We start from the raw sequence: 230686 nt of genomic DNA, 5'->3' as shown, positions 1-230686 counted from the left end.
GTATTCGCAGCCTGCCTGAAGGATACGCTGTGTAATCAAAATTACCCCGATCTGGCGGTGCGCTGGAAAAAATTATTGCATAAGCTGACACCTGAGCTTGCCAGCACACCAGTGAGTAAAATCAGTTACACCCATCCACGTTTGGGCAACCAGATTACGGCCCCGTTCACGCGCGAGGCCTTACTTGGTTTAGTTCATAAAACGCTGTATTCGGCCGCTAGTACTGCAGGCTTACCGTATGCGTTAACGCAGGCTGAGCTAGGCAATATAAATCCCCTGATTACGCTCAGCAATGCCTTTAATCTGGCCGGACCGGGTGGTATCGCCTATGGCATGCACTTCTCGGTATGGTGTGGCGAAGCCTATGCGCGTCCGCTGGCAGTGGCTGCCAAGGCTAGTGTCCCCGCCGACGATTTTGCGGTACTCAGTACCGGGATGTATGACAAAGTTTGTGAGAAGTGGCCGCGTGCCACTATTCCCGCCGAATTTTTCAGCGTGCCCACCAGTAAGTCACCGGTCTTGCTCCTCAGTGGCGGTATCGATCCGGTCACACCTAGCCGACATGGCGCGGCAGTCAGCACGGCCTTAGGTCCGCAAGCACGCCATCTGGCGGTTGAAAATGCCGGCCATGGTTTGCTGATGCATGGTTGCCTAAGAGACGTGGTGTACCGCTATCTGAACGCCAAAGACGACGCCGAGGCGGTCAAAGTCGACGCCAACTGCCTAAGGCAAATCCCAAGACCCTTGGCGTGGCAAGCACCGCTCACGACTAGCCCTGAGCCGAATAAAAGCGCTGCACAAAACAGCGCGCAGCCAGAAGTTAAGCCAGGAGTTAAGCCATGATAGTCGCCGAAAATTTGCATAAAGAATTTGTGAAAACGACTAAGGCCTACTACGGTCTTGGCAAGGCCAAACATGAGGTAGTTAAAGCGGTAGAGGGTATCCATTTTAGTGCTGGCGACGGTGCCATACTTGGTCTGCTCGGTGCCAATGGTGCCGGCAAGACTACCAGTTTGCGCATGGTGGCTTCTTTGCTGCAGCCCGATCAAGGGCGCATTAGTATTGATGGGGTAGAGGTGGTTGCCGGGCAGCATAGCACGCAGTCGCAGATGGGGGTGCTGTCGGATGCGCGCGGTTTGTATCCACGCTTGAGCGCGCGTGAAAACATCCATTACTACGGTGCTCTGCATGGCATGCAGCCCGCCTTGATACAGCAGCGCATTGAGCAGTTGGCAGAAAATTTGGAAATGAAGAGCCTGCTCGACAGACGTACCGAAGGCTTTAGCCAGGGCGAGCGCATGAAGGTGGCGCTGGCCCGAGCCCTGATACACGACCCGAAAAATATTATTCTCGATGAGCCTACCAATGGCCTCGATGTGGTCGCCACCCGTGGCCTGCGCGAATTTCTACGCTGGTTGTGTACCCCAGCTGGCGGCGGCAAATGCATCATTTTCTCTACCCATATCATGCAAGAGGTAGAGCGTCTGTGCGATGCGGTGGTGATTGTGGCGCGCGGCCAGACCGTCGCCAGCGGCACAGTGGACGAATTGATGCAACAAGCTGGTGAAACTGATTTCGAAGATGCCTTCGTCAAATTGGCCTTTCTCGATGCGCCTAAGGCTAACACTAACAGGACAGCAAGATGAACGCGATTATCACGATCTTCCGTAAAGAAATTACCGACGCTATGCGTGATAGGCGCACCTTGATGATGGTGTTGTTGAGCGCACTGGTGTTCGTGCCTCTATTACTAGTCATATTTTCTGAAATCATGTCGCAGATAGAGGCGCAGGAAGACAAGCGCACAGTGATGGCGCTTAACCTGAAACAGGCAGCGCGACTAGAAAACTACATCCTGAGGCAAGGCTATCAAATTGAAATTGCGCCTGCCGACTACGAAGAAAAATTGCGTAAAAAAGATCTTAGTCAGCCAGTCTTGCTGGTGTCTGAAAATTTTGATCAGGAGTTGGCGCAGGCGAAAAAAGTAAAACTAGAAATCGTCTACGACACCTCGAACAAGCAAGCCGAGTTTGCATTGCGCCCGCTCAAGCGCCTGCTGGACGGCTACACCCAAGAGAGCGCCATGCTCGGTCTCACCATGCGCGGCGTCTCTAGTGAAGTGTTTCAGTTGATCGAAGTCAAAGAAAAATATATAGGCCGTGCCGAAGAGCGACGCGTCACCGTCACCAGCATGCTGCCATTTGCGCTGATCATGGCGATCGTGGTGGGCGGCATGTTCTCCGCCATCGACACCACTGCTGGCGAGCGTGAGCGTGGCTCGCTAGAACCTTTGATGATGAACCCGGTGACCGGTTGGCAGCTCGCCCTAGGCAAGTGGGGCGCGGTGGCCAGTATCAGCATGCTGGTCGCCTTGCTGACTGTGCTCAGTTTTTTCCCCTCGCAGTGGCTGATACGCAATGATGCGCTAAAGGCGGAATTCCAATTCGGCCTCAGTGATGCGCTCGGTTTCTTGCTGATCTTGTTGCCGCTGGCGGCCAGCATTTCGGCACTGCAAGTGGCGCTCTCGCTCACTTGCAAGAGCTTCAAAGAAGCACAGGTGCGCAATCAAATCTTGAGCATGCTGATCTCAATGGCACCGATGATGCTGATGTTTAATACCGGCCGCGAACCGGCATGGTTTGTATGGGCACCGTCGATCGCGCAATCTTTGATGATGAACCATGTGCTCAAGGGCGAGCCGCTAGAAGTGAGCGCGGTCGCGATTGCTCTACTAGTGTGCACCAGCATATGCATCGCCAGCCTCAGTTTTGTCGCGCATAAAATGCGCAGGGTGGTGATGCTGTAAAACTTTGTAGGCCCGATTAGCGCAGCGTAATCGGGCACATGCCACGGCGCCGTAGTAACTGTTCAGCCTTCTACTAAAATTATTAAAAACAAAACGAAAACCTCTCAAAGGAGGCACAGAGACACAGAGAAAAACGGAGAACTGCCTTGCTTTCCTCTGTGAATCTCTGTGTCTCTGTGCCTCTGTGTTGAGTGGTTTTGACTTTCTTCATAGCGGGCTGAACAGTAACGCGCCGTATGCAATTTCAAATACCGGCACGCCAGCGCGCATATTCCATGCGCCTTTCCAGGCACACCGGCCTGTAGCCCGCATGGAATATGCGTGCTGGGCCATGCGGTTTTGAAATCCTCTGCAGCCCAATACGCTGACGGCAATTGCGCTTCCAGGCTAAGCATGCGACTCTGCGCCTGCTGTTGAAATCGGCCATGCCTTGCGCCCCTTGTTTTTTCAAGCGCAAGCTGCCACGCGTTTCATCTTTGCCTGGCGTGTTTCGGTCTAAGCATCGCGTGCTTGGTCGCTGCCCATTAGCGAGGCAGCTAGCGGCGCGCTAAACTGTGTCTGTCGTAGTGAGTGCAGACACTGGCCAATGAGGGTTTCTTTAGGAAAGATCAGAATATGAATATCGCCACATCATCCGCCTTAGTGCCAAGGCCGCCCAAATTCTATAGCTGGAGACGCTTGCAAGTTATTTTATTGTTTAGTCTGTTTCTCAGCATAATCATGAAATTTACCTGGCCGACCTGGTGGATCACCATCTGGGCCCGTTTGTTCTTGATCGGCTTCCTACAATTAACGGCCTTTGGGTTGTTGGAGCGCTGGCCGCGGCGCTTGCCACGTTGGGTGGCGCGCTGGGTGCTACAAGTTGCGGCGGTGGCGATTGTGGTGCCGTTCGCGGCGGCGCTGGCCTATTCCCTGACCACTCTAGGTGACCCTAGCCCCTGGTACCAAAGCAAGGAGAAATTAGCGGGATGCGGTTCTATGATCGGTGCCGGCCTCTTGTTTTCACCGTGGATCGCCATGTCGGCGCTGTATCGCCATATTAGTGGGCAAGCGCAAAGGCAGGCGCTGTCGTTTGAGCTGGAACGCAGCGAATTCGCCCGTGATGCCCTAGATTCGCGGCTGCGCTTATTGCAGGCACAAGTCGAACCGCATTTTCTGTTCAATACCCTAGCCAATGTGCGTGAGCTGGTCGATGCTGGATCTGCGCAAGCCTCACAAGTACTCAATAGCCTGATCGCCTACCTGCGCGCTGCCGTGCCTAGTCTGAACGATACTTCCAGCACACTAGGGCAAGAACTCGATTTGGTGCGCGCCTATCTCGAAATTATGCATATGCGTATGCCTGACCGATTACAATTTAAGATACAAGTTGAGGACGCGGCCTTGCGTATCAAGTGTCCGCCCATGACTTTGCTGACTCTGGTAGAAAACGCGGTGCGCCACGGTATCGACCCGAGCGAGGTGGGCGGGCAGATCGATGTGAGTGTGCGACTACAGCAGGGGCGCTGTCTGGCCTTGGTCAGCGATACCGGGGTCGGTCTGGGGCAAGACCATCAGGGCAAGCAGGCTAGCCAGGGGCTAGGCACCGGGCTGGCTAATCTGCGCGAGCGTCTACAATTGATATTTGCTGGCGATGCCCAGCTCAGCCTGACAGCACTCAGCCCGCATGGCTTTAGTGCCGAACTTAATTTCCCAGCTGAAGCTAGCTGACCAACCAGGAGCGCAGCATGACGACAGCCCGTCCCACCGCATTAATCGCCGACGACGAACCTTTATTGCGCAGCTCTTTGACGCGCATGCTGGCCGAAGCTTGGCCAGAATTAGAGATCGTGGCGCAGGCGCGCAATGGGCGCGAAGCGGTAGAGCAAACCCAAGCATTACAGCCTACCGTGTGTTTTCTCGATGTACATATGCCTGGGCTTTCAGGTGTGGAAGCTGCGCGGCAAATCGGTCGCGCCGCGCATGTGGTGTTCGTCACGGCCTATAGCGAATATGCGGTGGAGGCGTTTGCGCAAGGTGCACTTGATTACCTGGTGAAACCGGTAGATCCGGCGCGACTGGCCGACACCGTCGCACGGGTACGCGAACGGCTAGTCGCTGCGCAGCCAGCGCCGGACATCGATGTATTACTCGATAAACTAGAAGCGCGTTTGCAAAAGAAAGCCGCGCCGGAACCCTTGCGCTGGATTAAGGCCTTGGTCGGCCAGGCATTGCGCATGATACCGGTTGAAGAAATTGATTATTTGCGCTCGGATGAGAAGTACACGCTGATCGCCTGGCGTGGCGATGACGGCAAAGCGGCCGAGGCCTTGATACGCACTTCGCTCAAAGACTTGCTAGATCAACTGGATGGCGCCCACTTTATTCAAGTACATCGCTCGGTGGTTGTGAACATCAATATGGTCAGCCATGTTACGCGCGGCGAAAACGAGACCGCCACCATACACATGAAAGGGCGCAGCGAGAAACTACCGGTCAGCCGTAGTTATTTGCATCACTTCAAGCAGATGTAAATTTTATTCATTTCCTGGCGCAGCGTAAAAATAAAATCCGGCAACGGCGTGCTGCTAATGAATTATTTTGGACCGCAGCGTTCGCTTGCTGATCCCAAGGCGATTGTAAACGATGGGCTCGCCGCCTTACGTGCGATTGAATAATTAGGTCGAGTATTCATAGTTTGGGTACAGCGTATCATCACGTATTCAACTTCAAATTGAGGCAAGCCCACAGCGCATATTCCATGCGCCTTTCCAGCAACATAGGCCTGCAGCCCGCATGGAATATGCGTGGTGGCAGGGGGCCGTTAATTTTTTATGTGCTGCAGATGCTGATTGTGCAGGCACCAAGACCTAGGCCTTAGGCTCAGCTGCTGAGCCTGGCAGCGCACGATAGATCAGGCTAGGTTCATTGTCAGCGGCATCATTGAGCGTTGTGAACTGCACGAAGCCGGCGCGCTCTAAAGTGCGTCGGGACGCAAGATTGTCTTTGTGAACCAAACCCAAAACCTCGCTCGCTTTGAGTTCGGTGAAGGCGAGATCGAGTGCTGCTAGGGCGATTTGGCTGGCATAGCCCTTGCCCCACGCTGTTGGCGCAAGCCGGAAGTAGATGTTGAGCCCATCGAGATGACCGACTTTTTTGCGCATGATGCCTCCAAAGCCTATGACTTGTTCTGGCTGCTCGGCATCTGTTACCGTCCAATACCCAAAGCCATGTTGCTGCCAATGAGCACACCAGGTCTGCAGCAATTCAGTAGCCCGCAAAGGTGTGTACGGACCGGCTGGATTGAATTGGGTCGTTTTTGGGTCACAGTGAATCTTAAGGAAAGCCGTAAGATCAGACGGATATAACTGTCGTAGTGCGATGGAAAACATAAGAAAGCCTTGCGCCGCCTTAAGCTGCTTTTTATAGTTGTAAATCAGTCGGAATTTATTCGTTATTTAGCAAACAGTGTTTTCTGCGCTGCACCTCAATAGCCGCTGGCGTTTTGTATCGTACTAGATTCTAAATATCGACACTGTCATCACGCATATCCCATGCGCCTTTCCAAGCAAACAGGCCTGCAGCCCGCATGGGATATGTGCGCTGGCAGGGGATTTCATATGGCACTAAGAGCGGATGTCTATTGCGCCTGAGAAGAGCTAGGCGATATCGTCTGAGATCTGAAGATCTTGCGCAAACATGATCCTATGACCGTCTGGTGTCGTTAGCATGAATTCGCGCATTCCCCAAGGCTTGCTCTCAGGAGTTGCTAGGAGCTTTAAGCCGCGCGCTTGAAGCTCTCTGTGAAGTTCATCAATCTCTTGAACCTCGATGTAGGCGATGTATGAGTGATCATTGATCTCGCTCGCGGGAATAGCATCGGGACAGTGACCCAGCATTAATTTGACACCATCCCTAGACAAGAAGCACCAATCTTCTGATTCGAAGTCGATTGCGAAGTCCAGAATTTTAGAATAATAGCTGATCGAGTTAGGTAAGTTTTTTACTGCCAACACGCTGCGCACGCTGCTTAATTTTGACATGGGGGTTCCTTTTTAATTTGCCGTTCCGGCGGTTCGCTACCGATCAAGCTGTATATCCGCACGGCCCAACACTTCCAGATTGAATCCCTCGTTCTCTGTAGGTGCTTGAAAATAACTGCTAATCGTGTGAAACACTGCCTCTGTGTCAAAGGCAGCGCGCGCTGGTTGCTGTGCTCGCCTTTGTGCAATTTGACTTAAGCATTGGCTGTCGCTCAGGTCTAGGTAAATCAGTTTATGCGTTAGTGACTGCTCTGAAAATATTTCTCTAAACCAGGCTCTTTGCTTGACTGTATTCGCCGGGAAATCCATCACCACCGAGACCCCGGACTGCAGCAGAGTCTGTACATGTTTTTTTAAGAGCGGCTTGAGACGCAATGAGTAAGTCAGATAGTCGTCTATGCTCTTGATCTCTTCCGGATAAAGTGCTGCCAACCACGCATCTTCAGAGATCAGTATAGCCGCCATTTCATTGGCAATTTGCTGCGATTTTGTGGACTTTCCTGCCCCCATTTTTCCACAGAAAAAAACCAGCGTTCCCTTATTTGTCATCGGCTACACCTTACTTTGATTGCTCGAAAATTCTCATTTTTTAGCTTAAACGAGTGGGAAAAAAAAAGTCCAACTATTTCTATACTCTGGCCACGGTTTAAATCGCGAGCTTTGCATAGGGCGTATTGCACCAATAAGATTTCAAATATGCTAGCTGCCACAGCGCATATTCCATGCGCCTTTCCGAGCACATAGGCCTGCAGCCCGCATGGGATATGCGCGCTGGGGCAACGTGTCTGCGCTTGTAATGTAGCGTCAGTGAATGCCGCAGAATGCGCAGTACGCTCCCAAGCGGTGTAACGCGCCGCTTGTATCGCGCTGTATTGAATGTCATGAAATTTTCCCAAATACCAAATACCTAGGAAAATCGAAATCATTACACCGCCAATCACGACCATTTCCACCATCGCTTGCCCATGTTGTCGAGATCGATATTTCATCGTTGAGTTTTTCATTTTTTCATACTACTTAAACTCGAAAAATTTAGAATCAATTGCTTTTCCAAGTTTAAATACTTGCACATCAGTCACCCTCACGGAATCTACCTCAGGACCCATAACCGGAGGAAGGTGTATAAATAAATCAATAGGATGATCTGTTGCATAAAACAGGGAACTATCATTTGGACCATCATAAATACACGCCTCAAAGTCTTTCTGCACCATACTACTCACTGTGGAATCGAGACATCGCATTGATATTCCCGATTTAATTTTGCGCAGTGAAAATACTTCGATTGCAGCTTTTTTGAGCGCAGTAAAGTCATAATAGGGAACATCAGGTCCAAATTGTTTATGCTCTACGCCGTCAACTGCTAAGTTAATGGTTTGAGTTCTATTGCCCCTCACAATGGTAATATCTGTGAGTAATTTAAATTCTGAAGCGCATCTCTCTTCATACGAAGCAAGATCAAGGACATAGGTTTCCTTCTTTTGATAGAAATTCACACCATCGCTCATGTATGTTTGGCGCCCGTCAAAATAATCATTTGGCAGTGCAGGAAACGGCATCACCGGTAACGAGAAGGCCTTAGCACTTGCCGCGCAAACGTCGTATCCAGCCTTGGTAAATGCGAGAGAACGGTCCAGCGAAACCGCGCGAGTAACAGTGACTATTTCATAGCTCTTTTCCGACGGCATTGAAGATGCATCGGCACCATTCGATTTATTACCGGCAGCCATAGGGTTATCGCAAGCCGCAAGCAAGTTGATCGCTAGAAAGATCAAAATGGTACTCGAAGATTTTCTTGTTTTTACGTTTGTTTTCATCGTTTTTTATAGTAGAACCTGCCAACATTCCACATTGAACTATCAGTCAGCAATTCAATACCTTGATCGCTGCTGGCTTGCGCAAAATCAGGAACAACTTGCTGCATAGCATTCACCTCATGGAAGACGAAATATCGAGGGACGCTCATATCGACATCACTAAAAATATCTTACCATCAATTAAATTGTTTTTTTAATATTTACAAATACTTGCAGTTGTTACACAAGTTACAAAAGAAATAATTTTATTAATTTGCGCTAGTCTTTTTATTGGTAAAATTTCATGTTTCTCAGACAAGCCAACATTAACTATAAGCGCACAAACCAATGACCACTTTTCAGCAAAAAATCCACTATGTTCTTGCGAGCATCGGTCTTTGCATTACGGTAAATCTAACTTTCGCCGCCACTCCAGCAAAACCTGCCTCAGCACCAGCAGCATTTAATATCGAATCTGTGCCGATGAGCAGCATTGCACTGCCGCCCTTTCCCTATTTATCCTACCCTGCAGGTATGACAGAAGTGGATGACAAAACGCCGGCACTTTTTTCTAACCCGAACAGCACAGGCTATTCCTCTTCAGATGAGAAATTTGACCAAGCTTACGTAATCGCTGGCGCCAATCTAAGACAAGTGGAAGGACGCATTACCTTCCGTACCGTACTCAATGAAAAGGCTGGCCTATCGGCCCTTGGCCTTTTGCGCAACTACACGAAGGTGATTAAAGCGATGGGCGGCGTTAAGGTCAACACGATCTTGCCAACTGAAAAATGGCTGGAAGAAAAGAATTTAATAGATAACGAGAACACGTTAAAGCGAGCACATCTTCCTAGACGCGGGTGGGAAGAACATGATGTTTACTTGATACGCACTACGCAAGGCAATGTCTGGATCACGCTCTCACAAAACGGCGGGTTCACCGAGTTTCTAGTCATCAAAGAACAAGAGATGGAACAGACCGTCGCAATGCTCACGGCGGACAATATGGCCAATGCCTTGAAACAGGATGGGCATGTGCCTTTGTATTTGTCTTTCGATACTAATCGCGATGTCATCCGCCAAGAAAGTCTCGCCGCCGTAGATGAAATAGTTAAACTTTTGCGCGCACAACCTACGCTACGTTTGCAGATTGAAGGGCACACAGACAATATTGGAGACAAGAACCACAATCAAAATTTGTCGTTAGCGCGAGCACAGTCTGTGATGCGCGCTTTGACTGGCCAGAAAATAGACTCATCACGCCTGAGCGCGGTTGGCTTAGGCGCAAGCAAACCCATAAGTGACAATTCCTCTGAAGAAGGCCGCGCTAAAAACCGTCGCGTTGAATTGGTTAGGAGTTAGGCATAGATCGAGAATCCTTGGTTATCAGTGACAAGCAAATCCATCGCATTGGATAGGTTTGCTTATGTCGCTTCCGCAAGCAAACAGAATTTTTCCTCATGTAGTGAATATCTTTAAACTTGTGTTTTTGCTTTACTGTTCACCCCACTAGAAGCGGTGAGTAAGTAATATTTTCCGAATAAGATGCCGTCATTGACGTTTACAGGGATCAGATCGCTTGTCAACGTCGGCGGGTATCTGCAATTGGTTTCATTTTCCTTGACGCCCGCTGCTTAGACGGAAAACACGTCCAGCTTCAGCAATTCGCTAAAACATACGCTGGCCAACGGGAGTCAGCGTAATTTGAAATTTCAAATACCCCCTGCCACAGCGCATATTCCATGCGCCTTTCCAGCCACATAGGCCTGCAGCCCGCATGTAATATGCGCGCTGGGGCATGCCACTTTTCGGATTTGTGAAAGCCCAGCTTAGCTGCGTGGGGTTTTAGGTTGGGTCGACTACGCCGCGCGCTATCATGCGTAAGGCGGTCAGGCTGGGGACGAAGAAGTAATCGCCGCCGCGGGTCTCTACCAGACGTGGGATCTTGGAGAGAAAGTACGGAGCTTGATCGCCTTCCGGGTCTACCTGTAACACCGCCTTGCTGGGGAAACGCTCGTCAGCGCTGTGGTTGCCGAGTATCACGTCCTTGTCGTTGCCGGCCTTAAAGTCATTACCGTAATTCACCCATTGTTGCTGCACGAATTCAAACTGGCGAGCGATGTCGGCGTTGAGCATCATGATGATGATGCCGTGATTGCCGTCGTTGCGGCTGCGGTCTTTGGCCTCGCCATACGGCAGGCCGCGCCGTATGATGCGCCGTCGGTTGGCCAGCGCGCCGGGGGTATCGAAGGCACCGGTGTTGAGGCACATAGAGCCGGGCGTGGCGCCTTGCGTCATCTCTAGCGAGGCGCGCGGATTGATGCGGCGTATGTGGGCACTGAACGGGCATTTGGCACCGCTCATGTCGGCGTCGTAGGTGAAGTTGCTCAGTAGTGCGTCTTTTTCTGCATCATTGGCGATAGAAAAATCGGCGTCAAATTTAGCCTTGCTGGCAGCGTCTGGTGCGCGAGTAAGTGGCGCGCCATTGTCGCGCCAGCGGCCGACAAATTTAGCGGCTAATAGCTCTTTACCGCCCGGATATGTTTTTGCGTGCTCATCGAGATAGGCGTCGAAGCTGGCGACATTTTCGTGCAGCTTGCGGTACACCATATAGCTGCCGTTGCGCGCCAATAAAATCGGCTCCGGTGCGGGTGGATATTCTTTGGCTTCGTCGATGTGGCCGAGTAAAAACTCTCCGATGGCGAGCGGCTCCCAACTACCATCGGGCATTTGTTTGCCGCGCCCGTTTTTATTCATGGCGTCGCCTGGCATGCCGACAAATACCGGGTCACCGATGCCGTCGGTATAGCCGAAGTGTTCTTTGGAGGTGGGCTGGCCATTCTCCATGAGGACTTGAACATCCTGGTAGTCTAGCAGAGCGCCATCTTCGCCGACATGGCCGCCGAGTATCACGGCGGCATCGGAAAATTCTTTTACCAGAGCCGTGAGCCAGGCATAGCCTTGTTCCAGCAGAGTCTGGTTGCGGGCATTCAATGAGATAAAGATGTGTACGTCTTTTTCGCGTAGCTCGCGATTGCCTTGCCAGATCGGGTCCCAATGCTCGGGCGCGCTGGCACCGTCGTCGCCTAAGATATCTTTGCGCTGCTTCATGCCGGCCGCAAACTCAGGCGAGAAGCCGATCAGTGACGAGCGCGGCAGTTCCAGTTCCTTTAAACCCTGATAGCTAAACGCCACATTCACGGTCCAATCGGGTTGTTTGATTTGACCAGCGGCCTTACCCCATTCTACCGAGGTGGTAACGCGCCTGGTGATGGCGGCTAGCAGTTCGCGCGCCTGGCTGGCATGGCGTATATTTAGAAAAACATAGCGCGCCACCGGATAACCGAAACGGCCGTAGGCGCGTATCACATTGCCTTGAATATCGAGTAAGTCTAATTGGGCGTCCATCCGCATTGCCTCCTATTACAGTTTATATTGGCCAGCGCTCCAGCTCGGTGCGCTCAGATTTTTTGGCGCGACGCGTTGCATGAAGGCTTGTAATTTGATCTTTAAACTAGCTGCATCCAGACCCTGATTTTCAACCGCAAATTTGCTGAACTCTTGTTTCAGATACAGAGCTTTTAATTGCTCGTCTAATGAATCGTCATTCGATCCTACAAAAAATAGAGCCGGTGGCAGGCTGCAGCGTTTGATATAGGCGATAAATGTCTCTGCCGAATTGACGCCTTCAAACCCATAGCAATAGCCCCAGACCTCTTTGATGCGCGCGCTGATGTTGTTCCACATGGCGCGCAGATAGGGATCCGGATCGCCATCTGGCCCGCAATAAAAATTGCATGAAAACACCAGATAACGCGATTGCAGATGATCTTCATACGGCAAGGCAGAGCGGCGTATCGGGTCTGGTACCAGCGGCAAAAAATCGCTGATGGTATCGAGCGCGCCGCCGCCCGGCAGCGACTGGTTGACCACATCGTCGAGCACAAAATAACGGCACAAATAGGTGTTGGGTACCAGCGCCATCGGGCTATTGTCTTCATCGTTCCAGGCTTGTAGTCTATCCCTGACCAGATCGGCATAGGCGATTTGCTCAGGGGTGTAGGCATTTTTTATCGGCGATAAAACCGTCAAGGCATAGGCCTTGCCACTGACATTACTGGCCATGTGCTGCTCCTGATTGTGTCGTTGAATTACTCGCGGCGCTGTTGGGCAGCCCCAGTTCTTTCTGCGCATTTTTGCTGTGGCGGTTTTCACGTCTTTGCACCTGGGCTGCCGCCATACTCACGATAGGGGTAGGGTACATGTCGCCCAGATCATGCTGCAAGCCACGCAACAAGGCGCGGTAGCGCTGCATGAAGGCTTCGTCGCTGTTGTCGAGCGCATGCTCTTGAAACGCGATCAATGCTTGCTTGACTGCTTTGGCACTCTTGACGTCGTTAGAGGCTGCCAGCGGGTAGGCGTTGTAGTAATGGATGGTCTCTAACTGGTTGTAGCGTATGTAGCGATGGAAAGGCGTCAATGCCACCGATTTTGGGTAGCGTATATTCCATTTCCAAAACATATCAAGGCCGCCCGGAATCGAAAAAGTGAAGGAATCCACGTATTGATCCCAACTGCCATTGAAGTTACTAAAGAACAGCATGTAGGAATATTTTAAGTTTTCTTTAGGCTGCGCCGCATCCAGATGCGGGAACTGGTGCTTGCCTATGATGACCCAACGCGCGTAATGGATGATAGAGAGCGTGATCAAACCCTTGAGGGTAGACGGGGTTTTTAGCGCAAACCAGAAAATGAATTTATTTAGCCAGGTGGTGTAAGAACGTATCGGTGTGATCACGTTCATTGCATAGGCTTTGCCAGCAATATTCGACATAAATAATCCTTCTATTTTAGGACTTATGCAAAATTGTTCCAGCTAGGCGAGTACAACGACGCTGGGGCGGTTTTGCCTAAGGCCTATATTTATGAAACAAGAACGAGAGATTAGGAGCAAAAACATAAGACTCGATTTAGTGGTGAATTCACCAACAGAAGCATAGTGATCTGAGAATAATGTGTTGTCAATTTATTCTTTTGTATAGACTGGGGGATGATTTTTTTAACCCATGCCGCCAGCGCGCATATTCCATGCGGCATACAGCCGTGCATGCCCGCAAACCCGCATGGAATATGCGCCTGCAGGCATGCCGTAAAAAAAAGCCCGCCTCAATGTATGGGCGGGCGGTGGTGGGGCGGTGCTGGTGTATTGGTGAGGCGACTGGGACGCTGCTCTTGAAAGTCTAGTAAGCCAGTTGCATGCGCCAGTCTAAATTGCCAGGTTTTAGGGGTAAATGGACGCGAAATTGTTCGTACAAACCTAGGCTGCTGGTCCACACATACAGTCGGTCTTTATAGCTGCCGTCTGGCCATGCGCTCAGATAGTAATCGGCGGCTCTGGCCCAGCTCTTGAAAGCCACCAGATCGCCTTCTTTCAGACAGCCCTGAGGATTACTCACGTTAATCAAGCGCAATTCCGGATCGGCTTGCAGGCTGCCCGGGCTGCTGTAGTAAGAGTACTGATTCGCAGTGAGTGCGCCCGACCAGGTCAGGAAAGTGTTGGCCAGATCGGATCTTTCTATACGCAGATACTCGCCCGAGCGCAAACAGCCATTGTCGCGCATGGAGAAATTATTCGATAAATTGAAACGTGTGCGGGGCGCGCCGAACTGGGCGGCATCGGTCTTGAGCCAGCCTTGCGCGTCTGCCGCACTTTGCAACCAGCGGCCGTTACCGACATTTTGCAAGCCGACTTGGCGATAACTGCCGGCCTGATCGACATACGAGTGAGTCGGGGTGCTGGTATCGGCGCGGGCGAAAGCCTGCACCGGATAGTGATCGGAATAATCGGTGTAGGTATAGCTGCGTTTGCTGGTGGCATCTTGTACCTTCCATTGCGGTGAAGGCGGATCGATCGCCAGGTTATGCCATACCGTAGGCTGGCGGTGGCTGCGATCGATCAGAATGTAATCGAGATATTCTTGCGGGTCGCCAGTGCGTGCACCATAGCGTTCCAGCGCAACGCCGTTGCTGACCGTATCAAAGCTGTGCGGTACGCCGACATAGCGCGGCTCTTGCACATTCAGGGTGCTCAGCATGGCGCGGTACTCGGTGGTATTCCAGCGGTTGATGTTGAAGTCGCCTGTGATTACCACCATCTCGCTATTGGGTATGCCTTTGCGGTCTATCCAGCTGCGAATTTCTGCCAGTTGCGCCTGGCGTATCGCTGCATGGCCACCATTGCCGCTGCACCCCCAAGACGATTCCGATTGTAGGTGGGTGCTGATGACATGATAGAACTCGCCTTTGCGGTCTATCTTGGCATAGGCAAAACCCTTGAGTGAAGGAAAATCATCACCGCAACCGGCAGCATTGTAGAGATATTGAATTTTTTCCGCGATCGGCCATTTACTGACGATCGCTACGCCGCCGTCTTCGGGCACTGCGTCACGCCAAGTTCCCTCGGTCTTATCCCAGCCAGTTTTGGCGCGACCGATGACCGGGGTTTGATAGGGAAAACGGGACTTCATGCTGGCCAGTAATTCTAGCGAAGCGCGATTATCAAATAGTTCCTGGAATGCCACTACTTCTTGTTGCTCTAGCGAGGGTGCTTGCGCGATCAGTTGGGCGCGCTGCAGTTGGCCAAAATTAGGAAAGGCGCTCAAAGGCAGCAACATGGTATTCCAGCTGCTCAATTTCAGATCTTCCGGATAGGCGGCATAGGCCTGCGCCGCCGTCATCGCTAGTACGAGAGTACAAAGTATTTTTTTCATGGGTGAGTCCGGTGAACGCTAAGTGAAAAAGAGAAGTGTTTACCCGGCGCGCAGAAAATGTATCAGTATGAGCCGGTAAGGCTAAGGATTTTAATGTCAGAAAATGACCGCCTGGTTACATGGAATTGTTATCCCGAAAATGTCGTAAAAAAGGGGGCGCTAGCGCAGCGATGGCATGCGCGGTCTTGGGTAAAGTGCATACCATGCCATGCCATGCTGAATGGATAGACTACTGAGTTTATCGCGCTCAGTGATTGATTTTGCGATACAGCGTTTGACGGCTGATCCCAAGGCTGCGTGCCGCCTGACTGATATTGCCTCGGCTAGAATTTAAGGCTAGTTCGATCGCCTTGCGCGAAAGTTGCTCTAGATTTTGAGTGATAGGGAGCGTCGCGCCGGTCTGATTTATCGCCTGATTTATAGCCGTATTCACAGTAGCATTCATAGCGGGATTTACAGCAGGATTGATGGCCTGATTCGCTGCCGCGGACAGCATTAGATCCTCGACGATATCATCTGACAGGTGCGCCAGTTCGATACCGGTTTCATCTGGATTGAGCATCGCAATGGCAGTGCGTAAGACGCTGGAATATTGGCGTAGATTGCCCGGCCAAGGATGTGCAGCTAATTGCGCGAGCAGCCCTGGCTTCAGATGCAGTTCTTGCTGGGGACTGAGGCTACGCAAAATTTGCGTCGTCAAAGCCTGAAAATCGCTGCGCTCGCGCAAGGCCGGCAACTGCACGGTTAAGCCATTGATGCGGTAGTACAGATCGTAACGAAACTTGCCCTGTTCTGCCTGCTCGCGCAATTTGCAGTGGGTGGCGCAGATCAGCGCAAAATCTACTGCGACTGTTTTTCCGCCGCCCAAGGGCGTGACGCTGCGCTCTTGCAGCACGCGTAATAATCTGCTTTGCATGGGGAGCGGCATATCACCGATTTCATCGAGAAACAGCGTGCCACCGTTGGCTTCCCGCAAGCGGCCCAAACTGCCTTCGCGTCGCGCCCCGGTGAAGGCACCGGGCTGATAGCCAAATAATTCGGCCTCTATCAGATTTTCCGGAATCGCCGCGCAGTTAATCGCGACAAAAGGCCCGTTACAGCGCGGCCCGCTGTCATGCGCAGCCTTGGCAAAGAACTCTTTGCCGACGCCAGATTCGCCCTGAATAATCAAAGGTATCGGCTTATCCAGAATGCGGCGGGTTTTCTCGGCGGCACTGCGCCAACGCAGATCACCGCTATCGAGTAAAGACAAGGCGTCTTCAGCTGCATAAGGGGTAGCAACTGCCTCAGTTGATCTGCGTGAAACGGCTGGCAGTACGCTGTGATCCAGATGTACCTGCATGGCTAACCGGGTGCCGTCATGACTATGCACCGTAATTGTTTGCGGTGCGCGTGCGTTCTGCTGAGAAAGCAGATGTTCCAGGCGTACATTAAGCACGCTGGTAATTTGTACTGCGCCCAGGTCGTGTGCGCCAAGATGCAGCAAGCCCAGCGCGGCACGATTGGCACCGATTATCCAGCCGTCTTCCGAGAGCACCACGATCGCCTCGGCAATCGTGCCTATCCCCTCTGGATGTACGTGGAAATGCAGGCGAATCTGGCGCTTGCTGCCAGCCACGATCAGGCGGTTTTCTATCATGCGCACCGCCATGCTGACTAAATTTAAGGTATGCGGATGGCCGCTGTGTCTATCGCCGGAAATATCGAGTATTCCCATCAAACTACCATCGGCAGCCATGATAGGGGCGGCGGCGCAGGTGAGAAAGCCGTTATGTTCGAGAAAGTGTTCGGCGCCGTGAATCTCGACTTCACTGGTCTCCGCCAAGGCGGTGCCGATGGCATTGGTGCCACGATGATCCTCGTGCCAGGAAGCGCCGCTGGCTAAGGCAACACGCTCTGCCTTGTTTAAGAATCCTGCGTCACCCAGCGTATGCATGAGGGTGCCGCGATTGTCGGCAAGTACCACCACGCTTTGGCTATCGCGCACAGACTCAAACAGGTATTCCATTACTGGGCGCGAGTAAGACAAGAGTTCATGGTTGCGTTCCAGCACTTGGCGTAGTTCATCCCCACTGGCGTGCTCGGTTTGGCGCAAGCCGCCAACTGGCTGCAAACCTGCTGCCAGACTGCGCTGCCATGAACGCAGCAGGCGCTCGTTGATGATGCCGGAAGGGCAGTGGCCATACTCTTGCAAATGCAGTCGTGCCTGGCGCAGCGTCAGCGCAGGTAGTGGTGTAGGCATGTTGTCTCCGTTATGGATACTGAGAGCTTAGGCTCCCGAATTTTATTCAAATATAGTATAGGAAAACACCCGCCCCAACACGGCTTGCGTGACAGTATTGATCACCTCAACTGTTGCGTTTTGTGACAGTTGTGAATTTATGCAACGTCACATTTTTCTATATGGCAGGTGCTTGCAAGCGGTCTGAAAAATAAAATCTGAATGAAATCAAAGACTTTCAGCGAATTAATGTCTTGGCACGGAAATTGATAGTAGCTCTAGGCCACAAGGCAACATTTTTAGGACCTACGCAAAATCGCCCCAGTGTCGTTGTACTCGCCTTGCCGTACTAAAGTACTGTCTTCGGCGATACGCCTATCTGGAGCAATTTTGCGTAAGTCCTAATTCTAATAAAATTGACCTATTCAGGAGACACGATGATCTACGCAGCCCCAGGTACCGCCGGTGCCAAAATCACTTACAAAGCCCAGTATGACAACTTCATCGGTGGTCAATGGGTGGCCCCGGTCAAGGGCGATTACTTTAACGTCATCACCCCCATCAATGGCAAACCTTATACCAAAGTCGCCCGCTCCGGCGCCGAAGACATAGAGCTGGCGCTGGACGCCGCGCACGCCGCTGCCGACGCATGGGGTAAGACCAATGCCGCCGAGCGCGCCAACGTTTTGCTAAAAATTGCCGATAGAATTGAAGCCAACCTGGAATTGCTGGCCTATGCCGAAACCGTGGACAACGGCAAGGCTATCCGCGAAACGCTGAACGCCGACATCCCGCTGACTATCGATCATTTCCGTTACTTTGCCGGCTGTGTGCGTGCGCAGGAAGGTGGCTTGAGCGAGATCGATGAAACGACCGTGGCTTACCATATTCAGGAACCTCTGGGTGTCGTCGGCCAGATCATTCCTTGGAACTTTCCTATCTTAATGGCGGCCTGGAAACTGGCACCGGCGATCGGCGCTGGCAATTGCGTGGTACTAAAGCCGGCGGAATCTACGCCTATCAGTATCCTGATTCTGGCTGAACTGATCGCTGATCTGCTGCCACCCGGCGTGCTCAATATCGTCAATGGTTATGGCCGCGAAGCCGGCATGCCTTTGGCTACCAGCAAGCGCATCGCCAAGATCGCTTTTACCGGCTCCACCAGTACTGGCCGTGTGATTGCGCAGGCTGCAGCGAATAACCTGATTCCTGCCACGCTGGAGTTGGGTGGCAAGTCGCCTAACGTATTCTTTGCCGACATTATGGATAAGGACGATGCCTTCCTCGACAAAGCCATCGAAGGTATGGTTCTGTTCGCTTTTAACCAGGGCGAAGTCTGCACTTGTCCATCGCGGGCGCTGATTCAGGAATCCATCTACGACAAGTTCATGGAGCGTGTCTTGAAGCGTGTCGCCGACATCAAACACATGAACCCGCTGGACACCGACAGCATGATGGGCGCACAGGCCTCTAAAGAACAGCTGACCAAGATCCTGTCCTACCTGGATCTGGGCAAACAGGAAGGCGCTGAAGTCTTGATTGGCGGCGCGCAGGCACATCTGGGCGGCGATCTGGAAGGGGGCTACTATGTGCAGCCTACCCTGTTCAAGGGCCACAACAAGATGCGTATCTTCCAGGAAGAAATTTTTGGTCCGGTCTTGGCGGTCACTACCTTCAAGGATGAAGCCGAAGCGCTAGCGATTGCCAATGACACTTTATATGGTCTGGGTGCCGGTGTGTGGAGCCGCAATGGCAATGTGGCCTACCGCATGGGCCGCGCCATCAAGGCTGGCCGCGTCTGGACCAACTGCTATCACGCTTATCCGGCACATGCTGCGTTTGGCGGCTACAAGGAATCAGGCCTGGGTCGTGAAAATCACAAGATGATGCTCGATCACTACCAGCAAACCAAAAACCTGTTGGTTAGTTATAGCGAAAACAAACTGGGTTTCTTCTGATCGCTGAATCGGATTGCTGAGTTTTGACTTTTGAGTTTGTGGAATGGCTGGGCGTTGATGCACACTATTCGTATCTATTCAGCCTGCTACTAAAAGTATTAAAAAAGAACGAAAACCTCTCAAAGGAGACACGGAGACAAAGAGAAAAACGGAGAACTGCCTTGCTTTCCTCTGTGAATCTCTGTGTCTCTGTGCCTCTGTGTTGAGTGGTTTTGACTTTCTTCATAGTGAGCTGAACAGTAACCACCATTCCCTTTTTTTATCCGGAGAGAATATGCCAGAAAAAGTCATCGCCACAGCGGCAGCACTGGAACTGATAGAAGAATTAAAACGCGAACACGGCGCCATGATGTTTCATCAGTCCGGCGGCTGTTGCGACAATAGCGCCGCCAATTGCTATCTGCCTGGCGAGATCACGATAGGCGCGGGCGACGTGTATCTCGGAGAGATAGGTGGCTGTCCGTTCTATATCGGTAAATCGCAATATGAGTATTGGAAGCATACGCAACTGATCATCGATGTCGTGGAAGGGCATGGTGGTACCTTCTCTTTGGAAGGTGCGACCGGCAAGGCATTCCACACCCGATCACGGCTTTTTAGTGATGCAGAAATGGCAGAGATCATTGTTGACAACGATCGTTAAGGAAGAAAGCAAGACGGATGGAGTAGAGTCCAAATAGAAAAAGCCAGGTGTTTAGCCTGGCTTTTTTCATTGTGCAGCAAATATTGCTAGCGAATCATGAGAGCGCTTATTCTGCGCCTAACTCTTTCAAGAGCTGATTTGCCTTGTCTACATACTTCATTTCCCACAGCATGTAGCGCAGATCGACTGCGATCGTGCGGGTTTTGGTCTTATTGAAATCCCAGTCCGAGATGATGGAATCCAAAGTGCCGTCAAACGCCAAACCGATGAACTCGCCTTTGGCATTGAGCGCAGCGGAGCCAGAATTGCCGCCTGTGATATCTAAAGTTGCCAGGTAATTGACCGGTACTGTTTTTAGAATAGGATCGGCGTAGTTGCCGTAGTCTTTGGCCTTGATCGCAGCCAGTTGCGCTGTCGGGGCATTGAAATCACCGCTGCCGGTGGCTTTTGCAGTAATCCCTTTGAGCGTGGTGAAAGCGGTCCAGTTAGTGCCATCGGCACCGTGGTCACGACCGGCAACTTTGCCGAAAGTAACGCGCAAAGTGCTGTTGGCATCCGGATAAACTGCTAAACCTTTGCTGTTCATGAAGGCGATTTTTGCTTTCATGTAGTTGGCGTAGGCTTGCTGGATATGGCCATCGAGCTCTTCTTCTTCGGCTTCACGTTTTAAGCCGCCTTCATACATGGCGACCGCGGCTTTAATGAAGCTATCTTGGCTCGCTTCAAAATCGGCAGCAGATTTACCCATCCAGGCCGAGCGCGTCGCTTGCTCGCCCATCTGGCTGTTGGCATACAGCTTATCAAGCAGAGTTTTCAGATCTGCGGTCGACATACCATCTTGGATCCCAAGCGCGTTGTCAAAGTTGGCGTCACGACTTGCTTTAGGCTGCGCGGCATACTGGATCAGACTATGCCAGACCAAGGCCAGATCAACTTTGCTGTCGTAGCTGCGCTCAATCGCATCGATCCGGCCCTTGATACGTGGCAGATCGCGCGACTGATACCCAGTTTTGCGTTCGGCATCTGCTTTCTCAGTTTCTTTGGCGAGCCTATACAAATTGCGTGCCGTGCTAAGCATTGCTGGAGAAGATGAGGCCAGGAAGAAATCGCGTTTGTTCTGTGCATCACGTTGGGCGATCAATGCTTCTATCTGCGCGATATCGGCTGCATATTCCTTGCTGCGCGCTGGCGTGGCATTGACCCAGGTTTTCAGTTCAGCATGCTCTTTGGTCTTGCGTGCCAAAAAGTCGCTGTCAGCGTAGCTGTCTAACATACCCTGGCGGTTTTTATAGTAATTACTGATCCTGGCAACCCGGCTGGCGTATTTTAATTTGGTGTCAGGATTGTCTTGTGTTTCTTTGGCGATGATCGCCAAAGACTCACCGGATGCTTTGACGAAGGCCGGGTAGCTCCAGTCAAAGGTGTAGGCAACTTCGGATGGTAGCCGGTGACGGTTGGTGCGGCCAGGGTAGCCCAAGACCATGGCGAAATCGCCTTCCTTCAGGCCGTCTTTGGCCAGTTTGAGGAAATGCTTAGGCACGTAGGGGATATTGTCTTTGCTAAAGTCGGCGGACTTGCCGTCTTTGCTGACATAGGCGCGATAGAAGCCATAATCACCGGTGTGACGTGGCCACATCCAGTTATCCGTATCGCCGCCAAATTTACCTACGCCGGCGGCCGGTGCGTGTACCAGACGAACGTCGCGAATTTCTAGCTGTTTGATCAGGTAAAACTCCAGACCGCCGTAATACGAGGCGACATTACAACGGTGCCCTGCATCTTTTTCGCACTCGGCGACTAAGGCTTTTTCATTTTTTTCTATCGCGTCTATGCGTTTTTTACCGTTCAGTTTGGCGGTTTCGGCATTGATTACTAGCTTGCTGACATTGGTCACGTCTTTGGTGACGTAGATACGTGAACCTGGTGTTGCCGGTAATTCATCGCTCATTTGTCGCGCCAGAAAACCATTTGCCAACAGATCATTGGACGGTGTCGAATTGTGTGTCACGCTGTCGTAGACACAGTGATGATTGGTCGCGACCAGACCTTGCGGCGAAACGAAGGAGGCCGAGCAACCGCCCAGACTGACGATGGCACCCATAGGGAATTGTGTGAGCTGGGTCAAGCTGGCCGGATCCAGTTTCAGACCAGCGGCTTTGAGTTGTTTGGCTACTTGTGGTAGCTGCTGTGGCATCCACATGCCTTCGTCGGCATACGCGACGTTGCTCAGAACGGCCAGCGCAATCAGGGTTTTTTTCATCTTTGTCTAAGTATTTTAGTGTGGTTGAAAGTATCAAATAAGCGCAGGCTTGCCCTCAAACCTAAAGTTGAGAGAACGCTCAGCGCGGCCTTAATCAGGCACTTAGTCTGGCATTTCGCTTAAAAGTTCCCCAGGTGAACAATATATTTGGGTCTATTGTATTTGTGGAAATGTTGCCTTTTGACGTAAAAAGAGCATAGACTAGCTCCATACAATGCTAGGATGGCAAGCCAAATAAATAAAGCCGCGCAATCGAAGGGGATAAATTTATGTTGAGAGTTGCGACTTTTTCATTGATTGCACGCGCCTGTGTGCTGTTTGCGATGTGCTTGCTGTTAAACACTGCGAGCGCCGACGTGGCAGACGAGAAAAACGATTTGAGCAGAATCGATCAAATCCAAACCCTGTCGGACAGCAATAATGCAGAGGCACTCAAACAGTTACTGATCTTTAAAGAACATCTTTCCGCTGATGCGGCTTATACGGTACGCAGCGAGTTATTTAAGCTTTTGTTTAGCCTGCATTACGACGCTGGTGATAAAAAATCCGTCAAAAGCGGCGTCGACGAATTTTTAGAACTGGCCGAGTCGCAACACAATCAAGACGATATAGCGAATGCAAATATCTTTAAAAGTTTTGCATTGATGGATGAGGGCAAGCCGGAATTATCCCTGGTACAACTTAAACAAGTGCAGGCCTTGTACGGCGCTAGTCGCGATCCTGAGTTACAGATGCGTCTGCATCGTGCGTTTGCTTCTGCGTATCGCAACACAGCGCAATTTGAGTTGGCCCTTAGTCATAGTCTGGAGGCGCTGCGCTGGAGCGACCTTCAGCCTAGACGTAAAACGGAGGCGCGTTTGAACCGTCTCGATGCCTTGGCCTCACTGTATGTCAGCATGAAAGATCCGGTCAAGGCCATGGCAACCGTGCAAGAGGCCTTGGCACTTTCACCCCTGGCCAAGAAGCCCAAAACTTTTTCTTCTTTACTGATCACGCAAGGGGTTGCTTACACCTTAATGAAGAACAACGATGAGGCTTTGCTGGTCTATCAAAAAGCTCTGAAGTTTGGGATCGACGCTGGCATGCCGGCAACTGAAGCCAATGCGCTGGCAAATTTGGCCGATATTTATCTGATTAAGCAGGATTATAAAAATGCCGAGTTGTATGCGCGTCAGGCTCTGGATAAGTCGCTGGCGATAGCCGATCCGGCGAACGCTGCCATCGCCCAGGTCAACGTCGGTTTTGCTCTGGCCGGGCAAGGCAAGATCAAGCCAGGCGCTGAATATTTTAATGCAGGAATAAAGTATTTTGAAGACTCCGATTCCAAGGCGGATGTCGAGGCCGTACTCGGAGAATTGGCCACGATGTATGAAAACGCCGGCATGTATAAAGAGGCACTCGCTACCTTGCGACGCCAGCAAAAACTCAGCAATGAATTGTTTACTACGAATCGCTCGAAAGCGGTGGCCGGCATGCAAGAGCAGTTTAATGCGGAGCAAAGGCAAAAACAGATAGAGTTATTAGGCAAAGAAAATGCGCTTAAGGACGCTGATATTAAAAATCAGCATCTGCAACAAATAGTGACTATCTTGGGTGCGGTACTGACGGTGATGGTGGGGATTTTCGTGTTTCTGATGTATAGGCGCGTCAAAAAAGTCAATGAGCAACTACAGCAAGTGAATACCCAATTGGAGTTCCACGCGGTCAGAGATCAGCTTACTGGTTTGCATAACCGCCGCTCTTTTGTGGAATTGATGAAGTCGCGGGCCGCCTTAGGCAATGCTGAAAGGCGCGCAGAGAGTGTAGACAATCCAGATTGCCTGATCTTGCTCGATATCGATTTGTTTAAACATATCAATGACACTTGGGGCCATGCCGCTGGGGATAGCGTATTGACCGACATTGCAGCACGACTGAAAAAATCGGTGCGGGATAGCGACATGGTCTTGCGTTGGGGCGGCGAAGAATTTTTGATTTACTCGCCTAAATCGAATCCCGCCCAGATCACCAGACTAGTCGATAGAGTGTTACGCGCGATTGGTGATACTCCTGTTAAAGTCGGTGATTTACAGATACCGGTGACCGTGACTGCGGGTTTTATTTCTCTGCCTTTTTCTGGTGTTCCCGAAACTGCTTGCGACTGGGAAAAAACCTTGCAGATTGCCGACATGGCACTGTATCTGGGTAAGGCGCACGGTCGTAATCGTGCCTACGGTCTGGCACGTTTGCTGGTGCCGTATGAAGTGGCGATGCCGATTTTGGAGCGCGATTTATCGGCTGCAATTAGTGCCAAGATGGTCGATATGATAGAGGTGCTAGGCCCGGTTCAAGAGAAAGCAACGCATGCCTGAATCGAATCAAGCAGCGCGAACATAAACCAGAGCTAGAAAAATCAGTCGCCAAAAAAACTGAATACTCGTTATAATTCGTCCGCTTGTGATGTTGAAGCAGAAATAAAATTTAAGTAGTACCGAATACCACGCTAGGGGTCCTGACAGTTTTTCTGTCGGGTGAGAAATACCCTCGAACCTGATCTGGATAATGCCAGCGAAGGGAAGCAGCCGCTACCGGCGCAAACCACGTTTGCCGCCTTCAACGGCAACTCCTTTGCTGGCTCCATGCCACTAAGTTACACGCAAAGGAGCCAACCACCATGAATGCCAATCCGAAGTTTTTATCCGCCACGGCGACCGTCGATACGGCCGCTATTCAAGCTTTACCGAATTCAAAAAAAATCTACGTACAGGGCAGTCGCCCAGACATCCGCGTACCTATGCGTCAGATCACGCAAGCTGATACGCCGGCCATGTTTGGCTCTGAAAAAAATCCGCCGATTTACGTCTACGATACCTCGGGGCCCTACACTGATCCTGCTGCCACGATAGATATCCGTTCTGGCCTGGCATCGGTGCGTGGTGCCTGGATTGCCGAGCGCAATGACACTGAAGAATTGGCCGGGCCATCGTCGCAATACGGGATAGAACGTATGAATGATGCGGCGCTGGCGGAGTTGCGCTTTAACCTGACGCGTAAGCCGCGTCGTGCTTTGCCGGGTAAAAATGTCAGTCAGATGCATTACGCGCGGCAAGGCATCATCACACCGGAAATGGAATACATCGCGATCCGCGAGAATCTGCAGCGCAGCCAGTATCTGGCCGAGCTGAAAAGTTCGGGCCCTATGGGGATGCGTCTGGCTGAAGTAATGGGGCGTCAGCATCCGGGCCAGTCTTTTGGCGCGAGTATTCCTGCGGAGATTACTCCAGAATTCGTACGCAGCGAAGTCGCCCGCGGCCGCGCGATTATCCCCGCCAACATCAATCACCCTGAAGTCGAGCCTATGATCATAGGCCGCAATTTTCTGGTGAAGATCAACGCGAATATCGGCAACTCGGCCTTGACTTCATCGATCGGTGAAGAGGTCGAGAAAATGACTTGGGCGATACGCTGGGGCGGCGACAATGTCATGGATCTTTCGACCGGCAAACACATCCATGAAACCCGCGAATGGATCATCCGCAATTCTCCTGTACCTATAGGCACCGTGCCGATTTATCAGGCGCTGGAAAAGGTTAACGGTAAAGCCGAAGACCTGACTTGGGAAATTTTCCGCGATACCTTAATCGAACAAGCGGAGCAGGGCGTCGATTATTTCACGATACATGCAGGTGTCTTGCTGCGCTATGTGCCTATGACCGCCAAACGTCTGACTGGTATCGTCTCGCGCGGTGGTTCTATCATGGCGAAATGGTGTCTGGCGCATCATAAAGAGAGTTTTTTGTACGAGCATTTTGAAGATATTTGCCAAATCATGAAGGCTTACGATGTCTCGTTCTCGCTCGGCGATGGCTTGCGTCCCGGCTCGATTTACGACGCGAATGACGAAGCGCAGCTAGGTGAGTTAAAAACTCTGGGCGAGCTGACCCAGATCGCCTGGAAGCACGATGTACAGGTCATGATAGAGGGGCCAGGTCATGTCCCTATGCACCTGATCAAAGAAAATATGGATCTGCAACTGGAGCAATGTCACGAAGCGCCTTTCTATACTTTAGGACCTTTGACTACCGACATCGCGCCCGGCTACGATCACATCACCTCTGGGATAGGCGCGGCGCAAATAGGCTGGTATGGCACCGCGATGCTGTGCTACGTCACGCCGAAAGAACATCTGGGCTTGCCGAATAAGGCCGATGTTAAAGACGGCATCATTACTTACAAGATCGCCGCCCACGCGGCGGATCTGGCGAAGGGGCATCCGGGTGCGCAGATCCGTGACAATGCCTTGTCGAAAGCGCGTTTTGAATTCCGTTGGGACGATCAATTTAATATCGGTCTCGATCCGGATAAGGCGCGTGAATTCCATGATGAGACGTTGCCTAAGGATTCTTCTAAAGTGGCGCATTTTTGCTCCATGTGCGGCCCGCATTTTTGCTCTATGAAAATCACGCAAGAAGTGCGCGATTACGCTGCCAAGCAAGGCATTAGCGAGATCGCCGCCCTGAAAAAAGGGATGGAAGTGAAGTCTATAGAGTTCATTAAATCGGGCGCTGAAATTTACCAAAAACAGTGAGTTGAGAATGATTACTATCGTCTTGAATGGTGATGCTTATGAGTGCGCTAAGGAGCAAACTCTGGCGCAGTTAATTAGCGCTTTGCAGCTAGATGGGAAGGCGATCGCGGTGGCGGTAAATCGCCAGATCGTGGCTAGGCCCGAATGGCCGACCCGACTATTGCATGCGCAAGATAAGGTCGATGTAGTGCGCGCTATCGGCGGGGGCTAAGTTGAAAAAATAGTAACTATTCAGCCGTCTATGAAGAAAGTCAAAACCATTCAACACTGAGGCACAGAGACTCACAGAGGAAATTCAGGAAGTTCTCCGTTTTTTCTCTGTGTCTCTGTGCCTCCTTTGAGAGGTTTTCGTTTTGTTTTTAATGATTTCCGTAGCAGACTGAACTTTACAAAAAATGGAACTGTTCAGCCAGCGATTAACCCCCCCTCTCCCGCTGGCGGGAGAGGGCCGGGGTGAGGGTGATTGAGTAACGCTTGCTTTCAAATGGCTGATGCGTTTAGCGCTATGAAGTGTCAAACATTGTGCAAATTTGAACTACCCTCATCCCAACCCTTCTCCCGCGAGCGGGAGAAGGGCTTTGTATAACGGGCTGAACAGTAACCAAAAAATGGAAGAAATTGAAAAAATGATGCATACAGAAACAACTGAGTCCGGCCTCGTCATCGCCGGTAAATCCTATCGCTCACGGCTGCTGGTGGGCAGCGGTAAATATGCCGATCTGGAGCAGACCCGCCTGGCCACTGAAGCCAGTGGTGCGGAGATTATTACGGTAGCGATACGCAGAGTTAACATTGGCCAGGACGCGAATGCACCTAGTTTGCTGGACGCCGTGCCGCAAAGTAAATACACAATCTTGCCCAACACCGCTGGTTGCTATAACGCCGAAGATGCGATCTACACCTTGCAACTCGGGCGTGAATTATTGGGCGGCCAACAGCTGTGCAAACTGGAGGTGCTGGGCGATGAGAAAACCTTGTTCCCGAATATGCCGGAAACCCTGAAGGCCGCCAAAGTCCTGGTCAAGGATGGCTTTGAGGTGATGGTGTATTGCAGCGACGATCCTATTCAGGCGCGTATGTTGGAAGACCTAGGTTGTGTCGCCATCATGCCGCTGGCGTCCTTAATCGGTTCTGGTATGGGCATTTTGAATCCCTGGAACTTGTCGCTGATCATTGCGCAAGCCAAGGTGCCGGTGCTGGTCGATGCCGGTGTCGGCACTGCCTCGGATGCGGCGATCGCGATGGAGTTAGGTTGCGATGGTGTGCTGATGAACACGGCGATTGCCGGCGCACGTGAGCCTATCCGCATGGCGCGCGCCATGGGCCTGGCAGTGCAAGCCGGCCGGGAGGCGTATTTGGCTGGGCGCATACCGAAGAAGTTCGCCGCATCGCCTTCTTCGCCTATGGCCGGTCGGGTAGTCTAAATGAGTCAGCCGCTACGTCCCTGTGTACTGGTGTTTGCCGGCCACGACCCTAGTGGTGGTGCCGGGATCCAGGCTGATATAGAGTCGATCGCGGCGCAAGGGGCGCATGCCTTAACAGTCATCACGGCCTTGACGGTGCAAGACAACGACAGGGTGTATGCCGTGCATGCGGTGGCTACCCCTATTATCTTGCAACAGGCGCGCGCCTTGGTCGCCAAAATTCCAGTAGCAGCGATCAAGATTGGTATCGTCGCGCATGCTGAAAATGCTTTGGCGATTGCCGGATTTATTCAAGAGCTGCAGAGCATGCAGCCAGATCTGGCGGTAGTGCTCGATCCTGTGTTGGGCAGCGGGCGCGGTGATGCGCTGGCGCTGGATGATGCGGTGGCGGCGCTTCAGCCCTTGCTGAAAGTGGCGACCCTGATTACCCCGAATTTGCCCGAAGCCAGACGTTTGTGCCCGGATTTGCCCGAGGGCGCACAGCAAGCGCAGCATTTACTTCAACATCGTTGTCAGGACGTCTTGATCAAAGGCGGTCACGCGAGTGACGCCCAGGTGCGCAATAGCTGGTTTAGCCGACAAGGGCAATTAGATTGGCAATGGCCACGCTTGCCGGGCGAGTTTCATGGTAGTGGCTGCACCCTGGCGGCCTCTGTTGCAGCGCAGCTTGCAATGGGACGAAATATGCGAGATAGTTTGCAAATTGCACAAGATTTTACCCAGAGCAGCTTGCAGCAGGCGTTTGCCATCGCCGACGGACAATTGATACCGCAACGTCAGCGCAACTATCCTTTTGAATGAAAAGAAAAATATGCATGCTCTCGCAGGTCTCTACCTCGTGACCCCCAATTGGGACGACACTGATAAGCTCATCAAAGTTACAGAACAAGCGCTACTAGGCGGCGCTAGCCTGGTGCAATACCGGCATAAATTTGCCACGCCCGCTCTGCGTTTGCAGCAGGCGCGCCGTTTGTTGGAACTGTGCCGCAGCCACAATACGCCTTTGATCATCAACGATCATTGGGATCTGTGCATGGAATTAGGTGCCGATGGCATCCATGTGGGCGGCACCGATATGACCGTGGCCAAGGTTAGAGCCATCGTTGGTAAGGACAAAATAGTCGGTGCATCCTGTTATGGCGACCTGAGCCTGGTGCGCGCGGCACAGCGGGCCGGTGCCAGTTATATTGCCTTGGGTGGCTTCTATCCTTCTGCGGTAAAAGAGTATCCGGTGACCACGCCCTTGGATATGGTGGCGCGGGTGAGTACTGAAATTAGTCTGCCCAATGTAGTGATAGGCGGCATGACGATACAAAATGCCCAACCGCTGGTGGAACGCGGCGCCAATATGGTGGCCGCCATCAGCAGCATCTATCTGGCACCGTATCCACGCACCGCTGCAGAAAATTTCGTCCGCTTGTTTGCACCATCGTAAACGCTACTAGCTTGCGGTGTGCCGCTGATAATTAATATACTGGTAGTGGGTATATTTTATTCGCCCAATGAATACGTGGGCAAATGGCAGTATTTTCTTAAAAAATTAGGGAGTATATCTAAACATACTTTTCGATCAGGCTACAGCGCGGTCTATTTGCGGTCCGCGCCTTGCTGCTAAGTTCAGGGTTTTTCTGGCGACAGCGGCTAGCTCCCGTATAATCTAGGGATGCAAAATCTCCTTCATAACCTCAATCCCGAGCAGCTCGCTGCCGTCACCTTACCCGCCCAATCGGCACTGATTTTAGCTGGTGCTGGCTCGGGTAAAACCCGGGTACTCACCACCCGTATCGCCTGGTTGATACAAACTGGGCAAATGTCGCCGCAAGCGGTGTTGGCGGTAACGTTTACGAATAAATCGGCGAAAGAAATGCTGAGCCGCCTGTCGTCTATGCTGCCGATTAATACGCGCGGCTTGTGGATAGGGACGTTTCACGGTTTGTGTAACCGACTCTTGCGCGCCCATCATAAAGATGCGGGCTTGCCGCAAACCTTTCAGATACTCGACTCTTCGGATCAACTGTCCTTCATCAAGCGTTTGCTCAAAGCGAATAATGTCGATGATGAAAAATTCCCAGCGCGTAGCGTGATGTATTTCATCAATGGCGCCAAGGATAAAGGTCTGCGCGCTGCCGCGGTCGATGCTTACGATGACAACGATAGAAAAATGGTGGCGCTCTACGATTTGTATGATGCGCAATGTCAGCGTGAAGGCGTAGTCGATTTCGCCGAATTATTATTGCGTACCTACGAATTACTCAGCCGTAATCAGCCACTGCGTGAGCATTATCAGGCGCGCTTCAAGCATATTCTGGTCGATGAGTTCCAAGATACCAATGATTTGCAATACAAGTGGCTCAAACTAATGGCCGGTAATCAGGCTGCAGTGTTCGCGGTGGGCGACGATGATCAGAGTATTTACGCCTTCCGTGGTGCCAATGTCGGCAATATGTCAGCCTTCGAACGCGAGTTTCAAGTAAAAAATCTGATTAAGCTGGAACAAAACTACCGTTCCCATGGTCATATCCTAGATACTGCCAATGCCCTGATCGCCCACAATAGCAAGCGTCTGGGCAAAAATCTGCATACCGATGCCGGACATGGCGAGCCGGTACGCATCTCTGAATCGAGTAGCGATATTCAGGAAGCACAATGGATAGTCGAAGAAGCAAAAAACCTGATGCGCGAAGGCTCATCCGGTAGCGAGATCGCGATCCTGTACCGCTCAAACGCGCAATCACGGGTGCTGGAACATGCGCTATTTTCGGCCGGCTTGCCGTATCGCGTGTATGGCGGTCAACGCTATTTTGAACGCGCCGAAATCAAACATGCGATCGCGTACATGCAGCTGATGGACAATCCGCATAATGATTCGGCTTTTTTACGTGTGGTGAATTTTCCCACCCGCGGCATAGGCGCGCGTTCTTTAGAACAATTGCAGGATGCCGCCAAACAGTACGGGATTTCGCTGTATGCGGCGGTGCCGTATGTGCCGGGTAAGGCTGGCAATTCTCTAGGCGCTTTCGTCAAATTGATAGAGGGCGCACGCTTCGAGACGCAAAACCTACCCTTGCCAGAAATGGTGCAGGTGGTGTTGGATCTGAGCACTTTGCTGACCCATTATCAGACCGAAAAAGAAGGCGCCGACAGGATAGAAAATTTGGAACAATTGGTCAATGCCGCCACCGTGTTTGTCTCGGAAGAGGGCTTTGGGCAGAACGCGCCGGCCTTATCTGGACCAAGCTCACAGGCTGCCGGTTTATTGGCGCTACCGGGCGGCATCGAGATCATCGATGCCGATGCCGCCTTGCCTATGGTGATGTCGCCGCTCTCTGCCTTCTTGTCGCATGCCTCGCTTGAGGCTGGTGATAATCAGGCGCAGGCCGGGCAAGACGCTCTGCAATTGATGACGGTGCATGCCGCTAAAGGTCTGGAGTTTGATGCCGTCTTCATCACGGGATTGGAAGAAGGTTTGTTTCCGCATGAGAATAGCGCCAAGGAAGAATCTGGGGTGGAGGAAGAGCGCCGCCTGATGTATGTGGCGATTACCCGTGCTCGTAATCGTCTGTATATCAGTTTCTCGCAAACGCGCATGCTGCATGGTCAAATTCGTTACAACATGCGCTCGCGTTTCTTTGACGAGATGCCAGAAGAATCGCTGAAATGGCTGTCGCCAAAAGTGCAAGCCAACTGGTTCGGGAATAAAAAATCAGCATGGGATGAAGCGCCAGAGGCTGGCGTGAATGCGATCGCACAAGGATTTAGCAAGAACACCGGCAGTGGCTGGCGCATAGGTCAAGGCGTGTCACACGCCAAGTTTGGCGAAGGCGTGATCGTCAACATCGAAGGTAGCGGCAGCAATGCGCGCGCACATATTAATTTCGGCCAATTTGGTATGAAGTTACTCGATTTAAGCATCGCCAAATTGGACAAAATAGCGTCTTAATTATTGGCTCGCTGTCGCTGTATAACCCAGGATAACCCAGGAGAATTATGGATAGCAATCAATTAATCCAATACGTCGGCGCCGCGATTTTCGCGGTAGCAGTTTTGCATACCTTTAGCACCGCCAGATTTCAACATCTGGCGCATGTCAGTAAACGCCATTCTGGCTTTTGGCATTTGATGGGTGAGGTGGAAGTGGTGTTTGGCTTCTGGGCCTTTGTCTTGATTGCAGCCATGGCGCTGCTTGCGAATCAAACGGTGGCAATCAATTATCTGGAAGCGCAGAATTTTACTGAGCCGCTGTTTGTATTTGTAGTGCTGACGATCGCTGGCACACGACCCATCTTGATGTCGGTGCAGTGGCTGGTCGCGCGTATAAATATGTTCTTGCCGATCTCTGCAGCGATCGGTACCTATTTTCTATGTTTATCACTGGTACCTTTGCTAGGCTCGTTTATTACCGAGCCGGCCGCCATGACACTGGCGGCGTTGATGTTGCGTGACAGTTTTTATTCCAAGGGAATTTCTCAGCGCTTGAAATATGCGACCTTAGGTGTGTTGTTTGTGAATATCTCTATCGGTGGCGTATTGACTTCATTTGCCGCACCGCCGGTCTTGATGGTGGCCGAGAAGTGGGGCTGGAATATGCACTTCATGTCTAGCGTGTTTGGCTGGAAGGCTGCGATTGCCGTTGGCATCAATGCCCTGGCTGTGACTTTGCTGTTTCTAAAAGAGTTGAAGGTCATGCCTGTAGTTCCACCGCAGGAAGACAGAAAGATGCCGTTTGCGGTCACCCTGGTGCACTATTTGTTTTTGGCGGCGACCGTGGTATTTAATCATCACCCGGTGGTCTTCATGGGCTTGTTCTTGTTTTTTCTGGGCTTTACTGAGGCTTATAAACAATACCAAGATAGACTGATGTTGCGTGAGGGTTTGCTGGTCGCCTTTTTTCTGGCCGGTTTAGTGGTCTTAGGCGGTAAGCAGCAATGGTGGTTGCAACCCATCATCGCCGGTATGAATTCCACCTTGATGTTCTTTGGTGCCATGGGCTTGACGGCGGTGACTGACAATGCGGCGCTGACTTATCTGGGGTCTTTGGTCGATGGCATCTCAGATGCGGGTAAATACGCCTTGGTGGCAGGGGCAGTGAGTGGTGGCGGATTGACAGTGATCGCCAATGCCCCAAATCCGGCTGGATATTCTATTTTGAAAGAGTATTTTGATGAGCAGGCAATACGCCCCTTGGGCTTATTTGCCGCTGCGGCCTTACCTAGTGCGGTCGCTGCGGCCTGCTTCTTATTGCTTTAATATTGTTTTAAGCACGCTGCTTCGATCTTCAAAGCCGAGTCGCTGGCGTAATCGTTGGCGACTCGATAGTTTAACAAGGTCAAATATAGTAAGCCGTGCTGGTCATGACTTTTGCCATTGCTCGCATCGTTACTTTGACTGGTGTCGGTAAGTCGCTGGCACCCAGGGACTGTGCTGCAGCACCATGCGCGATCTCATCTATTCGCATTTGTTCGACGATGGCGCGTGATTTACTATCGTCCGCAGGCAATTTTTCCAGATGGCTGGCTAAATGCGCCGCCACTTGCTTTTCAGTTTCTACCACAAAGCCCAAACTGGCCGCATCGCCACAACGCGCCGCGACCGTTCCACACAGATAGGCACCGGCATACCAGAGTGGCGTGAGTAGGCTAGGGCGCGAATTGAGTTCGGCAATTCTTTGTGCCGACCACGCCAGATGATCCTCTTCTTCTATACCTGAATGCGTGAATTGCTGACTGATCGCCGTCGTATTGGTAAATTGCGCTTGCGCATCGTAGAGCGCCTGGGCGCAGATTTCGCCCACATGATTAACGCGCATCAGTCCGGCGCTAAGTCTTTTCTCTTGATCAGATAGCATACTTTCTTGCACCGCGAGTGCAGGGCTTGGGCGGCGCGCTGTGGCTTGGCCAGTAACAACGCGTAAGGCGCGGTCTACACCTAGTAGTAGGTGGTCAATATTAGAAAATAGCATAGTAAGAAGATGGTCTGAACAACTTGCTATTGTAAGCTGCTTAGCCTGAGTTTGCCACATTGCAGGACTCTTGCTTAAGGCATATCGTTTTTGATACGGAATCGATTTTGGATTAGTTTGAACGCAGTAATGTGGCTTTTGCGCGACATAAAATTTGTTTTAATACGGTCGTTCGCAAATTTTCTTTGCCCAAAAGTGTGAAATTTGTTTCAATGAGTCATCGCTTGTTAACCGATAAGGCTGATAAGTTTTGGCAAGAGTAGTGGACTAAATGATACGACCGAGCCGACTCATGAGCTCATGGTCAATTAATAGAATAATATCTTTGGAGACAGTGCAATGAAAAAAACGCTAATCGCTTTCGCAGTTCTGGGTGCCTTCGCCGCCAATGCTTCCGCTCAATCGAGTGTCACTATTTACGGCATTATCGATGCTGCTACAGTGTATACGACCAACCAATCTGCTAACGGCGGTTCTAAGATGTCTATGGAGTCAGGCCAGATGGCAGTTTCTCGCTGGGGTTTCAAGGGCACTGAGGATTTGGGTGGCGGTTTGAAAGCGAACTTCAACTTTGAAGGTACTTTGGTTAATGATACCGGCGCGGCTGGTGTTAGTTATGGTGGTGATGGCAAGATAGATCCTAAGACGGGTTTGTTCTCTGCAGTCGGTACGACACCAACTTTATTCGATCGCAATGCCACGGTAGGTCTGTCTGGTGATTTCGGTACAGTTAATTTTGGACGCCAGAATATGCTGGGTGTCGATTCACTGTCTCTCGCCGATCCTTTGAGCGCAGCACATGCCGCGAGTAATCCTAACGTTGTATATAGCGCCATGAACTCTGGCGCCTTGTTTGGTGGCTTTGGTGCCAATGGTGGCGGCACTGCTTTGCGTCAAAATAACTCTATCAAATACCTGACGCCTATGGTGTCCGGTTTTGGTGGCGCCGCGATGTACGCTTTTGGTGAGCAGGCGGGCAATACTTCCGCCAATACTTATGCCGGTTTGGCTGGATATTTCACTGACGGTTCTTCAGGTGTGGCGTTTGCATATGCAAAAATGAAAGATGCTACGGCTAACTCGACTTTGACTTTGCTGGGTGGCGGTGGAAAATTGAAACTCGATGCGGTCGCACTTAAACTGACTTACGTTGAAAACAAAGTGGATGGCGGCCTTTTAAATAATCGTAAAATTGCAGTTGTCGGTGCCGGCGTTGATTTTGCATTATCTCCAGTGACTACTTTGACTGCAGCTTATTACGACACTAAACTTTCTGGTTTAGGTAGCGGTAAAGCAGATCAGTACATCGCCATGGGTAAATATGCATTGAGCAAGCGTTCTACTATCTATGCTTCTTTTACTTATGTGAAGGCTGGTTCTGTGGCATTGGGCGACACTTTGATGTCAGGTGGTCTGATTCCTAATGGCGCGAATCAAGATAAAGCATATCGTACGGCGGTTGGCATTAACCATTCGTTCTAAATTTGTTTGAGCATTTATTGATGTTAAAAAAAACCACCGCAAGGTGGTTTTTTTTTGAGAAATCCTAGTAAATATCGAAAAATTACAGAAATAACATTAGATGCATCCTTCTAGCCTATGAACAAAGCCCCATCATAATTGTGGTGTCTTTTGCATCAATTGGTTGTGTTTTAGAGACAAAAGTAGAGTTTTAAGCATCAAAAAGTCGATTTCTCTTGGCGCTAGTGCCTGATTTTTGTTCAAATACCTTATCTTCTAATTAGCAGCTTTGTACTTTTTGAAGTATTAGTCTGCGTTACACATTTTTGAATTTGTCATATTTGTCATATTTGCCTTATGTAACGCTGTATAGACTTAACGTAGTTCATGTCAACATGAAAATCTTTGGAGAAATATCAATGAAAAAATCACTCATCGCTCTGGCAGTTTTGTCTGCAGTTGCAGGCGCGGCACAAGCTCAATCTTCAGTTACAGTCTACGGTTTGGTAGATATGGGTCTGCAACGCCAAGAAATTGGCGCAACTAAAGCACATGGCAATACTCCTGCAACTGCGTCCTCGACTACGACTGCCCTGGATAGTGGTAATCAATCCGGTTCACGTTTGGGTTTCAAAGGTAGTGAAGATCTGGGCGGCGGTTTGAAGGCAAATTTCAAATTGGAAATGGGTGTTTTTGCTGATACTGGCGCGTCTCAAGGCAATACTTTTGGTCGCCAAGCCTATGTTGGTTTGTCCGGTGATTTCGGTGCGGTGAACTTTGGTCGCCAATATACACCTATGTTTATCGCTGTTGATAGCTTTGATCCTTTTGGAACAGGCTTGACTAGCGGAGCAGCTGGCGAAAGTACTAGTAGTTTTGGTGCTGCCGCTTTCTTTGAACCAAATGTTGTAGGTCCACGTAAAAACAATAGCGTTACCTATTCAACTAATGATTTGGGTGGTTTTACGGCAAATCTGATGTACGGTCTGGGTGAAGAAAAAGCGGGCGACAATAAATCTTCTCGTTACATGAGTATGAGTGCTGCTTATACGGCTGGTCCATTGTTCGTAACTGGTGTGTATAGCGAATCAGAAAAAGGTACTAATGTTCCATACACGACAAAGACCTCATTGTTTGCCGCTACTTATGATTTCTCAGTAGTTAAATTGGCTGGTGCGTATTCATATTTGAAAAATGACGGCACTCCTTCTGATGCTTTGAAGCGCGATGTTTACTCTATCGGTGCTACCGTTCCTGTTAGCGCCGCCGGTAGTTTTATATTTAACTACATCACATCCAAGAACAAAAATCGTACTCTTTTAACTAATCCAAAGCCGGTTGGCCCAGCGCCACAAACATTGGCAGATGCTGACGCTAATCAAACAGCGATTGGTTACACGCACTCTTTGTCTAAGCGTACTAACGTCTATACTTCATTTTCTTACAATCGCAACAACACTGATGTGAGTATGGGTGACGCTGGTGGCAAAGCCAGACCAGATGGTGCGACTATCAAAATGTTCAACGTTGGTATCCGTCACATGTTCTAATTCTGGGCGGGCTTAGGCCTGCTTAGTGTTGAAATAAAAAAGCACCCTTAGGGTGCTTTTTTATTGGTCGGAGCTGTTTCAGATTGCCGCTAGGATTATCTGAGAATCTGATTAGTTCCTTTGGTTTTTCAGACGAAGGAAACTGAGATACCGGCTAGGTCTAGGCCGGAAAATGCGCTAGACCAGGTTTGCCCGGTTTGTACAGTAATGGGGGCGGTCCAACTGCCAGTGCTGATGATCTCGCCCGCTTGCAATGGGGGAAATTGGCTTTGTAGTTTGAGTTGTTGGTGAATATATCTAAGTGCATGCACAGGGCTGTCTAATACCTTGCTGCCATATCCCGCGGCGATTAGGCTGCCGTCGCAAGAGAGCGAGACACTGGCGTTTGCCAGTAATTGCCCCAACTGTGCGCGTGAGGCCAGGCTGAGTGGCTGGGCTGGTCCGATTAATAGCGTGCCATGCAGGCCTAGAGCGGCAATTGCATCAGCATCTGAAAAAGCCTCGTCCGGGTAAGGCGTGACCAGGATTTCTATCCCATGTGCCATCCACTCTATGCTGCTGACGAGTTGTTCCAGACTGGCCTCGGCGGCTGGTGTGGTGGCAAGCTTAAATATCACGACAGCGCTGATCTTGGGGCGCATCGCGCCCTCCAGACTTTGTAGGCAGACATTCGAGGGCAGGTGGCGAACTGTGGCATCAAACAGCGTAGTCCAGCTTAGCCTTGCTAGCGCGTCCTCGCCATGCGGGGTATTCCAGCTCACAGACAGACTACGTCCAATAGGGCGTTCGCCTAGGCCCTTGCGGATCTCGTCTATGTTTTTGGCAATCTCATAGGCCTGCTCTAGCTTGAGTTCCGTACGGCTGGAAACGGCAGGCAAAGTTTGCCCAGAGGCGCGTGCCTGAAGAATTTCAAGAGCGTAATCACGAGCATTCATGGGTTTGTGCAAACTTTTGCACTGTTGAGTGGGTAGACTAATTTTGATTCAGTCTAGCTAAATCTGCAAGTAAACCTTCAAGAGAGTCGGGCTAAGTGGAGGGGGTGACACTAGCTGCCGCCATGTTTCGTCAGAAACCGATCAAGCTGATTGGCGAAGGCTTGCCTATCCGCGTTGGAGAAGGCCGCTGGCCCGCCGGTCTCGACGCCGCCGCTGCGCAATTCTTCCATGAACTGACGCATGCTCAGGAACTCGCGAATATTCTCTGCGGTATAGAATGAGCCGCGCGGATTGAGTGCATAACCGCCCTTAGTTAAAACATCGGAGGCTAGCGGAATATCACCGGTAATCACCAGGTCACCGGCCTGCATCAGTCTGACGATTTCATTGTCGGCGACATCAAAACCAGCGGGCACTTGCAGCGCCTTAATCACGCGTGAAGGCGGGGTAGTCAGAAATTGATTGGCAACTAAGGTGGTGCTAATTTGCAGGCGTTCGGCAGCCTGAAACAAAATTTGTTTGATGACATTGGGGCAGGCATCGGCATCGACCCAGATTTGCATAGTAGACTTTCTGATCCGGCTTTAGGAATACTCCCCCTAAAATTATAAAGAAATAGCCATCTTGCGCATATGAATAGCTGGCTCTAAAAATATACTCAGGTGGAGTATATTAAGGTGGAGTAGATGTTAGTGAGATTGACTTACAAATCCAGCGTATTCCACAACTCACCATTCGGCCCGGTTCTGGGTGCCGTAATGCCGAAGTGGGCGTAGGCGCTAGGGGTGGCGATGCGACCGCGTGGTGTGCGTTGCAAATAGCCCTGTTGTATCAGATAGGGTTCCAGCACATCTTCTATGGTGTCGCGCTCTTCACCGATGGCGGCTGCCACATTATCTAAACCGACCGGGCCACCGCCAAATTTAAACAAGATCGCTTCCAGCAGTTTTCTATCCATCAGATCAAAACCTACCGCATCGACGTCCAGCATGATCAGGGCCGCATCGGCGGCCTCTTTGCTAATTTCGCCATTGCCCTTAACCTCGGCGTAATCGCGCACCCGGCGCAACAGGCGATTCGCGATACGCGGCGTGCCGCGCGCGCGTTTGGCGATTTCACGTGCGCCGTCCGGCTGTATCGGCACGCCTAGCAAGGCGGCTGAGCGCGTGACGATCTTGGTAAGCTCGTCCGCCGTATAAAACTCTAATCTGGCAACGATGCCAAAACGATCGCGCAAAGGATTGGTCAACATACCGGCGCGGGTGGTGGCCCCCACCAGTGTGAAGGGCTGCAGATCGAGTTTGACCGAGCGCGCTGCGGGACCTTCACCTATCATGATGTCGATCTGATAGTCTTCCAGCGCAGGATATAAAATCTCTTCGACTACCGGTGATAGCCTATGAATCTCATCGATGAACAAGACGTCATTCGCTTCCAGATTGGTCAGTAGCGCTGCCAGGTCGCCGGCGCGCTCTAGTACCGGCCCCGAGGTCTGGCGCAGATTAACACCCATTTCACGGGCGATGATGTGAGCCAGCGTGGTTTTACCCAAACCAGGCGGGCCGAACAATAAGGTGTGATCGAGTGCTTCGCTACGCTTCTTGGCGGCACTGATAAAAATCTCTAGCTGGCCACGAATTTTTTCCTGTCCTACGTATTCATCGAGCTGCTTAGGGCGCAAGGCGCGTTCTATCGCCTCTTCTTGCGGTGACGAGGGCGTGGCTGAAATGATACGGGTTTCGCTGACTGCGGAAGAAAAATTATCGGTTTGTATGCTCATGGCTATGGTTTACGCTTTAGACAGCGATTTAAGTGCCAGCTTGATGCCATCCGAGACGCCAGAACCAGCCGGCACCGACTTCATTGCCAGCAAGGCTTCTTTGTCGGAATAGCCGAGTGCCAGCAAGGCATTGAGGATATCCGAACTATGGTCGCCAGCGGCAATCGCTGCGCTAGCAGCACCCAGGTCTGCACCCAATTTACCTTTTAACTCGAGTAGCAAGCGCTCGGCCGTTTTTTTACCTATGCCTGGCACGCGGGTCAGGCGTCCGGCTTCCTGCAAGGTAATCGCTTGCGCCAGATCGGCCACCGACATGCCAGATAAAATCGCCAGCGCAGTACGCGAACCGACGCCGCTAATTTTGATTAACTGGCGAAAGGTGGCGCGCTCTTCTGAGCTGCCAAAACCAAACAAAACATGCGCGTCTTCGCGTATCGCCAGATGGGTGAGTAGTATGACTTTTTCACCTAATGCTGGCAGATTGTAAAACGTACTCATGGGGACATCGATTTCATAGCCCACGCCCTGGCAATCAACCAATAATTGCGGGGGATTTTTTTCAATGAGGATGCCTGCGATGCGACCTATCATGAGTCTGCTCTCATACTGTATGAATAAGCAGTGATAGTAACCGATTCTGACACGCTTGACGAGTAGTGCAGGCGCTCAGCGCTTGCATATTCTGCCGATAAGTCAGGCCGATAAGTAGGCTGAGAGGAGCACGCTAGGCTAACTTAGTGAAAACTGAGGTTCACATGCGATAATGCGCGCGGACAAACTCTCATTGCTTACCATTACTTGCATGCGTTTTACTACAGGATCGACCCCGGCTGTCACTAAGGATATTGCGAATAGGCGCCTGTTCATAGGCGTGTTGTTGTCGCTACTTTGTCATGCGCTGCTCTTGTCTTTGCAGTTTGGTATTCCAGGTTTAGGTTTGCCGGGACTGGCAACTCCCTGGAGCGAGCGCCGTCTAGACTTGCCGCCGCCAGATCTACCAATACAGCTGGCTTTGCCAGCGCCTCAGCCTGAGGAGGCGGTTGCCGCGGCGCCCCCCATATTGGCAGCGCCTAAACCTGAGCAAATTTCTGGAATGCAGTTGATGGCAATGCCGCTTCCTGTTGTGCCTGCCCCTGCGGTGAGCAAGGCTGTGCAAAAACCGAAAAAACAGAAAAAAAATAAGACGGTCGAGCAGATTAGTGCGCTGGCTTTACCTGTGCTGCCTTTACCTGTGCTGCCTACACCAGCGGCGGCGCGGGACGCGGTCGAGACCCCCGTGCGAGTTATCGCTCAAGATCAAAAAACTGAGGATAGTTTTGTCGTGCCGGCGGCTAGCCCAGAAGAGCCAGAACATAAAGCAAGTGACAGCAAGATCGCCAAACAAAAAGAAGAGGCGATCTTGGCACTGGTAGAAGAAAAAAATGCTGAATTAGAGGCGCAAGCAGCCCAGGCGCAACTGGCCGAATTAGCGCTCAACAGAGAAAAAGAAGCAAATCTAAAGCAAGCCTTGATCGACGCAGAAGCGCAAGCTCTGCGTGATGCACAGGCGCAGCAGTTGGCGCTGAAGAGCGCGCAATTAATGCAACAAAAAGCGCAACAAAAAGCAGAGCAAAAAGCCGAAGCCTTAAAGCAGCAGCAAGAGGCGGTAGTCGCGGAGCAGTCTTTGCAAAAGAAAAAAATAGCGAAAAAGCAGGAAGATGATGCGCGTCAATTGGCACAGGAAAATGCAGAAAAAGTCGCCCAGAAAAACGCTCAAAACGCCGCTGCACTCGCAGCTCAGAAACAGGAACAATTAATGCAGCGCAAACATCAGGAGGCGCAGGCAAAAGAGCATCAATTGACGCTCGATCTAGAAGCTAAAAAAGCTTTGGAAGAGCAATTAAAGCAGCAACAAATCCAGCAACAAATCCAGCAAGCACAATTGCGGCAGCAACAACAAGAATTGAAAACGCAAAAGCAGGCAGAACAAAAACTAGCAGAGCAAAAACTAGCAGAGCAAAAACTAGCAGAGCAAAAACTAGCAGAGCAAAAACTAGCAGAACAAAAACTAGCAGAGCAAAAACTAGCAGAACAAAAACTAGCAGAGCAAAAACTAGTTGAGCAAAGGGGGCGTGAGCGCGCACTCAATGATGCTGCAGTTGCCGCAGCGGGCAAGGCAGCAAGTCAAGCTAAGGCCAATGATGATGCATTCGGTGGACCAGGAAAGCTTGACGGTGTGGCGCGCGCTAAGGATATCTTTAGTAGTGAGCTGGCCAGTCGCGCCAGAGAGCAATTGCGCGGTATGGACGTATTGCGTGGTACGCCACCCGTGCCGCGCAGCCAGCAAGATGATCGGCGACGCAGCCTTTTTGGCAGTATAGAAAGAGAAATTCCCTTGCGCATGTACGTAGATGGATGGCGTCAAAAAGTCGAGCGCAATGGCAATTTAAACTATTCGCAAACTGCGAAAGATAAAGCCCGTGGCGACCCTGTGGTGGTGGTCGCGCTACGCAGCGATGGCAGCGTCGAGGATGTGACTATTATTCGCTCCAGTGGGCGGGCCGATTTAGATGAGGCGGTCAAACGTATCGTGCGGGTGAATGCTCCCTACGCAGCTTTCCCGCCGAATATTGCAGCGAAATACGATGTGATAGAAATCCGACGAATCTGGAATTTTGATGAAACTCTAAAAATTCTGGAAGAATTGCGTTAAATCTATGAGTTTGACTTCGCAACTACCGACTAGCCGCAGAGAAATTTGCACGCGCTGCCTGCGTCCAGTGAGTGCCTGTATCTGTCAGTGGATCACCGCGACGTCCTCTAAGGTTGAACTCATCATCTTGCAGCATCCGCTGGAGCAGCACCATGCCAAAGGCAGTGCGCGCCTACTGCATTTGAGTGTGGCAAATAGTCAGTTGCATATCGCTGAAAAATTTGAAACTGAATTTTTGCAAAGTATCTTATTTGCGACTGAGAAGACGACGCTGTTACTCTACCCTAAGCGCTCAGAAGGTCAGAGTGGTGTGGTCGAGTCGCCGCCCCTGGATCATCAATGTTTGGCGTTACCTGATCAATTGCGTTTGATAGTATTGGATGGAACCTGGCGTAAAAGCCGCAAAATGCTGTATCAAAACCCACTCTTGCAAAGCCTCGCTAGACTGGCCTTGAATGATATGCCGGATTCACAATATCGCATTCGTAAAGCACATAGACCTGATCAACTGTCCACTCTGGAGGCGACTTGCCAAGCCTTGATGCTGCTGGAAAATAACTCAGAAAAATACCAGCCGCTACTGGCTGCCTTTGATGGGTTTATCAGGCAGCAGCAGAGTCTGTATGTGATTCCAGGCTAGAATTTTTGAACAGTTGGCCTTGATTCTCTGAGATTTCACCGCGTCGTGCACAATGCTTTCCATCTTGTTTGCCACAATACATGGCGGCATCAGCACGCTTGAGTAGTTCAGGTGTTAGTTGACCATCGAATGGGGCAAGGGCGTAGCCGATGGTGAGACCGACTCTACAGGTTTGACTGGTTAAGATGAAAGCATAGTTAAACGCGCTAAGCAGTTTTTCGGCGAGATCTTGCGCTTCTTGCGGGCTATTTAAGTCTTTCGCCATGACCACGAATTCATCGCCGCCCAGGCGCGCAACGATATCGTTGGGCCTTAAGTTCGCCTGCAGCCGTCTAGCGACCGAGATCAGTAACTCATCACCGATGTCGTGTCCATATTGATCATTGACCAGCTTGAAACCGTCTAGATCGAGCATGTAGACGGCCACGATTTTTTCTGGGGCACTGAGCGCTAAGGCATTGGCAATGGCAGTATGAATTTCGCGCCGATTGGGTAGCCCGGTCAGCGGGTCACTATGCGCCAGGGAGTGGAGTTTGTCCCGTTCGCCAGCGGTGTGCAGCATTTCTGTGTGCATAGCCTTAGTACGTAAGCCCAGTACCTTCATAAAAATTAGCATATCAAACGTCGCACCGAACTGAAACGAGTGCATGGTCCAAAAGTTCGCAGGTAGACGTCCTTTGATCAGCTCTATCATGATCGCAGTCGCAATGAAATACGCGGTCCAGGCGAGTAAAAAGTAGATTCCGACTGGGTCACCACGACGGGCTCGGGCAAACGCACCGGGTGACCCCAGTATCGTGGGGAGTAGGCCAACGGTGCTTACCACCAAAGTGACCGTATGTATGTCTATCCAGTCTAAGCTAAAGCTAATAGCGACCAACGTACAGAAACCAGCGCCTAACTGCATCAAGCGTTCCAACCATTTGTTAAGGTCTGGTCCGGCCAATACTTGTTCTATAAATAAAAAGGTGCCGATGATCGCAATCAGTGCAGAGATGCCACCGAGATGAGTCTCTATCCAGATATTATCGGACCATAAATACTGCGCGCCTATGCCGAACTGCAGTAAGGAAAATAAGATGCTACCCGAGATTAAGATGGCATATTTGACGAACAAGTGTTCGCTCAGACTCACCCATTGTGCCAGGCTATACACCAGAAGGCAGAGCGCTAAACCGGTGAGCAAGCCTTGCAACATATGTTCATCGAGTGAGCGGGTATGAAACATAGACGGCTTGTTTAAGCTAATTGGCAAAATCATTGCGCCTGTGTTTTCTACGCGCAAATACAGATCATAATTACTACCCGGTTTTAGTCTTAAACCGAAAGCATGAGCACGTCCATCGATCGCTCTTTCGGCACGTGGTTGCAGATTACCTAGAGTCGTTTGCTGTATTAATTGCTCCTCACTGGTCACATATAAATCGATGCGATTGATGACCGGGTAATCAATGTCTAGCACCCACACGCCGTTACTGGCCGCCGTGACGGCCACTGGTATGTGTAACCAAACTGCATCTTTACGCATGCCTAGAGTCGCAAAGGCTTTTTGCGGCTGCTTGAAGTCATTTTTGGCCTGCATTACTTGGGCAATGCTGAGCTTTTTTTCTGGGTCGGATAATTCTGTGATGCTAGGCCAGGTCTGGATGAAGGTTTGCGTATCTCTTAATTCTATTACTGAGCCTGTGGCTGAGGCCGGCGTAGCAAATAGTAGGGACGTGACAAGTATCCAGATCAAGGCCAAGAGAGCCAAGATCCGGAGTCTTAAGTGGGAACCCGGTATGTTGAGTAAACGTGCTAAGGTCATTTTGAAATTAATCTGGCTAAGGTTGGTCTAATAACCAGTATTTTTTGCCGCAACTACCAGTATCACGGGCATTAAGTTTTTCTGTCAAGGCAGTTTTATAGATATCGAAATTGCCCGAGAAATGATGGGAAAATGAATTTTCTTTTTATTATTTTTTCGTGGTTTTTATGAAAATCCTAATCAGCCTGATTCCAACTTCTAGACGTGGTCATTTTTTTCTCCAAGGCGTTCATCCAAGGTGCTGACTTGTTGTCTGTGCTCCATGTGCCTATGGTTTGATTGACTTGATTCAGTAATTGTTCCGGCAATTTTAGTGGCCGAGTTTGATCGAGTAATATTTTGCTCATGAAATGATAGCCAAGTACGCGTGTAATCAAGCGAGAAATTGAGAACTCAGGCGAGAAGTATCTGACGAAAGTATCGATGCCTCGCACCAACAACATCAGAAGTATAAATAGCTTATGTGACAGCCATGATACACGCTGATTTACGCCTATTTTCTTGGCATTGCTGGTGCCGCACAGATAGCGCGTCATCAGAGCTGGAAATGCTTTAAATACGCGGAAAGGAATGACTTGCTCCATACTTTGCATTAAGGCTTGTCCTAGTCGCGGTCGGGGATCTGGGCTGATCTGCTCACTGCTCGGTAGTGCCTGCATTTGTTGAAACAGTACTTCTGCCTGCTGCATAGTATCGGCCATCAGTTCGCGTCGAATACCCAATATGTGGCCGACCACATTCCATAAATGTAGAAAAGCCAGTTCGTCTTCGCTTGCTAATCCCAGACCAAGTTTGCGCATGCTGCGTAAAAATACATAGCCGAAAGTCAGCAAGGTATAGGCCAGTTCGCTTTGGTTGCAAGGTAAACCAGCGCGCTCCAGATTCCAGCCGTGCGCAAATAGGGTATGGAACAAGTTAGCAGAATTGCTCAGTGGTAAAGGCTGAATATGTTGATTGAAGTGAGCCATTGCGTGCTCCGGGCTGCCACGCAAAATCAGGTTGCGTATCGTCGCGTGGATTAGTCTTACTTTTAGAATTTGAGCGACTCCGCTACCATCGGCCTGACATAAACCACCCTTCATCATTACAGGGAAGATCATCGCAGCGGTGGAGCGTATCCTGTGATCCGTATGCTGTTCCAATTGTCCGGCCGCGTGTAGCACTGCCGATAGATCTGGTATTACATAGCACTCTGGTAGGCTGGAGCAAAATAAGAGCGAGCAAGAGAGTGCACCGTATTCCATAAACAAGGTTTCGGCTCTTTCTATCTTGGCTGGCTCTGCCCAATCTGGCAGGGCTAGTCCCGCTTGCAAATAAGCCTGTAGATGCTGGTCGATCGCGGACTCAGGTCTAGCCTCGGTCTCCGGCCAGTTGGCGATGTCGGCATTGGTTTTCCAATCGTCAAACTGGCGATTGATGCTGGCGATGGTTTGCCATTGAACACTAAGTTCAAGCGGACTATACGATACATTTTCTGCCGCTTGTGGCCAGTCGCCAAGTAGGCTCTGTATAGTATTGTCGGCCAGTGGGTCAGCAAGTAAGCGTGCTTGTTTTAGCTGCTGATCGGAGAGTTGATATTGAAGGATTGCAGCTTTTTTCTTCCCTTGTTTTTTAAGCGAAGAATTCAACTTGAAAAGCGGGATGCTCAGCACCAAGGCAGCCGCTAGTAGCATCAGTAGAAAATGCTGACTATGCCAGGCGAAGGCTAACAGAGCGATAGTGCAAACGAAATAGCTTAACTTAGGGACTGCACTTATGAGAAATTTCATGCTTTACCTGTTGGGATGGTTTTTTTTAAGAGCTGGGCGAATAAAAATGCCAATACCGTATCTTATTTCATCAGCAAGTAAATAGGAAAGAAAAAGGCCCTGCAATTTTCATTGCAAGGCCTGGTTGAGGTGTAAATCTGAGACTAGATCAGGACATTAATAATCGCGTTACCGATTCCAACTAAGGCAGCACCAGAAATCAAACCTGCGCAGATCGGTTCGCAGCCCTCTACCCAGAAGTCATGGCCTGCACTGCCTTTTTCTGTGTTCTTTCTACCCATCCACCAAAACACCATCGCTCCTAACCACATCGCGAAGCATGCTTCTGGGGGTAAAACTACACCTAGACCTATCGATACTGCCGACAAGGGAAAGCGATTTTTTGTGACGATGCGCGCCACTTCGATGGCGGCAGCGCATACGGCAGCGACGATCATGGCGATCACCGCCGAAGTATGCAGACTACTGACGCCCTTGGCGATCAATTCAGCCACGCCTTTCCATTGCACAGCTGCAGGAAAGGCAAATTGCTCAGTCAGTATGGTGGCGGTAGAGCGCAGACCGTTGGCATCGGATGGTAGGAATAATAAGTAGTACAGCGGTATGCACGCAATAGTTCCCGCGATGATACCAATCACGTGGCCTATCGCTTGCTGACGTGGTTTGGCACCTAGCATATAGCCAGGCTTGATATCGGATAGTAGGCTAGACGCATTCATGGCGATTTCCGCCGTCATACCAGCCGGAATAATATTACTCGCCGGGTTGGTATGATCGACCGCACCGATAGAGAATTGGGTGATTTTTGCTAGCGCACCTTGTGGCACCCATGATGTTAGTGCCATGGCGTTGACTGCAATTACCGTCAGAACAAAAATCAAGGGTAGTGAGATGAAAGACAGTAGCCAGGGCACACCGAAAAATTCATGGGTGACGGTGGCACCGAGTACGCTGAAAATTGGCACGCCAACATACGATATCCAGAGGGGGACTTCGATATCGCGTAAGACATCGCTTCCAGCATCAGTTTTTACTTGTTTTTTTGTGAAAGATTTGAAGGCCGTAGTGAAAATTTCGGGTTTCGCCATTAAACCAACTAGCGCACCGACCACCATCATGGAGACCCCCCACCATAGCGACCACTGATTGACGATTTCTGAGCGCGACAAGGCGACCAATGTCCCGGCGGCGTTTACGCGTGGGGCGATATCGCCTTGACCTATCATGATAGGTGCCAAAATGACGAAGTTGATGAAAGCGCCTAGTAAGACGCTGGAAGCAACGCGTATGCCCATCAGGCCACCGACACCTAACATCGCGGCGTCTAGGGTCAGGCGCAGACCCAGTGTACGGAAATCGACACCGAGTATCTTTGGTATCCATAAATCGTATTTCACCGCCGCCATGTAGTAATAGGTATCTAAGCGTTCATGCAGGTTCCAGGCCTCAGTCATACCGGTCCATTTATCCATACGAAGAATTTTGAATTGGATCAATTTCATCCAACCATCGCTCACTATCATTTGATACAGACCGGTAAATACAGCGGTCATACCGAGCAGACGCGCCTTGTACATACCGCTGGCGGCATTGCCGGTATATAGGGCATCGAGTACCACACCAGCCGCACGCCCCTCAGGGAAGGGTAGTTGGTCTTCATTGATGAAGCGGCGCTTCATGGGGAAGGCGATCAGCACACCGAGGGTGGCCACTACCACCATCCAGATCAGCATCTGCCACCAGGGAATGATGACGCCAGTAACGATCATGTAGGCGGTCAGGCTGGAAATCATGGGCGAGACCATATAACCTGCTGCAGTGGCTATCGATTGTGAACAATTATTTTCTAAAATTGTGAAATCCGAAGCGATGCCAGCACTATGCATCATCTTAAACAAGGCAAACGCCAGAATAACTGAGGTCAGGTTGACGCCTATGCCTATTCCAGTTTTAGCGCCGACATATAGCGCAGTGGCTGCCAATATGCCACCCAGTAAAAAACCGGTCACTGCCGAGCGCAGCGTTAATTGCGCCATGCTGCCGCGATAGATATTGCTCAACCACCACTCGTCCTTTTGGGCGCGAGTCCAGTTACTGATTTGCTCGTCGCTAAGTTGTTGCAGCGCCATATTGTCCCCAGTATGTTTTTTGGAATAAATCTTAATTGTGCGAAGGGTCACTTCGGTGCGGCAGTATCAGAGGCATGGATGTTGCTGTCAAGATGCTAGATGAAAATCCAAATATTCCCGCATTTTTCTTGAGATTTGACTGATTTATAGTGGCAAATATGCGAATTGGCTTTTGAACTTAGTTGGGAAATAAAAACAACTAGGCAAGAAAAAAGCCCTGCAAATAATGCAGGGCTTTTCTTTAGAACTTTACCTCAAGGGTAATTACATCATGCCGCCCATACCACCCATGCCGCCCATACCACCCATGTCGCCACCGCCCATACCACCGGCAGCTTTGTCATCTGGCAATTCAGCAACCATCGCATCGGTAGTCAAGATCAGACCGGCAACAGATGCGGCATTTTGCAATGCTGAACGTGTTACTTTAGCTGGATCCAAAATACCCATTTCTATCATGTCACCATAAGTGTCATTGGCTGCATTGAAACCGTAGTTACCAGTGCCGTTGATGATGGCGTTAACCACGATACTTGGCTCGCCACCAGCATTTGCAACGATTTCGCGCAATGGTGCTTCGATTGCTTTCAATACCAGCTTGATACCGGCATCTTGATCAGCGTTGTCGCCTTTGATAGCGCCAGCTGCTTGACGTGCGCGCAACAGAGCAACACCACCGCCAGGTACTACGCCTTCTTCAACTGCTGCACGTGTTGCATGCAGAGCGTCTTCAACGCGCGCTTTTTTCTCTTTCATTTCAACTTCAGTCGCAGCACCAACCTTGATCACTGCAACACCGCCGGCCAACTTGGCTACGCGCTCTTGCAATTTTTCACGGTCGTAGTCAGAGCTTGCTTCTTCGATCTGAGCGCGGATTTGTTTAACGCGTGCTTCGATACCGATTGCTTGACCAGCGCCGTCGATGATGATTGTGTTTTCTTTACCGATTTCGATACGCTTAGCTTGGCCCAGATCGGTCAAAGTAACTTTTTCCAGTGACAGACCAACTTCTTCTGCAATCACTTGGCCACCAGTCAAGATAGCGATATCTTCCAACATCGCTTTACGACGATCGCCAAAACCTGGTGCTTTAACAGCAGCAGTTTTCAAGATGCCGCGGATGTTGTTGACAACCAGAGTTGCCAAGGCTTCGCCATCGACGTCTTCAGCGATGATCAGCAAAGGACGGCCAGCTTTAGCGACTTGTTCCAATACCGGGAGCAGGTCACGGATGTTGGAAACTTTTTTGTCGTACAGCAGAACAAACGGGTTATCCAGGATAACGGCTTGCTTTTCTGGGTTGTTGATGAAGTATGGTGACAGATAGCCACGGTCAAACTGCATACCTTCAACGATGTCGAGTTCATTGTCCAAAGACTTACCGTCTTCAACAGTGATCACGCCTTCTTTGCCGACTTTGTCCATCGCTTTAGCGATGATGTCACCGATGTTTGCGTCGGAGTTAGCAGAGATAGAACCAACTTGAGCGATCTCTTTGTTGGTTGTCGTTGGCTTAGCCAAAACTTTGATCTCAGCAACGATAGCGATAACCGCTTTGTCGATACCGCGTTTCAGGTCAGTTGGGTTAAAACCAGCTGCTACCAATTTGAAGCCTTCGCGAACGATAGCTTGTGCCAAAACTGTAGCGGTAGTCGTACCGTCACCAGCATTGTCAGAAGTGCGGGAAGCAACTTCTTTCACGAGCTGCGCGCCCATGTTTTCCAGTTTGTCTTTGAGTTCGATTTCTTTAGCGACTGAAACACCATCTTTAGTCACGGTAGGGGCGCCATATGAACGCTCCAGAACTACGTTACGGCCTTTAGGGCCCAGTGTTACTTTAACTGCGTTAGCCAGAATGTTAACGCCATTTACAATCTTAGCGCGTGCATCATCGCCGAAAATTACTTGCTTAGCTGCCATGTTGTTTCTCCGAATTCTTTAGATTGTGATCAATTATTTCTGAACGATAGCGAAAACATCTTCTTCGCGCATCACCAGAACTTCATTACCGTCAACTTTGACAGCTTGACCAGAATATTTACCGAACAAGACGCGATCACCGACTTTAACTTCCAATGGGCGTACTTTACCGTCTTCTAACATCTTGCCTTGACCAACTGCTAAAACTTCACCTTGATCTGGCTTTTCAGCTGCAGCGTCAGGCAATACGATACCGGATGCTGTCTTTGTTTCTTGATCCAGACGTTTAACGATGATGCGATCATACAGGGGACGAAGATTCATATTGACTCCTAATAAATTACGATAAGTAAAAATGGTGGTACAAATTAAATGTGTCTTACCAAAACAAAATATTGCTGTAATGATAGCGTCACACTGAAAATCTATTGCTACAGAGGGTTTTAGCACTCTCTGTGCTTGAGTGCTAATTATATGGGCGTGTCTCTATTTTTTCAAGAACGACTTATGTAAAAACATATTTTTCTTTTAAAAATCAAGTTCTTAGCCTTTATTTTTACATCTTGTTACCCTTTGGCCCGCGGCCTTTTGCCAGAGTATCCAGTAGACTAGAGACGCTAATAAGTCTTTATATGCGGTAGAGTTTATAAAAAATCAAGCGCTATTTTTTCATTCTTGTCATCGAAAAAGCTGCTTGAGCCGTTAGATGTGCAGTGTCAGTCATTCTCAATGTGAAAGCGTATCGTGGATAAGTTCTTTATTAAAGTAGGTTTGGTTATCGCTGTGCTGTTTTCTGCCAGCGTTCAGGCATCCGATGTCGGTGTTTCTATACAATTTGGCCAGCCAGGTTTTTACGGTCACCTCGATTTGGGAGGTTTCCAGCAAGCCCCTCAGGTCATTTATCGCGAACCACGCATCATAGAACACGTCACAGTGCAAAGGCCTCCCTTGTATTTAATGGTGCCGGAGGGGCATTCCAGACATTGGGAAAAGCACTGCTATCGCTATGATGCCTGTGGTCGTCAGGTGTATTTTGTGCGCGAGCGCTGGTATAACGAGGTGGTTGTGCCGCGTTACCGCGAAGTGCGCTATCGCGATGATGGCTACCGAAATGAATATCGAAATGAATATCGAAATGAACCTCGGCGTTACGATGATCGCGATGACGACAGGGGGCATGGTCGTGAACATGAACATGAACATGAACACGGTCGTGGACATGATAGAGGGCACCGGGACGATTAATCAGGTTTTGGATTGATCTTCTCCAAGACGTAAAAAGGGCGGATGCTTCAAATCATCTGCCCTTTTTACTTCCTGGCGAGGGTCCTTAATCAATATTAAACTCAGGTGTATGTTTAATATTTATTAAATCTTTTTTGTATCAATCAGTCTGAAAAATTTCTTCTATAGATTGTTGAAATAACTTAGCAATCGCAAATGCTAATGGCAAACTCGGATCATAGCGCCCCGTCTCTATCGCATTGATGGTTTGCCGCGAGACTTCCAGTTGATCGGCCAATTGGGCTTGGCTCCACTCTCGTGCGCCACGCAATTCTCTGACATGGTTTTTCATTTCATTTTTCCATCGATTTGCGCACACAGGCAATGATGCCCCAGCCGCCCATAAAGACTCCCCAGATGACGAACATACTCAAACGGGGAAAGCCTACACCTTCCAAAAAACCATAGGTGAGACTGAAAACGGCGGTCAAGGCGCCTGCCAATGAGATGCATTCCAAGTTCCAGATTCTCAGATATTCGTCCATGCGCTTGAAGTGACGCAGGATCGCCCATAACATCCCTAGTGCTGGCAGCATGGGCGTGAGCGCAAGTAGGGTGCGCGTGATGCTGTCCGGCATGTCTTTGGCAATCCAGGTGACGGGGAAGAGAACCATCAGGTAAAGCAGGATAGATCCAAAAAATTCACGTAGATAAAGTTGATTCATTTGTTTCTCACGCATGCTAATTCTCCATTTTGTAAAGGGTGCTTGACACCTGTAGGTAAAAAAATAGCATATAAAATTCTCTACATGCCAGTTGAAAAAACTGCACTTACCTAGATTCCAGCAAAATTGACGTATTCCATGTAAAGCAGTCTTTACATAATAAACGGAAAATTAGCAATGTCAAGCAAGCTTTACATGAGCATGAAAAATTATTAATGTTTGCTTGTAAACGTGAAAAAAGCCGCTCAGTACTCTGGGCGGCTTTCAAGAACTAAAACTGCTTAGCGCAATTACAGCAACGTGACTTTGACATCGATATTGCCGCGGGTCGCGTTTGAGTAAGGGCAAACTTCATGCGCCTTATGCACAAGTGCCTCGGCGGTGGCGCGTTCCATACCAGGGATGCTCACGTTGAGCGCCACTTCCAAGCCAAACCCGCCTTTGCCGTTGGGGCCTATACCAACTAGACCGTTGACGGTGGTGTCGGCTGGTAAGCTAATCTTCATGGCGGCAGAGACAAATTTCATAGCGCCGATGAAGCAGGCGGAATAACCGGCGGCGAACATTTGCTCAGGATTAGTACCATCACCACCGGCACCACCGAGTTCTTTTGGCGTCGTCAACTTAACGTCCAGATGTTGATCGGAAGAAGTGGCGCGGCCATCACGACCACCAGTTGCTGTTGCGTTTGCTGTGTAAAGTACTTGCATGATATTTCCTTGATAAAAGTATGAGTTAGCTTGCTGTGAGCGCGCATCAAATCGGGCGTCTCATTGCGGCTGAGAGTAGGGCCGACAGAAGAATAATAGCGCACAATTCAATTGCGTGCAATTTAATTTGAAATATCTTCGCTTGGATAGAAATAGGTTATTTCTTCCTTCGTCTGCTGAGCTTGTTGGCGGCGCTCAGTTTCAGCTCTACTTTGGCTTAAGTGTTTTTGCTCAAGTCATCGCGTATCTGCGTTAACTGGCCACGCAGTTGCATTAACACCTCGGCACTCTGGCCGCTGGCGCACATCACTGAGATCGGTATTGTCTTTGCCGCTTGCTTGAGTTCTCTGCCTTCAGGCGTGAGAGTAATGCGCACCTGGCGTTCATCCAGCGTATCGCGCGTGCGCTGCACTAATCGTGCCGCCTCCATCCGTTTGAGTAAGGGCGTGAGTGTGCCAGAATCGAGAAATAATAATTCGCCTATGTCTTTGACTAAAATACCGTCTTGCCGCCACAGCACCAGCATCACCAAATACTGCGGATAGGTCAGCCCAATTTTTTCCAGCAAGGGCTTATAGGTCTTGGTCATCGCCAGTGAGGCAGAATACAGGGAAAAACAAAACTGCTTATCGAGTGTCAGTAAGTCGAGTTCAGTGGCGGGTGTTTTTTTCATGGAGGCAGCTGTTTATCTAGGTATATGAGGCGGATTATCAGGCCTGCAGACCAGTTAATCAAATCTTCTTTTAGCTGCCTAGCCCAACGCGCATATCCCATGCGGGCTGCAGGCCAGGCAGGCCGGAAAGCCGCATGGGATATGCGCGCTGGGCTTGCTCAATTTCAGATTGCTGCAAGAGATCTTGCTATTCGCCTACTGCCACCCGCATGGTGACAAATTCTTCAGCGGCGGTGGGGTGTATGCCTATGGTGCTGTCGAATAGCGCCTTGGTAGCGCCTGCCTTCATGGCGACTGCAAAGCCTTGTACTATTTCACCGGCGTCGGCCCCCACCATGTGCAGACCTACCACTCTGTCGCTGGCATCGTCTACAACCAGCTTCATCAGGGTGCGTTCGGTGCTGCCGCTTAAGGTATGTTTGAGCGCCTTGAACTCACTGCGATAGACGCGGATCTTACTAAATTGGGCACGCGCATCGGACTCGCTATACCCTACCGTGGCGATATTCGGATGGGTAAATACGGCAGTAGGAATCAGCTCATAGTCCATTTTTTTGCTGCCGTCGCCAAATAGATGGTCGACCAGTTGCATCGCTTCGCCCAGCGCCACCGGGGTTAGTTGTATGCGTGCCGTAACATCACCGAGTGCGTAAATCGAGGGCGCTGAACTTTGATAGTTTTGATCAACGATGATGGCACCGCTGGAACTTTGTTTGATGGCCGCATTTTCCAGTCCTAGATTGCTCACTTTAGGCACGCGACCGGTGGCGTACAAGACTGCATCGACCGTCATATTAGTGCCATCTTTGAGTGTGATCTGCAGACCATCTGACTGGCGCTCGATAGTGGCGACATCTGCGTTCAAGCGCAGATCTACACCAGCCTTCCTCACTTCGTTTGCTAGAAAGTGACGTACGTCTTCATCAAAGCCGCGTAATACCTGTTCGCCACGATAGACCTGTGTGACCTGTGCACCGAGTCCGTTGAAAATCGAGGCGAATTCGCAGGCGATATAGCCGCCGCCGACTACCAGCAGCCGCTGCGGGAAAGGGCTGATATCGAAGATCTGATCTGAGCTCAATATGAATTCTTTGCCAGAAATTTCAGGTAGCATCGGTGTGCCGCCAGTGGCGATCAGGAGTTTATTGGCGCTGTAGCTTTGAGCATTGACCTGTACCGTATTGGCGTCAATCAATTGCGCCCAGCCTGCAATGATCGTTACCCCAGCATTGCTCAACAGGTTTTGATAAATGCCGTTTAGCCGGCTGATTTCAGTGGCGCGATTGGCCTTCAATCGTTCCCAGTCGAGGCGCGGTTTTTCTGCCATGCTCCAGCCATAGCCATGCGCCTCTTCAAAGGCTTCAGCGTAATGGGCGGCATAGCTATACAGTTTTTTCGGAATGCAGCCTACATTGACGCAGGTGCCACCTAGTGCACCGCTCTCGACCAAGGCTACGCGGGCTCCGCGCTGGGCTGCCATGCGTGCCGCGCGTACCCCGCCACTGCCACCACCGATGACTAAGAGATCGTACTGAAATTCGTGTTGTATATTTTGCATAAGGCGCCCCTGAGAGTGATTGCTTTGCGCAGCTAATCTGCACTTTGCGTGACCAATTTATGGAGTATAGCTTGCCCCGGTTTTTGGCGTGCATAGCAAGCTTCACAAGAGACGGATAGTTCGCCGTAGCAGAGATGCTGATCGCTACTACGGCATTGCCTAAAGCGGGCTGAGGGGGGGCGCCGAGGTGCGGCCTTAATACGATTTGTAAGGCAAAAATTTTCCGCTTAACAGGACCTTGACCCTATCACCTTTTGGATCTGGTTCACGCGTGATATCCATAGAAAAATCGATCGCGCTCATGATGCCATCACCGAATTCTTCATGGATCAGTTCCTTGATGGTAGAGCCATAGACATTGACGATTTCGTACCAGCGGTAAATCAGTGGATCGGTAGGAACTGCCGTGGGCAATGAACCTTTGTAGGGCACAATTTGTAACCAGGCGGTTTCTTCGGCGGTCAACGAGAACAAATTTTGCGCTATCTCGGCCTGATGTTCATCGAGGCTCATTTGACCCAAGAGTGCGGCGGTTGTCCATTCCTTGCTCTTACCCATTTTTTCAGCAATCTCGCTCCAGCGCATTTTTCGCGCAACCTTGGCAGAGAGTATTTTGACGCTGACTTGATTTCTATCCATGAGTGTTTCTCCTTAAGTGGTGGGGGTAGACAAAAAACTGCAAGACTGAAAGGGTGTTGCATTATTAAAGTTGCGGTGCATTGCGCCAGTTTTGATTGCGTTGTTCAAGGCTAGTTGCCGTGTTCGGTTCTTCGGAGCTTGCGCCTACCTCCAAGCCGGGACTGACTATCCGCGTGTCTTCATCACTGGCGGTGTGGCGTGCGCTGACAGTCTGCTCTTGTATCCGGCGTGAACGGTTAACCAGAAAATCAACCATGTGATTGCGTATGCGGTAGAACTGCGGATCGTGATGCATGGTGGCGCGAGTACGATTTTTGGGCATGGTATTGACGACGATCTCGGCGATGCGTGCATGCGGACCATTCGACATCAGCAGGATGCGGTCAGCCAGCAAAATCGCTTCATCCACATCATGGGTAACCATGAATACGGTTTGACGTGTGGCCGCGCAAATTTTCAGCAATTCATCCTGGATCACACCACGCGTCAGCGCGTCGAGTGCGCCAAAGGGCTCATCGAGCAAAAGCATTTTCGGCTCTATAGAAAAAGCACGTGCTATTCCTACGCGCTGTTTCATGCCACCGGATAATTCTGATGGTTTTTTGTGTTCAGCACCCAATAAACCAACCATCTTCAGGTAGCGCATCGCCTGGGTTGTGACCTCGGCTTTGCTGTAATTTGGCCAGCGCGATTTGACTGCGAAGGCAACGTTTTGCAAGACGCTCAGCCAGGGCATCAGCGCATGTCCCTGAAATACCACGCCCCGGTCCAAACTCGGTCCGGAGATTTCTTTGCCATCCATCGTGATGCTGCCGGCGGTCGCGCTATCCAGCCCGGCTAGCAAATTGAGTATGGTGGTTTTGCCGCAGCCGGAGTGGCCGATGATGCAAATGAATTCGCCTTTTTCTATGCCGAAACTGACATCGTAAAATACCGATGAGTCCTCAGACTCAAAGCGTTTTGCCAAAGATTTCACATTTAAAAAAGCGGTTTCCATGATGCAAGGTTCAGTCAACATAGCTGACAAACTGTTGCAGACGGGCGAAGATCAGATCGAGCAACATCCCGACCACGCCTATCAATAGGATCGCAAACATGACGCTGGTCAGCGACAGGTTATTCCATTCATTCCAGACGAAATAACCTATCCCGGTGCCACCGACCAACATCTCGGCAGCGACGATGACTAGCCAGGCGATTCCCATAGAGATGCGCATGCCGGTCAAAATAGTCGGTGCGGCGGCTGGCAGTATCACCAGCAGGGCTTTGCGTAGTGCTGACACTTCCAGGGTTCTGGCGACGTTGATCCATTCGCGTCTTACCGCTGCCACACCAAACGAGGTATTGAGTAGCATAGGCCAGATCGAGCAGATGAAAATCACAAACACGCCCGAGATAGACGAGTCCTTAATGGTGTACAGCGCCAACGGCATCCATGCCAGAGGCGAGATAGGCTTAAGAATTTGTATAAATGGATTGAGTGCGCGCTGCATCAGCGGCGACATGCCAAGCACAAAGCCAAGTGGGATTGCGACTAAAGCGGCAATCGAAAATCCCAACCCAACCCGCGCCAGCGAATAGCCTAGTTGTATGCCTATGCCCTTGTCGTTGGGGCCATTATCGTAAAATGGATCAGACAAATGTTTGCGCATCGCCAGCCCCATTTGTGCCGGATTTGGAAACCCTGTTACTTTGCTCTCGCTCTCCTTACTTTTTCCCATTAGTTTGGCGTAGTCCTCGTCTTGTTGCGTTTGAGGCGCAACAGTTGCTGCTGACGTAGTCGTGGGCGGCAAGGTGGCAAAATGCCAGCCTGCCAGAAACAGCAAAAATATTAGCAGCGAGATTAAGGCGGCACGCAGACCCAAATGATTAGCCATCGCCTAGCTTATCGTTTGATGGTAAAACTATTGACATAGGTATCCGCGCTGTTGGCATCGAATTCTTTACCCATAATCTTAAATTTTTTGTAGCCAGATTCAGGGCTGGTTTGCCCTAATTCCTTCATGTATTTCTTGGCATCAGTGAGCAGGAAAATTTTTTCTGTGATCGTCTTGTAATCGACCTCGCCTTTGATATAGCCCCAGCGCTTCATCTGGCTCAGTATCCATACGCCCATAGAGTACCAAGGCAGGGGATCGAAGTCAGCGCGGTTCGGTACGTTTTTGATGTTACCCAAACCATCGGCATAACGCCCTGTCAGCACTTGCTCGACCACGGTTTCAGGTTGATTCAGATAAGCAACCGGAGCAATCACTTTGGCTACCAGCGAGCGATGCGCAGAGTCATGCGCCATGGCGGCCGCATTTAAGACCGCACGGTAAAGTGCGGCAAAGGTATTTGGATTTTGTTTGACGAAGTCGTCCGACATGCCAAATGCGCAGCAAGGATGACCATCCCAGATCTCTTTCGACAAGATGTGGATAAATCCCACTTCATCATAGACTGCGCGTTGGTTAAAAGGATCGGGACCGAGGAAACCATCGATATTTCCGGCACGCAGATTGGCCACCATCTCTGGTGGCGGCGTGACGCGTAATTGCACATCTTTATCTGGATCTAAACCGTGTTCGGCCAGGTAATAGCGCAGCAGAAAATTGTGCATGGAATATTCAAAGGGTATCGCCAGTTTGAAGCCCTTCCATTGCCGCGGGTCGCGTTTGTCCTTGTGTTTGACATGCAAGGTGATCGCCTGGCCGTTGATGTTTTGTATGGTGGCGATCCGCATTTGTGTGGGATTAGTACCCAAGCCCATAGACATCGCCAGCGGCATAGGCGACAAAAAATGCGAGGCATCGAATTCCTTGTTGACCATCTTGTCGCGTATCAAGGCCCAGCCTGCGGTCTTGTGAAGGGAGACATTGAGTCCCTGTTTTTTATAGAAACCCAGAGGGTCAGCCATGATCAGGGGGGCGGCGCAAGTGATGGCGATAAAGCCGACTTTTAAATCCTTCTTTTCGATACTGCCTTTTTTTTCTTGTGCCATCGCCTGTAGCGATGCCATCGGTAAGACACTGGCAATAGCGGCACGCGCGGTATTCACGCCAACGGCGCGCAGGAAATCACGACGCACATGATCGTCCGGAAATAGAGCGCGCATCAGCGCTTCTTCGATCACATCTTGGTTCAGGGTTTCAGGGTCGCGTACCCTATTCAGGCTGGCAAGCTCTTGTTGGCGTAATTCATCGGCCAGATGCTCTTGCGCATTGGAGTGCCGCCCGCAGCAGCAGGATCTGCTGTTATTGTGCTCAGGATCGTAAGGTTTGAAAATGGATAGCGACATCGAATAGCCTCCCTTAGTGAGTTGTAGATAATGTAACAATCAAGAGGCAATTGCGCAATCCCAATATGTTTTTTCCGTGCGTTTTTAAAACAAGGCAGAGTTGATCAAACCGGCTGAGAACTTCAGACTTGATGCGAGATCGCAAAGCTTTTCAGATACTCCTGCGGTTTCTGTGCGTCGAAGCTTTTTCCCATGATGATGTGCTTGCGGTAGTTGCCTTTGGGCGGGTTCCAGCCTGCCAGCGCCATATGATGTTTTGCCTCAGTCAATAAAAATACCTTGTTGGCCAATTGCGCATAGTCGACATCGCCCTTGATATAGCCCCAGCGCTTCATCTGCGTCAGCATCCATACCGCCATACTTTGCCATGGGACTGGGTTGAAGATAGCGCGATCCGGCACCGAGCGCGTGTTACCCAAACCGTCCGGGAACTTGCCACTTAATATCTGCGAGATCACTTCCAGTGGTTGATTCAGATAGGCTTGCGGTGCGATGGTTTTAGCGATCTCGTAACGATCAGTCGATAGGCTGGCGATCAGTGAGGCGCTGATGATGGCACGGAACAAGGCCGCAAAGGTATTCGGGTTTTGTTTGATAAATTCATCACTGGCACCGAAGGCGCAGCAGGGGTGACCATCCCAGATATCCTTCGACAAAATATGGATGAAACCAACCCCGTCAAATACCGCACGCTGGTTAAATGGATCCGGTCCGAGGAAACCATCTATGCTGCCATCGGTCAATTTGGCGACCATCTCTGGCGGCGGCACCGCGACGATTTTGACATCTGTCTCCGGATCGATACCGAATTCAGCCAGGTAGTAACGCAGCAAAAAATTATGCATGCTGTAGACAAAGGGCACGCCCAAGGTAAATCCTTTCCATTGCTTGGGATCTCGCTTGTCTTTGTGTTTTAAGTGTAAGGTAATGGCTTGGCCGTTATTATTTTGTATGGTGGCGACGGAAGTGGGGAAGGGCTCATTGCCCAGGCCTAAGCTCATCGCCAGCGGCATAGGCGATAGGAAGTGCGAGGCATCATGCTCTTTCTTAATCACTTTCTCACGTATCATGCCCCAGCCCGCAGTTTTGACCAGGCGCACATTGAGGCCTTGCTCTTTATAAAATCCCAGCGGCTCCGCCATGATCAAGGGGGCTGCGCAGGTGATGGCGATAAAGCCCACTTTCAATTCTTTACGCTCTAAATTACCACTGGTTTCTTGCGCCATGGCCTGCATACTTGCCAGTGGCACGACGCTGGCGATAGCTGCCATCGCTGTGCTGCGACCCACGGCATTTAAGAACGCTCTTCGGGTCGGCTCGTGCGGAAACAGTGCCTTGACTAAGGCGGCTTCCAGAAAATTACGACTGATGACATCGGTGCTGATGATCTGTTTGCTCTGCTGCTCCGCGTGTTGATGTGGGGCATGATTGCCGCCACAGCCGCAGGCGATTAAGAGTGGACGCTCGGCATCGTAAGCGTCGTGTGCATCGTAGACAATGGGAACTTGATCAGACATGGAGAAGACTCCTGTTGTATGAAAACCGGAACAATTAAACAACGAGATCCACGGCTGGCATTGATACAAATTCTGCTGAAACCAAATTTGTATCAGAGTGAAATGTTAGGCTTGCGTGGAGGATAAAAAGGATTCAGACGAAAATATAAACAAGAAAATTGCGTGCTGAACTCAAGACTAGGACATTTGTGGCGAGCTGTCTACAGTAATTTTATTTCCGCATGGAAATATTTATTTATGCCTTATTTGCAATGTTTTCAAAAGGAATGAATTCTCTGTCCACTCACTGGGCAGGGAATATTAAGCCAGTCTCTATTTCTGCTGTTGCCACGGATAATATCCCATGTACTTGTTGATGATGGGCGTGAAAGCATCACGTTTTTGCAGCCTCTCCACCGCGCCCTTTAAGTCTTTTAAGAGCGGTTCATTGGCGCTCTTTTTTGAGACGTGCAACACAAAATATTGTGTGCTCAGCACTAAGGGGGGGCTCAGCGCGCTGGTGGCGATACCTAGTTTTTGCGCGGTGTAATACAGGCCGATATTTGAGCCTATGACTGCATCGAGATGGCCGGCCATCATCATCTTGAAGGCTTGCTCATAATCATTAACCGCATATTTCTTGATTGCCGTATCGGCCGCAAAATTTGCATCAAAATTGCCACCGCGTAGGACGCCCACATTTTTACCGTGCAGGTCAGCCAGGCGCAAAAAACTACTCGAATTTTTTCCTATGATGAAACTCGGTAGCGCCAGCACAGAAATAACTTGATGTGCAACTTTAGTTAAGTCAGCATTGCTATATCGGATGATGACATCGGCATTGCCATACTCCAAATCAAGCACCGTGCGGGCATACGGTGTTATGTTGTTTTTGAAGGGTAGGCCCGCTTCTTCGGCGATGCGATTGCTAATTTCATACATGATACCGCTAGGTTTGCCGGTGCTATCAAGAAAGCCGAAAGGGCTCACTGCAATAGTTCCTATGATGAGTTCACGCTCGGCCGCGTGCACGGCACTCAGGGGTAAGCAAAGCAAAAGGATTAACTGCAAGTGAGCCAGCATGCTGGCGCTTAGGGAGGTGAGCGAGATAGGCGTGTGCATCTGTATCTCCAGATACTTAATTCGTCAAAGATCTAGTTGCAAGTATAGAGCGCAAACCATGCAGATTGCACACTATTTCCCTAAAAATCAAATGCTAGGTAGAATTCAGAAATTAATTATTTGTCTATTTGATGCGGTTTAACACAACTTTGTACAATTTTAAGAAAACCTATGATTACCTGTTACCTGCGCTATGTGATTGATACCTATAAACTCAAGGAATTTGAGACTTACGGAAAAATGTGGATACCCTTAGTGGCGAAATTCGGTGGTGATCATCACGGTTATTTTCTACCATCGGAAGGTGCCAGCAATATCGCGCTGGCGATCTTCAGTTTTCCGTCCTTGGCACTGTATGAGGAATATAGAGAAAAATCCTTCCTCGATCACGATTGCATAGAAGCCTTCAAATATGCCGAAAAAACCCGTTGCATCATTAGCTATGAGCGCTCCTTCTTTCGACCCGTGTTTGAATAAATCGATCTAAGTTTGCCCGTTCCCATGCACTAGCCCAAGACGCATAGCCAGTGCGGGCTGCCAGCCATATGCTCGGCAAAGGCGCATGGAATATGCGCACTGGGCCTGCCGGTTTTTAATTTTTAGCGACTTGGTACTCCATTTTGCATTTGACTCTATTTCACTCTCTCTGACTCTATGACAGTTTTAAACTCAGTCGTGGCGCGCGCCGCTGACTCCGACCTGACTTTAGCCGCAGCACCGCGCAGCGTGCTGGCTGCCGATGGCAGTGTTAATTTTGGTAAATATGCTGGCCCTTTGACGCAGATAGACTGGCGCGGATTGGCGGCTCCGCATCAACGTAGTCGGCTATGGCAGCACTTCCATCATAAACACTGGCAATATGTGGCGCTGGCGACAGACGATATTTTTTGCGGCATTGCGATCGTCGATGTGGGTTGGACCAATACTGCCTTTGCGTATGCCTTTGATCGACGGGCGCAACGCATGCTGGCGAGTTTTTCTCGGGATGGCTTGCCTGGCCTGAGTGCGACACTCAATACGCATCCAGCCGATGGTGCGGCTAGCAGCTTTCGCTTTCTGAATAATCGTATCGATTATCGTCATCTGGCCGCTAGCGAGACTTATCAGCTGACGCTGCAATGCGGCGATTTCGCAATTGACGCCAGTTTTGATGCACGCACCGCGGCCCCATTTTTAAGCGCGATTGGACCAGTGCAGGGAGGCAACGTGCATGCCACGGTGAAATCGGCTGGCCTGCCTTTGCGCGGCAGCGTTCAGATTAAGGGGCGTGAATTTGCACTGGACGGTGGCATCGCCAGTTTCGATCATAGTAATGGCTTTCTGGCGCGTGAGACTGCCTGGCGCTGGGCCTCGGCGCATAATCTGGAGCTGGGCTTCAATCTGCAAGCGGGCTATTTCGGGGATAATGAAAACGCCTTGTGGCTAGATGGGCAGCTTATTTCTCTAGGGGCTGCACATTTTGAATTTGATGCCAAGCAGCCCTTATTGCCCTGGCATATCTATACCGAGGATGGCTTGCTCGATCTGCAGTTTCAGCCTGAAGGCTGTCGTAGCGAAAATAAAAATCTGTTGATTGCCGCCAGCCGCTATCTGCAACCGATAGGGACTTTCAGCGGCTGGGTCAAAGCGGGCAAGGACGCGCCGCGCCGCCCTATAGCCAATTTGGTGGGAGTCACCGAAGACCATTTTTCACGCTGGTGATGTGCTCGTTCGCGCAAGCCCTTTTTAAAATTTGAAGCACAGCTTTATGACACAGTCCACGTTTCAGGCGGCTAATGCCGCCCTCATCCTCATCGACTTGCAGCAAGGTATGACGGAACCGCGTTTAGGGCCTAGAAATATGCCTGAGGCGGAAGACAATATCGCGCTTTTGCTGGCGGCATGGCGCGCCGCCGGACGCAGCATCGTGCATGTGCGGCATATGTCACGTTCGCCCGAATCCGTGTTTTGGCCTGGGCAAGCGGGGGCTCAGATACAGCCGCGTTTCGCGCCCTTGGCCAGCGAACATGTCATGGAAAAAAACGTCACCGATGCGTTTTGCAATTCCGGTTTGGAGCAGTGGCTGCATAGGCGCGGTATCGGGCAATTGGCAATGGTCGGGGTTGCCACCAATTATTCGGTAGAGGCCAGTGCGCGCAGTGCCGCTTGCCTGGGTTTTAAGGTGGCCGTAGTGAGTGACGCCTGTTTTACGTTTGATAGTACAGACTGCAAAGGAACAATGCAAACCGCCGAGCAGATACATTGCATGTCACTGAGTAACTTACAGGGGGAATATGCTCAATTATTGCTGACGGACGAACTGCTCAGGCAATGTAAATAGTGCAAAGGCCGACGATGTCTAGCTGAGCTTAGTGTAAAAGAGTGTAATAGTTTGCAAAATTAGCCATTATCAGAAAAATCCCGGGAATCTCCCTATAAATTCGCGCTATACTCCTGCACTTTATTAATAAATAAGCATTTTTGGAGAGCGCATGAAGCAGTTATTTCCCTTAGTCTCGTCTGGCAAATTGGCCTTGTTGTCAGCGACCTTGCTGCTATCTAGCGCACCTGTGGTGGCCAAGGCGGCCGAACTGGGTACCATAGAAAAATGTAATCGCAATTTTGGCACACTGGCGATAGCCGAGCCACAAAGCGAGATACTCACTTATCTGGGGCGCTATAAATTAGGTTCGCCATCGACTATGTTGCGCATGATCGCGCAAGAATCGGGCTGCTTTACGATCGTGGAACGTGGCGTCGCTATGCAAAATTTGCAGCAAGAACGTGCGCTGGCAGCTGCCGGGCAAATGCAAGATGGCTCGAACGTCGGTGGCGGCCAATTGCAGGCGGCCGATTTTGTGATGACACCAGCAATCCAATTCTCGGAAGATACCGGCGGCATGAATGGTGCTCTCGGTGGCTTGTTTGGTCGCTTACCAGGTGCCCTAGGTGCTCTGGGCGGCCTGGCTGGCGGGGTTAAATTTAAGGAAGCGGAAACGACTTTGTTATTAGCCGACGTGCGCTCAGGGATACAAGTCGCAAGTGCCGAAGGTCAGGCCAGTAAAATGAATTTTAGCCTCGATGGCTGGGGCTGGGGTGGCATGGGCTGGGCCAGCGCTGGTGGCTATAGCAAGACGCCGGAAGGCAAATTGATAGCCGCAAGTTTACTCGATAACTTCAATAAAATTGCCCTGGCGATTCGCGATAAACCGCAACTCATACAAGCCACTTCGGCCTCTTCAAAGCGTAATGCAGCAGGCTCTATTCGCGCCACCAATTCGCGTGAAGCGACTTCGGCTAACAGCAATTACACGCCACTGGCCAGCTCAAATAATGGCGGTGCGGCTTCAGGCCTGGGTGGTATGTATGCAGTGAAATTTACCGGTGACGATAATGGTACGGTCAACGTGATGGTCAATAACAGTGGCGCCATGACAGGCATGGGTGTGTCGAGTAAGTACAAAACCAACTTTACCGTCTCTGGGACGATTAGCCAGATCGGTGAATTTATCTTGACCGGCGCCGGCAAAGCCGGTGCAGCCCAATTCATGGGCAGTATCGACGCGCAAAGCGGTGCTGTTATGGGTATGTGGCAATGGGGCGGCAACTCGCCAGCGCAAGGTACCTTCAGCGGTCAAAAGCAATAAAGTAGGCGCTCTAAGATAGAGCAGGGAAGTGAGCTTGAAACTCGCTTCACTCTGCTCAAATTTCCACGTGCTTGATTCCTTGCGCATCAGTCTAAAGTCGAAACTCCAAATGCCAGCGTGCCTGCCGCGCATATTCTATGCGGGTCTCCGGCTTGCCTGGCCTGCGGGGCGCATGGAATATGCGCGCTGGGCCTGTGCCTATTTTAAAAACTCTCTAGGTGTGACATAGGCTGGTGTTGTACTGGGTGGCTAGCTTACAGTATCGTCATAGCCATGCGCATCGCCCATACTGACTGAAAAAACGTACAATGCGCTGTTTGGCGCTGCTGCTTGTGCCGTCTCTTTTTTAGCGCAATTTTTTATGTCACTCATCACTATTTTTAATTCTTTCAAGAAAAAACTCTCCGCGAATGCCAAATCGCCTGTGGCGGGTGCTGCAAGTTCGTCGGCAGCAGCTGCTGTGCCTGTGGCTGACCCTGCGCTGATGCAGGCGCTGGCTGATCTCTTGCTACTGGAAGGAATCGAGTTCGCGTGGCATGCCACTGGCTTAAGGCTGAGTAGTGGCTTGCTACTGCAGGTGGAGCCTATAGAATCCATCACTTTGGCCGATGGCCGGGTGCGCACTTGCACCAAAATGTATGTCGCGCATCCCGATTTTTTTCCAAACGGGATCGCTGAATATCAACATGCGATCGGGGTCAGCGAGGCTGCGGCGATCGCTGAAGGGTTTCGCGCCTGGACGCAAATGGACTTGGTGGTCCTGACCGACGCGACTCGTGAGACGCCCTTAGACTGCACCGTGATAGAAATGAGCGTGGTGGCCGGTGATGAGTCTGATGGCAAATCGCTGTACCGGCAAGTATTGCTAGGGCCAGTGGCGCATCTGGCGACACTGCCGGCCAGCGCAGCAGAGCTGCATCCGTTTTGTCCTTGCTGCCTGTTTACTGAAAGCACGGCGGCTTTGCATGATCTGCTGCAAAGCCAAGAATTTTTGGGTCTGCGTATGTTTGTCTCGCGTGATAGTCAGGATAAGTTGGCGGTGGATTGCCGCGTCAACGGCGAGGATTTTGGCGCTGTACAAGCGAGCTTGACCGAATACGCACGCAATTGGCCACAGCGTGGCCTGGAATTTCGTAAGCAATATCTTGTCATGCGTAGCATCCGGCGCAAAACTTCAGCACAGCCGCAGGTAGAAAATGCATCACAGTCTTGAGTTCATCGTTACATTTTTCTGAGACAAACGCCGCTTTTCGAAAAATCATTGCTGCCTCGCGTGCCTATTTGTCGCTTTCAAAGCGGTGCCAGCTTGATTGCCCTATACGCAGCACACAAACAATCTGCAGTTTGCGCTACTGCGCTTTGCGTTATATCAAGCCTAGCGGGTATAAAGCCTTTGCGGTGATATTGGACTTGTTAATCTGTTTATACTTGGCTTGCGGCTGAGTTGGCTGCATGGATCAAGTGCAGGCGCTTTTTTTAGACGCCCCAATTTAGCTAACCGGTATCCGCATGCCTCATACACGTACTTCCAAAGCCCATCAGAGTCGTCTGCGCAAAGGCGCACCTGCGCATGCCGTGGCACATCACAAACGCGGCATCGCCTTGCAGTTCGCGCGTTTTCGGGCCGCAGGCATAGGTGCATTTTCTGCCTTTCTGGCGGTGCTGGGCCCCGGCCTATTGGCCGGTTTGTCGGACGATGATCCGGCGGGTATTACCACTTATTCTGTGCTGGGGGCCGATCATGGTTATCGCCTGCTGTGGATCATACCGGCTTCGACCATTTTGCTAGTGCAGTTTCACATGATGGCGGTGCGCATAGGCGCCGCTAGCGGCAAGGGTTTTGTCGGCGTGATACGCGAACGCTGGGGACATGGCTGGGGCTACATCGCGGTGCTTGGTCTGCTGTTTGCCAACTTCGGCACCATCTGCGCAGAGTATGCGGGTATCTCGGCAGCTGGTTCCTTGATCGGTATTCCGAGCTGGATTAGCGCACCGCTGGCTGCCGTGCTGATTTCACTGGTGGTGGTGCTGGGGTCTTTTCACCGTATCGAGCGGGTTTTACTGGTGATCTCGTCCACGCTGGCTTTGTACATCATCGATGGTATTCTGGCGGCGCCGGATTGGTCGGCGGTCTGGCATAACTCAGTGGTGCCGCATATGCCGGTCGATAATCTGGGCTGGATCGCGATTGCCGCGACCTTGGGCACCACCCTGGCACCCTGGGGTCTGGCCTTCATACAATCGTATGCGGTCGATAAAAAAATTACGGTCGCCAATTTGCGCTGGGAAAGGGTGGACGTGGTGATCGGCTCGGTACTGACCGGCGTGATCGGACTGGCAATCGCAGTGGCCTGCGCCGCCACTTTAAACCGCGCTGGCATCCACATCAACGATGCTGGCGATGCCGCGCTGGCGCTGCGTCCGCTGGCGGGCTCGTTTGCCACGGTCTTGTTTGGGGTTGGCTTGTTAGGCGCTTCTTTGCTGGCAGCGGCCATCGTGCCGATAGCAACCGCTTACTCAATCGCCGAGGGCATAGGTGCACCGGCCTCGCTAGATCTCGATTCGCGTCATTTCCAGTATTTTTACGCTGCCTTTGTCGGCCTCACGGTGGCTGCTGCCAGCGTGGTGTCGTTACCGGGCTTGCCACTGATCCCTTTGATTTACACCAGCCAGGTCGTCAATGCGGTGCTGTTACCTTTGCATGTGATCGCGCTGCAATTGCTGGCGCGTGATGTCAGGATTATGGGCGAGGCACGTAGCGGCATGCCTGCTCAGATCGCCGGCTGGATTAGCATTGCACTCATCGTCGCCTGCATTGCTGCATTGATCGGCAGCTGGATAGGGATTTAAGATCTGCAAGAAAATTTTACGGTGCCCCTGCCAGCGCGCATATTCCATGCGCCTTCCCAGCCATGCCGGCCTGCAAGGCGCATGGAATATGCGCGCTGGGCTAGGTCTATTTTGAATTTGGCTTCTGGCTGGCTTAGAAAAAACCGCTGCGCGTCCTTGTAGCTGCCTTGCGCTACTGAGGTGCAGCGTACGGCGCTAAGCCTAGCTTGAATAATCTCAAGCACCCAGCCAAGGCAGTGCCGCGCTGCACCAGCCGCCGACTGTCTTACGATGGCCGTGCACGTCTTTATCGCCTTCGAAACCTTGCAAGATATCGTAGCATTGGCTGTAACCATGTTCCGTTGCCAGCTTGGCGCCGTGACGTGAACGCACACCCGAGCGGCATAAAAATAAGATCACGGTATCCGTATCCGGCACCGCTGCCTTCAATTGCGCGATAAATTCGGGGTTGGGTGCACCGCCTGGGTACAGACTCCACTGCACCGCCTGATGCTGTGCTTCCGGGATGCTGACGCGACCAACCCAATCGCGCTCAGCATGAGTGCGTACGTCCACAAGAATAATTTTGTGATCGGCTTGCAAGAGCGCCCATGCATCCTCCGGCGCGACAGCACCGGCGTAGGGCAGATTGTGATCCATGCCGTATTGCTGAGCATCGTCGAGGAGATTAGTGGTCATCTTGATTTTAAGAAGGTTAAGAGCTGGTTGGTATGGTCGCTGCCAGATTTGTAGCTTGAATTTTGCTTATTGCCGCGATTGAGTGCTATGCAGTGTAACGTTTACCGCAAGTGATTTGTCAGCCATTTTTGTTCCGTGCGTTGCTTTTTTCAATCGCGTCACTTGCGTCTCCAGAAAAGTCAGTTTTTCTATTTGTTGTGACATGACCAGGTTTCGCTATGCTTGCTGATAGCACATGTTTTGTGGTGAATGAACAACGGAATAAGCATGAAAAACAACCGATGTGTAGTTGTACGAATTGATATTGTCGAGAGTGAAAAGTATGAAAATACGTCAAAAAAATTGGCAAAGTGAACAATTTTATTTCAAGCGTGCAGAACGATTCTTGCCATATGATCAGCCTGTGACTACATTCACATCAAAACAGATTGGTATAGTTTATGCAATTATTATATATTCGGAGATTGACTATGATTAGAACTAGAGAGACAGCTTTATCCCGGTCCTTGCGCTTGATGTTTGCTGGTAGTGTGGTAGTTAGTATGGGGATGCTTAGTCAGGTAGTAGTGGCGCAGGATGTTGGCGTTGAACCGCAGCGCGTCGAGGTCACCGGGTCTTCGATCAAACGACTCGTTTCAGAAACCGCAAATCCTTTGACTGTAATAAAAGCAGAAGAATTTATCAAACAAGGTTTGACGACCGCACAAGAAGTTCTTAGTAAGTTGCCTTCTAATCAGTCTAGTCTTGGTAGTGGAAATGCGGTGGGTGGTAATTCTAGTGGCTTACCGACTGGTGGCCAGGCCAGTGCCGATTTGCGGGGCTTGGGCGGAGATAAGACCTTAGTTTTATTGAATGGCCGCCGTATCGCTAATCATCCCTATGATGGTGCCAGTGTTGATTTGAATATTATTCCCATCGCCGCATTGGATAGGGTTGAAGTGTTACGCGATGGTGCCTCAGCTATTTATGGTACCGATGCGATTGGTGGGGTGATCAATTTCATTACTAAACGGTCGTTTAAAGGCGTCATCATTTCCGGCGAAATAGTCCAACCGCGACAAACGGGGGGCGATGAAAAGCGTGTGAATCTGACCGGTGGTTTTGGCGATTTGAATAAAGACGGCTACAACTTATTTGGTGTGGTGGACTATCATAAGCAAACCGTGATCACTTCGGCTGATAGGGAATTTTCCAAGACTGGTGTGATTCCTCAGCATGGGGTATTTTTAACTAGTGGCACCACCTTCCCTGGCAATTTCTACGATGCGACTGCCGACCTTGCTGGCAATCCCGGTTTTGCTTCAGGCTGTAATCCACCTTACTCGGTTCCTAAGGCTGGCGGTACCACTTGCCGCCAGGATTACACACGTTTAATCGATGATTTGCCTAGCAGTGAGCAAACCGCAGTGTTTGCCAAGGGATCCATCAAGTTAGGTGTAGACCATTTGGCAACGTTAGAGTTATTGCACTCAGAGAATTTCGTTAAATCGCGTACAGCGCCACCGCCGCAGACCGGCTTGGTCTTACCTAATACTAGCAAATTTTATCCGGGCAATGGTAGCGTACCGGCGCAAGCTGGCTTAAGTGGCGATCCCCTATCGGTGAATTGGCGTCCATTAGAAGCGGGACAACGGGCGATCGATTCTAAAGGCGTAGCTGATCGCGTGGTCTTAGGGCTGGAAGGTGTGTTGGCGGATTGGGACTATAAAACCGGCGTCACTTATTCTGTGAGTAAATCTTCCGAAGACTTTGTGGGCGGTTACGTGAAGGATTCGTCTTTCGCCGCTGGCGTTGCCAATGGTTCTTTGAATCCATTTGCCCTGCAGGATGCAGCTGGTAAAGCATATCTCGCTAGCACGGCTTTACGTGGTCAGGTACAAAGCGCCGACGTTACCACAACGGGAATCGATTTTAAGGCTAGCCGCGAGTTGATGCAAATGGCCGGCGGCAAACTGGCGGTCGCATTTGGCGGAGAATTACGAAACGAGAAAGCTAATTTCGATGTAAATACTGCGATCGCATCGCAAGCATCGAGTTCCGGTTTGTCTAGTTCATTGCCAAAAACGGGTAGTCGTAACATTGAGGCGGTATTTGCCGAAGTTGGAATTCCTTTCGCTAAAGATTTTGAATTGCAAGTGGCAGGGCGCTTTGATAATTACAGCGATGTCGGTAGCACTTTTAATCCTAAAGTAGGCGCGCGCTACCAACCGACTAAAGAAGTGTTGTTGCGGGCTTCTGCAAGTACTGGTTTCCGTGCTCCTACGCTATTTGAAAAGTCAGCACCACCGTCACGGAACGATACCAATAATGAGTACAGCGATCCGGTGTTTTGCCCAGGCGGTAAAATTTCTACATTGCCGGGCGCGAATCCTTTGCGTGATTGCGATTTGCAGCAGTTTAAGTTGCAAGGTGGAAATACCAATTTAAGCCCTGAGAAATCCAAGACCTTTGCGTTTGGTATCGTACTCGAACCTATTCCGGAAGTGACGCTGGCCGTGGATTATTGGAACATCCATTTGACGGACAAAATTGCACCATTGGATGAGGCTGTAATTTACGGTAATTATCCAAAATATAAAGATAGATTCCTGCGATTTGCCGACGGCACCCCGAATGCAATTTTGGATAAAAATGAAAATCTTGGCGAAGTCAAAACTGACGGTGTCGATATCGGGGTGACGTTCAGAATGCCAAAAACATCAATAGGAAATTTTGTCATTTCCTTTGATGGTACTTATGTGCATAAGTATGAATATCAAAATGAACGTAACGGCGATTTCCTGGAGAACGTTGGCACCTATGGCAATAGTGGCCCGGTTTTTAAATGGCGACATAATGCCTCGATAAACTGGAGCTTGGCGAGCTGGAGTGCGACCCTTGCACAATCGCATAGATCTAGCTATGTTGATCAAAATTCGGTCGCCGCCGAATTTAAGCAAGACGTTGCAGCGTATAGCCTTTGGAATCTGTCAGGCAGTTATACCGGTTTCAAAGGATTTACTTTGACCGCAGGTATTAAAAATTTGCTAGACACAGATCCACCGTTCTCTAATCAGGGTACCTTGTTTCAAAAAGGATACGATCCACGTTATACCGATCCAGTCGGCCGCGCTTACTATGTTCGTGCGAGCTATGCGTTCTAACAATTAGTAATTATTAGCCTTTAAAAACCATCGTAGCTAGCAAAGTACGATGGTTTTTTTGCGTAATTTATTTGGTTTTATTGACGTAGCGTCTGCGTTGGCTTAGTCGCTCACGTCGCCCTAGTTCAATATATTTGACCTATTGCCGTTGTTGTCTCACGACTGGCAGATCTCAAGAAAGTAAGGCTTGGCCGCCGCCAAAACTGCCCTGCTTAGGAAACTCACCGCCGGCGGTGAGTTTCACTGCACAATATTTAAACTCGGGAATTTTACCAAACGGATCGAGCGCAGAATTGGTGAGTTTATTGATGGCGGCTTCGTAATAGCAGAACGGTACAAATACTGCACCACGCGGCGAGCTATTGTCGGCCCTGGCATACAGACTGACCGTACCACGGCGCGAACTGAGTGTAACGATGTCACCGGCTGAAATCTGTAAGGCCAGCAAATCATCGCTATGAATTAAGGCGACCGGATCTGGCTCTAGGGCATCAAGCACACTGGCGCGGCGCGTCATGCTGCCGGTGTGCCAGTGCTCTAATTGGCGGCCGGTAATGAGCACCATAGGATAGTCGGCATCCGGCTGCTCGTCGGCCGAGATCAAGCCTGCCGCTACAAATTTTGCGAGGCCATCTTTGGTCGGGAAACGCTGGGTAAATACCACTGCTTCGCCCACATCGTCCTCATGTAAGCAGGGATAGGTAACGGCGCCATCGCGCTCCAGTCTTTGCCAACTGATGCCGGCGATACTAGGCATGCAAAGGCGCATCTCTTCAAATACGGCCGAGACATGCGGGTAGTTCCAGCTTAGGCCCATGCGCTGCGCGATTTGCTGAATAATCCATAAGTCTTGGCGGGCATCGCCCGGTGGCGCTAGCGCTTGCCTGCCCAGTTGCACGGTACGGTCGGTATTGGTAAAGCTGCCGGTTTTTTCCGGAAAGGCTGAGGCCGGTAAAATCACGTCGGCGAAGCAGGCGGTTTCGGTCAGGAAAATGTCCTGTACGACTAGGTGCTCTAGTGCCGCCAATGAGACGCGCGCCTGATTCACGTCGGGGTCGGACATTGCTGGATTTTCGCCCATGATATACATACCGTGGATTTTTCCTTGCGCCTCTTTCTGTACGATCGCATGCATAATTTCGACCACGGTTAAACCTGGTTGCGTATCTAAGCTGCCGGGTGTGAGTTGCCAAAGCTCTTCAAATTTAATGATATTTGCGGGCTCACTAACGCGCTGATAGTCCGGGAACATCATAGGAATGAGACCAGCATCGGAGGCCCCTTGCACATTGTTTTGTCCGCGCAAAGGATGCAAACCGGTGCCGGGACGGCCGATCTGACCTGTCATCAAAGCCAAGGCGATCAGGCAGCGCACATTGTCGGTGCCGTGGATATGTTGGGAGACGCCCATGCCCCAGAAAATCATCGCGGTCTTGGCGCTGGCATACAATCTGGCGACCTCGCGTATGGTATCGGCGGGAACGCCGCAGATTGCTGCCATTAGCTCCGGTGGATAGTCGAGCAGATGCTGCTTGATGGCCTCGAAGCCGCTAGTGCGCTTTGCAATGAAGGTGTGATCAATCAGATCTTCCTGAATGATCACGTGCATCATTGCATTTAATAAGGCGACATCAGTATCGGGATTAAATTGCAGAAATTCATGTGCCAGTCTTGCCATATCTGATCTGCGTGGATCGCAGACGATCAGCTTGCTGCCTTGTTTGACCGCATTTTTGATCCAACTGGCACCGACCGGATGATTCACACTAGGATTGGCTCCGATCACAATAACCACCTCAGCCAATGCAACGTCCATGATAGGGTTGGATACGCTGCCCGAGCCTACTCCTTCTAATAGCGCGGCAACCGAAGATGCGTGGCAGAGGCGGGTGCAATGATCGACGTTATTGCTACCAAAGCCTATCCTGACTAATTTCTGGAATAAATAAGCCTCTTCATTGCTGCCTTTGGCCGAACCAAAACCGGCCAGAGATTTTTTGCCATGCTGATCGCGTAAAGTGACTAATTTTCCGGCGGCGAAGCTGAGTGCTTCGTCCCAACTCGCTTCCCGAAAAACGTCTAGAATATTTTCTGGATCCATTTCCAGATCGGCACTCTTAGGCACATCACTGCGGCGTATCAGTGGCACTGTCAATCGCTGTGGATGATGTGCGTAATCAAAACCATAACGTCCTTTGACGCACAGACGGGCATGGTTGGCGGGGCCGTCGCGGCCTTCAACCGCGATGATTTGTTTATCTTTGACGTGATAGGTCAGTTGGCACCCGACTCCGCAATACGGACACAGAGAGTCAACTTTTTGATCCGGTAACTGTTGCGCCTTTGGGTTGGCGGGCAATAGCGCGCCGGTCGGGCAGGCTTGTACGCATTCGCCGCAAGCAACGCAGGTCGATGCGCCCAAAGCATCATCCATATCAAACACGATCTTACTGTCCGAGCCGCGAAATGCCAAGCCGATGACATCATTGACCTGCACCTCGCGGCAGGCGCGCACGCAAAGTGTGCAGAGTATGCAGGCGTCTAAATTGACATGAATGGCCGGGTGTGATTGATCTCTGGCTTGGCTTGGGCGCGGCGTAAAACGAGTGGCCAGTAGCCCTGCCTGTTGCGCCCAATACTGTAATTCGTTGGTGCTGCCGTCGGTTTGGTTTTCCTTAGGTGGGGCATCGGCCAGCATCAGTTCCAATACCATTTTTTGCGCCTTAAGCGCGCGTGGGCTGTTGGTAGTTACTTGCATACCAGCGCTGGCATGACGGCAGCAAGATGCAGCGAGCGTTCGCTCACCGTTGACTTCTACCATGCAGGCACGGCAATTTCCCGCCGCTGGCATTCCGTCTTGGTAGCATAGATGTGGGATTTCTATGCCGACTCGTTTTGCGATACCGAGCAAGCTTTCATTGTTCGTGCAGGAGATAGCTTGACCGTTGATCTGTATTTCTATTTCCGTATGCGCCGCAGTGGCGCTGCTTGCCAAGGCTGCGCTGTTCATGGTTTTTCCTGCGCTAAATTGAGTTCTTGCGGAAAATACTTAATCACGCAATCGATGGGGTTAGGGGCAGCTTGCCCTAGCCCGCAAATCGAGGCGTCACGCATTAGCTCCGAGAGATCCTGTAATAGCGGAATATCCCACACATCTTGCGAGATCAAATCCAAAGCCTTGGCTGTGCCAGCGCGGCAAGGAGTGCATTGGCCGCAAGACTCATGCTTAAAAAACGCCATCATGTTTCTGGCGGCAGTGATTGCGCTGTCGTGTTGCGAGAGCACGATAATTGCTGCCGAACCGATGAAGCAACCATACCCTTGCAACGTATCAAAATCGAGCGGCAGATGGCTCAAAGACGCAGGCAGGATGCCACCCGAGGCACCACCTGGAAGATAGGCATACAAGATATGTCCATCAGGCATGCCGCCACAATATTCTTCTATTAGTTCTGCCACCGAAATTCCGGCTGGCGCCAAGTGCACCCCCGGCTGATTAACCCGCCCCGAGACCGAAAAAGAGCGTAGACCAGAGCGGCCATTACGACCTTCCTTGCTAAACCAGTCACCGCCTTTTTTCAATAAGTCAGGTACCCAGTACAGGGTTTCAAAATTGTGTACCAGGGTAGGGCGATTAAACAAACCAACTTGTGCCACGTAGGGCGGGCGCAAGCGTGGCAGGCCCCGCTTGCCCTCTATCGAGGCGATCATGGCCGATTCTTCACCGCAAATATAGGCTCCCGCGCCGCGCCGTAAATGTATGCTAGGCATGCCAGCAACCGGTGGGTTTTCTTGTAATTTAACCAGTTCGGCCTCTAGCATGTGGCGGCAGGCATGGTATTCATCACGCAAATAAATATACACTTCGGCTATATCTACCGCCCATGCCGCGATGAGCATACCTTCAAGAAAACGATGCGGGTCACGTTCTAGGTAATATCTATCCTTGAAAGTGCCAGGTTCGCCTTCATCGAGATTCACGGCTAGTAAGCGCGGACCAATTTCAGCCGCCACGATGCGCCATTTACGAGCAACCGGGAAACCGGCGCCGCCCAAACCACGCAAGCCAGATTCTTCCATGCACTTAAAAAGCGATTCCCGGTCGACTCTACCATTGTGACATTTTTGCAATTTTTGATAGCCACCTTGAGCTTGGTAGGCTTGGTAATCAATATATTCCAAAGCCTCTGCCTGGACGTTTTTTTGCGTTATCGCCAGATTGATAGCAAGTAGGTCTGCACTCGGTATCGCATGTTGACCTAAGAGCGCTGCTGGCGCCTGTTCGCAGCGACCTATGCAGGGCACGCGAATTACGCGGATAGATTGGTTATTGGTTTTTTGTAAATAATCATGTAATTGCCCACGCAAATGTGTAGCACCCGCCATTTCGCAGGAAAGACCGTCACAGACCCTTAGGCTGATTTCTGCCGGCAGTTCGGTCTGCTCTTTGACGATAGTAAAGTGGTGATAAAAACTGGCGACTTCAAATACCTCGGTTTGCGCCAAACGCAACTCTTGCGCCAGCGCCGTCAGATGGGGTAGGCAAAGATAGCCGAAGTGATCATTGATCGTATGCAAATGTTGTATTAATAGATCTTGTTGTCGAGAGACGCCCCCCAAAAGATCGCGCACCTCTTGCAATGCCACGGGATCAAGCTGGCGACCCTTGCTTTGTTTTCGCTTAATTTCTTTATCGCTTAGTATCGGGATGATGGGGAGCATAGTGAGCAATTAAACTGAGGTTTATGAATATACTAAGAATAGTAATTAATCGAACTCTGGACGTCTGTTTTTTTCAACTTATTAGCAAATAATAAAATCAAAAAATGCCAGAAGGCAAAGTAATCGGGATATAAATTAATCGCTGATTAATTCGCACAAAATAAGTGCAAATATAAGGTCAAATAAATATTTGCACCATTTAAGTGCCTTGAATGTATTTTGCGCCATTTAAGTGCGTTAAGTATTTTGGGTGGCTTAGCTAATATTTATACTCGCCCACGAAAAGCTGAGAGAAAACAAGGATTTAGGCTTAGATCAACAGGAAGTGGTTTTGGCTTGAAGATGGCACGGAATCTGCTATGATCTTCAATTGAGTTCCGCTGTCAGCTTGATACTCCCTATTTCAAAAAACTAGGTGTTTAGCAAGATGTACGCGCCGGCTAGCAGACGGCTCAGCAATTTTCGAATTTATTTATAGATCTATTTGAGGAGTTTTACATGGCAATGACAGCCGCAGAAGTCTTGAAAATGGCGAAAGACAACGAAGTTAAATTCGTTGATTTCCGTTTTACTGATACCCGAGGCAAAGAACAGCACGTTACTGTGCCAGTCTCTCATTTCGATATCGATAAATTCGAATCTGGCCACGCCTTTGACGGTTCCTCCATCGCTGGTTGGAAAGGGATAGAATCCTCAGATATGTTGTTGATTCCAGATCCATCGACTGCAAACATCGATCCATTCATGGAAGAAACAACTTTGTTTATGCAGTGCGATGTGATCGAGCCAACTGATGGCAAAGGTTACGACCGCGATCCACGTTCTATTGCAAAACGCGCAGAAGCCTACCTGAAATCGTCCGGTATCGGCGATACAGCTTACTTCGGTCCAGAACCAGAATTCTTCATTTTCGACAGCGTACGCTGGAAAATCGACATGTCCGGCTGTTTCGTGAAGATAGATTCTGACGAAGCTTCATGGACTACTGGCGAAAAGCTAGAAGGCGGCAATACTGGCCATCGTCCTACTACTAAGGGTGGTTATTTCCCTGTTCCTCCAGTCGATAGTTTCCAGGACATGCGTTCTGAAATGTGCCTGATTTTGGAATCTTTGGGTATTCCAGTTGAAGTGCATCACCATGAAGTCGCTGGCGCTGGTCAAAATGAGATCGGTACCCGTTTCTCTACACTGGTAGAGCGCGCTGATTGGACTCAAAACTTGAAATACGTCGTATGGAACGTTGCTCATACCTACGGTAAGACAGCTACTTTCATGCCTAAGCCTATCGTTGGCGACAACGGTTCCGGTATGCACGTTCACCAGTCTATCTGGAAAGACGGCAAAAACTTGTTCGCTGGCGATGGCTATGCTGGTTTGTCTGATTTCGCCCTGTACTACATCGGCGGTATCATCAAGCATGCTAAGGCATTGAATGCAATCACTAACCCAGGTACCAACTCCTACAAGCGTTTGGTTCCAGGTTACGAAGCTCCGGTAAAATTGGCGTACTCCGCTAAAAACCGTTCAGCTTCGATCCGCATTCCTTATGTTGCGAATCCAAAAGGTCGTCGCGTTGAAGCGCGTTTCCCGGATCCACTGGCAAACCCATACCTGTGCTTCTCGGCACTGATGATGGCGGGTCTAGACGGTGTGCAGAATAAGATACATCCAGGTGAAGCAGCATCTAAAGATCTGTACCATTTGCCACCAGAAGAAGACGCGTTGATCCCAACGGTTTGCGCATCTTTGGAAGAAGCTTTGGATGCCTTGAATAAAGACCGTGAGTTCTTGACACGTGGCGGCGTATTCAGCGACAGCATGATCGATGCTTACATCGAACTGAAAATGCAAGATGTACAGCGCATGCGCATGACTACCCATCCTGCTGAATTTGATATGTATTATTCCCTGTAATTTTCGGTGAATTTGGATAAGTGATTAAAAAGCGGGGATTTTCCCCGCTTTTTTTTCGCCAAATTGTTACCGAGTATTGCACTGCAATTGTGCTAACGCCCGGCTTGGCATACACTGAGCCCGTTAGTTACGAAATGGTCCTACTATGAATCGAATATTTGCTGGATTTCTCTTTTTTTGCGCTTTTTCTACGCAGCTTCATGCTGAAACCGACGTGTATTTGTGCGTCGATGAAAATGGCAAAAAAGAATATAAAAATACAGGTGCGACCAAAGGCTGCAAAAAAGTCGAGTTGGAAGGCATCACTGTTGTCCCCGCACCGCCTACGACAAAAAAGACAAGTGCTAGCCCAGCGTCTACTCCATCAAGCTTCCCCAAGGTCGATGATGGTACTCAAAAGGCGCGCGATTCGGATCGCAAGCAAATTTTGACCGATGAGCTGAAGGCCGAGGATCAAAAATTAGCAAATTTAAAAAAAGAATACAACAATGGTGAGCCTGAGCGCCTTGGTGGGGAAAAGAATTTCGCCAAATATCAAGAACGCACTACGATGATGAAAGACGATATTAGTCGCACCGAAAAAAACATCGAGGCACTAAAACGGGAATTGGGCAATCTGAGATAAACACAACGCATCGTCGTTTTGAAGCTTAAATGAGCGGACTAAGGTATTTTGATGTTAGAAATATTCTGCATTAACGATAAAACGATTTCAGGCATGATGTTTGCATATTAAGGTCGCTATACGCGGCCTTTTTTTATTATTGAGCACTTTGAAAACACCACTCACCTCACTCGCTGGCTTAGATTTGCTTACCTCCGCTGTTATCGTGCTGGATGCTGATAGTTGCATCATGTATGCCAATGCCGCAGCGGAGAGTCTACTCGGTAGTTCCTTTAAGGCTTTGACGCATCAAAAACTATCTGATTTATTTCTTAATGGCGATGAATTGTTGGATGTTTTTGAGCAGGCTGTGGCCCATCAGTTCGCTGACAAACGCCAAGATCTCACGTTAGAGCGTAGTGGTAGAGATGCCCTGCATGTGCATAGTATTGTCACTGCTCTCGATAATCCCGATTCTCCAGTGCTTATAGAGTTGCGTGAAAACGTGCAGCAATTAAAGCTCGATCGCGAAGAACGCATGCTGGATCAAAGTAAGGCGAATAAAGAGCTGATACGAAATTTGGCGCACGAGATCAAAAACCCCTTGGGCGGTATAAGAGGCGCAGCACAATTACTGGAATTGGAATTGCCGGAGCGGCATTTAAAGGAGTTGCGGGAATACACGCAAGTCATCATTAAAGAAGCCGATCGTTTGCAGACCTTGGTTGATCGCTTATTGGCTCCGCATAGGCTGCCACACATAGTGGGTGACGTGAATATTCATGAAGTGTGTGAGCGAGTACGTAGCTTGATGGTGGCGGAATTTCCGCAAGGATTAACGATCAAACGCGATTACGATTTGTCGATACCTGAATTTCGCGGTGACAAAGAGCAGTTGATACAAGCGGTACTCAATATTGCCCATAACGCGGCACAAGCCCTGAGCGAACGCATCAAGTCGGGCGATGCCGAGATTGTTTTCAGAACACGGGTGGTGCGTCAGATGACGCTGGCAAAAGTGCGTTATCGACTGGCATTGGATTTGCATATTATTGATAACGGACCTGGGATTCCTGATGAAATACGTCACCGTATTTTTTACCCCTTGGTTTCAGGACGAGATGGCGGAAGCGGCCTAGGGCTGACCCTTGCGCAAACTTTCGTTGAGCAACACTTAGGTGCAATAGAGTGTGAAAGCCGCCCGGGATGTACTGATTTCAGAATTTTGCTCCCGCTCCCTTAAAAATACCCGAGTGGGGAAACGTAACATCATAAGTGTTACTAACATCGATATGCTTAACAATTACCGAAACGGAATGCAAAACGATATGAAACCAATCTGGATAGTGGATGACGATGATTCAATTCGCTGGGTGCTAGAAAAGGCACTGGCGCGTGAAAATCTTGCAACAAGAAGTTTCACCAATGCGCGTGACGCAATGACCGCGTTGCAGAGCGATATGCCACAAGTTCTGGTATCTGATATTCGCATGCATGGGGCATCTGGCTTGGAGTTGCTGCAAACTGTCAAAGCCAAATATCCAGGCCTGCCGGTAATTATTATGACCGCTTTTTCTGACCTTGATTCTGCGGTTGCTGCGTTTCAGGGCGGCGCTTTTGAGTATCTCGCCAAACCTTTTGATTTGGCCAAGGCGATCGAGTTAATCCGTCGAGCAATGGATGAGAGTTTGCGCGAGGCAAGCGTAGAGCAAAATATTTCAGAGACGCCTGAAATACTCGGCCAGGCACCCGCGATGCAAGATGTGTTCCGAGCAATCGGGCGCTTATCGCAATCGAACGTTACCGTTTTAATTACTGGCGAGTCTGGCAGCGGGAAAGAGTTGGTTGCGCGTGCCTTGCATAAGCATAGTCCACGGTCCTTGCAGCCTTTTATAGCTCTAAATACCGCAGCAATTCCTAAAGACTTGCTAGAGTCAGAATTATTTGGACATGAACGAGGGGCCTTTACCGGAGCGCAAGCGACCCGGCGCGGGCGTTTCGAACAAGCCGAAGGCGGTACTTTATTCTTGGATGAAATAGGCGATATGCCTGCGGAATTGCAGACCAGATTGCTGCGAGTTCTGTCGGATGGTCATTTTTATCGCGTCGGCGGCCACCAGCCTATGAAGGCCAATGTCCGAGTAATCGCAGCGACCCATCAAAATTTGGAGTCTAGAGTTAAAGACGGTCTTTTTCGAGAGGATCTGTACCACCGCCTCAACGTGATTCGCTTGCGCTTGCCTAGTTTGCGTGAGCGCCGTGAAGATATTCCGCTGTTAACCAAGTTTTTTTTGGCACAAAGTGCCAAGCAATTGGGCGTCGATATCAAGCGTATGTCAGACCCCGCCTTGAATTTTTTATCCGGCTTAGACTTTCCTGGAAATGTACGTCAGCTAGAAAATTTATGTAATTGGATCACCGTTATGGCTCCGGGGCAGACTGTGGAAGTTTTTGATTTGCCACAAGAGTTGCTGCATCCTGATCAATCTATAGAATCAAATGTGGAGGCAGCCGCGAGTTCCGTAAACTCTAATCAGCAGCCCTCTGCTGAGTTGCTACCAAATTCAATTCAGGCTTCCAATGCCGCCCATTCCGCAAATTTTGGATCGCATCAAAGTAGTGATACTTGGATGAATTTGCTCGAGAACGAAGCGAGCGCTATGCTGGTGCAGGGGCAATCTGAAGTCATTGATAAATTGGGGAGAGTTTTTGAATCGGTGGTGATTAAGGCTGCATTACGGCATACACATGGCCGAAAAAATGATGCTGCGATACGCTTAGGTATAGGAAGAAATACGATCACTAGAAAAATTCAAGAGTTGGGTATCGATGGCGTGAAGGATGATTGATTTTTAAAGCTTCATCGATTTTTCTATTGCTAGAATCACCGCACAAAATTTTCATATAAAAAGTAAGTTTTATGACGAAAATACGCCTTGTAAATGCGGCAGATGCCGAAGCCATTTGCAATATTTATAATTACTATGTCAGTAATTCGATTATTTCATTTGAAGAGGTAGAGGTAAATGTCTCAGAGATGTCGCGAAGAATTGTAAGTGTCTCAGAGGCCCTACCTTGGTTGGTAATAGAGACCGATGGCATAGTTGATGGTTACGCTTATGCGACGAAATGGCGCGAGCGTTCAGCGTATCGCTTCTCGGTCGAACTTAGTGTTTACTTGGCTCCTGCTGCAATTGGGAAGGGTTGCGGTGTTCTTTTGTATGAAAAATTATTTGAGCGCTTGACACAATTGGGCGTACATCTGCTTATTGCTGGTATCGCACTCCCCAATGAAAATAGTATCAAGTTGCATGAGAAAATGGGCTTCATTAAAGTAGCTCATTTCGCTGAAGTTGGGTTTAAAAACAATCAATGGGTAGATGTTGCTTACTGGCAGAAATTTTTGTAGCCCAGCGTGTTTCTTAAGTTCTGACCGTCCGAAGTTGTTTCATAAAAAAACATTCCTTTCGAATATTTATCGGAGTATTATTTATCCGAGAGGAATATTTTTCTACTATTTCCTTTCTTTCTATCGCCAAATTTGGCGCGAAATCTATCTGCGCAAAGCCCTGCCGTCATAGTCTTGATGCTGTAATCACAGGAGGAATGATCTATGAATTTCGATGCTCTATTTCAGCAACAGAATGCCTTACCCACAATACCTAAGGTCGTGCAAGAGGTTATTGACAGTTTTAATAACGATAATGTGTCGATTGACGAGATTGCTAAAAAGCTGAGCGCGGATCAGGTATTGAGCGCTAAATTATTGCGTCTGGCAAATTCATCCTATTACCATGCTTCAAAAAGCATAGGAACGATCGATGATGCGGTTTTAATGTTAGGTTTCATGACGGTGCGAACCTTGGTCATTAGTAGTGGTTTGACAGGTGGGTTCAAGGCGATGCCAGGGGTAGATCTTAAACAGTTTTGGCGTTACAGCATGCATACTGCTGTGATTGCTAAATGGCTGGCGAAGCAGATTCACGGAAATTCTGATTTTGCTTTTACCGTAGGATTGATGCATGCAATCGGTCAATTGGTGATGCACGCTGGTATGCCAGAGCAAACTCTGCAAATAGATAAGATTGCTGGCCCGCTGGACTCTCGTCGTCTCGGAGTTGAACGTGCATCATTTGGATACGACTTTGCGGATGTTGGTGCTGAATTAGCAAAGCGCTGGCGGTTTCCTGATAATTTCTCTACGGTGATTAAATCATTTCCTGATCCTTTGCATTCCGATCCGTTCGAACCCATGGCTGCGGTTATCCATCTGGCCTCTTGGCTTTCCAGAGGTGAGGAAAATAAATATTCGAAAGCTGAACTCGAGGCAACTTTTCCAGAGGATGTCGCCATTAAGTTAGGAATTAGTGCGGACTTGCTTCTATCGACGATGCCGCCTATTGCTGAACTTGCTGCCGGTTTAGATGACTTGCTAAGCTAGTCGCGCTTTACTTCAAGAGATGTCAAGCGCCAATCAGCGTTATTGGCATCTCTCTCTGATCGGAAAATTAAGACGATTCCCTTTTGTTTTGGATGTTAAGAGCGACCGCTTCCGCCACCTTAATCCCATCTATTGCTGCCGATAAAATTCCGCCTGCATAACCCGCACCTTCGCCAGCTGGGTACAGTCCTTGGGTATTTATGCTTTGATAGCTAGTGTCGTTTCTCTTGATACGTATTGGAGAAGATGTGCGCGTTTCTATGCCAGTTAGAACAGCGTCGTTCATCGCGAAGCCTTTAATCTGTTTCTCAAATTCCGGTAAGGCTTCTCGTATTGCATCGATTGCGTAAGCAGGTAATGCTAAGGCTAAATCACACATGGTAATACCCGGTTTGTATGACGGGATTACGCTGGCAATTTCTGTTGAAGGGCGCTTCGCTATAAAGTCACCAACCAACTGACCGGGGGCGTTATAGTTTGCTCCCCCTAGTTCATAGGCGAGAGACTCCAGTTCTCGTTGCAAATCTATGCCTGCCAATGGATGTCCTGGGTAGTCCTCTGGAGTGATTCCGACCACAATCGCGCTATTTGCATTGCGTTCGTTGCGTGAATATTGACTCATGCCGTTGGTGACCACGCGCCCAGGCTCTGAGGTGGCCGCAACAACTGTGCCGCCAGGGCACATGCAAAAACTGTAAACAGATCGCCCATTTTTTGCATGGTGAACTAGTTTATAGTCAGCCGATCCCAATATTTTATTACCCGCATTTCTTCCGAAGCGAGCTTGATCAATAATTGATTGTGGATGTTCAATTCTAAACCCTATTGAAAACGGCTTCGCCTCAACGTAAATGCCACGTTGATGAACCAACTCAAAAGTATCTCTAGCGCTATGACCGATCGCCAGCACGACCTGATCGGCAGCTAAATATTCGTCGCCATTGATTTTCAGTCCTAGTGTTTGACCGTCTTTAATATCAATATCCGTCACTTTTTGCTCGAAGCGAATTTCTCCGCCTAGAGCTTCAATGTTGGCGCGCATTTCCTCTATCATCTTGACCAGGCGAAACGTGCCAATATGCGGCTTGCTGACATACATAATTTCCGAAGGTGCGCCAGCTTTTACGAATTCTGTTAATACTTTGCGGCCATAGTGTTTTGGGTCTTTTATTTGGCTCCAAAGTTTTCCATCTGAAAAGGTGCCGGCCCCGCCTTCCCCGAATTGCACATTTGATTCTGGGTGCAATTCTCTCTTGCGCCACAAGTCCCAGGTATCTTTGGTGCGTTCCCGAACCGCTTTGCCACGTTCTAATACAATAGGGCGAAAACCCATTTGCGCCAACAGCAGCGCGGCAAATAGGCCGCAAGGGCCAAAGCCAATAATGACAGGTCTCTTAAAGTCCACTCTATTAGTATGAGTTACGAAGCGATATTGCGTATCAGGCGATACCCCGACATTCGTACTTCCTTTAAAGCGATTGAGGACTTCGGTCTCGTCGCTAACCAGTACATCTAAAGTGTAGATCAATATAATTGCTGATTTTTTCCGAGCATCGTAACTGCGGCGAAAAATAGAGAAATCGAGTAGGTCTTTTCCCTCGATAGATAAACGCTTAAGAATCGAAGCTTTAATCTCCGATTCTTGGTGATCGAGGGGGAGTTGTATGTCGGTTAGACGTAGCATAGAAATCAATACTTAAAAAATCAGGTCAGCATTTACCGAACAACTACTTCGGTAAATTAAAGCGCTATTTTAACTGTTGTCAGCCTTGCCGCGAAAATGACTTACTTTAAATGCGTAATTGTTGAAGCGCCTATCTTCTAAATCATTTAAACAAAAGCTTGCCAATCCTAGTTAGGCTTTGCTATAGTTCGCCTCCCGCTGAAGAGCGGGGCGAAATGAAGAAAGTAAGGCTAACGAATTAACCTTAGGTTTGAATGAAGATGTAAATCAAATTCAAGCGCTCGTAAAACAAGGGGTTGACGAGTAGAAGGAAATGCCGCATAATCTCATCTCTCTGCTGCTTACAAACAAAACGCTTTGTAGCAATCTGGCAGAAACGCTTTGCAGTCGGTGAGAATCGATAGTGACGCGCCAAAAAACAGAAGACAGATCTTTAACAATTAACAGTCAATAAATGTGGGCACTTGATAAAGAGCGCGGCTAATTACTTCGGTAGTTAGTTCAACTTAAAAAATATCAAATGTTCGCAAAAGTAATAAATAGGATGCTTGAGAACGCAAGTTCAAAAGTAGCCTGTCAGTTATTTGAGTGAGCGACACCGTTCGCAAGAACGGAGTTCAGAAATGAACACAAAACAGAGATTAAACTGAAGAGTTTGATCCTGGCTCAGATTGAACGCTGGCGGCATGCCTTACACATGCAAGTCGAACGGTAACGCGGAGCAATCTGGCGACGAGTGGCGAACGGGTGAGTAATATATCGGAACATACCCTAGAGTGGGGGATAACGTAGCGAAAGTTACGCTAATACCGCATACGATCTGAGGATGAAAGTGGGGGATCGCAAGACCTCATGCTCATGGAGTGGCCGATATCTGATTAGCTAGTTGGTAGGGTAAAAGCCTACCAAGGCGACGATCAGTAGCTGGTTTGAGAGAACGACCAGCCACACTGGAACTGAGACACGGTCCAGACTCCTACGGGAGGCAGCAGTGGGGAATTTTGGACAATGGGGGCAACCCTGATCCAGCAATGCCGCGTGAGTGAAGAAGGCCTTCGGGTTGTAAAGCTCTTTTGTCAGGGAAGAAAAGGTAGTCTCTAATACAGACTGCTCATGACGGTACCTGAAGAATAAGCACCGGCTAACTACGTGCCAGCAGCCGCGGTAATACGTAGGGTGCAAGCGTTAATCGGAATTACTGGGCGTAAAGCGTGCGCAGGCGGTTATATAAGTCAGATGTGAAATCCCTGGGCTCAACCTAGGAACTGCATTTGAGACTGTATGGCTAGAGTGTGTCAGAGGGGGGTAGAATTCCACGTGTAGCAGTGAAATGCGTAGATATGTGGAGGAATACCGATGGCGAAGGCAGCCCCCTGGGATAACACTGACGCTCATGCACGAAAGCGTGGGGAGCAAACAGGATTAGATACCCTGGTAGTCCACGCCCTAAACGATGTCTACTAGTTGTTGGGTCTTAATTGACTTAGTAACGCAGCTAACGCGTGAAGTAGACCGCCTGGGGAGTACGGTCGCAAGATTAAAACTCAAAGGAATTGACGGGGACCCGCACAAGCGGTGGATGATGTGGATTAATTCGATGCAACGCGAAAAACCTTACCTACCCTTGACATGTACAGAATGCCGAAGAGATTTGGCGGTGCTCGCAAGAGAACTGTAACACAGGTGCTGCATGGCTGTCGTCAGCTCGTGTCGTGAGATGTTGGGTTAAGTCCCGCAACGAGCGCAACCCTTGTCATTAGTTGCTACATTAAGTTGAGCACTCTAATGAGACTGCCGGTGACAAACCGGAGGAAGGTGGGGATGACGTCAAGTCCTCATGGCCCTTATGGGTAGGGCTTCACACGTCATACAATGGTACATACAGAGGGCCGCCAACCCGCGAGGGGGAGCTAATCCCAGAAAGTGTATCGTAGTCCGGATTGTAGTCTGCAACTCGACTACATGAAGTTGGAATCGCTAGTAATCGCGGATCAGCATGTCGCGGTGAATACGTTCCCGGGTCTTGTACACACCGCCCGTCACACCATGGGAGCGGGTTTCGCCAGAAGTAGGTAGCTTAACCGTAAGGAGGGCGCTTACCACGGCGGGATTCGTGACTGGGGTGAAGTCGTAACAAGGTAGCCGTATCGGAAGGTGCGGCTGGATCACCTCCTTTCTAGAGTGCGCTACAAGTTAAGTGTCCACACTTATTGACTGTTAATGATAAAGAACGTAGCGATGGAGCGATTCATCGGTACCGAGTTCCCGAATTGGGGGTTTAGCTCATCTGGTAGAGCACCTGCTTTGCAAGCAGGGGGTGAACGGTTCGATCCCGTTAACCTCCACCATTTACGTAGTAAAGAAGTCGTAAATAAGTGGGGCTGTAGCTCAGCTGGTTAGAGCACCGTGTTGATAACGCGGGGGTCGTTGGTTCGAGTCCAACCAGCCCTACCAGTAAAATGGAGTGGGAAGAAAAAACAAATGTGAGTAGCGCGCGCGCTATTGAGATTTGTTCTTTCGAAACGAAAGCAAAGTATCAAGTAAGACCGTTCTTTAACAATTGAGAAGAAGTAAAGTAGAAATAATCAAAATTATTTCTGTGAAGGAAATTAATAACGACAGTTATTAACGATAATTCATGGAAGGGTTGTGATTGTATCAAACAAACATAAAATGTATTAAAAAGAGTTTGAAAAGCACTGTAGCAATACAGGGTTTTAGAAAATCAAATATCTTGAGATACGGCAAACGCTAAAGTAATACTCATAGTAATAAGAACTATAGCGATTTTTTGGTGATGAACCTGAGCGTAGGTGTTACTGGAAAAATCATCTGGCTCTGCCAGTGATTTTGAACTAGCACCACATCAAAGTAGATTTTTACTTTGATGTGAACAATCAGACGCCAGAATCTAAAGTTATAGGGACAAGTGACTAAGTGCACATGGTGGATGCCTTGGCGATTACAGGCGATGAAGGACGTAGTAGCTTGCGATAAGCTGCGGGGAGTGAGCAAACACACTTTGATCCGCAGATTTCCGAATGGGGAAACCCACCCTTAGGGGTATTGCATACTCAATACATAGGTATGCAAGGCGAACGCGGCGAACTGAAACATCTAAGTAGCTGCAGGAAAAGAAATCAACCGAGATTCCCAAAGTAGTGGCGAGCGAAATGGGAACAGCCTGCAAGATTTAGCATCTTTGATAATAGAATGGAATGGAAAGTCCAGCCATAGAGGGTGATAGCCCCTTATATGAAATCATCGGTGTGGAACTAAGTTTGCGACAAGTAGGGCGGGACACGTGAAATCCTGTCTGAACATGGGGGGACCATCCTCCAAGGCTAAATACTCGTAATCGACCGATAGTGAACCAGTACCGTGAGGGAAAGGCGAAAAGAACCCCGGAAGGGGAGTGAAATAGATCCTGAAACCGTGTGCATACAAACAGTAGGAGCGGACTTGTTCCGTGACTGCGTACCTTTTGTATAATGGGTCAGCGACTTACATTCAGTGGCAAGGTTAACCGCATAGGGAAGCCGTAGAGAAATCGAGTCCGAATAGGGCGAAATTAGTCGCTGGGTGTAGACCCGAAACCAAGTGATCTACTCATGGCCAGGATGAAGGTGCCGTAACAGGTACTGGAGGTCCGAACCCACTAATGTTGAAAAATTAGGGGATGAGCTGTGGGTAGGGGTGAAAGGCTAAACAAACTTGGAAATAGCTGGTTCTCTCCGAAAACTATTTAGGTAGTGCCTCAAGTATCACCATCGGGGGTAGAGCACTGTTATGGCTAGGGGGTCATCGCGACTTACCAACCCATTGCAAACTCCGAATACCGATGAGTGCGAGCTTGGGAGACAGACGTCGGGTGCTAACGTCCGGCGTCAAGAGGGAAACAACCCAGACCGCCAGCTAAGGTCCCAAAGTATCGCTAAGTGGAAAACGAAGTGGGAAGGCTAAAACAGTCAGGAGGTTGGCTTAGAAGCAGCCACCCTTTAAAGAAAGCGTAATAGCTCACTGATCGAGTCGTCCTGCGCGGAAGATGTAACGGGGCTAAGCGATACACCGAAGCTGCGGATATGTTTTAGGACATATGGTAGGAGAGCGTTCTGTAAGCCTGCGAAGGTGTCTTGTAAAGGATGCTGGAGGTATCAGAAGTGCGAATGCTGACATGAGTAGCGATAATGGGGGTGAAAAGCCTCCACGCCGTAAGCCCAAGGTTTCCTGTTCAACGTTCATCGGAGCAGGGTGAGTCGGCCCCTAAGGCGAGGCAGAGATGCGTAGCTGATGGGAAGCAGGTTAATATTCCTGCACCGTCGTATGATGCGATGGGGGGACGGATCGCGGAAGGTTGTCAGGCGGTTGGATGAGCCTGTTCTTGACTTGTAGAAGGCACTTAGGCAAATCCGGGTGCGTAATTCAAGGGGTTGAGACGAGTGAACTTGTTCACGAAGCAATCGGAAGTGGTTCCAAGAAAAGCCTCTAAGCTTCAGTCATACGAGACCGTACCGCAAACCGACACAGGTGGGCGAGATGAGTATTCTAAGGCGCTTGAGAGAACTCGGGAGAAGGAACTCGGCAAATTGGTACCGTAACTTCGGGATAAGGTACGCCCTTGTAGTTTGACCCCCCTGCGGGGGAAGGATGAAAGGGTTGCAATAAACTGGTGGCTGCAACTGTTTAATAAAAACACAGCACTATGCAAACACGAAAGTGGACGTATATGGTGTGACTCCTGCCCGGTGCTGGAAGATTAAATGATGGGGTGCAAGCTCTTGATTGAAGTCCCAGTAAACGGCGGCCGTAACTATAACGGTCCTAAGGTAGCGAAATTCCTTGTCGGGTAAGTTCCGACCTGCACGAATGGAGTAATGATGGCCACACTGTCTCCTCCCGAGACTCAGCGAAGTTGAAATGTTTGTGATGATGCAATCTACCCGCGGCTAGACGGAAAGACCCCATGAACCTTTACTGTAGCTTTGCATTGGACTTTGAACCAATCTGTGTAGGATAGGTGGGAGGCTTTGAAGCGTGGACGCCAGTCTGCGTGGAGCCATCCTTGAAATACCACCCTGGTTTGTTTGAGGTTCTAACCTTGGTCCGTTATCCGGATCGGGGACAGTGCATGGTAGGCAGTTTGACTGGGGCGGTCTCCTCCCAAAGTGTAACGGAGGAGTTCGAAGGTACGCTAGTTACGGTCGGACATCGTGACGATAGTGCAATGGCATAAGCGTGCTTAACTGCGAGACTGACAAGTCGAGCAGGTACGAAAGTAGGACATAGTGATCCGGTGGTTCTGTATGGAAGGGCCATCGCTCAACGGATAAAAGGTACTCTGGGGATAACAGGCTGATTCCTCCCAAGAGTTCATATCGACGGGGGAGTTTGGCACCTCGATGTCGGCTCATCACATCCTGGGGCTGTAGCCGGTCCCAAGGGTATGGCTGTTCGCCATTTAAAGTGGTACGTGAGCTGGGTTTAAAACGTCGTGAGACAGTTTGGTCCCTATCTGCCGTGGGCGTTGGAAGTTTGAAGGGGGCTGCTCCTAGTACGAGAGGACCGGAGTGGACGAACCTCTGGTGTATCGGTTGTCACGCCAGTGGCATTGCCGAGTAGCTATGTTCGGAATAGATAACCGCTGAAAGCATCTAAGCGGGAAACTAGCCTTAAGATGAGACTTCCCAGAGACTAGATCTCTTTAAAGGGTCGTTCGAGACCAGGACGTTGATAGGCTGGGTGTGGAAGTGCAGTAATGCATTAAGCTAACCAGTACTAATTGCCCGTAAGGCTTGTCCCTATAACTTTAGTGTTATAGATTTACGACAAGTATTGTTTGTGTGTTTGCCTTATGTCGTCGAGGAATCGACGAAGTTTGGTACAAATCACAACCGCCTAAGTCCTGCACTCAACATGCAGGCACGCTGCAGCGATGGTCAATCGCTCAGCACAAAGATTATTGATGGACAAGTGAACCATGTTTGCTTGCCTTGGTGGTGCAAACCGCCCTACGACCCTTCTTCCCAATTGGACCTGTTGCGACGCACAGAATAACGTGCGCCACAATAAGTCAACAAGTTATGCCTGATGACCATAGCAAGTCGGTACCACCCCTTCCCATCCCGAACAGGACCGTGAAACGACTCCGCGCCAATGATAGTGCTGCAACCAGTGTGAAAGTAGGTCATCGTCAGGCTTTTATTAGAAAACCCCTCAACAGTAATCTGTTGAGGGGTTTTTGCTTTGCGCAATCCGTTCGAAGACAACTCCCATAGCGCACTGCACTGACCTTGCATGTTCCGACACCCTGCGACAAAGCGGCGAATGCGCCGCATTCTTCTAGCCCTCAGGCATGTCCCGAGAGTTCTTTAAAACCAAGGCTTCGGCACGCACTCACCACTCTGCCACACCTCAAAAATACTCCCCTCTGTATATTTAAAACCCACAAAGACTGCGCGGGCAAGCGGCTGGTTTACTTAAAAATTTGGGGGAGTATGTGTGCGAAGGGGGCGGGGCTGTGGTTTGCAGTTGGCTAGGCCCGACTTACAGCACGCATATTTTTTCCGAAATTAAACGCAGTACTTTGTGGTGGCCAAAGACGATGCTCTTGCCCCGGTTCAATAATTGCACCTACTGGCAGCGAATTCCGTTTTCAGATGTGCGGAGGGGTAATATTCAGTCGACACCAACGCTATGATTAAGTCATCAAACAGACTGCCTTGTGTGATCTTCTTCTACGCGATGGACATACTATATTTTATTGAGTTGTGTAGATGCCATTGGTGCACTTTTGGTAAACATCTTGCCTAATATTCATCGCGCAAATGTCTGATTTCAAAAACAATCAATTCCCACTGACCGTGCTTGAGCATGTACTCAAATTTGCAACTGGATTGCATATCCTTGCTCGACCTAAAAAATTGATCTTTACTCTTCTGGTCGCATCACCGAGCGTAAACGAAACGGTTCCTGCTTGGGGTTGCTGGCTACTCGCCTTGGTTCTACTACGGCCATTTCCAGTATAAGAAATATAAGTACTGCTTGTATCCGTGAATGTGTTCACACTCGTAATATTTGCGACTGTTGCATCATGTGTGAAAATAATTGTTTCACCAGCATCAACTAGTAAATTATCGTTGGCATCTATAAATACGGTCCATCCCGAGGTCCATTTTGCACCATCATTTGCAACCATATTAACTCTAGCGCCACGTTTAATTGCTTCAGCACGAGTTAAATTGACAGCGGCATAAAATTCACTAGCGGTTGTGACTAAGCGTTGATTCTCTATCATTGTTTTAAAGCTAGGTATTGCTATTGCCATTAAAATGACAGCAATAGAGATGGTTGTCATTAACTCAACCAGAGTGAAGCCATTATTACGGCGGAATATTTTCATGATTTACCAACACTTACTCTTAGCGCCAGACACGGATACGTCTTTTACACCGGTACTGGTTAATGTTAGATTTCCGCATGTCGGGTCTTTAAACGTCGAGTTGACATTTGTAGTGCCCGGATAAGCTGTCAGTAACACACAATTTTGTATTGTATCGCCTGCGCAGGCGGTGGCAATGATGTCATACGAACTGCTCGATGCTGCCTCTCCCGAAAACCACTTAAATTTCTTTTCATTTGCATCAACAGATGCTTGGGAGAACACGCTATACGAGTTATTTTGAGTGAAAAATTGCTCTTCTTGCTGCATCAACTTAAGCAGTGCTGTTTTTCCCTCGGATCGCCTGGTTTTAATGACGCTATCGGTATACGATGAAAAAGCAACGCTTCCTAAAATAGCGAGAATGGCTACCGCAATCATTATTTCAATGAGGGTAAATCCGCGATTTCTGTTCTTATACATGTTATTTCCGATCATTATTTGTTCGCATCTTTACGCAGTTCTTGCCAATTTTGGAGTTCACGCCAGCTCAAACGTCCGGTCTTCGACGCTTGATCCGGAGTTGAGGTACTTGTCGTTGATTCTCCGGTACTATTTCCTGTCCCAGTTGTAATTACAGTCTGTTTAGTGACTGTACGACGAGATCCAGTCGCGTTTCTATCTCCTACAGTAGTGCTGATGTTGAACACGATCGGTGAGTTAAGTAGTCCTATTGTTGAACTTGTTCCAGTCACGCCATCGCTAAGGCCAGTTAATAAGTCAATTTGATACATTTTTCCGCTGCCGCCGGAACAAGGATTTGAGCTAAGTAAAAGCGAATTGAAGAATAAAAATTGCCCTGCAATCGCGCCTTCAGTTACGCTGCGCTCACCTGTCGTTGCTGAATCGGAGTAGTCAAAGTACCATCCTTTTTTTGTGCCAGCCGTGGTTCCATAGCTAAAACTATTTCCTGTTAAGGTGAATCCAGCACCTGAAGCAGTTGCTGTTCGTGCTTCAAGTTGACTGCGTCCGGTTACCGCATCGGCGTTATAGGTTGTATCAAGGACCGCATAATAAGAGCTAGTATTATAGTTGGCTGTAGAAATATCAAATGTTTCAACATATTTTCCTGTGCCGAAAGTAATGATATAGCCACCACCGGGAGCGAAAACAATTTTCGGCTGAACCGTAATGGGCTGAGGTATACCAGCGCTGGTTTTCGCAGTAAATACAGGTTTAGACGAAGCTATCGACGTAGCTAGGCTGCCGCTAGTAAATACAAAACGCCATAAATTTCCCTGAAGGTCGCCAGCATAGACATAATTAACAGCACCATCGGCACCGTAGACTACATTCGGAGCGGCAAGGGCATTTTTTTTGCTTATATCAACATACGTGCTTGCAGTATCGGTATTTAATTTAAAGTAATTGCTACCAGAAACCCATGCTGCGTTAGGGGCTTTATCCAATGATAATAGAAATAAGCTACCGCGCTTGTTCGTCGCATTGACATCCGACGTATCGAAGTTATTGTAACCGCTTGAAATAACGGCAAAGTTGCCATAAGTTGGTTGTCCCGCTGAGGTTCCTGTGCGAAATTTTGCAATCAATGGCGGTGAAAGTAAGTAACCCATGTCAGTATCATTTTTGTCAGTGAATTCCCAAATCGCACCTAAACCAGCACTGAAATTGGCTGGATTTGTCACATCCAGTGCAAAAACCCCTTTATTACCAGAGCCCATGCCAGAGAGTAGTAAGGTTTTCCATGCACCATTAATTTGTGTGTCTTTCACCGAAATTTTCCCATCCACATATGACTGATGTGAGTAGTAAGGATCTGTCAGCATGTTTAATTTAGAAATTAAGGCATTTGGCACATAAGAGAACAATTCGGTACCAGTGCCTGCATCGAATGCATGCAGCATGCCGTCGTTCGCGCCGACGTAAACAGCCTGTTGTCGGCCTGCGTTGGCGGTATAGAAAGTGCTGTAACCTGGTCCGGAAATGTTTTTGGCTGGCGCCCCATAATACACTGGGGCACTATTTACAATATCGCCTAAAACACTGCTTCTTATGCGGAATCCTCCCGCATCTGTCTCTAAGCTTCGATCTCCGCGTAAATAATTAATACGCTTATCTGCGAGATTATCCACAATGTTGGTGTGCGGGTTCGTGTTTAGTGCGGTTTGATCAGCGCTATTAAAATTGGCGCCATTATTCCATACAAAATCTATGGTTGATAATGAGCCGTCTGCAGCGACTTTTGCAGTGTAAATTTTACGTGTGCCAGGGCTAGGGGTTGGTGTAGGGTTGCCCGTGAGGATCGCGCCCGCATCCCATATCGCTGGAGGATTCAAGGTAAGTCCAGATTTTTTCTTTAAACTGCCGGACCAACGTTCAGGATCAAATCCAGGCACATAGATATACGGATTGTCACTTGATTTAGTCGAGCTGATCCCGATACCCGAGAGTGTTCCGCCACTCGTTGCGACTGTTTGAAAAATTTTTGCTATTGCCGCAATCATTTTTGCAGGATTACTGGCCAGGAAAAAATTATCTGGATCAGTACCGTTACCACTTGCCCATTCGGTATTATTAGTCAAGAGCGTTTTACCATCGACAGTCCCGGTTTTGAAGGGATTGCCATCTGCGTTAGCGTCATTGAAACCACCGTATTTCGCAGCAAGATAAAGTTGTGAAAGTCGTGGCGCCGTGTTACTTCTGCCAGTATTATCTATTGAGCCATTACCATTTTCATCTACGTCAATTGCATAGGTTTTTACACGTACCGGCTTATCAAGCCGAATATCATTGGTGTTAGCCCAATATGCGGTACCTGCCATGTAAAAAGTTCCGCCATTGGAGCCAGTATTGGCGGTATCCATGTTTGCCAACGCTGCGACTGGCGCAGAATTGCCATAAGTACTCGTTGACTCCAAGGCAGCTACTTTTGCAGTTTGCGTCATGACATTGAACGCCGGCCACTGCGTTGTAGCCGTATCTGCTGCCCTCGCTGTATCGCCAGTGCCGGTTCTATTATTGCCAGGAATGAATTTATCTTGATGCGTATTGGCATCGCCGATCGTAATGGTGTAATTCTTTTGGCAGGATGCTTCAATTGGATCAACCCAACTCGTTACTACCTGGAAATTATCTTGCATGGTGGTGGTCATGCCGGCTATTGCTTCTGGCGTTGGTTGCCGCCCCTGTAGGTAGCGAATACTTTCGTAATAAAGTTCACTGAGAGGATCGTATCCTTTGTAAACGCCGGTTCGGCCGAACTTATTGAGGTAGTTGATGACACCACTATTTCCAGTGGCATCACCCTCAGAATTACTGGCAAACACGCCTGTGCTGGCATCCCATTCTTGTCGATCGTTGGCTTCTTCAATAAATGAATTGGCAGCTTTATATTGCTTGCTACCGACATATTTTAATGGTGCGCGCAATACACCGCCTTGGCGAGTATTGGTTTGATCCATTAAATAACCAAAGGCGCCATAACGCACGTTATTTTGATTGCGCTGCATTTGCCCTACTGGCTTATAGTTTCCGCTAGGATATTGCATGCAAACATCGGTTCGTGTCGTGTTTTCATTGCCATCGCAAACCTTGACTCTCGCATAAAATTCACCCCAGTATTTATCTGTTTTCGCTAATTTTCCGTTAGAAAGTCTCGCTACACCGCAACTTTGCGATGAATTATTAGCAGAGTCACTAAACTGGATCTTATTTTCACAATTAGTTATTGTTAATGTAGTGACATTAAATGGTGTGACTTTATTTGGCGCGCTAACGTTACCGGCTCCAGTAATCGATAATTGTGGAAAATAACCGCTGCGATAAAAATTTGAAGTGCTGACAGACAAAAAGGCTCTCTGCAAAACAGTTTGCGTTGTTGTGTCGAGACTCTCTATTCTATCTCCACCCGTTAAAGCAAGTCGCAACATATCAATCGCTGAAGACGATGCCCAATTTAAAAAATTTCCACTGAAAGCATTGGTACATTCATGATTGCCATCGGCAGCACCAGAAATAGAAAAAAATTCCGTCCCCGCAGCTGCCTTTTCAGGAGTTGGTACAGTCAAGCTGGCGCCGTTCCAATCCGTATAAGTTGCACTGCCTCCGGGGTAGGTGTAGCATTTTTTTGGATTGAAGTATCCAATGAAATCTATCGTTTTGTTGTAAGCGATCCCGCTATAGGCATATTTAACCGTTGGGAATTCCACCGATAAATTTAATAATAGGTTGGGGCGCACGTTCCCGCCGCCCGAATATAAAGGCGTACTAGATAATCCCACTATCGGCGGGGCTGCAGCAAATACACCGATGTGCGTGAAGAGTAACCCAGAGCAAATGAGGCGACTGATTAAATTTTTCATAATGGTTCTCCGTAGAGTGATAAATATCACTCTCATAACAAAATTAAGACGATACTGATTTTCGGTAATAGCTCTGCAAGACAACTTGTGTTTGCTCGTTGGCACCAAAACCGACTACGGTTATTCGATATATATATTTAGTTTGTTCGGTCGCTTCTTTCCCAGGATCAATATCGGGTATGACTTCGATAATGTAACGTGGCAATTTGGCTGGGAATGAACTTTTTCCTGTGGTCATGGTTTGGCCCGTGAATTTGCCAAATGCCACCGATTTGGAGCTTGAGCCACTGTCGGCTAAATCGACGCTTTGCCAAACTGGAATACCGACCACGGTAGGGAGGCACATGCCCTGATAGGGATTGCTATCGCCAGAGGCGCAACCAGTTTCAAAATAGAGATTTGATGTTGCGTCGAAAAATGTTTTTCTAGTGCCAGCGGGCGTGTTTTGCGGGTCTATGTCTGATTCTGCGTCCTTAAGTGCAGCTTCGGCAGCGTTTAAGGCAACTTGCCGATCACGATCACTACGGGATGATTTCTCATTTTGTAATGACATGGTCGCCACTGAGATGCTGAGTACGAGCACGACGATGAGCATGATTAAGGAAACGATTAAGGAAGCACCTGATTGCTTGTTAATTTTGTACCTTGACTCGTTTGCCAGGTTAGCCTTGATTTTGAGATGAATGCGCATGATAAAGTTTAATTAGGAGGTAGGCAGATGCCATGTACAGGATCAACCATGCAATTATTCCGTAATTGAATCGTGACGGAATAGACTTTTCGGATGCGATTTCGGGTGTCAGCAGCTAAGTTGACTTCGCTAATGGTCGTTCCTTTGTCATTGCTGCTATTTGCCGTTGCATAAGCTGATCCGAATAAGTTGTATGTTGAGGTCGTCGCATCGGTCCTGGCATTTTCTTTGCCGCGCACCAAGATCGCTACTTTCACAAGCAATATTTTTTTCCAGAATGTTTTTCTATTCAAATCTTTCGCTTTTTCGGCTGCGGTTGTTCCAACCAAAGTCAATCCACTGTCTAGGCTATTGATATCGGCCGCAGTCAGATATTTGTTGGCAAGTCCATCGGTAGGGCTACTGGTATCCAAACCATACAAAACCTGAAATGACTCTACACCGCTGACGATGGCGTCTGCAGCCCATTTACCACTCGTTGAACTGTAGTATTTGCAATATAGCCCAGGTTCATTATTGGCATCATTGGCGACATAATAAATACTCCAACCCCTATCTGTATCTGCAGTACTGGCAGATACGGGAGCAGGCACTGAAAAACCCGCACAATTCGACATTGTTCCGTCGCCATTGCCGGTATTGCCAGAACCATAAAATCGCACCGCTAACACATCGCTGAAATTAACTGAACTATTGAGCGGCGTAGAGATGTCAGCGCTGGTGGCAGAGATACTATTTGCATCCAGACCCGCGAGATCGGCGCTGGCGATGTCTGGTGTGATTTGCGGTGAATTCGTAAAGTCATAATTGACATAACCCACTTGATGCAAAGAACGTGAGATATTGTCTAGCGCAAAACGCGCAGAATCTTGGGTTTCATTGCCATCTGTTTGCGATATGAACAGGCCTTTTGTGGAAACAACCATGGCGGTTGCTGCCAGCACAACCAGTAGCCCAAGCGTGATTGAGATCATGAGTTCAATCAAAGTCAGACCGCTTTGTTTCTTTGGAGTAAGCAGACTCGTTTGATTTGATGAGTGTGTGGTAGGCATAATCATTTGACGTAAGACTCAACTGTGATCGCAACGCTTGGTGGCGCCACGCCACTAGCATCATCGTTAAACGTACCATCCGGATTTTTGCTCCTCCAGCCAATTTTGACGGTAAGACCGGCATCCGCATCCGCTGTGCATGCCCAGGTCAGGGCGCGATTCGCACTGACATAAGGAGCTGAGTCGCGGCAGACCAGTACTCGGCCACCCGGCAAGGAATCTTTCACCCGTATCAACCATTCGTAAATATCTGCGTTTGCGATATCGGAAGCGGTGCAGTTAGCCGTGCTTGTATAGCAAAGTTTGGCGACAGTAGGGGTGGGATCGGTTGCTGATTTATAGTCGATTTTCAAGAAAGGGTTAGCGCCATCGGCTAACTTCATGAGCGCATCATTTGAGCGCATCTTATCCGCTAACTCGTTGGCTAACTGCACGCTGATAGACTGAAAACTACTTTGCTGTGAAGTTCGAATGGCAGTGAGTTGCAAGCCCGCAGCGCCAATGATACCCAATGCTAATACGAAGACAGCAATCAGTACTTCTATCAGCGAAAAACCTTTATTGTGCAAATTCATGATGCCTCATGGGAATATTCTTTGTGCTTAAATTATAGGCGACTGAATTTAATTTGCGTAACCGCCCATCTTGTCAAAGCCACCGCTAATCAGTAATGCGGCCCAGTCTTAACTGAATGGCATTAGCTATGTTGGCGGTGGGGGGGCTTATTCTCTAGCGTGGCGCCGAAAGCTGTGGTCGGTAGTCGAATAAAATATAATCTGAGTTATCAGGCAGGCGGACCGACTGCCACAAATTTGTCTTGCAAGTGATACCGAGCACGGCACAGGCTAGCGATCGTTGTGGTACTTTGATAATGTCGCAAACTGGGGCGCGGACCCCGACAACGGCAGGTCGTCGGTAAAAATAAAATGCCCTCATTTCCTAAGAAATGAGGGCATTTTTTTATGCTGATATCTGTAAGCCTTAGCTTGCTGCTGCTTGATAGCTTCCTTAGCTAGGATACTTTGTTGTATAAACCAGAAAGAATAATTTTCGTTTTGCCGATCAATTGCTAACTTAGGTTTTTTTCGCCTCTTGTATTGCTTCAACAAACTCCGACACATCTTCAAAGCTCTTGTACACCGATGCAAAGCGGATGTAGGCGATTTTATCCAGGCGTTTTAATTCCCGCATGACCAACTCACCCAAGTGACCAGAGATGACTTCGCGTTCACCGCTGGCTAACAGTTTTTCTTCTATGCGCTGAATCGCGGTGTCGACTGCTTCGGCCGATACCGGGCGCTTTCTGAGTGCCAGCATCAGACTGGCGCGTAGTTTGGCGGGTTCAAACTCGGTTCTGCTGCCGTTCTTTTTGACGATAGACGGCATCGTCAACTCGACTCGCTCGTAGGTGGTAAAACGCTTGTCGCAATGCGCACAACGGCGGCGCCGGCGTATGGTATTGCCATCTTCCGGGACGCGGGTGTCGATGACCTGGGTTTCGTCGTGATGGCAGTAAGGGCATTTCATGGCGTTGCTTCCGAAGAGGGGATACTGGAGCGATATCGAACGGCTATTTTAATATACTCCCCAGATTACTCTATGCAATCTGGGCTAGCGCGCATATTCTGCGCGGGGATTAAAAATATACTATGGGGAGTATATTTATCTAAAATTTCCTAAGCTTATAAAAAAACGCCACCTGACTCAGGTGGCGTTTGCATGGCTAACTTAAGCAGCGTAGACCGGGTGGGCGTCGGTCAATTTTTTAACCTCGGCTTTGACGCGTTCTATGGTCGCAGCATCGTGCGGATTATCCAAAACGTCGGCCAATAAATTACCGACTTTAATCGCTTCGGCTTCTTTAAAACCACGGGTAGTCATGGCAGGGCTACCCAGACGAATACCGGACGTGACGAATGGTTTTTCTGGATCGTTAGGGATACCGTTTTTGTTGCAAGTCATGTGGGCAGAACCGAGGATGGCTTCGGCTTCTTTACCAGTCAAACCTTTTGGACGCAGATCGACCAGCATCACGTGTGATTCGGTACGACCAGAAACGATACGCAGGCCGCGCTCAGTCAAGGTCGTTGCCAATGCTGCGGCGTTCTTGATGACTTGCTCTTGGTAAGCCTTAAATTCTGGGCTCAGGGCTTCTTTGAATGCCACTGCTTTACCAGCGATCACATGCATCAATGGGCCGCCCTGGATACCAGGGAAAATCGCCGAGTTGATTTTCTTAGAGATGGCTTCGTCATTGCACAAGATGATGCCGCCACGTGGGCCGCGTAAACTCTTATGGGTAGTTGAAGTCACCACATCGGCGAACGGTACTGGGTTAGGGTAGACGCCAGCCGCGATCAGACCCGCGTAATGCGCCATATCCACCATGAAATAAGCGCCGACTTCTTTAGCGATTTTTGCAAAACGTTCGAAATCAATCCGCAATGCGAAAGCAGAAGCGCCAGCGATGATCATCTTAGGCTTAGTTTCGCGCGCCAATTTTTCCATGGCATCGTAATCGATGTCTTCTTGTGCGTTCAGACCGTAAGACACAACGTTAAACCATTTACCAGACATATTGAGGTGCATACCGTGCGTCAAGTGCCCGCCTTCTGCCAGCGACATACCCATGATGGTGTCGCCTGGAGTCAACAGCGCGAAAAACACGCCCTGATTAGCTTGCGAGCCGGAATTAGGCTGCACATTGGCGAAGTTAGCACCAAACAATTGCTTGAGTCTGTCGATCGCCAGTTGCTCGACCACGTCTACGTGTTCACAGCCACCGTAGTAACGCTTGCCTGGATAACCTTCGGCATATTTATTGGTCAGTTGCGAGCCTTGCGCTTCCATTACGGCAGGCGAAGTGTAGTTCTCAGAAGCGATTAATTCTATGTGTTCTTGCTGGCGCAGGTTTTCTTTTTGTATCGTCGCAAAAATTTCTGGATCGATATTGGCGAGGGTATGGTTCTTAGCAAACATGGTTTTCCTGTTGATAAAGTAACTCGTGAATGATTGTGTAGATTGAGATTAATACATGAAATGTGGGTAGCCTCAATCGAAATACCATCAGGCTTACCCAGGCGCACGGTCAGACTCGCGTTTGTTAATACCAGTACTACTACGAGCCTGCAAATCTCACGCTTCCCGATGGAACTCCATCATGGACTGCAAATTTTACCTAGCGATTAAAATTTGAGTCTTTGCGCCAGTTACGTGAGACGAAATGGTGGGCAGATTTTACGATATATTAATTCGTTGAGCAAGGTTTGTGATTAAAACAAAAACTGTTATCTCTATGAACCAGGTTTCTGGTAACCCGGCGCCGAATGTATAGGTTTCGATGCTTGCCCCAATTCTAGATAGTGCAGGCGTAGCGACTGCCGATACAGCGCGGTGCGAATTTCTTAAAACATTGCTCTGATCCGGCGCATGTTTAGAGTTGGAAAGCACAAAATAAGCGGTGCGGCAGGGGATGTTTTTTTTAAACAAGCCCGGGCTCATCGCGTCATTACCAAATTTCGCCGTACCGACATATTGTTCCGGTTTGCGTCTAACGCGACTTCTAGCTTGAGGAATTTTTTGAAGCGCCCAGATGAAATCTACAATGGCAAGTGCGCTCCAACCAGTTAGGCTGAAACTGCCTCGGACGACGAGGCGAATTTTCAGCCTGAGCTTTTTAGATTAAAAACTGATGACCGTAGAGAGCGCGAATAGATGATTACTCTGAGTGTATTGTTCGTCTGCAGTTTTGAATACATGCGCGTTGGAATGATCAAATCGGTACTCGCCCTTGATACTGACGCCTGTCAATAATGCATAGCTCAAGCCCAGCGATAAGGCGGAGCGATTGCTGCCTCTATCTGGGTTACTGACTATCCAATTGCTGCCGTCGTAGCTCATGTTCGAGCCAAAACCGTTGCGGCCGTCCGGACAGCTGGCGTCCGCTCCGGTGCTGTCTTTGCAGACACCGCCGAAAGTTGAACCGAACAGGCCGCCGCCGTGTCGGGCATTATTGATATAGTCGAAGCGCGCGGTCGCATCCAGGCGGGGGCTTACTTTGTATGAGGCTAGGCTAGACAGACCGTACCAGTGCTGGCGTTCATTTAAGTAGGCGTTGGTCGGCGTGGCACTTTGTCGGCCGTAACTGAGCTGCGCTTGGAAGTTCCAGTCACCGCGGGTCAGGCTGCCATCGATTTCGACCAGATCCAGGCGGCCGCTATCTAGCTTGTCATCAAAGCCGCTATGGATGCCGGAAAAGCCGAAACTGCTAAATTCGTCTTGGGTATAGTCGACCCGATAAAACACGCCGGGCATTTGCTGTTTGGCGACATCCACACGGGCGCGGTTCATATTGCCTATCATGATTTTGCTGTCCCATGCACCGCGTAGCAGGTCGACGCCAGCACCGGTATAAAAACTGGCTGCTGAAAAGTCAAACAAGAGATTGTGGGTGATGAGTTTATTTTGTGGCGCGGGGATCGCTTCATATCCGGTCCAATCTGGGAGCTGACCAGCGATCAGGCGAGTAGCTGGTTCGTACAAGGGGATAGATACGGATGCTTCGTGTACCAGATTGCCAAAATTATTCGATGAAGCTGAGCTTTTACTTGGCATTAAAGTGAGTTTGAATTTGGTGCCGCCATCGAGTTCTTTTTCCATATTAAACATGCCGCTGCCGAAGGAGCTGTTGTCGTAGCCAAAACTCTCATTGGAACCATTAATCGAACTATTGTTATTGAAAAACACAAAACTCGACGTTTTGCCATTGCGGTTGTAGACGTACGTCGGATCGATATAGCCGGAAATTTTTAAGGCTCGGAAGCCGTTGGCTTCTATGGCTTCGTCCATCGCCTCGGTTTTGACGCGGATACGATTGAATTCAGTCACGTCGACTACATTTGATTTATCTGCCTGTATTGCCTGTATTGCCTGTTTGCTCGATTCCACGATAGACAAGACCTGGGCGCTGGTCTCCGCCGCCAGTGCACTGCTTTGGCTATTTTGCAGCGTGATTTTCTGCATCATGGCCTGCAGTTCTTTGACCTGTTTTTTTAATGCCTCGATTTCACTTTTTTGCGAAGGTGCAGCTTGCGCCATGCAGGCGGCCGGGAAGGCGCTAGCGATGGCCATACAGATCACGAGTTTTTTTACGGTGTACATGAATCTTCCTTCAAAGGGTGACGTGTTTATATTTTTTACGTGTTTTGTTGGACGCGGCAAATGCTAGCGCGCAGCCGGTGTCGCCGTTTCGGCGACAGACGCGGCCTGTCCTCTTATCCGTATCAGATACCAGTTTTGAATTTGGTATAGATGCGTGTCATGGTGCGACGGATATCTGAATTGACCATTTCAGGCGGTATCATTTTTTGCATATCCTCGCGACTGAGATACACAGTTTTGTTGTCAGCGATGTCTTTCCTGACGAATTTATAGGCAGCCGCATTGGGATTGGCATACAAGACTTTATTCGTGATCTGGGCATGAATTTCTGGACGTAAAATGAAATTGATCCAGGCCATTGCATTATTCGGATGCGGTGCATCGGCCGGAACTGCCATTGTGTCGAAAAATAGTGTGGGATCTTTTTTGGGGATCAGGGTCACGATATGATTGCCATTTTTGGCATCAATAGCGCGCTGGCGTGCGATATTGATGTCGCCCGACCAGCCCATCGACAGACACAGTGAGCCGTTGGCTAATTCATTGATGTAACCGGACGAGCTAAACATGGTCACGTAGGGCCGGATAGACTGTAATAAGCGGGCTGCATCCTGGTAATCAGAATTGACTTTAGAGTAGGGCGATTTGCCCAGATATTGCAGGGCTGGTGGCAGTACTTCGGAGGCGGCATCGAGTAGTGACACACCGCAGGACTTCAGTTTTGAAATGTATTTAGGATCGAACACGAGATCCCAGGCATTTTCAGGCATAGGTAAATTGCCTAGTGCCGCCTTGACCTTTTCTTCGTTGATACCGAGCGTGTCAAAACCCCATAGCCAGATGACCAGGTGTTTATTATTCGGATCGATTTTACCGATTTGTGCATTCAGTACCGGATCAAGATTGGATAAATTCGGTATCTTGCTTTTATCCAGTTGGCGAAACAGACCGCCTTCTATCTGTATTTGCGCCCAGTTTGACGAAGGCACCACGATGTCGTAACCGGTTTTCCCAGCCACTAGTTTGGCATGCAAGACTTCATTGCTATCAAATAGATCGTAACGTACTTTGATCCCGGTTTCTTTCTCAAAATCTTTAATCGTATTTTCACCTATGTAATCCGACCAGTTCGCCACATTTAACACTTTTTCTTCTTGCGCTAGTGCTTGATTGCCGGCTGCAAGTGTGATCAAAATCGTGAGCAAAAGTTTTTTGCAGCTGCGCGTGAACGATGCTTTTTTGTTGCGGCTAGAAATGAGAAAATGCATCTTTATCTCCTGATTGCTGTGTTAGCAGACTAATGTTGTTGGACAAAATTTGTACACTGCGCCGTGGTGCAGTGTTGTCTTCGTGTTTTATCGGGTGGGTGCTAGGTAGCTGTGCGCTTAGTGATCGTGCCCGCACATATCGTGGCTACGGCGCTGGCGTTTGATCGCAAGCGGCATGCCGTCGCTGCGCATGGCGCTGCTCTGCATTACTCTCTTTTGTTGCAGTTTTTGCGTAGTTTGCACCTTGCTGGCGTCATATACGATGGCGCCGCTGAATAAGGTGTACAACACCTGAACCTTGTCGATTTGCGCGGCCGCGGTGCTGCTCAAATCACTATCGAGCACTACCAGATCGGCCAATTTACCTACTTCTATGGAGCCGGTACTGGCGTCTTGTTTCAGGGCTTTGGCGGCGTTAATGGTGTAGGCCGCTAACATGGTATGCAGATCGCTGCTTTCTTCTATATGCAGTATTTCGCCGAAATGGGGCGAGTCACTTTGCGCGTTTCGACGGGTGATCGCGATTTGTGTAGAGGCCAGCGGTGTGTTCGGCATCGGGTCACCCGGAATCGCGTCTACTGGCCAGTCACTGCCGCCTATCAAGGTGGCGCCCGCAGCTTTCAGACTAGCGGCCGGGTACATATAACGATGGGTTTCTGGACGGATGAACGGGGCAACGGCGTCCATCGTGTATTCGTCAGGTTCAGCCCAAAATAGCTGCATGTTGGCGGCTACGCCGAGTTTGGCAAAGCGCGGAAAATCCACAGGATCGACGATTTGCAGATGCGAAATTTGATGACGGTTGTCGCTTACACCGTTTTTATCGCGGGCATACTGGAAAGAATCGAGCACTGTATGAGTGGTGAAATCGCCGATGGAGTGCACGTTGATACTAAAGCCCTCTTTATCGAGTCTGGCCACATAGCGATTCAAGACGTTAGGTTCAAAATAGCGGCCACCGAAATTCTCGGTGGGCTGACCATTCGCATCCAGAAAGGGCAGCATCATGGCCGAGGTTTGGGTAGGATATTCGATTACACCATCCGAAAAAATTTTGACGCCATCAGCGCGTATCAAAGGATGTCCGGCAAAATGGGCACGGATGGTGAGCAGGCGTTGATATTCGGCTTCAGTATCGATGATTTCCGATTTTAAATTCACGCGTACCCGCATATTGAGCTGATTGGTTTTTTCCAGTGCTTCATACACTTCCATCACTTGCGGGCTGGCCCAGGCATCCTGTATAGAGGTAATGCCTTTAGAGCGCACCAGATCGAGTGCTTGCTGGGTCAGCGTGAGTTTCTCGCGCAATGACAGTTCCGGAATAATCGCCATCACCAATCCTTGTGCCGCATCTTTTAAAAATCCTGTGGCTAGTCCCTGACTGTCGCGCTCTATCTGGCCACCGCTAGGGTCGGGTGTGTTGGCATCGATATGGGCCAAGGCCAGTGCCTTAGTATTGACCCAGGAGGTATGGCCATCGATACCGGCCAACAGCACCGGACGGCTAGTGCTGATACGGTCGAGATCGGTGGCGCTGGCGGAAAAATTAGCCGGATTGACGTTGACGATTTGTATCCATTTGTCGGCAGCCGGATTGACTTCCTTGGGCAGGCAATCTTGCAGCGCATAGCTAATGATATCGGCGACCGATAAAGCTGCCCCATCGACGCTACATTGCGCTAGACGCTCGGCACCGCTGACTGGATGTATGTGAGAATCAATAAATCCAGGCAATAGGGTCTTGCCATTTAAATCGATGACCTGGGTATTTGGGCCTATATAGCGAGCAATTTCTTGATCGGTCCCGACCGCAACGATGCGGTTGCCGTTGACCGCCACGGCCTGTGCCGTGCTGTTGTTGGCATCCATCGTCATGACCTTGCCGCCTCTCAATACGATGGCCGCCGGTTTGATGATGGCCGCGCCATCGCCACCAGACATACATCCAACTAGACCCAATACCAGAATACTGGCACCCGCAAATATTTTCCAAAGCATAGTCTCATCACTTTCTAATCGTCTTATTTTTAAAATGCCAGTAATTACTGGAGTTTTAATTATGCGATCGTAAATATAGCGGTGTCAAGCGCGGCCTTGGACGTTGTATCATTATGGTTTTTTGCTATGATCGAAGATAATCCCCTGTTCTATCGTGAGCCTAGGCAGGCTCGCTCGCGTCAGATGGTAGAGCGCCTGCTCAATGCTACCCTGGTGTTGCTGGAACGTACTGGAATCGCCGAGCTCTCTACCAACCATATTGCGCAAGAAGCGGGGGTAGATATCGCTTCGCTATACCGTTATTTCGGTAGCAAGGAGGCGATACTTTGCGTGCTTACGAATAATTGGATCGCCAAGGTGCAGGCGGTCTATGCACGGTATGCCGATTTGAATAATCTGGATTTGCCGTTCGTGGCGCTGCTGCGCCAGGTAAATGCAGAGTTGAGTGCGATACCCGATACCGAATGGGGCTACCGCTTACTGGCCAGTTTGATGGAGTCACTGCCGTGTTTGCGCGAGCTGGAAAAAGCGCATGAGCTCGTCACTGCCCGATTTTGGACGCAGGTGTTTCGTCATTACGGTGCACGCTGGGACGATGAAAAATTACTGACTTTTGCACGCATGTTTTACGTCGAGGTCGATACCGCCTTGTCGCTGGCGGGACGCTTGCCGCCGCAGCAAGCACGCCATGTATTACGCTGGCAACGCAGCCAGGCGATACACCTGCTACGTCTATGCTTGCCGAAAAAAAAGCACTCATGAGCCCGCATCACTAGTTCTTTGTGTGCGCTAAATTCTGCTATTTTTTCTTACGGTGCTAGTGTATTTTTATTAGTAGTGTCTGGTTCAATAGTGAATGATGAATTTGCGATAGCGTTGCTAGTGGATCGATGCGACAAATTTTCTTAATGCCGCGTTCATTAGTTCAAGTTGCACCTTCATTTCCGAGAAAATAATTTCGACACGTTCAAAGTTTCCATTTCTAGCCTTCAGCTCCAATTCTTTCGCCAGGTTTTCTATTGGGGTGGCCATGAAATTACTCACCAATCCCTTCATGGTATGCGCGCTTCTGTGTAAGAGTGTTTGATCCCTTTGGGCAATTGCATCGGCGATTTCTTGCACTTGCTTCTCACATCCCGCTAAAAATAGAGGCGAGATGATGAGTAAAACATCGCGGTCGCCTCTAAGCAAGGCCGCCTCGTAATCGAAGTCAGGTGCCGCATCGCTGAGGTCAGTGGCCCGCCGTTTGGGGCTAACACTGGGGCGGGGCGTGCTGTCATTTTGTGTCAATTGGCTGGCATACGACAACAAGAGGTCGTGCAAGACTTGGGTCTGAATTGGTTTAGACAGATAGTGATCCATACCCGCATCCAGACAGCGTTGCTGGTCGCCATTCATGGCATTGGCCGTCATGGCAATGATGGGGATGTGGCTGCTGCCGTTTTCGATTTGACGTATCAGCTGAGTAGCTTCGATGCCGCCCATTTCTGGCATCTGCATATCCATCAATATGAGGTCGTAGGGTTTTTGCATAAAGTGTTGTATCGCCAGCTTGCCAGTCTCGGCGACGACCACACTGTGACCCCATTTCTTGAGCAATGCGAGCACTAGTTTTTGGTTAATCAGATTATCTTCTGCCAGCAAAATGCGTAGCTGCTTATTTGAACTGTCGTGCTTGGCTAGGCTCAAATCTGCATCGTGCGCCGTCTCGCTGGACTGACTAGACAGCGCGATCTGAGTGGCAGGCTCAATCGTGAGATCCTCATTGCTGGCCTCATTCGCGATGCCGAAAATACCGGTAAAATAAAAAGTACTTCCTTTACCTAGTTCGCTTTGCACCCTCAGTTGTCCCTGCATGCTCTCGACTAGGCGGGTGCAGATCGAGAGGCCCAGTCCGGTTCCACCGTATTTTCTAGTGGTCGAGGCATCTGCCTGGCTAAATGGCTCAAAGATGGCGGCTTGCTTTTCTTTGGCGATTCCTATGCCGGTGTCGGTGACTGAGAAAAACACTTCGACCAGTGAGCCCATCTGATGTGCCAGACGCAGTTCTAAAGTGATATTGCCGTGCTCGCTAAATTTAATCGCATTCGCAATCAGGTTGGTGATGACTTGCCTGACCCGTCCAGGATCGCCCTGCAAAGTTTTCGGCAATCGGGGATCGATCTTGCAGACTAATGCCAGGCCTTTTTGATCTGCCCTCAAAGCCATTGCCTTGAGGCTAGTGGTAATTAATTCCGCCAAGGGGAATTCAATTTTTTCTAAAACTAGTTTGCCCGACTCTATCTTGGAAAAATCCAAAATATCGTTAATGATACTAAGTAGGGCATGTGAGGAGGATTTCACCATCTCCAGATAGTCGCGCTGCTCACTACTGAGTTGTGTATCGAGCGCCAATTCTGTCATGCCGATAATGCCGTTCATCGGTGTTCTGATTTCATGGCTCATGGTCGCCAAAAAATCACTCTTTATTTTGCTGGCCGATTCTGCGCCTTCTTTCGCACGTATCAATGCAGTTTCAAAGACTTTGCGTTCGGTGATGTCGCGGCATGAACCATAAATACTGCCATCTGGTAGCAGCGCGACATTCATTTCGACCGGGACCTGACCCTGAGCTTTTGTCAGTAGATGAATTTCTCTACGTATCAATTTATCGCGTCTGAGTTTGTCGCCAAAGCGCTGCTTCGAAATCTCACGATATTCTAGCGGCAGCAAATCGTAGATCGTGCTGCCGATTAATTCATCACGGCTAAAGCCGAGCATGCTCAGTGCCAGATCATTGACATAGATCCAGCGTTCATTTTTATCCGCGACAAACACGGCATCGGCCGCGTTATCTAACAGCATGCGTTGTTTGGTTTCGCTCTGGCGCAAAGCGGCGTCGGCCGCATGTCTGGCAGTGACGTCTTGAAATGCAGCTACCGAGCCGACGATATTGCCGTTCTCGAAAATCGGTGAGGCCACGATAGAGACCGGAAAAACGCGCCCGGATTGGTCCTTAAAATATTCATTTTCAGAGCGGAATACCTGCCCAGTGTTAATGCAATTACTGATCCTGCAATCGGCCAGCGCCACATGCCTACCTTCTACATCTATCGCGTGTATCACATCATGCAATTGTCGCCCGTATAGCTGCGCTAGACTCCAGCCCAGTATTTTTTGCGCTTCGGCATTCACGAAGTTGCATTTGCCTTCAGCATCGAGCGTGTACACGCCTTCGCCCAAGGTATTCATGACGTTTTCCAACAGCGATTTACTGGCTTCGATTTCTTCTTTCAGCAAACGCTGATCGGTAATGTCGGTGCGTATAGAGATGTATTGGTAAGGTTTTTTTTGTACGTCAAGAAACGGCACTATTGTGGCATTGGTCCAATACAAAGATTGATCTTTGGCGCGGTTTCTGATCTCGCCGTGCCAAACCTCGCCAGCGCTGATAGTGCGCCACAAATGCGCAAAAAAATTCTGACTGTGTAAGCCTGAGTTGACTATCCTATGATTCTCGCCCAACAGTTCTTCGCGCGGATATTGGCTGATTTGGCAGAACTGCTCATTGGCGTAAATAATATTGCCGGCAGCGTCGGTAATGCTGACGATGGCATGCTGGTCGAGTGCAAATTGTTGATTCTTGATGGCTGCCAGCGCCTCTTGCAGTTCAGCGCGGGTACTGAGTAGTTCTGTCACCAAGCCGGCCAGTACATGACTTAGTTCTTCCAGACTGTCTTCATCGGCTAAATGCTTACCCAATTGCGACAGTACATCGTTGGTGGCACGCCTGAGTGTGCTGAGCACTTGCTGACGGGTTTCCGCCTCTTGTCTCAGAGTTTGATTGGCCAGACTTAATTCATCCGAGCTTAGCTCTAGGCTGAGTTTGCCTAAAGCCAGATCGCGGTCGGCCTGAGTATATGCCTCATCGACTTGCGATAAATACTGGCGCATGCCTTTGAGTGCGGTCTTGGCTTGTGCACTTAAATTTGCGGACTGATCCAATCCTTCGAACTCGGCCAATAAAGCGGCCAATTGTTCTTCACCCTGGATGCCGAGTAAGCGCTTGTATTGGCGCAAAGACAGCTTGTGTGTCATTACATGGTCTCGGCCAGATAGGTAATCGTCATGGTTTGGTTATGCAGGCTACAGGCTTCTAGTTGATAGCCAGGGCAGATCTCACCGTTAGAATAAAAGCCGCATAAGACCGTGTTTTCGCCCAAAATTTCTTGCACTGCTTCTACTTCTTCGTCTACCCGTCCTCCCATCACGAGTTTGCGCCCTACGCAGCTGACCAATAATCCCAGCGCCTGACCTTGGCAGTCTGGAGCCGCAGCAATACTGGCCTTGGCAGCGGTTTCTGCACCGTCGACCAGATCATTGGTATGCGCATGCATCAGTCGCAAATAGCCATCTGGATTAATCACGCCTGCTAAGACCAAACTGCCATCCTCTTCATTCACCCCCAAGATGGTGCGGATCTGCCCCAATGATTCGCGCGCGTCGCTGAGCATTTCAAAAGGAAACAGCAGGCCGGAGCCAGGCAAATCTTTGGCGTATTCGCCCAAATATTTTTTATACACATCCAGTGCAGGTGCGCCATCGAGTTCATACAAAATATTGCCTACGCAGCGCGTTACTTTGCGGGTCGGTCCAAAGGCTTTCCAGCCACCAAAACTGCCGTGAGAGAATATCAGCTTCTCGCCCTCGAAGCCGATCGCCACTACTTCAGAACTTGATACCCCGGCGTTGGATAAAGTATAGGTTTTTACGAAAGCACCATCGTCGCCCGCTAAGCCACCGGTCACCGGCATGGCATCGCCCAATTCGCTGGCCATGCCCGCGATTAAACCACTGCCGTTAATGTTGACGCCCTGTCCTAATACCAAGACCGCTTTTAGCTCAGGCGCCAGCAGTTTTTTGGCTAAATCAGCACCCGCATCAAAAGACTTTTCCATGCTTGCTAACGCTGCCGTGGCAACTTTAAAAGCGACAGCCTCAAAGTGCAGGGCAGTCACTACGGTAGAGTGATTGACGACGCCAGCCGGCGTTATTTCTCCTGCGGTGGTGCAACCCACTCTTTGTGCGTTCGGAAAGTGCGCTGTCAGGCTGGCGTTGAGGGCGGGATCGGCAAAGTGTGCGGTGTAGCCAAATACCAGGATGAGCTGAGGCTCGATGGCCACCAAGCTGGATAATTTGTCTAAATCGGCGGGCAGATTCTGCAAAACTACTTGGGCGATTTTCATGATTTATCCTAAACGAGTTGGGTTACGGAGGTGAAATTTAGTAGCAGGTCTTCATACGATAAAAATCAACGCAAAGAAAATCAATACAAACCATAACTTTGATCTTGCTCATTTTCTTCCTGGTAGCGCGCTTTGATTTCTAAAATCTGCGGCCAGTCGGCCACGAAGGCCGCCACACATTGCGGATCAAAGTGGCTGCCGGCGCCTTCGTGTAACAGCGCCAGAGCCTTATCGATGTCCCAGGCGGTTTTGTAGGGGCGCTCAGAGGTCAGAGCGTCAAACACATCGGCTACTGCGACGATTCTGGCGAACAAGGGAATTTCTTCACCGACCAAGCCGTGTGGGTAACCGCTGCCATCAAATTTCTCATGGTGCGATAAGGCGATTTCGGCCCCCACCTGTAGCATCTCGGATTGGCTTTCCGCCAAAATTTGATAGCCCAGCATCGCATGTTTTTTCATGATGGCAAATTCTTCTATCGATAATTTGCCCGGCTTAAGAAGTATGTGATCGGGGATGCCGACTTTGCCTATGTCGTGCATAGGTGCCGCTTCGAGTATCAATTGCTGTTGCGCGGCCGACAGGCCGAGTTGTTCGGCGATCACTCGGGAATAATTCGCCATGCGGACAATGTGCGCGCCGGTTTCCGGGTCGCGTGAGTCGGCTGCCTTAGAGAGTCTGAGCACGGTCTCTTGCTCGCGTTTGCGGATTTCGGCGGTGGCTTTCCTGACTTCGACGTCTAACCAGGCCGCGCGGTCTTCCAAATAGCGCTGGTTTCTGCGCAGTGCCAACATATTTTTGGTGCGCGCCAGAAATTCTATTTTATCGATGGGCTTGATCAGGAAATCGTTGGCACCGGCTTCCAGCGCCTGATAGCGCAACTCGACTTCATCATTGGCGGTAATCATCAGTACCGGAATATCCTGACAGCCGTAAATACAGCGAAAACGCCGGATAAATTCGACGCCATCGATCACCGGCATCATAAAATCGACCATCACCAGATCCGGGATATGCTCTTCACACCAGGCCAGCGCAGACTCTGGATCGAGGAAACTGACAGGCCTGCAGTCCTCAATTTTCCCCAGCAGATGGCATTGCAGCGCCACATTCATGGGCGCATCGTCGATTACCAAGATGTTCATTTCCATAACACCGTCCCCTGAGATTTTTTTGCGATGTGAGCATCACATTTTTCTTCTAGTATATTTTAATGTCGGCGGGTTGAGTACAGCTTTTGACGCCAGACGTAAAAGAAATGTTTCTTCGTAGGAATTCCGTAATTTTTAGTTCGGCTCGCTTTTCACGCAAATCAGCCGCAGAGCTAACTTGGCGTATCTGTAAGAATGAGCTTGCAAATGGATCTTGCGCTAGCTAGTCGGATTGCCAGGTAAATTTGAAAGCATGACCGGCCCAGCGCGCATATGGCATGCGCCGGTTGGCGGCATCTGCCCGCCAAGCCGCATGGGGTCTGCGTGAGCGTGCAGGCGGCTTATTTTAGAGCCCCTTGCTGCTGTTGATTACAGCGTGACGGCTTGTTGCTCGCCCTTGCGTTCTATCAGTTCAATTTTGTAGTTATCGGGATCTTCCACGAAGGCGATTACGGTATTGCCGCCTTTGACTGGGCCGGCTTCGCGTGTGACTTTGCCGCCTTTGGCTTTGACCGCTGCGCAGGCCAGCGCAGCGTCTTGCACGGCGATGGCGATATGGCCGTAGGCGCTGCCCAAGTCATAGCTGTCTACACCGTAGTTATAAGTCAGCTCTAGCTCGGTATGCTCGGGATTGCTGCCGTAGCCGAGGAAGGCGAGGGTGTATTTATATTCTGGATTGTCGGACTGGCGCAATAGTTTCATGCCCAGCACTTCGGTATAAAAATCTATGGAGCGCTGCAAATTGCCTACGCGCAGCATGGTGTGAAGTATTCGCATAAATGCTCTCTATGAAATATACTCTGTAGGAGTATGGGTGGTAATGATTAAATTGCGCACGTGTTTATTGCGCAAACCAGTGATGCATATGGATACTCCCCTAAAATGCAGGAAAATCGGTGGCTGCGTGTTGCCGTAAATGATGTCTGGCCAGTTCAAAATTAGGAAACACCGACTGCACATGCAGCCAGAAGCGCGCGCTATGGTTCATCTCTAGCCGGTGCGATAGTTCGTGCGCGATCACGTAATCGATCAACTCCGGCGCAAAGTGGATCAGACGCCAGTTTAGACGAATTTTTCCTTGCGAGGTGCAGGAGCCCCAGCGTGTGCTGGCGCTGGAGAGTGACATAGAGTGATAACTGACCCCGAGTTTTTCTGCATACACCGGCATACGGGCGGCGAATAGTTGCCTTGCTTCTTGCTGCAACCAGGCTTTAACTCTGTCTTTAATCGCCAGCTCTAAGGCCTCGCCAGTGAGCGTCAGCGCGCTCGCTTGTGCTAGCGTCAGCAGCAGTTCTTGTTGCGCCTGATCGTGGCGGATATTGCTGTGGCCGGCGTGGAATAGTCTGAGCGTCAGTGGTTTGCCCAGATACAAAAAGCTGGCACCATCTTGCCAGCGCATCGCGGTTTTTTCGCGCTGTGCCAGACGTTCATGGCGCTCGCTGAGCTTATTCAGTATCCAACGTTGTTTTTCCTGGATCGCCAGTTCTATGTCGGCGATCGTGACCCAGCGCGGGGCGGTGACGCGCAAGCCATGGTGATTGATCAGGAAGCCTATGCTGCGCCGTTTCGAGCGCAGCAGACTGTATTCCAATAGCTGATCTTTCAACTGAATCTGGCGCTGATTGGTGGCGCCCACTTTGGGTGGCGCTAGCGGTTTAGTCTTGCCGATTTTAGGTGCAACAGGCGGCGCGCTCACTTCCGGAGCGGATCTCTCGGTGCCGAAGAGATCATTGAAAAAATCTAGTTGCAAGGCTCTTTGCAGCACTTGTCCCAGGGTTGATTTCATCGGCTACTGTCTTTGATTATGCTGTACATGCGGCTAGATATTGGGGCGCTAGCGATTATCCCAAGTAGCCAAACATCGCCAGTGAGGCGACGCTTAGCATAGACCCCAAAATAATCGCTCTCATTTTTGGATTTTTTGTGGCAAATAAGGCGACGTTCAGGAAGATGATCGTCAATGACAGGTATTTTGCTCCCACGGTTATTTTTCCACCTAGTTTACTTCTTAGGTTGCTCAGCCTGATACACCTGCGGTGAAATCACGCGCATTTCGGCTTCGATCCAGTCTTCTACTTTTTGCATCAGCTCGGGTGCTGTCAAACCTTCGGGTGAAATCGGCTTACCTACCGAAACTGTCACTAAGCCAGGGCGCTTGAGAAAAGAATTCTTAGGCCAGCATTCACCCGAATTCAGCGCAATCGGAATGACCGGGGTATTAGTTTCTACCGCCAGGCGGGTGCCGCCGCCTTTGTAATGGCCTTTTTGTCCGACTGGGATACGCGTGCCTTCCGGGAACATGATGACCCACTGACCATCGGCCAGACGGATACGGCCTTGCACTACCACTTGTGCAAACGCATCCTTGCCCTTGCTACGATCAATCGGGATCATGCGCATCAAGGCAATCGCCCAACCGAAGAAGGGGATGTAGGTGATCGATTTTTTAAACACAAACACCAGTGGGCGTGGTGTCGCCATCAGCAAGAAGATGGTTTCCCAGGCCGATTGATGTTTGGATAAAACGATCACTGGGCCATCCGGGAAATTTTCAAAACCCTTGGTCTGATAACGTATCCCGCAAATCACTTTTGCTGCCCAGATCATGAACACGTTCCAGCGTGCCGTGGCGTAATAGCGCTGGTTATACGGAAGCGGGGCGAACAAAATGCAGATCGGAGCCCAGATCACCGTGACGATGATCATGACCGATAAGAACAGAAAAGAGCGAATAAAAAGTGTGAACTTGAGCATCGTTTGTCTAATTTAAAATTGTTATTTTTATGGCTGGCTATTTTGCTTGCCGTTTTTCCTTACTCACTGATTCAATCGGCAGATCCCGTGTTGAGCTGGCTAGTGAGTAGTGCCTCGACCATGGCCGCCAGATCCGGATAAATTTGGGTGCCGGGCGGCAGCCCGCCCTTGTCCAAAGTCTGTTGACCTTTGCCAGTTAATACCAGGTGCGGTATGCAGCCGAGCATAAACCCTGCCTGTAGATCGCGTAAAGAATCGCCGACACTATGCACGCCTTTTAGATTTACTGCATAGCGCCGCGCGATTTCTTGAAACATGCCCGGCTTGGGTTTGCGGCAATCGCAACTATCATCGGCAATATGCGGGCAGAAAAAAACCGCATCGATGCTGGCACCGACCTGCTGCGCCGCTGCATGCATTTTTTGATGAATGATATTGAGTGTGGCCATATCAAATAATTTGCGCGCCACCCCGGATTGATTAGTCGCCACCACCACCGTGTAACCGGCTTGATTCAAGCGCGCGATCGCCTGCATAGAGCCGGGCAGAGCATGCCATTCGTCAGCTGACTTAATGAAGGCATCCGAATCTTGATTGATCACGCCATCGCGGTCGAGGATGATGAGTTTCATACTAGGCCTTGTGCTTTATGCCGCCAGTTTAGAAATATCGGCGACCTGATTGAGCATGCCATGCAATTCGGCCAGCAAGGCTAAGCGATTATTCCTCAACGCCAAATCGTCGGCATTCACCATCACATCATTGAAGAAACTATCGACTTCGCTGCGTAAGGCCGCCAGAGTCTTGAGCGCGCCAGTAAAATCACCCTGGCTAAATGCCGCATCGACTAGCGGCTTCACATCGGCCATGGCCTTTTGCAAAGCCTGTTCTGCGGCCTCTTGCAGTAGTGTGAGATCGACGCTGCCCGGTGTGCCTTCGGCTTTTTTCAGGATATTGGTGATGCGTTTGTTGGCCGCGGCCAAAGAGGCAGATTCTGGCAAGGTGGCGAAGGCCTGAACCGCTTGCAGGCGCTCGACGATGTTGCCTAGATTGTCTGGGTTTTGCGCAACCACTGCTTCGACTTCACTTTGCGAAAAACCTTTATCACGCAATTGCCCGCGCAATCGGTCGTAGCAGAAGTTCAGCACATCGGCAGATGGATCTTTGAAATTGGCGTTACCAGCAAACACGCTGACTGCATCTGCCAATAAATGGCTCAGTGACAGTGGCAAACGTTTTTCTACCAGCATACGCAAGACGCCTAAAGCATGGCGGCGCAGTGCGAAAGGATCTTTGTCGCCAGTTGGCTGCAAGCCTATGCCCCAGATGCCAAGCAGAGTTTCTAATTTATCCGCCAATGCCACGGCGGTGCCGGTGGCGCTAGCGGGCAAATTGTCGCCAGCGAAGCGCGGCTGATAATGTTCGGAAGCTGCCGCTGCCACTTCGGCGTGCTCGCCATCGTGCTGCGCGTAATAGGTGCCCATGATGCCTTGCAGCTCAGGGAACTCACCCACCATATCGGTCAGCAAATCGGCCTTGGCCAGCATTGCACCACGTTCTGCCAGTGCCACATCGTAGCCCAGTGTCTGTGCGATTTTTCCGGCTAGACTGGTGACGCGCTGCATGCGCTCGGCTTGATTGCCCAGCTTGTTGTGGTACACCACATTGGCCAGCATTGGCAGGCGGGCGGCCAGGGTTTTTTTCTTGTCTTGTTCGAAGAAAAATTTGGCATCAGCCAGGCGTGGACGTACCACGCGCTCATTGCCTTGAATGATGTGTTCTGGCGTCGTTGTTTCCAGGTTAGAGACGATTAAAAAGCGCGAACGCAGTTTGCCATCGGCGTCCGTTAATGCAAAATATTTCTGGTTGGTCTGCATCGTCAATATCAGACATTCTTGCGGTACCGCCAAAAACTCTGCTTCGAAATTGCATTCATACACCACCGGCCATTCGACCAGCGCCGTCACTTCATCTAGTAGGGCCTCTGGCATCAGCACCAGATCTGTGCCAGCCTTGGCCAGTAGCGCGCTGCGAATTTTTTCCTTGCGCTCGCCAACATTGGCAATCACCTTGCCTTGATTCGCCAGTGCGGCAGCGTAGTCGTCGGCGTGCGCAATGCTGATTCCACCAGCGGACAAGAAACGATGTCCTTGCGTCAGTCTATCCGCACTCAGACCTAACAGGTTTAGTGGCACTATGGCGTCGCCATGCAAGGCGATGATGCTGTGTACCGGGCGCACAAAATGCACGGTGTCGCCATTCGGGCGCTGATAACTCATCACTTTAGGAATAGGCAATTTGGCGATACTGTCTTCCAGCGCACTTTGCAAACTTGCGGCCAAGGCCGTGCCTGCTGCCGTGTGATTGTAGAAAAAACTCTCGGCCTTGCCATCGACGGCGCGCTCCAGATCGCTGATTTGCAAATTCGGGAAGCCCATCGCTGCTAATTTTTTAGACAGCGGAGCGCTGGCGTTGCCCGCGGCATCGAGCGCCACGGCGACCGGCAAGACTTTTTCGCGCAATAATTTATCAGGGGAGGTGGCACGCACTGCGCTGATGCTGACCGCCAGCCGGCGCGGTGAGGCGTAGCCAGTCACGATGGAGTCCGCCTCCAAAAAGTCGCGCGACTTCAGGCCGTTATAGATGCCGGCGGCAAATGCTTCGCCCAGTTTGGCCAGTGCCTTGGGTGGCAATTCTTCAGTAAATAATTCGACTAATAATGTTGGGTTCATGTTTCTTTATTCCGGGAGAGTTCGTCGCTGTTGCGCTAGGTTCAGGTGGGGCACTTGCCCCCGTCGCTTAAACGGCTGCTGTCACTATTGTTGCAACTGCGGGCTTGTGCCTGTCATCTGCCGCACACATAGGGAAGCCCAGTTTTTCGCGTGAGGCGTAATAAGCGGCTGCCACGGCACGAGATAGATTGCGGATGCGGCCTATGTAGGCAGCGCGTTCGGTCACCGAAATCGCACCACGGGCATCGAGCAAATTAAAGGTATGCCCGGCTTTTAAGATCATTTCGTAAGCTGGCAATGCCAGCGAAGTTTCGGTCACTTCCAGCAAGCGTTTGGCTTCGGCTTCGTAGTTACTAAACAGCGTGAACAGAAAATCGGTATTCGAATATTCAAAATTGAAGGTCGATTGCTCAACTTCGTTTTGATGAAATACATCGCCATATGACAGGCGTATCGTCTTGCCATTTTCTTCGCGCTCGGTCCAGACCAGGTCGTAGACGTTTTCTACGCCTTGCAAATACATCGCCAGACGTTCTATTCCATAAGTAATTTCACCCAGGATAGGCTTGCAATCGATACCGCCAACCTGCTGGAAATAAGTGAACTGCGTTACTTCCATGCCGTTCAGCCAGACTTCCCAGCCCAGACCCCAGGCACCCAGCGTTGGGTTTTCCCAATCGTCTTCAACGAAACGGATATCGTTTTGTTGTAAATCGAGGCCCAGCGCCTTGAGCGAACCGAGGTAAAGATCGAGGATATTTTCCGGTGCCGGTTTCAAAACCACCTGATATTGATAGTAGTGCTGCAGGCGGTTTGGGTTTTCGCCATAACGGCCATCTTTAGGGCGGCGCGACGGTTGTACATAGGCGGCGCGCCAAGGTTCCGGGCCGATTGCGCGCAGGAAAGTGCCGGTATGCGAAGTGCCCGCGCCAACTTCCATGTCATAAGGTTGCAGCAAGGCGCAGCCCTGGGCGCTCCAGTATTCTTGTAGTGTCAGGATGATTTGTTGAAACGTAAGCATAATGCGGTCTGCCTTTTTCGCGAATGTTAGGTGGCGAATAATAATTACTCAACCTTCGATTTTAACGGGTTTTCCAGCAAATCGGAGAATTTGCTGCAGTGTAGACGGCTTGCGGCTCGATTTGGCGCTTGGGAAGCAGAACAAAGCCTTGCAAAGCAGAGCAATTAGCTGGCGCAAGACCATCTGGAATTGCCTGAAGGAATGTCAATTGTCGATCTTATCGGGGATATTTCAGCTTGTGCGCTAGGGTCGGCTCATTTCCTATCGCGTATCGTCTGCAAAATAGTGGCAATATCTAGCTCGACGTTTTGGCCGTGCTGGCGGATTAGGCGTATGTGCAAGACCATATTTTCTAAGACTAGTTTGGCGGCGACCGCCAATAAGGTCAGGTGACGATCTTCTTCGGTAAAATTTTCTAGAGTCGCCGCCATCTGGCAAATGTGATTGGCGGTAACCAGACGCAAATCATCTTCTTCGAACGGCAGGTCGGCGAAATCGATAGGGTCTTCGTTTTCGACTTCTTTCATGAGTTCTTGTAGTTGTTGCACGCTCGCCAACATTGCGCCCTCCTTAGTCTGATTGACAGTCTTTAGGCTTACTTCTTGATTGTAGTGCGCGCTTTGCCGATTTGCCGATATTCTTCTTGGGCTTTTATTTTTTCCTTCTGGCGCAGCCTATGACCGTTTAAACCTCGAATTTTGCAGACTGTCTCATCTTAATTGCGCGGCGCTGATTGACTATTTAAGATAGCAACATTGAATCAAGATTTCCTTGTTCAATCGAGCTTACGCAAAACTGCCCCAGCGTCGTTGTAACCGCCTTGCCGTACTAGCGTACTGTCTTCGGCGGCACGCCTAGCTGGAACGATTTTGCGTAAGCCCTAATTACAAATAGAAAGAGCCCGAGCATGAAAACCACAACTAAAAATCGCGTATTTGCTTTGATTGCAGTTTTCCTGATAGCAGGTATTTCTTCGGCATTTTTTCTCGATACGCCTATGCTGCAGATCGATGGCGAACAAGTCGGTGGCGTGCTCGGCTTCGGCTTGGGGATGTTGGGCTTGATGATAGGTATGGTCGCACTTTTTTTTGCGCTCAGCCTTACCGGTCTGGTGTTGGTAGGCGTGGCGATTTTCCTGGCTCTGTTAGTCGCGTTTATCTTGGGTGCTTTGGCTTTGGCCTTAAGTCCTTTACTGCTGCCATTCTTAATCTTGGCCGGACTCATCATGTTTTTTTCTAAGCGTAAAACGGCGAAATTGCCTGCTTAATTGCGAGGTAAGTCAGTGGTCGAAAAATGTTTGCATGCCTGCGGTTCAGCTAGGTCTGAAGCGCAGGCATGCAAAATAAAACTAGACAAAGCTAAATTACTGGTTTATATTTCGTCCCGTACTTGCATCAGGTCGTAATCTCGTTGGTCCCAATTCTGCATGGCTGTTTCTTCTAGTCGTTCTGTTTTATTTCCTCTGGTTTCATCTCTTGGTTTCAAGTGCCTTCCAAGGCAAGCTTGCCTATATTTAAAATTTTTAAGGAAATAACATGTCCACTCAAACAGGCATAGTCAAATGGTTCAACGACGCTAAGGGCTTCGGCTTCATCACACCAGATGCTGGTGGTCCAGATTTGTTCGCCCATTTTCAAGACATACAATCTACAGGCTTTAAGAGTTTGTCCGAAAACCAACGCGTTTCTTTCGAGCGCAGTGTTGGTCCTAAAGGCGACAAAGCCGGCAATATCCAAGTTCTTTCTTAATTGATTAACTTCGGCAATCACGTGTTGCCAAGTACTTGAGAGACGGATTAGCCTTACTTATACTCTGATTCTTATGCCCTTCGTGGCACCATGCAGATAGCATGGGTTTCGGGCGCAGAGAATAGCTAAGTAAGGTGAATTCACACATTAGTAGCGCAGCGCGCAGCGCTTGCTACTACAGCGCAGGACAATTCTTACCGGCTGGCGGCACCATGCAGATAGCATGGGTTGTTAGGAAAAGGTCTAATTGTCCAGTGATACTAATCACCAGTGAGAGAGTGATTGCTGTGCCTAGCGCATGGCGAGACTCAGGAGCGCGCAATTAATTCTAATCGGCCAGGCACTGACAATTACAGCGACCTAGGAAAATGATTTAATTAATTTGTGGAGCAATTAATTTGTTTGACAGCACGTTAAAACCGCAAGGAGTATGGTTAACGTGCAGATGACCAGACCGCCAGAGGCACCGCGCAGATAGCACGGGTTTTTGGTGTAGTGTGACACCACACAGATAGTGTGGGTTGCCAGTCAGCCAGTGGCACCACGCAGATAGCATGGGTTGCAGGCGAGTCGTCGTAAAGAATGAAGAGCCCGCCTTTGGTGGGCTTTTTTGTTTTCAGCGCACTTTCTTAGACTGCACTTGTTTAGACCGCACTTGTTTAGACCGCACTTGTTTAGACTGCCTTAGCGGCAAATTTTTGCACATACATATTGCGATCCGCCACTTTCAACAGCGCCACGGCGTCTATGCCGTCCTCTGGGAAATGCGAGATACCGATGGCACCGCCGAGTTGTACTTCTGGCGCATCCGCAAGATTGGCTAATTTTAGTGGCTGTGCCATGGCCGCCTCAATATGCTGGCGGATAATTGCGTAGCCCTCGCGCTGGGCGATATCATTGAGCATGATGACAAATTCATCGCCCGCATATCGGGCTACCACGTCACCGTTACGCACGCTGTTGCTGAGGCGACGCGCCACTTCAATCAGCGCAAAATCGCCGGCATCATGGCCGTACTGATCGTTGATCGCCTTGAAACCATTGAGGTCGATGAACATCACGCCAAATGCCTGCTTTTTATCTGAGGCATGGTATTGGCTGATCTTGGCATTGAGCCCGCGCTCAAAGGCATCGCGATTTTTTAAACCTGTGAGTTTGTCGGTTTGCAGGCGTAGCTGCATGGTTCTAAAACTATTGGCGAGTACGCCGATTTCATCATTGCGAAGAATTTCTAGCGGTGCATCGATAAGCCCATTTCCCACTTGCACCGCAGCCTGCGATAAGCGTTGTAAATCTGTGGCTACCCAGTTCAAGATTTTTAGACCAATCAAGATCGCCAATAAAGCCGCGAGCGCGCTAATTAAGGCGGTGCGTCGTATATTTTGCAGTACATCGCCCATAAAATCTTTGCTAGGCACGGCCACCACGGTAATCCACTCTAGCCCGGTATTATCTTTGACTTTTTGGTAGGCGACGTGAATGCGTTCATCGGCAGCATCTTCAAAGCTAAAGGTCTTGGCATTGCCCCTGCTTTCCTGAGCAATATCCATTGCTAATAGCTTGAGGTAGATGGCGCTTAAAAATGGATTGCCACTGTCTTTGGCATTGATGCGGACATTGCTGCCATCTTTGGAGTGTTGCACGTTGGGGCCGCTAGAGGCTGCGATCAGATCACCATTAGGCTCTATGATGAAAGCTAGGCCATGCTGCGACATTTTTAGATTACGCACAAAATCATTGAGCGAACGTAGCGACATATCAGTCGCTACTACGCCAGCCAGTTTGCCGTTTGCGGCTGACACTTTGCGGGCGCGGGTTGCGACTAAGTCCTGGGTACCAAAATCGATATACACCGAAGTCCAGGTGTCGTTTTTCGCATTCGCACCAGCCGTGTACCAGGGTCGGCTACGCGGATCAAACAATTTTTCTTCTTTCGAATGGAATTGTAAGGGCCCGTCTATGCCTTTAAAGCGATACCGTATGCGATTTTCTTCCGGCTTAGTTTTGATGCGCAATTCGCCTTCTTCCAGCGAGTGGCGATACAGGCCGATCGCCTGACCGGCGGTGTTGCCGTAGTAAACGTAATTATTCGGATCGATATGCAGCGAAGTCGCAATCCAGAAACGGCTGCGCAGATTGACTAAATCTTTATCGATATCGGCTTGTGCCAGCATGCCGTTTGGGAAGGCAGCCTCTAGCGTCGCACCTGATCCGACTAAATGACGATCGATGGCCTGTCCTATGCGTTCTGCCGTTTCGAGTAAGAGATGATCCGATACTGTCAACACCGCGCTATCACCCGCCCGATACGAGAGCCAGCCTATAGCGCTGGCTAATACCAACACTAATGCAACATAGGGAACGATTAAAATCGTCCTTAAAGAAAAGGTATTCTTGACTGCAGCAGTGTGATTCATGTGTTCGCGTTCGGTGCTTGCTAAATAAATTAATTAATGACAGCTATGAGGCGCAAATGGACGCTGATATTGTTCAGCCCAAAGAAACAAGGCGCGAATATACCATGCGACTAGAGGAATTTTTATGACAAAAAGCTATTGGTTGAGAGAAATTTTCAATGATTCACACAAGCATTATTTGAAAATTAAGTTTTTGCGCTTTTGGCAATGTGGCGTGGGCAGCGAATGCGCTATCCTGGCTTATTCGATTGCACTCAGCTCTTGCGCTAAAAAATCAAATACCGTGCGGATTCTTTGATTCGATTTGAGCTCTCTATGGCTAGTCAACCACACCGGCAAGCTCGGCAATGCCTGCTCCGGCACTACCCTGTGTAAATCCGGATATTGGCGCGCCAGCCACTGCATCCCTATGGCTATGCCCAAACCGGCTTGCAAGGCTTGCCAATTGACCAGATGATTGTCGCAGCGAAATGCAAAAAAACTTGGCTGTATCAGGATGCCGGCCGCGCGGAAGCCTGCCAGTAATTGATCCGATTGATCGTAGCCTATCCATCGGTAGCCCGCCATCGTCGTCACATCGGCCTTTTCGCTCAGTGTGAGCGTTTGCTGCTGATTTTTAAAGCTGACGCTGTTCAAGTAGGAGCTATGCGCATACATGCCTAGTGGCCAATCGCCTATGTGTCTGGTGATCAAGGCCGACTGCGTCGGTCTTAGCATACGGATCGCGATATCGGCTTCACGCTCTAATAGATTGCTGAGTTGGTTGCTGGCCACCAGTTCTATCTGTATCTCAGGATGCAGCTCTGCCAGCTTGACCAGGATGGGGGGCAGCACATAGGCCGAGGCGATTTCGCTGGCGGTGATGCGTACCGTGCCGCTTAAACCCTTATCTTGCGAGGCACTTGCCATACCTAGCGCCCGTGCCGCCACCATCATATGGCGCGCCGGCGCCACTAAATGATCACCGGCTGCGGTGAGCTTGAGCCCGCGTGCAACCCGTTCAAACAAGGCCGATCCTGTGACTTGCTCTAACTCGGCGATTTGGCGTGATAGGGTGGCCTGACTCAGTCCCAATTGCAGTGCCGCATTCGTCAAAGAGCCATATTCGACCACGGCCACAAAGGCGCGGATCAGGTTCCAGTCGGTTTGGGCTGCTACAAATTGTTGGCTTGCCATAGGGTGGGGGTCTCGCTCGCTCGTTCGTTTGTTTTATCTATTCATATTTGCATATGAGGCATGCATGTATGCGTATTGTAATGGCATTCCTTACATCTGAAAATAGCGACATCATCAATCGAAGGTCTTTTCAGGGAACGCTATCATGACAGCAAATACACTCTCCACAGACGAAGTGAAGCATGCAAAACCTAGCGTGCTGGTACTGGGCGCCAAAGGCAATCTTGGACGAGCCGCAGTGCAGGCCTTTGCGGCTGCGGGTTGGCGCGTGATCGCAGCGGCCAGATCGACGATGGATTTTCCTGTCATGGAAAACCTGGAGCATCTGCTGTGCGACGCCTTAGATACCAGCAAATTGATCGCTGCAGTCGGCCAGGTTGATGTCGTGGTGCATGCACTCAATCCTGATTACGCACGCTGGGATACTTTACTCGCACCGAGTACCGCGGCCGCGATCCGAATTGCGCAAGGCACGGGCGGCCTGCTCATGGTGCCGGGCAATGTCTATAATTTTGGGTCAGAGTTGCCAGCCTTACTGAGCGAAGAAACTGCGTTCGCCGCGCATGATGGTAAGGGCCTATTACGGATACAGATGGAGCGCAGTATCGCCGCCGCCAGCGTGCAGGGCTTGCGTAGTGTGGTGATACGGGCGGGAGATTTTTTGGGCGGCAACAGATCCTGGTTAGATTTGGCGATCACCAAATCCCTGCATAAAAATGTGGTCACGCGTATGGGGCCAGAAGATCTGCCCCACGCCTGGGCCTATTTGCCGGATTTGGCCGAGGTGTTTGTGCGAGTGGCCGAGCGCCGCAGCAGCCTGAGCGGCTATCAGGTGTTTCATTACCCCGGCCTGAGCGCCAGCGCTAAGGAAATGCATCAGGCGCTAGAGTCAATCACCGGTCGCAAGCTGCGCGCTAAGGCTCTGCCATGGTGGCTATTTAAATTGATCGCCCTGGTCTCGCCGCTGCTGCGCTCGGTGGTTCAGATGCGCTATCTGTGGCAACGTCCGCATCAACTGGTCAGTACCCGGTTAGAAAATTTTATCGGTCCGTTGCCCGCTACTTCCTTGCAACAAGCCTTGGCGGCCTCAATCCGATAAAGCAAAGTAGAGGCTGGCCGGGCGCGCACACCGGACGCGCATAAGCTATGCGGCTTCCCAGCCTGCCTGGCCTGCAGCCCGCATGGGATATGCGCGCTGGCAGGGGCCTACTTAAAAAGTATTTACTGGCAGTTGCGCTGGCAAGTGCAGTTGCATATTTTTCGCCATGATGCTGCTGCCAGGACGCATCGCATGCGCATCCCCGACAAAGCTAAAACCAGCGCGTTGATATAGTTTGACGGCTGGTGTGTCACCGACTGCCACCCCTAGGTTTACGCAGCGCGCACCGGCCTGGCTAGCCCACTCAATCGCACTCTGTAGCAAGGCTGCGCCGACACCGTGTCCACGGGCCACGGGCCGCACCCACATCTGAAAAAGCTCGACCACCTGCGGCGCATCGCTGGCGAACTTGGCCCACAACAGACCAGCTGGTTCAGCCCCGACCTCGGCCAGAAAAACGTGTTCTCTGTCCGTTGCGCAGGCTAGTTGCAGGCGCTCTTGCCAGAGTGCGTCGGAACGTAGTTGTTCAGCTTCCAGCGTACTGCCGTAAGCATACGGCGCCTCTACCAATGCGGCCAGACGTAGTTGTTTATGGATGCGCCATTCTTCAGCTTTGAATGCGCGGATGGTGGTGGGTAGTTGCATGGCGATGTTCTCAAAAATAGGTTCAGTTGTTGTCGTAGTCGATAAGCTGGAGATGGCAGCATAAACTAAATCAAGGACCTCAAGCACATCGCTGTGCGACAACCGCAATGCGTTTACTTGTTTTTGATTTATGGCACAATTGTCCACCTAGAGTTTTGTGTAGATAGTCCATGCCCGCTTATCCTCGTGCTGTTGAAATTTTGTTTGATGATGCGAATCGCTGTCTAGAGCAGGGCGATTTAGTCGCGGCTGAAAAAGCCTATATCGCAGCTTTGGCTGTAGCACCCGAGATGCCCGAGGCGCTGGCGAATCTGGCTTTATTGCAAGAGCATGCCGGCCAGCTGGAGGTGGCGCAAACTTACTACCAACAAGCGCTGGCGCTGGACCCGGATAGTCTGCAGGTGCAGCTCAATCTGGGCGTGTTGCTGACCAAGCGCAAGCGCTTCGGCGAGGCTGAGCTGGTGTATCTGCAAACGCTGGCGTTAGCGCCGGAGTCGGCCGCAGCCTGGTCCAATTACGGTATGCTGCTGGCCTGCATGCAGCGCGAGCGCGAAGCTGAAGACTGTTATCGTAGTGCCTTAGAAATCGATGAAAATTACGCCAAGGCGGGTTTTAATCTGGCCTATATTTTATTGCGTCAGGGGCGCTTTGAGGAGGGCTGGCAGTATCTGGAAGCGCGCGACAGTGATCAAATTTATGCGCATCGTTTTAACTTCCCGCGTTGGCAGGGCCAAGCTTTGTCCGGCAAATCTGTGCTGATAGTGTTTGAGGCGGGGCATGGCGACATGATCCATTTTTGCCGCTATGCGCAGATCCTGAAAAGCATGGGCGCGTGCCAGATCGGCCTGATATGCCATCCTGCACTCAAGCGCCTGTTTGCCAGCTTGCCCGGCGTCGATCATCTATTCGATTTTAATCAAGAGTTGCCCGCTTCCGGCTGGGATTATTGGAGCCCGCCCATGAGCTTGCCGTATTACTGTCAGACCCGGCTTGAGACCATACCTGCACCGATTCCCTATCTGGCCGCTGAAGCACAGCGCATCGCAGCCTGGGCGCAGCGTTTGCCATCGGATAATTTATGCAAGCTGCGTGTTGGCCTGGCGTGGCAAGGTAACCCCCTGTTTGAAAATGATGCGGATCGCTCGCTGGCTTCAATCGCATTATTGCGCCCGCTGATGGAGGTGGCTGGCGTGCAGTTTGTCAGCTTGCAAAAAGGCCCAGGTCAGGATCAATTGCCGCGTGAGGGGTTTGAAGTGCTGCCTTATGGTGCGGAGTTGGAGGATTTTGCCGATACTGCGGCACTGATCGCCAATCTCGATCTGGTGATCAGCGTCGATACTGCGGTCGCGCATCTGGCCGGTGCCATGGGTAAAACTTGCTGGTTGCTGTTGCCCGATTACCGTGCAGACTGGCGCTGGTTGACCGACAGGCAAGATACACCCTGGTATCCCAGCATGCGGCTATTTCGCCAAAGCCGCGGTGGTGACTGGCCAGCAGTGATACAGCGAGTGGCGACCGCGCTGCAGGAGTTGGCTGACAGAAGCTAGTACGGGCTGCGCATCTGTTAAAATGTCGCCTTTGCTGCGTTAGGGGCTGGTGTTTGAACTTGCTGCACCCTGCCTTTTTTTATCTCCTCTTTTTTCTGTTTGCTCCCATGTCCGATACCAAACCTGCCGACGGCAACACTAAGCCGCTGTTTTATGATCCAACCGAACACCGCATCCGCAGTTTTGTGACGCGTGCCGGGCGCTTGTCTGATGCGCAGGGCAGGGCGATAGAAACTCTGGGGCCGCGGTATTGCATCCCGTATCAAAAAGCCGAACTCGATGTGGCAGCGGCCTTTGGTCGTACTGCGCCTACCGTATTTGAAATAGGTTTTGGTATGGGCGAAACTAGCGCCAAAATTTCTGAGCTAATGCCGGAAAAGAATTTTATCGGTGTCGAGGTGCATACTCCGGGTGTCGGCAATTTGCTTAAACTCACCGATGCCATGGGTTTGCAAAACCAGCGCATCATTCAGCACGACGCTTTTGAAGTCTTGACGCACATGATCGCGCCTAACTCTTTGGCTGGCGTTCACGTGTTTTTTCCTGATCCATGGCATAAAGCGCGCCACAACAAGCGCCGCCTGATCCAGGGCCCGCTGGTGACTTTGCTGGCTTCACGCATCGCACCGGGTGGTTATCTGCATTGCGCTACCGACTGGGAAGACTACGCGGTGCAGATGCTAGAAGTATTAGGTGCCGAGCCAGCTTTGGAGAACACTGCCAATGGCTACGCGCCACGTCCGGATTATCGCCCGGTAACTAAGTTTGAAAACCGTGGCCTTAAACTCGGGCATGGGGTTTGGGATTTGGTTTTCCGCAAAAAATAGCAGCTGATTTTTTTTGTATTTTTTATGCAAATCAAAAGCTGGCCGCAGAGGCGCAGAGAACACAGAGAAGATCTTTTACTCAGATTTTCTTTGCACCTAATATTCAGCCTCTGATAGGTACATTAGCACGCGCCGATTACCGTCATCCTGTAAATTCTGGATTCCCGCCTTCGCGCTCATCGTTTAGCCATGAGTAGTGATGTGTCGATTAGGCTCCCTTCTCCCGCGAGCGGGAGAAGGGCAGGGGATGAGGGTGATTGAGTAACGCGTAAGTTCGATAGAGAAATCATTTAAAGCTCCAGATAAATACACATTCTTGTATCTGAACCACCCTCACCCCAACCCTCTCCCGCTCGCGGGAGAGGGAGCCTACATCAGAAATTTACCTGTCGTGCTTTGCGTGATTTTCGTGGACAAGATGTTTGATTTTTTTCAAATACTCAGTGGTGCCAACAAAGCCTGCAGATCGGCGGTGTCGAATTTCGGTGCCAGCGCCGCATCGCTGCCCAGCACACCTTCTGCCAACGCTGCCTTGCGTGCCTGCAGTTCGAGGATGCGCTCTTCTATACTGCCTTGCACCACCAGTTTGTAGACAAACACTGCCTGCTCCTGCCCTATGCGATGGGCGCGCGCAGTGGCTTGCTCTTCGACCGCCGGATTCCACCACGGGTCCATGTGGATCACCGTGTCGGCTGCGGTCAGATTCAGACCCACACCACCGGCTTTGAGGCTAATCAGCAAGATCGGTACTTGCTTATCCTGAAAACTAGCGACCAGCTGGCCGCGTTGTGCGACCGGGGTCTTGCCGGTCAGTGATAAATACGGCAGTGCCAATTCGTCCAACTGTTCGGCGATCAAGCTCAACATCTCAGTGAACTGCGAAAAGATCAGCATGCGTCGGCCTTCCGCCACCAGACTGGGCAGCATATCGCTCAGCATTTCTAGCTTGGCGCGCTCCATCGTGGCAGGCGTTTGCGCGCCTTTGAGTAGATGTGGATCGCAGCAGACCTGGCGCAGTTTTAACAGTGCATCGAGTATCGTAATCTGCGCGCCGGAAAAACCCTTGCGCGTTAATACCTTGCGCACTTGTTCGTCGGCCGCCACGCGCACGCTTTCATACAGGTCGCGTTGTTGGCCTTGTAGTTGCAGGCGCTTGATGACTTTGGTTTTGGGTGGCAATTCGGTGGCGACATCTTCCTTACGACGGCGCAGGATAAATGGCCGTATTCTTTTTGCTAGCAGTTGCGCGCGCACAGTCTCGCCATTGACTTCTATGGGTTTGCGCCACAAGCGGGTAAAGCTGCGCGCATCACCGAGAAAGCCTGGCATTAAAAAATCAAACTGAGTCCACAGTTCGCCCAAATTGTTTTCCAGCGGGGTGCCGGTGATACACAGTCTATGTCGGGCGCGGATACGGCGCACCGCATCGGCGCTGCGACTGGCGGCATTTTTGACGGTCTGGGCTTCATCGAGTATCAAGAGATGAAACTGCTGTTGCTCTAAAATTTCCAGATCGCGCCAGATCAGGGGATAGGTGGTCAGCACAATATCGGCTTGCTGCATTTCAGCAAAATAGCTAGCGCGTTGCGGCCCTTGCAGACTCAGTACACGTAAATCCGGTGCCATGCGTTGCGCTTCGGCCTGCCAGTTAAAAATCAAAGAAGTCGGCAACACGATTAGTGCCGGCCTATCGAGTCGCCCGGCCTGTTTTTCCAGTAACAGATGGGCCAGCGCCTGTGCGGTTTTGCCCAACCCCATATCGTCGGCAAGGATGCCGGCCAGATGCTGCTGGCGCAAATATTGTAGCCACGCCACGCCGTGTAGTTGATACGGTCTTAAAGTAATCCCCAAGCCTGCCGGTGCAGCGACTGCTGCGACTTCGCCTATGTGGTGCAGGCGTTGGGTCAGGCTGCGCAAACCCGCTTCGCCTTGCAGTTGCCAGCCGCCGTGCGGGCCGGCACGCTGTGCTTGGCTTTCTAACAGACTCAGGCGCAAGGCTTCCAGGCGCTGGCTATCCCAACCAGAGATAGGAAGAGGACTATGCTGGCGCCGCTCATCACCGAGCAGATCGAGCATATGCCTGACGATGGCTTTGAGTGGTGCCGCCTGCGCATCGATGCGTTTGCCGCCCGGAGCGCGCAGCCGTATCATGGCCATATCGTCGATTTCGGCCAGCTTTTTGGCATTGAGCCAGCGGCTATCTCTTTGCAATAAATTCGCCAATAGCGGCACCAGATCGATACTCTGACCCTCGATTTCTATTCCTAAACTGAGCAGCCACGAGCCTTCGCGTGCCGGTAAGCCCAGGCGGGTGATCGTAGTCGGGCGGCCCTGCATAGGCGAGGCCGCTTCCTTGCCGATGACTTCGCCGCTGCTTTCATCGATGATCAAGTGCCAGGCTTCGACCATGACGCTCTCATGCGCAAAGCCCGGTGCAATCACGATAGACCAGCCCAGCGCCTGCAATTGCGGCAACTGATCAGCCCAGAAATCGGCAAAAAAATCTTCTTGCAGCAAACTCCAAAGCTGCCCGGGATGACTGTAGTGACTGGCGGCGGCCTCGCTGCGCCATTGCAAGGCCTTTAGCGGCAGCGGGTGCAGATCAAGTTCCCAAACCTTATCGAGCGCATCGGCCTCGGCACCCAAATCGCGCAACAGGGTCACAGGCACGCCCTGCTTATCGAGAATGATCTGGCTGGAACTAGGGCGGCGATTGAGTAAGACGCTAGGGGCGGGCGTTTGCCAGAGTAGTTCTGTGTCATCCAGACTGACGCGGTATAGCCAGTCTATCTGCACCACGCTGACGTTGCCGCCCCGTGGGCCGAATACGCCGCTCTTGGTCATGCCGAATAAACCATCGCCGCGCCCCAAGGTACGCAGTGTCATTCTGGGATGGAAATGGCCAATCAGATCGGGCATGCTGAGCGCCAGAGTACTTCTGAAAAGGGAATTTCTAAAAACCCGTTAATCGGGATGCAGCGCAAGGCGCAAACCGGAGCAATACGTCGGTATTGCGAGGATTTGCAAGGCTGCGATGCGCCCGAGTATAGGGTTTTTAGAACTTCCCAAAAGCTGCGCGCATATTCCATGCGCCTTGCCAGCCTAAAATGGTCTGTAAGGCGCATGGAATATGCGGCTAAGCTTTGCGGTTTCATGACAAGTTGAAAACTAACTCATTTCATCTATCAAGGCCACAATCTCGGCACCATAGCTTTCCAGCTTCTTGGCACCGACCCCGGTGACGCCGCGCAAATCGTCTAGCGAGCGTGGCTTGGTCTTGGCGATTTCGCGCAAGGTGGCGTCGGCGAAGATGATGAAGGCGGCGACATTGTGCGCCTTGGCGGTGGTGATGCGCCACCAGCGTAGCTTCTCGAAAATCGCTTGTTCGCTGGCCGAGAGATCAGTCTCGGCAAAGTCTTTGGCCGACTGGCGTTTATGCTTGGTGGCTTTTTCAGCTTTTTTGTATTGGCGCAGCTGTATCTTGGTTTCGCCGCGCAGTACCGCACGCGATTGCTCGGTGAGTTTGAGCGAGCTATAGTTTTCATAATCGACCGCGACTAAACCGAGCGCGATTAACTGGCGCAGCAGGGCGCGCCATTCGGCTTCGCTTTTGTCTGAGCCAACGCCAAAGGTCGAGAGTTGATTATGCCGCCATTGCTGCACGCGTTCGGTATCGATACCGCGCAAAACGTCGATCACATGACCAGCCGCAAAGCGTTGATCGACGCGGTACACGGTAGAGAGAATTTTTTGCGCCGCCACACTGCCGTCAAACGAGGTCGGCGGAATTAAGCAGGTATCGCAATTGCCGCAAGGCTGTGAGGTCTGGCCGAAATACGCCAGCAATTGCATGCGTCGGCAATTGAGCGTTTCGCACAGGCTGAGCATGGCATCGAGCTTAACGCCCTGCACCCGCTTGTAAATCTCATTCGCTTCCGATTCATCGATCATGCGACGTTGTTGCACCACGTCTTGCAAACCGTAGGCCATCCAGGCATTGGCGCTAGCACCGTCGCGGCCGGCGCGTCCGGTTTCCTGATAATAGCCTTCTATACTTTTTGGTAAATCCAGATGCGCAACAAAGCGCACGTCGGGCTTATCGATGCCCATGCCAAAGGCAATCGTGGCACACATCACGATGCCGTCTTCACGCAAGAATCTGGCTTGGTTACGGCTGCGTACTGTCATCTCCATACCGGCATGGTAGGGCAGGGAATTGATGCCGTTTTCATTTAAGAATTCGGCAGTTTCTTCTACCTTTTTGCGCGACAGGCAATACACGATACCGGCGTCGCCGCTATGCTGTGCATTGATAAAATCGAGCAATTGCTTGCGGCCATTGGCCTTTTCGACGATCTGGTAACGGATGTTAGGTCTATCAAACGAAGAGACGAATTGCAGCGCCGTTTCTAGTTGCAGGCAGCGGATAATCTCGTCGCGGGTTTGCTGATCGGCGGTGGCTGTCAATGCGATGCGCGGCACGCTAGGGAAGCGTTCGTGCAGCACCGAGAGCTTGATGTATTCAGGGCGGAAATCATGGCCCCATTGCGAAACGCAATGCGCCTCATCAATCGCAAACAGGGCGATAGGGCTAGCTTCTAACATATCGAGGCAGCGCGCTGTCATCAGGCGCTCCGGCGCGATATATACCAGATCGATTTCGCCAGTACGCAGCAGCCGTTCGACCCGCTGCGACTCTTCAAAACTCTGGGTAGAGTTCAGAAATGCGGCGCGCACTCCGACCTCTTCCAGCGCATCGACCTGATCCTGCATCAAGGCGATTAGCGGCGAAACTACGATGCCTACGCCTTTGCGTATCATCGCCGGGATCTGGTAACACAGCGATTTACCGCCGCCGGTAGGCATCAGCACTAGCGCATCGCCGCCATTGACGACATGGTCGACGATCTGCCCTTGCTGCGAACGAAAGGCCGGATAGCCAAATACCGTCTGCAATAAATGCAGTGCCTGAGTTTGCTCGCTAGTTTGCTGCGCTGGTTCTGTCATACGATAAAAATTAGTCGGCCCAAACGATAGTGCCGGTGTAAGCCGTGATCAGGATCATGATGCCGAAGGCGATACGATACCAGGCAAAGGCATTGAAATTATGAGTAGCGATATAGCGCAATAACCAGCGTACGCAGAAAAATGCCGAGATAAACGCCGCGATGGTACCCAGACCAAACATAGGGATATCCGCAACCGACAACTCTTCACGCGCCTTGTACAGCGAATACACGGTAGCGCCCAGCAAAGTTGGGATCGCCAGGAAGAATGAAAATTCAGTGGCCGCCTTGCGTGACAGACCAAACAACATGCCGCCGATAATCGTTGCGCCAGAACGGCTAGTGCCGGGGATCAGGGCAAAGGCTTGCGCCGCACCGATTTTGAGGGCATCTAACATCGTCATGTCATCGACGCTATGCACACGCGCATGGCTGGTATCGTGTTCATCCACACCCTTGTGCTTGCGCTCTACCCAAAGTATCACCAGACCACCGAGGATGAAGGCCAGTGCCACCGGAACGGGTGCGAACAATACCGCTTTAATTTTTTTGCTAAACAAGACCCCCAACACTGCCGCCGGTAAAAACGCGACGATGAGATTCAAGGCAAATTTACGCTCCTTAGGATCGCTGCCCAGACCGCCTATCACTGAGGCGATTTTCTGGCGATATTCCCAACACACGGCAAAGATCGCACCGGCCTGTATCACGATTTCAAACACCTTCATTTTTTCGTCGGTGAGATTGAGCAAGCTACCGGCCAATATCAAATGTCCGGTGGACGAAATAGGTAAAAATTCAGTCAGGCCCTCAACGATGCCCATGATGATAATTTTTGCGGCGAGAAGAATATCCATGTTTTCTTGAAAAAAAGTGGGAGAAATGCGGCGGCACGAAGCTTAACACGAGGGCATCTTGTGCGCTGCGCAAGTTTTAAGCAAAACCAGTGGCTTGCATATACTCCCCTTATTTTTAGTAAAAACACCGTCATCGCGCATATGTGTATTGTGCGATTGAAATGTACTGGGTGGGGGTATGTTAATTAGTGCTGGGAATGATTCAGTGAGCTAGCTAGTGCTAGTTAGCCTAACAATTATCTACGTTCTTTGAAATAACTTAGGCTGATAAGGCGTAGTCCAAGCTAAGCGCTGGTACAGAGTGAGCTTTAGTGCCACAACAGACAAGGACGTATTGCACCGTAGTGTAGGTTGAAGACGGTGCAATACGCTGCGCTTACATTCTTGATATGCCTGCGCTTATTCTGCGATAGCGTGCCAGTCCCGCTAGTAGTCCTAAGCCAGCTAGCCACATGGCGGAATTTTGTGGTTCTGGTACTGCGGATACCCCCTGTACCTGGAAGGCTAAGGAGGTATTATCTAAAGTGTATTGGTAGGCCGGATTGGAGTAATGAATTGACTCGCCTTGCGTGGCATAAAACGGCATTTCTGATGCGCCATGAGCCCAAAAAATTCTATAACTTCCGGCATCCAGAACAACATTGTCCACAGCGAATTTAACGTAGTTGAAATAATTGCCTGGTGTAACGCTTGCAGGTGATCCTAAGCTGGAGGCAGAGGCTTTAAATTCCCATGACATCGAAAAAATACTGATGCTTGGCTTAACTGACCAATTCGAAGGTTCGAACGCAGTCGCATCGAGTGAGCTTCCAAAAACAATACTGTTGAGTGTACTTTTTTGCGAAAGTGAAAAAAGTGTATCTACTCCCTCTGAACTATCGGTATGTACGTATGACTTGGGTTGCACTCCTTGAGTCGCAAGCGTGAAACCGCCTGAAGTATACAGTGCGTCAGCGCTGGCATTGCCAAATAATGTAAGGCTAATCGCTATGATGTAGACGAAATTTTTCATTGTTTTCCTTTTTGCGTTAAGTAAGCTGCAAGTGAGTTTTGATGCGAATAGGAAAGTGCCGTTTCCAATACTGCTGCGAATATCACACAGCGCTAATTGCTGCTTCATTTTTCATCTTCGGTTCGATTTGAGCCTTGATTTCTGGACCTCCCTCCGAGCAGAGTAGGCGCTGCGAATGACAGGAAGATGACAATTTGGCAAATAAGTGCGCATGGGGTGCATATTTTGTACCCGTAAGCCTTGTAGGGTGGCTGAACCCCGCGTTGAAAGGGGTAAATATGCCGTTTAAACAGACGCCAATTGGTATTTTTTATTCTAATTATTACGGATTTCCATCATGCGATGCGGGTTTCTCCCGCCCTGTCAAACTGCTTATGGCGACCTGTCTGGCAGCAACAATTTGGCCTAAGCCCCTCATTTAAAAAGCATTTTTTATTGCTAAAATAAAAATATAAAAAGTGCTTTTAATTTCTCTTTTTATATGAGAATCTTTGCGTGGCAGGGATTGTGCGTTGCATCAATTCACCCTGACAGTCGATATCTAATTCCACTTTTTAAGGAGCTTATGATGAAATTGTTTCGCCCCGCAATTTTTCTCTCCCTCGTTATTGCTAGCACTTCAATGGCGCAAGCCAATAGCAAAGTATCGCCAAACCTGCCGGCTTTTGGTGCTAGCAGTAAGGCCACGTCGGTCTCCGGTTTGTCGTCCGGGGCATTTATGGCAGTGCAATATCAAGTCGCTTTTTCCAGCTCGGTGGTGGGCGCTGGTGTGGTGGCGGGCGGGCCTTATTATTGCGCGGCGGGCAGTCTGCTCAATGCCGCGGTGTGTATGGGCTTAGTGCCGTTTGTACCGCCAAATCCAGCTGGCATGCTGGTGGCAGCGCAGGGTTTTGCTTTGGCCGGTCAGATTGATCCTTTGAGTGACTTGCAAAATGATCGTATCTACGTCTTTAGCGGCACTAAGGATACGGTGGTGTATCAGCAAGCGGTCGATGCGACTGTGGCTTTTTTCAAGGATCTGGGCGTGCCTCAGGCCAATTTACTGTATGTGAATAATATGCCTTCCGGGCATGCCCTGATTACGCCTGCCTTTGGTAATGCTTGCGATGCCAATGCTGCGCCTTACATCAGTCACTGCAGCGTCAAACATAAGGCTTACGATCAACCCGGTGCCATGTTGACGCATATTTACGGAGCCATGCAGCCACCGGCAAAAAAACGTAGCGGTAGCTTGATCAGCTTTAATCAAAGTGAGTTTTCGGACGCCTCTACCGGCATGGCTGCGGACGCCTATGCTTACGTACCGCAAAATTGCAAGCAAGGCGATGCTTGCCGGGTGCATGTGGCTTTCCATGGCTGCTTGCAGTCTGCCGCGGTGGTGCAGGATGATTTCTATGGCAAGAGCAGCTATAACGACTGGGCCGACACGAATAGCATCATCGTGCTGTATCCGCAGGTGAACGCCAGCACGATTCCGTATAACCCTAAAGGCTGCTGGGACTGGTTTGGTTACACCGGGCCAAATTATGCCTTGCAGTCTGGTTCGCAATTGAAGGCAGTGCGCGCCATGGTGCAACGCTTGACAGCACCGTTGACTAAGGTTGTGGCGAGTCAGTAGCGTGTGTTAGGCCAAGCTCGTGTCACTTCGGGCGCGGCTTTGCGCATCAGGCATGGATAGAAAATTAGGATTTACGCAGAATTGTTCCAGCAAGGCGGATGTTAGGACGCCGGGGCGATTTTGCGTAAGTCTTACAAATGCTAAGTATGAAATACGATGGTGTTGCCGCCCGCCTTTTTGGCTTGATACATGGCGTGGTCGGCCCATTTCAGGATGTCGTTTTGGGTGTCGCCCTCATTGATAAACATCACCACGCCTATACTGGCCGAAGCTTGATGCTGCGAGTCGCTAGCGGCTAGATCTTCTAGACTAGAACGCAGATGAAACGGCAGGCTTAAACTCTGACGTATTTTTTCCGCCACCACCTTGGCCTGGTCAGTGGCGTGTTCCAAATTATTATCTAACTCACTGACAATCACGACAAATTCATCGCCACCAAAACGTGCCACGGTATCGACTTCGCGTAAGCAAGCTTTAATCCGCTGCGCCGCTTCCACCAAGAGTTGATCGCCCGCTTCATGTCCCCATTCATCGTTGACGGGTTTGAAGTTATCCAGATCCATAAACATCAGCGCCCCGTAACTACTCTTGCGCTTGCTTAAGGCAATCGCCAGACGCAGGCGGTCATGCAGGTAGCGCCGGTTGGGCAGTTGGGTGAGTGCATCGAGAAAGGCCATCTCATGGATTTGTGCCGCCAACAGCTTACTGTCACTGATGTCGGTCGTGCTGCCTATGTAGCCCAGGGTTTTACCCTCTGAGGAGAGTAACTTTTGAGATTGCCCGAGAACCCAGGTGATTTTGCCTTGCTTGTCGATAAAACGGTATTCCTGGCGAAATGGCAGACCCTCGGTGACGGCCGCGCTCCACGCGTTTGCCAGCGGTTCGCGGTCGTCTGGATGTAGCGCCGCGATCCAGCCATTGCCGCTCGCTTCTTCTTGCGATAGGCCGGTCATTTCTGACCACTGATGATTGACAAAAATACAGGCGCCGCTGGCGTTGGTTTCAAATACCCCGACCGGTGTTGCCGCCACCAGCAGCGCGAAGTGTCTCTCGGTTTGGACCAGCAAGGATTCGAGTCGCTTACGCTCGCTAATGTCGCGCAAAAAACCAAACATTTCACCGTCATTAACCTCGGAATAGGTGGCTGATGCCTCCGCGCTCCAGCAGCTGCCATCTTTGCGTCTATGGCTGGTTTCAAAACGGTAACTACCAAGGCTGATGATGAGTTCAGTATGTTGCCTGGCAAGCTCGGGATTTTCCGCCAATGCCGAGATATGCATGCCTATCAGTTCATCGTGTGAGTAGCCCGAGAGCCGGCAATAGGCGGCGTTAACGTCGATGAGGTGCCCCGTATGCGAAACGTGTAGGTAGCCATCGAGCGAAGATTCTATCGCGTGCCTATGATTTACTGGTGTGCCGCTGGCATTCATAGATAGTCAGGCTCCGAATGGTTTACTGGTCTTCTGCAACAGAAATACAGTGGTTTTGCGGCTCTTCGCCAGCAAAATCAGCATGGTCGATGAGGCGGATTGCTAGTCGTAAAGAGTCGGAAATCCCCGCAATAGATAGCAGTATCTATGATTCTATCTGTTATCACAAGTAGCATTTTTCTATCTATAAAGTATGCAAATAGCAATTACCTCGGCACCGCTAATTTGCCATAAAAGCGCTTAGTTTTTTTAAAAATTTAAGCATACTCCCCCTATTTTTTTTAAATATTCGCCATTTGCCAACGTATTTATTGGGCACTAAAAATATACAGGCGGGAGTATATTAAATAGCCGCCAGGCAGCCAGCTTGCTGTGGTGGCTTCCTATTTAGGTTACATATCAAAAAACCACAATTGCACTTGTGATCATGGCGAAATAGGAGAATACTGGCCGACAGGCGTATTCTTGCCTTTTCGACTATCTGCGCCACGTTTCGTTGCCAGCCATGTAGGGGAGCTGTTTATGGGTCTTAATCCAGCGCAGGAGAGCGACACCGCACTGCTGCCGCGCTTGCTCAATCGCTCGATTTCGGCGGCCCGCATACTCTTGTTGTGCGCGGCGATGATTATCGTGCCGGCCGGGCTTTACTATTATCTGGTGATCCAGGAGCAGATCAACTACCGCGATCAGCGCGCTTTTCGCAGCTTGGGCGAAGTGCAGCTACAGCTGAGCCAGGCGATCGAGGTGGCCAAGGCCTTTTCTTTGTATGCACCGGTCAGTGATTTTCATGTCGGCCTTGCAGATTTTGCCAGGGCGCATGAGGTCTTGCTGCAGGCTCAGGATTCTTTGCCCAAGCCGCGCATGGTGGATGTGATGATTGCCGAAAGACTCAAAGGCAGGGCGCCCGAAGTATTTTGGGAATTTGTCTCGCCGCTGGATCCGCAGCAGACATTTAGCGATTTGTTAGCGCCTGAAGCGGCGAGTAAATTAGTCGCAGAACAAATTTTGAATGTTGTCCGTCTAGAAATCGGGGGCAAAAAGACGGCACCGCAAAATTGGAAATATCTTAATCTGGCGCAGTTGCAAGCGAAAAAAAATGAAGCCGTGATCGCCTATTTTGCGCGTCTGGCGCTGCTTGCTAAGTGCGTAGCCTCGCCGCCAGTTCATTATGCCGATCGTTTTGAAACTGCACTAGCTTTGCATCTTTGCGAGGAGGCTAAAGATGTTAGTTATCAAGACTTCGATGACGAGCGTGAGGCGATTAAACTTATTTATGAAAAGGCTGAAAAAGAGTGCGAAGCAGCCTTCAAAAATACAGAAATTAAGTCTAAAGAAGATAAAACCTTAGGGCAGATAAGCAAACCAGAAAAGGCCAAAGCAGCGAGCTCCGTAGATAAAAAAGAAGTGCAAGAATCCCTCAAGGCGTGTGCGCTAAATAATCTGCGCGCCTGGATGCCGAAAGGATCAAAAACCGCCGAAGAATTAGCTTTACGTATGCATGCAGGCTTGTCTTTAGCCAAAACTTCTGCGCCCTATTCACTGAGAAAAAACGTGCCGGAATGCCGGAAAAATAACGGTACTTCTCTGGCCTTTTGGAGTGAGCAATTTGATGATGCAGGTACTGCGCGCATCTATCGCTGTGGCGCGCGCGACCAGCAAATTCCGGTCGAGATCGCCTTGAAAAATTTTCTTGGCCAGGGCAATTGGTTTGATGCACTCGATGCCGTGTATCTGGTGCGCGAAGATGGCAAAGTGCTGCTGACCCTGCAAAAACCTATCACCAAAATAACGGGCGAAAGCAAGCTCTATCAGCCTGCCACACTGCTGCCTAAGGTATTGGATTTACTCGCCTTACTCGATGATAAATCGTCCGCTGGCGAAGCCGATAAAACGGCCAGCAAAACACGCGCGGTTGGCGCCCGCATGCGCGATTTTGAGATCGATAACCGTGCAGTACGCGCCTACACCCAGCAAGTGCAATTGCCGGTACGCTTTTGCTCTAGCAAGACTGAGACTTGCGCCAATGAAAAACTGTTTTTGGTGGGCGCGCGTGAGCAGCACTTGATGGCAGCTACCCAAATGCTGGAGCCTGGCACCTTTCTACTCTGGTTGTGTGTGTTACTGGTGGTCTTGTTTTTCTGGCCCTGGCTGAATCTGTTTTTTTCTCAGCAATTACAGGCGGTGCCGGCCCGTAGTGTGTTTGCCTTGGTTGCCTCTGCGCTGTTACTGGTCTTGCCGATCGTGCTCGGCCTATGGGCTTGGGGGAGTTATCGCGCTGCCGTGGATGTGATGAAAGAGTCGGCTAAGAATGTGGCGGTAAAAATGGCGAGTAATTGGCAGGCTGAGCTGGATGTGGCGGTGTCAGAACTGATGAATCGGCATAGTACGTGGACGGATATTCAACTTATAGGGACGAATGAGACTGCCGAGGCCTCGGCGTTTAAGCTAAGCCACTCGCATCTTGAAACCATGCAGGATAAAAACAGCAAAGCGTACTTTGATTGCTTTATTTTGACTGCGCATACCGAGCAGCAGGCGCGCGTTCGTAATTGCGTGCCACATGCTGCCTTCCTCGCTTCAGATAACCCACCCCCTTTGCCCATCTTGGAATCGGTCTTCGAGTTCGATCGTGAGGGCCGTATTGATAAGAAAATTTTGCAGTACACCCAATTACTACCGGCCTATGGCGCAGCAGCCACCGCCGAGGGGCGTGGCTATTTGCAGGCGCTGGTGAATCATCAGGCATGGCCATGGCCAGAACCGAAAAAAATTGCCGGATGGAGTCTGGACGGTTTCGTCATAGAGCGTTTGTATAATCGCGCCGATGCCCAGTTAAGCAGCCAACTGGCGCTGGCGCTGCATAAGGATAAAGATAAGGATAAGGATAAGGGCACACAATTTATCTCGGGGAGTTTCCCCGCCTACAGTTTTGAGTTTATGCCGCCACCGCCGGGTTTTCAGTATGTGGTGATCGATAATCAGACTGGTATCGCCTTGTACCACAGTGCGCCCGGGCGGGTCTTGGCGGAAAATTTGTTTAATGAAAGCCAGCAAGATAATCGCTTGCTGGCGGCCGTGAAATACGGCAACACCGATAGCTTTGGCGGCCATTATCACGGTCATAGTGTGCAGTTTCATGTGCAGCCGCTGGCCTATGTGCCCTGGACCTTGGTGATGATCGCAGAACTACGACCTGTGCAACTTGGCTTGGCAAATATTACCCTACTCACTTTGGGCTTTTGCCTATCGCCCTTGCTGGTATTACTCGCTTGTTATGTGCTGGCGCGCCTGAGTGGCAAACGTGCGGCCTGGGCCTGGCCGCAATGGCAGTTGCGCAGGCGTTACCGGCCGCTGTGCGGGCTGTTGCTAGTGCATGCGCTCAGTCAATATCTAGTCTTGGCCGGATTGAGTTATCTGTCTTTTGTGCTTGCCAATGCGCTCATCGTGATCAGCACGCTGGCGATCAATGTGGCGCTCCTGAGTCAAGCCGGAAAGTGGGCTGCGCCTGACTCTGTCGTCTGGCTGGCACAGCGTGTTTGGCAGCGTATCGCCCCTGAGGGTGCCTTGATGCCAGCCAAGCTATCGGCCTGGCAGTTATGTGCTTTTGCTTTGCTGTTGCTGTGCCAGATTGCTGAAGTCTTGTTACTACTCACGCCGGACGCCCTGTGGCACGGTGCTGCAAGCCTCTGGACTAAGCATGCCGCGCCGCTGCTATTGGCTTTCCTGTTGATGCTGGCGACCAGTTTTTTGCTCAGACGCAGCTTATTACGCATCGCGACCGAAATTTCTGTTGAGGCAGATTCTGGCTCTGCTACCAGTAGTCAAGCGGAACATCAGGCCATTCCCCATTTTTATCGTGATTACCGGCGCTGGGCAGTGCTGGTGATGGCGATCCTGGTGTGGCTGCCAGCCTCGGTGATGTTGCGCAATAGCGCAGATCAGATCGAGCAGCGCCTGCAATACGTGGCTGGGGTAGCACTGGCCGAGCGTTGGCAAGCGCAGCAGCAAAAACTGCAAGACTTTGGACAAATGCATTTTCCTGAACGTTTTGAGTCAAATGAACGCTTTGCTTTACCTGAGCCGAGAGAGCAGGGCTTGCGCGAAATCTTTTCGATCAACGATAAAAATCTGCGCAGCTTTCAGTTTGCGGCTACGCATCCTCCCGCTAATCGTACTTGCAGCGAGAGCAAAAACCGGGAATCGACGTTCACTCAAATTGCGCTAGAATTGGCCGGCAAACTGACCCCGGATCAGGCCATGCTGTTTGCTGCTGGCGATGCGATTTCGCAGCAGACGCCGAAGCGCTACAAAACTGGGAAATTTGCCGGCGATGATGAGGACTATTGCGTGATCGATAGCGGCGCCTCCGCAACGGCGCTGTCTAGTGCCAATGCTGCCAATAGGGTTGATCACTATGCGGTATTTCTGCCGCGTATTAATGGGCTCTTGAGCTGGCCGTGGCGCGTGGCTTTACTGCTGTTGGCCTACGTGATTAGCTCTTTGGCGCTGCGTGGGCTGATGCGTACGGTCTTGTCCGCTAAATTTGTGGCGCATTTTCCGCCCGCTCCCGCCCTTGCTTTGCCAGAGAAGTGGGCGCGTCACAGCGATGCGCCTAAACGGCTATTGTTGCAGCGTGAGTTGACGCCGCTGTCGCCGTCTTTGCGCCTGCAAATCGAGGCCGAACTGGATATTACAAAATCCCTGCACGAAACCGTGCTGACGATAGGCAAGCTGGCGCTGCAATCGTATCGCAACCGTTGGGACAAACTACCTGAATCGCAGCAGCAATTATTGTATCTGGTGGCGCGTGGAAATTATCCTCTGCCGACGCACAGTCCGGCGGTCGAAGGTCTACTACGCCTGGGCTGGTTAAATCATGACCCGCAACTGCAAGTGGCATCCGAGAGCTTACGACGTTTTGTGCTACGCGCCGCGCCTGAAGCCCAGCAAAGACTATGGGAAGCACCGCCACCGGGCGATCTGTGGCAAACCTTGCGTTATCCACTGGGGGTAGCGATTATGCTGCTGCTGGCCTGGGTTGCCTTAGTCGGTGGCGATATGCTGAAGATCTTGGCTGGTGGCGTGGCCTCGGCCACGGGCTTGCTGGCCGCTTTCAAGCAGGTGCAGCAAATCATGAAGGGCGGTAGTTAGCTTGAGCTGGAGCTGTTGGTGCTCTTTGCTAGCACATGACTCAGCTATACTCCCCCTATTTTTTAAAAAATACCTGGTTTGCCCACGTATTTATTGGGCGATAAAAACATACAGGTGGGGGTATCTATAAGGCCCAGTGGCAAGGCGTCACGGACGGGTGGCGATTTCTAGTGCGCTGAGCCAGTTGATGGCATAGCTACGGTCTTCGCCGCACATTTCAAACGAGGCCTGTAAACCTGAGCAGCAGGCCGGGCGTTCGGGCTGGCCAAAGATGGCGCAGCGTAAATCCTCCATCAGTTGCACGCAGGGCACGCCAGCCGGTTTGCCGTTCGGCATGCCGGGGATAGGGCTGGTGATGGAGGGCGCGATACAGCAGGCGGCACAAAGGGGGCGACAGGATAGGGCTTTACTCATGCCGCTATTTTAACTGAGTGTGGCAAGCCACTCTAAAATGCTGCATGACAGATTTTTTTTCGTGCTATCTTTACTACAAAGCTGGCCTTACTATTTATCATAAAGAGGGTGAGAACTTGTTCCAGTTAAGATCAAAATCCGCTTCCCTGTCTTTGACGCGTGCCAGTAGCCTTGGTTTCGTGCTTGCCTTGGGCTTTATCCTTCTGGGAATTGCTCTTGGCTATACCCCGCTTCAGTATCTCAATTGGATTAACCTGGCCTTACACGCTTCGCTAGAAATGGCTGGCGCTGCCTTCGCTTTACTCACCGCCTATTTTTTACTGCGTTTCGATAGCCAGGAATTGAGCGCATCGGCTTATCGCTCAGTGATCGCCTGCGGCTTGATCGTGATGGGGCTGCTCGATGGCGCGCATGCGATGTCATCGCCCGGAGCTTCCTTCGTTTGGCTGCATACCGCGGCGACCTTGTTTTCCGGTATTGCCTTCGCCTTAGTGTTGTTGCCGGTACGCTTACAGACGCGACTAGCGCGGCCGCTTTGGGCTGCGGCCCTCAGCTTGGGCTTGATCTTGATTAGTCTGATCAAGCCCGATTGGATGCCAGTCATGCTCATACAAGGGAAATTTAGCCACACATTTGTTTTGCTCAATGTGTTGGGCGGCAGCTTTATGTTATTCGCGGCCTACCGGTTGATACGCAGTTTTCAGAAAACCGCGATCCCGACCGAACTGTTATTTGGACTGCAAACTAGTCTATTTGGTGCGTCTAGCTTATTTTTAAGCGACTCTAGTTTATGGAATTATTTCTGGTGGCAGTCGCACTTTTTTCGCTTGTTAGCTCATGCCGTTGCCCTGTTATTGTTAGTGAGCATAGCGCAGAGAGTGAGGCAGCAAGTCTTACAACGCCTGCAGCAAAGCGCGCTGGAAAATCAATTGATCGCTGCCAATGCCGAGATACAAGTGGCTAAGCGTACCGCAGCCTTGACGCAAAACTATCAAAACCTGGTACTGGCATTGCCTTTGGGTTTGTTGGTACTGGAGCTGCCGAATTTGGCGGATAGCCATAGTTTGCGCATCAGCGATCTCAATCCTGCCGCTGAACTGCAATTGAAAATAAGCGCTACCATCCTGCGCGGAAAAGTTTTTGTCGAGGCCTTTCCTGGCTTGCTGGAGTCCGATTTACCGCAGCGCTATGCGCAGGTGATACGCCTGCAATTGGCTGATGATATCGGTCGTATCGTGTATGGAGATCAGCGTTTGGCGGAGGCTGTGTATTCGATTAAGGCCTTTCCTTTGCATGGACAAAAAGTCGGCATCGTCTTTGAAGATGTGTCGGCAGAATATAAAGCCCAGCGCATCAAGGAAGAGTTTGTCAGTATCGTGAGCCATGAACTGCGCACGCCTTTGACCTCGATTCGCGGCGCGATAGGTTTAGTCTTGGGCGGCGTGCTGGGTGATGTTGCGGCGCAAGCGCGGCCTATATTGGAGATCGCGCAGCAAAATTGTGAGCGCCTGACTATCCTGATCAATGATTTGCTGGACATGGAAAAAATCCAATCTGGGAAAATGGAATTTGAGTTTGCCAACTTCGCGATCGATACCATCGTTGAACAGGCGCTGTTGGCCAATCGTCAGTATGCGGAACAATTTTCCATCAACTTACGCTTTGAGAATACGCTGGATGTGGCCTACGTAAATGTTGATAAAAATCGTCTCATCCAGGTCATCGCAAATTTGTTGTCGAATGCTGTGAAGTTTTCACCCAGCGGTGCGGAAGTGCAGGTGCGCCTGAGTCGGGTCGGCGCTGAGGTGTTACTCGAGGTGATCGATCATGGCAATGGCATACCAGATAATTTTAAGGAAATGATATTCGAAAAATTCAGTCAGGCCGAAGCGCCAGGTGTGCGCAAAAAAGGCGGCGCTGGCTTGGGCTTGAGTATCGCAAAAAGCATGATAGAAAAAATGGGCGGCAGCATAGGCTATGCATCAAAAGAAGGGCTGGGGGCTTGCTTCTTTATCCGCCTGCCAGAAGTGGCGCAGAGTGTCAGCGCCACGCCCCCGATCTGATACTGTCGAGCTTGCGTTTAGGCCGTTGCAGCGTCTACTAAAACTTCTGGCGCGGCTGGCTCTTCCTTGTGATGAAAGGGCGCAAACCAGCACACCAGGAAAGACGGGATGGTGGCCAGCATCACAAACACGAAGTAGCTGGTGTAGCCCAGTAGTTGCTGCAAATGGCCGCTGATGACGCCGGTGAGCATCATGCAAAGACCCATCAAGCCGGTGCCGAAGGCGTAGTGGGTGGTGGTGTATTTGCCCGGTGCCAGTTGCTGCATCAGATAAATCATAAAGCCGACTCCGCCAAAGCCGAAGAAAAATTTCTCTATCGCGACCCCGGCGGTGATGACGAGTAAGTTGCTCGGCTGGTAGATGCTGAGTAGCAGAAACGTGATGTTGGGCAGATTCACTGCGCAGCACAGCAGAAACAGCGAAGGCTGCAAGCCGCGCCGCGCCAGAAATACGCCGCCCAAGAGTGAACCCGCCAGCACCGCGATCAAGCCATACGTGCCGTAAATAATGCCCAGCAATTCATTGGATAAACCGAGGCCACCTTTGGCGACCGGATCAACCATGAAGAAGGGGCCGATTTTTTCCAGAAAGCCTATGCTGAGGCGAAACAGAAAGGCGAACGCGATCATCAGCCAGACATCGCGCTTTTGAAAAAACGTCTTAAACGAATCGGACATGATGTACCAGACCGCGCTGGCGCTGGTCGGGGTATTTTCAGCTTTTGCTCCATCGGGCATCACGCGCATATGCCAGAACGCCATCAATACCGTGACCGCTGCCACAATAAAAAACACGATACGCCAGGCATCTACCCATTCTGGCCCGAATACTTGGGGATCATGGTGGAAAACTTCTGAGTGCAGCTTGCCGCTCAGGTAGACCAGGCCACCGGAGGCGATAATCGGGCCGATGTTCCAGCTCAAGCCCTGAATGCCGCAATACAGTGATTGTGTTTTGCTATCGAGCGAGGTGACGTACACACCGTCGGAGGCGATGTCCTGGGTTGCGCCCAGAAACGACAGTCCCCAAAACAGCAGCATCAGTACCGGCATGTAATTTGGCAATGACATCGCCAAGGCAACCCCGAAAAAGCCCAGCCCGACCAGCACTTGCGCGCAGATCACGAAAAATTTCTTGGTTTTGTACATCTCTACAAAGGGCGCGAACAAGGGCTTGATGGTGTAGGCGAGTATCAGGTAGCTGGCGTATTCGGCCGCCTTGCCATTGTCCATGCCCATATTCTTGAACATGATGGCGGTGACACTGGTGAGCGTCATATAAGTTAAGGCCATGGTGAAATAGCCGGTCGGCACCCAGAATAAGGGGGATATTTTTTTGCTTGTCTCTTGCATGTCAGCTTTCTTTTTTAGCTTGATCACTTGAGCGAGATCTGCCGTTCGCGAAAGCTAGGCGGCTCAGGTCTGCTCAAATTTTAATTCGTAGTCTTTGCTACAAATATAGGTAAAACATCAGTATGAGCGCTCTGCGGTGCTCTATATCCCGGTCTAAAACTGGCTACGAAAGTGTTCTTGAAAATACTTTTGAAAACGCTTGAAAAGGTTTTCATAAAACAGAATAGCATGAACAAAGGCGCCCCATCATTCTTTTTTTGCGCGTATGTTGCCTTATGCTTCAGCTTGTTTGCCTAGTAATTGTTGTTGATAGCGGGCGCAAAATTGCGCTATCAGGGCGCGGTGTGTGGGCAGATTATCCAATGCGCGTCGCGCCATCTGCTCTATCATCTGAAACTCCTGGCGCGCCTCTTCCATACGTGGATAGGCGAGCGCGTTGGCATGCAGTGCCGTCTTAAATTCCATCCCGTACAGCACATATTGCCAGCTAGACGGCGGATACATTTCCAGATCGGTGATGAAGTCCAGTCTATGCGGCGGACGGCAGCGCCACATCGCCAGTTTCTCTTGCAAGCTCTCTGGGATGCTGCGTGACTCTGTATTGTCTAGCCAAAATTGGCTGTCCTTGCGCTGACTAATGCAATAGTGCATCTTGACGAAATCGACTATCCGTTCATACCTGTCCTTCATCATGCTATTGAATAGTTTGGCCACCGGAGCGGTGTTGCCATCGTGCGGAAACAAGTAACTTAGCAAATACACGGCCGTTTCTATCAGGCCGATGCCGGAGGCTTCCAGCGGTTCCAGAAAACCGCCTGACAGGCCGATCGCCACGCAGTTTTTTATCCAGTGGACTTCGCGATAACCGACCTTTAGCTTGAGCATGCGTGGCGTTAACTGCGCATTGTCAGGGCCAAGATGGTCACGTAAATAATCTCGCAATACCTGCTCAGCCCGGACGTCATCAGTGTGGCGGCTGGAGTACACATGGCCGACGCCGCGCCGCTGTTGCAAGCCTATATCCCAGATCCAGCCAGCTTCTTGTGCGGTAGCGATGGTGTACGAGGATATGGGGGTATCGCTGGCTGGGTAAGGCACTTGCACTGCCAGCGCGCGATCAACAAACAGAACCTCGTCCACTGCGGTAAACGCTGAGCCCAAGGCCTGGCCGATCAGGCGCGCCCGAAAGCCGCTGCAGTCTACGTACAGGTCGGCCGTGAGGCGCTCTGTTGTATGCGTGATGACGGCAGCAATCGCACCATCCTCCGCCAGTTGAACTTGCTCTATGGTGGCTGAAATATGCTGCACACCGAGAGATTTCGCGTGGGTTTCCAGTAGTTTGGCAAACAGGCTGGCGTCGAAATGGTAGGCGTAATTCATTGGCCCCAGAAAGTCGCCGTCTTCGTTGCGTTTCGGTGCGTGTGAGGCATCGGCGATGCGTTTTTGCATGGTGGCCGCTTGCGCAAAGGGCGTGTGATTGCCCGCAGCACCTAGTAACCAGTAAGGCAGCAATTCTGGTCCACCCTGGCGCTGACTGGGCTGGCTAAATGGATGGAAGTAATGATCAATGCCAGCGCTGCCTTTGGGGCGTACCCAGTCGACAAACTTAATCCCTTGTTTAAAGCTGGCATTGCATTCTTTGACAAAGCGCGCTTCGTCTATGCCTATGGCTGCCAGTGTGCCGCGTATCGAAGGGAAGCTGCCTTCGCCGACGCCAATAATGCCGATCTCGGGCGACTCTACCACGCTGATGCTTAGCGTTTTACTCGACGCCACCCCTAAGGATTTGGCCAGAAAGGCGGCCGTAAGCCAGCCGGCAGTACCACCTCCTACAATCAAGATGCTTGAAATCGGTTTCATTTTGCTCTCATTTTTAGTTTTTTAATCATGGTTTGTCGAAATTTTGAGTGGTGAAATCGCAACAAGAGTCAATAATACGCCAAAAATTATGAAAATTGCGCGTTTTAAATTTGCACACAAGCTGATTTGCCCCTATTATGAAATCGGTTTCAAGATAATTGAAATCGTTTTCAAATATAATATAAACAAAGCTGGGATACCGGCAATGAAATTAACGAGACAGGAGACGTATGAACGTTCGCACAACGCAGCCCAGTAAGATGTTGGGCTCCCCTATTCAATTGGCTATCCTTACTTTGATCGCCAGCATCCACACGGCGCATGCGCAAGAACAGTCGCCAGCCCCAGCGCAGGTAAAAGCAGCCGGTGAATCCACGGCTATCGCCGAAGTGATCGTCACAGGTACTAAGCGTGCCACGTCCCTGCAAAGAACTCCGGTCGCCATTACCGCGCTCAATGCCGCAGCACTCGATGACGCGCATGTACAGACGATACAAGACGTAGTGAATCTGGTGCCGGGTTTTTCCGCTACGGCGCAGGGTGATCATGGCGTCATCACCATGACCATGCGCGGTGTCGGTAACGATAGCGCCAAGACCGAATACGCCGATCCTGAAGTCGCCACTTTTATCAATGGTATTTATTCACCACGTCCGGAAGGCGCAACTTCCCTGCTGTTTGATCTGGAAGGCATAGAAGTCTTACGCGGACCACAAGGTACGCTGTGGGGTCGTAACGCCACGGTTGGTGCCGTGAACATGCAGACCGCAAAACCTATCATAGGTGAAACTTCCGGCAATATTGAAGGTGGTATGGGTAACTATAACCGCCTCGGTGTGCGCGGCGCCTTCAATGTGCCTGTCAGCGACACCATGGCTTTGCGTTTTGCGTATATCAATGAAAAGCACGATGGCTATGTTGATTATCAAACATTGCCAAGTATTTCTATCGCCAGTCAGCAAGCAGCGTATGCGGCATCCAACAAAGGGAGCCTGGTCGGTTTTCAGACCATGAACCCGAATCTCTTCGTTGCCAATGGCCCTAAGTATGGCGCGCAAGATCAGAGTGCGGCCCGTATTAGCATGTTGTGGAAACCGACTGCGGCAATTAACTGGAATCTGTCTTACGAAAAGTACACAGACCGTGGCACGCCGGGTATGAATCTGATGCAAACACCGCGCGATGGTCAAAAATTATGGTCGGCTTTGATCGATACCGCGCCCGCGGTTGAGCGTAATTCGGATGCGCTACGCAGCCGTTTAGATTTCGCCATCAATGACGGTATGGCTATGGCGTACATCGCCGGTTACTCAAAATTTAGCGGTTCATCCCGTTATGACCAGGATGGTGGTGCAGCGGTACCGACTAGTTTCACCACGGGTGGTGTGCATCAGGAAAACAATACGGTTTCGTCTAACTATGTCAACTACAGCCATGAGCTGGAATTGCAATCGACAGGTAAGCGCGACGTAGACTGGTTGCTTGGTTTGTACTATGCGGCCGAGACCAATGACATCCGTTTTGATATCCCTATCATGAATGGTACCCAGCAAGGTAGCGTCGGCTGGCAAGGGAGTTTCATTCAACCTAAAGAAACCGTAGAATCCTCAGCCGCATTTGGCCAGGCTACCTGGAACGCGACAGAAAGCCTGCATTTTACCGGTGGCTTGCGTTACACCAAAGACACCCGCACCAATGTCGGTGGTAACGGCTACACCTGGAACTATGACGCCAGCGTGCCGCAGACCCCGCTCAATGCTCACATCGATCCGACTAAACCGGGTCAGGGCTATAGCCCAAGTAAGCCTTCTAACGATGGTACTTACACCGGTGACAAAGTAACTGGTCTGGCGCGCATTAGTTACGACTTAAATAAAGACAATATGATGTATGCCAGCTACTCGACCGGTTACAAGTCGGGTGGGCTGCAAGATGGCGGCAGAACCTACGGCGCAGAAACGCTGACTAACTATGAAATCGGTAGTAAGCACACTTTGTTTGGTGGCACAGTTAAAATTAATAATGCATTCTTCTACGAAGACTTCAAGGATTTCCAGTTCAGTGCACCTGTGACCAATCCTGATGGCTCGCATACTCTGGCAACGAATAATGCCGAAGGTGCCAAGATTGCCGGTTTCGAAACCGAGATCGCCGCCAAGCTGACTAAGGACGACAAGATACAAATGTCGCTGGCATACACGCCTAAGGCAACGCTGGGTAAATTGATCGGTGGCTCTAACGATTACGCCTTACCAAAATGCGTCGCCGATCCGACTATCAGCACCTGTGTCGATGTGACCGGTTTCACCATGCCGCATGTACCGAAAATACAAGCGCAGTTTCAGTATCAACATGTATTCCACATGGGCGATGCGACCATCACACCGCGCATCAGCGTGCATTACGAATCTGAAAGTGGCTTGAGCGTGTTTAGCGATCATTTCGGCGCTCCCGATAAACAAGAAGCTTATGCCCGTACCGATCTGGGGCTGCGCTATGCGGCGGGCAGATTTTATATCGACGCCTTTGTACGTAATGTCAGCGATAACGCGATTAAGACCAGTGCGCAAAATGGCTTCTCGAATGGCAATGGTACTCAGGTTTGGCAATCGCAATTCCTGGCGCCACGTACCTTCGGCTTCAACGCAGGCATGGATTTCTAATTGAAACGGGGTCATGGAAAAAACGCTTAGGCGTGGTTTTGCAACTGTCCCGAAATCTGATGCACATCGCGTAAGCGGCACGCAATTTGCCGTATAATCCGCGGCGAGAACCAGCCCCCTGTCGTCACTGATAGGGGGCTTTTTGTTGGCCCTTCCCGATAAAGAGATGATGAATACTACCGAGATTTTTTTGATCGCGATGACGCTGATCTTTAGCGTGCCCTATTTGATCTGGCGTCTGGGGAATACCGATTATTGGGCACCGCTAGTGGTGGTGCAAATTATTGCCGGCATTGTTCTGGGGCCGGGCGTGCTCGGTGCAGTCTTTCCGGATTATTATCGCTTCGTCTTTAATCCTCAGGTGATAGGCGCGCTCAATGGCATCGCCTGGTGGGCGGTGATGGTATTTGTGATGATCGCCGGCGTCGAGCTAGACCTCAAAAAAATGTGGGAGTACCGGCGCGAGAGCGGCATCACCGCCAGCCTGGCTTTGGGCGTGCCTATGGTATTTGGCAGTGCTGCCGCGCTATTTTTACTCTGGCATAGCTCAGCCTGGATGGGGCCAAAGGCGCAGGGTTGGCAGTTTGTGCTGGGTGTAGGGATGTCCTGTGCGGTGACGGCATTACCCATTTTGATTTTATTGATGGAGAAACTGGCTATTTTGCGCCAGCCCATAGGTCAACGCATCTTGCGTTACGCCAGCCTAGATGATGTTGCGATCTGGGGCGTGCTGGCGCTGATTTTGCTCGATTGGGACAGAGTAGGGCGGCAATTGTTGTTTCTGTTTGGCTTTGCTATCGCCAGTTACCTATTCCGCCGCTTGATGCGCAAGATACCTGAGCGCGATCGCTGGTACGCCGCCTTTATCTGGCTGTCGGCCTGCTCGTATTTTGCCGACTGGTCTGGCCTGCATTTTATGGTCGGGGCATTTTTGGCTGGGATGGTGATGGACGGCGCCTGGTTTGATCAGGACGATATGGATAAGCTGCGCCATTTTGTCTTGATGATGCTGATGCCTGTATTCTTTCTCAGTACCGGCCTGCGTACCAACTGGCAGTTGGGCGGTGTCGCCGTATTTGGGGCCGGCTTGTTGTTGTTACTGGTATCTGTCGGTGGCAAAATGGCAGGCATACATGCGGCCGGAAAAATCCTTAAATGGGAGCAGGGCGAGGCCTCCATCATAGGCTGGCTACTGCAGACTAAGGCTCTGATCATGATTATCTTCGCCAATGTGCTGCTCGATAAAAACATCATCACCAATCAGACCTTCACCGCCTTGCTGGTGATGGCCGTACTCAGCACCATGTTAACGGTGCCGGTGGTTGCGCCGAAACTGCAGAAAATGAAGCAACTGATTTTTAGAACGAGTTAGATTGGTACAAGTCAGCGCAACGCAGAGTATAAAAAAACACGGAACAGCGATTTGCGTTGTTCCGTGTTTTTTATCGTGAATTAATCCTGGGTTTTATTTTGAATCCTAACGTCGCGGCTGTCTTGGTCCTAGAAAGCGCGCTGGGTTTAGTCGTGCTGCCACTTGATCGTGGATAAAATCACGATACCAGAGTGCGCTGTTTTTTAAGGTGCGCTCTTGCGTTTCGTAATCGACATAGACCAGACCAAAGCGTTTGGCGTAGCCGGAGTTCCACTCGAAATTATCCAGCAGGCTCCAATAGAAATAGCCTTGCACATTGACGCCCTGTGCGATGGCGTTGTGCAGCGCTTTCAGATGCAGGCGCACATACTCTATGCGCGCTGCGTCATCGATTTTGCCGTCCTGTATGGTGTCAGCCACGGCCATGCCGTTCTCGGTGATGTAGATAGGTGGTAGATCGGTATATTCGCGATTTAACTGCAGCAGCAGGTCAGTTAATCCATCCGGATAAATTTCCCAGCCCATGTCGCTAAAGCCGAGTTTTCCTTCTGGTTTTTTGGCAGGGACTTCGGTACTGATATACGAGCGGAAATAATAATTCACCCCCAGAAAATCGATAGGCTGGCGTATCTCGGCCATGTCATTGTCTGCCACATGGAATTGACTCATGTCCATGCGGTCCAGCGCTTTTTGCGGGTAGCTGCCTTTGAAGATGGGATCCATGAACCATTGCACCGAGCGCGCATATTCCCATTCGGCCTCGGCCTGGTCTTGCGCAGAGTCGGTCGCTGGCATTGCCGTCCATTGATTGAGTACGATACCCAGTTTGGCGCTGCTATTGACGGCACGCATGGCCTGCATCGCCCATCCGTGCGAGAGTAATAAGTGGTGGGATACTTGTATCGCTAAGGCGGTGTCGGCTATGCCTGGGGCAAACTGTGCATTGCCGTAGCCCAGATTCGCGGTACACCAGGGTTCATTATGGGTGGCGATCGTGGCGACCCGGTTGCCAAAGCGGCGCGCTACTTCGGCGGCATATTCGGCGAAATGCTTAGGCGTATCGCGGCTGAGCCAGCCACCCTGATCTTGCAAACCTTGCGGTAAATCCCAGTGATACAGGGTGACGTGAGCGGTGATATTTTTTTCTGCTAGTTTGTCTAAGAGTTTGGAATAAAACTCAAAACCTTGTTCATTCCATGCACCATAACCTAGCGGCTGCACCCGTGACCAGGAGATAGAAAACCGATAGGCATCAACGCTGAGGCTGGCGATCAGGTCCACATCTTCTGCATACTTATGGTAGTGGTCGCAGGCGACATCACCGGTGCTGCCATCAATGATTTTTCCGGGTGTGTGGGTGAAAGTATCCCAGATCGACGGCCCGCGGCCATCGACAGCGGCGGCACCTTCGATTTGGTAGGCGCTGGTAGCGACGCCCCAGATAAAGGAAGAAGAGAATGCAGGCTTGGAATTATTATTTGACATAGTCATGTAGCAGATCTTTTAAATGCATGGAGAGTCGCGCAAGGAAATGGCGGATGGAATGCGTTCACTAATTGGTGCTAATCGGTACTAAGCGATGGCGCTAACAGCTGGCGCTAGCGGCGATGCTATTTCAGGAAATGGTGTCAACATGCATAGTCTCCGGATGGGTGGTTTTTATAAATCTGTTTTATGAAATCGTTTTCATATTTTACTGGAATTACTTACCTGGTCAAGAAAATTCCTAGGGAAATTTCTCTTTTTATTACTTACTCTCAAAATTCCCTGCGATTTTTGGGCTGCCAGAAAGTTCTTGTCGCTTATTTTTAACAAAAAATGCAGTTTCATCTAAAAATGTAATGAAATCGTTTTCTTGGATTGGTTTGGATATTCGCTTTCGATCTGTGGTCTAGCTTAAGTGTGTGCAGGGCGTGCTCGCTACACTTAAACAAGCAAGCCCCGACCAGCGATCATCGATATGTCGTAAACGCCTCTATTCAACGATATAATTAAATCAGCAAACACGCCTTCTGCGCTATGGGTGTGGGAATAGGCGCAATTGCGTGCGAATGCGAATAATGATTTATGTTATTCTGTCATTGAAAAGGTTTTCAACAGCAATGTTTTATGTATAGGACTTACGCAAAATTGCTCCGGCTAGGCGCACCACCGAAGAAAGTACTTTAGTACGGCAAGGTGAATGCAACGACGCTGGGGCTGTTTTGCGTAAGTTCTAATCTAGCTAACGTTCGGAAGGCATGCAGTGATCGACAATGAATTGAATCAAGCTCCAGTGACTTTACTCGATGTGGCGCGGGTAGCCGGGGTCTCGCCAAGCACGGTATCACGCATCTTAAACGGCACCGCCAAGGTATCGGCCGATAAGCGTAAGGCGGTAGAGACCGCGATCGCCGAGATGCACTTCGAACCGAATCAACTCGCTCAGAGTCTCAAGAGTGGCAAATCGATGACCATAGGCATCGTGGTGCAGGATATTTCCAGCCCGTTTTTTGCCGAGACCTTGCGCGGCGTCGATGATGGCCTGAAAGCTACCGGTTATGCCTCGGTGATCGTTAGCGGCCACTGGAATGCGCAAGAAGAAGCTGACCGAATTAAATTGCTGTTGGCACGCAAGGTCGATGGCTTGATCCTGCTCTCCGGTCATATCGCCGATCAGGATGTGCTGCGCTTTGCCAAGCAAAGACCGATCGTTGCCACCGGGCGCGCGCTCAGCAGCGACAGCGCGATCGGCTTTAAACTCGATAATGAATACGGTGCCATGCTGGCGGTGCGCCATTTGATCGAGCTAGGCCACCGCCGTATCGCCTTCGTGGCCGGTCCTTCAGATAATCCGGATGCCGATGAACGTCTGGCAGGCTACCGGCGCGCCTTGCTGGAAGCCGATATTGAGTTTGATCCCAAACTGGTGGCCGAGAGTGATCTGCATGAAGCCAGCGGCTTATTGGCAATCAATCGCCTGATAGAAAGTCAGCAGCAATTTAGTGCCGTGTTCGCGGTCAATGATCAGAGCGCCTACGGTGTCCGTTTAAGCCTGTACCGTAAGGGCATACGGGTGCCGGATGATATCTCGCTAATCGCCTTCGATGATTTGCCAACCTCGCTCTACACCACGCCGCCACTGACCACCATACGCCAACCTCTGTACGACATGGGGCTCGCCGCCAGCAGCGCCTTGCTGGGTCTGATCAGCGGCACAGCTGTCGATATCATGCTACCGGCCTTAGAACTGGTAGTGCGAGAAACCACACGTCGGTTTCGTTAATCGCGACAAACTGCTCCACAATTAAAATAAAATAGTGCATGCCTCAAGGCGCATATTCCATGCGGCTTTGCGGCCAGTGTGCCTGAAGAAGCGCATGGAATATGCGCGTTGGCAGGGTGCTTGAATCAAGCAGCAATGTGCGAGGCTATCACCTATGCATGTTGAGTTTGCAAATTTGAGCTGGCAACAATGATCAAAGAAATGGAGAGCGCATGAAAAAACTCAATGGAAAGTTTGCCTTAGTCACTGGCGCCAGTCGCGGTGTCGGGCGTGGCATCGCCCTAGGTTTGGGAGAGGCTGGTGCCACCGTGTATATCACGGGACGCAGCAGCGATGATAGCCTGCAAGCCGAAGCGCTTTCAGGAAATTTACAAGATACCGCTCGTCAGATTGAGGCTTTAGGTGGCACAGCGATTTGCATACTTTGTGATCATCGTAATGATGCCGAAACCAAGGCTGTCTTCGAGCAGATAGCGCAACAGGCAGGGCGATTGGATATTTTGGTCAATGCGGCATGGGCTGGCTACGAACAGGTATTTAGCCCAGATGATTTTACTTGGGCGAATAAATTTTGGGAGCAACCGATTACTACTTGGGATGCCATGTTTCAGGTGGGCTTGCGCTCTAGCTTTGTCGCTTCGCAATATGCGGCGCGCATGATGCTCAAAGCAAATAGCGGGTTGATCGTCAATGTCTCGTATTGGGCGGCTCAAAGATACATGGGCAATGTTCCCTATGGTGTGAATAAGGCGGCGATGGATCGCTTGACCAAGGATTGCGCTCTCGAATTACAAGAGCATCAGATCGCGGTCGTTTCACTCTATCCTGGTTTGGTCAGAACCGAGCGGGTACTGCGAGGGGCCGAATTTTTTGATATGAGCAATTCAGAGTCTGAGCAATTTTCTGGACGCGCTGTCGCCGCGCTCGCCACCGATCCGGGCTTAATGCAGCGTTCTGGAACTGTGCAAGTTTCAGCCCAGCTTGCTGAGGAATTTGGCTTTGTTGATATCGATGGATATAGCCCTAAGCCTTTAACCAAAGAGAGTGCGATTTAGCTGCGCTTGCCCACGTCTACGCCAGAGCTAGCGGTTATTGCGGCTGTGTAATTGGGCAATGACTTAGTCTGGCGTAGATTTCAAAATCAACCCTGCCACTGCGCATATTCCATGCGGCTTAGCGGCCAGTATGCCTGAAGAAGCGCATGTAATATGCGCCCTGGCAGGCCAGTGTTTTTACTTTTTTTTTGGCTCTACGCACGCATGATCGTAGTCAGACTAAAGCGTTTTCTGATTGACGCGCTTGGATAATTCTTCCGCGCTTTCTTTGCGTTCGCTGTAGCGGTCTACCAGATACGGCGAGGCGTCACGGGTTAGCAGGGTGAACTTGAATAGTTCTTCCATCACGTCCACCACTCGGTCGTAGTAGGCTGATGGTTTCATGCGTCCGGCCTCGTCAAATTCGAGAAAAGCTTTGGCCACCGAAGACTGGTTCGGGATGGTGATCATGCGCATCCAGCGCCCCAGTATGCGCAGTTGATTGACTGCGTTAAACGATTGCGAGCCACCCGATACTTCCATCACCGCCAGCGTCTTGCCCTGAGTTGGACGTACCGCACCAACCGATAAAGGTATCCAATCGATCTGCGCTTTCATGATGCCTGTCATCGCGCCATGCCGTTCGGGCGAGCACCAGACCATGCCTTCGGCCCACAAGGCCAGTTCGCGCAGTTCTTGCACCTTGGGATGGTTCTCAGGCGCGGCGTCTGGCAGTGGTAAGCCTTGCGGGTCAAACACTTTCACTTCGCCACCCATGGCAATTAACAAGCGTGCCGCTTCCAGTGTCAGCAGTTTGCTGTAGGAGCGTTCGCGTAAGGAACCGTACAGAAGCAAGAAGCGCGGCGCATGGGTAAACGCTGCTTTGCTGGCGAGTTTTTCCAGAATAGCTTGATCGAATAAATTTTGCTGCAAACTAGGCAAACTAAGATCATTGAGCGGCACGATGCGCCTCCTGGGCGATGACTTGCGCGCCGTCGTCGTACCATGGCTTGGTTGCATTGACTACTTTGACCACCAGTAACATCACCGGTACTTCGATCAGCACCCCGACTACGGTCGCCAGCGCCGCACCCGATTCAAAACCAAACAGGCTAATCGCTGCGGCCACCGCTAACTCGAAAAAGTTGGAGGCGCCGATCAAGGCAGACGGGCAGGCGACGCTGTGCTTTTCGCCCAAACGGCGATTGAGCCAATACGCCAGCGCTGAATTGAAAAAGACCTGTATCAGTATCGGCACCGCGAGTAAGGCAATCACGATAGGTTGCGCAATGATGGCCTTACCCTGAAACGCAAACAGCAGCACCAGAGTGAGCAGCAGCGCGGCGATCGACCATGGTTGAATCAGGTTCATCGCGGCATCAAAATGCGCCTGGCCTTTAGACAGTAAGAACCTGCGTATCACTTGCGCAATGATGACGGGGATCACGATATACAGCAGCACCGAGGTAATCAAAGTATCCCAGGGGATCGCGATATTCGACACGCCCAGCAGTAAGCCAACCAGCGGCGCAAACGCGAACACCATAATCAGGTCGTTGATTGCCACTTGCGACAAAGTGAAATATGGGTCGCCATTGGTCAGGCGACTCCAGACGAACACCATCGCCGTACAAGGTGCTGCCGCCAGCAGGATCAGACCTGCGATATAGCTATCGATCTGGCCAGCTGGGAGTAAGGGCGCAAACCAGTGACGGACGAAAACCCAGCCCAGAAAAGCCATAGAAAACGGCTTGACCAACCAGTTAATCAACAAGGTCACACCTATGCCCCTGGCGTGGTCTTTTACCTGGTGCAAGGCGCTGAAATCGATTTTTAGCAGCATAGGTATGATCATGATCCAGATCAACAGACCCACCGGTAAATTGACTTTGGCAATCTCCATTGCGCCTATGGCTTGAAACGCAGCGGGGAAGAATTGACCCAGCGCGATACCAACCACGATACACAGCGCGACCCAGGCAGTGAGGTAGCGTTCAAAAAAATTCAGGGGCGCCTTGGCAGCAATTTTGCCTGAGACTTCACATTGTATGGACATCATCTTCCTTATTGGATGGGCGCTTGCAGAGAGCTTATCGCGTCGCTGCGGTGGCGGTGGCGGTTTTGCGTCAGTCCGAATTAAACAGATGTTGGCATCAAGCTAGCGATACGGTCCAGCTCGGTTTTAAGCTGCAGCTTATCTTTAAGCACTTGCTCCAGCGGCAGGGCGAAAAATGCCTCTATCCGGCTACGCAATATGCGATAGGCCGTCATGAAGGCAGCATCAATTTCTGCATCGCTACCGGTGGCATGGGCTGGATCTTCTACGCCCCAATGGCTGCGCAATACTGGCCCCAAATAGGCTGGGCAAGTTTCACCTGCCGCACTGGCGCACACCGTAATTACGATGTCCGGTGTGGCTGGCAAGTTATCCCAGGATTTGCTGAAATATCCTGCCGTCGCTATGCCTACTCGTGCCAACAAAGCGAGCGAGCGCGGATGCACCTGGCCGGTAGGTTTGCTACCGGCACTCATGGCTTGCCAACCGGCTGGTGCGAGGTGATTAAAAGTGGCTTCAGCCAAAATCGAGCGGCAGGAGTTACCGGTGCATAAAAATAATACGTTCATCATCATTCCTAATTTGAAAATGTTAAAAAATCTCTATTTGCACGCGACTTCGCTACCTTCACATTGCAGATTCTGGGCTGGCGTGCAAGGCATGCCGCCGCAGCAGTTTTCGGTCAGAAAACCCAACACATTGTTCATGGTGCTGATATCGGCCGAATAAATCACAAAACGGCCATCTTGCCGGGTGGCGACCAGATCAGCGTGCGACAATTCTTTTAAGTGAAAAGACAGGGAAGAAGGCGGTATCCCCAATTCTTCGGCGATCTTGCTCGCTGCCATACCAGCCGGGCCAACTTGCACCAGTAGCCGAAATACCGCCAAGCGCGATTCTTGCGCCAACGCCGCCAACGCGGCTAACACCTTCTTGGTTTCCATCATGGAGTCTCTATCGAAGTTTTACATTACGACGATTCTACAATACTCGAATCGTGGAATCAATGAATAAATTGAGTGAGTTTGCATGTAAGCTTGGCAATTGGATATTTTGAAGAAGTAGCACGCAAGCTGGCAGGTGCTGATGCGCGCAGTGGCAGGGTGCTGTTTTATTTTTCTGCCTAGCAGTTACTGTTCAGCCCGCTATGAAACGATACCAAACGCACTCGTTATCGTCATACCGGACTTGATCCGGTATCCAGAATTTACCTTCAGGGGTATGAAACTGGATGCCGGATCAAGTCCGGCATGACGGTTAAGAAGGATTTTCTTACTCAAAATATGCTCGTTCGATAGAGGGCTGAATAGATACGCCTGGCACCATAACCGCAAACAAAATGATCTGGCGCAAAGTTGGCTTGAGCTAAAGCGCTTAAGTTGTAGTGGGCGCTTGTTTTCGCACGTCATTGCCAATCTGCATTATTTTTGCCCACAACAAATCAAGGAAACCTGAGCATGAACGCTATTCAAATATTTGATCCTGCCATGTGCTGCAATACCGGCGTCTGTGGTGTCGATGTCGATCAGCAACTAGTGAGTTTTTCCGCCGATCTGGAGTGGGCCAAAGCGCAAGGCGTGGAGGTAGAACGCTACAATCTGGCGCAACAGCCTATGGCCTTTGCCGAGAACGCGGTGGTCAAAGCATTTTTGGAGCGCTCTGGCGCCGAGGGCTTGCCCTTAATTTTGGTCAAGGGTGAGATCGCGCTGACCGGGCGTTACCCGCAACGTGCAGAAATTGCGCGATGGGCGGGCCTGAGTCTGTTGCCGGTCAATCTTGCAGTAAGTCCTGCAGTAAGTCCTGATACCGGATGTTACGGTGGTAAAAAATCCTGTTGATGTGTGGCTAAAAATACTGCTTAGCAGCCAAACACCGCGCCAGGTCCAGGCATGAGCACAGGGTGCTGGCATTTAATCGTGATGAGGGACGCACCATGCTTTTTCTAGAAAATATTCCGCAATTTTTATTCTTCACTGGCAAGGGCGGGGTGGGTAAAACCTCACTCGCTTGTGCCACTGCGATTAAGCTAGCTGATGAGGGCAAGCGTGTTTTACTGGTGAGCACCGACCCGGCCTCGAATGTGGGGCAGGTTTTTGGTATTACGATAGGCAATACGATCACTCCAGTCATTGCGGTCGGGCATTTATCGGCGTTGGAAATCGATCCGCAGGCAGCCGCGCAAGTGTATCGGGATAAGATCGTGGGGCCGGTACGTGGTGTGTTACCGGCCGCTGTGGTGAGCAGCATAGCGGAGCAATTGTCCGGTGCCTGTACCACAGAAATCGCGGCATTTGATGAGTTCACTGGCCTGCTGACCAACGCGGCCATTTTGCATGATTTTGATCACATTATTTTTGATACGGCGCCGACCGGGCACACCATACGTATGCTGCAACTACCTGGCGCATGGTCGGGTTTTCTGGAAGACGGCAAGGGCGATGCTTCTTGCCTGGGGCCACTGGCCGGGCTAGAAAAACAACGCGAGCAATATCATGCCGCGGTCGCCGCTTTATCCGATCCTGAACGTACTCGCATGATACTGGTGGCGCGCGCCCAGGGAGCGACGCTCAGAGAAGCAGCGCGCACCCATGAGGAACTGGCCGCTATCGGCTTTCGACATCAATATCTGGTGATCAATGGGGCGCTGCCGCAAAGCGAAGTCGGTAGCGATCTGTTGGCTGCGGCGGTATGGAAGCGGGAGCAAGCTGCGCTGGCGGCTATGCCAGAAATTTTACGTGATGCGCCCACTGATTTTGTGCCCTTGCGCCCTTTTAATCTGGTCGGCTTACCGGCCTTGCGCGCACTTTTGGTGAGCGGCGCGGTGGAAAACGTCCCCACACAAACCGCCGTATCTATCCCTGCTGTGCCCAGTCTGGCGAGCCTGGTCGATGGTCTGGTTGGCAGTGGTCACGGTTTAATTATGACCATGGGTAAAGGCGGAGTCGGCAAGACCACCGTGGCGGCAGCGATCGCGTTGGAGTTGGCCAGTCGCGGCTATGCAGTCCATCTCACCACCTCAGACCCGGCCGCACATCTGATCGAGACGCTAGCTGGAAGCCTGGACAATCTAACCGTCAGCAGGATAGATCCGCATGCGGAAACTGAGCGCTACCGACAAGAAGTGATGGCCAGTAAAGGCAAGAATCTGGATGCGGCAGGTCGCGCTTTGCTGGAAGAAGATTTGCGCTCACCCTGCACCGAAGAGATTGCGGTATTTCAGGCATTCTCCAGAATCATACGGGAAGCAGGCAAAAAATTTGTTGTGATGGATACCGCGCCGACCGGCCATACTTTATTGCTGCTCGACGCTACCGGCTCGTATGACAGAGAAATTAAGCGCAAGATGCTCAATACCAGTGTGCACTTTACGACGCCCATGATGCAGCTGCAAGACACGACGCTCACCAAGGTGCTGATTATCACCCTGGCAGAAACCACGCCGGTGTTGGAAGCGGCTGGCCTGCAGCTAGATTTGCAGCGGGCCGGGATAGCGCCATGGGCCTGGATCATCAATAATAGTTTGGCGATGGCCAAACCTAGTTCCGCTTTATTGCGCCAGCGTGCCTATAACGAGCTAGCGCAAATCAATGAAGTGGCCAACAAATATGCGCAACGCTGGGCAGTGATACCGCTACAAGCGCAAGAGCCGGTCGGCCTTGAGCGCTTACAGCAACTGATACACGGTACAACCCCAACGGCGCAGCTTTAAAATTTTTTGTAGAAGGTTTTCTGGAAAACGCTTAAGCCGCATGTAGCGCAAGGCACACGCCTTGTGCCTTGCGCCTCGCTACATTATTGGCGTTGACAGAGCGCTCGTGTGGGGAATCAGGAAATTTAGATTTGTTGGATCAGACCAAGACCTGGCGAGTAGAGTGGAAAAACCGATCAATCGCGATCTCTATCTGTGGATCTATCATGGTTTCCGGGCGTCTGCCGTGAGGGCAGGCTAATTTCGGCGTAGTCCCAAACAAGCGACAAATGAGCGGCCGCTCCTCATACACTTCACAACCATTTTGGCCCAGATGCGGACAGCTTAAATCGGCCAGCGCGGCAGCATGCTGCTCCTCGGACTTGCGCGGTAGCCTGGCCATTTCATCGCTAGACGTGGTGACGGGACCGCAGCAGTCATGGCAACCCGGTATGCACGCGAATGCAGGGATATGGCGTCGGAAAAACCTGATTTTTTGGCTGTTAATTGTCATCGTGTTTCTTATGCTGGAGATGTGTCGCCAGGTGAGAAATAAAGGAGCAAGACTATCATAGCGAACTAGGCGAATAACTTCCAACAACAATTTTCATGAATGCTTGCTTAAATAGTTGCGTATTAGTTGCGTATTCATAGGCCATTTTATTTGAGCGAATTCCTCAGACTTGGATCTTTGTCTCTACGCAACTGCAGTCGTTTCAGCATTTGGCGGTTTATCAAATCCAAATTCGAATACGTAATGTTTATGCGCCTTACAGAGCAATATCATGCCAACAGGCGCATATTGATTGCGCTTAGCGTTTTTGGAAGTTCTCCTTTGGGACGGTCCTTTTGTTCTTTCTTGAAAACTGGCTCAATTGATGACGAGTAGCACGCGCATGCCTGGTTTGACTTGGCTTTGCGGCAGGTAGGCGATGGCGGATGTGTTCGCCAGTAAGGTGTCGACGATGATTTCTTCGCGATACTCTTTCGGTGGTCTGGCTCGGTTAGTGAAGACCAGGCGCGACCAGTAGGCGTGCATTTGGTTACGCGATCGCCCTAGCAAATTTTGGTAAAACTTGTCGCGTGTTTCGCTCTCTTCCATGTCTACCGGTTTTAATTCGCGCGTGCCTACTTTGCTGCTTAAATTACCTAAGTAGACTGCGGCTAACTCTTCACGGCTGAGCGAGGTAATCTCGCTTTTTTCATTGACCACCACGGCAATACTGCTCTGACCGTAGGCGCACACGTTACTGCTCAGGCTCAGCACGAGTAGTAAGACGGCATATGAGGTTTTTATGGTCGCCATTAGTAAGCCCAATCGAGCACCACGCTCATGACATTGAGGTGGTTTTGCCCTGCAGGTAATTTGCCAGTCAGTAAGCCGGGCTCTCCAGCGTTTGGCGTGACCCTATCCCATTGTCCTTTTAGCGCCAGCCCCGGCTTAATATCCCAGCGCAGCCCAAGCGAGAGAGTTTGTTGCTCATTATTTTTTGTTGCGAGGAAGGCGTTGGCGGCCAGTGCCGCGCCTCCGGTTAGCCGGGTCTCTGTGGTTTCACCCAGTACCTGTAATTTTGCATAGCTCAGATAGGGCATCCAGTTGCCAAAGTTGCGCCCTAGCGTGATGTAGGCCGCGCGCTGATCAGGTAAGGATTTTCTCTTTAGCTGGGTGCGTGCGATTTCCGTCATCAGCAGCCAGTTATTATGTTCGTAACGCATACCCAAACTGCCATAGAGCACCGCATGTATATTTTCCAGAGAATACTCTGCGCCGACCATGGGGTTTTGATCGCTGATCAGCTTGATGATGGAGTCTAGCTGTCTCCCGCGCACAGTAACGTCGGCTTGCAACAGAGAGGCTCGCAACAGCAACTCGTTATCCACCAGACTCGCTGCCAGCGCGATGTTGGGTTGATTTCGTACCGTGTAGTTGGCGCGGTTTAAGCTGGAAACACCGACTCTGGCCTCAAGGCTCAAGGTGCGCCCTGACAAGGGCAACCTATGCTGTATCACGATGCCGTCCGAGCCGCTATTCTCGCCACCCATACTATACAGCTCGACTGGGGGCCTTACCCAGGGCTGAGAATAGCCGACATAAAACTCTTCACTGGTCAAAAACAGGATGTTCTGAGATCGCCCTAAGTAAATACTTGATTGTTCATTGATTTTCCACTTGGCCTGCGCCCATGCCAACTCAGTCTCGACCAGGTCGTCGGAGTTACGGTGGGTGAGCGTATGCGCCACCAGTGACCAGGCAGGTGTGATCTGGGCGGATAATTGCAGGCCCAGGCGATTATCCATAATCCCCGAATAGCTGTCATCGAGTGAAAAGTTGTAGTTCGCCTTACTCCGGTAGCCAGGCTTGCTCTGATTGGTTTTGGCCAGACCCAGCGTGCCATAGGCGTTAAACTCTAGTTTGCCATCGAGTAGATCGAGTGCCTGCGCCGGCGACGATAGCAAGACTAAACTGATTGCCAATAGGCTAAATTTCGCTAGTGTGCGGGCCGCAGTGGCAGGCGATGCAAGTGCAGAGAGTGAACTAGAGAACATTTTCTCTCGCTTCCATTTTGGGTGCATGTAGCGGTAAGCTGATGAGAAATTCGCTGCCTTCACCTATCTTGCTATAGACTTGAATTTGTCCACCCAGGAGTCCGCTTACCAGATTGTAGACAATATTGAGACCAAGTCCACTGCCGCCCTTACCTAAGGTGGTGGTAAAAAACGGATCAAATATTTTCCCTAAATTTTCTGGTGGAATGCCAGCCCCGTCATCACGAACGCTGAGCAATAGGTGCTCGCTGTCGATCAGGCTGGTACGCACAGTAATGGCTTGGCCAACACCGGATTTGATGCCATGTATCAGGGCATTATTTAATAGATTGGTCAGCACTTGCCCGAGCGGGCCAGGAAAACTATCCATGCGTATGCTAGGGTCTAGTTCGCAGCTGAGTATGGCTTTTGACGTTCTGAACATGGGCGTGGTACTCAGAATGATTTCATCGATGATGTCAGAGAGCAGGAACTCGCGGCGCTGTGAGCTGCTGCGATCAACCGCAACCGCTTTAAAGCTACTGACCAATGCCGCTGCACGTTGTAAATTGCTGACCAGTAATTGGCCAGCGAGCTCATTTTCATCAAGGTGATTGTTTAACTCCGATTTGCTTAAGCCTTTGATGTGATCGTCTTTGAACTGTTTTTGATTGTAGACCAGGGTACTGGCAACCGTCAGTGCATTGCCTATCGGCGTGTTCAGTTCATGGGCGACGCCTGCTACCATACTGCCTAGGCTAGACAGTTTTTCTGACTGAATTAATTGTTTTTGCGCTTGCTGTATAGTTTGCAAGGCGGTATCTAAATCTTGATTACGCTGCTCTAGTTCTATGGTGCGTTGAGCCACTCTTAATTCCAGCTCGCGATTGAGGGCGAGTAATTCATTTTGGGCGTTTCTTAAGTCGCTGATATCCATGCTTGCGAGTATCAGGTAATTGCTGTGTTCGATTTCGAAGCATTGGCCGGACACTAGAAAGGGCTGAGAGATTCCGCTGGCCACTTGTAAATCAAGCTCGGTGGCAATCAGATGATTTTCTTTTTCTATAATTGCAGTCAAGCTTAGATTATCGCTGTCACTACAGGTGAGCATGCCGGAGGTTTTTTCTGTGAGTTCACCGAACATCTGTCTGGAGGCAATATTTTGCTCGCTACGATGATAGTCTGGGTTTTGCTGGTCTTTCTTTAAGAGCAGCATGGGGATAGGCGCCGCGTTAAATACAGCAAGGAATTTTTTCTCTCTGAGCTCTAGCCCTGCTGACATGATATTGAAATGAGCGGCCAGTTGAGCCAGCTCATCCTTGCCAGTATCAGGAACTTTTTTTCTATAATCACCGGAAACGATCGCTTGGGTCGCCAGCATCAGGAGACTAAAACGCTGTTTGATTTTATGTCCAAATACGGTGAGTAAGACGGTAGTTACGAGTATCCCGCATAGGCTTACCAGCAAGGCTAGGCGTATCATGCGCTCGATTAAGTCGACCACTTTTAAAGTGGATAATCCAAACTGCACCTGACCTATTTGATTGCCACTTAGTAGTACAGGTTGACGTACGTGATAGATCCCTGCAGCGATCGCTGCATGTTCATTTTCGCTCGGTAAGGGGAGCTGATTCGCAGAAATGCCAGTGGCGACCAGGCTGTGATTGTTTTGATCAAGTACCACGATATAACGTAAATCTTCGTTGGCACCAGAGATCAGTTCGTTGAAAAAATCTTGAAGAATATCGTAGCGTTGCTCTACAGCATATGGCGCTATTCCCAAATGTATGATTTGCGACGTGGTGCGTATGGAGGTAGCGAGATTGCTCGCCATGCTTTCACGCAAGATGTTGGAGGTGACCAGAAAATAGCTGGCCAACAACAAGGACTGTAGAACTATGCCAAAAATAAGTAATTTGCCTGTAATTGTATGAAAAACTTTGGGCACAGGCATCCTCACTATTCAAATACGGCCGTTGACATGACATTTGAAATGCTTACTTAAAAAACATTATAGTGGATTTGGATTTAATTTGAAGAATATTCCATGCAGGGTATCCATCCTTGTTTACACACTCTCTCTCAGCCTATTTTCTCCTGCTTGACCCTGACCTTAGGACAGGCTTTATAGTGTGCGCTGGCATTTGAAATTGTTGTTTAACAGACGCAGGTGCCGGTTTGTGGGGGGAGTGCATTACAACGCTGACTTGACGCAGTGGGCGCAGATGTTTACATTACTGACTCATGAGTTATTAATTGAGTCTTCATAATGATCTGCCCTTTTAAGCCCCGCTGGGAGCGTCGCAAAGATGCCCGGCCACAAGAGTTGCTCGCTGCCGCACTCGATCATTTCGTCGAGCGTGGCTTTGCCGCGACCCGTCTGGATGATGTGGCGCGTGCTGCAGGGGTCTCTAAAGGCACCTTGTACTTGTATTTTTGCAGTAAGGAAGAATTATTCAAGGCGGTAGTACGCGAATCTGTGATTCCTATGATAGGCGAGGCCGAGGGCATGATAGGCCAGTTTACCGGTACCAGTGCCGAATTGTTGCGCTTATTGATGACCACCTGGTGGGACAGAATCGGCAACACTAAATTATCCGGGTTGACCAAGCTGATGATCGCCGAGGCGGGTAATTTCCCTGAGTTGGCACGCTTCTATCAAGAAGAGGTGATAGACCGGGGCGACAAACTCATTACTGCCATGTTGGAGCGCGGCATGGCGCGCGGTGAGGTGCGTCCTTTGGATCTGGAAATCGCGCCGCGTATTTTGATCGCACCGATGATCATGATGATGATCTGGAAGCACTCGCAGGGGATATGCCAGATAGAGCCGGATAAATTGGATGCCTATCTGGAGCAATACATAGAAATGGCGACGCACGGCTTGTTGGTTAACGCCAAAGCTTGATGTGACTGCAGTAGCGTCAGAATTTCTGCCATTACCGTAATTTTTTGTTTAGTGAAGTTTTAGCCTGAGATTTTTAAATTAACTCAGGCTTTTTTTATCGAATGGATCAGCATGCTTAAGCGTCGTGGAATTTGGATCGTTGCCCTTTTACTGCTGGTAGCTGCAGGCATTATCTTGATGAAGAAAAAAACCGCTGACGCTGGTGCGCAAGCAGCGGCGAAGCAAGCCGCGGTGACGGTGGCGGCGCAAGTGCTGGAGTTTTTACCAAGCGATATCGTGACGATCGGCAGTGGTGATGTGCGTAAATTGTTAACGCTCTCTGGGGCTTTGCGTGCCTACAATCAAGGCCAGGTCAAAGCCAGAGTAGCGGGCGAAGTACGCGAGGTGTTGGTGCGCGAAGGTGAATCGGTGCAGCTTGGGCAAGTCTTGGTGAAGATGGATACCGTTGATTACGATGCCCGCCTGGCACAGGCGCAAGGCAGTTTAGCGGCCGCGAATGCTCAGCTAGAGATCGCCAGACAGGCGCGCGATAATAATAAAGTCTTGCTCGATAAGGCCTTTATTTCACAAAATTCTTACGACAATGCGAAAAATCAATACGCGATTGCCTTAGCCAATGTCGATAGCGCCAAAGGCGCTGTGGCGGTTGCGCAAAAGGCTTTGGCCGATACCGTCATCCGCGCGCCTATCGCTGGCTTGATCAGTAGTCGTAGTGTGCAGCCGGGCGAGAAAGTCTCACCGGATTTCCGTTTATTAGAAGTGGTCGATTTACGTGTCATGGAGATGGAAGCCCCGGTTCCGACTCAGGATATTGCCAGCATACAGATCGGTCAGGCGGTGCAATTAAAGATAGAAGGGGTCGCCACTACGGTGAGCGGCAAGGTCAGCCGCATCAACCCAGGCACCACGCTGGGATCACGCTCTATCATGGCCTATATTCAGATTGCCAATACCGATGGGGTTTTACGATCTGGCATGTTTGGTGAGGCGCAAATCGTGGTCGAACAAAAGACCGGTGCCATGCTGATACCGCAGACTGCGGTGCGCAATGAAGACGGTAAAAATTTCGTCTACGTGATAGAGAATAATAGTTTGCAACAAAAACCTGTCAGCTTGGGTTTATCCGGTGACAGTGCTGGTGTCGCCAGCGTAGAAGTGCTGACGGGTTTGACTCAAGGCGCGCAAGTGGTGAAGACAAATTTAGGTAGTCTGCGAGCCGGCATTGCCGTCAAGCTGATTTCGCCTAGCTCTGCTGCTAAAGGCTAAGCCATGTGGTTCACAAGAATTAGTATAGGCAATCCGGTGCTGGCGACCATGATGATGGTGGCGTTTGTGGTCTTGGGTCTGTTTTCTTATAAGCGTTTGCGGGTCGATCAGTTTCCCGATATTACTTTCCCGGTGGTGGTGATACAAACCGATTATCCCGGTGCCGCGCCTGAGACTATCGAATCCGATATTACTCGCAAGGTGGAAGAGGTGGTCAACACCATCAACGGCATCAGTGCCTTGACTTCACGTTCGTACGAAGGCACTTCGGTGGTGGTGATGGAGTTTGATCTGAATGTCGATCCGGCGCAGGCAGCGCAAGATGTGCGTGAAAAAGTCGCGTTGATTAAGTCGAAATTTCGTAAGGAAGTCAAAGAGCCGCGGGTCTCGCGCTACGATCCGGCCGATAAGCCGATTTTTTCAGTCTCGGTAACGAATGACGATAAAGTAAAACCACGTGATTTCCGCGAGATGACCGCCATCGCTGATCAACTGGTCAAGAAGCGCCTGGAAAATGTGCGCGGCGTTGGATCGGTCACGCTAGTTGGTGGCGTCAAACGTGAAATCAAGATTTACCTCAAACCCAATGAGATGGAAGCCTTGGGCCTGAGTGTTGATCAAGTCATCAATGCCCTGCGCAATGAAAACCAAGAATTGCCTACCGGCGCAATACGCTCGCTGGACAATGAAAAAGTAGTGCAAATTCAGGGGCGCATCCAAAACCCAGAAGGTTTCGGCCGCATTGTGGTGGCCAAGCGCGGCTCGCAACCTGTCTTGCTGTCACAGGTGGCGAGTATCGTTGACGGACAAGAAGAGCAAGAGAGTCTGGCGCTGCACAATGGTCAGCGTACCGTGGCTTTGGACATCTTAAAAGCGCAGGGGCAAAACACCATAGAAGTGGCAGATGGTTTGACTGAAGCCTTAAAAGCGTTGGAGTCTCAGCTGAAAGCACAGTACCCGGGTTTGAAGGTGCAGATCATTAAAGATGGTTCGCGTCAGATACGCGTTGGCGTCGAAAATGTGCGCAAGACCCTGATCGAAGGCGCTGCATTAACCATCTTGATCGTGTTCTTGTTCCTTAATTCATGGCGCTCTACTGTGATTACCGGTCTGACTTTGCCAGTGGCACTGATCGGTACTTTCCTGTTTATGGATATATTCGGCTTTACCATCAATATGATTACCCTGATGGCCTTGTCCCTGTGTGTGGGCTTGCTGATCGACGATGCGATTGTGGTACGTGAAAATATCGTCAGACATGCCGGCATGAAGGTCAACGGCAAGTTTAAGGATCACCATACAGCAGCATTGGAAGGAACTGCTGAAATTGGTCTGGCAGTGCTGGCGACCACCTTCTCTATTGTTGCGGTATTTTTGCCGGTAGGTTTTATGGGCGGGATTATCGGTCGCTTCTTCCATCAGTTTGGCATTACCGTGACCGCCGCTGTACTGATCTCTATGTTCGTCTCGTTTACGCTCGATCCTATGTTGTCTTCGATCTGGCCAGACCCCGATGCGCATGGACACGCAATTAAAAAAGAGGGGCCACGTAAAGGCATCTACGCGCACACCATAGGTTGGGTGCTGGAGCAGTTTGAGCGCGGTGTGCAATGGTTCTCCAGACTATATCAATCGATTTTGAGCTGGTCGCTCAAACATCGTATCAAGACCCTCTTAATTGCCGTACTCACCTTTGTGGCAGGTTTGATGATACCGGCCACCGGTTTGATCGGTAGCGAGTTTGTGCCGCAAGCTGATTACTCTGAAACCGGCGTCACCTTTTACACACCGGTCGGCTCTTCGCTGGAATTGACCGAGACTAAGGTGCATCAGGTCGAGGCGGTGCTCAAAGAGTTTCCCGAAGTTACAGACACCTATAGCACCGTGAATACCGGATCGGCTCAGGGTAAAAATTATGTGACGACCTTCATCCGTCTGGTGCCACGCAAAGAGCGCACGCGTAGCACTAGCCAGATGTCGATACCCTTACGCAACCGCCTGGTGCAAATCGCTGGTATCACGGTCACGCATATCGGTGCCTTGGATGGTGTCGGTGGCGATAATAAAAATCTGCGCTTTAGCTTGCAAGGTGCCGATTTGAATCAACTGGCAAAACTGTCGGAAGAGGTGCAGCGCCGCATCAGCGCCATTCCTGGTGTGGTCGATCTTGATTCCAGCATGAAGGCGCAAAAACCAACCATTTCTGTCACCCCCAAACGTGATATAGGTGCCGATCTTGGTGTCGGTGTGGCGCAAATAGGCGCTGCTTTACGACCCTTGCTGGCAGGTGAGGCGGCCACCACCTGGCGCGCCCCGGATGATGAAAACTACGATGTCTCGGTACGCTTATCACCGAATGATAGAAACAATGCAGATGATTTATCCAAATTGATGTTGGCCAGTTCGCAAAACAATGCCGACGGTTCACCGCGCATGGTGCCCTTGCGTCAGGTCGCTGACATCCGCTTGTCGACCGGCGCCAACCAGATCAATCGCCGTGACCTGACCCGCGAGGTTGAGTTATCGGCCAACGTGGTGGGGCGTTCTGCCGGTGAAGTCAGTGCCGAAGTGAAAAAAGTGCTGGATAGTGTGCAGTGGCAACCCGGTTATCGCTACAAGATGGGTGGCGCTACTAAAAATATGACCGAGTCTTTCGGCTATGCCTTATCGGCACTGGCTTTGGCGGTGATCTTTATTTACATGATCTTAGCTTCGCAATTTGCCAGCTTCTTGCAACCGATTGCGATTATGTCGGCCTTGCCTATGACCTTGATCGGTGTGTTTTTGGCGCTAATGTTTTTCCGTTCTACGCTGAATATGTTCTCTATCATAGGTTTTATTATGTTGATGGGTCTGGTGACCAAGAATGCGATTTTGTTGGTCGACTTTGCCAATCAGGTGCGCAAGGAAGGTAAACAGCGTACCGAGGCCTTGCTGGAGGCGGCCCATGTCCGTCTGCGGCCTATCCTGATGACCACGCTGGCGATGGTGTTTGGTATGGTGCCGCTGGCGTTTGCCTTGACCGAAGGCTCAGAGCAGCGCGCACCGATGGGGCAAGCGGTAATCGGTGGGATTATCACTTCCTCGCTGCTTACTTTAGTCGTGGTTCCAGTGATTTATACCTATTTGGATGATCTGGGGCAGTGGTTCAAGCGAAAATGGACTGGAAATAAGCAAACTAGTGACGCGCTTTGATAAAATGCGGGATGTTTTCCATTACAACAATTTAGTTTTACACCTAGCGAGTCATTAAAATGAATATCGAAAAAGCCCGTTTCAACATGATAGAGCAGCAAATCCGCCCTTGGAATGTCTCATCTCCCGAGGTCTTGGCTTTGTTAGCTGCGGTTAAACGCGAAGACTATTTCCCGGACGATCAAAAGAGTCTGGCGTTTTTTGATACAGAATTACCGCTGCCGGGTGGTACGGTGGCCCTCTCGCCGAAACTGGAAGCGCGCATCTTGCAAGATCTTGCCGTCAAAAAAAGTGAAAACGTTTTGGTGGTCGGCGCGGGTAGTGGTTATCTGGCTGCATTGCTGGCGCATCAAGCGCGCCAAGTGACTGTGGCTGAGGCTATTCCTGAATTGAAAGCTCTTGCCGAAAACAATCTGCAAAGTCAGGGTATTTTTAATGTTGATGTGATTTGGGGCGATGCTCTGTTAGGCAAGATAGGCTCTAGCTATGACGCCATCGTGGTGTGCGGCTCGCTCGAAGTAATCCCCGAACTCTTGAAGCAGCAATTGGCTGTGGCTGGTCGCATGTTTGTCTTCATAGGAAAGGCGCCGGTCATGAGCGCGCAATTGATTACGCGCGAGTCTGAATTATTTTTCAATACCAAGAACTTATTTGAAACTTCAGTGCAGGCCTTGTCGCAAGCCGTGCCCGAATCGACTTTTACTTTCTAAAGTAAAAGTAAAGCCAATCAGCAATTCAAAAAATGTTACCGGAATAAGCTCATGCAACATGTCACCGCTCCCGAATTAGCCGCACTACTGGTCGATCCTACAAAAAATCCATTGATTTTGTTAGATGTCAGGGAACCTTGGGAGTATGAGACCTGTCATATCCCGCATGTCCAGCTGATGCCTATGCAGACAGTGCCGGAGCGTATGCAGGAGCTCGACCCTGATAGCGTGATAGTGTGCATTTGTCATCATGGTGGGCGCAGTATGCAGGTGGCTAATTTTCTTGAGCGCAATGGTTTTGCTCAGATGATTAATTTGACTGGGGGCGTCCATGCGTGGGCGCAACAAGTCGATAACAGCATGCCTACTTATTAGTATTAGCCTGATTGTCGTAGAAGTACTCCCTCTGCTGTATCTGGCCTGAGCGGTATTATTTTGCCTCAGTCTTTATGAGTAAATTTAAGTTGTTTTGTATAGTACAAAACAGCGCTAGTAATTTGTCACCTTACTTTCGGAGCATTCCATGCGAAATTCCCTCATTGCCACTTTGATTGCCAGTGCTTTTCTGTCGCTCAATGCCGGTGCCAGTGATTTACTACAGATTTACAAAGATGCGCTTGCCAATGATGCTGCCTACGGTAGTGCACGTGCTTCACAGCGCGCTGGGCAAGAAAAACTGGTGCAAGGCCGTTCCGGTTTGCTGCCTACGGTCGGACTAAGCGGTAGTGATACCCGCACTAAACTAGACGTCACGCCGGATCAGGGGCGCTCGGGTAACTTTGACTACAACACGAATAGTTATTCTCTGGCTCTGACGCAACCTTTGTTCCGCTGGGCCAATTGGCAGCAATATGAACAGGGTAAATTGTCGGTAGTCGTTACCGACGCCCAATTTGCGCAAGCGCAGCAGGATCTGATCGTTAGAGTTAGCCAGGCGTATTTTGATTTGCTGGCGTCGAAAGATATTTTAAAGACTTTGCAGGCGCAAAAAGTCGCTATTTCTGAGCAATTAGCTTCAGCCAAGCGCAACTTTGAAGTCGGTACCCAGACCATCACCGACAGTCACGAAGCGCAAGCGCGTTTTGATTTGATCACCGCGCAAGAATTTGCTGGTCAAGGCGATGTTGCGATTAAACGCGCAGCTTTAATGCAAATTATCGGCCGCGATGTGAAAGACGAATTGGCTGGCTTGAAAAAAGGGAGCCAACTTGCCGCACCTCAGCCAGAGAGCATAGAGAAATGGGTGGAGTCGGCAGAGCAGCAAAACTTTGGCGTAGTGGCTTCGCAAGTGGCAGTCGAAATCGCTCAGCGTGAAATTTCCAAGAGCCGCTCCGGACATTACCCTACCGTGGATCTGGTCGCCAGTAGCGCACGCACAGCCACTGGTGGAAACTATAATGGCCCGACTGGCGTGATCAAGCCAAATACCATAGGCGTGCAGTGGAATATCCCGATTTTTTCTGGCTTTGCTACCGATAGCCGTGTCAAGGAAAGTATTGCACTGGAAGACAAGGCGCGCAATGATCTGGAGAGCACCCGCAGACTGGCAGCACAAGGCGCGCGTCAGGCGTATATCGGTGTGGTGGCGGGTCTGGCTCAGGTGAAAGCCTATGAAGCCGCTGAGATCTCTAGTCGCTCTGCTCTGGATTCAAATATGCTCGGTTATCAGGTGGGCGTCAGGATAAATATCGATGTCTTGAATGCGCAACAGCAGCTCTCAACCACATTTCAGAATCTGGCGAAAGCACGTTACGACACCATTATGAATAGTCTGCGCCTCAAAGCCGCAGCCGGTATCCTGAAAGAACAGGATTTGGCTGAAATCAATGCCTTGCTGGAAATCTAAGCACCGTCATTTGAATAATAAAAAGCCCGCAGATTGCGGGCTTTTTATTTTTGGTATGTGATTGTTTGTTGAATATCAAATCTTCAGTCTAAGCTTTGGTGGAGACTAAGCTGGGACAGGAATAAATCAACCGGAAATGTGCAGATGACTGAGACCGCAACAGCCGTAACTACAAAGCCAGAAAACGCTCTCGCCAGCAAGCGAACTCTTAAATCTTGGCTCTCAATAACGATAGTCGGGGTACTTGTGTTGGCCGCGCTAGGGTATTTTTTGTTGCCCTTGGTGCTAGGCGTTAAAGTGAAGGCGTTTCAATTACAGCGCGGCGAACTGATACAGACTGTAGTGGCCAGCGGACGTATCGAGACCCCGGCCAGAGTTGATGTTGGCACTCAGATTATTGGGCGCGTGGCGGCGGTGCCGGTCAAGGAAGGGCAGACCGTCAAGGCTGGTCAGTTGCTGATAGAACTGGAAGCGAGCGATGAGCAAGCCGCCGTGGAGCAAGCTGCTGCTGCGCTACGCCAGGCGGAGGTCAAGCTCAGGCAGTTTCACCAGCAGACGCAACCTATGGCGGAACAAGCCTTGAAGCAGGCGCAAGCGACTTTACTCAATGTTCAGAAACAATACGAGCGCCAGCGTGAACTAGTGGCGCAAGGATTTATCGGCAAGGCGCAACTCGACGATGTGCAGCGTAATCTCGATATCGCCAAAAGCCAGCACAGCAGTGTGCAGCTGCAACTGCAATCGGCGACGCCAAACGGCAGCGATTACCAGTTGGCAAGCGCTGCGCTGGAGCAAGCCCGCGCCAATCTGCATGCGGCACAGGCCAGGCTAGCTCACAGCAAAATTGCTGCTGTGGCTGATGGCGTGCTGATATTAAGAGATGTCGAACGCGGCGACACGGTACAACCGGGCAAAGTGCTGATGGTCTTGTCACCACTGGGACTGACGCAGTTACTGGTGCAAATTGACGAAAAAAATCTACGTTATTTGCAATTGGGGCAAACCGCTCTGGCGCAGGCCGACGCTTATCCTGGGCAAAAATTTAATGCGCAGGTCGCCTATATTAATCCTGGCATCAACGCCCAACGTGGCTCGGTGGATGTCAAACTCAATGTGGCAGAGGCGCCGGTATTTCTTAAGCAAGATATGACGGTCTCGGTAGAGATCGAGGTGGCGCGCCGCAAAGACACGCTGTCTTTAAATGTCGAGGCGATTCGTGATGCGGCGAGTAAAGAGCCGTGGGTGATGCTGGTGGAGCATGGCAAGGCTGTGCGACGGGTAGTCAAGCTAGGCATGTCTGGCGACAAAAGCACAGAGATACTCGCCGGTCTCAAGGACAGCGATCTGGTATTGCCTGCGACCGGTAGTGCGGTGTTGGAAGGCGCCCGGGTGCGCGCTGATGTCGCGAAAAAACAGGCGGGGCGCTGATGAATAGCTGGCTGCCGTTTGAATGGATAGTGGCAGTGCGCTTCTTGCGCGAAGGGCGTCTGCAATCGCTGTTTATTATTCTCGGTGTCGCCATTGGTGTTGGTGTGATTGTTTTTATGTCGGCGCTGCTGGCCGGTATGCAGGGCAATTTGTTTCGGCGTGTTTTAAGTTCACAACCGCATATTACTTTGGAACGACCCAAGCAGCAGGCCAATATGGTGCTGCAAAATGAGCCGGGACAATTGATTGCGTCTACCGTACAAAAGCCATCGCAGCGCGTGAATATTATCGATCAATGGCAAAAAGTGCGCGATCAGATGGAGGCGCGTAGCGATGTGGTGGCGGTCTCGCCCGCTGCCAGCGGCCCTGCCCTGGTGGTGCGTGGCAGTGCGACCAATGCCATCTCTCTGGTCGGCATAGAACCCGATCACTACAGCAAAATTGTACCGTTGCCGGAGAAGATGGTGGTCGGTAGCTTTCGCATGACCAATACCGATATGTTGATAGGCATACAGTTAGCCGAAGATCTTGGCGTGCAACGAGGTGATAAATTGCGGGTAACCACCGCAGCAGGTGCCAGCCTTACCCTCAATATCGCTGGCATTTTTGATCTGGGTAGTCGTGGCGCCAATCAGCGTACCGTGTACGTTTTACTGTCGACCGCGCAAAGTCTGTTGAATATGGTCGGTGGGGTATCTAGCATCGATTTAACGGTGCAAGATCCGTATGCGGCCGAAGTCATCGCTCAGTCTATTGCCAATGCCACAGGCTTAAATGCGATGAGTTGGATCGCCAATAATAGTCAGTTTTTTCTGGGGATGCGAGCTCAGACTTACTCTAGTCTGATGATACGCATCTTTGTCGCGCTCTCGGTAGCGGCAGGTATCGCCAGCGTGTTGGTGGTGTCGGTGGTGCAGCGTCAGAAAGAAGTCGGAATCTTGCGCGCCATGGGCGGCAGTCGCGGCCAGATCATGCGCATTTTTTTGATTCAGGGGGCCTTAGTTGGTTTGCTCGGTTCTTTGATGGGATCTGCTTTTGCCATGGGCTTACTCTCCGCATGGAAACTGGTTGCCAAGAACCCTGATGGTACTTCTATGTTTGCGATACAGATGGACCCGCAACTGTTTTTCTGGAGTGCCTTGATTGCGATGTTGACTGGTTTACTAGCTGCCGCCACACCGGCCATACGTGCGGCCCGTCTTGACCCTGTGGTGGCGATCCGTGGCTGAATCCCTCCTGCTCCTCGATAAAGTCTGTAAGTCGTATGCGGTGGGTACGCCTGCCCAAACCCAGGTCTTGTTTGATATCGATCTCGATATCCGTAAGGGTGAATTTGTCGCGCTGATCGGCCCCTCAGGATCGGGCAAAAGTACCTTGCTCAATATTATCGGTCTGCTAGACAGACCCGGCAGCGGCAAGCTTTATCTGACCGGGCAGGAAACCAGCATCCTCGATGAAGCCCATGTGACCAGTTTGCGCGGCGAGGCGATTGGTTTTGTGTTTCAGTCGCATTATCTGCTGTCGGCATTTACGGCAACTGAAAACGTCATGATGCCTATGCTGATGCAGCGTGGCAGCCCAGACGACAGTATGCGCGAACGCGCGCAGCTATTGCTGGGGCAGGTGGGCTTGACGCAGTGGCAGGACAGTCTGGTCAGCAATATCTCTGGCGGTCAGCAGCAAAGGGTGGCAATTGCCCGTGCGTTGGCGTTGAACCCGCCGCTGATACTGGCCGATGAACCTACCGGCAATCTTGATACCAAATCGGCGGATGCCATTTTTGAGCTGATGCGCAAACTCAATCGAGAAAACGGCACCACCTTCCTGATGGTGACGCACAATATGGAGTTGGCGAAACGCTGCGACCGCATCATAGAACTGGTGGATGGCAAGGTCGTCTAGTTTTCGCCGGTTTTTTATTTAATTCCTGAGTAGGGCAATCAACTGATGCAGGCCGTCCGTCATGGCGCGTACCGAGCCCTGCATATCCCATTGGTCGTCGCCAATTTTGACCAGGTTGGAGACAGCGCGCAATTCCAGAAAACGCTGATTCTCTTGCTGGCAAACGTGGAAAAAAGCCGCACCTTCCATGTTCTCAATGTCGAGTTCGCTGGTGTCGATGAAGGCTGCCATCGCAGCGTTCAGTGAGGCACTGCGGGCCAGAGGGAATGGTGGATTTTCTGGCAGGTAGGGACAGTGCAGGGTATGACGGCGTTCGAAATCCATCTCCAGCGGCAGGTGCGCCATGTGCACGAAACCTGTCGGCGTAAAGAAGCCGAGATCGCCTTCGACTTCACTTTTTACCAGCAACACATCGCCTATCTTAAATGGCGCATGGGTGTACATGCCTGCGATGCCAGCCAAGATCAGCACATCGGGTTGCTGCTGTTGGATGGCGCGCAGCGTGGCCACCGCAGTGGCGGTTAAGCCTACCCCGGAGACGATGCTGGTGACTGTCTCGTCATGAAACAGGCTGGCTTCGGTTTTGGTGGGGAAGAGTACGGTGATTTTCATAGAGATATTTTTTAGAGGCAGGCCTATTGCGCATATTCTATGCGGGTTTCCAGCCTGCCTATCCGCTAGGGCGCATGGACTATGCGTGTCCAGCCTGCCTGGTCTGTAGCCCGCATGGGCTATGCGCATCCGGCCTATTGATTTGACGAAATTGCACTGTCGCTAGCTTAAGCCTAAGCGCGCGACAGTTCCATGACTTAGCGCAAGGCTAGCGCACTAGTCCGGCAGAGAGCGTTAATCTACTTGCCTTACAGTGCGACTCGCCCATTAGCTTAAAAACTTGCTCTGACGCCCATGATCAATCCGCGCATCGCTTGTGGCACCGTTTCTTTTAATACCGAGGTGGCTAAGCGTATGTCTTGGTTGAGTAAATTTTTTGCTTGCATAAACCAGGTCACCTGAGTATTTAAGTAAGGATGCGAGTAGGCAACGCTGAGGTCTAACTTGGTAAAGGCTGGTGTCAGGTAATGCTCGAAGCTAGCAAGCCGATCTTGATTTTGTGCGTGCAAAACGTTTAAGGTGGTTTTCCAGCCCGCCTGCTTATAGCCTACATCGAGTCCAAGACGATTGGCCGCTTGCAGAGGTAAATTTCCCAGATTGTCCAGAGTGCCTCGCGATGTATCTGCAAAGCCACGTGCAGACCAGCCTTCACCATGATAGTTGTAGCTCACTTCAGCCTCGCCACCTCGTATCGTTGCTGCCGCTTGTTTCCAATCTCGTTGGGTGAATTCGCCGTCTGGGTCGGGACTACCATCCTCGGCTAAGCGTAGGTCGCTGACATTGCCATACACATAGTTATCGACCTTATTGATAAACGCATTGATTTTCCAGCGTACTATGCCCGACGTCTTTTGTAGACTCAGTTCCAGGTTGCGCGATTTCTCGATTTTTAAATTGTTATTGCCTATGTCGAAAGTGGCGGTTGATTCATGCGGACCATTTGAGTAAAGCTCCTCCGTTGTCGGTGCTCTTTGTGCAAGCGAGAGGCTAGTGCCAAAACCGTAGCCTTTGCTGAAAGTCCAAAGAGCGCCAAGCGAACCGGAATTGAGTGTGAACTCGCGATTTGGTAGCGCGTATTGTGCTTCTGGTGTGCGTTTTATTTTTTCTATCCGGGCTCCTGCGCTGGCCAATACATCGCCAAAATTGCGTTGTTCAACTAAGAAGGCGGCCAGGGAACTTGATTTCGTGCTTGGTACGGTATCAGAACGCCCGGTGCTGGCCGATAGCGCAGAGAAATCAGTGTTTTCAGTTTGCAGCCCCCAGTTGCCATCCCAACCAGACCAATTGCTATGGCTTAGGCTAATACGTGACTCTAGCGACTTGTTACTGAAATTGGTGAGGGGCGTGCCATCTTCTTGCTTTTCGGTATGCTTGTAATCACTCGACGCCAATTTAATGCTGAGCAGATCGAAGTTTGCAATCGGTGCCTTGATGGCCGCATCGAAATCGTAACGGTTTTGTTTTAAATCGATGAAGGATTTTTCTGCCGTCGGAATACCGTAATGGTCATCCATGGTTTGTACCGAAGCGCCGACATGACCCCATGCCTGTATCAGTGAGGCGCCCAAGCCCAGGCTTGATTCGCGCGTAAAACTTGAGCTTAGCGTGCCGCGTTCGGAGGCCGGATTGCCTAACTCACTGAGCCCAGGGATTTTATAGTTGCTGGTATCGCGAAAATTACCGTCCAGATGTAGCGCAATATTCCCGCTGGAACCATCGAGGAAGAAAGAGACATTTTTTTCCTGGTTGACAGTGCCGTAGCGGACTTCAGCTTCGCCATTGAGTTCTTTGCTTAGGCTGCTGGGGATGCGACCGTCAACGACGTTGACCAGTCCGCCGATGGCACCACTACCGTAGAGCAGCGCTGCCGGGCCTCGTAAAATTTCGATTTGCTGTGCAGTTGCGCTTTCGCTTGCGACTGCATGGTCGTTGGACAGGCTAGAGACATCTGCCACCGCCATGCCATTTTGTAAAATTTTGACGCGTGGCCCTTCCAAGCCGCGAATGATAGGACGAGATGCCCCCGCCCCAAAACCGGAGGCGGTCACGCCTAATTCACTGCTCAAAGTTTCGCCTAGTGAACTGCCAAGCTTACTACGCAAATCGGGGCCAGAGAGTACCGTCGCAGGTGTGAGTATTTGCATATTCTCATCTTTGCCCAGAGGGTTTGCTGTGACGGTGACGGTGCTCACTGAGTTCGATTGTGCATAGGCACTGACAGCGCTAGCAGTTGCGAGTGTGGCCATTGCGGTGAGCATCATACGGCTCAATAAAGTGCGTTGAAATAACATATAAAATCCTGAAGAATACTTTTGAAATTTAGAATAAATGACGATGGCGCTAAGGGAAATCGGCTATTTCCTGCGGTGGCGCGCGCGAAAGAAAGTAAATCTGTGGCTGAGCCAGCCAGATTAAGAGCGCCGGTGATAAGCCCAAATTGTAATGAAGATGCTTAGTGACTAGCGCTAGCTCGCTAGTCACTAAGCCGGCGGCAAGACTCAATGCATCCAGCAAGAGGCAAGAATGGCGCAGATCTACATCGCCAGACTGTGCGCTGCTGATGCTGTGCACTTGCGCTTTAGCAGGTGTCGGGTGCGCCAGTCTGTGGAAAAATCCTGTGCATTGCGCCAGCAAAAATACTGAGACCAGGAAGCCAGCCAGCAGCGCGCGTTTGGCACTGCTGATGACAGGCGTCAATACAGAAAAATGGTGTGTGAGCATATTCTCTCAGGTGCGTGAGAAAAAAACTGATACGCGATTAGCACAACACCTTCGCCTTCGTCTTCTCAACAGTAAACGATTTACTGAGTATGAGATGTCAGATTTTTGCGCTGGTGGTGGTGCTTGAATTGAGCAAAAGTTTAATGAGCGTAAAACTAAGCAGCAGCGTAAGCCGCGGGCACTGCTTAGCCTATCGATAGCGCTAATGTGTTTGCGGCGGGGCGCGTGACTGAAATACGCAGACGGTTCTGGCGACATAGGTTGGTGTCGCTCTGGGCAAGGCAACTTCCGCGGCCAGTGGCGTGGCCTTGAAAAGACCTGCATCACTGCTGAGCGCAGAGCCGACTTGGGCGTATGCCAAACAGTGGTCGCAGACTTGTTCCGTAGGTAATTGTTTGACTTTAACGCTGCTGGAACTGAAATCAGACAGATGCGAAATGGCGTGCGCAAACCCCATCTGTTGCGTAAACAACAGTAGCAATGCCAGAAAAATGGCAGTGAAATAAGCAGGTGAACGGCGGCGGTTTTGCACGGCAGTTAGATCAAAGTGGGCGTAACAAGGACGCTCATTGTAATAGAAAGGCGAATTTTCTACCACGCTTTAAAAATAGCCAGGTTGATGGCATGCACAATAAAGACTTCATTGGGCATGTGGCGCGCTAGGCGGGGTTTTTTGCAGATACAGCGGCACCAGTTGCGCGATCAACATGCCCGCCAGCATCAGGGCACAGCCAAAGATCGCCCGTGCGCTCAAGGTTTCACCAAGCACCAGCCAGGCAGCGAGCGCGGCAAATACCGACTCCATACTAAAGATGATCGCCGCATGGGAAGGGATGGCGTTACGCTGCGCCACCACTTGCAAGGTATAGCCTATCCCCACCGACAGCACACCGCCATACAAGATAGCCGGCAGCGCCTGCACCAAGTGCTGCGATGCCAGATTTTCAAAGATTAACGACAAGATCAGACATGCGATACCGCATACAAAAAATTGCACCACCGATAAACGTATAGGATCGTGTTTCTTGGATAAGGCTGATAGCAAGATCACATGGGCGGCCCAAGCCAGCGTACCCAGCAATTGCAGATAATCACCCTTGGCGACGACGAAGTCGCCTTGCACACTTAAAAAATACATACCAATTGCCGCCAAAGCAACCCCGACCCAGGTCGCAGTATGCATTTTGTGGCGTAAGAATAAGCCTATGATGGGCACGATCACCACGTACAGGCTGGTGATGAACCCAGCATTCGCCACCGAGGTAAATTGCAGGCCAACTTGTTGTAGATTAATGCCGACAGCGATGATCAAGCCGAGCAGGGCGCCATCGCGCCACAGACTCTCGCTACTGGCGTTTTCTGGCGCACTACGATAATAGATGAGAGGTAATAACAGCAAAGCCCCTAACAAAAAGCGTGACGCCGAATAAAAAAACGGCCCCACCGCATCCATGCCTAAACGCTGCGCCACAAAGGTCGAGCCCCAGATCATGGCAATAAACAACATTAATAAATCAGCCCGGAAACTTTGACGCGTCATCGTGCGCTCTCGTGGTTTTTTGTGAAGGGCGTCAGCTTGCCCTAAAGCGCAGGCTCTGGCTATTCCTATCTAAAATTTATTTTCATAGAAAAATTTCAATTGACCAGAATACTTGCCGTGAGGCACACTTTTCAGGTGGCGCCTTGATTTGTTTGGTCGCCTGCAAAAGGCTTTTGGCCTCAATCTTGAATTCAGCAGGAGTCCCTCATGTCTTCTTATCGGTTTTTGTCGGCGTCCTGGCTTGCTACTGCACTTTGCCTCAGTGCCAACGTCAGTGCCCACGATGTGAGTGAAAAGCAACGCGCCGCCATCGACGCCCACGCGCTGGCGACCCCTTCCGAGATTGAGGCCAATAGCAAGTCACTGGCCACTTATCTGGTGCAGGATTTACACAGCGACACTGAAAAAGTACGGGCGATTTATCGTTGGATCAGTGATCGCATCACTTACGATGTGGATGCCTTTTTAAGTGGAAATGTGCAGAGCATGTCCAGCGCCGAGGTCTTGCAAAAGCGGGTCAGCGTATGTGGTGGATTTTCTGCCTTGTTCGAAGAATTAGCCACCCAGGCCGGTTTGGAGGTGAAGAGCATCGCTGGCTATGCCAAGTCTTACGGAACGGTACAGGGCACCCATTTCGAGAAGCCCAATCACGCCTGGAATGCGATCAAAGTAGATGGCGAGTGGCGCATGATTGATGCCACCTGGGGTGCTGGTTATGTCAAAGAAGGCAAGTACAGCAAAGTACTCTCAGAAACTTTTTTTCTGGCGCCACCAGAGCAATTTGTGTTTAGTCATTTACCAGCAGAAGAGCGCTGGCAATTGCAGCGCACGCCCCATTTGTCGCAACAAGAATTTGAAGCTTTACCGTTGATACAACCGACGTTTTTTCATAACGATATCTCCGCCAGCGAGGCCTGGAATACCGCCAAAAAATCCGATTTTTCTGGCAGTTTTGTGCACACTTTTGATTTGCCGTATCACGTGGCTGCGATCCAGCTTGCGCCGCTGGAGTATCAATTGAAGCTCGATCAGGCCTATCAATTCAAGATCAACACCGAAGTATTTGAAAAAATCGCTCTGGTACAAAGCAATCTCTGGATAGAGATGGGCAGGCAAGAACGAGAGTTCTCAATCAATTTCAGCTCTAAAATTGAGGGCGAATTACAGGTCATGGCCAAGAAATACGGTGAGGCGGAATACACCAGCTTATTAGCCTATGAGCTCAGACCTTAAGCGGGGCGAAGCACTAGCATCAACTTCAGGCTTGCTGCCGCGTAGCAACTACTCTGCATAAATTTTTAAGGCATAGGCCCAGCGCGCATATTCCATGCGGGTTTCCAGCCTGCCTGGCCGCTAAGCCGCATCGGATATGCGCCTTGGGCAGGGTGCTATATCTCTTTATTAAGCCGCAAAGTAAAAAGCCCGATAGCGCTGTGCGCTATCGGGCTTTTTTTAATGCGTTTGCTTTAGTTCTTGAAACGCGCCTCGGCGATGCGATCAGCGACCACGCTGGTCGGCAAGCCTTCGCTGTCGGCGCGCGCGAACACTTCTGCCAGCGTCTCGCCGATGCGGCGTACGTGGGCGTCCATGCCGTCTTCCGGCGTGTTCATGTACTCGTAGCAGACCTTGATGATGCCACCGGCATTGATGACGAAATCGGGTGCGTACAAAATGCCTTTTTGACGACACACTTCGCCCATGTCGGCAGTGGCCAACTGGTTGTTAGCAGCACCGGCGACGATCTTCGCTTTCAGACGCGACAGCGTGTCTGGATTTAAAGTGGCGCCCAGAGCGCATGGTGCGTAGATGTCGGCTTGCACGTCGTAGATCTCATTGATGCCGACTACCTCTGCATGCAGTTCTTCTTGCGCGCGTTTCAGTGATGCCTGGTCGATATCGGCAACGATCAGCTTGGCACCGGCAGCGTGCAATTGGCGCGCATAGTCGTAACCGACGTGGCCCAGACCTTGCAATGCGACGACCAAACCTTCCATGCTATCGCGTTTGAGGTGATGTTTGACGGCAGCCTGGGCGCCGACGAAGCAACCGAGTGCGGTAAATGGGGATGGATCGCCACGATCGCCCAGACCGGCGACATACTTGGTTTTGCCAGCGACATACGCCATGTCAGACGGGCTAGTGCCGACGTCTTCTGCTGTGATGTAACGGCCGGACAGGCGTTCCAGGGCTTCACCCAAGGCTTCAAACAAGGCCGGGGTTTTGTCAGTTTTTGGATTGGCAATGATCACGCTTTTGCCGCCACCGATAGGCAGGCCAGCGACCGCGTTTTTGTAGGTCATACCGCGCGACAGGCGCAAAGCATCGCGCAGCGCTTCGGCTTCCGTGGCGTAATTCCACATGCGGCAACCACCCATGGCAGGGCCGAGTTTGGTGTTGTGGATAGCGATGATGGCTTTGAGGCCGGATTTGGCTTCTGAGGCGAACACTACTTGTTCGTGGTTGTCGAAATTGATTTCGTTAAATACAAAGGCGGTCATGCTTATGGCTCCGCGCGGTGGAGATCACACACCGGATAGGGCGGGTGACAATGCATCGCGTAAAAAGATTAAAAATAAATGGGCGAAAAAAATGGGGGAAACATGGCAAAAACAAAAATAAATCCAGACAAATCTAGACAAAAGCAGCGGGTTGTTGCCGCCAGTATCAAACGCAGTGATTGTGTCACGCGCGCTGAAGTATACGGGATAGGGGGGCGAAACTCAACCGCAGCGGCGCTGGCTAAACTGTTTATGATGTTTTGGATAAGGCTTTGCGGTGCACTGCTGTAGCTGTCATCGAATACCCGATTGGCGCTGCAAGGTATTCTCTATGCCGTGGGGTGGGCCGATTGCCCTGCCAGCGCGCATATTTCCTGCGCTGCATATAAAAACCGCGGGGCGCCACTGCCTTACATAGCAGTGGCGCCCCGAATTGGCTTATCAGTTACTTATTAGCTGCTTATGGCGCGGAGCATTCTGCCGCACTCATGCCAGCGATCCACTCGCTTAACATGGCGTTGGCTTCGACGTGGTTAGAGGCGCGACCTATCACTGGCATCACTGCTTCTGAGTCGGTATGGCTAGTGCGATACAACAAGATAGAGGTCTCAGGTGAACCCGGCACAATATCGTATTGGTAAGGTAAGCCAGGACCGCCGTAGGCCAAAGGTTTTTTGCAGATGCCGCGCTTTACCGCGTCCACCAAAGGATTGGCGGTTTGATTAAAGCCGAGTAGTAAACCGCTTTGTTGCGCTTGGCCGCTGGTCGAATGGCAGTGCGCGCAATTGGCGTCTAAGTAGGCTTTGGCACGCGCATCCAGGGTTTGCGTGGTGTCAGTCCAGTCGGCCGCTTTGGGTGCCGCTGCCGAATTGATGTAGCCACTTAACAGACCCAGGTCGTTCAAATTATCTAGCTGATTCTTGACTCCGCTGGCATACGCATAGGTTTTGTTCATGCCATGTGCTTTCGGGCCTATCGGTAAAATGGCACCGCCACCGGCTGAAGTTGTGGCGTGACATTGCTGACACTGCTGCGCGCTGGGGACTTTATAGCTAATTTTCTGATGCGAGGCATCGCTGCTGACTAACTCTACTTTTTTGACATCACCGCCAATTTTTAAGTAGGCTTCTTTTTGCTCGTCGTCCCACACATACGGCAATCCCATCCAGCTGCCATCACTTTGTTTTACCAGTAGGCGGGTTTCTATCATGCGGTTTTTGCTCAAGTCCAGACTATCGCCTTGCACGGTTTGATGGCTGACCGCTTGCGCACCGATGTAGCTGGCATCATTGGCGCTGGCTTTCGGATAGTAAAAAGTTTTAACAATGACCGAACCGTTAGGAAAATCAAAGGGATCTGCGCCATTGCCGTTATAGGTGATTTTGCCGCCCTTAGGGACGTAGATGCTGCGCAATTTACTGGCGTAATCGGAAAACAAAGTCGAGTTCAAATCATAAGGCACGGTGGCCAGATTGAGTTTCATCAGTTTGCCGTCACTCTGCAGTAAATTCCAGCTGGATAATTTATCCGGCACATTGGCGCGATCGAATACCTTGATGTCTGAACCTGGGACGGCAGTGTCGCTAGTGCTGGAGCTGCCGCAGCCTGTCAGTATGCTGCTTAGAAGTATCGCGCTACTTAATAGTACGGTTTTATAAAATTTTAATCTGTAGTTCATGGTCTTAACTCCTAACGAGCAAAAATTGGATGGGAAGTGCGGGACTTCCGTGTCATACGTATGAGCTTTGTTGCTGGCTCAAAAGAGCTTAATTAATTTTGGGAAAAGCTGGAATCGCTGGCAGCGTCAACTGACAGTCCATGCGTGGTGACGAAGGGAAGGTCGGCTGCAAGTATTCGGTCGGTATACCGGCAATCGCTTCCGGCGGTGTTTCTCCAGCCTGCACCGATGCACCTAGTTTTAATCCGATTAAATTAAGATCTAAGGTCTCGTAGGAGATCACTTTGTCGATAAACGGAGTGTCTAAGGAAGTGTTGTTTTTGATGCAAATGCGGCTGCTATCGCTGGCAACCCCGCCTATGCCCAAGCCTCCCATGCCCGGCAGAGGGATGAGTCCTGTGCTTTTTGCCGGATCGAGGATGCCGTCCCATATGCCATAGGGCATTTGCACTGGCAGTCCAGCCGCGCTTAACTGCGCAAACAAGCCGTCCACTACAGGTTTTAGGTCGGTATTGAAGGCACCGCCTGGTGCATAACCCGATTCTGAGACGGTATTATGATGCGCGTACAGACTGTGTATAAAGGGGTTGTAATCCGGATCGTTGATGGTGAAACCCGTGGTCTGATAGCTCAGTGCCAAAATACCGGTAGTTTTGTGGTTCTTGATGATGTTGCCTCTGATTTCTGTATCGTCGGCAGCTAATACCATGATGCCGGTGCCGGGTGGCACTGAGGTCACAAAGCCGGAGGCATTGGCGGCCACCGGGGTGTTGTTATCGTGGATGTTATTGTTTTGTATTAGAACGCCGGAGCCCTTCTTAAAGCGATAGGTGCCTGGCAGTGAAAACACCAAGACGCCGCCGGTGTTGTTATGCAAATTATTGTTTTCGACGATGGCATTGAGCGAGTTTTCTATTTCTACGCCAGCCACGTTTAGATACACTTCATTGTTACTGACCACAATATTTTGTGATTGGCCGACATAAATGCCGGCATCCTCAGAGCCTATCACCTTACAGTTTTTGACGATGATATTGTCCGAGTTAACCGGATACAAGCCATAAGCCATTTTCGAAGTCAGGGTAGGATTGATCATCCATTCGGCCCGCAGACCATCCATAGTCACATTGGTCGAAGCGGAGACAAATACAGCATTACCAGCCGCATCTTCGACGGCAAAATTTTTCAAGGTAACCGTTTTGACGTTACTGATCTGCAAGCCATTACGCGAACTGGCATCCTTAAACGATAAAATCGTATCGATACTAGGATTGGTGCCGTTGCCTTTTCCTATAATCGTGACACCGTGGGTGTTCATGATTAAAGGACGATCAAACTGAAATTTTCCGGCTGGTAGCACCAGCGTCGAGCCTTCTTTCAGACGGAATAGGATATTACTCATGTCGCTGTCATTCATCTGCGCGGCAGTGACGATGACTTCTATTGCGGCAGGCGGTGTCGGCGTAGTGCTGGTGTTCGGACTGTCACTGCCACCGCAACTGGCCAGTGTGAGAATGGCAGCGGTAGCTAGTGCTGTCAGCGGAAAGCGGTGAATGTAGGACGTATTTCTCATACAGGTGTCTCCAGTAGTTTTATTATGGGTAATTCAAATGCAAGGACTGACATTCAAAAAAAAGAAAAATAAATGTCGAATCAGCACTTATCGCAATGCAGCATTGAAATTTTCACGCTAAAACAAAAAAACAGCATTTTTATGCTTTGCGAAAATTTTTTACTTGTAATTATTTTCTTGCTTGGTTTAGGTTAAATCGATATTGTGTGCCATATCAGGTAGGAATATATTTATAATATAACTCTACTTAATTCGACGTGTTTAGCAATTTGTTATTGATAACCATTGAATTATTATAGAGCCAGCGAGGTTTTTTATAATTGCAGAACAAGCCTAAATATGTACAATTCGTGCCAAAATATATCGAGGTAATATGTTGCGCTGCACTAATTCATGAATCGCCAGAGCTCTACCATATCGATTGGTCTTGCCAACGATTTACTAGAGGGTTTTCGTGCTGATGCCGTGTTAACACAGCGCCTGATCGCCAAGGCTGAAATCGCCCCTGAATTGCTGGCCGAGCAGGGCGGGCGTATCACGATAGAGCAATTTTCCACTTTATTGCGCCAGACGGCACTGCTGTTAGACGATGAGACACCGGGTTTTTTTTCCAGACCCTTGCGTAACGGTACACTTAAATTTCTCTGTCTGGGAATGTTGGACGCGCCTAATCTGGACATCGCTTTGCATAGATTCGTAAGTTTTTTTCGCTTGGTACTGGACGATATGGGGTTTGAAATTCAGCGTGGCGAGCGTCTCACGCGCATTGCTTTGGTCGAGCGTGTCGCGCCGCAAGGTGTGCGTGTCTTAGTGCATGAATTGATGTTGAAACTGGTTCACGGTGTGGCTTCATGGATGATAGGGAGAAAAATACCTTTGGAGCAGGTCGATTTTTCCTATTCACGGCCGACGCGGGCGACTGAGTATGTGTATTTATTTCCCGGCCCCATACATTTTGATCAGCCGGCAACCGCCGTGTACTTCGATACTGAATATTTGAGTGCGCCGCTACGCCAGGATAAAAGTGCGCTGAATCAATTTCTCCGTAATGCGCCAGCCGATTGGTTGTACGTACCGTTTAATGACAAGATACTGACCCACCATATTCGCGATTATCTCGAATCGCGCTTGGCGACTGTAACGAATGTAGCTTCGACCGCCAAGGCCTTGCATTTCTCAGTACGTACGCTGTCGCGTCGTTTGGCGGAAGAAGGCACGAGTTTTCAAGTAGTAAAAGATGAGTTGCGCCGGGATATGGCCATCTTGCAACTGATTAAAACGGAGTTGCCGGTGGCCGAGATAGGTTTGAGCCTGGGATACGATGATACGACCACGTTTAGCCGCGCCTTTAAGCAGTGGACCGGTAGTGCGCCCGGCACTTATCGTCGTCTAGGCATTGGCTAGCCTTGAGCTCTAGATTTTAGTCCACATGGTTGCGATAGCACGGCTTAGCTCTTTCGAGTTAAGCCGAAATCCGCAACCATTCAAAGACGATTTCTACCGCTGGTGTGCGGGCTAATAACTTGGATTTGGTCAGCCACTTTTGCGGCAATGGCAGGCTAGGGATTTGTGTGAGCGCAATGACGCGGCCCTTGCGCAGCGCCGCTTCGGCAGTTAGCCGGGATAGCATGGCAATCCCCAGTTCCTCTTCGGCGGCTTGCAAACGCAAGCGTGTATCTTCTAGTGTGATGCCACGTTGACTGATGATCTTTTGCTCGGCCAGCCAGGGCGCCCATTCGGGATAAGCTTCATCGATGATCAAAGGGGCCGCTTGCAATACTTGTGGGAAGGGCAGCGCCAGTAGTCTTTGTGCTAATTCTGGTCCGCATACTGCCACCGCAGTATCATCGAGCAATTTAACCGAGCTCATTTCAGCGTTACTCAACTCCTGTGTCGAGATGATCAGGTCTACGTCTATCCTGTCGATCTCGCGTAGCTCATCTTGCGTGATCAGCCATACCTCGAGCTTAGGATGCTGCTCCCTTAACCGCCGCAAACGCGGCATCAGCCAGCCACTGGCAAAGTCGGGCGCGCAAGCCAGCAGTACCGAATCGGGATTGCGGTAAGGCTCTATCCTTTCTCTGCCATCGGTTAAGGTCTTCAATGTGAGGCGCACTGTTTCACTAAATATTTCACCTGCGGCCGTGAGTTTGACGCCGCGTCCGGCGCGGCTAAACAGCGCCTGACCTACCCAGGCTTCGAGATTTTGTATTTGGTGCGTGATGGCCGATTGGGTCAGCGCAAGCTCAAGCGCGGCGCGTGAGATGCCACCCAATCTGGCGGCAGATTCAAACGCAAGCAAGCTTTGTAGTGGGGGAAGTCGCTTCGTCATAGCTAGCTTTATAAACCTGTATTTAATTCTCTTACTGAATTGAATTATTAGAAAATTCGATGGATGGAGCAATATTTTTCATTATACGAGCTTCCGATTTAAAGACAAAATATAGCCACATTTAAGAATGTGGCGCTAGGAGATCTTCGAGATGGGGTGAGTAACGTAGCTGAAGTAAGCAAGGCGTAGTTTACTTTTTCGTAAAAATGAAATTAAAAAAATTCATATAAATTAAAGATAAGGAATATCAACATGACTGCATCAATTCCAGGTGACGGCGCGATTCGTCACACTTCCCTGTACGGCACTATTCCGGAAAATACTTACTCTGGAGTGTTGAGCTTCATGCGGCGCAAGTATAGTCGCGACTTGACTGGGGTGGATGTGGTGATCTCTGGTATTCCGCTCGATCTGGCCACCACCTTTCGGCCTGGTGCCAGACTTGGCCCTGCCGCCGTGCGAGCTGCCAGTGTGCAGCTCAGTGAACTGATGGCCTTTCCCTGGGGCTTTGATCCCTTTGATGAGTTAGCGGTGATCGATTACGGCGATTGCTGGTTCGATGCACATAATCCCTTGACGATAGCACCGGCGATTACCCAGCACGCCCGCACGATACTGGCTAGCGGCGCCAAGATGCTCACTTTCGGTGGCGATCATTTCATCACTTATCCACTGCTGAAAGCGCATGTGGAAAAAATTGGTAAACCTGTATCGCTGATCCATTTTGATGCTCATTGCGATACCTGGCCCGACGATAATCCTGATTCACTCAATCACGGCACCATGTTTTACAAGGCCGTCAAGGAGGGCTTGATTGATCCCGCGACTTCGGTGCAGATAGGCATACGTACCTGGAATGAAGACTTTATGGGCATCAATGTGATCGATGCACCCTGGGTGCATACGCATGGGGTAGCGGCCGCGTTGGAGCGCATCTTGTCCATCGTTGGTGATCGTCCGACCTACCTGACCTTTGATATTGACTGTCTTGATCCGGCATTTGCGCCCGGTACCGGCACCCCGGTCGCCGGCGGCTTGAGTACGGCGCAGGCGCTGGCGCTGATACGCGGCATGGGACCGGTCAATCTGATCGGCATGGATGTAGTGGAGGTCGCACCGCCTTTCGATCATAGCGAAATCACAGCCTTGGCCGCGGCGCATATCGCTGCTGATTTGCTATGCGTATTGCGGAATCAGAAAGTTGCTAAAAAATAGGGGCGGGCTGGTACTGTTTTCATAGTCTGCTGAACAGTGACTTGATTTGAACAATTCAAAAGCGACCCCGGCCAAGGCGCATATTCCATGCGCTTCTTCAAGCATGCTGGCTTGACAGCCGCATGGGATATGCGCCTTGGCGGGGCACTGGGTGGTGCGCGCTAACTGTTGAGGCACTTATGAAGAAACTCAAAGTCGCTCAAATACGTGCGCACGAATATCCTTTCAGTTCCCTTTGCCGCTTTGCTCGCGGTAGCTGCCGGGACTAAGCCCAAACCAGCCCTTAAAGGCATGGTTGAAGGCGCTTTGCTCCTGGTAGCCCAATAAAAAAGCGATGTCGGCCAGATTAAGTTGACGCTGGCGCAGATAGTCTTTGGCCAGTTCATGGCGGGTCTGATCCAGCACTTGCTGGAAGTTGGTGCCGATCTCGCTGAGCTTTCTTTGCAGGGTACGAGGGCTAAGGCCCAGTTCTTGCGCAATCAGCGCCAGTTTAGCCTGGTCTTTACTTAGATTGTTGATGATGCTGGCGCGCAGTTGGGCGACGATGCCACCATCGGCCTGAGCCCGGCTCTTTTCTTTTAAGAGTGCTTCGGCATGTTGCTGCAAGACCGGATACATGCCAACATCGGCATTCGGTACCGGCCAGGCCAGTAAGGCGGCATCGAAGCTGGCGCTGTTGAGCGGCGCATCAAATATCGGCGCATCGCCAAAGATACGCAGATGTTCACTGCAATCGGCAGGTCTAGAGTGGCAAAATGCGATGGGCACAGCCGGTAAGGGCGCGCCTGCCAACCAATTACCAAACACGCGGATACCGGCAAATACGCTTTCGGCCAAATGCCGGCTGGCGCCCGGGTAGTGGCTATGCCATTGATACTGCGCCAGGTCTTTCTCTATCAATAAATCAGAACGCCCCAAGTCGTGTGCCAGGCCTTCATAGCGCAGCGTTTGCTGGAACACCTGACCAAAGTCATGGCAACTCAAGAGTATTAATCCATACACCGTATAGGTGCCGAGTTTAACGCTCTCGCCTACGTGCAAACCAAAATGTGGGTCATTGCTAAGTTCTGCCGCCACATCCAGCAGGCGTACATAGTCACTCGCTGCTAGTGTCTCGGGTAAGGGTGACAGTGCCGCCAAGGGTAAATCAGCGGCCTGAGCCAGTGCCGGCAGGGTCACGCCGCGCGCCAGTGCAACCTCTAGCAATGGTTGTAAATACGCACCAGTGACGCGCCCGCCAGAGCGGCTAGCCACCAGCGCTGTTGTTTTAACAGTGCTTGGCATGAAAGAACAAGTTAGTTGTCATGAATACGCAATACCTTCTTACAGTGCGTGGTTAAGCTAGCGGAAATTCTAAAAATATCGGCAAGTATAGCAATCGCCACCAAATAAAAGGGAAACAAGATGAGACGTTGGAATGGTTGGGGTGATGACAGCATCAATTTTGCAATCAATGACGATGCACTGGCATTTTTGCAGCAACGCATAGGCCAGGGCCAGGCAGTTAGCGATGCCAGCTTGGCGCAGGCTTGCAGCGCGGTACCTGCGAGTCGCCTGCCGCCACATCCTTTGGTCGAGACCGGTGCCGAAGTGCGTATGCGCAATAGTCTTGGGCAAAGCTTACCGGATTGGCTTAAATTGCGTTATGGACGGATAGACAGCTTTCCGGATGGTGTGGCTTTTCCTGAGAGTGGCGAACAGGTGCGTAGTTTGCTGAACTATGCGCAGGCCTGTGGTGCGACAGTGATACCGTATGGCGGTGGTACCAGCGTGGTCGGCCATCTGAGTGTGCCACATGGGCAAGTGCCGGTCTTGAGTATGAATATGTCGCGCCTCTCTGGCCTGATAAATCTGGATAAAACAGCCCAGCTGGCGCGCTTCGGTGCCGGTGTATTTGGCCCAGATCTGGAGGCGCAATTGCGCGCCCAAGGTTATACGCTGGGGCACTTCCCGCAGTCGTTTGAATACTCTAGCCTGGGTGGCTGGATCGTGACACGCTCTTCTGGTCAGCAATCTTTGCGTTACGGTCGTATCGAGCAATTGTTTGCCGGTGGCAGACTAGAAGCGCCTAGCGGCAGGCTAGATATTCCAACTTTCCCGGCCTCGGCGGCCGGTAGCGATTTACGCGAGATGGTGTTAGGTTCAGAAGGTCGTATCGGCATCCTGACCGAAGCCGTGGTCAGAGTCACACCACTGCCCGAACGTGAAGTATTTCATGCGGTATTTTTCCCTGATTGGGATGCTGCGCAAGAGGCGATACGCATGATCGCGCAGGCCAAGTTGCCGCTCTCGATGTTGCGACTGTCAAACGCGACCGAGACATTGACGACCCTGACTCTGGCCGGACACAAAAAACTGATAGGCGCGCTGGAAACTTATCTGGGCTGGCGCGGCTGCAAAGACCAAAAATGTTTGTTAATGCTAGGTGCCAGCGGGCATAAAGCGACGGTGGCGCATGCGATCAAGATGGCGCTGCAGATCGCGCGCCAGCAACAGGGTGTGCCAGTCGGACAGGCGATGGGGCAGAAGTGGAAGCAAAATCGTTTCCGCAGTGTGTATCTGCGTAACTCATTGTGGCAGCAAGGCTATGCCATCGATACGGTAGAAACTGCGTGTGACTGGCCCAAGGTAAAAGGCATGATGCTGACGGTTGAGCAAGCTGCCACCGAGGCGCTGGCGGAGTGCGGCGAGCGCGTGCATACCTACACCCATCTGTCGCACGTGTATGCGCAGGGAGCTAGCGTGTACACCACCTTCGCCTACCGGCTTAGTGGCAATTACGAGCAGGATCTGGCGCGCTGGCAGAATTTGAAAACCGCCGTGTGCGAGGCCATCGTCAGCGGTGGCGGCACCATCAGTCATCAGCATGGCGTCGGCACTGATCATGCGCCGTATCTGAGCGCAGAAAAAGGCGAATTCGGGATCGCTGCAATGCGCCATTTGTATACGCATTTCGATCCGGATGGCATGATGAATCCGGGTAAATTGCTGCCCCCAGAACTGGCTGAGTTCAAATGAATATCGCATCCCCAGATGGTTTGTGGTCGCCTTCCTGGCGCGCACAAATACCGGAGCAATTGGCGCAAGAGTGGGACATCGTGATTGTGGGCGGCGGCATTACCGGTGCCGGTATCTTGCTGGAAGCGGCCCGCCGTGGCTTAAAAGTGTTACTGATAGAGCAGCGTGATTTTGCCTGGGGCACTTCTAGCCGCTCTTCTAAATTGGTGCATGGTGGCTTGCGCTATCTGAAGGAAGGTAAATTTCAGTTGACACGCGAATCGGTGCAAGAGCGTCAAAATTTAATGCAGGAAGCGGCAGGTCTGGTCGACCAGCAAAGTTTCGCGTTTGCCGATTATCGCGGTCGCAAACCCGGGCGTTGGATGTTTGCGCTGGGATTGGCGATCTATGATTTTATGGCCGGTTTGCGCGGTGCCCGTCATTATTATCCTGCCGATGAATTCTTGCAGTTAGCACCTCACATACAGCGTGAGGGGTTGAATGGTGGCATGTGCTACGTCGATGCCAAGACCGACGATGCGCGCATGGTGTTGCGGGTGCTACAAGAAGCCATCAGTATGGGGGCGGTGGCGATCAATTATCTGGCCGCGCGCAGCTTGCTCAGAGTTGATGGACGGGCAGACGGAAACGTGAACGGCCTGGAACTGGTGGACGCCATCAGTGGTGCATCACATTGCGTGCGCGCCAAGCTGATCATCAGCGCCACCGGTGCCTGGGCCGATGGCTTGCGCCAGCAGCAGGGCGCGCCAGCCAAAATACGCCCCTTGCGAGGCAGTCATCTGGTCTTGCCTAACTGGCGTTTGCCGGTAGCGCAGGCTATAAGTCTGATGCACCCTAAAGATGGGCGACCAGTTTTTTGCTATCCATGGGAAGGCGTAACTTTGGTCGGCACCACGGATGTGGATCATGGCGAAAATTTGCAGATAGAGAGCAAGATCACGGCGGATGAAGTGAGCTATCTGATGGCAGCACTGGATTTTCAGTTCCCGCAATTGCAGCTGGACCTGGACGATATTATCGCCACGTATGCCGGAGTACGGCCGGTGATCGCTAGTGGCAAAAGTGATCCGTCCAAAGAAGGGCGCGACCATGCTGTCTGGCTAGAGCAGGGCTTGTTGACGGTGACCGGCGGTAAATTGACAACCTTTCGTCTGATTGCGCTGGACGCCTTAAAGTATGCGGCGGCGCTGCTGCCGGACTGGCACGCTGACTTGACGATCACGCCCTTATTCAAACCTGGGCAAAGCTTGGCGCACGATGCGCGCTTGAGTAGCCAGCAAAGTCTGCGCCTGCAAGGGCATTACGGCGTGCATGCCAAGGCGGTGCTGGCGGCTGCGCAAAACGGCGAGTTGGAAAATATCGCTGGCAGCGCCTGCATGTGGCTAGAGTTGCGCTGGGCGGCACGTCATGAAGCGGTGGTGCATCTGGAAGATTTGCTATTGCGCCGTACTCGCCTGGGAATATTGTTAAAGCAGGGTGGCACTGAAATTCTGCCTCGGATACGTGCCATCTGCCAGCCTGAATTAGGCTGGAGCGACGCTAGATGGGATACTGAGCAAGCCGCGTATCTGGCATTGTGGCATAGCCATTACAGCTTGCCGCCACGCGAGCAAATCAAGGACTGGCGCTAGCAAAACTAGCCCTCGTGCAGCGAACACGCCTACCTAAAAAATACAAAGAGAGACACAGAATGTCGCAATATATTTTGTCTATAGACAATGGCACCCAGAGCGTGCGCGCTTTGCTATTTGATTTGCACGGCAATATTGTCGCTAAGGAGCAAGTACATCTGGAAGCTTATTTCTCGACTCACCCCGGCTGGGCCGAGCATGATGCCGAAGATTACTGGCAAGCGGTGTGCACGGCCTGCCAGCGCCTGTGGGCGCAAAATGCAATTGCGCCGTCTGCGCTTAAGGGCGTGGCGGTGACCACTCAACGCGGCACCATGATCAATCTGGATAAAGACGGCAAGCCCTTGCGAGCGGCGATTACCTGGCTAGATCAGCGCCGCACTGATGAGGTGCCGCCTATCAGTCCCTTATGGAAAATGGCGTTCAAATTAGCGGGAGTGGCGCACACCATCAATTATTTTCGGGGCGAGGCCGAGGCCAACTGGATTAAGGCGAATCAGCCGGAGATCTGGGAAAAGACAGCTAAATATCTGATGCTTTCGGGTTACCTGAACTACCGCTTATGCGGTAGTTTCATCGATTCTATAGGTTCGCAAGTGGGTTATTTGCCGTTTGATTATAAGCGGCTTAAATGGGCTGGACGCAGGGATTGGAAATGGCAAGCCTTGGCCGTGAAGCCCGAGTCGTTACCGCAATTGGTCGCTCCCGCCAGCGTGATGGGGCAGATTACGGCCGCTGCTGCTGCCGCGACCGGCATACCAACAGGCACTCCCTTGCTGGCTGCTGCTGCCGACAAGGCTTGTGAAGTCATCGGAGCCGGCTGCATGCAGCCGCATATAGGTTGCCTTAGTTACGGCACCACAGCCACTATCAATACCACCAGCACTAAATACATAGAGGTAACGCCGCTGATCCCGCCGTATCCAGCGGCAGTGCCAGGCTCATATAGTACCGAGGTACAGATTTTTCGTGGCTATTGGATGGTCAATTGGTTTAAGGAGCAATTTGGTCATCACGAAAAACGTCAGGCAGAACAGCAGGGTGTGTTGGCCGAGGACTTATTCGATGAACTGGTCAATGCAGTGCCGCCCGGCTCTATGGGCTTAATGCTGCAACCTTACTGGTCGCCCGGCATCAAGGTGCCCGGTCCTGAAGCGAAAGGGGCCATCATAGGTTTTGGCGATGTGCATACGCGCGCGCACATGTACCGCGCTATTCTGGAAGGTCTGGCGTATGCATTGCGTGAAGGTAAAGAGCGTATAGAAAAACGCAGTGGTGTCGCGATTACCGAATTGCGTATTTCCGGCGGCGGCTCGCAAAGTGATGCAGCGATGCAATTGACTGCCGATATTTTTGGTTTGCCAACTTCCCGGCCGCATGTGTATGAAACTTCGGGTTTGGGGGCGGCGATTGATGCTGCCGTCGGGCTGGGTTTGTATCCGGATTTTGCCAGCGCGGTCAAGGCCATGACGCGCATAGGAAAAACTTTCTACCCTATCGCCGAGCACCAGAAAACCTATGATGCGCTATATAAAAAAGTGTATCAAAAGATGTATACGCGCCTGCAACCTTTGTATCTGGATATACAGAAAATTACAGGCTATCCGCGTCTGGACTAAACCCTTGAGCTTAGGCGCAGGCCAGCTCAGATCTAGGGTTTGCGCTATGCATGTCCTGTATCTGAGTCGCTAGTTGCTCCAGATACATGGCTTGGATTTTGACGTCAAAGCCGCGTGAATACGGGTTCATGAAGCCGTGGCTGGTAGTGCGTGCCAACTCGGCCTGATGCCCGCGTCTTTGTAATTCTTGTGTGAGTTCCACTGCATCGAAGGCCGCTTCTTTTTCGGCAAAAATTAAACGTAGCGGACAGATGGGTTGTAAATCTTTATGGTCGCGTATGCGCGAACCATAAAACAAAACCGCTGCTTGCAATTGGGCCGCCTCTGGTCGGGCACTGCTCATCCATAGCGCACTGGCACCGGCGCTAAAGCCTATGGCGATACGGATGGTTTTATTCTGTACTGAATTTTCATGCAATAGTGCGCTCACTTTATCGGCGTAACGTGCGACGCCACCGGCCGCCAAAAATGCATGATAGGCTTTTTGCTCGGATTGAAAGTACCGGTCAGTATCATCAAACGGTGACACTAGCAGGCACTCGCAGCCTAAACTACGAACCAGACTAGCTAAGCCTGGGGTAATGCCAAAGACATCGGTGGCAATCAATACGGTCATAGATAAAGCTAGGCCGCCAATTGCAGGCAGCGTAAAAAGCGAATAAACAAGGAGGGCGCAGACTACAGGAGTTTGCTGGCAAACTCAAGCAGCGAAAAATGGAGCTATGAAAATTAGTTCTGTAGGACTTACGCAATATTGTCCCAGCAAGGAGGATACAACGACGCTAGGGCGGTTTTGCGTAAGTCCTATTCTGGAAGCTCGCTTTGAAATTGGCGATTTCAAAATTTATTTGCGGTCTGTTACAACAGATTTCTGTTAATACATTATCATTGCAAGCAGTTTATTTTTGTGTGGTTGAACTTTACCCAAGTCTGACGCTCAAATAGAAAATTTTAATTTCGGAGACCTTCCATGTTGCGACCTAGTTTGCTGATTTACGCCCTGATTTTAACCCTAAGCATGAGTTTGACTGCCTGCAATAAGGGCGATAAAGACAGTAAGTTGTCCGAGTCGGATAAAAAATCCAAAGCCGCTGCGGAAAACCCTTTGCAAGTGACGGCCGAAGATTTGTACATCGTTCGCAGCAATGCGCTCGCTTCTGGCCCCGTGATTACCGGCTCGATACAGCCGGAGCGACGTGCCGATCTGCGCGCCGAAGTCTCTGCCATTGTTTTGCAGGTGCTCAAAGAAAACGGCGAGACCGTGAAAAAGGGTGATCTGCTGGTGCGTCTGGATGACACCTCTATCCGTGACTTGATGACTTCAGCCGAAGAAGCGGCACGCGCCTCGGTACAAAGTTTTGATCAGGCCGAAAGACAGTTTCAGCGCCTCAAGACCTTGCGCGCTTCCGGCATGGCATCGACTCAGCAATTGGAAGACGCGGAAATCCGCCGCAATAATGCGCAAAGCGATTTAGTCGCGGCCAAGGCACGTACCGTGCAGGCACGTCAGCAATTGCAACGCACCGAAGTGCGTGCGCCATTTGACGGTGTCGTCAGTGAACGTAAGGTTTCCAACGGTGATACCGCGCAGATAGGTAAAGAATTAGTCAAGGTGATCGATCCGGCCAGCATGCGTTTTCAAGGTCTGGTCTCGGCCGATAAAATCAATAATGTCAAGCCTGGACAAACTGTGGGCTTCCGCATCAACGGTTACGAGCAGGAATTTGTCGGCAAGGTGAAGCGGGTAGATCCGGCAGCCAATGCCACCACGCGTCAGGTAGAAGTCATGGTCGAATTTGCCGATGCGACTAATCAGCCGCGTGTCTCTGGCTTGTACGCCGAGGGGCGCATTGAAGCAGGTAGTACCCAAACTTTGACGATCGCCAATGGCGCTTTGATCCGTGATGGCGATAAGGCTTCGGCCTGGCGCGTCAAAGACGGTGTCTTGAATAAGGTCGCCGTGGTAGTGGGCGAGCGCGATCCGCGGCGTGGCGATTACGCGTTGCGTTCTGGTTTGGTGGATGGCGATAAAGTGATTGCTAACCCTATGTCCACTCTCAAGGATGGACAAAAAGTGACAATGGTCGCCTCTGCTGGTACATCCGCGTTGGCGCAACCTGCCGCACTCAAGACTATCGTGGCAGCCGAACCGGCTGCGGGGAAATAAACCATGTTTCTATCTGACTTTAGTATCAAGCGGCCGATAGCGACCATCGTCATTATTATCTCGCTCATGTGTCTGGGTTTGCTGGCGCTGAAAAAGCTTAAGGTAAACGAAATACCGAACGTGCAAGAGCCGGTCATGGTGGTGTCCATCCCGTATCCGGGTGCCTCACCAGAGACGGTGGAGCGCGAGATTATCAATCGCATAGAAAAATCCTTGCAGAGTATTTCTGGCGTAACGCAAATTCGTTCGACTGCACGTGAAGGCAGTGCCCAGATCGTCATCATATTTAACTTCAGCAAAAATATGATCGAGGCCTCCGACGAAGTGAGGAATGCGATTTCTACGGTGCGCTACAAATTACCTACCGAGATGCGCGAACCGGTGTTGGAGCGCGAAGATCCCTCGGCCGAACCGATTATGCAATTGGCCTTGTCTTCCAAAACACTGACACATGCCGAAATTTCGCGCATGGCCGAGGATGAATTGTCGGATAAATTCCGCGCAGTCGATGGCGTAGCGGTAGTGAGCGTGAATGGCGCTTTGAAGCGTGAGTTAAGTGTTTTATTACGAGCACAAAAATTACGTGAATATAATATTTCTGTGGGTGAGGTGGTGACTGCTCTGCGCAATCAAAATACCACAGCGCCGGTGGGTAAGGTACGCGGTACTCTGGATGAGCAAAGCATACGCTTGATAGGCCGGATTGAATCACCGGCAGAGTTTGAGCAAATTGTGGTTAAGCGACGTGGCGATGAAGTGGTCCGTCTGGCGCAGGTAGCTACTGTGGCCGATGGCTTTGCCGAAATTAATGGTTTGAGCATACGTAGCGGCAACCCCAACGTCGGGATTTTTATCACCCGTTCGCGTGAAGCTAGTACCGTCTCAGCGGCAAATAAAATCCGCAAATTGGTCGATGAAATCAACAAAACTTTGCCTGCTGGTACTAAATTAGAAATTACCCGCGATGGCGGTAAAGACGCTGAGAGTAATCTCAATCAAGTCATAGAGTCGCTGATGTTCGGCGCGGTACTGACGATATTTGTGGTGTATGTATTTCTTAATTCCTGGCGCTCGACCCTGATCACTGCACTTAGTTTGCCGACTTCGGTGATTGCTGCCTTTATCGCGGTCTGGCTGTGCGGTTTTACGCTTAACTTCATGACCTTGCTGGGCTTGTCGCTGGCGATCGGGGTTTTGATTGATGATGCGATTGTGGTGCGTGAAAACATCGTGCGTCATATGGAGATGGGCTCGGATCGTCGCACTGCAGCACTCAACGGCACTGCCGAAATCGGTATGGCAGTCGCTTCCACCACGTTTTCTATCATCGCGGTATTTATTCCGGTTGCCTTTATGCCAGGTATCTCGGGTGAATGGTTTCGCCCGTTTGCCTTAACCGTGACCAGTTCCGTGATCGTTAGTCTGTTCATTTCATTTACTCTCGATCCTATGTTGTCGGCTTATTGGGGCGACCCGGTCGGTGAGCATCTGAAGCCGAAAAAAGGCCTGAGCTTGAAGCTGGAGCGCTTTAATCACTGGTTTGATCATCAAGCCGACCGTTACGGTAATGTGATTGCCTGGGCTTTGCATCACAGACGTTGGATGGCGATCATCGCTGGCGCGAGTCTGGTTGGCGCGATTGCACTGCATGCAAAATTTGGCGGTACCAGTTTCATGCCAGCGGCTGATAACGGCACCATCATGATCGATGTGCGCACGCCTTCCAGCGGTAGTCTAGAATATGCGCGCCTTAAAGTTGAAAAAGCGGCTGAGCTGGCGCGTACTTTGCCGGAAACCAAGGCCACCAATAGCAATGTGAATATCACTGGTGGCCGTGTTTACGTGGATCTGGGTAAGAGCACCGAGCGCAAACGTTCAGCGGTAGATATTGCGATCGATTTGCGTAAATTGGTCGGTACCATCATCGGTGCCGAATACGTGGTGCAAGACGATTTGCAAAATGGTGGTGGTAAGCCGGTGCAGATACGTTTCTCCGGGCCTGATTCTCGCAAGTTGATGGAGATAACCACGGCCTTCGTCGAAAAATTGCGCAAGGTCGAGGGAGCGGTGGATGTCGGTTTATCTGAGCAAGATCCTAAAGATGAATTACAGATAGAGTTAAATCGCGGTCTGGCCAATTCCCTGGGGATCTCGGTCAACGATGCAGCGCAAGCCTTACGGGTGGCGTTTGCTGGGGTAGAAGTGGGTGACTGGGTCGATCCTACCGGTGAGGCACGCGATGTGGCGGTACGCCTGCATCCGGAAGACCGGGTCAGTGCCGAGAATATCGAACATTTGCCGATTGCCGTCAGCGGTAGCGACAAGATGGTGCCTTTGGATCAGATCGCCAAAATCACCATGGGCAAAGGGCCGGCCAAGATCAATCACTCAGATGGCAAGCGCATGATCGCGGTGTCGGCCAATGTACAAGGTCGCTCTTCTGGCGAAGTCACTACGGACGCGATGAAGATCGCCAAAGCCATCGATTTCCCTGCCGGTTATGGAATAGAACTGGGTGGCGCTTCGAAAGATCAGGATGCCTTATTTACTGAAATGACGATAGCGCTGGTCTCAGGTATAGGCTTGATGTACCTGATCTTGGTGATGCAGTTTGGCTCATTTACTGCACCTATCGCGGTGATGTTGTCCTTGCCGCTCAGTTTGATCGGCGTCGTGTTGGCGCTATTACTGACACGCGGTACCTTGAACCTGATGAGCTTCATCGGTGTCATCATGTTGATGGGGCTGGTGGCGAAGAATGCCATACTCTTGCTCGATTGTGCGCGCAAGCGTGAAGCCGAAGGCTATGAGCGCGAAGAGTCGCTGATGTATGCCGGCCGCATGCGTTTGCGGCCTATCCTGATGACCACCTTCGCTTTGATCGCAGGTATGCTGCCAGTGGCTATCGGCATGGGTGAGGGCGGTGAATTCTATCGTCCGCTGGCGGTGGCGATTATCGGCGGTACGATTACCTCCACTTTGCTCACTTTGCTGGTGGTGCCCACTTTCTATGACAGTATAGAAATAGCCCGCGATAGTGCAATTGCCAAATACCGTGCACGTGAAATCCGCTGGAATGCTTTGCTGGCGTTTTTTATGACGCTGATTGAGGCGCTGTTGGCTTTGACTTTTGTTCGTTTGATTTATCGCTCACTGAAAAAGCTGTTGTCTATCCTGATAAATCGAAATTCAGTTCGCACTAGCTGATATTTGCAAAAGCCCTAGCAATTTAGTCTGGGAAACTGCATCCCGGACTTGACTGCTAGGCGGCAATTCTGGATACTTCTGATACTGATAAAGCTAGCTTATCCAGCTAGCTTTATCGCTTATATCCCTAAATGACAAAGCGGCCTGACCTGAGGCCGCTTTGCTTATTGTGCGACCAGAACAATATCCACCGGAGAGCTAGATGAGTCACAGCACTGAGACCACTCAGAAACCTGATCAGGCAAAAATGCCGAGTCAAATCCCCTATATTATTGCCAGTGAAGGCTGTGAACGCTTCAGCTTTTACGGTATGCGCAATATCCTGACCGTGTTCTTGATGACTAGCCTGTTGCTGTCTATTCCTGAGCCTTTGCGCAAGGGCATGGCAAAAGAGGTGTTCCATACTTTCGTCATCGGTGTGTATTTCTTTCCTTTGCTCGGTGGTTGGTTGGCGGATCGCTACTTCGGTAAATACAATACAGTGCTGTGGTTGAGTCTGGTGTATTGCGCCGGGCACGCTTGTCTGGCCATATTCGAAGATAATCGGAATGGTTTCTATACCGGTCTATTCTTGATTGCGCTTGGCTCTGGCGGTATTAAGCCTTTGGTCAGCTCCTTTATCGGCGACCAGTTTGATCAGAGTAACCGCTCCCTGGCGCAAAAAGTGTTTGATGGTTTTTACTGGATCATTAACTTCGGCTCCTTCTTTGCTTCGCTCTTGATGCCTATCTTCCTCAAGCAATTTGGTGCCAGCATCGCCTTTGGTATCCCTGGCGTTTTGATGTTTATCGCAACCGTGGTGTTTTGGTTGGGGCGTAAAAAATACGTGCATGTAGAACCAGTAGCTAAAGATCCGCACTCCTTCCTTAACGTGGTAAAAACCGCTTTATTTGCCGAAGGCAAAGGCGCGGATCAAGGCCGTTCTGGCTATTACTTAGCCTTGGCCGGTGGCGTATTAGCAATCGCGGGCATGTTCTTGATCCCGCAAATCGGTATCGTCGCAGCACTCTGTCTGGCGCTGGTGTTTGTATTGGGTTTTGGTGGCGCAGGTGCCTGGATGCAACTGGAGCGTGCGCGTGGCGTGCATCCTGATATTGCGGTCGATGGTGTGCGTTCGGTATTGCGTATTCTGGTTTTGTTTGCGCTGGTGACGCCGTTCTGGTCTTTGTTTGATCAGAAAGCCTCGACCTGGGTCTTGCAAGCGGATCAAATGGATAAACCATCCTGGTTTCAATCCTCCATGATGCAGGCACTCAATCCTATGCTGGTGATGTTGCTGATACCGTTCAATAACCTGATTTTGTATCCTATGCTTAAACGCATGGGAATCGAACTGACCGCCTTGCGCCGTATGGGCCTGGGTATCGCCTTCTCAGGTATCGCCTGGATCGTGGTTGGCTTCATGCAGTTGGCGATAGATGGCGGCAATATGCTGTCGATTACCTGGCAAATTTTGCCGTATGCCTTGCTGACCTTTGGTGAGGTGCTAGTGTCGGCGACTGGTCTGGAGTTTGCGTATAGCCAGGCACCGTTGGCGATGAAGGGCGTGATCATGAGCTTCTGGAACCTCTCGACTACGATTGGTAATTTGTGGGTCTTGCTGGCAAATTCCAGTGTCAAAAGCGAAGCCGTGACTGAGCAAATTAAGACCACAGGCATGAGCGTTACTGCCTTCCAGATGTTTTTCTTTGCTGGCTTCGCTCTGTTGGCAGCGTTTGCGTTTGCCGCCTATGCGAAAAAATATACCATGCTGAATAATTATCGCCGGGTCTAGTTAAACTCGGATTTCTGAATGAAATAAAAAAGCCGCATGATCTAAATCATGCGGCTTTTTTTCGTCGCGAATAATGATTTGATTAAGGCAGAGTTTCAGTCAGTACCCGTCCTTCGGAAGCCGATGGCGGGCGCACTCTGAGCAAGTGCGCCAGAGTCGGGGCGATATCCATGACTTCGGCATATTGACCGTAAGCACCAGGTTTGATCCATGATTTTCCCATGATCATCAAAGGCACATTGCTGTCGTAACTATAAGGCGAGCCATGGGTGGTGCCTCGATTGCCGCTGCCAAATTGCCAGTAGGGCTTGGTCACGACCACGATGTCGCCCGAGATTTGACGGTGCCAGGCGCGCTGCATGAGTTTGGCAATGCGGCTGTCGGGCATGGCGCCGGTTTCTAACTGAGTGCGTGTGTAGACTTGAGCGACGCCGTTGTAGCTCATCAAAAAGCGTGCGGCACTATTTTCCACTTCTTCGCGCTTTAGTCCTTTTTGTTCGATCAGCTTATAGTCCAGCAATACGTTGGGGGCTGACCATTTGTAGGCGATTTTTTCTGCGCCAAATTTGTCGGACAAATGCTGGTTCAGCGCGCTCATCAGTTTCGAGCTGTCTAGGCGTTGTGACTCGAATTTTCTGCTCTGCGCGAACTCAGGCACATTCGGGAAACCGTGATCGGCGGTCAATACGACCAGAGTATTGTCAAGCCCGACCGATTTATCGAGGGAATCGAAAAAGCTCGCCAATAGACGATCTAGTCTTTGCAGATGATCATGCGACATCCGGCTTTCCGGGCCAAAACTATGGTTCACATAATCATGGCTAGACAAGCTGACCCCGAGTATATCGGGCACGCCAGCCGGGTTGCGCCCCAGCTGTTCGCCAGCCACCGCCGCACGCGCGAAATCTAGCGTCATTTCATCCAGATACGGGCCGGTGAATAATTTGCCATAGTATTCGGCATCCGGTTTGCCCGATTTGCTGCTGTACAAATAAGGGAAACGATTCGCCCCATCAGCCTGCTGCGGTGCGACGATTTGATCATCGGCGTCGCCGGCATAGGCAGCGTCTGCCAGCAATGGCGTCCATGTTTTGCCGTAAAAGCGGTCTTGCGGTTTGCCGACGTGGTAGGCCTGTTGCCATTGCGGGTGGCTTTGCATGTAATAGCTGCTGCTGGCGAAGTTGCCGGATTTTTTCATGAAGATATAGGCGGTGCCGGTCTTGCCTGCCAACAGAATCGCACCGCGGTCTTTGCCAGAAACGGTGACGACTTTAGAGCGGTTGCCGCTGGCGTAACGCAATTCATCGCCTAGCGTACTGACGCGTAGATTGGCGGGCGAGGTACCATCGTCGCTCTTGGTTTCTTCGTCGATATAGGTGTGGGCGTTATCCTGGGTACAGTACATCGCTGCCAGTGTCGTGGGGTCTATCCAGTTATTGTTAATGATCCCATGCTGATAAGGGTAGGCGCCAGTCAAAACCGCGGCATGCCCAACTGCGGTGACTGTGATGCCATGCGCTTGATGGGCGTTACTGAACCAGGCACCCTGATCGAGCAGACGCCTAAAACCACCTTGTCCAAACTGATCACGGTAGCGCTGTATCTGTTCTTGCGGTAGCCCATCGACCACCAATACCACCACCAGCTTGGGCTGTTTAGGGCTTGTGCTCGCTGCTTTGTTATCGGCTAGCACGGGCACGATGCTGATTGCCAGTGTGCTGGCAATCAAGGTATTGAGGATGAGACGTCTGAGCGTGTTTGTTTTAGAATTTGGCATGTCGATTGTGGTGAAAAAGGGGGCTGGAGAGCCGTGTTGATGACGCAATTGTGTGGCTAAATCTAGGCAGCTGTTAGAATACACCAAAAGTTTTATGGCATAAAACTTTGGGCTCAAAGAAATCAAAATTAGCTAGGCCTGAGGCCCAATCAACATGCGGCTCGCAGGGGCTGCAGGCTGGCGAGGCGCATGCAGATCGCGTGCTGGGCTATGCAAGGGATAAACTCGCAAAGGCGATTTTTAGTCGTTTAAACTTAGGCGAATTGTGCGGGATTTTAAAACGTATTTCGTTTGGCAAGCTGTATTGAAAATAAGAGGTTGGAATGGTCTCAGATTTATTTTACCGCTCGCTGTTCGATACCATGCCAGCGGCGGCGAGCATAGTCGTCGATGGCGTCATCGTATTGGCGAATGCAGCCTGCTTACAGATACTAGGCGCTACTCAAAGCGATCAAATCATTGGCCACCTGGTCACTGAGTTTATTCATCCTTTAGACCTGAATCGCTCACTTACTCGATTGAATAAAACTGGCTCAGACTGGGCCAATGCGCCTTCGCAGTTTCGTTTGCGCGATGTGCATGGCGAGATGAAAATGCTGCTTTCTTCCAGTACGCCTATTCGTTATCAAGAACAAGATGCCATCCTCGTTACCGGCATGGACATGACCGCACATGCCGAGATGGCCGAGCAATTACGCCTCAGTGAAATGAATTTTCGTCGCCTGTTTGAGAACATGCAAGACGTGTATTACCGCACCGATGCTAAAGGCGTGGTGCAGATGGTGGGGCCGGGGGTGCGCAATGTACTGGGCTATGAGCCAGCTGAAATCGCGGGTAAAACCGCAGAGTCGTATTATCCGCAAGCGGCGGACCGCGATGCCATGAAAAAAGCCATCATGGAAGACGGCAAAGTGGCCGATTTTCCCGGTCAAATGGTCAGAAAAGACGGCCGCGTCATCGATATCTCCATCACTAGCCGCGCGATCTACGACGATGCAGGGGTGTTTGCAGGTATAGAAGGGATCTACCGCGACGTCACGCAGCGCAAGATGATGGAGCGTGAATTACAAAGGCTGGCCACTACCGATCCCTTAACCAATATCGCAAACCGGCGCTCTTTTCTGGAGCAAGCCGAACATATTTTCAAGAGCACGCAAAGGTATCACGACAGCATCACCTTACTGATGCTAGACCTGGATTTATTTAAAGCCATCAACGACAAGTATGGCCATCTGGGCGGCGATAAAGTGTTGACACGCTTTGCCCAAACCGTGGCTCTGGAGCTGCGCGACTCAGATGTCTTTGGCCGTCTCGGCGGCGAAGAATTTTGCGTCTTGCTGCAACACGCTAGTCAAGAAGAAGCCATGACGGTAGCCGAACGCATCCGCACCCGCGTGCAAGAGCTGGACTTTGAAGATCCTGACGGCGCATTGTTTAAACTCACCGTCAGCATAGGCGTGACCACCAATTTCGAAGGCGATGAGAGGCTGGCCAAGTTACTAGAACGCGCCGATAAAGCTTTGTACACCGCCAAACACAGCGGCCGTAACAAGGTGGTCTGGTTTAGTTGAGCGGGTTCTGAATTGTTGATTGCCCAGCACAACACGCATATTCCATGCGCCTCGCCAAGGCATATTGGCCTGCAAGGCGCATGGGATATGCGTGAGCGGCTTGGGGAACTTCTAAAAACCCTATACTCGGGCGCATCACAGCGTTGCAAATCCTCGCAATACCGACGTATTGCTCCGGTTTGCGCCTTGCGCTGCATCCCGATTAACGGGTTTTTAGAAGTTCCCGTCTGCCTTGTTTTGATTACCTATGTCCGTGCCTAGGCGCTAGTCGCAAAAATTTATTCTGAAACTGCTCTGGCAAGGTCTGTTAGCGCACATACAGCGGGCATTGTTCTTCGTTAGATTGGGGTTTTATCCAGGAGATCATCATGTCAATTTACACGACGCGGCTTACAGTTTGCGGCCGGAATAAATTCATAGGCAAAGTCGCGCAGCGCTTGGCGTTGGCGTTATTTGTGGTGAGCACGGCCTTGATCGCCAGTGCCAGCGAATTATCCGATGCCAACGCGCGTTACCAGACCGAGCGCGCAGTGTGCCAGCGTGGCGAGTCGAACCAGGATCGTGCGACCTGTCTGAAAGAGGCCGGTGCCGCGCTGCATGAGGCCAAAATGGGGCGGCTCAGCGACGGTCAGAATGCGTATCAGCAAAATGCCCTGATACGCTGCAATGCGCTGCCAGTCGAGGAGGCCAGTGCGTGCCGCCGCCGTATATCGGGCGAAGGTTCGGTCAGTGGTAGCGTGCGTGACGGTGGTTTACTGAGAGAGTTGGTGGTGCCGGATAATAAATAAGCGTAAAGCCAAAAAAATCCCGCCTAGCACCTATGCCAGCGCGCATATACCATGCGCCTTTCAGCCCGGCGTGCCTGAAGAAGCGCATGGAATATGCGCCGTGGCGGGGTATGCTGTTCAGTTTGCGTCTCCGTTCCTAAACCGAACGGGGCAAGCTTGTGACCTTGCTTAGCGAGTGTTCGAAATAGACTGGGCTTAACTCTGCAATTAAAAAAAATGCCGTTCAGCTTGAACTGAACGGCATTGCAACTGGCAATTACTACATTATGTAAGAGTAAAAAGCTTAGAAAGCCACCTTAAATTGCATGCCGTAGCTGCGTGGCTCGTTCAAAATACCGGTCAGATTATTGAAATCAATTGCGGCGATGACTTGCTGTTGATTGGTGATGTTACGGCCATAAGCTGCCACTTCGTATTTGCCATCAGCCCATTTGTAACCAACGCGTAAGCCGCCTTCCAATAAGGATTTGGCAGTGTATTCCTTGGCTTCATACAAGAACATATTGTAGCTATCCTTGTAGGACCAGTCGGTGTAGGCATAGATCTCGCCATCGCCCAAAGGTGCGTTGTAACGCAGCGTGAAGTTACCCACCCATTTTGGTGCGCGCGGTAGCGGGTTGCCACCGATCAGTACGGTACCTGCAACCGGTCCGTTAGGGTCAGTCACTGTACATTTATTCCCGCAAGGAGAGACAAACAACTTGCCATCCTTGATCTCAGTATCGTTATAACTCAGGCCAACGGTAGTCTTGAAGTAGCGGTTCAGGTTGGCTTGCAATTCTAATTCAAAGCCCTGGCCGCTGGCTTTTTCGGCATTCACCAATTTGTTTTGATTCACTGCGCCGCTACCTGCGGTTAATTGCAGATCCTTGACATCGTAGTGAAATACGGTGGCGCTGATACGGGCGGTATTGTCGAATAAGTCTTGTTTGATACCTGCCTCAAACGACATATTTTTCTCGGAATTGGCAACCGAAATATTATCGCCGAACAGTACCCGACCCTGGATACTAGGAGCCCGATAACCGGTCGCTACGCGACCATACACACTGGTGGCTTTGTTGACCGTGTAGTTGGCGCCCAGATCCCAGCTGACGTTGGTGGATTCTGGATTGGCCGTCAATAATGGCGTGTTCTTGCCACCGAAAGGTGTCATGGTACGTTGCGCGTCAAAGTCTTTTTTGTCGCTGGTGTAACGAACGCCGCCGCGCAGTTTAAGGCTGTCTGTCAATGCGTAGTTTAAAGAGCCGAAAGTGGCCCAAGATTTAGCATTTTGATGCTGAAAAGCATAACCGTCTTGTACATTGCCGCCTAAGGAATTGAAGTCAAAACTGTCGACTTGAATTTTCTCGTTGAAATAATACAGACCCGCGATCCATTGCAAGGCATCTTTGGTATTTGACTCTAAGCGGAACTCTTGAGTCATTTGTTTCAGGTCGGGTAAACCATCGGCGGTTTCGGCTGGAAAGGGGATGAAACCAGGGCCCATAGTCGGTGCAAACGATGCGCCATAACCACCATCGACGTCGGCGCGGCTATAAAACTTGGCCTTGTCGTAAGCGGTAATCGAATGCAACGACATGCCATCGAGATCCCAGCGCAGACGCATGCTGACGCCGCTAGAGGTCAGGGTCTGGGTATTGATACCGTCAGTCGGGTAACTGGCGTAATCAAAACCTGGCACCAAATCATTCGTGCCTTTTTTAATGATATTGGCGCGGAACAGCGTGGCGCTGCCGTCCATGTCGCGGCCATGGGCATTGAAAAGCGCACTGAAATTACTTGTTTTGTACAAGAATTGCAGGCGGGCCGCATTATCGTGGTAGCCCTCAAGATTTTTGGTGCCAGTGCTGAGCGGATTGGTTACGCGGTCATTGCGGCTTTGTGCCTGACCAGAAAAGCGCATGGCCCATTCTTTGTTCAATGGGACGTTGATCGCGCCTTCCAGATTCACCGCCTTGTCATTGCCGTAACCGATGTTGGCATAGCCTTCAAAGCGATTGGTCGGTTTAGCCGAGTCAAATTTAATGACACCAGCGGGCGAGTTGCGCCCAAACAGCGTGCCCTGTGGGCCGCGCAAGACTTCGATCTGGTCCACGTCAAAGATAGGGAAACCTTTAAGCATAGGGCTTTCCTGTACCACGTCATCGTAGATTAGGCCTACTGGTTGCGAAGCGTTCAGATCGAAATCGGTATTGCCCAAACCGCGTATATAGAAACGCGGGAAGGAGCGGCCGAAATCGGATTCGACGTTCAGACTAGGGACGCGGCTCGCCAAAAAACGGATGTCTTGGCCGCTGGCGTTATAGGTATCCAGCGCTTCGCCTTTGATCGCGGAAATCGACAAAGGCACGTCTTTCAGATTTTCTGAGCGACGTTGGCCGGTAACGATCACTGTCTCGAGTTGGGTCGCCTGGTCTGAATCTGATTTCGCGCTTTGCGCAAAAGCCGCTGAAACTGGGAAGGCGGTGACGAGCGCGATCGTGAGTAAAGTAAGCGCATGCTTCTTTGAGCGAGGCGTGCTGCTGGCTAGGTGTGGCAAGCTAGGGCTGGTATTACGCATGGGGTCAAACTCCGGTGGTGTGAATGACAAACATCTAAATGAGTGGGCTGCGCCTTTTTGGGGCGCATGACTAAGTTGAGTGCTTATTTGGTGATTTATTAACAGCTGGCAATCTGTTGCGCAAACGTTTGCGTAGCCGATAGGTGTTTATCTCTTCTTGCTTGAGTCAAGTCAAGAATTTTTCCATGCGACGCTGATTTTTTTTCGAGTGCCGACTTAATTCGTTGTGAATTGAAGACAACTTGTTATTGAGTTACTGGTTTTTTTCTGGACGCAGAGAAATTGTCGATCTGAGATTTTTTCATTAAATGGCAGTCTTAATGCACTGTTTTGTTGCAAAACGATTGCTATCGCAGTGCTGATGCTGCGCGTATGCTGAATTTTCGCGGCGACTAATGAATCGCGCTGTTTTTACATTCACTTACAAAGTCGTCAATTTTCGGTCAACTCTTTACAGTATTCCAGCGTTGTTTCAGGCATGCTGCACCCATTCATTTTTTCAGGATTAACCATGACAGAGAACGCTACTTCTAAACGCATACACCCGCTGGTCGCTGGTGCCGCCGTTTCCATTATTTTAGTCAGTATGGTCGGCGTTGCAGCAATTACCGGCCTGCTGCCTAATTCAAATAGCACGCCCTCTGCAAGCTTGCCTTTAGCCGCTTCGCTAGCTCCAGGTGAACAGGTGAATGCGCCTGAAGCTCAGCAATCACAAGCGCCTGAGCGCGAGGCGCAAGCGCAAGTTAAGCATGACACGCAAGGCACGTATGCCGAAGGTAAGCAAGCAAGCGGCAAGCCAGCAAACCAGCATAGTGATAAAAAGCCGTATCAGTCTGAGAATGGCTATGCAGGCAATTCTGCCCCGGCCCAGCAAATTTGCGAATCTTGTGGTGTGGTTGAGTCGGTGCGTGCCGTCGAGCACCAAGCGGAGCAGGGCAGTGGTCTGGGGGCTGTTGCTGGCGCGGTGTTAGGTGGTGTGCTAGGTAATCAGGTCGGCGGCGGAAATGGCCGTACGTTGGCGACGGTCGCCGGTGCGGTGGGCGGTGGTTATGCGGGTAATACAATAGAAAAACGCACCCACACCACAACCACGTATGAAGTGCGTGTCAAAATGGAAAATGGCAATACCCGCACCTTTACTCCTTCAACTCAGCCTGAATGGCATGCTGGTGACCGTGTCAGAGTGAATGACGGACGTTTGACTTCTCGCGGTTAAGAATCTAAATGTAAGCGAAGCGCCAGCCCTGAGTTGGCGTTTCGCGCCGTCTGGCGACACTTTAAGTTCGGCAATTTCGCTTTGGTCGCAAGTTACTCGCGACCAGCAATCGCAGCAGGCAAACTGGGCACCTTCACTCAAACAAGGAACCACATCATGCTTGCTCAAATTCTCGCCAATACACCACGCTGGGTCTGGATTTTACTGATCGCTTTGTTGTACCTGGGGCTGAGTCAAACCCGTAATCGTCGCGTGTCCATGAAAAAAATCACGATCATGCCGCTAGCGATGCTAGGCTTTTCTTTATTCGGCACCTATAGCGCTTTTGGTAGTGACGGTCTGATCTTGCTGACGTGGTTGGCGGCCGGCGCGCTGGTGTTTGCCTGGGTTTTTAGTGTGCCCTTGTCTGGCAATATCCATTACGATGCGCCGTCACAAACATTTAACTTGCCTGGAAGCTGGGTTCCTATGGTGCTCATACTCGGCATCTTCCTGACTAAATATGTGGTCGGCGCGATCGCTGCGAATAACGCCGCGCTTTTGCATGAACTGAGCTTTAGCCTCAGCTTTTCAGCTTTATATGGCGCTTTCAGCGGCGCTTTCCTGGCACGCGCCGCACGTTTTTGGCGCCTCGCATCACAAACGCCTGATTTAAGCGCTGCAGCAACCGCCTTAAAGTCATAATTCCCAAGCACCCCGCCACCGCGCATACCACATGCGGCCTGCAGGCTGCATAGGCTGGAAACCCGCATAGAATATGCGCCGTGGCAGGGTATCGTTTTATAGGCGCGATCTGCTTAAGGCCGTTGCACTAGTTAGTAAGAAAGCTGAATCGGCTACAATCACGCCTGAATTCTATTTGAAGAAAAGCAGGCGATGACTAAGTTGGATAATCAGTTGGACACGAAGGTGGGCACGAAGGTGGATGATAAGCATCACTACGATGTTGCTGTAATTGGCGCCGGCGCTGCTGGCATGATGTGTGCGGCGGTGGCGGGGCAGCGCGGCTTGCGGGTGCTGGTGATCGATCACGCCAGCAAGCTCGCCGAAAAAATACGCATCTCTGGTGGCGGGCGCTGTAACTTCACGAATATAAATGCTGGGCCGAATAATTTCATTTCTGAAAATCCGCATTTCTGCAAAAGCGCGTTATCGCGTTACACTCCTCAGGATTTTCTGAGTTTAGTGAAGCGACATAAGATTGCCTTTCACGAAAAACATAAAGGCCAATTGTTTTGCGATGAGAGTGCCGAAGACATTATTCGCATGCTCAAAGCCGAATGCGATGTTGCTAAAGTCAACTGGCGCATGCCTTGTAAGGTGGAGCAAGTGCGCCAGGACGCCGCAGGCTTTGTCCTGGAAACTGAGCAAGGCGAGATTCACGCTGCCAAGGTGGTGATTGCCACCGGTGGTCTATCCATCCCTAAAATTGGCGCTACCGATTTCTCATATAAAGTGGCGCAACAGTTTAATCTCAAAATCGTCGCGCCACGCCCAGCCTTAGTTCCCCTTACTTTTGATGCGGCAAGCTGGGAAGCCTTCGTTCCTCTATCTGGTATTTCGCTAGAGGTGGATATAGAGACTGGCGAAAAAAAGAACAAAGTGGTGTTTCGTGAGGATTTATTATTCACGCATCGCGGCTTATCTGGGCCGGGGGTATTGCAAATATCGAGTTTTTGGCAAGAGGGGCAGAGCATTAGGGTAAATTTATTGCCAGAAGTTGATCTCGCTCAGGATTTGATCGATGCCAAAACTACCAGCAAAAAAAATCTGGCAAATTATTTGTCTGGCTATCTACCCGCGCGTTTGGTGGATGGTTTATTGCTGGCGCATGGATTTGCTGGCGATTTGAAAATTGCGGATATGCAAGACAAACGCTTGCGTCTTCTGGGTGAGAAAATCAACCGCTGGGAGCTGCTACCGAATGGCTCAGAAGGTTATCGTAAGGCCGAGGTGACGCGAGGCGGCGTCGATACGCGGGAATTGTCGCAGCAAAGCATGATGGTAAATAAAGTGCCCGGCTTATACTTTATCGGTGAAGCAGTTGATGTCACTGGTTGGTTGGGTGGCTACAACTTCCAATGGGCCTGGGCCTCTGGAGTCGCCGCCGGTCTAGCAATTTAGTTTGGGGTAATTAGCAGGCTAAGCCTTGGTGAAAATAGTTCTTGTTGTTTGCTACAGTGGGATTTTCCGTTTTTTTGATGTGGGGTATTTGAGTAAGATTTAATCAATCTACTTCCCTATTTTAGAATTTGCTGCTATTATCTCTTTCTTCCTATAATTTTTCATTGGTTCGAACTTACATGACCACAATTCGCCTTAAAGAAAACGAGCCGTTCGAAGTCGCAATGCGTCGCTTCAAGCGTACCATCGAAAAGACCGGTCTGTTGACCGAATTGCGTGCGCGCGAGTTCTACGAAAAGCCAACTGCAGAGCGCAAGCGCAAGCTGGCTGCCGCAGTCAAGCGTCACTACAAACGTATTCGTAGTCAGCAATTGCCTAAGAAGATGTATTAATTCAGAATTGTTGCCAAGGTTTTCCTTGGTGCTCTTCATGTCTTAGTCTTCATTAGACTTGCATGCCCGCTCCGGTTTACCGCAGCGGGCATTATCATTTATATTTATCTTTTCATACGCTTCCCTAGTGATTGCACTACCTGCTAGGGGCTAAAAATACTTTTTCAGAGAATACTATGAGCTTAAAAGATCAGATCACCGAAGATATGAAATCAGCTATGCGCGCCAAAGAAGCGGTGAAGTTGGGCACGATACGCCTGATCACTGCAGCGATGAAGCAAAAAGAAGTTGATGAACGTATAGAGTTGACCGATACCTTGGTACTGGCGATTATTGAAAAAATGATCAAGCAACGTAAAGATTCTATCAGTCAGTTTGAGGCTGGTGGTCGTCAAGATTTGGCGGATATAGAAAAAGCCGAGTTAGCAATTTTGTCGGCGTATATGCCTGCTGGTTTATCTGAGGCTGAAATGCAGGCGGCGGTGACTGCTGCCGTCGAGGAAACTGATGCAACTGGTCCGCAAGATATGGGCAAGTTGATGGCAGCACTCAAGCCTAAGCTCGCTGGTCGCGCCGATATGGCGGTGGTTTCAGCCTTGGTAAAGGCCGCGCTGGCAGCGCGTTGATTTTGTTATTTTGACTCGGCTCGAATTTTATATTGAAGAGGCGTTTGTTTGATCCCTCAAACTTTCATCCAGGACTTGCTGGCGCGCGTAGACATCGTTGATGTGGTTGGTAAATATGTGCAGCTCAAAAAAGGTGGCGCAAACTTCATGGGTTTGTGTCCCTTTCATAACGAAAAATCACCCAGTTTTACTGTGAGTCCGACCAAGCAGTTTTATCATTGCTTTGGTTGTGGTGCGCACGGAACTTCCATCGGCTTTTTGATGGAGTATTCGGGTATGAATTTCGTGGATGCGGTAAAGGATCTGGCGCAAAACAATGGCATGATCGTGCCTGAGGATGATCGTATGTTGCCGGCGCTACGTGCCGAAGTGAATGCTAAGAGTTTGGCGCTGAGTGAGGTCATGACTAAGGCTTGTGAGTTTTATCGGCAGGCCTTGCGTGGCGCCGAACCGGCGGTTGCTTATTTAAAGCGGCGCGGTTTGACCGGCGAGATCGCGGCTCGTTTTGGTATGGGGTATGCCCCCGATGGCTGGGATAGTTTGCGTAGTGTATTCCCAGATTATGCTTCGCCAGCCCTGGTTGAAGCTGGTTTGGTGATTGATAAGAGTGATGAGGATAATTCGAATCGCAAGCGTTACGATCGTTTTCGTGAGCGCATCATGTTCCCAATTCGCAATACTAAGGGGCAGGTAATCGGATTTGGTGGCCGCATACTTGATCAAGGTGAGCCTAAGTACCTGAACTCGCCAGAGACCCCTTTGTTTCAAAAAGGCTATGAGTTGTACGGCCTGTTTGAGGCGCGCCAAGCGATACGGGATGCTGGCTATGTTCTAGTAACTGAGGGGTATATGGATGTCGTAGCCTTGGCGCAACTAGGATTTCCGCAAGTTGTTGCAACTCTGGGGACTGCGTGCACGCCGACCCATGTGCAAAAATTATTGCGCCAGACCGATCATGTTATTTTTAGCTTTGACGGGGATAAAGCAGGGCGGCGTGCTGCCCGGCGTGCCTTGGATGCTTGCTTGCCGCATGTGAATGACAATAAGGTGATTAAGTTCTTGTTCTTGCCGGCTGAGCACGATCCAGATAGTTATGTGCGTCAATTCGGAACCGAGGCCTTTGAGGCGCAGGTGCAAGACGCCATGCCTTTGTCGGAATTTTTCATCAAAGAAGTTGTTGGTGATAGTGACTTGACGACGGCGGAAGGTCGGGCGAGGGCGCAATTTGATGCCAAGCCCTTATTGCAGCAAATGGCCGCATCGAGTTTGCGCTTGCAGATGGTACGCAGTTTGGCGCAAATGACGCAAACTACTCCGGCGGAGGTTGAGTCGCTATTTGAATTGGTGCAACCGGTGGCGCGTGTAAAACTCGCTCCGCCTAAAAATAAACGCAGCGCACCAGTCGGCTTGGAGCGCCAGGTGATGCGCATTCTGGTGGCGCATCCTTCTTTGGCGGGCATGTTGAGTGCTGCAACCCTTGCTGATGCGGCTAAGTTGGCGCCAGATGGTGCGGAAATGTTGATGCAGTTGGTTGAGGTAGCGCAACTGATGGGTGAGCAAGCCAATTTCGCGGCATTGGCAGAGAATTTGCGAACAACAGGTTCGGATTATGATCAACTAATTGCTGAAATCGCCGAGCAATCCGAAACTGAGTTTGATGTGGTGAAGTTGGAGTTGGCTGGTGCTTTGCGTCAAATTAGCCATCAAGTATTGAAAAAAGAAAGCGAGCAATTGGCAGCATCTGGTTTGGCGGATCCTGAGCGTGCCGCTCGTTACCGCGAGATAATTCAATTGCAAAGTGCCATACGTCGAGAGGCGGAGGCTGAAACGGCGCGTTAAGAAGTGCAGAAGTGTAGCTGTATTGATGAGTGAGAAATGTTTTTGGTGATAGGATTTATTGCTTTTTAAGCTGTGCTTAGTCTAAGTTGTGGCTCGGGGCTAGAGAAAATTTCCACCACGTGCTACAATTAAAGGCTTTCGATTCAAGGTCTTAGGTTGTTTTCGTTCTGGGCGTGACCTTCCGGGTCATTTTTGGGATGTGTTGTTTAGGTGAGCATGTGCTCCTCCGAGTAACCCAAAACACTGGCGCTGAGACTCTAGTAGTCTGACATTGAAAAATTTATTGCGCTGTACTACAGGTCGCTAGATCTGAAGGCAGTGCATTATTTTTTATGCTACGGGCTAACTCTCGGTTCCTGTTGGTTTGATTCAATGGCTAACGCAATGAAGAAACCCGCACAAAAACTGGCATCTGTAAAGGCTCCGGTGACAGCAAAAAATGCTGCTATCAAGCCTGCAAGCAAGGCAATTCCGAAATCTTCCGCAGCTACGGCGGTTGGCAAACTAGTCGAAAAAAAGACGCCGGCGACAGGCGCAGTGAAGTCGTCCCCGCTTAAATCAGCTGCTAAAAAAGAACTTGCGAAAGATGTTAAAGCGCCTAAAGTGATAAAGACAGCGGTGGCGCAGCCGCTAGCTAAAGTCGCAAGCAAGCCAGTGAAAGCGGCAAGTAGGGTTAGTCAGGAACCGAAACCAGTTTCCAAATTAGTTAAGCCAACTGGTAAGGAAATACAAGGCAAGAATGCAAAGCCAGCGCAAGAGCTTACCGCTCCTAATTCAGGCAGGCAAACAGGTAAAAATGCAGACAAGCCACAAACTGCACCATTGAAAGCTTCTGTGACAATTAACAAAACCGACTCAAAGACCGTGATCAAGCCAACCAAGAGTTCAGCCAAGGCTGAAAAAACACCAGAAGTGCAAGAGATTAAGACCGGTTCTGCTCCAACTGTGAGCCAGACTACCGATGCTGCAGTGTTGGCCGCGATTGACACTTCTGGCTATATTTTGCCCGGTGTGAAAGTGCCAGGTCGCCGCGGTCGCAAGCCTAAAGAATATCAGCCTGAAAATGAAGAAATGGCCGCGTTGAATGCAGTTGAGCGCGCGGAAATGAAGGCGATTGATAAGGCTAAAGCAAAAGATCGCAAAGCTAAAGAGAAGGCCTTGCTTAAAGATGCATTTTCAGCCGATCCTGAGACCACAGAAGAAGAATTAGAACGGCGTCGTCAAAAGCTCAAGACCCTGATTAAATTGGGTAAAGATCGCGGCTATCTGACCTTTGCCGAAATTAACGATCATTTGCCGGAAAACGTTTTTGATCCAGAGGCGATCGAAGGCATCATTGGTACTTTCAATGATATGGGCGTTGCCGTGTATGAGCGTGCGCCGGATGCCGAAGCTCTGCTCTTATCTGACAATGTCGTTACGGTTACCAGTGATGATGATGAGGTTGAGGCCGCTGCCGAAGCTGCCTTGTCTACAGTTGATTCTGATTTTGGTCGCACCACTGACCCTGTGCGCATGTATATGCGCGAAATGGGAACAGTAGAGTTGTTGACGCGCGAAGGCGAAATCGTTATCGCGAAGAAAATTGAAGAAGGTCTGAAGGACATGATACAGGCGATCTCTGCCTGTCCTACTACCATCGCTGAAATCCTCACGGCGGCTGAGCGTATTGCGAATGACGAAATCAAGATTGACGATATCGTCGATGGCTTAGTCGATCCGAATGCGGTTGAAGAAGTCATCGTTAAGCCGGTCGTGGTAGTCGCTGAAGTGAGCGAGGAAGACGAAGAGGAAGAGGAAGAGGAAGAGGAAGAAGATGACGAGGGTGTCGAAGACGCTGCCGGTGTCTCGGCTGAGCAATTGGCTCAAATGCGGCGCGATGCTCTGGCTAAATTCGATATTATTTCTGTTAATTTTGACAAAATGCGTAAGGCCTTTGAAAAAGAAGGCTATAACTCGAAAACTTACGTTAAGGCGCAAGAGGCGATTTCCAATGAGCTTTTGGGAATACGTTTTACTGCCAAAGTCGTAGAGAAATTATGTGACACCTTGCGCGGTCAGGTTGATGAAGTGCGTCACGTAGAGAAGCAAATCCTTGATGTCGCGGTGAATCGTTGCAATATGCCACGCGCGCATTTTATCAAGGTCTTTCCTGGGAACGAAACCAATCTCAATTGGGTCGTTGCCGAGGTCAATGCCGGGCATTCCTATAGTGCGATACTCGGTCGCAATGTGCCGACTGTCCAGCAATTACAGCAAAAGCTCATAGACTTGCAAGTGCGGGTAGTGTTGCCTTTGCCAGATCTGCGCAGCATCAATAAAAAGATGTCAGCTGGCGAAATGAAGGCACGTCGAGCTAAGCGTGAAATGACTGAGGCCAATTTGCGTCTGGTTATTTCCATCGCGAAAAAATACACTAACCGCGGTTTGCAATTTCTTGATTTGATTCAAGAGGGTAATATCGGTTTGATGAAGGCGGTCGATAAGTTTGAATATCGCCGCGGCTATAAATTCTCGACTTATGCCACATGGTGGATACGCCAGGCGATCACGCGTTCGATCGCGGATCAGGCACGTACCATACGTATTCCTGTGCATATGATAGAAACCATCAATAAGATGAATCGTATCTCGCGCCAAATTTTGCAAGAGACAGGTGCTGAGCCTGATCCTGCAACCTTGGCGATCAAGATGGAAATGCCAGAAGAGAAGATACGCAAAATCATGAAGATCGCCAAAGAGCCGATCTCCATGGAAACGCCTATCGGTGATGACGATGATTCCCACTTGGGTGATTTCATTGAAGATAACCACACTTTGGCACCAGCTGACGCCGCCTTGCATGCCTCTATGCGCAATGTTGTGAAAGACGTTTTGGATTCACTGACGCCGCGCGAAGCAAAAGTATTGCGTATGCGTTTCGGCGTTGAAATGTCTACCGATCATACTTTAGAGGAAGTCGGTAAGCAGTTTGATGTGACGCGTGAGCGCATCCGTCAAATAGAGGCTAAGGCATTGCGTAAGCTGCGCCATCCATCACGTTCGGATAAGTTGAAGAGCTTCCTCGAAGGTAATTAAAGCATCGCAGTCTGCACTGATAGTACGGCGCCGTGAATACGCGCGCCGTACTAAATTTCCCTGTTTAATCGCGCGCTATTCTGGCTCAGGGCTTGTGCTGATGCTATGGAATGTAATACAATAAGCGCTGAATTTTTTATAGCTTCAATTGGTTTTTTCTATGTTCGATCTAAATTATTTAGCTTGAAATATGGAGAGGCAGCTTAAAAAAATGGGCCTCTAGCTCATGTTGGTTAGAGCAGCGGACTCATAATCCGTTGGTACCGTGTTCGACTCACGGGAGGCCCACCAAAATTTAAAGGCTTAGCGTTCGCGCTAAGCCTTTTTTATTTTTACGAAATAATTTTGATCGCTAGGCGCATTTTGCACATTGCTAGCGGAACAATTTTGCACTAAGTCCTCATTCGCGCTAGCTCTTTGCTTCGGTTTTTATCGATTAAATGGCGTCGAACTGTCGACAATATTCGGGTATTTTTTATGTGGTGGTATAATATAAGGCTATTGTATTACTTCTACGCCTATACCTCTCGCGACGCAAATATGAAGGAAAGTTTTTCTACTCCCTTTTATGCTTTGTTCGACCCACGAAAGGCTCACCCTGCAGACCATGACCGATACCACGCCGCAACCCGAGCAAATTCCTGAAACTAGTCCTGAGGCTGTCCGTTTTGATTCTTTCGGCTTGTCTCCCGATATCTTGCGCGCTCTGAGTGATCAGGGTTACGTCCATCCTACCCCGATTCAGGCTGAGGCGATTCCTATCGTTTTGCAGGGGCGCGATGTGATGGGGGCAGCGCAAACTGGCACCGGTAAGACAGCGGGTTTTTCTTTGCCAATTATTCAATTGTTATTGGCGCATGCCAATACCAGTGCTTCGCCAGCGCGCCACCCGGTGCGCGCTCTGATTTTGACGCCTACCCGTGAGTTGGCTGATCAGGTTGCTGAAAACGTTAAAGCCTATTCCCGTCACACACCTTTGCGCGCCACCGTAGTGTTTGGTGGTGTCGATATGGGGCCGCAAAAAGATGCCTTGCGTTCCGGTATAGAGATCGTGATTGCGACCCCAGGTCGTTTATTGGATCACGTACAGCAAAAAACCATTAATTTGTCGCAAACCCAGATTTTGGTGATGGATGAGGCAGATCGCATGCTCGATATGGGTTTCTTGCCCGATCTGCAGCGCATCATTAATCTGTTGCCGGCGAAACGACAAAACCTGATGTTTTCTGCGACTTTCTCGCAAGAAATCAAGAAACTGGCAGCCAGCTTTTTGACTAATCCTGTGACGATAGAAGTTGCGCGTAGCAATGCAACGGCAGAAAACGTCACCCAGATTTTGTATAAAGTAGCTGAGGAAGAAAAGCGCGATGCGGTCTCTTTCATCATCCGCGAGCGTGGTCTGAAGCAGGTCATCGTGTTTTCGAATACGAAAATTGGCGCTTCCCGTCTGGCGGTGCATCTGGTCAAGCAGGGTGTTAAAGCGTCGGCGATACACGGCGATAAATCCCAGGCTGAGCGCATGGGTGCCTTAGAGGCATTCAAGCGCGGCGAAGTCGAAGTGCTGGTCGCTACCGACGTGGCGGCGCGTGGCTTGGATATCTCCGAGATGCCTTGTGTGATTAATTTCGATTTGCCGTATAACGCCGAAGACTATGTGCATAGGATAGGCCGTACCGGGCGAGCTGGCGCCAAAGGTGATGCGATTTCTTTGCATACCGATAAAGATGAGCGCCTGTTAGTCGACATCGAAAAACTCATCAAACAAAAAATCACGCGCGTGCAATTGGCCGGATTTGTGGCTGCCTCATTGATGCCTGCGGTGCGCAAACCGCGCGCGGCTGAGCCTGAAAAGAGCAAGCCCTACGAGCGTCCAACCCGTAGTTACGCTCCGCCGCGAGAGAAAGTTGATCCTTGGTTCTTGAAGCCTTACGAACCTAGTGTCAGCGTAGCGAGTGCAAATGCAAATAACGCTGCCACGGCTTCGAGTCTGACTGCTAAGCCGCAAAAGAAAGCTTTCTTGTTGGGTGGGGCTTACAAGTAATATCATTCTTTGCGCTCTACTTGCACTACAATTTTAGTGCTAGCTAAATTATTAGTTAACAATAAAAATCCATCAATATGTATTTGTTTGATGGATTTTTTTTGTCTTAGCCAGACTGCCCAAAACCGCTTGCCCAACAACTATATTTTTTAAGGTGACAATATGCTGATACTACGCAAATCTGAAGACCGTGGTTACGCCGCGCATGGCTGGCTGGAGTCTTACCATAGCTTTTCTTTCGCTGATTATTATGATCCTGCTCATATGGGTTTTGGCCCTTTGCGCGTCATCAATGATGACTGGATCGCTGCTGATATGGGTTTCGGGACGCATGGGCATAAGGATATGGAGATCATCACCTATGTACTGGAAGGGGAGATCGCGCATAAAGACAGTATGGGCAATGGCAGTACCATACGTCCCGGTGATGTACAGCGCATGAGCGCGGGTACCGGTGTGCAGCACTCAGAGTTTAATCCTTCGAAAGAGCATAAAACCCATTTGCTACAAATTTGGATACAACCAGCGCAAGCGGGGAATGCGCCTGCTTACGAAGAGAAGCATTTTAGTCGCGAACAAAAAGAGGGGCGCTTATGTCTGGTGGCTTCACCGGATGCCGCTGCCGGCTCAGTGCGGATACAGCAAGATGCGCGTATGTATGTAGGCTTGTTCGATGCTCAGCAAACTGCGCTGCTGAGTCTGGCTCAAAACCGTCTGGCATACGTGCATCTGGCACGCGGTGCTCTGACTGTGAACGGGCAGATTTTGCGGGCAGGAGACGCCTTGATGTTGCGCGACGAAGCACAGCTAGCGCTTACTCATGGCGTCGCGGCCGAGGTGCTGGTGTTTGATCTGCCTGAATAGGCTTTTGGGGGGAGTATCAGCCTTAGCTGGCTGATTGCGCAGGTATTGATTGCGCAATCAGCTGACCGTGTCGCATACCCGGTGGGAGTATGTAGTAGGCGCTGGGGCGGTTTAGACGGAAGTTTCGGCAGTACTTTTTTCTACCGACATTTTTTGACAATGCGGGCAGGATTTACCTTCTACATACCAGGGTGAAATCTGTTCACGTGGCGTGACGACGGCGCGGCAGGCATAACACTGCGTGGTATCGGTGGCTTGCAGTTGTGGGTTGAGTGCGGTGCGATAATCAAACACAAAGCAATCGCCATGATAATGTGCACCGCCGACTTCTTCGAAGTACTTCAGGATGCCGCCTTCGAGTTGATATACGCTCTCGTAGCCGACATTTTGCATATGAATCGCCGCTTTCTCGCAGCGTATCCCGCCAGTACAAAACGTGACGACCGTTTTGTCATTCAAGGCATCGCGATTGGCTGCTATGACTGCTGGGAATTCGGTGAATTTAGTGATGCGATAATCTATCGTGTTATCGAAACTGCCGACATCGACTTCAAAATCATTGCGCGTGTCCACCATCACCACTGCTTTACCGTTGTCATCATGGCCCTGGTCTAACCAGCGTTTTAAAGTGTGGGCGTCGACCGATGGTGCGCGGCCATCTTCTGGTTTGATCAAAGGCATGCGCATGGTGATGATTTCGGCTTTCAGCTTAATCAGCAACTTGGTAAATGGCTGGTGATCTGACAAACTTTCTTTCGCGACCACGTCGGCGAAACGAGTATCGGTATGCAGCCACGCCATATACGCATCGATCTCGTGGCGTAAGCCAGCCAGAAACATATTGATGCCTTCTGGCGTTAGCAAGACTGTGCCTTTGAGGTTCAGTTCTTCACACTTGGCAATAAATTCAGGACGCTTTTCGGCGGTATCGTCGAAGGTGATGAATTTATAAGCGGAGATATTGACGTAATTATTCTCGCGTTTAGGCGTTGCAAGATCAGCGGAAGTAAGGGCAGAGGAAGGCATGTGAAATTCGGTAAGGTGTATAAGTCTTTGATTCGACAGCATTATAAGCCAAAACCAGGGCGCTGCGCCAGAGTCGCCAGTCAGCTCGAAGTCGGGGATTTTTCCCTGCCATGAATAAATTATTCTTTAAGACCCCGCTCTTTGCTAAAACAGAGGAAAAATACCTGCATGTCAAAACGTTTTTTGCGCTGCCCAAACCTGCAGACAAGCGCTAAATTGCTACTCAACACGGTAAAATAGCGGGATGAACACAGAACTCACACTTTCTAGCAATCCGGCCGTGGTCGAGGCGGCTGCAGTCGTAAAAAAATCACCGCAATTCGTCCACCTGCGTTTGCACTCCGAATATTCTATCGTCGATGGTTTGGTGCGTATCGACGATGTCGTTAAGGCCGCCGCCAAAGATATGCAGGTCGCCTTAGCCATGACGGATCTGGCGAACTTGTTTGGCTTGATTAAATTTTATAGAGCGGCGCGTGGCAAGGGCATCAAGGCGATTGCCGGTTGTGACGTCTGGATCACCAATGAGCTCGATAGAGATAAACCGACGCGACTCTTATTATTGGTAAAAAACCGTGCCGGGTATTTGCAGCTATGTGAATTGCTGGCGCAGGCCTGGTTAGAGAATCAACATCGCGGCCGTGCCGAACTGAAGTTCGAGTGGCTACAGGCGATTTTTGAAAAAGGCGCGCCGCCTGGCCTGATCGTTCTCTCCGGCGCGCATTTTGGCGATGTCGGTACGGCTATCGACAACGGCAATCTGGAATTGGCCGAGTCGCATGCACAGCGCTGGGCCAGTATCTTCCCCGGACATTTTTATATAGAGATACAACGCGCTGGCCAGCCGAATATGGAGGCGCATGTGCGTTTAGCGGTGGCGCTGGCGCATAAATTAGGTTTGCCGGTAGTCGCAACCCACCCGATACAGTTCATCCACAAAGAAGATTTTACTGCGCATGAAGCGCGCACCTGTATTTCGGAAGGCGAGATGCTGGCCAATGGCCGACGCGCGCGGCGCTTCAATGATCAGCAATGCTTCAAGACCCAGGATGAAATGGCGGCCTTGTTTAGCGATTTGCCAGGCGCTTTGCAAAATGCGGTGGAGATTGCCAAACGCTGCAATCTAACCTTGGTGCTGGGCAAGCCTCAGTTGCCGGATTTCCCTACGCCAGACGGCATGACGATTAACGATTTTCTGGTTTCAGAGTCGAAAAAAGGTCTGGAATACCGGCTCTCGCAGATTTTTTTGAATGAAGAGAAGCGCGAGCAAGTGCGGCCACGTTATGAAGCCAGACTTAAGTTCGAGACTGATACCATCATCAAGATGGGCTTTCCCGGTTACTTTTTGATCGTTGCCGATTTTATTCAATGGGCTAAAAATAATGGCGTGCCGGTAGGCCCGGGACGCGGATCAGGAGCTGGTTCGCTGGTCGCGTATTCGCTGTTGATTACCGATCTCGATCCGCTCCAATACAATTTACTGTTTGAGCGTTTCCTTAATCCTGAGCGCGTCTCCATGCCCGATTTCGATATCGATTTTTGTCAGGAAGGGCGCGATAGGGTCATCCAATACGTGAAAGACCGCTACGGCAAGCAGGCGGTGTCGCAGATTGCCACTTTCGGTACCATGGCTGCCAAAGGCGCGATCCGCGACGTCGGGCGCGTGCTCGATTTTGGCTATATGTTTTGCGATGGCGTCTCCAAGCTGATCCCGTTTAAGCCGGGTAAGCCTGTGACGATCGCCGAGGCCATCATAGAAGAACCTTTGCTGGCCGAGCGTCAGGAAAACGAAGAAGAAGTAAAAACCTTACTCGATCTGGCGCAACAAGTAGAAGGCATCACCCGCAATATCGGTATGCATGCCGGTGGCGTGATTATCGCTCCGGGTAAGCTCACCGATTTTTGTCCTCTGTACACGCAGGGCGGCGATTCTGGCGTGGTCTCGCAATACGATAAAGATGACGTGGAGGCCGTGGGTCTGGTGAAGTTCGACTTTTTGGGTCTGACCACGCTGACCATTCTTGATAGGGCGGTGCGCTACATCAAGATGCTCGATCCGTCCCAGGCTGATTTTGATCTGGCGAAATTGCCGCTTGATGACA

General features: G+C 50.6%; 173 protein-coding genes, 3 tRNA genes, 3 rRNA genes and 2 riboswitches (2 of these 181 cut by a window edge). Of the genes, 87 read left to right on the top strand and 92 right to left on the bottom strand.

The genetic code is table 11. The features are described 5' to 3' along the window. The 5 genes from EJN92_RS04855 to EJN92_RS04835 form a co-directional block, all read left to right on the top strand. Positions 1-843, top strand: partial view of an alpha/beta hydrolase gene (locus EJN92_RS04855; RefSeq protein ID WP_126126779.1) — the 3' portion only. It extends 717 nt beyond the left edge of the window; 843 of the gene's 1560 nt are visible here — the last part of the coding sequence; its start codon lies off the left edge, out of view; its stop codon occupies positions 841-843. Next, positions 840-1646 carry an ABC transporter ATP-binding protein gene (locus tag EJN92_RS04850; protein ID WP_126126778.1) on the top strand — a complete coding sequence of 269 codons (807 nt, stop codon included), beginning with the start codon at positions 840-842 and terminating at the stop codon, positions 1644-1646. The genes EJN92_RS04855 and EJN92_RS04850 overlap by 4 nt, the downstream gene beginning before the upstream one ends. After that, positions 1643-2806: an ABC transporter permease gene (locus EJN92_RS04845; RefSeq protein WP_126126777.1), complete on the top strand. Its 1164-nt coding sequence runs from the start codon at positions 1643-1645 to the stop codon at positions 2804-2806. The genes EJN92_RS04850 and EJN92_RS04845 overlap by 4 nt, the downstream gene beginning before the upstream one ends. A gap of 720 nt (positions 2807-3526) precedes the next feature. Then, positions 3527-4516: a sensor histidine kinase gene (locus tag EJN92_RS04840; RefSeq protein WP_157984310.1), complete on the top strand. Its 990-nt coding sequence runs from the start codon at positions 3527-3529 to the stop codon at positions 4514-4516. A 17-nt stretch (positions 4517-4533) separates the two neighbouring features. Then, on the top strand, positions 4534-5319 hold the full coding sequence (locus EJN92_RS04835) for a LytR/AlgR family response regulator transcription factor (protein ID WP_126126775.1): 786 nt from the start codon (positions 4534-4536) through the stop codon (positions 5317-5319). 336 nt (positions 5320-5655) lie between these two features. Here EJN92_RS04835 and EJN92_RS04830 read toward each other — a convergent pair whose 3' ends face one another. The 5 genes from EJN92_RS04830 to EJN92_RS04810 form a co-directional block, all read right to left on the bottom strand. Then, positions 5656-6177, bottom strand: a complete 522-nt coding sequence (locus EJN92_RS04830; RefSeq protein WP_126126774.1) for a GNAT family N-acetyltransferase — start codon at positions 6175-6177, stop codon at positions 5656-5658. A 267-nt stretch (positions 6178-6444) separates the two neighbouring features. Continuing rightward, on the bottom strand, positions 6445-6828 hold the full coding sequence (locus EJN92_RS04825) for a VOC family protein (protein ID WP_126126773.1): 384 nt from the start codon (positions 6826-6828) through the stop codon (positions 6445-6447). Between the two features lie 36 nt (positions 6829-6864). Then, a complete protein-coding gene (locus tag EJN92_RS04820; protein WP_126126772.1) occupies positions 6865-7377 on the bottom strand; it encodes a P-loop nucleotide/nucleoside kinase family protein in 513 nt (170 codons plus the stop codon). Then, positions 7374-7832 (bottom strand): TadE family protein, encoded by a 459-nt coding sequence (locus EJN92_RS04815; protein WP_126126771.1) that lies wholly within the window; start codon positions 7830-7832, stop codon positions 7374-7376. Before EJN92_RS04815 ends, EJN92_RS04820 begins: the two co-directional genes overlap by 4 nt. Before the next feature lie 9 nt (positions 7833-7841). Further along, positions 7842-8645 carry a hypothetical protein gene (locus tag EJN92_RS04810; RefSeq protein WP_126126770.1) on the bottom strand — a complete coding sequence of 268 codons (804 nt, stop codon included), beginning with the start codon at positions 8643-8645 and terminating at the stop codon, positions 7842-7844. Positions 8646-8972: 327 nt separating this feature from the next. Between EJN92_RS04810 and EJN92_RS04805 the strand changes: the two genes are divergently transcribed. Continuing rightward, positions 8973-9986, top strand: a complete 1014-nt coding sequence (locus EJN92_RS04805) for an OmpA family protein (protein ID WP_126126769.1) — start codon at positions 8973-8975, stop codon at positions 9984-9986. Positions 9987-10469: 483 nt separating this feature from the next. On the opposite strand, the gene EJN92_RS04800 is transcribed toward EJN92_RS04805, so the two are convergent. The 5 genes from EJN92_RS04800 to EJN92_RS04780 all read right to left on the bottom strand — a co-directional run bounded on the left by EJN92_RS04800 (position 10470) and on the right by EJN92_RS04780 (position 17636). Then, positions 10470-12032, bottom strand: coding sequence for a Dyp-type peroxidase (locus EJN92_RS04800; RefSeq protein WP_126126768.1), 1563 nt, complete (start codon positions 12030-12032; stop codon positions 10470-10472). A gap of 15 nt (positions 12033-12047) precedes the next feature. After that, on the bottom strand, positions 12048-12749 hold the full coding sequence (locus tag EJN92_RS04795; RefSeq protein WP_126126767.1) for a hypothetical protein: 702 nt from the start codon (positions 12747-12749) through the stop codon (positions 12048-12050). After that, positions 12739-13458, bottom strand: a complete 720-nt coding sequence (locus tag EJN92_RS04790) for a hypothetical protein (protein WP_194074964.1) — start codon at positions 13456-13458, stop codon at positions 12739-12741. The genes EJN92_RS04795 and EJN92_RS04790 overlap by 11 nt, the downstream gene beginning before the upstream one ends. A 406-nt stretch (positions 13459-13864) precedes the next feature. Further along, positions 13865-15394, bottom strand: coding sequence for a sphingomyelin phosphodiesterase (sph, locus tag EJN92_RS04785; RefSeq protein ID WP_126126766.1), 1530 nt, complete (start codon positions 15392-15394; stop codon positions 13865-13867). 247 nt (positions 15395-15641) lie between these two features. Then, positions 15642-17636 carry a sigma-54-dependent Fis family transcriptional regulator gene (locus EJN92_RS04780; RefSeq protein ID WP_126126765.1) on the bottom strand — a complete coding sequence of 665 codons (1995 nt, stop codon included), beginning with the start codon at positions 17634-17636 and terminating at the stop codon, positions 15642-15644. A gap of 416 nt (positions 17637-18052) precedes the next feature. On the opposite strand from EJN92_RS04780, the gene exaC reads away from it, so the two are divergent. Then, the gene (gene exaC / locus EJN92_RS04775) at positions 18053-19573 is read left to right on the top strand and encodes an acetaldehyde dehydrogenase ExaC (RefSeq protein ID WP_126126764.1); all 1521 of its coding nucleotides are present in this window, start codon (positions 18053-18055) and stop codon (positions 19571-19573) included. 274 nt (positions 19574-19847) lie between these two features. Continuing rightward, positions 19848-20216, top strand: coding sequence for a DUF779 domain-containing protein (locus EJN92_RS04770; protein WP_126126763.1), 369 nt, complete (start codon positions 19848-19850; stop codon positions 20214-20216). Between the two features lie 106 nt (positions 20217-20322). Here the strand turns inward: EJN92_RS04770 and EJN92_RS04765 are convergent, their stop codons facing one another. Next, positions 20323-22476, bottom strand: a complete 2154-nt coding sequence (locus EJN92_RS04765; RefSeq protein ID WP_126126762.1) for a S46 family peptidase — start codon at positions 22474-22476, stop codon at positions 20323-20325. 269 nt (positions 22477-22745) lie between these two features. On the opposite strand from EJN92_RS04765, the gene EJN92_RS04760 reads away from it, so the two are divergent. The 8 genes from EJN92_RS04760 to EJN92_RS04725 all read left to right on the top strand — a co-directional run bounded on the left by EJN92_RS04760 (position 22746) and on the right by EJN92_RS04725 (position 33714). Beyond that, the gene (locus tag EJN92_RS04760) at positions 22746-24827 is read left to right on the top strand and encodes a tetratricopeptide repeat-containing diguanylate cyclase (protein WP_126126761.1); all 2082 of its coding nucleotides are present in this window, start codon (positions 22746-22748) and stop codon (positions 24825-24827) included. 123 nt (positions 24828-24950) lie between these two features. After that, a riboswitch (TPP riboswitch) is annotated at positions 24951-25049 on the top strand. An 80-nt stretch (positions 25050-25129) separates the two neighbouring features. Continuing rightward, positions 25130-27043 carry a phosphomethylpyrimidine synthase ThiC gene (gene thiC / locus EJN92_RS04755; RefSeq protein WP_126126760.1) on the top strand — a complete coding sequence of 638 codons (1914 nt, stop codon included), beginning with the start codon at positions 25130-25132 and terminating at the stop codon, positions 27041-27043. 7 nt (positions 27044-27050) lie between these two features. Continuing rightward, a complete protein-coding gene (gene thiS, locus EJN92_RS04750; protein WP_126126759.1) occupies positions 27051-27254 on the top strand; it encodes a sulfur carrier protein ThiS in 204 nt (67 codons plus the stop codon). A 418-nt stretch (positions 27255-27672) separates the two neighbouring features. Then, entirely contained in the window at positions 27673-28467 is a 795-nt protein-coding gene (locus EJN92_RS04745; RefSeq protein WP_126129777.1) for a thiazole synthase, read from the top strand. Next, a complete protein-coding gene (thiD, locus tag EJN92_RS04740; RefSeq protein WP_126126758.1) occupies positions 28468-29268 on the top strand; it encodes a bifunctional hydroxymethylpyrimidine kinase/phosphomethylpyrimidine kinase in 801 nt (266 codons plus the stop codon). It abuts the gene before it with no gap. A 10-nt stretch (positions 29269-29278) separates the two neighbouring features. Continuing rightward, the gene (gene thiE / locus EJN92_RS04735) at positions 29279-29902 is read left to right on the top strand and encodes a thiamine phosphate synthase (RefSeq protein WP_126126757.1); all 624 of its coding nucleotides are present in this window, start codon (positions 29279-29281) and stop codon (positions 29900-29902) included. A 228-nt stretch (positions 29903-30130) separates the two neighbouring features. Next, positions 30131-32407: a UvrD-helicase domain-containing protein gene (locus EJN92_RS04730; protein WP_126126756.1), complete on the top strand. Its 2277-nt coding sequence runs from the start codon at positions 30131-30133 to the stop codon at positions 32405-32407. 47 nt (positions 32408-32454) lie between these two features. Next, positions 32455-33714, top strand: coding sequence for a putative Na+/H+ antiporter (locus EJN92_RS04725; protein ID WP_126126755.1), 1260 nt, complete (start codon positions 32455-32457; stop codon positions 33712-33714). A 79-nt stretch (positions 33715-33793) separates the two neighbouring features. Here EJN92_RS04725 and coq7 read toward each other — a convergent pair whose 3' ends face one another. Next, positions 33794-34426: a 2-polyprenyl-3-methyl-6-methoxy-1,4-benzoquinone monooxygenase gene (gene coq7, locus EJN92_RS04720; protein WP_126126754.1), complete on the bottom strand. Its 633-nt coding sequence runs from the start codon at positions 34424-34426 to the stop codon at positions 33794-33796. A gap of 339 nt (positions 34427-34765) precedes the next feature. Here coq7 and EJN92_RS04715 point away from each other — a divergent pair, with 339 nt between their 5' ends. Next, complete coding sequence (locus EJN92_RS04715) at positions 34766-35908, top strand: porin (protein ID WP_126126753.1); 1143 nt, start codon at positions 34766-34768, stop codon at positions 35906-35908. Positions 35909-36306: 398 nt separating this feature from the next. After that, entirely contained in the window at positions 36307-37437 is a 1131-nt protein-coding gene (locus EJN92_RS04710) for a porin (protein ID WP_126126752.1), read from the top strand. A 128-nt stretch (positions 37438-37565) separates the two neighbouring features. Here EJN92_RS04710 and EJN92_RS04705 read toward each other — a convergent pair whose 3' ends face one another. The 4 genes from EJN92_RS04705 to ruvA form a co-directional block, all read right to left on the bottom strand. Next, the gene (locus EJN92_RS04705; RefSeq protein WP_126126751.1) at positions 37566-38372 is read right to left on the bottom strand and encodes a 2-keto-4-pentenoate hydratase; all 807 of its coding nucleotides are present in this window, start codon (positions 38370-38372) and stop codon (positions 37566-37568) included. A gap of 110 nt (positions 38373-38482) precedes the next feature. After that, the gene (locus tag EJN92_RS04700) at positions 38483-38935 is read right to left on the bottom strand and encodes a YaiI/YqxD family protein (RefSeq protein WP_126126750.1); all 453 of its coding nucleotides are present in this window, start codon (positions 38933-38935) and stop codon (positions 38483-38485) included. Positions 38936-39075: 140 nt separating this feature from the next. After that, positions 39076-40152, bottom strand: a complete 1077-nt coding sequence (ruvB, locus tag EJN92_RS04695) for a Holliday junction branch migration DNA helicase RuvB (protein ID WP_126126749.1) — start codon at positions 40150-40152, stop codon at positions 39076-39078. Positions 40153-40161: 9 nt separating this feature from the next. Beyond that, positions 40162-40743: a Holliday junction branch migration protein RuvA gene (ruvA, locus tag EJN92_RS04690; RefSeq protein WP_126126748.1), complete on the bottom strand. Its 582-nt coding sequence runs from the start codon at positions 40741-40743 to the stop codon at positions 40162-40164. Positions 40744-40954: 211 nt separating this feature from the next. Here ruvA and EJN92_RS04685 point away from each other — a divergent pair, with 211 nt between their 5' ends. Next, on the top strand, positions 40955-42844 hold the full coding sequence (locus EJN92_RS04685) for a TonB family protein (RefSeq protein WP_126126747.1): 1890 nt from the start codon (positions 40955-40957) through the stop codon (positions 42842-42844). A gap of 4 nt (positions 42845-42848) precedes the next feature. Further along, complete coding sequence (locus tag EJN92_RS04680; protein ID WP_126126746.1) at positions 42849-43484, top strand: tRNA-uridine aminocarboxypropyltransferase; 636 nt, start codon at positions 42849-42851, stop codon at positions 43482-43484. Here the strand turns inward: EJN92_RS04680 and EJN92_RS04675 are convergent. The 5 genes from EJN92_RS04675 to groES form a co-directional block, all read right to left on the bottom strand. After that, the gene (locus EJN92_RS04675) at positions 43447-45291 is read right to left on the bottom strand and encodes a diguanylate cyclase (protein WP_126126745.1); all 1845 of its coding nucleotides are present in this window, start codon (positions 45289-45291) and stop codon (positions 43447-43449) included. The two genes, EJN92_RS04680 and EJN92_RS04675, sit on opposite strands and share 38 nt — an antisense overlap. A 176-nt stretch (positions 45292-45467) precedes the next feature. After that, on the bottom strand, positions 45468-47060 hold the full coding sequence (locus tag EJN92_RS04670; RefSeq protein ID WP_227869710.1) for an oxygenase MpaB family protein: 1593 nt from the start codon (positions 47058-47060) through the stop codon (positions 45468-45470). A 143-nt stretch (positions 47061-47203) separates the two neighbouring features. Beyond that, on the bottom strand, positions 47204-49189 hold the full coding sequence (locus tag EJN92_RS04665; protein WP_126126744.1) for an OPT family oligopeptide transporter: 1986 nt from the start codon (positions 49187-49189) through the stop codon (positions 47204-47206). A 264-nt stretch (positions 49190-49453) separates the two neighbouring features. Then, positions 49454-51109 carry a chaperonin GroEL gene (gene groL, locus EJN92_RS04660; protein WP_126126743.1) on the bottom strand — a complete coding sequence of 552 codons (1656 nt, stop codon included), beginning with the start codon at positions 51107-51109 and terminating at the stop codon, positions 49454-49456. Positions 51110-51142: 33 nt separating this feature from the next. Next, positions 51143-51433 (bottom strand): co-chaperone GroES, encoded by a 291-nt coding sequence (groES, locus tag EJN92_RS04655; protein ID WP_126126742.1) that lies wholly within the window; start codon positions 51431-51433, stop codon positions 51143-51145. A 420-nt stretch (positions 51434-51853) separates the two neighbouring features. Between groES and EJN92_RS04650 the strand changes: the two genes are divergently transcribed. Next, positions 51854-52354 (top strand): hypothetical protein, encoded by a 501-nt coding sequence (locus EJN92_RS04650; RefSeq protein ID WP_227869709.1) that lies wholly within the window; start codon positions 51854-51856, stop codon positions 52352-52354. Positions 52355-52493: 139 nt separating this feature from the next. Here EJN92_RS04650 and EJN92_RS04645 read toward each other — a convergent pair whose 3' ends face one another. The 11 genes from EJN92_RS04645 to EJN92_RS04595 all read right to left on the bottom strand — a co-directional run bounded on the left by EJN92_RS04645 (position 52494) and on the right by EJN92_RS04595 (position 62536). Then, positions 52494-52685, bottom strand: a complete 192-nt coding sequence (locus tag EJN92_RS04645) for a helix-turn-helix transcriptional regulator (protein WP_126126741.1) — start codon at positions 52683-52685, stop codon at positions 52494-52496. 1 nt (position 52686) lies between these two features. Continuing rightward, the gene (locus EJN92_RS04640; RefSeq protein WP_126126740.1) at positions 52687-53073 is read right to left on the bottom strand and encodes a hypothetical protein; all 387 of its coding nucleotides are present in this window, start codon (positions 53071-53073) and stop codon (positions 52687-52689) included. A gap of 275 nt (positions 53074-53348) precedes the next feature. Continuing rightward, positions 53349-53768, bottom strand: a complete 420-nt coding sequence (locus tag EJN92_RS04635) for an organic hydroperoxide resistance protein (RefSeq protein ID WP_126126739.1) — start codon at positions 53766-53768, stop codon at positions 53349-53351. Positions 53769-53985: 217 nt separating this feature from the next. Further along, positions 53986-54441 (bottom strand): MarR family winged helix-turn-helix transcriptional regulator, encoded by a 456-nt coding sequence (locus EJN92_RS04630; protein WP_126126738.1) that lies wholly within the window; start codon positions 54439-54441, stop codon positions 53986-53988. 187 nt (positions 54442-54628) lie between these two features. Next, a complete protein-coding gene (gene gorA / locus EJN92_RS04625; RefSeq protein WP_126126737.1) occupies positions 54629-55999 on the bottom strand; it encodes a glutathione-disulfide reductase in 1371 nt (456 codons plus the stop codon). Between the two features lie 195 nt (positions 56000-56194). Next, complete coding sequence (gene cynS / locus EJN92_RS04620; RefSeq protein ID WP_126126736.1) at positions 56195-56638, bottom strand: cyanase; 444 nt, start codon at positions 56636-56638, stop codon at positions 56195-56197. A gap of 64 nt (positions 56639-56702) precedes the next feature. Next, positions 56703-57635: an ABC transporter ATP-binding protein gene (locus tag EJN92_RS04615; protein ID WP_126126735.1), complete on the bottom strand. Its 933-nt coding sequence runs from the start codon at positions 57633-57635 to the stop codon at positions 56703-56705. A gap of 10 nt (positions 57636-57645) precedes the next feature. Next, the gene (gene ntrB, locus EJN92_RS04610) at positions 57646-58515 is read right to left on the bottom strand and encodes a nitrate ABC transporter permease (RefSeq protein ID WP_126126734.1); all 870 of its coding nucleotides are present in this window, start codon (positions 58513-58515) and stop codon (positions 57646-57648) included. A gap of 8 nt (positions 58516-58523) precedes the next feature. After that, positions 58524-59918: a CmpA/NrtA family ABC transporter substrate-binding protein gene (locus EJN92_RS04605; RefSeq protein WP_126126733.1), complete on the bottom strand. Its 1395-nt coding sequence runs from the start codon at positions 59916-59918 to the stop codon at positions 58524-58526. 122 nt (positions 59919-60040) lie between these two features. After that, entirely contained in the window at positions 60041-61435 is a 1395-nt protein-coding gene (locus tag EJN92_RS04600) for a CmpA/NrtA family ABC transporter substrate-binding protein (RefSeq protein ID WP_126126732.1), read from the bottom strand. A gap of 312 nt (positions 61436-61747) precedes the next feature. After that, positions 61748-62536 carry a substrate-binding periplasmic protein gene (locus tag EJN92_RS04595; RefSeq protein WP_126126731.1) on the bottom strand — a complete coding sequence of 263 codons (789 nt, stop codon included), beginning with the start codon at positions 62534-62536 and terminating at the stop codon, positions 61748-61750. Between the two features lie 171 nt (positions 62537-62707). Between EJN92_RS04595 and EJN92_RS04590 the strand changes: the two genes are divergently transcribed. The 6 genes from EJN92_RS04590 to EJN92_RS04565 all read left to right on the top strand — a co-directional run bounded on the left by EJN92_RS04590 (position 62708) and on the right by EJN92_RS04565 (position 69012). Continuing rightward, on the top strand, positions 62708-63013 hold the full coding sequence (locus EJN92_RS04590; RefSeq protein ID WP_126126730.1) for an NIPSNAP family protein: 306 nt from the start codon (positions 62708-62710) through the stop codon (positions 63011-63013). A gap of 177 nt (positions 63014-63190) precedes the next feature. Then, positions 63191-64237: a DUF2804 domain-containing protein gene (locus tag EJN92_RS04585; RefSeq protein WP_227869708.1), complete on the top strand. Its 1047-nt coding sequence runs from the start codon at positions 63191-63193 to the stop codon at positions 64235-64237. Between the two features lie 46 nt (positions 64238-64283). After that, entirely contained in the window at positions 64284-64856 is a 573-nt protein-coding gene (locus EJN92_RS04580) for a cysteine hydrolase family protein (protein WP_126126729.1), read from the top strand. A gap of 151 nt (positions 64857-65007) precedes the next feature. After that, a complete protein-coding gene (locus EJN92_RS04575) occupies positions 65008-66162 on the top strand; it encodes a CsgG/HfaB family protein (RefSeq protein ID WP_227869707.1) in 1155 nt (384 codons plus the stop codon). 361 nt (positions 66163-66523) lie between these two features. Next, the gene (locus EJN92_RS04570) at positions 66524-67375 is read left to right on the top strand and encodes a DUF6348 family protein (protein WP_126126728.1); all 852 of its coding nucleotides are present in this window, start codon (positions 66524-66526) and stop codon (positions 67373-67375) included. Positions 67376-67671: 296 nt separating this feature from the next. Beyond that, complete coding sequence (locus EJN92_RS04565) at positions 67672-69012, top strand: NRAMP family divalent metal transporter (RefSeq protein WP_126126727.1); 1341 nt, start codon at positions 67672-67674, stop codon at positions 69010-69012. A 216-nt stretch (positions 69013-69228) separates the two neighbouring features. Here the strand turns inward: EJN92_RS04565 and EJN92_RS04560 are convergent, their stop codons facing one another. After that, positions 69229-69690, bottom strand: a complete 462-nt coding sequence (locus EJN92_RS04560) for a rhodanese-like domain-containing protein (protein ID WP_126126726.1) — start codon at positions 69688-69690, stop codon at positions 69229-69231. Positions 69691-70160: 470 nt separating this feature from the next. Between EJN92_RS04560 and EJN92_RS04555 the strand changes: the two genes are divergently transcribed. Beyond that, positions 70161-72833, top strand: a complete 2673-nt coding sequence (locus EJN92_RS04555; RefSeq protein WP_126126725.1) for a TonB-dependent receptor — start codon at positions 70161-70163, stop codon at positions 72831-72833. Positions 72834-73005: 172 nt separating this feature from the next. Here EJN92_RS04555 and fdhF read toward each other — a convergent pair whose 3' ends face one another. Beyond that, entirely contained in the window at positions 73006-75843 is a 2838-nt protein-coding gene (gene fdhF / locus EJN92_RS04550) for a formate dehydrogenase subunit alpha (protein ID WP_126126724.1), read from the bottom strand. Continuing rightward, complete coding sequence (locus tag EJN92_RS04545) at positions 75840-77555, bottom strand: NADH-ubiquinone oxidoreductase-F iron-sulfur binding region domain-containing protein (RefSeq protein ID WP_126126723.1); 1716 nt, start codon at positions 77553-77555, stop codon at positions 75840-75842. Before EJN92_RS04545 ends, fdhF begins: the two co-directional genes overlap by 4 nt. Positions 77556-78053: 498 nt before the next feature. On the opposite strand from EJN92_RS04545, the gene glnA reads away from it, so the two are divergent. The 6 genes from glnA (at position 78054) to EJN92_RS04515 (ending at position 84514) form a co-directional block, all read left to right on the top strand. Continuing rightward, positions 78054-79469, top strand: coding sequence for a type I glutamate--ammonia ligase (gene glnA / locus EJN92_RS04540; protein ID WP_126126722.1), 1416 nt, complete (start codon positions 78054-78056; stop codon positions 79467-79469). Between the two features lie 145 nt (positions 79470-79614). Further along, positions 79615-80094 carry a DUF4124 domain-containing protein gene (locus EJN92_RS04535; RefSeq protein ID WP_126126721.1) on the top strand — a complete coding sequence of 160 codons (480 nt, stop codon included), beginning with the start codon at positions 79615-79617 and terminating at the stop codon, positions 80092-80094. Positions 80095-80242: 148 nt separating this feature from the next. Continuing rightward, the gene (glnL, locus tag EJN92_RS04530; protein WP_126126720.1) at positions 80243-81316 is read left to right on the top strand and encodes a nitrogen regulation protein NR(II); all 1074 of its coding nucleotides are present in this window, start codon (positions 80243-80245) and stop codon (positions 81314-81316) included. Between the two features lie 85 nt (positions 81317-81401). Next, a complete protein-coding gene (gene ntrC / locus EJN92_RS04525; protein WP_126126719.1) occupies positions 81402-82922 on the top strand; it encodes a nitrogen regulation protein NR(I) in 1521 nt (506 codons plus the stop codon). A gap of 71 nt (positions 82923-82993) precedes the next feature. Beyond that, entirely contained in the window at positions 82994-83482 is a 489-nt protein-coding gene (locus tag EJN92_RS04520) for an arsinothricin resistance N-acetyltransferase ArsN1 family B (protein WP_126126718.1), read from the top strand. 204 nt (positions 83483-83686) lie between these two features. Beyond that, positions 83687-84514 (top strand): HDOD domain-containing protein, encoded by an 828-nt coding sequence (locus EJN92_RS04515; protein ID WP_126126717.1) that lies wholly within the window; start codon positions 83687-83689, stop codon positions 84512-84514. Positions 84515-84581: 67 nt separating this feature from the next. On the opposite strand, the gene EJN92_RS04510 is transcribed toward EJN92_RS04515, so the two are convergent. Next, positions 84582-86198 carry an NAD(P)/FAD-dependent oxidoreductase gene (locus tag EJN92_RS04510; protein WP_126126716.1) on the bottom strand — a complete coding sequence of 539 codons (1617 nt, stop codon included), beginning with the start codon at positions 86196-86198 and terminating at the stop codon, positions 84582-84584. 643 nt (positions 86199-86841) lie between these two features. Here EJN92_RS04510 and EJN92_RS04505 point away from each other — a divergent pair. The 5 genes from EJN92_RS04505 (at position 86842) to rrf (ending at position 92394) form a co-directional block, all read left to right on the top strand. Continuing rightward, positions 86842-88374 (top strand): 16S ribosomal RNA (locus tag EJN92_RS04505). 96 nt (positions 88375-88470) lie between these two features. Then, positions 88471-88546 (top strand) — tRNA-Ala (locus EJN92_RS04500). Positions 88547-88575: 29 nt separating this feature from the next. Beyond that, positions 88576-88652 (top strand) — tRNA-Ile (locus tag EJN92_RS04495). A 469-nt stretch (positions 88653-89121) separates the two neighbouring features. Further along, positions 89122-91998, top strand: a 23S ribosomal RNA gene (locus EJN92_RS04490). 283 nt (positions 91999-92281) lie between these two features. After that, a 5S ribosomal RNA gene (gene rrf, locus EJN92_RS04485) occupies positions 92282-92394 on the top strand. Together the 16S, 23S and 5S rRNA genes with 2 tRNA genes alongside form the textbook arrangement of a ribosomal RNA operon. A gap of 648 nt (positions 92395-93042) precedes the next feature. Here the strand turns inward: rrf and EJN92_RS04480 are convergent. The 11 genes from EJN92_RS04480 to EJN92_RS04425 all read right to left on the bottom strand — a co-directional run bounded on the left by EJN92_RS04480 (position 93043) and on the right by EJN92_RS04425 (position 108130). Then, positions 93043-93597, bottom strand: a complete 555-nt coding sequence (locus EJN92_RS04480) for a GspH/FimT family pseudopilin (RefSeq protein ID WP_126126715.1) — start codon at positions 93595-93597, stop codon at positions 93043-93045. A gap of 3 nt (positions 93598-93600) precedes the next feature. After that, positions 93601-94059 carry a type IV pilin protein gene (locus tag EJN92_RS04475; protein ID WP_126126714.1) on the bottom strand — a complete coding sequence of 153 codons (459 nt, stop codon included), beginning with the start codon at positions 94057-94059 and terminating at the stop codon, positions 93601-93603. Between the two features lie 14 nt (positions 94060-94073). Then, positions 94074-97958 (bottom strand): pilus assembly protein, encoded by a 3885-nt coding sequence (locus tag EJN92_RS04470; protein WP_157984309.1) that lies wholly within the window; start codon positions 97956-97958, stop codon positions 94074-94076. Positions 97959-98001: 43 nt separating this feature from the next. Next, a complete protein-coding gene (locus EJN92_RS04465; RefSeq protein WP_126126712.1) occupies positions 98002-98649 on the bottom strand; it encodes a pilus assembly PilX family protein in 648 nt (215 codons plus the stop codon). A gap of 8 nt (positions 98650-98657) precedes the next feature. Continuing rightward, complete coding sequence (locus EJN92_RS04460) at positions 98658-99707, bottom strand: PilW family protein (RefSeq protein ID WP_227869706.1); 1050 nt, start codon at positions 99705-99707, stop codon at positions 98658-98660. Further along, positions 99704-100276, bottom strand: coding sequence for a type IV pilus modification protein PilV (gene pilV, locus EJN92_RS04455; RefSeq protein ID WP_126126711.1), 573 nt, complete (start codon positions 100274-100276; stop codon positions 99704-99706). Before pilV ends, EJN92_RS04460 begins: the two co-directional genes overlap by 4 nt. Positions 100277-100775: 499 nt before the next feature. After that, entirely contained in the window at positions 100776-101228 is a 453-nt protein-coding gene (gene nrdR / locus EJN92_RS04450) for a transcriptional regulator NrdR (protein ID WP_126126710.1), read from the bottom strand. A gap of 201 nt (positions 101229-101429) precedes the next feature. Continuing rightward, the gene (gene glyA / locus EJN92_RS04445) at positions 101430-102680 is read right to left on the bottom strand and encodes a serine hydroxymethyltransferase (RefSeq protein ID WP_126126709.1); all 1251 of its coding nucleotides are present in this window, start codon (positions 102678-102680) and stop codon (positions 101430-101432) included. 88 nt (positions 102681-102768) lie between these two features. Continuing rightward, positions 102769-102924: riboswitch (ZMP/ZTP riboswitch) on the bottom strand. A gap of 458 nt (positions 102925-103382) precedes the next feature. Next, entirely contained in the window at positions 103383-104861 is a 1479-nt protein-coding gene (locus tag EJN92_RS04435) for a DUF3138 family protein (protein ID WP_126126707.1), read from the bottom strand. Between the two features lie 122 nt (positions 104862-104983). Next, a complete protein-coding gene (locus EJN92_RS04430; protein ID WP_126126706.1) occupies positions 104984-106129 on the bottom strand; it encodes a polyamine ABC transporter substrate-binding protein in 1146 nt (381 codons plus the stop codon). Between the two features lie 117 nt (positions 106130-106246). Beyond that, positions 106247-108130 (bottom strand): amidohydrolase, encoded by a 1884-nt coding sequence (locus EJN92_RS04425; RefSeq protein WP_126126705.1) that lies wholly within the window; start codon positions 108128-108130, stop codon positions 106247-106249. Positions 108131-108256: 126 nt separating this feature from the next. Between EJN92_RS04425 and EJN92_RS04420 the strand changes: the two genes are divergently transcribed. Beyond that, entirely contained in the window at positions 108257-108892 is a 636-nt protein-coding gene (locus tag EJN92_RS04420) for a TetR/AcrR family transcriptional regulator (protein WP_126126704.1), read from the top strand. 117 nt (positions 108893-109009) lie between these two features. Here the strand turns inward: EJN92_RS04420 and EJN92_RS04415 are convergent, their stop codons facing one another. The 11 genes from EJN92_RS04415 to EJN92_RS04370 form a co-directional block, all read right to left on the bottom strand. Then, a complete protein-coding gene (locus EJN92_RS04415) occupies positions 109010-112207 on the bottom strand; it encodes a PAS domain S-box protein (RefSeq protein WP_126126703.1) in 3198 nt (1065 codons plus the stop codon). After that, positions 112207-113355, bottom strand: coding sequence for an FIST signal transduction protein (locus EJN92_RS04410; protein WP_126126702.1), 1149 nt, complete (start codon positions 113353-113355; stop codon positions 112207-112209). Before EJN92_RS04410 ends, EJN92_RS04415 begins: the two co-directional genes overlap by 1 nt. An 80-nt stretch (positions 113356-113435) precedes the next feature. Then, a complete protein-coding gene (locus tag EJN92_RS04405; RefSeq protein ID WP_322348675.1) occupies positions 113436-114506 on the bottom strand; it encodes an HD domain-containing phosphohydrolase in 1071 nt (356 codons plus the stop codon). A 369-nt stretch (positions 114507-114875) separates the two neighbouring features. After that, positions 114876-115283, bottom strand: a complete 408-nt coding sequence (gene gloA / locus EJN92_RS04400) for a lactoylglutathione lyase (RefSeq protein WP_126126701.1) — start codon at positions 115281-115283, stop codon at positions 114876-114878. 100 nt (positions 115284-115383) lie between these two features. Next, complete coding sequence (locus EJN92_RS04395) at positions 115384-116292, bottom strand: M48 family metallopeptidase (protein WP_126126700.1); 909 nt, start codon at positions 116290-116292, stop codon at positions 115384-115386. A 55-nt stretch (positions 116293-116347) separates the two neighbouring features. Continuing rightward, positions 116348-116488 (bottom strand): hypothetical protein, encoded by a 141-nt coding sequence (locus EJN92_RS21780; protein WP_227869705.1) that lies wholly within the window; start codon positions 116486-116488, stop codon positions 116348-116350. Between the two features lie 19 nt (positions 116489-116507). Continuing rightward, positions 116508-117260 (bottom strand): lysophospholipid acyltransferase family protein, encoded by a 753-nt coding sequence (locus EJN92_RS04390; protein WP_126126699.1) that lies wholly within the window; start codon positions 117258-117260, stop codon positions 116508-116510. Between the two features lie 71 nt (positions 117261-117331). Next, a complete protein-coding gene (gmhB, locus tag EJN92_RS04385; RefSeq protein ID WP_126126698.1) occupies positions 117332-117892 on the bottom strand; it encodes a D-glycero-beta-D-manno-heptose 1,7-bisphosphate 7-phosphatase in 561 nt (186 codons plus the stop codon). Positions 117893-117907: 15 nt separating this feature from the next. Then, complete coding sequence (gene glyS, locus EJN92_RS04380; protein ID WP_126126697.1) at positions 117908-119992, bottom strand: glycine--tRNA ligase subunit beta; 2085 nt, start codon at positions 119990-119992, stop codon at positions 117908-117910. Positions 119993-120059: 67 nt separating this feature from the next. Beyond that, positions 120060-121013: a glycine--tRNA ligase subunit alpha gene (glyQ, locus tag EJN92_RS04375; protein WP_126126696.1), complete on the bottom strand. Its 954-nt coding sequence runs from the start codon at positions 121011-121013 to the stop codon at positions 120060-120062. A 254-nt stretch (positions 121014-121267) separates the two neighbouring features. Further along, on the bottom strand, positions 121268-121573 hold the full coding sequence (locus EJN92_RS04370) for a hypothetical protein (protein WP_227869704.1): 306 nt from the start codon (positions 121571-121573) through the stop codon (positions 121268-121270). Between the two features lie 347 nt (positions 121574-121920). Here EJN92_RS04370 and EJN92_RS04365 point away from each other — a divergent pair, with 347 nt between their 5' ends. Beyond that, positions 121921-122280, top strand: coding sequence for a hypothetical protein (locus EJN92_RS04365; RefSeq protein WP_126126695.1), 360 nt, complete (start codon positions 121921-121923; stop codon positions 122278-122280). A gap of 268 nt (positions 122281-122548) precedes the next feature. After that, complete coding sequence (locus EJN92_RS04360; protein WP_126126694.1) at positions 122549-122761, top strand: cold-shock protein; 213 nt, start codon at positions 122549-122551, stop codon at positions 122759-122761. Positions 122762-123435: 674 nt separating this feature from the next. Here the strand turns inward: EJN92_RS04360 and EJN92_RS04355 are convergent. Further along, positions 123436-125178: a sensor domain-containing diguanylate cyclase gene (locus tag EJN92_RS04355; RefSeq protein ID WP_126126693.1), complete on the bottom strand. Its 1743-nt coding sequence runs from the start codon at positions 125176-125178 to the stop codon at positions 123436-123438. A 240-nt stretch (positions 125179-125418) separates the two neighbouring features. Further along, positions 125419-126354, bottom strand: a complete 936-nt coding sequence (locus EJN92_RS04350; RefSeq protein ID WP_126126692.1) for a LysR family transcriptional regulator — start codon at positions 126352-126354, stop codon at positions 125419-125421. A 145-nt stretch (positions 126355-126499) separates the two neighbouring features. On the opposite strand from EJN92_RS04350, the gene EJN92_RS04345 reads away from it, so the two are divergent. Continuing rightward, entirely contained in the window at positions 126500-127453 is a 954-nt protein-coding gene (locus tag EJN92_RS04345) for an NAD-dependent epimerase/dehydratase family protein (RefSeq protein WP_126126691.1), read from the top strand. 111 nt (positions 127454-127564) lie between these two features. On the opposite strand, the gene EJN92_RS04340 is transcribed toward EJN92_RS04345, so the two are convergent. Continuing rightward, positions 127565-128098, bottom strand: coding sequence for a GNAT family N-acetyltransferase (locus EJN92_RS04340; RefSeq protein WP_126126690.1), 534 nt, complete (start codon positions 128096-128098; stop codon positions 127565-127567). 170 nt (positions 128099-128268) lie between these two features. Between EJN92_RS04340 and EJN92_RS04335 the strand changes: the two genes are divergently transcribed. Together EJN92_RS04335 and trmB are read left to right on the top strand one after the other, a co-directional pair. Continuing rightward, complete coding sequence (locus EJN92_RS04335) at positions 128269-129645, top strand: tetratricopeptide repeat protein (RefSeq protein WP_126126689.1); 1377 nt, start codon at positions 128269-128271, stop codon at positions 129643-129645. A gap of 107 nt (positions 129646-129752) precedes the next feature. Beyond that, positions 129753-130472 carry a tRNA (guanosine(46)-N7)-methyltransferase TrmB gene (gene trmB, locus EJN92_RS04330; protein WP_194074963.1) on the top strand — a complete coding sequence of 240 codons (720 nt, stop codon included), beginning with the start codon at positions 129753-129755 and terminating at the stop codon, positions 130470-130472. Positions 130473-130904: 432 nt separating this feature from the next. Here trmB and EJN92_RS04325 read toward each other — a convergent pair whose 3' ends face one another. Beyond that, positions 130905-133391, bottom strand: coding sequence for a DEAD/DEAH box helicase (locus tag EJN92_RS04325; RefSeq protein WP_126126688.1), 2487 nt, complete (start codon positions 133389-133391; stop codon positions 130905-130907). Between EJN92_RS04325 and EJN92_RS21775 the strand changes: the two genes are divergently transcribed. Next, entirely contained in the window at positions 133371-133637 is a 267-nt protein-coding gene (locus EJN92_RS21775; protein WP_126126687.1) for a hypothetical protein, read from the top strand. The genes EJN92_RS04325 and EJN92_RS21775 overlap by 21 nt on opposite strands. A gap of 3 nt (positions 133638-133640) precedes the next feature. Here the strand turns inward: EJN92_RS21775 and recQ are convergent, their stop codons facing one another. The 3 genes from recQ to EJN92_RS04305 form a co-directional block, all read right to left on the bottom strand. Beyond that, positions 133641-135479: a DNA helicase RecQ gene (gene recQ, locus EJN92_RS04315; RefSeq protein WP_126126686.1), complete on the bottom strand. Its 1839-nt coding sequence runs from the start codon at positions 135477-135479 to the stop codon at positions 133641-133643. 10 nt (positions 135480-135489) lie between these two features. Continuing rightward, a complete protein-coding gene (locus EJN92_RS04310) occupies positions 135490-136335 on the bottom strand; it encodes an undecaprenyl-diphosphate phosphatase (protein WP_126126685.1) in 846 nt (281 codons plus the stop codon). A gap of 376 nt (positions 136336-136711) precedes the next feature. Then, positions 136712-137455 (bottom strand): PEP-CTERM sorting domain-containing protein, encoded by a 744-nt coding sequence (locus EJN92_RS04305; RefSeq protein ID WP_126126684.1) that lies wholly within the window; start codon positions 137453-137455, stop codon positions 136712-136714. A gap of 460 nt (positions 137456-137915) precedes the next feature. Between EJN92_RS04305 and EJN92_RS04300 the strand changes: the two genes are divergently transcribed. Further along, positions 137916-138965, top strand: coding sequence for an extracellular catalytic domain type 2 short-chain-length polyhydroxyalkanoate depolymerase (locus EJN92_RS04300; RefSeq protein WP_126126683.1), 1050 nt, complete (start codon positions 137916-137918; stop codon positions 138963-138965). Positions 138966-139105: 140 nt separating this feature from the next. On the opposite strand, the gene EJN92_RS04295 is transcribed toward EJN92_RS04300, so the two are convergent. Next, a complete protein-coding gene (locus EJN92_RS04295) occupies positions 139106-140395 on the bottom strand; it encodes a sensor domain-containing diguanylate cyclase (RefSeq protein WP_126126682.1) in 1290 nt (429 codons plus the stop codon). A gap of 522 nt (positions 140396-140917) precedes the next feature. Between EJN92_RS04295 and EJN92_RS04290 the strand changes: the two genes are divergently transcribed. After that, the gene (locus tag EJN92_RS04290; protein WP_126126681.1) at positions 140918-145546 is read left to right on the top strand and encodes a hypothetical protein; all 4629 of its coding nucleotides are present in this window, start codon (positions 140918-140920) and stop codon (positions 145544-145546) included. Positions 145547-145693: 147 nt separating this feature from the next. Here EJN92_RS04290 and EJN92_RS04285 read toward each other — a convergent pair whose 3' ends face one another. Continuing rightward, positions 145694-145960, bottom strand: a complete 267-nt coding sequence (locus EJN92_RS04285) for a YkgJ family cysteine cluster protein (RefSeq protein WP_126126680.1) — start codon at positions 145958-145960, stop codon at positions 145694-145696. Positions 145961-146076: 116 nt separating this feature from the next. On the opposite strand from EJN92_RS04285, the gene EJN92_RS04280 reads away from it, so the two are divergent. Next, positions 146077-148023: an ATP-binding protein gene (locus tag EJN92_RS04280; RefSeq protein WP_170174868.1), complete on the top strand. Its 1947-nt coding sequence runs from the start codon at positions 146077-146079 to the stop codon at positions 148021-148023. 17 nt (positions 148024-148040) lie between these two features. On the opposite strand, the gene EJN92_RS04275 is transcribed toward EJN92_RS04280, so the two are convergent. Further along, positions 148041-149375: an MFS transporter gene (locus tag EJN92_RS04275; RefSeq protein ID WP_126126678.1), complete on the bottom strand. Its 1335-nt coding sequence runs from the start codon at positions 149373-149375 to the stop codon at positions 148041-148043. Between the two features lie 273 nt (positions 149376-149648). After that, the gene (locus EJN92_RS04270) at positions 149649-151235 is read right to left on the bottom strand and encodes a tryptophan halogenase family protein (RefSeq protein WP_126126677.1); all 1587 of its coding nucleotides are present in this window, start codon (positions 151233-151235) and stop codon (positions 149649-149651) included. Between the two features lie 230 nt (positions 151236-151465). Here EJN92_RS04270 and EJN92_RS04265 point away from each other — a divergent pair, with 230 nt between their 5' ends. Together EJN92_RS04265 and EJN92_RS04260 are read left to right on the top strand one after the other, a co-directional pair. Further along, on the top strand, positions 151466-153898 hold the full coding sequence (locus tag EJN92_RS04265; RefSeq protein ID WP_126126676.1) for a TonB-dependent receptor: 2433 nt from the start codon (positions 151466-151468) through the stop codon (positions 153896-153898). A gap of 169 nt (positions 153899-154067) precedes the next feature. Next, positions 154068-155270, top strand: coding sequence for a cation:proton antiporter (locus EJN92_RS04260; RefSeq protein WP_126129768.1), 1203 nt, complete (start codon positions 154068-154070; stop codon positions 155268-155270). Positions 155271-155375: 105 nt separating this feature from the next. On the opposite strand, the gene EJN92_RS04255 is transcribed toward EJN92_RS04260, so the two are convergent. Continuing rightward, complete coding sequence (locus EJN92_RS04255) at positions 155376-156761, bottom strand: GH1 family beta-glucosidase (RefSeq protein WP_126126675.1); 1386 nt, start codon at positions 156759-156761, stop codon at positions 155376-155378. Positions 156762-157515: 754 nt separating this feature from the next. On the opposite strand from EJN92_RS04255, the gene EJN92_RS04250 reads away from it, so the two are divergent. Together EJN92_RS04250 and EJN92_RS04245 are read left to right on the top strand one after the other, a co-directional pair. Next, positions 157516-158535: a LacI family DNA-binding transcriptional regulator gene (locus tag EJN92_RS04250; RefSeq protein ID WP_227869703.1), complete on the top strand. Its 1020-nt coding sequence runs from the start codon at positions 157516-157518 to the stop codon at positions 158533-158535. A 212-nt stretch (positions 158536-158747) separates the two neighbouring features. Then, complete coding sequence (locus EJN92_RS04245) at positions 158748-159590, top strand: SDR family NAD(P)-dependent oxidoreductase (protein ID WP_126126674.1); 843 nt, start codon at positions 158748-158750, stop codon at positions 159588-159590. Positions 159591-159809: 219 nt separating this feature from the next. Here the strand turns inward: EJN92_RS04245 and arsH are convergent, their stop codons facing one another. The 4 genes from arsH to EJN92_RS04225 form a co-directional block, all read right to left on the bottom strand. Then, the gene (gene arsH / locus EJN92_RS04240; protein WP_407701535.1) at positions 159810-160532 is read right to left on the bottom strand and encodes an arsenical resistance protein ArsH; all 723 of its coding nucleotides are present in this window, start codon (positions 160530-160532) and stop codon (positions 159810-159812) included. Beyond that, on the bottom strand, positions 160519-161625 hold the full coding sequence (gene arsB, locus EJN92_RS04235; RefSeq protein WP_126126672.1) for an ACR3 family arsenite efflux transporter: 1107 nt from the start codon (positions 161623-161625) through the stop codon (positions 160519-160521). Before arsB ends, arsH begins: the two co-directional genes overlap by 14 nt. Positions 161626-161705: 80 nt before the next feature. After that, positions 161706-162194 (bottom strand): arsenate reductase ArsC, encoded by a 489-nt coding sequence (locus EJN92_RS04230; RefSeq protein ID WP_126126671.1) that lies wholly within the window; start codon positions 162192-162194, stop codon positions 161706-161708. A gap of 33 nt (positions 162195-162227) precedes the next feature. Then, positions 162228-162569, bottom strand: a complete 342-nt coding sequence (locus EJN92_RS04225) for an ArsR/SmtB family transcription factor (protein ID WP_126129766.1) — start codon at positions 162567-162569, stop codon at positions 162228-162230. A 513-nt stretch (positions 162570-163082) separates the two neighbouring features. Between EJN92_RS04225 and arsD the strand changes: the two genes are divergently transcribed. Both arsD and arsA read left to right on the top strand, forming a co-directional pair. Beyond that, the gene (gene arsD / locus EJN92_RS04220) at positions 163083-163463 is read left to right on the top strand and encodes an arsenite efflux transporter metallochaperone ArsD (protein WP_126126670.1); all 381 of its coding nucleotides are present in this window, start codon (positions 163083-163085) and stop codon (positions 163461-163463) included. A 95-nt stretch (positions 163464-163558) separates the two neighbouring features. Next, positions 163559-165334 (top strand): arsenical pump-driving ATPase, encoded by a 1776-nt coding sequence (gene arsA, locus EJN92_RS04215; protein WP_126126669.1) that lies wholly within the window; start codon positions 163559-163561, stop codon positions 165332-165334. 139 nt (positions 165335-165473) lie between these two features. Here arsA and EJN92_RS04210 read toward each other — a convergent pair whose 3' ends face one another. The 4 genes from EJN92_RS04210 to EJN92_RS04195 form a co-directional block, all read right to left on the bottom strand. Further along, on the bottom strand, positions 165474-165827 hold the full coding sequence (locus tag EJN92_RS04210; RefSeq protein ID WP_126126668.1) for a YkgJ family cysteine cluster protein: 354 nt from the start codon (positions 165825-165827) through the stop codon (positions 165474-165476). 357 nt (positions 165828-166184) lie between these two features. Continuing rightward, complete coding sequence (locus EJN92_RS04205) at positions 166185-166619, bottom strand: hypothetical protein (protein ID WP_126126667.1); 435 nt, start codon at positions 166617-166619, stop codon at positions 166185-166187. Further along, positions 166619-167860 (bottom strand): hypothetical protein, encoded by a 1242-nt coding sequence (locus EJN92_RS04200; protein WP_126126666.1) that lies wholly within the window; start codon positions 167858-167860, stop codon positions 166619-166621. Before EJN92_RS04200 ends, EJN92_RS04205 begins: the two co-directional genes overlap by 1 nt. Then, positions 167850-169787 (bottom strand): ATP-binding protein, encoded by a 1938-nt coding sequence (locus EJN92_RS04195; protein ID WP_170174867.1) that lies wholly within the window; start codon positions 169785-169787, stop codon positions 167850-167852. Before EJN92_RS04195 ends, EJN92_RS04200 begins: the two co-directional genes overlap by 11 nt. Before the next feature lie 321 nt (positions 169788-170108). On the opposite strand from EJN92_RS04195, the gene EJN92_RS04190 reads away from it, so the two are divergent. The 9 genes from EJN92_RS04190 to EJN92_RS04150 all read left to right on the top strand — a co-directional run bounded on the left by EJN92_RS04190 (position 170109) and on the right by EJN92_RS04150 (position 181094). Further along, positions 170109-170747: a TetR/AcrR family transcriptional regulator gene (locus EJN92_RS04190; RefSeq protein ID WP_126126664.1), complete on the top strand. Its 639-nt coding sequence runs from the start codon at positions 170109-170111 to the stop codon at positions 170745-170747. A 111-nt stretch (positions 170748-170858) separates the two neighbouring features. Next, positions 170859-172013 (top strand): efflux RND transporter periplasmic adaptor subunit, encoded by a 1155-nt coding sequence (locus EJN92_RS04185; RefSeq protein ID WP_126126663.1) that lies wholly within the window; start codon positions 170859-170861, stop codon positions 172011-172013. A 3-nt stretch (positions 172014-172016) separates the two neighbouring features. Next, complete coding sequence (locus EJN92_RS04180) at positions 172017-175208, top strand: efflux RND transporter permease subunit (RefSeq protein WP_126126662.1); 3192 nt, start codon at positions 172017-172019, stop codon at positions 175206-175208. A gap of 59 nt (positions 175209-175267) precedes the next feature. Then, positions 175268-175918 carry a protein-L-isoaspartate O-methyltransferase family protein gene (locus EJN92_RS04175; protein WP_126126661.1) on the top strand — a complete coding sequence of 217 codons (651 nt, stop codon included), beginning with the start codon at positions 175268-175270 and terminating at the stop codon, positions 175916-175918. Positions 175919-175969: 51 nt separating this feature from the next. Further along, entirely contained in the window at positions 175970-176293 is a 324-nt protein-coding gene (locus EJN92_RS04170; RefSeq protein WP_126126660.1) for a rhodanese-like domain-containing protein, read from the top strand. 148 nt (positions 176294-176441) lie between these two features. Then, positions 176442-177764: a TolC family outer membrane protein gene (locus tag EJN92_RS04165; RefSeq protein WP_126126659.1), complete on the top strand. Its 1323-nt coding sequence runs from the start codon at positions 176442-176444 to the stop codon at positions 177762-177764. Between the two features lie 144 nt (positions 177765-177908). After that, a complete protein-coding gene (locus EJN92_RS04160; RefSeq protein WP_126126658.1) occupies positions 177909-179192 on the top strand; it encodes an efflux RND transporter periplasmic adaptor subunit in 1284 nt (427 codons plus the stop codon). Beyond that, the gene (locus EJN92_RS04155; protein ID WP_126126657.1) at positions 179192-180421 is read left to right on the top strand and encodes an FtsX-like permease family protein; all 1230 of its coding nucleotides are present in this window, start codon (positions 179192-179194) and stop codon (positions 180419-180421) included. The genes EJN92_RS04160 and EJN92_RS04155 overlap by 1 nt, the downstream gene beginning before the upstream one ends. Then, entirely contained in the window at positions 180414-181094 is a 681-nt protein-coding gene (locus tag EJN92_RS04150) for an ABC transporter ATP-binding protein (RefSeq protein ID WP_126126656.1), read from the top strand. The genes EJN92_RS04155 and EJN92_RS04150 overlap by 8 nt, the downstream gene beginning before the upstream one ends. 18 nt (positions 181095-181112) lie before the next feature. Here EJN92_RS04150 and EJN92_RS04145 read toward each other — a convergent pair whose 3' ends face one another. The 5 genes from EJN92_RS04145 to EJN92_RS04125 all read right to left on the bottom strand — a co-directional run bounded on the left by EJN92_RS04145 (position 181113) and on the right by EJN92_RS04125 (position 185967). Further along, a complete protein-coding gene (locus EJN92_RS04145; protein ID WP_126126655.1) occupies positions 181113-181706 on the bottom strand; it encodes a phosphorylase family protein in 594 nt (197 codons plus the stop codon). Between the two features lie 272 nt (positions 181707-181978). Further along, on the bottom strand, positions 181979-183997 hold the full coding sequence (locus EJN92_RS04140; RefSeq protein WP_126126654.1) for a TonB-dependent receptor: 2019 nt from the start codon (positions 183995-183997) through the stop codon (positions 181979-181981). 49 nt (positions 183998-184046) lie between these two features. Beyond that, positions 184047-184427: a hypothetical protein gene (locus EJN92_RS04135; RefSeq protein ID WP_126126653.1), complete on the bottom strand. Its 381-nt coding sequence runs from the start codon at positions 184425-184427 to the stop codon at positions 184047-184049. 202 nt (positions 184428-184629) lie between these two features. Further along, the gene (locus EJN92_RS04130) at positions 184630-185025 is read right to left on the bottom strand and encodes a hypothetical protein (protein WP_126126652.1); all 396 of its coding nucleotides are present in this window, start codon (positions 185023-185025) and stop codon (positions 184630-184632) included. A 42-nt stretch (positions 185026-185067) separates the two neighbouring features. Next, a complete protein-coding gene (locus tag EJN92_RS04125; protein WP_126126651.1) occupies positions 185068-185967 on the bottom strand; it encodes a DMT family transporter in 900 nt (299 codons plus the stop codon). Positions 185968-186174: 207 nt separating this feature from the next. On the opposite strand from EJN92_RS04125, the gene EJN92_RS04120 reads away from it, so the two are divergent. Beyond that, entirely contained in the window at positions 186175-187200 is a 1026-nt protein-coding gene (locus EJN92_RS04120; RefSeq protein WP_126126650.1) for a transglutaminase domain-containing protein, read from the top strand. A gap of 233 nt (positions 187201-187433) precedes the next feature. Here EJN92_RS04120 and EJN92_RS04115 read toward each other — a convergent pair whose 3' ends face one another. Then, positions 187434-188465 (bottom strand): Glu/Leu/Phe/Val family dehydrogenase, encoded by a 1032-nt coding sequence (locus EJN92_RS04115; RefSeq protein WP_126126649.1) that lies wholly within the window; start codon positions 188463-188465, stop codon positions 187434-187436. Between the two features lie 78 nt (positions 188466-188543). Between EJN92_RS04115 and EJN92_RS04110 the strand changes: the two genes are divergently transcribed. Then, on the top strand, positions 188544-188756 hold the full coding sequence (locus tag EJN92_RS04110; RefSeq protein WP_170174865.1) for a hypothetical protein: 213 nt from the start codon (positions 188544-188546) through the stop codon (positions 188754-188756). A 169-nt stretch (positions 188757-188925) separates the two neighbouring features. Here EJN92_RS04110 and EJN92_RS04105 read toward each other — a convergent pair whose 3' ends face one another. Then, positions 188926-190143, bottom strand: coding sequence for an SO2930 family diheme c-type cytochrome (locus EJN92_RS04105; protein WP_126126647.1), 1218 nt, complete (start codon positions 190141-190143; stop codon positions 188926-188928). An 88-nt stretch (positions 190144-190231) separates the two neighbouring features. Then, positions 190232-191716 carry a parallel beta-helix domain-containing protein gene (locus EJN92_RS04100; protein ID WP_126126646.1) on the bottom strand — a complete coding sequence of 495 codons (1485 nt, stop codon included), beginning with the start codon at positions 191714-191716 and terminating at the stop codon, positions 190232-190234. A 393-nt stretch (positions 191717-192109) separates the two neighbouring features. Between EJN92_RS04100 and EJN92_RS04095 the strand changes: the two genes are divergently transcribed. Further along, on the top strand, positions 192110-193120 hold the full coding sequence (locus EJN92_RS04095; RefSeq protein ID WP_126126645.1) for an AraC family transcriptional regulator: 1011 nt from the start codon (positions 192110-192112) through the stop codon (positions 193118-193120). A 58-nt stretch (positions 193121-193178) separates the two neighbouring features. Here the strand turns inward: EJN92_RS04095 and EJN92_RS04090 are convergent, their stop codons facing one another. Beyond that, entirely contained in the window at positions 193179-194048 is an 870-nt protein-coding gene (locus EJN92_RS04090) for a LysR substrate-binding domain-containing protein (protein ID WP_126126644.1), read from the bottom strand. 252 nt (positions 194049-194300) lie between these two features. Between EJN92_RS04090 and speB the strand changes: the two genes are divergently transcribed. Then, entirely contained in the window at positions 194301-195263 is a 963-nt protein-coding gene (gene speB / locus EJN92_RS04085; protein WP_126126643.1) for an agmatinase, read from the top strand. A gap of 225 nt (positions 195264-195488) precedes the next feature. On the opposite strand, the gene EJN92_RS04080 is transcribed toward speB, so the two are convergent. Next, positions 195489-196547 (bottom strand): AraC family transcriptional regulator, encoded by a 1059-nt coding sequence (locus EJN92_RS04080; protein WP_126126642.1) that lies wholly within the window; start codon positions 196545-196547, stop codon positions 195489-195491. 120 nt (positions 196548-196667) lie between these two features. Between EJN92_RS04080 and EJN92_RS04075 the strand changes: the two genes are divergently transcribed. From EJN92_RS04075 to EJN92_RS04065, 3 genes are read left to right on the top strand one after another with little or no spacing between them, the layout of a single operon-like run. Continuing rightward, positions 196668-198281 (top strand): FAD-binding oxidoreductase, encoded by a 1614-nt coding sequence (locus EJN92_RS04075; RefSeq protein WP_126126641.1) that lies wholly within the window; start codon positions 196668-196670, stop codon positions 198279-198281. After that, positions 198278-199912: a glycerol-3-phosphate dehydrogenase/oxidase gene (locus EJN92_RS04070; RefSeq protein WP_126126640.1), complete on the top strand. Its 1635-nt coding sequence runs from the start codon at positions 198278-198280 to the stop codon at positions 199910-199912. Before EJN92_RS04075 ends, EJN92_RS04070 begins: the two co-directional genes overlap by 4 nt. Positions 199913-199971: 59 nt before the next feature. Next, positions 199972-201531, top strand: coding sequence for an FGGY-family carbohydrate kinase (locus tag EJN92_RS04065; RefSeq protein ID WP_126126639.1), 1560 nt, complete (start codon positions 199972-199974; stop codon positions 201529-201531). A gap of 10 nt (positions 201532-201541) precedes the next feature. Here the strand turns inward: EJN92_RS04065 and EJN92_RS04060 are convergent, their stop codons facing one another. After that, positions 201542-202147 (bottom strand): dienelactone hydrolase family protein, encoded by a 606-nt coding sequence (locus tag EJN92_RS04060; protein WP_126126638.1) that lies wholly within the window; start codon positions 202145-202147, stop codon positions 201542-201544. Between the two features lie 354 nt (positions 202148-202501). Here EJN92_RS04060 and EJN92_RS04055 point away from each other — a divergent pair, with 354 nt between their 5' ends. The 3 genes from EJN92_RS04055 (at position 202502) to EJN92_RS04045 (ending at position 208679) form a co-directional block, all read left to right on the top strand. Then, entirely contained in the window at positions 202502-203698 is a 1197-nt protein-coding gene (locus EJN92_RS04055) for an efflux RND transporter periplasmic adaptor subunit (RefSeq protein WP_126126637.1), read from the top strand. Between the two features lie 3 nt (positions 203699-203701). Next, entirely contained in the window at positions 203702-206905 is a 3204-nt protein-coding gene (locus EJN92_RS04050) for an efflux RND transporter permease subunit (protein ID WP_126126636.1), read from the top strand. 202 nt (positions 206906-207107) lie between these two features. Then, a complete protein-coding gene (locus EJN92_RS04045) occupies positions 207108-208679 on the top strand; it encodes a POT-type proton-dependent oligopeptide transporter (RefSeq protein ID WP_126126635.1) in 1572 nt (523 codons plus the stop codon). Between the two features lie 82 nt (positions 208680-208761). Here EJN92_RS04045 and EJN92_RS04040 read toward each other — a convergent pair whose 3' ends face one another. Next, positions 208762-210456: an alkaline phosphatase family protein gene (locus tag EJN92_RS04040; protein WP_126126634.1), complete on the bottom strand. Its 1695-nt coding sequence runs from the start codon at positions 210454-210456 to the stop codon at positions 208762-208764. A 323-nt stretch (positions 210457-210779) separates the two neighbouring features. On the opposite strand from EJN92_RS04040, the gene EJN92_RS04035 reads away from it, so the two are divergent. Together EJN92_RS04035 and EJN92_RS04030 are read left to right on the top strand one after the other, a co-directional pair. Continuing rightward, positions 210780-212027: a sensor domain-containing diguanylate cyclase gene (locus EJN92_RS04035; RefSeq protein WP_126126633.1), complete on the top strand. Its 1248-nt coding sequence runs from the start codon at positions 210780-210782 to the stop codon at positions 212025-212027. A 368-nt stretch (positions 212028-212395) separates the two neighbouring features. Beyond that, positions 212396-212815 carry a hypothetical protein gene (locus tag EJN92_RS04030; RefSeq protein ID WP_126126632.1) on the top strand — a complete coding sequence of 140 codons (420 nt, stop codon included), beginning with the start codon at positions 212396-212398 and terminating at the stop codon, positions 212813-212815. A gap of 283 nt (positions 212816-213098) precedes the next feature. On the opposite strand, the gene EJN92_RS04025 is transcribed toward EJN92_RS04030, so the two are convergent. After that, positions 213099-215378 carry a TonB-dependent receptor gene (locus tag EJN92_RS04025; protein ID WP_126126631.1) on the bottom strand — a complete coding sequence of 760 codons (2280 nt, stop codon included), beginning with the start codon at positions 215376-215378 and terminating at the stop codon, positions 213099-213101. Positions 215379-215889: 511 nt separating this feature from the next. Between EJN92_RS04025 and EJN92_RS04020 the strand changes: the two genes are divergently transcribed. The 10 genes from EJN92_RS04020 (at position 215890) to EJN92_RS03975 (ending at position 227558) form a co-directional block, all read left to right on the top strand. Next, positions 215890-216594 (top strand): outer membrane lipoprotein, encoded by a 705-nt coding sequence (locus tag EJN92_RS04020; RefSeq protein WP_126126630.1) that lies wholly within the window; start codon positions 215890-215892, stop codon positions 216592-216594. A 33-nt stretch (positions 216595-216627) separates the two neighbouring features. Next, positions 216628-217278: a DUF6622 family protein gene (locus tag EJN92_RS04015; protein WP_407701534.1), complete on the top strand. Its 651-nt coding sequence runs from the start codon at positions 216628-216630 to the stop codon at positions 217276-217278. Between the two features lie 192 nt (positions 217279-217470). Further along, positions 217471-218718 carry a BaiN/RdsA family NAD(P)/FAD-dependent oxidoreductase gene (locus EJN92_RS04010; RefSeq protein ID WP_126126628.1) on the top strand — a complete coding sequence of 416 codons (1248 nt, stop codon included), beginning with the start codon at positions 217471-217473 and terminating at the stop codon, positions 218716-218718. 179 nt (positions 218719-218897) lie between these two features. Continuing rightward, positions 218898-219110, top strand: a complete 213-nt coding sequence (gene rpsU / locus EJN92_RS04005; protein ID WP_005877634.1) for a 30S ribosomal protein S21 — start codon at positions 218898-218900, stop codon at positions 219108-219110. A gap of 176 nt (positions 219111-219286) precedes the next feature. Continuing rightward, positions 219287-219736: a GatB/YqeY domain-containing protein gene (locus tag EJN92_RS04000; RefSeq protein ID WP_126126627.1), complete on the top strand. Its 450-nt coding sequence runs from the start codon at positions 219287-219289 to the stop codon at positions 219734-219736. Positions 219737-219784: 48 nt separating this feature from the next. After that, positions 219785-221575 (top strand): DNA primase, encoded by a 1791-nt coding sequence (gene dnaG, locus EJN92_RS03995; protein WP_126126626.1) that lies wholly within the window; start codon positions 219785-219787, stop codon positions 221573-221575. A 384-nt stretch (positions 221576-221959) separates the two neighbouring features. Further along, entirely contained in the window at positions 221960-224653 is a 2694-nt protein-coding gene (gene rpoD, locus EJN92_RS03990; protein WP_126126625.1) for an RNA polymerase sigma factor RpoD, read from the top strand. Between the two features lie 213 nt (positions 224654-224866). After that, positions 224867-224944, top strand: a tRNA-Ile gene (locus EJN92_RS03985). A gap of 316 nt (positions 224945-225260) precedes the next feature. Next, a complete protein-coding gene (locus tag EJN92_RS03980) occupies positions 225261-226694 on the top strand; it encodes a DEAD/DEAH box helicase (RefSeq protein ID WP_126126624.1) in 1434 nt (477 codons plus the stop codon). Between the two features lie 162 nt (positions 226695-226856). Beyond that, positions 226857-227558 (top strand): pirin family protein, encoded by a 702-nt coding sequence (locus tag EJN92_RS03975; protein ID WP_126126623.1) that lies wholly within the window; start codon positions 226857-226859, stop codon positions 227556-227558. 111 nt (positions 227559-227669) lie between these two features. Here EJN92_RS03975 and EJN92_RS03970 read toward each other — a convergent pair whose 3' ends face one another. Further along, positions 227670-228584 (bottom strand): sulfurtransferase, encoded by a 915-nt coding sequence (locus EJN92_RS03970; protein WP_126126622.1) that lies wholly within the window; start codon positions 228582-228584, stop codon positions 227670-227672. 244 nt (positions 228585-228828) lie between these two features. On the opposite strand from EJN92_RS03970, the gene dnaE reads away from it, so the two are divergent. Then, positions 228829-230686: the 5' portion of a DNA polymerase III subunit alpha gene (gene dnaE / locus EJN92_RS03965; RefSeq protein WP_126126621.1), read on the top strand. 1664 nt of this gene lie beyond the right edge of the window; 1858 of the gene's 3522 nt are visible here — the first part of the coding sequence; the start codon lies at positions 228829-228831; the stop codon falls past the right edge of the window.

The sequence above is a fragment of the Undibacterium parvum genome (assembly GCF_003955735.1).
Classification (GTDB): domain Bacteria; phylum Pseudomonadota; class Gammaproteobacteria; order Burkholderiales; family Burkholderiaceae_D; genus Undibacterium; species Undibacterium parvum.
This window is presented reverse-complemented; position numbering and strand designations above follow the sequence as displayed.

Bases quoted from the DNA above. Each gene is read 5' to 3' on its own strand.
- EJN92_RS04055 (WP_126126637.1), top strand. From the start codon at position 202,502: ATGTTGCGACCTAGTTTGCTGATTTACGCCCTGATTTTAACCCTAAGC.
- EJN92_RS04305 (WP_126126684.1), bottom strand. From the start codon at position 137,455: ATGAAGCAGCAATTAGCGCTGTGTGATATTCGCAGCAGTATTGGAAAC.
- EJN92_RS04420 (WP_126126704.1), top strand. From the start codon at position 108,257: ATGATCGAAGATAATCCCCTGTTCTATCGTGAGCCTAGGCAGGCTCGC.
- thiS (WP_126126759.1), top strand. From the start codon at position 27,051: ATGATTACTATCGTCTTGAATGGTGATGCTTATGAGTGCGCTAAGGAG.
- EJN92_RS04060 (WP_126126638.1), bottom strand. From the start codon at position 202,147: ATGACCGTATTGATTGCCACCGATGTCTTTGGCATTACCCCAGGCTTA.
- EJN92_RS04570 (WP_126126728.1), top strand. From the start codon at position 66,524: ATGTCACTCATCACTATTTTTAATTCTTTCAAGAAAAAACTCTCCGCG.
- EJN92_RS04255 (WP_126126675.1), bottom strand. From the start codon at position 156,761: ATGACTATGTCAAATAATAATTCCAAGCCTGCATTCTCTTCTTCCTTT.
- EJN92_RS04585 (WP_227869708.1), top strand. From the start codon at position 63,191: ATGACAGTTTTAAACTCAGTCGTGGCGCGCGCCGCTGACTCCGACCTG.
- EJN92_RS04285 (WP_126126680.1), bottom strand. From the start codon at position 145,960: ATGAGTAAAGCCCTATCCTGTCGCCCCCTTTGTGCCGCCTGCTGTATC.
- EJN92_RS04615 (WP_126126735.1), bottom strand. From the start codon at position 57,635: ATGGAAACCGCTTTTTTAAATGTGAAATCTTTGGCAAAACGCTTTGAG.
- EJN92_RS04730 (WP_126126756.1), top strand. From the start codon at position 30,131: ATGCAAAATCTCCTTCATAACCTCAATCCCGAGCAGCTCGCTGCCGTC.
- EJN92_RS04645 (WP_126126741.1), bottom strand. From the start codon at position 52,685: ATGAAAAACCATGTCAGAGAATTGCGTGGCGCACGAGAGTGGAGCCAA.
- EJN92_RS04635 (WP_126126739.1), bottom strand. From the start codon at position 53,768: ATGCAAGTACTTTACACAGCAAACGCAACAGCAACTGGTGGTCGTGAT.
- EJN92_RS04270 (WP_126126677.1), bottom strand. From the start codon at position 151,235: ATGAAACCGATTTCAAGCATCTTGATTGTAGGAGGTGGTACTGCCGGC.
- gmhB (WP_126126698.1), bottom strand. From the start codon at position 117,892: ATGAAACTCATCATCCTCGACCGCGATGGCGTGATCAATCAAGATTCG.
- glyQ (WP_126126696.1), bottom strand. From the start codon at position 121,013: ATGCTTACGTTTCAACAAATCATCCTGACACTACAAGAATACTGGAGC.
- EJN92_RS04705 (WP_126126751.1), bottom strand. From the start codon at position 38,372: ATGAATGCTCGTGATTACGCTCTTGAAATTCTTCAGGCACGCGCCTCT.
- EJN92_RS04395 (WP_126126700.1), bottom strand. From the start codon at position 116,292: ATGAAATCAACCCTGGGACAAGTGCTGCAAAGAGCCTTGCAACTAGAT.
- EJN92_RS04845 (WP_126126777.1), top strand. From the start codon at position 1,643: ATGAACGCGATTATCACGATCTTCCGTAAAGAAATTACCGACGCTATG.
- EJN92_RS04830 (WP_126126774.1), bottom strand. From the start codon at position 6,177: ATGTTTTCCATCGCACTACGACAGTTATATCCGTCTGATCTTACGGCT.
- thiD (WP_126126758.1), top strand. From the start codon at position 28,468: ATGAGTCAGCCGCTACGTCCCTGTGTACTGGTGTTTGCCGGCCACGAC.
- EJN92_RS04430 (WP_126126706.1), bottom strand. From the start codon at position 106,129: ATGCATTTTCTCATTTCTAGCCGCAACAAAAAAGCATCGTTCACGCGC.
- EJN92_RS04700 (WP_126126750.1), bottom strand. From the start codon at position 38,935: ATGCAAATCTGGGTCGATGCCGATGCCTGCCCCAATGTCATCAAACAA.
- EJN92_RS04335 (WP_126126689.1), top strand. From the start codon at position 128,269: ATGCCCGCTTATCCTCGTGCTGTTGAAATTTTGTTTGATGATGCGAAT.
- EJN92_RS04415 (WP_126126703.1), bottom strand. From the start codon at position 112,207: ATGACACACAAGCTGTCTTTGCGCCAATACAAGCGCTTACTCGGCATC.
- EJN92_RS04480 (WP_126126715.1), bottom strand. From the start codon at position 93,597: ATGAAAATATTCCGCCGTAATAATGGCTTCACTCTGGTTGAGTTAATG.
- rpoD (WP_126126625.1), top strand. From the start codon at position 221,960: ATGAAGAAACCCGCACAAAAACTGGCATCTGTAAAGGCTCCGGTGACA.
- EJN92_RS04805 (WP_126126769.1), top strand. From the start codon at position 8,973: ATGACCACTTTTCAGCAAAAAATCCACTATGTTCTTGCGAGCATCGGT.
- EJN92_RS04770 (WP_126126763.1), top strand. From the start codon at position 19,848: ATGCCAGAAAAAGTCATCGCCACAGCGGCAGCACTGGAACTGATAGAA.
- ruvA (WP_126126748.1), bottom strand. From the start codon at position 40,743: ATGATAGGTCGCATCGCAGGCATCCTCATTGAAAAAAATCCCCCGCAA.
- EJN92_RS04100 (WP_126126646.1), bottom strand. From the start codon at position 191,716: ATGAGAAATACGTCCTACATTCACCGCTTTCCGCTGACAGCACTAGCT.
- EJN92_RS04575 (WP_227869707.1), top strand. From the start codon at position 65,008: ATGAAGCAGTTATTTCCCTTAGTCTCGTCTGGCAAATTGGCCTTGTTG.
- EJN92_RS21775 (WP_126126687.1), top strand. From the start codon at position 133,371: ATGGCCAATCAGATCGGGCATGCTGAGCGCCAGAGTACTTCTGAAAAG.
- EJN92_RS04140 (WP_126126654.1), bottom strand. From the start codon at position 183,997: ATGTTATTTCAACGCACTTTATTGAGCCGTATGATGCTCACCGCAATG.
- recQ (WP_126126686.1), bottom strand. From the start codon at position 135,479: ATGACAGAACCAGCGCAGCAAACTAGCGAGCAAACTCAGGCACTGCAT.
- EJN92_RS04090 (WP_126126644.1), bottom strand. From the start codon at position 194,048: ATGACGAAGCGACTTCCCCCACTACAAAGCTTGCTTGCGTTTGAATCT.
- EJN92_RS04175 (WP_126126661.1), top strand. From the start codon at position 175,268: ATGAATATCGAAAAAGCCCGTTTCAACATGATAGAGCAGCAAATCCGC.
- EJN92_RS04790 (WP_194074964.1), bottom strand. From the start codon at position 13,458: ATGTCGAATATTGCTGGCAAAGCCTATGCAATGAACGTGATCACACCG.
- EJN92_RS04745 (WP_126129777.1), top strand. From the start codon at position 27,673: ATGCATACAGAAACAACTGAGTCCGGCCTCGTCATCGCCGGTAAATCC.
- EJN92_RS04095 (WP_126126645.1), top strand. From the start codon at position 192,110: ATGAATCGCCAGAGCTCTACCATATCGATTGGTCTTGCCAACGATTTA.
- EJN92_RS04245 (WP_126126674.1), top strand. From the start codon at position 158,748: ATGAAAAAACTCAATGGAAAGTTTGCCTTAGTCACTGGCGCCAGTCGC.
- EJN92_RS04105 (WP_126126647.1), bottom strand. From the start codon at position 190,143: ATGAACTACAGATTAAAATTTTATAAAACCGTACTATTAAGTAGCGCG.
- EJN92_RS04595 (WP_126126731.1), bottom strand. From the start codon at position 62,536: ATGCACACGCCTATCTCGCTCACCTCCCTAAGCGCCAGCATGCTGGCT.
- EJN92_RS04125 (WP_126126651.1), bottom strand. From the start codon at position 185,967: ATGACGCGTCAAAGTTTCCGGGCTGATTTATTAATGTTGTTTATTGCC.
- EJN92_RS04160 (WP_126126658.1), top strand. From the start codon at position 177,909: ATGACTGAGACCGCAACAGCCGTAACTACAAAGCCAGAAAACGCTCTC.
- EJN92_RS04715 (WP_126126753.1), top strand. From the start codon at position 34,766: ATGAAAAAAACGCTAATCGCTTTCGCAGTTCTGGGTGCCTTCGCCGCC.
- ntrC (WP_126126719.1), top strand. From the start codon at position 81,402: ATGAAACCAATCTGGATAGTGGATGACGATGATTCAATTCGCTGGGTG.
- EJN92_RS04815 (WP_126126771.1), bottom strand. From the start codon at position 7,832: ATGAAAAACTCAACGATGAAATATCGATCTCGACAACATGGGCAAGCG.
- EJN92_RS04460 (WP_227869706.1), bottom strand. From the start codon at position 99,707: ATGATTATGCCTACCACACACTCATCAAATCAAACGAGTCTGCTTACT.
- EJN92_RS04810 (WP_126126770.1), bottom strand. From the start codon at position 8,645: ATGAAAACAAACGTAAAAACAAGAAAATCTTCGAGTACCATTTTGATC.
- EJN92_RS04510 (WP_126126716.1), bottom strand. From the start codon at position 86,198: ATGCTACGTCTAACCGACATACAACTCCCCCTCGATCACCAAGAATCG.
- EJN92_RS04115 (WP_126126649.1), bottom strand. From the start codon at position 188,465: ATGACCGCCTTTGTATTTAACGAAATCAATTTCGACAACCACGAACAA.
- EJN92_RS04800 (WP_126126768.1), bottom strand. From the start codon at position 12,032: ATGGACGCCCAATTAGACTTACTCGATATTCAAGGCAATGTGATACGC.
- EJN92_RS04760 (WP_126126761.1), top strand. From the start codon at position 22,746: ATGTTGAGAGTTGCGACTTTTTCATTGATTGCACGCGCCTGTGTGCTG.
- EJN92_RS04520 (WP_126126718.1), top strand. From the start codon at position 82,994: ATGACGAAAATACGCCTTGTAAATGCGGCAGATGCCGAAGCCATTTGC.
- EJN92_RS04040 (WP_126126634.1), bottom strand. From the start codon at position 210,456: ATGCCAAATTCTAAAACAAACACGCTCAGACGTCTCATCCTCAATACC.
- EJN92_RS04580 (WP_126126729.1), top strand. From the start codon at position 64,284: ATGACACAGTCCACGTTTCAGGCGGCTAATGCCGCCCTCATCCTCATC.
- groL (WP_126126743.1), bottom strand. From the start codon at position 51,109: ATGGCAGCTAAGCAAGTAATTTTCGGCGATGATGCACGCGCTAAGATT.
- EJN92_RS04120 (WP_126126650.1), top strand. From the start codon at position 186,175: ATGTCTTCTTATCGGTTTTTGTCGGCGTCCTGGCTTGCTACTGCACTT.
- nrdR (WP_126126710.1), bottom strand. From the start codon at position 101,228: ATGAAATGCCCTTACTGCCATCACGACGAAACCCAGGTCATCGACACC.
- EJN92_RS04075 (WP_126126641.1), top strand. From the start codon at position 196,668: ATGAGACGTTGGAATGGTTGGGGTGATGACAGCATCAATTTTGCAATC.
- ntrB (WP_126126734.1), bottom strand. From the start codon at position 58,515: ATGGCTAATCATTTGGGTCTGCGTGCCGCCTTAATCTCGCTGCTAATA.
- EJN92_RS04225 (WP_126129766.1), bottom strand. From the start codon at position 162,569: ATGGAAACCAAGAAGGTGTTAGCCGCGTTGGCGGCGTTGGCGCAAGAA.
- EJN92_RS04665 (WP_126126744.1), bottom strand. From the start codon at position 49,189: ATGGCGCTGCAACAACTTAGCGACGAGCAAATCAGTAACTGGACTCGC.
- EJN92_RS04265 (WP_126126676.1), top strand. From the start codon at position 151,466: ATGAACGTTCGCACAACGCAGCCCAGTAAGATGTTGGGCTCCCCTATT.
- EJN92_RS04200 (WP_126126666.1), bottom strand. From the start codon at position 167,860: ATGTTCTCTAGTTCACTCTCTGCACTTGCATCGCCTGCCACTGCGGCC.
- EJN92_RS04475 (WP_126126714.1), bottom strand. From the start codon at position 94,059: ATGTATAAGAACAGAAATCGCGGATTTACCCTCATTGAAATAATGATT.
- EJN92_RS04825 (WP_126126773.1), bottom strand. From the start codon at position 6,828: ATGTCAAAATTAAGCAGCGTGCGCAGCGTGTTGGCAGTAAAAAACTTA.
- glyA (WP_126126709.1), bottom strand. From the start codon at position 102,680: ATGTTTGCTAAGAACCATACCCTCGCCAATATCGATCCAGAAATTTTT.
- EJN92_RS04435 (WP_126126707.1), bottom strand. From the start codon at position 104,861: ATGTACACCGTAAAAAAACTCGTGATCTGTATGGCCATCGCTAGCGCC.
- EJN92_RS04685 (WP_126126747.1), top strand. From the start codon at position 40,955: ATGCGTTTTACTACAGGATCGACCCCGGCTGTCACTAAGGATATTGCG.
- EJN92_RS04350 (WP_126126692.1), bottom strand. From the start codon at position 126,354: ATGGCAAGCCAACAATTTGTAGCAGCCCAAACCGACTGGAACCTGATC.
- EJN92_RS04425 (WP_126126705.1), bottom strand. From the start codon at position 108,130: ATGCTTTGGAAAATATTTGCGGGTGCCAGTATTCTGGTATTGGGTCTA.
- ruvB (WP_126126749.1), bottom strand. From the start codon at position 40,152: ATGAGCATACAAACCGATAATTTTTCTTCCGCAGTCAGCGAAACCCGT.
- EJN92_RS04640 (WP_126126740.1), bottom strand. From the start codon at position 53,073: ATGCGTGAGAAACAAATGAATCAACTTTATCTACGTGAATTTTTTGGA.
- EJN92_RS04190 (WP_126126664.1), top strand. From the start codon at position 170,109: ATGATCTGCCCTTTTAAGCCCCGCTGGGAGCGTCGCAAAGATGCCCGG.
- EJN92_RS04260 (WP_126129768.1), top strand. From the start codon at position 154,068: ATGAATACTACCGAGATTTTTTTGATCGCGATGACGCTGATCTTTAGC.
- EJN92_RS04170 (WP_126126660.1), top strand. From the start codon at position 175,970: ATGCAACATGTCACCGCTCCCGAATTAGCCGCACTACTGGTCGATCCT.
- coq7 (WP_126126754.1), bottom strand. From the start codon at position 34,426: ATGCTATTTTCTAATATTGACCACCTACTACTAGGTGTAGACCGCGCC.
- EJN92_RS04300 (WP_126126683.1), top strand. From the start codon at position 137,916: ATGAAATTGTTTCGCCCCGCAATTTTTCTCTCCCTCGTTATTGCTAGC.
- EJN92_RS04020 (WP_126126630.1), top strand. From the start codon at position 215,890: ATGACAGAGAACGCTACTTCTAAACGCATACACCCGCTGGTCGCTGGT.
- arsA (WP_126126669.1), top strand. From the start codon at position 163,559: ATGCTTTTTCTAGAAAATATTCCGCAATTTTTATTCTTCACTGGCAAG.
- EJN92_RS04135 (WP_126126653.1), bottom strand. From the start codon at position 184,427: ATGCTCACACACCATTTTTCTGTATTGACGCCTGTCATCAGCAGTGCC.
- sph (WP_126126766.1), bottom strand. From the start codon at position 15,394: ATGAAAAAAATACTTTGTACTCTCGTACTAGCGATGACGGCGGCGCAG.
- EJN92_RS04850 (WP_126126778.1), top strand. From the start codon at position 840: ATGATAGTCGCCGAAAATTTGCATAAAGAATTTGTGAAAACGACTAAG.
- EJN92_RS04180 (WP_126126662.1), top strand. From the start codon at position 172,017: ATGTGGTTCACAAGAATTAGTATAGGCAATCCGGTGCTGGCGACCATG.
- EJN92_RS04185 (WP_126126663.1), top strand. From the start codon at position 170,859: ATGCTTAAGCGTCGTGGAATTTGGATCGTTGCCCTTTTACTGCTGGTA.
- EJN92_RS04535 (WP_126126721.1), top strand. From the start codon at position 79,615: ATGAATCGAATATTTGCTGGATTTCTCTTTTTTTGCGCTTTTTCTACG.
- EJN92_RS03975 (WP_126126623.1), top strand. From the start codon at position 226,857: ATGCTGATACTACGCAAATCTGAAGACCGTGGTTACGCCGCGCATGGC.
- glyS (WP_126126697.1), bottom strand. From the start codon at position 119,992: ATGAACCCAACATTATTAGTCGAATTATTTACTGAAGAATTGCCACCC.
- EJN92_RS04080 (WP_126126642.1), bottom strand. From the start codon at position 196,547: ATGCCAAGCACTGTTAAAACAACAGCGCTGGTGGCTAGCCGCTCTGGC.
- EJN92_RS04360 (WP_126126694.1), top strand. From the start codon at position 122,549: ATGTCCACTCAAACAGGCATAGTCAAATGGTTCAACGACGCTAAGGGC.
- groES (WP_126126742.1), bottom strand. From the start codon at position 51,433: ATGAATCTTCGTCCCCTGTATGATCGCATCATCGTTAAACGTCTGGAT.
- arsD (WP_126126670.1), top strand. From the start codon at position 163,083: ATGAACGCTATTCAAATATTTGATCCTGCCATGTGCTGCAATACCGGC.
- EJN92_RS04025 (WP_126126631.1), bottom strand. From the start codon at position 215,378: ATGCGTAATACCAGCCCTAGCTTGCCACACCTAGCCAGCAGCACGCCT.
- EJN92_RS04155 (WP_126126657.1), top strand. From the start codon at position 179,192: ATGAATAGCTGGCTGCCGTTTGAATGGATAGTGGCAGTGCGCTTCTTG.
- EJN92_RS03980 (WP_126126624.1), top strand. From the start codon at position 225,261: ATGACCGATACCACGCCGCAACCCGAGCAAATTCCTGAAACTAGTCCT.
- EJN92_RS03970 (WP_126126622.1), bottom strand. From the start codon at position 228,584: ATGCCTTCCTCTGCCCTTACTTCCGCTGATCTTGCAACGCCTAAACGC.
- arsB (WP_126126672.1), bottom strand. From the start codon at position 161,625: ATGTCCATACAATGTGAAGTCTCAGGCAAAATTGCTGCCAAGGCGCCC.
- thiE (WP_126126757.1), top strand. From the start codon at position 29,279: ATGCATGCTCTCGCAGGTCTCTACCTCGTGACCCCCAATTGGGACGAC.
- cynS (WP_126126736.1), bottom strand. From the start codon at position 56,638: ATGGATAGAAATCAAGTCAGCGTCAAAATACTCTCTGCCAAGGTTGCG.
- EJN92_RS04165 (WP_126126659.1), top strand. From the start codon at position 176,442: ATGCGAAATTCCCTCATTGCCACTTTGATTGCCAGTGCTTTTCTGTCG.
- gorA (WP_126126737.1), bottom strand. From the start codon at position 55,999: ATGCAAAATATACAACACGAATTTCAGTACGATCTCTTAGTCATCGGT.
- gloA (WP_126126701.1), bottom strand. From the start codon at position 115,283: ATGCGAATACTTCACACCATGCTGCGCGTAGGCAATTTGCAGCGCTCC.
- EJN92_RS04010 (WP_126126628.1), top strand. From the start codon at position 217,471: ATGACTAAGTTGGATAATCAGTTGGACACGAAGGTGGGCACGAAGGTG.
- EJN92_RS04470 (WP_157984309.1), bottom strand. From the start codon at position 97,958: ATGAAAAATTTAATCAGTCGCCTCATTTGCTCTGGGTTACTCTTCACG.
- EJN92_RS04230 (WP_126126671.1), bottom strand. From the start codon at position 162,194: ATGAACGTATTATTTTTATGCACCGGTAACTCCTGCCGCTCGATTTTG.
- EJN92_RS04835 (WP_126126775.1), top strand. From the start codon at position 4,534: ATGACGACAGCCCGTCCCACCGCATTAATCGCCGACGACGAACCTTTA.
- EJN92_RS04340 (WP_126126690.1), bottom strand. From the start codon at position 128,098: ATGCAACTACCCACCACCATCCGCGCATTCAAAGCTGAAGAATGGCGC.
- EJN92_RS04675 (WP_126126745.1), bottom strand. From the start codon at position 45,291: ATGACCTTAGCACGTTTACTCAACATACCGGGTTCCCACTTAAGACTC.
- EJN92_RS04030 (WP_126126632.1), top strand. From the start codon at position 212,396: ATGTCAATTTACACGACGCGGCTTACAGTTTGCGGCCGGAATAAATTC.
- pilV (WP_126126711.1), bottom strand. From the start codon at position 100,276: ATGAATTTGCACAATAAAGGTTTTTCGCTGATAGAAGTACTGATTGCT.
- EJN92_RS04710 (WP_126126752.1), top strand. From the start codon at position 36,307: ATGAAAAAATCACTCATCGCTCTGGCAGTTTTGTCTGCAGTTGCAGGC.
- fdhF (WP_126126724.1), bottom strand. From the start codon at position 75,843: ATGAACAGCGCAGCCTTGGCAAGCAGCGCCACTGCGGCGCATACGGAA.
- EJN92_RS04355 (WP_126126693.1), bottom strand. From the start codon at position 125,178: ATGAATCACACTGCTGCAGTCAAGAATACCTTTTCTTTAAGGACGATT.
- speB (WP_126126643.1), top strand. From the start codon at position 194,301: ATGACTGCATCAATTCCAGGTGACGGCGCGATTCGTCACACTTCCCTG.
- trmB (WP_194074963.1), top strand. From the start codon at position 129,753: ATGTCCGATACCAAACCTGCCGACGGCAACACTAAGCCGCTGTTTTAT.
- thiC (WP_126126760.1), top strand. From the start codon at position 25,130: ATGAATGCCAATCCGAAGTTTTTATCCGCCACGGCGACCGTCGATACG.
- EJN92_RS04780 (WP_126126765.1), bottom strand. From the start codon at position 17,636: ATGCCTACACCACTACCTGCGCTGACGCTGCGCCAGGCACGACTGCAT.
- glnA (WP_126126722.1), top strand. From the start codon at position 78,054: ATGGCAATGACAGCCGCAGAAGTCTTGAAAATGGCGAAAGACAACGAA.
- EJN92_RS04065 (WP_126126639.1), top strand. From the start codon at position 199,972: ATGTCGCAATATATTTTGTCTATAGACAATGGCACCCAGAGCGTGCGC.
- EJN92_RS04840 (WP_157984310.1), top strand. From the start codon at position 3,527: ATGAAATTTACCTGGCCGACCTGGTGGATCACCATCTGGGCCCGTTTG.
- EJN92_RS04565 (WP_126126727.1), top strand. From the start codon at position 67,672: ATGCCTCATACACGTACTTCCAAAGCCCATCAGAGTCGTCTGCGCAAA.
- rpsU (WP_005877634.1), top strand. From the start codon at position 218,898: ATGACCACAATTCGCCTTAAAGAAAACGAGCCGTTCGAAGTCGCAATG.
- EJN92_RS04410 (WP_126126702.1), bottom strand. From the start codon at position 113,355: ATGAAAATCGCCCAAGTAGTTTTGCAGAATCTGCCCGCCGATTTAGAC.
- exaC (WP_126126764.1), top strand. From the start codon at position 18,053: ATGATCTACGCAGCCCCAGGTACCGCCGGTGCCAAAATCACTTACAAA.
- EJN92_RS04290 (WP_126126681.1), top strand. From the start codon at position 140,918: ATGGGTCTTAATCCAGCGCAGGAGAGCGACACCGCACTGCTGCCGCGC.
- EJN92_RS04680 (WP_126126746.1), top strand. From the start codon at position 42,849: ATGAGTTTGACTTCGCAACTACCGACTAGCCGCAGAGAAATTTGCACG.
- EJN92_RS04820 (WP_126126772.1), bottom strand. From the start codon at position 7,377: ATGACAAATAAGGGAACGCTGGTTTTTTTCTGTGGAAAAATGGGGGCA.
- EJN92_RS04545 (WP_126126723.1), bottom strand. From the start codon at position 77,555: ATGCTCCCCATCATCCCGATACTAAGCGATAAAGAAATTAAGCGAAAA.
- EJN92_RS04310 (WP_126126685.1), bottom strand. From the start codon at position 136,335: ATGGATATTCTTCTCGCCGCAAAAATTATCATCATGGGCATCGTTGAG.
- EJN92_RS04035 (WP_126126633.1), top strand. From the start codon at position 210,780: ATGGTCTCAGATTTATTTTACCGCTCGCTGTTCGATACCATGCCAGCG.
- EJN92_RS04325 (WP_126126688.1), bottom strand. From the start codon at position 133,391: ATGCCCGATCTGATTGGCCATTTCCATCCCAGAATGACACTGCGTACC.
- EJN92_RS04295 (WP_126126682.1), bottom strand. From the start codon at position 140,395: ATGAATGCCAGCGGCACACCAGTAAATCATAGGCACGCGATAGAATCT.
- EJN92_RS04210 (WP_126126668.1), bottom strand. From the start codon at position 165,827: ATGACAATTAACAGCCAAAAAATCAGGTTTTTCCGACGCCATATCCCT.
- EJN92_RS04205 (WP_126126667.1), bottom strand. From the start codon at position 166,619: ATGGCGACCATAAAAACCTCATATGCCGTCTTACTACTCGTGCTGAGC.
- EJN92_RS04145 (WP_126126655.1), bottom strand. From the start codon at position 181,706: ATGAAAATCACCGTACTCTTCCCCACCAAAACCGAAGCCAGCCTGTTT.
- EJN92_RS04370 (WP_227869704.1), bottom strand. From the start codon at position 121,573: ATGTTGGCGAGCGTGCAACAACTACAAGAACTCATGAAAGAAGTCGAA.
- EJN92_RS04390 (WP_126126699.1), bottom strand. From the start codon at position 117,260: ATGCTCAAGTTCACACTTTTTATTCGCTCTTTTCTGTTCTTATCGGTC.
- EJN92_RS04560 (WP_126126726.1), bottom strand. From the start codon at position 69,690: ATGACCACTAATCTCCTCGACGATGCTCAGCAATACGGCATGGATCAC.
- EJN92_RS04590 (WP_126126730.1), top strand. From the start codon at position 62,708: ATGATTACCTGTTACCTGCGCTATGTGATTGATACCTATAAACTCAAG.
- EJN92_RS04365 (WP_126126695.1), top strand. From the start codon at position 121,921: ATGAAAACCACAACTAAAAATCGCGTATTTGCTTTGATTGCAGTTTTC.
- EJN92_RS04070 (WP_126126640.1), top strand. From the start codon at position 198,278: ATGAATATCGCATCCCCAGATGGTTTGTGGTCGCCTTCCTGGCGCGCA.
- EJN92_RS04600 (WP_126126732.1), bottom strand. From the start codon at position 61,435: ATGTCTGATCAAGTTCCCATTGTCTACGATGCACACGACGCTTACGAT.
- EJN92_RS04050 (WP_126126636.1), top strand. From the start codon at position 203,702: ATGTTTCTATCTGACTTTAGTATCAAGCGGCCGATAGCGACCATCGTC.
- EJN92_RS04000 (WP_126126627.1), top strand. From the start codon at position 219,287: ATGAGCTTAAAAGATCAGATCACCGAAGATATGAAATCAGCTATGCGC.
- EJN92_RS04465 (WP_126126712.1), bottom strand. From the start codon at position 98,649: ATGCGCATTCATCTCAAAATCAAGGCTAACCTGGCAAACGAGTCAAGG.
- EJN92_RS04275 (WP_126126678.1), bottom strand. From the start codon at position 149,375: ATGCAAGAGACAAGCAAAAAAATATCCCCCTTATTCTGGGTGCCGACC.
- EJN92_RS04405 (WP_322348675.1), bottom strand. From the start codon at position 114,506: ATGGAAATGAACATCTTGGTAATCGACGATGCGCCCATGAATGTGGCG.
- EJN92_RS04605 (WP_126126733.1), bottom strand. From the start codon at position 59,918: ATGTCGCTATCCATTTTCAAACCTTACGATCCTGAGCACAATAACAGC.
- EJN92_RS04515 (WP_126126717.1), top strand. From the start codon at position 83,687: ATGAATTTCGATGCTCTATTTCAGCAACAGAATGCCTTACCCACAATA.
- EJN92_RS04670 (WP_227869710.1), bottom strand. From the start codon at position 47,060: ATGAAATTTCTCATAAGTGCAGTCCCTAAGTTAAGCTATTTCGTTTGC.
- EJN92_RS04555 (WP_126126725.1), top strand. From the start codon at position 70,161: ATGATTAGAACTAGAGAGACAGCTTTATCCCGGTCCTTGCGCTTGATG.
- EJN92_RS04765 (WP_126126762.1), bottom strand. From the start codon at position 22,476: ATGAAAAAAACCCTGATTGCGCTGGCCGTTCTGAGCAACGTCGCGTAT.
- EJN92_RS04795 (WP_126126767.1), bottom strand. From the start codon at position 12,749: ATGGCCAGTAATGTCAGTGGCAAGGCCTATGCCTTGACGGTTTTATCG.
- EJN92_RS04045 (WP_126126635.1), top strand. From the start codon at position 207,108: ATGAGTCACAGCACTGAGACCACTCAGAAACCTGATCAGGCAAAAATG.
- EJN92_RS04725 (WP_126126755.1), top strand. From the start codon at position 32,455: ATGGATAGCAATCAATTAATCCAATACGTCGGCGCCGCGATTTTCGCG.
- EJN92_RS04110 (WP_170174865.1), top strand. From the start codon at position 188,544: ATGGGCGAAAAAAATGGGGGAAACATGGCAAAAACAAAAATAAATCCA.
- EJN92_RS04345 (WP_126126691.1), top strand. From the start codon at position 126,500: ATGACAGCAAATACACTCTCCACAGACGAAGTGAAGCATGCAAAACCT.
- EJN92_RS04630 (WP_126126738.1), bottom strand. From the start codon at position 54,441: ATGAAAAAAACACCCGCCACTGAACTCGACTTACTGACACTCGATAAG.